The sequence below is a fragment of the Enterovibrio paralichthyis genome (genome assembly GCF_019209835.1).
Lineage (GTDB): Bacteria > Pseudomonadota > Gammaproteobacteria > Enterobacterales > Vibrionaceae > Enterovibrio > Enterovibrio paralichthyis.
In genome coordinates, this window is the sequence record NZ_JAHUTS010000008.1 from 1 (window position 1) to 230,686 (window position 230,686).

209 protein-coding genes, 2 tRNA genes and 1 pseudogene (1 of these 212 cut by a window edge) are annotated in these 230,686 nt (G+C 50.1%); 157 read left to right on the top strand and 55 right to left on the bottom strand.

The window, feature by feature from the left end; all coding sequences use genetic code 11:
- Window positions 1-168 precede the first annotated feature (168 nt).
- From KU854_RS11270 to bepA, 4 genes are read right to left on the bottom strand one after another with little or no spacing between them, the layout of a single operon-like run.
- Window positions 169-582, bottom strand: coding sequence for a DUF2069 domain-containing protein (locus KU854_RS11270; protein ID WP_255555532.1), 414 nt, complete (start codon window positions 580-582; stop codon window positions 169-171).
- A gap of 16 nt (window positions 583-598) precedes the next feature.
- Entirely contained in the window at window positions 599-1,180 is a 582-nt protein-coding gene (wrbA, locus tag KU854_RS11275; protein WP_218358660.1) for an NAD(P)H:quinone oxidoreductase, read from the bottom strand.
- Entirely contained in the window at window positions 1,180-1,524 is a 345-nt protein-coding gene (arsC, locus tag KU854_RS11280) for an arsenate reductase (glutaredoxin) (RefSeq protein WP_218358661.1), read from the bottom strand. Before arsC ends, wrbA begins: the two co-directional genes overlap by 1 nt.
- Window positions 1,525-1,579: 55 nt before the next feature.
- Window positions 1,580-3,037 carry a beta-barrel assembly-enhancing protease gene (gene bepA / locus KU854_RS11285; protein ID WP_218358662.1) on the bottom strand — a complete coding sequence of 486 codons (1,458 nt, stop codon included), beginning with the start codon at window positions 3,035-3,037 and terminating at the stop codon, window positions 1,580-1,582.
- A 134-nt stretch (window positions 3,038-3,171) separates the two neighbouring features.
- Here bepA and KU854_RS11290 point away from each other — a divergent pair, with 134 nt between their 5' ends.
- The 3 genes from KU854_RS11290 (at window position 3,172) to KU854_RS11300 (ending at window position 6,110) form a co-directional block, all read left to right on the top strand.
- Window positions 3,172-3,393, top strand: coding sequence for a sulfurtransferase TusA family protein (locus tag KU854_RS11290; RefSeq protein WP_218358663.1), 222 nt, complete (start codon window positions 3,172-3,174; stop codon window positions 3,391-3,393).
- Between the two features lie 13 nt (window positions 3,394-3,406).
- Window positions 3,407-4,489: an AI-2E family transporter gene (locus KU854_RS11295; protein ID WP_218358664.1), complete on the top strand. Its 1,083-nt coding sequence runs from the start codon at window positions 3,407-3,409 to the stop codon at window positions 4,487-4,489.
- A gap of 133 nt (window positions 4,490-4,622) precedes the next feature.
- A complete protein-coding gene (locus KU854_RS11300) occupies window positions 4,623-6,110 on the top strand; it encodes an FAD-dependent oxidoreductase (RefSeq protein WP_218358665.1) in 1,488 nt (495 codons plus the stop codon).
- A gap of 66 nt (window positions 6,111-6,176) precedes the next feature.
- On the opposite strand, the gene bcp is transcribed toward KU854_RS11300, so the two are convergent.
- Window positions 6,177-6,647 carry a thioredoxin-dependent thiol peroxidase gene (gene bcp, locus KU854_RS11305; RefSeq protein WP_218358666.1) on the bottom strand — a complete coding sequence of 157 codons (471 nt, stop codon included), beginning with the start codon at window positions 6,645-6,647 and terminating at the stop codon, window positions 6,177-6,179.
- Between the two features lie 236 nt (window positions 6,648-6,883).
- On the opposite strand from bcp, the gene dapA reads away from it, so the two are divergent.
- A complete protein-coding gene (dapA, locus tag KU854_RS11310; protein ID WP_218358667.1) occupies window positions 6,884-7,762 on the top strand; it encodes a 4-hydroxy-tetrahydrodipicolinate synthase in 879 nt (292 codons plus the stop codon).
- An 18-nt stretch (window positions 7,763-7,780) separates the two neighbouring features.
- Complete coding sequence (gene bamC / locus KU854_RS11315) at window positions 7,781-8,806, top strand: outer membrane protein assembly factor BamC (protein ID WP_218358668.1); 1,026 nt, start codon at window positions 7,781-7,783, stop codon at window positions 8,804-8,806.
- A 75-nt stretch (window positions 8,807-8,881) separates the two neighbouring features.
- Here bamC and KU854_RS11320 read toward each other — a convergent pair whose 3' ends face one another.
- The 5 genes from KU854_RS11320 to KU854_RS11340 all read right to left on the bottom strand — a co-directional run bounded on the left by KU854_RS11320 (window position 8,882) and on the right by KU854_RS11340 (window position 12,583).
- Window positions 8,882-9,985, bottom strand: a complete 1,104-nt coding sequence (locus KU854_RS11320; protein ID WP_218358669.1) for a phosphoribosylaminoimidazolesuccinocarboxamide synthase — start codon at window positions 9,983-9,985, stop codon at window positions 8,882-8,884.
- A 221-nt stretch (window positions 9,986-10,206) separates the two neighbouring features.
- Entirely contained in the window at window positions 10,207-10,401 is a 195-nt protein-coding gene (locus KU854_RS11325; protein WP_054780602.1) for a DUF2897 family protein, read from the bottom strand.
- A 2-nt stretch (window positions 10,402-10,403) separates the two neighbouring features.
- The gene (locus KU854_RS11330; protein WP_218358670.1) at window positions 10,404-11,075 is read right to left on the bottom strand and encodes a M15 family metallopeptidase; all 672 of its coding nucleotides are present in this window, start codon (window positions 11,073-11,075) and stop codon (window positions 10,404-10,406) included.
- The gene (dapE, locus tag KU854_RS11335; RefSeq protein ID WP_218358671.1) at window positions 11,075-12,208 is read right to left on the bottom strand and encodes a succinyl-diaminopimelate desuccinylase; all 1,134 of its coding nucleotides are present in this window, start codon (window positions 12,206-12,208) and stop codon (window positions 11,075-11,077) included. The genes KU854_RS11330 and dapE overlap by 1 nt, the downstream gene beginning before the upstream one ends.
- A 24-nt stretch (window positions 12,209-12,232) precedes the next feature.
- Window positions 12,233-12,583, bottom strand: a complete 351-nt coding sequence (locus KU854_RS11340; protein WP_054780600.1) for an ArsC family reductase — start codon at window positions 12,581-12,583, stop codon at window positions 12,233-12,235.
- Between the two features lie 222 nt (window positions 12,584-12,805).
- Between KU854_RS11340 and KU854_RS11345 the strand changes: the two genes are divergently transcribed.
- The 4 genes from KU854_RS11345 (at window position 12,806) to KU854_RS11360 (ending at window position 17,937) form a co-directional block, all read left to right on the top strand.
- A complete protein-coding gene (locus KU854_RS11345; RefSeq protein ID WP_054780599.1) occupies window positions 12,806-13,123 on the top strand; it encodes an ArsR/SmtB family transcription factor in 318 nt (105 codons plus the stop codon).
- A 48-nt stretch (window positions 13,124-13,171) separates the two neighbouring features.
- Window positions 13,172-16,519 (top strand): efflux RND transporter permease subunit, encoded by a 3,348-nt coding sequence (locus KU854_RS11350; protein WP_218358672.1) that lies wholly within the window; start codon window positions 13,172-13,174, stop codon window positions 16,517-16,519.
- Window positions 16,516-17,571, top strand: coding sequence for an efflux RND transporter periplasmic adaptor subunit (locus KU854_RS11355; protein WP_218358673.1), 1,056 nt, complete (start codon window positions 16,516-16,518; stop codon window positions 17,569-17,571). The genes KU854_RS11350 and KU854_RS11355 overlap by 4 nt, the downstream gene beginning before the upstream one ends.
- 84 nt (window positions 17,572-17,655) lie before the next feature.
- Window positions 17,656-17,937 (top strand): winged helix-turn-helix domain-containing protein, encoded by a 282-nt coding sequence (locus tag KU854_RS11360; protein ID WP_054780598.1) that lies wholly within the window; start codon window positions 17,656-17,658, stop codon window positions 17,935-17,937.
- 53 nt (window positions 17,938-17,990) lie between these two features.
- Here KU854_RS11360 and KU854_RS11365 read toward each other — a convergent pair whose 3' ends face one another.
- From KU854_RS11365 to KU854_RS11375, 3 genes are read right to left on the bottom strand one after another with little or no spacing between them, the layout of a single operon-like run.
- Window positions 17,991-18,341: an MmcQ/YjbR family DNA-binding protein gene (locus KU854_RS11365; RefSeq protein WP_218358674.1), complete on the bottom strand. Its 351-nt coding sequence runs from the start codon at window positions 18,339-18,341 to the stop codon at window positions 17,991-17,993.
- Window positions 18,341-18,796, bottom strand: coding sequence for a DUF1499 domain-containing protein (locus KU854_RS11370; RefSeq protein WP_218358675.1), 456 nt, complete (start codon window positions 18,794-18,796; stop codon window positions 18,341-18,343). Before KU854_RS11370 ends, KU854_RS11365 begins: the two co-directional genes overlap by 1 nt.
- Window positions 18,797-18,816: 20 nt before the next feature.
- Entirely contained in the window at window positions 18,817-19,152 is a 336-nt protein-coding gene (locus KU854_RS11375) for a DUF2956 domain-containing protein (RefSeq protein WP_218358676.1), read from the bottom strand.
- A gap of 385 nt (window positions 19,153-19,537) precedes the next feature.
- Between KU854_RS11375 and KU854_RS11380 the strand changes: the two genes are divergently transcribed.
- The 13 genes from KU854_RS11380 (at window position 19,538) to KU854_RS11440 (ending at window position 33,314) form a co-directional block, all read left to right on the top strand.
- Window positions 19,538-19,858, top strand: coding sequence for a heavy metal-binding domain-containing protein (locus tag KU854_RS11380; RefSeq protein WP_218358677.1), 321 nt, complete (start codon window positions 19,538-19,540; stop codon window positions 19,856-19,858).
- A 165-nt stretch (window positions 19,859-20,023) separates the two neighbouring features.
- Window positions 20,024-20,509 carry a DUF2919 domain-containing protein gene (locus KU854_RS11385; RefSeq protein ID WP_218358678.1) on the top strand — a complete coding sequence of 162 codons (486 nt, stop codon included), beginning with the start codon at window positions 20,024-20,026 and terminating at the stop codon, window positions 20,507-20,509.
- Window positions 20,502-20,897 carry a hypothetical protein gene (locus tag KU854_RS11390; RefSeq protein WP_054780717.1) on the top strand — a complete coding sequence of 132 codons (396 nt, stop codon included), beginning with the start codon at window positions 20,502-20,504 and terminating at the stop codon, window positions 20,895-20,897. Before KU854_RS11385 ends, KU854_RS11390 begins: the two co-directional genes overlap by 8 nt.
- Window positions 20,898-21,005: 108 nt before the next feature.
- Entirely contained in the window at window positions 21,006-21,905 is a 900-nt protein-coding gene (locus tag KU854_RS11395) for a Dyp-type peroxidase (RefSeq protein WP_218358679.1), read from the top strand.
- A 515-nt stretch (window positions 21,906-22,420) separates the two neighbouring features.
- Window positions 22,421-22,723 carry a PTS fructose transporter subunit IIB gene (locus KU854_RS11400; RefSeq protein ID WP_218358680.1) on the top strand — a complete coding sequence of 101 codons (303 nt, stop codon included), beginning with the start codon at window positions 22,421-22,423 and terminating at the stop codon, window positions 22,721-22,723.
- A complete protein-coding gene (locus KU854_RS11405) occupies window positions 22,723-25,167 on the top strand; it encodes a beta-mannosidase (protein WP_218358681.1) in 2,445 nt (814 codons plus the stop codon). The genes KU854_RS11400 and KU854_RS11405 overlap by 1 nt, the downstream gene beginning before the upstream one ends.
- A gap of 30 nt (window positions 25,168-25,197) precedes the next feature.
- Window positions 25,198-26,856 carry an ABC transporter substrate-binding protein gene (locus tag KU854_RS11410; protein WP_218358682.1) on the top strand — a complete coding sequence of 553 codons (1,659 nt, stop codon included), beginning with the start codon at window positions 25,198-25,200 and terminating at the stop codon, window positions 26,854-26,856.
- Between the two features lie 126 nt (window positions 26,857-26,982).
- Window positions 26,983-27,969: an ABC transporter permease gene (locus tag KU854_RS11415; protein WP_218358683.1), complete on the top strand. Its 987-nt coding sequence runs from the start codon at window positions 26,983-26,985 to the stop codon at window positions 27,967-27,969.
- Window positions 27,970-27,971: 2 nt separating this feature from the next.
- On the top strand, window positions 27,972-28,991 hold the full coding sequence (locus KU854_RS11420; RefSeq protein ID WP_054779295.1) for an ABC transporter permease: 1,020 nt from the start codon (window positions 27,972-27,974) through the stop codon (window positions 28,989-28,991).
- Window positions 28,988-29,965: an ABC transporter ATP-binding protein gene (locus KU854_RS11425; RefSeq protein ID WP_218358684.1), complete on the top strand. Its 978-nt coding sequence runs from the start codon at window positions 28,988-28,990 to the stop codon at window positions 29,963-29,965. The genes KU854_RS11420 and KU854_RS11425 overlap by 4 nt, the downstream gene beginning before the upstream one ends.
- A 9-nt stretch (window positions 29,966-29,974) precedes the next feature.
- Window positions 29,975-30,967, top strand: a complete 993-nt coding sequence (locus tag KU854_RS11430; RefSeq protein ID WP_054779297.1) for an ABC transporter ATP-binding protein — start codon at window positions 29,975-29,977, stop codon at window positions 30,965-30,967.
- A gap of 24 nt (window positions 30,968-30,991) precedes the next feature.
- The gene (locus KU854_RS11435; RefSeq protein WP_218358685.1) at window positions 30,992-32,377 is read left to right on the top strand and encodes a leucyl aminopeptidase family protein; all 1,386 of its coding nucleotides are present in this window, start codon (window positions 30,992-30,994) and stop codon (window positions 32,375-32,377) included.
- Between the two features lie 10 nt (window positions 32,378-32,387).
- A complete protein-coding gene (locus KU854_RS11440; RefSeq protein WP_218358686.1) occupies window positions 32,388-33,314 on the top strand; it encodes a glycosylasparaginase in 927 nt (308 codons plus the stop codon).
- Window positions 33,315-33,383: 69 nt separating this feature from the next.
- Here the strand turns inward: KU854_RS11440 and KU854_RS11445 are convergent, their stop codons facing one another.
- From KU854_RS11445 to KU854_RS11460, 4 genes are read right to left on the bottom strand one after another with little or no spacing between them, the layout of a single operon-like run.
- Entirely contained in the window at window positions 33,384-34,187 is an 804-nt protein-coding gene (locus KU854_RS11445; RefSeq protein WP_218358687.1) for a MurR/RpiR family transcriptional regulator, read from the bottom strand.
- A gap of 45 nt (window positions 34,188-34,232) precedes the next feature.
- The gene (locus KU854_RS11450; RefSeq protein WP_218358688.1) at window positions 34,233-36,890 is read right to left on the bottom strand and encodes a glycoside hydrolase family 38 N-terminal domain-containing protein; all 2,658 of its coding nucleotides are present in this window, start codon (window positions 36,888-36,890) and stop codon (window positions 34,233-34,235) included.
- 17 nt (window positions 36,891-36,907) lie between these two features.
- On the bottom strand, window positions 36,908-37,354 hold the full coding sequence (locus tag KU854_RS11455; protein WP_218358689.1) for a PTS sugar transporter subunit IIA: 447 nt from the start codon (window positions 37,352-37,354) through the stop codon (window positions 36,908-36,910).
- 5 nt (window positions 37,355-37,359) lie between these two features.
- Window positions 37,360-38,892, bottom strand: a complete 1,533-nt coding sequence (locus tag KU854_RS11460) for a PTS fructose transporter subunit IIC (RefSeq protein ID WP_218358690.1) — start codon at window positions 38,890-38,892, stop codon at window positions 37,360-37,362.
- A 232-nt stretch (window positions 38,893-39,124) separates the two neighbouring features.
- Between KU854_RS11460 and KU854_RS11465 the strand changes: the two genes are divergently transcribed.
- Window positions 39,125-39,955, top strand: coding sequence for a helix-turn-helix transcriptional regulator (locus KU854_RS11465; RefSeq protein ID WP_218358691.1), 831 nt, complete (start codon window positions 39,125-39,127; stop codon window positions 39,953-39,955).
- A 63-nt stretch (window positions 39,956-40,018) separates the two neighbouring features.
- Here the strand turns inward: KU854_RS11465 and crr are convergent, their stop codons facing one another.
- The 5 genes from crr to cysZ all read right to left on the bottom strand — a co-directional run bounded on the left by crr (window position 40,019) and on the right by cysZ (window position 44,813).
- A complete protein-coding gene (gene crr / locus KU854_RS11470; protein WP_054779299.1) occupies window positions 40,019-40,528 on the bottom strand; it encodes a PTS glucose transporter subunit IIA in 510 nt (169 codons plus the stop codon).
- A 42-nt stretch (window positions 40,529-40,570) separates the two neighbouring features.
- Window positions 40,571-42,298, bottom strand: coding sequence for a phosphoenolpyruvate-protein phosphotransferase PtsI (gene ptsI, locus KU854_RS11475; RefSeq protein ID WP_218358692.1), 1,728 nt, complete (start codon window positions 42,296-42,298; stop codon window positions 40,571-40,573).
- Window positions 42,299-42,353: 55 nt separating this feature from the next.
- Complete coding sequence (locus KU854_RS11480) at window positions 42,354-42,611, bottom strand: HPr family phosphocarrier protein (RefSeq protein WP_054779301.1); 258 nt, start codon at window positions 42,609-42,611, stop codon at window positions 42,354-42,356.
- A gap of 318 nt (window positions 42,612-42,929) precedes the next feature.
- Entirely contained in the window at window positions 42,930-43,898 is a 969-nt protein-coding gene (gene cysK / locus KU854_RS11485; RefSeq protein WP_218358693.1) for a cysteine synthase A, read from the bottom strand.
- A gap of 153 nt (window positions 43,899-44,051) precedes the next feature.
- On the bottom strand, window positions 44,052-44,813 hold the full coding sequence (cysZ, locus tag KU854_RS11490; protein ID WP_218358694.1) for a sulfate transporter CysZ: 762 nt from the start codon (window positions 44,811-44,813) through the stop codon (window positions 44,052-44,054).
- 281 nt (window positions 44,814-45,094) lie between these two features.
- Between cysZ and zipA the strand changes: the two genes are divergently transcribed.
- Window positions 45,095-46,039 (top strand): cell division protein ZipA, encoded by a 945-nt coding sequence (gene zipA, locus KU854_RS11495; RefSeq protein ID WP_218358695.1) that lies wholly within the window; start codon window positions 45,095-45,097, stop codon window positions 46,037-46,039.
- Window positions 46,040-46,108: 69 nt separating this feature from the next.
- Here the strand turns inward: zipA and KU854_RS11500 are convergent, their stop codons facing one another.
- The 4 genes from KU854_RS11500 to KU854_RS11515 all read right to left on the bottom strand — a co-directional run bounded on the left by KU854_RS11500 (window position 46,109) and on the right by KU854_RS11515 (window position 51,231).
- Complete coding sequence (locus KU854_RS11500; protein WP_218358696.1) at window positions 46,109-47,683, bottom strand: lytic polysaccharide monooxygenase; 1,575 nt, start codon at window positions 47,681-47,683, stop codon at window positions 46,109-46,111.
- Between the two features lie 269 nt (window positions 47,684-47,952).
- Window positions 47,953-48,849, bottom strand: a complete 897-nt coding sequence (gene secF / locus KU854_RS11505) for a protein translocase subunit SecF (protein WP_218358697.1) — start codon at window positions 48,847-48,849, stop codon at window positions 47,953-47,955.
- A 2-nt stretch (window positions 48,850-48,851) separates the two neighbouring features.
- Entirely contained in the window at window positions 48,852-50,666 is a 1,815-nt protein-coding gene (gene secD / locus KU854_RS11510; RefSeq protein ID WP_218358698.1) for a protein translocase subunit SecD, read from the bottom strand.
- A 112-nt stretch (window positions 50,667-50,778) separates the two neighbouring features.
- Window positions 50,779-51,231 carry a hypothetical protein gene (locus tag KU854_RS11515; RefSeq protein ID WP_218358699.1) on the bottom strand — a complete coding sequence of 151 codons (453 nt, stop codon included), beginning with the start codon at window positions 51,229-51,231 and terminating at the stop codon, window positions 50,779-50,781.
- Between the two features lie 180 nt (window positions 51,232-51,411).
- On the opposite strand from KU854_RS11515, the gene ligA reads away from it, so the two are divergent.
- From ligA to KU854_RS11530, 3 genes are all read left to right on the top strand, one after another.
- A complete protein-coding gene (gene ligA, locus KU854_RS11520) occupies window positions 51,412-53,424 on the top strand; it encodes an NAD-dependent DNA ligase LigA (RefSeq protein ID WP_218358700.1) in 2,013 nt (670 codons plus the stop codon).
- Window positions 53,425-53,953: 529 nt separating this feature from the next.
- The gene (locus tag KU854_RS11525) at window positions 53,954-55,048 is read left to right on the top strand and encodes a porin (RefSeq protein WP_218358701.1); all 1,095 of its coding nucleotides are present in this window, start codon (window positions 53,954-53,956) and stop codon (window positions 55,046-55,048) included.
- Window positions 55,049-55,117: 69 nt separating this feature from the next.
- A complete protein-coding gene (locus KU854_RS11530; protein WP_218358702.1) occupies window positions 55,118-55,807 on the top strand; it encodes a YccT family protein in 690 nt (229 codons plus the stop codon).
- Window positions 55,808-55,864: 57 nt separating this feature from the next.
- On the opposite strand, the gene KU854_RS11535 is transcribed toward KU854_RS11530, so the two are convergent.
- Window positions 55,865-56,068 carry a hypothetical protein gene (locus KU854_RS11535; protein WP_218358703.1) on the bottom strand — a complete coding sequence of 68 codons (204 nt, stop codon included), beginning with the start codon at window positions 56,066-56,068 and terminating at the stop codon, window positions 55,865-55,867.
- Window positions 56,069-56,333: 265 nt separating this feature from the next.
- On the opposite strand from KU854_RS11535, the gene gltX reads away from it, so the two are divergent.
- Window positions 56,334-57,755: a glutamate--tRNA ligase gene (gene gltX / locus KU854_RS11540; RefSeq protein WP_218358704.1), complete on the top strand. Its 1,422-nt coding sequence runs from the start codon at window positions 56,334-56,336 to the stop codon at window positions 57,753-57,755.
- Window positions 57,756-58,214: 459 nt separating this feature from the next.
- Window positions 58,215-59,315 (top strand): porin, encoded by a 1,101-nt coding sequence (locus KU854_RS11545; protein ID WP_218358705.1) that lies wholly within the window; start codon window positions 58,215-58,217, stop codon window positions 59,313-59,315.
- 166 nt (window positions 59,316-59,481) lie between these two features.
- On the opposite strand, the gene KU854_RS11550 is transcribed toward KU854_RS11545, so the two are convergent.
- Window positions 59,482-59,557: transfer RNA gene (locus tag KU854_RS11550), tRNA-Arg, on the bottom strand.
- A 77-nt stretch (window positions 59,558-59,634) separates the two neighbouring features.
- Window positions 59,635-60,774 carry a flagella assembly protein FlgT gene (locus tag KU854_RS11555; RefSeq protein ID WP_218358706.1) on the bottom strand — a complete coding sequence of 380 codons (1,140 nt, stop codon included), beginning with the start codon at window positions 60,772-60,774 and terminating at the stop codon, window positions 59,635-59,637.
- Window positions 60,775-60,979: 205 nt separating this feature from the next.
- Between KU854_RS11555 and KU854_RS11560 the strand changes: the two genes are divergently transcribed.
- A complete protein-coding gene (locus KU854_RS11560) occupies window positions 60,980-61,615 on the top strand; it encodes a FlgO family outer membrane protein (RefSeq protein ID WP_218358707.1) in 636 nt (211 codons plus the stop codon).
- 13 nt (window positions 61,616-61,628) lie between these two features.
- Entirely contained in the window at window positions 61,629-62,057 is a 429-nt protein-coding gene (locus tag KU854_RS11565) for an LPP20 family lipoprotein (RefSeq protein WP_218358708.1), read from the top strand.
- A 67-nt stretch (window positions 62,058-62,124) separates the two neighbouring features.
- Here the strand turns inward: KU854_RS11565 and KU854_RS11570 are convergent, their stop codons facing one another.
- The 3 genes from KU854_RS11570 to flgA all read right to left on the bottom strand — a co-directional run bounded on the left by KU854_RS11570 (window position 62,125) and on the right by flgA (window position 63,664).
- Window positions 62,125-62,556 (bottom strand): flagella synthesis protein FlgN, encoded by a 432-nt coding sequence (locus KU854_RS11570; RefSeq protein WP_218358709.1) that lies wholly within the window; start codon window positions 62,554-62,556, stop codon window positions 62,125-62,127.
- A gap of 9 nt (window positions 62,557-62,565) precedes the next feature.
- Entirely contained in the window at window positions 62,566-62,880 is a 315-nt protein-coding gene (flgM, locus tag KU854_RS11575; RefSeq protein WP_218358710.1) for a flagellar biosynthesis anti-sigma factor FlgM, read from the bottom strand.
- 85 nt (window positions 62,881-62,965) lie between these two features.
- Window positions 62,966-63,664: a flagellar basal body P-ring formation chaperone FlgA gene (gene flgA / locus KU854_RS11580; protein ID WP_218358711.1), complete on the bottom strand. Its 699-nt coding sequence runs from the start codon at window positions 63,662-63,664 to the stop codon at window positions 62,966-62,968.
- Between the two features lie 130 nt (window positions 63,665-63,794).
- On the opposite strand from flgA, the gene KU854_RS11585 reads away from it, so the two are divergent.
- The 14 genes from KU854_RS11585 (at window position 63,795) to flgL (ending at window position 77,066) form a co-directional block, all read left to right on the top strand.
- Complete coding sequence (locus KU854_RS11585) at window positions 63,795-64,736, top strand: chemotaxis protein CheV (RefSeq protein ID WP_218358712.1); 942 nt, start codon at window positions 63,795-63,797, stop codon at window positions 64,734-64,736.
- Window positions 64,733-65,560, top strand: a complete 828-nt coding sequence (locus KU854_RS11590; protein WP_218358713.1) for a CheR family methyltransferase — start codon at window positions 64,733-64,735, stop codon at window positions 65,558-65,560. Before KU854_RS11585 ends, KU854_RS11590 begins: the two co-directional genes overlap by 4 nt.
- A gap of 187 nt (window positions 65,561-65,747) precedes the next feature.
- Window positions 65,748-66,143: a flagellar basal body rod protein FlgB gene (flgB, locus tag KU854_RS11595; protein ID WP_054779311.1), complete on the top strand. Its 396-nt coding sequence runs from the start codon at window positions 65,748-65,750 to the stop codon at window positions 66,141-66,143.
- Between the two features lie 3 nt (window positions 66,144-66,146).
- Entirely contained in the window at window positions 66,147-66,563 is a 417-nt protein-coding gene (gene flgC, locus KU854_RS11600) for a flagellar basal body rod protein FlgC (protein WP_218358714.1), read from the top strand.
- A 17-nt stretch (window positions 66,564-66,580) separates the two neighbouring features.
- A complete protein-coding gene (locus tag KU854_RS11605) occupies window positions 66,581-67,327 on the top strand; it encodes a flagellar hook assembly protein FlgD (protein ID WP_218358715.1) in 747 nt (248 codons plus the stop codon).
- Between the two features lie 21 nt (window positions 67,328-67,348).
- The gene (flgE, locus tag KU854_RS11610; RefSeq protein ID WP_218358716.1) at window positions 67,349-68,656 is read left to right on the top strand and encodes a flagellar hook protein FlgE; all 1,308 of its coding nucleotides are present in this window, start codon (window positions 67,349-67,351) and stop codon (window positions 68,654-68,656) included.
- Window positions 68,657-68,833: 177 nt separating this feature from the next.
- Window positions 68,834-69,583, top strand: a complete 750-nt coding sequence (locus KU854_RS11615; RefSeq protein ID WP_054779314.1) for a flagellar basal body rod protein FlgF — start codon at window positions 68,834-68,836, stop codon at window positions 69,581-69,583.
- A gap of 16 nt (window positions 69,584-69,599) precedes the next feature.
- Window positions 69,600-70,388, top strand: coding sequence for a flagellar basal-body rod protein FlgG (gene flgG / locus KU854_RS11620; RefSeq protein ID WP_218358717.1), 789 nt, complete (start codon window positions 69,600-69,602; stop codon window positions 70,386-70,388).
- A 15-nt stretch (window positions 70,389-70,403) separates the two neighbouring features.
- Window positions 70,404-71,189 carry a flagellar basal body L-ring protein FlgH gene (gene flgH / locus KU854_RS11625; protein WP_218358718.1) on the top strand — a complete coding sequence of 262 codons (786 nt, stop codon included), beginning with the start codon at window positions 70,404-70,406 and terminating at the stop codon, window positions 71,187-71,189.
- A 28-nt stretch (window positions 71,190-71,217) separates the two neighbouring features.
- Window positions 71,218-72,309, top strand: coding sequence for a flagellar basal body P-ring protein FlgI (locus KU854_RS11630; RefSeq protein ID WP_218358719.1), 1,092 nt, complete (start codon window positions 71,218-71,220; stop codon window positions 72,307-72,309).
- Between the two features lie 3 nt (window positions 72,310-72,312).
- Window positions 72,313-73,293, top strand: a complete 981-nt coding sequence (gene flgJ / locus KU854_RS11635; protein ID WP_218358720.1) for a flagellar assembly peptidoglycan hydrolase FlgJ — start codon at window positions 72,313-72,315, stop codon at window positions 73,291-73,293.
- A gap of 18 nt (window positions 73,294-73,311) precedes the next feature.
- Window positions 73,312-73,809: a hypothetical protein gene (locus KU854_RS11640; RefSeq protein ID WP_255555533.1), complete on the top strand. Its 498-nt coding sequence runs from the start codon at window positions 73,312-73,314 to the stop codon at window positions 73,807-73,809.
- A gap of 174 nt (window positions 73,810-73,983) precedes the next feature.
- Window positions 73,984-75,861 (top strand): flagellar hook-associated protein FlgK, encoded by a 1,878-nt coding sequence (gene flgK / locus KU854_RS11645; protein ID WP_218358721.1) that lies wholly within the window; start codon window positions 73,984-73,986, stop codon window positions 75,859-75,861.
- 11 nt (window positions 75,862-75,872) lie between these two features.
- Window positions 75,873-77,066: a flagellar hook-associated protein FlgL gene (gene flgL / locus KU854_RS11650; protein ID WP_218358722.1), complete on the top strand. Its 1,194-nt coding sequence runs from the start codon at window positions 75,873-75,875 to the stop codon at window positions 77,064-77,066.
- A gap of 58 nt (window positions 77,067-77,124) precedes the next feature.
- Here the strand turns inward: flgL and KU854_RS11655 are convergent, their stop codons facing one another.
- Entirely contained in the window at window positions 77,125-78,012 is an 888-nt protein-coding gene (locus KU854_RS11655; RefSeq protein ID WP_218358723.1) for an AraC family transcriptional regulator, read from the bottom strand.
- A gap of 215 nt (window positions 78,013-78,227) precedes the next feature.
- Here KU854_RS11655 and KU854_RS11660 point away from each other — a divergent pair, with 215 nt between their 5' ends.
- Window positions 78,228-79,448, top strand: coding sequence for a sugar efflux transporter (locus KU854_RS11660; protein WP_218358724.1), 1,221 nt, complete (start codon window positions 78,228-78,230; stop codon window positions 79,446-79,448).
- A gap of 50 nt (window positions 79,449-79,498) precedes the next feature.
- On the opposite strand, the gene KU854_RS11665 is transcribed toward KU854_RS11660, so the two are convergent.
- Entirely contained in the window at window positions 79,499-81,595 is a 2,097-nt protein-coding gene (locus KU854_RS11665) for a tetratricopeptide repeat protein (protein WP_218358725.1), read from the bottom strand.
- 467 nt (window positions 81,596-82,062) lie between these two features.
- On the opposite strand from KU854_RS11665, the gene KU854_RS11670 reads away from it, so the two are divergent.
- The 36 genes from KU854_RS11670 (at window position 82,063) to KU854_RS11845 (ending at window position 118,075) form a co-directional block, all read left to right on the top strand.
- Entirely contained in the window at window positions 82,063-83,205 is a 1,143-nt protein-coding gene (locus KU854_RS11670) for a flagellin (RefSeq protein WP_218358726.1), read from the top strand.
- Between the two features lie 375 nt (window positions 83,206-83,580).
- Window positions 83,581-84,720: a flagellin gene (locus KU854_RS11675; protein WP_054779318.1), complete on the top strand. Its 1,140-nt coding sequence runs from the start codon at window positions 83,581-83,583 to the stop codon at window positions 84,718-84,720.
- 68 nt (window positions 84,721-84,788) lie between these two features.
- A complete protein-coding gene (locus KU854_RS11680; protein WP_218358727.1) occupies window positions 84,789-85,211 on the top strand; it encodes a flagellar protein FlaG in 423 nt (140 codons plus the stop codon).
- A gap of 15 nt (window positions 85,212-85,226) precedes the next feature.
- The gene (gene fliD / locus KU854_RS11685) at window positions 85,227-86,594 is read left to right on the top strand and encodes a flagellar filament capping protein FliD (protein WP_218358728.1); all 1,368 of its coding nucleotides are present in this window, start codon (window positions 85,227-85,229) and stop codon (window positions 86,592-86,594) included.
- Window positions 86,595-86,606: 12 nt separating this feature from the next.
- On the top strand, window positions 86,607-86,900 hold the full coding sequence (locus KU854_RS11690) for a hypothetical protein (protein WP_054779319.1): 294 nt from the start codon (window positions 86,607-86,609) through the stop codon (window positions 86,898-86,900).
- Window positions 86,901-86,912: 12 nt separating this feature from the next.
- Window positions 86,913-87,317, top strand: coding sequence for a flagellar export chaperone FliS (gene fliS, locus KU854_RS11695; RefSeq protein ID WP_054779320.1), 405 nt, complete (start codon window positions 86,913-86,915; stop codon window positions 87,315-87,317).
- Between the two features lie 171 nt (window positions 87,318-87,488).
- Entirely contained in the window at window positions 87,489-88,958 is a 1,470-nt protein-coding gene (locus KU854_RS11700; protein WP_218358729.1) for a sigma-54 dependent transcriptional regulator, read from the top strand.
- 164 nt (window positions 88,959-89,122) lie between these two features.
- On the top strand, window positions 89,123-90,172 hold the full coding sequence (locus tag KU854_RS11705) for a sensor histidine kinase (RefSeq protein ID WP_218358730.1): 1,050 nt from the start codon (window positions 89,123-89,125) through the stop codon (window positions 90,170-90,172).
- A complete protein-coding gene (locus KU854_RS11710) occupies window positions 90,169-91,572 on the top strand; it encodes a sigma-54-dependent transcriptional regulator (RefSeq protein ID WP_218358731.1) in 1,404 nt (467 codons plus the stop codon). The genes KU854_RS11705 and KU854_RS11710 overlap by 4 nt, the downstream gene beginning before the upstream one ends.
- Window positions 91,573-91,698: 126 nt before the next feature.
- Complete coding sequence (fliE, locus tag KU854_RS11715; protein WP_054779321.1) at window positions 91,699-92,010, top strand: flagellar hook-basal body complex protein FliE; 312 nt, start codon at window positions 91,699-91,701, stop codon at window positions 92,008-92,010.
- Window positions 92,011-92,025: 15 nt separating this feature from the next.
- The gene (gene fliF / locus KU854_RS11720) at window positions 92,026-93,786 is read left to right on the top strand and encodes a flagellar basal-body MS-ring/collar protein FliF (RefSeq protein WP_218358732.1); all 1,761 of its coding nucleotides are present in this window, start codon (window positions 92,026-92,028) and stop codon (window positions 93,784-93,786) included.
- On the top strand, window positions 93,779-94,822 hold the full coding sequence (gene fliG / locus KU854_RS11725; RefSeq protein WP_218358733.1) for a flagellar motor switch protein FliG: 1,044 nt from the start codon (window positions 93,779-93,781) through the stop codon (window positions 94,820-94,822). The genes fliF and fliG overlap by 8 nt, the downstream gene beginning before the upstream one ends.
- 46 nt (window positions 94,823-94,868) lie before the next feature.
- On the top strand, window positions 94,869-95,885 hold the full coding sequence (fliH, locus tag KU854_RS11730; protein WP_218358734.1) for a flagellar assembly protein FliH: 1,017 nt from the start codon (window positions 94,869-94,871) through the stop codon (window positions 95,883-95,885).
- The gene (gene fliI, locus KU854_RS11735; RefSeq protein ID WP_218358735.1) at window positions 95,869-97,185 is read left to right on the top strand and encodes a flagellar protein export ATPase FliI; all 1,317 of its coding nucleotides are present in this window, start codon (window positions 95,869-95,871) and stop codon (window positions 97,183-97,185) included. The genes fliH and fliI overlap by 17 nt, the downstream gene beginning before the upstream one ends.
- A gap of 7 nt (window positions 97,186-97,192) precedes the next feature.
- Complete coding sequence (gene fliJ / locus KU854_RS11740; protein WP_218358736.1) at window positions 97,193-97,639, top strand: flagellar export protein FliJ; 447 nt, start codon at window positions 97,193-97,195, stop codon at window positions 97,637-97,639.
- Window positions 97,640-97,730: 91 nt separating this feature from the next.
- Window positions 97,731-99,713 carry a flagellar hook-length control protein FliK gene (locus KU854_RS11745; protein WP_218358737.1) on the top strand — a complete coding sequence of 661 codons (1,983 nt, stop codon included), beginning with the start codon at window positions 97,731-97,733 and terminating at the stop codon, window positions 99,711-99,713.
- A gap of 65 nt (window positions 99,714-99,778) precedes the next feature.
- Complete coding sequence (gene fliL, locus KU854_RS11750) at window positions 99,779-100,282, top strand: flagellar basal body-associated protein FliL (protein WP_054779324.1); 504 nt, start codon at window positions 99,779-99,781, stop codon at window positions 100,280-100,282.
- Window positions 100,283-100,289: 7 nt separating this feature from the next.
- A complete protein-coding gene (fliM, locus tag KU854_RS11755; protein ID WP_218358738.1) occupies window positions 100,290-101,351 on the top strand; it encodes a flagellar motor switch protein FliM in 1,062 nt (353 codons plus the stop codon).
- 21 nt (window positions 101,352-101,372) lie between these two features.
- Window positions 101,373-101,762 (top strand): flagellar motor switch protein FliN, encoded by a 390-nt coding sequence (gene fliN / locus KU854_RS11760; RefSeq protein ID WP_054779325.1) that lies wholly within the window; start codon window positions 101,373-101,375, stop codon window positions 101,760-101,762.
- Between the two features lie 117 nt (window positions 101,763-101,879).
- Window positions 101,880-102,269 carry a flagellar biosynthetic protein FliO gene (gene fliO, locus KU854_RS11765; protein ID WP_218358739.1) on the top strand — a complete coding sequence of 130 codons (390 nt, stop codon included), beginning with the start codon at window positions 101,880-101,882 and terminating at the stop codon, window positions 102,267-102,269.
- Complete coding sequence (gene fliP, locus KU854_RS11770; protein WP_218358830.1) at window positions 102,259-103,092, top strand: flagellar type III secretion system pore protein FliP; 834 nt, start codon at window positions 102,259-102,261, stop codon at window positions 103,090-103,092. Before fliO ends, fliP begins: the two co-directional genes overlap by 11 nt.
- A gap of 8 nt (window positions 103,093-103,100) precedes the next feature.
- On the top strand, window positions 103,101-103,370 hold the full coding sequence (gene fliQ / locus KU854_RS11775) for a flagellar biosynthesis protein FliQ (RefSeq protein ID WP_218358740.1): 270 nt from the start codon (window positions 103,101-103,103) through the stop codon (window positions 103,368-103,370).
- A gap of 12 nt (window positions 103,371-103,382) precedes the next feature.
- Window positions 103,383-104,180 carry a flagellar biosynthetic protein FliR gene (gene fliR, locus KU854_RS11780; protein ID WP_218358741.1) on the top strand — a complete coding sequence of 266 codons (798 nt, stop codon included), beginning with the start codon at window positions 103,383-103,385 and terminating at the stop codon, window positions 104,178-104,180.
- Window positions 104,180-105,313 carry a flagellar biosynthesis protein FlhB gene (flhB, locus tag KU854_RS11785; RefSeq protein ID WP_218358742.1) on the top strand — a complete coding sequence of 378 codons (1,134 nt, stop codon included), beginning with the start codon at window positions 104,180-104,182 and terminating at the stop codon, window positions 105,311-105,313. The genes fliR and flhB overlap by 1 nt, the downstream gene beginning before the upstream one ends.
- A 116-nt stretch (window positions 105,314-105,429) precedes the next feature.
- On the top strand, window positions 105,430-107,535 hold the full coding sequence (flhA, locus tag KU854_RS11790) for a flagellar biosynthesis protein FlhA (protein WP_218358743.1): 2,106 nt from the start codon (window positions 105,430-105,432) through the stop codon (window positions 107,533-107,535).
- Between the two features lie 31 nt (window positions 107,536-107,566).
- Entirely contained in the window at window positions 107,567-109,204 is a 1,638-nt protein-coding gene (gene flhF, locus KU854_RS11795; protein ID WP_218358744.1) for a flagellar biosynthesis protein FlhF, read from the top strand.
- A complete protein-coding gene (locus KU854_RS11800) occupies window positions 109,197-110,084 on the top strand; it encodes a MinD/ParA family protein (protein ID WP_218358745.1) in 888 nt (295 codons plus the stop codon). The genes flhF and KU854_RS11800 overlap by 8 nt, the downstream gene beginning before the upstream one ends.
- Window positions 110,077-110,799, top strand: coding sequence for an RNA polymerase sigma factor FliA (locus KU854_RS11805; RefSeq protein ID WP_218358746.1), 723 nt, complete (start codon window positions 110,077-110,079; stop codon window positions 110,797-110,799). Before KU854_RS11800 ends, KU854_RS11805 begins: the two co-directional genes overlap by 8 nt.
- Window positions 110,800-110,848: 49 nt before the next feature.
- Window positions 110,849-111,217 (top strand): chemotaxis response regulator CheY, encoded by a 369-nt coding sequence (gene cheY / locus KU854_RS11810; RefSeq protein WP_054779329.1) that lies wholly within the window; start codon window positions 110,849-110,851, stop codon window positions 111,215-111,217.
- Between the two features lie 35 nt (window positions 111,218-111,252).
- Entirely contained in the window at window positions 111,253-111,978 is a 726-nt protein-coding gene (locus tag KU854_RS11815; RefSeq protein WP_218358747.1) for a protein phosphatase CheZ, read from the top strand.
- Between the two features lie 9 nt (window positions 111,979-111,987).
- Complete coding sequence (locus tag KU854_RS11820; protein WP_218358748.1) at window positions 111,988-114,147, top strand: chemotaxis protein CheA; 2,160 nt, start codon at window positions 111,988-111,990, stop codon at window positions 114,145-114,147.
- Window positions 114,148-114,163: 16 nt separating this feature from the next.
- Window positions 114,164-115,300 carry a protein-glutamate methylesterase/protein-glutamine glutaminase gene (locus KU854_RS11825; RefSeq protein ID WP_218358749.1) on the top strand — a complete coding sequence of 379 codons (1,137 nt, stop codon included), beginning with the start codon at window positions 114,164-114,166 and terminating at the stop codon, window positions 115,298-115,300.
- Between the two features lie 9 nt (window positions 115,301-115,309).
- The gene (locus tag KU854_RS11830) at window positions 115,310-116,089 is read left to right on the top strand and encodes a ParA family protein (protein WP_218358750.1); all 780 of its coding nucleotides are present in this window, start codon (window positions 115,310-115,312) and stop codon (window positions 116,087-116,089) included.
- Window positions 116,079-117,128 carry a chemotaxis protein CheW gene (locus KU854_RS11835; protein ID WP_218358751.1) on the top strand — a complete coding sequence of 350 codons (1,050 nt, stop codon included), beginning with the start codon at window positions 116,079-116,081 and terminating at the stop codon, window positions 117,126-117,128. Before KU854_RS11830 ends, KU854_RS11835 begins: the two co-directional genes overlap by 11 nt.
- Before the next feature lie 33 nt (window positions 117,129-117,161).
- On the top strand, window positions 117,162-117,650 hold the full coding sequence (locus KU854_RS11840) for a chemotaxis protein CheW (RefSeq protein ID WP_054779330.1): 489 nt from the start codon (window positions 117,162-117,164) through the stop codon (window positions 117,648-117,650).
- Window positions 117,650-118,075: a DUF2802 domain-containing protein gene (locus tag KU854_RS11845; protein ID WP_054779331.1), complete on the top strand. Its 426-nt coding sequence runs from the start codon at window positions 117,650-117,652 to the stop codon at window positions 118,073-118,075. Before KU854_RS11840 ends, KU854_RS11845 begins: the two co-directional genes overlap by 1 nt.
- Before the next feature lie 17 nt (window positions 118,076-118,092).
- Here the strand turns inward: KU854_RS11845 and KU854_RS11850 are convergent, their stop codons facing one another.
- Both KU854_RS11850 and KU854_RS11855 read right to left on the bottom strand, forming a co-directional pair.
- Window positions 118,093-118,386 (bottom strand): EscU/YscU/HrcU family type III secretion system export apparatus switch protein, encoded by a 294-nt coding sequence (locus KU854_RS11850; protein ID WP_054779332.1) that lies wholly within the window; start codon window positions 118,384-118,386, stop codon window positions 118,093-118,095.
- Complete coding sequence (locus KU854_RS11855; RefSeq protein WP_218358752.1) at window positions 118,383-119,159, bottom strand: flagellar hook-length control protein FliK; 777 nt, start codon at window positions 119,157-119,159, stop codon at window positions 118,383-118,385. The genes KU854_RS11850 and KU854_RS11855 overlap by 4 nt, the downstream gene beginning before the upstream one ends.
- A gap of 167 nt (window positions 119,160-119,326) precedes the next feature.
- On the opposite strand from KU854_RS11855, the gene ccmA reads away from it, so the two are divergent.
- The 10 genes from ccmA (at window position 119,327) to KU854_RS11905 (ending at window position 127,179) form a co-directional block, all read left to right on the top strand.
- A complete protein-coding gene (ccmA, locus tag KU854_RS11860; RefSeq protein WP_054779334.1) occupies window positions 119,327-119,941 on the top strand; it encodes a cytochrome c biogenesis heme-transporting ATPase CcmA in 615 nt (204 codons plus the stop codon).
- A gap of 11 nt (window positions 119,942-119,952) precedes the next feature.
- A complete protein-coding gene (gene ccmB, locus KU854_RS11865) occupies window positions 119,953-120,609 on the top strand; it encodes a heme exporter protein CcmB (protein ID WP_418885852.1) in 657 nt (218 codons plus the stop codon).
- Between the two features lie 41 nt (window positions 120,610-120,650).
- Entirely contained in the window at window positions 120,651-121,388 is a 738-nt protein-coding gene (locus tag KU854_RS11870) for a heme ABC transporter permease (protein WP_218358753.1), read from the top strand.
- Window positions 121,389-121,391: 3 nt separating this feature from the next.
- A complete protein-coding gene (gene ccmD / locus KU854_RS11875) occupies window positions 121,392-121,598 on the top strand; it encodes a heme exporter protein CcmD (RefSeq protein ID WP_054779336.1) in 207 nt (68 codons plus the stop codon).
- On the top strand, window positions 121,595-122,077 hold the full coding sequence (gene ccmE / locus KU854_RS11880) for a cytochrome c maturation protein CcmE (RefSeq protein WP_218358754.1): 483 nt from the start codon (window positions 121,595-121,597) through the stop codon (window positions 122,075-122,077). The genes ccmD and ccmE overlap by 4 nt, the downstream gene beginning before the upstream one ends.
- Entirely contained in the window at window positions 122,077-124,053 is a 1,977-nt protein-coding gene (locus tag KU854_RS11885; protein ID WP_218358755.1) for a heme lyase CcmF/NrfE family subunit, read from the top strand. The genes ccmE and KU854_RS11885 overlap by 1 nt, the downstream gene beginning before the upstream one ends.
- Before the next feature lie 2 nt (window positions 124,054-124,055).
- Window positions 124,056-124,610, top strand: a complete 555-nt coding sequence (locus tag KU854_RS11890; RefSeq protein WP_054779338.1) for a DsbE family thiol:disulfide interchange protein — start codon at window positions 124,056-124,058, stop codon at window positions 124,608-124,610.
- The gene (locus KU854_RS11895) at window positions 124,610-125,098 is read left to right on the top strand and encodes a cytochrome c-type biogenesis protein (protein ID WP_218358756.1); all 489 of its coding nucleotides are present in this window, start codon (window positions 124,610-124,612) and stop codon (window positions 125,096-125,098) included. The genes KU854_RS11890 and KU854_RS11895 overlap by 1 nt, the downstream gene beginning before the upstream one ends.
- Window positions 125,095-126,309 carry a c-type cytochrome biogenesis protein CcmI gene (gene ccmI, locus KU854_RS11900; RefSeq protein ID WP_218358757.1) on the top strand — a complete coding sequence of 405 codons (1,215 nt, stop codon included), beginning with the start codon at window positions 125,095-125,097 and terminating at the stop codon, window positions 126,307-126,309. Before KU854_RS11895 ends, ccmI begins: the two co-directional genes overlap by 4 nt.
- A gap of 81 nt (window positions 126,310-126,390) precedes the next feature.
- On the top strand, window positions 126,391-127,179 hold the full coding sequence (locus tag KU854_RS11905) for an MlaA family lipoprotein (RefSeq protein ID WP_218358758.1): 789 nt from the start codon (window positions 126,391-126,393) through the stop codon (window positions 127,177-127,179).
- Window positions 127,180-127,236: 57 nt separating this feature from the next.
- Here KU854_RS11905 and KU854_RS11910 read toward each other — a convergent pair whose 3' ends face one another.
- The 4 genes from KU854_RS11910 to KU854_RS11925 all read right to left on the bottom strand — a co-directional run bounded on the left by KU854_RS11910 (window position 127,237) and on the right by KU854_RS11925 (window position 131,661).
- Window positions 127,237-128,568: an outer membrane protein transport protein gene (locus KU854_RS11910; RefSeq protein WP_218358759.1), complete on the bottom strand. Its 1,332-nt coding sequence runs from the start codon at window positions 128,566-128,568 to the stop codon at window positions 127,237-127,239.
- 290 nt (window positions 128,569-128,858) lie between these two features.
- Window positions 128,859-130,157 carry an outer membrane protein transport protein gene (locus tag KU854_RS11915; RefSeq protein WP_218358760.1) on the bottom strand — a complete coding sequence of 433 codons (1,299 nt, stop codon included), beginning with the start codon at window positions 130,155-130,157 and terminating at the stop codon, window positions 128,859-128,861.
- 216 nt (window positions 130,158-130,373) lie between these two features.
- Complete coding sequence (locus KU854_RS11920; protein ID WP_218358761.1) at window positions 130,374-131,099, bottom strand: DUF3379 family protein; 726 nt, start codon at window positions 131,097-131,099, stop codon at window positions 130,374-130,376.
- A complete protein-coding gene (locus tag KU854_RS11925; protein WP_218358762.1) occupies window positions 131,086-131,661 on the bottom strand; it encodes a sigma-70 family RNA polymerase sigma factor in 576 nt (191 codons plus the stop codon). The genes KU854_RS11920 and KU854_RS11925 overlap by 14 nt, the downstream gene beginning before the upstream one ends.
- A gap of 902 nt (window positions 131,662-132,563) precedes the next feature.
- On the opposite strand from KU854_RS11925, the gene fadI reads away from it, so the two are divergent.
- Complete coding sequence (fadI, locus tag KU854_RS11930) at window positions 132,564-133,874, top strand: acetyl-CoA C-acyltransferase FadI (RefSeq protein WP_218358763.1); 1,311 nt, start codon at window positions 132,564-132,566, stop codon at window positions 133,872-133,874.
- Entirely contained in the window at window positions 133,874-135,994 is a 2,121-nt protein-coding gene (fadJ, locus tag KU854_RS11935) for a fatty acid oxidation complex subunit alpha FadJ (RefSeq protein ID WP_218358764.1), read from the top strand. Before fadI ends, fadJ begins: the two co-directional genes overlap by 1 nt.
- 55 nt (window positions 135,995-136,049) lie before the next feature.
- Here fadJ and KU854_RS11940 read toward each other — a convergent pair whose 3' ends face one another.
- Window positions 136,050-138,827, bottom strand: coding sequence for an insulinase family protein (locus KU854_RS11940; protein WP_218358765.1), 2,778 nt, complete (start codon window positions 138,825-138,827; stop codon window positions 136,050-136,052).
- A gap of 272 nt (window positions 138,828-139,099) precedes the next feature.
- On the opposite strand from KU854_RS11940, the gene sixA reads away from it, so the two are divergent.
- A complete protein-coding gene (gene sixA / locus KU854_RS11945) occupies window positions 139,100-139,594 on the top strand; it encodes a phosphohistidine phosphatase SixA (RefSeq protein WP_218358766.1) in 495 nt (164 codons plus the stop codon).
- Window positions 139,595-139,650: 56 nt separating this feature from the next.
- Here sixA and smrB read toward each other — a convergent pair whose 3' ends face one another.
- Complete coding sequence (smrB, locus tag KU854_RS11950; RefSeq protein WP_054779340.1) at window positions 139,651-140,181, bottom strand: endonuclease SmrB; 531 nt, start codon at window positions 140,179-140,181, stop codon at window positions 139,651-139,653.
- A gap of 120 nt (window positions 140,182-140,301) precedes the next feature.
- On the opposite strand from smrB, the gene prmB reads away from it, so the two are divergent.
- Together prmB and aroC are read left to right on the top strand one after the other, a co-directional pair.
- Entirely contained in the window at window positions 140,302-141,234 is a 933-nt protein-coding gene (gene prmB, locus KU854_RS11955; RefSeq protein WP_218358767.1) for a 50S ribosomal protein L3 N(5)-glutamine methyltransferase, read from the top strand.
- Between the two features lie 483 nt (window positions 141,235-141,717).
- Window positions 141,718-142,803 (top strand): chorismate synthase, encoded by a 1,086-nt coding sequence (gene aroC, locus KU854_RS11960; protein WP_218358768.1) that lies wholly within the window; start codon window positions 141,718-141,720, stop codon window positions 142,801-142,803.
- A 132-nt stretch (window positions 142,804-142,935) separates the two neighbouring features.
- On the opposite strand, the gene KU854_RS11965 is transcribed toward aroC, so the two are convergent.
- Window positions 142,936-143,583 (bottom strand): trimeric intracellular cation channel family protein, encoded by a 648-nt coding sequence (locus KU854_RS11965; RefSeq protein ID WP_054779342.1) that lies wholly within the window; start codon window positions 143,581-143,583, stop codon window positions 142,936-142,938.
- Window positions 143,584-143,809: 226 nt separating this feature from the next.
- Between KU854_RS11965 and KU854_RS11970 the strand changes: the two genes are divergently transcribed.
- Both KU854_RS11970 and KU854_RS11975 read left to right on the top strand, forming a co-directional pair.
- Window positions 143,810-144,343 carry an elongation factor P hydroxylase gene (locus KU854_RS11970; RefSeq protein ID WP_054779343.1) on the top strand — a complete coding sequence of 178 codons (534 nt, stop codon included), beginning with the start codon at window positions 143,810-143,812 and terminating at the stop codon, window positions 144,341-144,343.
- A complete protein-coding gene (locus tag KU854_RS11975; protein ID WP_218358769.1) occupies window positions 144,343-144,609 on the top strand; it encodes a YfcL family protein in 267 nt (88 codons plus the stop codon). Before KU854_RS11970 ends, KU854_RS11975 begins: the two co-directional genes overlap by 1 nt.
- Before the next feature lie 84 nt (window positions 144,610-144,693).
- On the opposite strand, the gene mnmC is transcribed toward KU854_RS11975, so the two are convergent.
- The gene (gene mnmC / locus KU854_RS11980; protein ID WP_218358770.1) at window positions 144,694-146,697 is read right to left on the bottom strand and encodes a bifunctional tRNA (5-methylaminomethyl-2-thiouridine)(34)-methyltransferase MnmC2/FAD-dependent 5-carboxymethylaminomethyl-2-thiouridine(34) oxidoreductase MnmC1; all 2,004 of its coding nucleotides are present in this window, start codon (window positions 146,695-146,697) and stop codon (window positions 144,694-144,696) included.
- A 211-nt stretch (window positions 146,698-146,908) separates the two neighbouring features.
- On the opposite strand from mnmC, the gene fabB reads away from it, so the two are divergent.
- The 10 genes from fabB (at window position 146,909) to purF (ending at window position 161,168) form a co-directional block, all read left to right on the top strand.
- The gene (gene fabB, locus KU854_RS11985) at window positions 146,909-148,120 is read left to right on the top strand and encodes a beta-ketoacyl-ACP synthase I (protein ID WP_218358771.1); all 1,212 of its coding nucleotides are present in this window, start codon (window positions 146,909-146,911) and stop codon (window positions 148,118-148,120) included.
- A 214-nt stretch (window positions 148,121-148,334) separates the two neighbouring features.
- On the top strand, window positions 148,335-149,474 hold the full coding sequence (locus KU854_RS11990) for a 4-phosphoerythronate dehydrogenase (protein ID WP_218358772.1): 1,140 nt from the start codon (window positions 148,335-148,337) through the stop codon (window positions 149,472-149,474).
- A 2-nt stretch (window positions 149,475-149,476) separates the two neighbouring features.
- Window positions 149,477-150,502, top strand: a complete 1,026-nt coding sequence (locus KU854_RS11995; RefSeq protein ID WP_054779345.1) for an aspartate-semialdehyde dehydrogenase — start codon at window positions 149,477-149,479, stop codon at window positions 150,500-150,502.
- A 217-nt stretch (window positions 150,503-150,719) separates the two neighbouring features.
- The gene (locus KU854_RS12000) at window positions 150,720-154,961 is read left to right on the top strand and encodes a FimV/HubP family polar landmark protein (protein ID WP_218358831.1); all 4,242 of its coding nucleotides are present in this window, start codon (window positions 150,720-150,722) and stop codon (window positions 154,959-154,961) included.
- A 149-nt stretch (window positions 154,962-155,110) separates the two neighbouring features.
- Window positions 155,111-155,905 (top strand): tRNA pseudouridine(38-40) synthase TruA, encoded by a 795-nt coding sequence (gene truA / locus KU854_RS12005; protein ID WP_054779346.1) that lies wholly within the window; start codon window positions 155,111-155,113, stop codon window positions 155,903-155,905.
- Window positions 155,906-156,167: 262 nt separating this feature from the next.
- The gene (accD, locus tag KU854_RS12010) at window positions 156,168-157,091 is read left to right on the top strand and encodes an acetyl-CoA carboxylase, carboxyltransferase subunit beta (protein ID WP_054779347.1); all 924 of its coding nucleotides are present in this window, start codon (window positions 156,168-156,170) and stop codon (window positions 157,089-157,091) included.
- 122 nt (window positions 157,092-157,213) lie between these two features.
- Window positions 157,214-158,482 carry a bifunctional tetrahydrofolate synthase/dihydrofolate synthase gene (gene folC, locus KU854_RS12015; RefSeq protein ID WP_218358832.1) on the top strand — a complete coding sequence of 423 codons (1,269 nt, stop codon included), beginning with the start codon at window positions 157,214-157,216 and terminating at the stop codon, window positions 158,480-158,482.
- A 2-nt stretch (window positions 158,483-158,484) separates the two neighbouring features.
- Complete coding sequence (locus tag KU854_RS12020) at window positions 158,485-159,024, top strand: SPOR domain-containing protein (protein WP_218358773.1); 540 nt, start codon at window positions 158,485-158,487, stop codon at window positions 159,022-159,024.
- 62 nt (window positions 159,025-159,086) lie between these two features.
- A complete protein-coding gene (locus tag KU854_RS12025) occupies window positions 159,087-159,578 on the top strand; it encodes a CvpA family protein (RefSeq protein ID WP_054779349.1) in 492 nt (163 codons plus the stop codon).
- A gap of 81 nt (window positions 159,579-159,659) precedes the next feature.
- On the top strand, window positions 159,660-161,168 hold the full coding sequence (purF, locus tag KU854_RS12030; protein WP_218358774.1) for an amidophosphoribosyltransferase: 1,509 nt from the start codon (window positions 159,660-159,662) through the stop codon (window positions 161,166-161,168).
- Between the two features lie 62 nt (window positions 161,169-161,230).
- Here the strand turns inward: purF and KU854_RS12035 are convergent, their stop codons facing one another.
- Window positions 161,231-161,830: a Yip1 family protein gene (locus KU854_RS12035; protein ID WP_218358775.1), complete on the bottom strand. Its 600-nt coding sequence runs from the start codon at window positions 161,828-161,830 to the stop codon at window positions 161,231-161,233.
- A gap of 352 nt (window positions 161,831-162,182) precedes the next feature.
- A complete protein-coding gene (locus KU854_RS12040) occupies window positions 162,183-163,073 on the bottom strand; it encodes a LysR family transcriptional regulator (RefSeq protein WP_218358776.1) in 891 nt (296 codons plus the stop codon).
- Window positions 163,074-163,365: 292 nt separating this feature from the next.
- Here KU854_RS12040 and KU854_RS12045 point away from each other — a divergent pair, with 292 nt between their 5' ends.
- The 37 genes from KU854_RS12045 to KU854_RS12225 all read left to right on the top strand — a co-directional run bounded on the left by KU854_RS12045 (window position 163,366) and on the right by KU854_RS12225 (window position 205,148).
- Window positions 163,366-164,421, top strand: a complete 1,056-nt coding sequence (locus KU854_RS12045; RefSeq protein WP_218358777.1) for a response regulator — start codon at window positions 163,366-163,368, stop codon at window positions 164,419-164,421.
- Between the two features lie 234 nt (window positions 164,422-164,655).
- Entirely contained in the window at window positions 164,656-165,153 is a 498-nt protein-coding gene (rfaH, locus tag KU854_RS12050) for a transcription/translation regulatory transformer protein RfaH (RefSeq protein WP_218358778.1), read from the top strand.
- Between the two features lie 91 nt (window positions 165,154-165,244).
- Entirely contained in the window at window positions 165,245-166,297 is a 1,053-nt protein-coding gene (locus tag KU854_RS12055) for a Wzz/FepE/Etk N-terminal domain-containing protein (protein WP_218358779.1), read from the top strand.
- A 104-nt stretch (window positions 166,298-166,401) separates the two neighbouring features.
- Window positions 166,402-167,517: a non-hydrolyzing UDP-N-acetylglucosamine 2-epimerase gene (wecB, locus tag KU854_RS12060; protein ID WP_218358780.1), complete on the top strand. Its 1,116-nt coding sequence runs from the start codon at window positions 166,402-166,404 to the stop codon at window positions 167,515-167,517.
- Window positions 167,518-167,555: 38 nt separating this feature from the next.
- Window positions 167,556-168,821 (top strand): Vi polysaccharide biosynthesis UDP-N-acetylglucosamine C-6 dehydrogenase TviB, encoded by a 1,266-nt coding sequence (gene tviB / locus KU854_RS12065; RefSeq protein ID WP_418885853.1) that lies wholly within the window; start codon window positions 167,556-167,558, stop codon window positions 168,819-168,821.
- A 24-nt stretch (window positions 168,822-168,845) separates the two neighbouring features.
- A complete protein-coding gene (locus KU854_RS12070) occupies window positions 168,846-169,871 on the top strand; it encodes an NAD-dependent epimerase/dehydratase family protein (RefSeq protein WP_218358782.1) in 1,026 nt (341 codons plus the stop codon).
- Window positions 169,872-169,962: 91 nt separating this feature from the next.
- On the top strand, window positions 169,963-170,976 hold the full coding sequence (gene pseB, locus KU854_RS12075) for a UDP-N-acetylglucosamine 4,6-dehydratase (inverting) (protein WP_218358783.1): 1,014 nt from the start codon (window positions 169,963-169,965) through the stop codon (window positions 170,974-170,976).
- The gene (pseC, locus tag KU854_RS12080; protein ID WP_218358784.1) at window positions 170,973-172,148 is read left to right on the top strand and encodes a UDP-4-amino-4,6-dideoxy-N-acetyl-beta-L-altrosamine transaminase; all 1,176 of its coding nucleotides are present in this window, start codon (window positions 170,973-170,975) and stop codon (window positions 172,146-172,148) included. The genes pseB and pseC overlap by 4 nt, the downstream gene beginning before the upstream one ends.
- Complete coding sequence (locus KU854_RS12085; RefSeq protein WP_218358785.1) at window positions 172,145-172,996, top strand: aldo/keto reductase; 852 nt, start codon at window positions 172,145-172,147, stop codon at window positions 172,994-172,996. The genes pseC and KU854_RS12085 overlap by 4 nt, the downstream gene beginning before the upstream one ends.
- A gap of 10 nt (window positions 172,997-173,006) precedes the next feature.
- On the top strand, window positions 173,007-173,756 hold the full coding sequence (locus KU854_RS12090) for a cytidylyltransferase domain-containing protein (protein WP_218358786.1): 750 nt from the start codon (window positions 173,007-173,009) through the stop codon (window positions 173,754-173,756).
- 16 nt (window positions 173,757-173,772) lie between these two features.
- A complete protein-coding gene (locus tag KU854_RS12095; protein WP_218358787.1) occupies window positions 173,773-175,062 on the top strand; it encodes an aspartate aminotransferase family protein in 1,290 nt (429 codons plus the stop codon).
- On the top strand, window positions 175,059-176,552 hold the full coding sequence (pseG, locus tag KU854_RS12100) for a UDP-2,4-diacetamido-2,4,6-trideoxy-beta-L-altropyranose hydrolase (RefSeq protein WP_218358788.1): 1,494 nt from the start codon (window positions 175,059-175,061) through the stop codon (window positions 176,550-176,552). Before KU854_RS12095 ends, pseG begins: the two co-directional genes overlap by 4 nt.
- A gap of 4 nt (window positions 176,553-176,556) precedes the next feature.
- Window positions 176,557-177,606: a pseudaminic acid synthase gene (gene pseI, locus KU854_RS12105; RefSeq protein ID WP_218358789.1), complete on the top strand. Its 1,050-nt coding sequence runs from the start codon at window positions 176,557-176,559 to the stop codon at window positions 177,604-177,606.
- Window positions 177,607-177,618: 12 nt separating this feature from the next.
- Window positions 177,619-178,296 carry a class I SAM-dependent methyltransferase gene (locus KU854_RS12110; RefSeq protein WP_218358790.1) on the top strand — a complete coding sequence of 226 codons (678 nt, stop codon included), beginning with the start codon at window positions 177,619-177,621 and terminating at the stop codon, window positions 178,294-178,296.
- A 542-nt stretch (window positions 178,297-178,838) separates the two neighbouring features.
- Window positions 178,839-179,900, top strand: a complete 1,062-nt coding sequence (locus KU854_RS12115; RefSeq protein ID WP_218358791.1) for a 4-hydroxy-2-oxovalerate aldolase — start codon at window positions 178,839-178,841, stop codon at window positions 179,898-179,900.
- On the top strand, window positions 179,897-181,249 hold the full coding sequence (locus KU854_RS12120) for a class I adenylate-forming enzyme family protein (protein WP_218358792.1): 1,353 nt from the start codon (window positions 179,897-179,899) through the stop codon (window positions 181,247-181,249). Before KU854_RS12115 ends, KU854_RS12120 begins: the two co-directional genes overlap by 4 nt.
- Window positions 181,249-181,863 (top strand): hypothetical protein, encoded by a 615-nt coding sequence (locus KU854_RS12125; protein ID WP_218358793.1) that lies wholly within the window; start codon window positions 181,249-181,251, stop codon window positions 181,861-181,863. Before KU854_RS12120 ends, KU854_RS12125 begins: the two co-directional genes overlap by 1 nt.
- A 1-nt stretch (window position 181,864) precedes the next feature.
- On the top strand, window positions 181,865-182,527 hold the full coding sequence (locus tag KU854_RS12130) for a cyclase family protein (RefSeq protein ID WP_218358794.1): 663 nt from the start codon (window positions 181,865-181,867) through the stop codon (window positions 182,525-182,527).
- The gene (locus KU854_RS12135; protein WP_218358795.1) at window positions 182,527-182,763 is read left to right on the top strand and encodes an acyl carrier protein; all 237 of its coding nucleotides are present in this window, start codon (window positions 182,527-182,529) and stop codon (window positions 182,761-182,763) included. The genes KU854_RS12130 and KU854_RS12135 overlap by 1 nt, the downstream gene beginning before the upstream one ends.
- Entirely contained in the window at window positions 182,756-183,541 is a 786-nt protein-coding gene (locus tag KU854_RS12140; RefSeq protein WP_218358796.1) for an AAC(3) family N-acetyltransferase, read from the top strand. The genes KU854_RS12135 and KU854_RS12140 overlap by 8 nt, the downstream gene beginning before the upstream one ends.
- Window positions 183,538-184,812: a DUF4910 domain-containing protein gene (locus KU854_RS12145; protein ID WP_218358797.1), complete on the top strand. Its 1,275-nt coding sequence runs from the start codon at window positions 183,538-183,540 to the stop codon at window positions 184,810-184,812. Before KU854_RS12140 ends, KU854_RS12145 begins: the two co-directional genes overlap by 4 nt.
- 131 nt (window positions 184,813-184,943) lie before the next feature.
- Window positions 184,944-185,945, top strand: a complete 1,002-nt coding sequence (locus tag KU854_RS12150) for a GNAT family N-acetyltransferase (protein ID WP_218358798.1) — start codon at window positions 184,944-184,946, stop codon at window positions 185,943-185,945.
- 8 nt (window positions 185,946-185,953) lie between these two features.
- Window positions 185,954-187,372, top strand: coding sequence for a hypothetical protein (locus tag KU854_RS12155; protein WP_218358799.1), 1,419 nt, complete (start codon window positions 185,954-185,956; stop codon window positions 187,370-187,372).
- Complete coding sequence (locus KU854_RS12160) at window positions 187,362-188,837, top strand: lipid II flippase MurJ (protein WP_218358800.1); 1,476 nt, start codon at window positions 187,362-187,364, stop codon at window positions 188,835-188,837. The genes KU854_RS12155 and KU854_RS12160 overlap by 11 nt, the downstream gene beginning before the upstream one ends.
- Window position 188,838: 1 nt before the next feature.
- Entirely contained in the window at window positions 188,839-190,083 is a 1,245-nt protein-coding gene (locus tag KU854_RS12165; RefSeq protein WP_218358801.1) for a glycosyltransferase family protein, read from the top strand.
- 4 nt (window positions 190,084-190,087) lie between these two features.
- Window positions 190,088-191,251: a polysaccharide pyruvyl transferase family protein gene (locus tag KU854_RS12170; protein WP_218358802.1), complete on the top strand. Its 1,164-nt coding sequence runs from the start codon at window positions 190,088-190,090 to the stop codon at window positions 191,249-191,251.
- Window positions 191,248-192,369, top strand: coding sequence for a glycosyltransferase (locus KU854_RS12175; protein WP_218358803.1), 1,122 nt, complete (start codon window positions 191,248-191,250; stop codon window positions 192,367-192,369). Before KU854_RS12170 ends, KU854_RS12175 begins: the two co-directional genes overlap by 4 nt.
- A gap of 1 nt (window position 192,370) precedes the next feature.
- Complete coding sequence (gene asnB, locus KU854_RS12180) at window positions 192,371-194,287, top strand: asparagine synthase (glutamine-hydrolyzing) (protein WP_218358804.1); 1,917 nt, start codon at window positions 192,371-192,373, stop codon at window positions 194,285-194,287.
- 268 nt (window positions 194,288-194,555) lie between these two features.
- The gene (locus KU854_RS12185) at window positions 194,556-195,854 is read left to right on the top strand and encodes a hypothetical protein (RefSeq protein WP_218358805.1); all 1,299 of its coding nucleotides are present in this window, start codon (window positions 194,556-194,558) and stop codon (window positions 195,852-195,854) included.
- A gap of 55 nt (window positions 195,855-195,909) precedes the next feature.
- Window positions 195,910-197,037 (top strand): glycosyltransferase family 4 protein, encoded by a 1,128-nt coding sequence (locus tag KU854_RS12190; protein ID WP_218358806.1) that lies wholly within the window; start codon window positions 195,910-195,912, stop codon window positions 197,035-197,037.
- The gene (locus KU854_RS12195; RefSeq protein WP_218358807.1) at window positions 197,021-197,617 is read left to right on the top strand and encodes a sugar transferase; all 597 of its coding nucleotides are present in this window, start codon (window positions 197,021-197,023) and stop codon (window positions 197,615-197,617) included. The genes KU854_RS12190 and KU854_RS12195 overlap by 17 nt, the downstream gene beginning before the upstream one ends.
- On the top strand, window positions 197,610-198,233 hold the full coding sequence (locus KU854_RS12200) for an acetyltransferase (RefSeq protein ID WP_218358808.1): 624 nt from the start codon (window positions 197,610-197,612) through the stop codon (window positions 198,231-198,233). Before KU854_RS12195 ends, KU854_RS12200 begins: the two co-directional genes overlap by 8 nt.
- Before the next feature lie 11 nt (window positions 198,234-198,244).
- Entirely contained in the window at window positions 198,245-199,420 is a 1,176-nt protein-coding gene (locus KU854_RS12205; protein ID WP_218358809.1) for a DegT/DnrJ/EryC1/StrS family aminotransferase, read from the top strand.
- Between the two features lie 42 nt (window positions 199,421-199,462).
- Window positions 199,463-201,409 (top strand): polysaccharide biosynthesis protein, encoded by a 1,947-nt coding sequence (locus tag KU854_RS12210; RefSeq protein ID WP_218358810.1) that lies wholly within the window; start codon window positions 199,463-199,465, stop codon window positions 201,407-201,409.
- Window positions 201,410-201,625: 216 nt separating this feature from the next.
- Window positions 201,626-202,375 (top strand): glycosyltransferase family 25 protein, encoded by a 750-nt coding sequence (locus KU854_RS12215; RefSeq protein ID WP_218358811.1) that lies wholly within the window; start codon window positions 201,626-201,628, stop codon window positions 202,373-202,375.
- Between the two features lie 72 nt (window positions 202,376-202,447).
- Complete coding sequence (locus KU854_RS12220; RefSeq protein ID WP_218358812.1) at window positions 202,448-203,653, top strand: O-antigen ligase family protein; 1,206 nt, start codon at window positions 202,448-202,450, stop codon at window positions 203,651-203,653.
- Window positions 203,654-203,792: 139 nt separating this feature from the next.
- On the top strand, window positions 203,793-205,148 hold the full coding sequence (locus tag KU854_RS12225) for an MBL fold metallo-hydrolase RNA specificity domain-containing protein (RefSeq protein ID WP_218358813.1): 1,356 nt from the start codon (window positions 203,793-203,795) through the stop codon (window positions 205,146-205,148).
- A 205-nt stretch (window positions 205,149-205,353) separates the two neighbouring features.
- On the opposite strand, the pseudogene KU854_RS12230 reads toward KU854_RS12225, so the two are convergent.
- The 5 genes and pseudogenes from KU854_RS12230 to KU854_RS12250 all read right to left on the bottom strand — a co-directional run.
- Window positions 205,354-207,288, bottom strand: a pseudogene (locus KU854_RS12230) (YjbH domain-containing protein); the annotation flags it as partial.
- 96 nt (window positions 207,289-207,384) lie between these two features.
- On the bottom strand, window positions 207,385-208,623 hold the full coding sequence (locus KU854_RS12235) for an O-antigen ligase family protein (RefSeq protein ID WP_218358814.1): 1,239 nt from the start codon (window positions 208,621-208,623) through the stop codon (window positions 207,385-207,387).
- A gap of 316 nt (window positions 208,624-208,939) precedes the next feature.
- Entirely contained in the window at window positions 208,940-209,494 is a 555-nt protein-coding gene (locus tag KU854_RS12240; protein ID WP_218358815.1) for a DUF6691 family protein, read from the bottom strand.
- Complete coding sequence (locus KU854_RS12245; RefSeq protein WP_218358816.1) at window positions 209,491-210,048, bottom strand: YeeE/YedE thiosulfate transporter family protein; 558 nt, start codon at window positions 210,046-210,048, stop codon at window positions 209,491-209,493. Before KU854_RS12245 ends, KU854_RS12240 begins: the two co-directional genes overlap by 4 nt.
- A gap of 157 nt (window positions 210,049-210,205) precedes the next feature.
- Window positions 210,206-213,295, bottom strand: a complete 3,090-nt coding sequence (locus tag KU854_RS12250) for a beta-galactosidase (RefSeq protein ID WP_218358833.1) — start codon at window positions 213,293-213,295, stop codon at window positions 210,206-210,208.
- Between the two features lie 339 nt (window positions 213,296-213,634).
- On the opposite strand from KU854_RS12250, the gene KU854_RS12255 reads away from it, so the two are divergent.
- The 7 genes from KU854_RS12255 to KU854_RS12285 all read left to right on the top strand — a co-directional run bounded on the left by KU854_RS12255 (window position 213,635) and on the right by KU854_RS12285 (window position 223,257).
- Window positions 213,635-215,755, top strand: coding sequence for an alpha-galactosidase (locus KU854_RS12255; RefSeq protein WP_218358817.1), 2,121 nt, complete (start codon window positions 213,635-213,637; stop codon window positions 215,753-215,755).
- A 332-nt stretch (window positions 215,756-216,087) separates the two neighbouring features.
- Complete coding sequence (gene melB, locus KU854_RS12260; RefSeq protein ID WP_218358818.1) at window positions 216,088-217,455, top strand: melibiose:sodium transporter MelB; 1,368 nt, start codon at window positions 216,088-216,090, stop codon at window positions 217,453-217,455.
- 208 nt (window positions 217,456-217,663) lie between these two features.
- Window positions 217,664-218,674: a UDP-glucose 4-epimerase GalE gene (gene galE / locus KU854_RS12265; protein ID WP_218358819.1), complete on the top strand. Its 1,011-nt coding sequence runs from the start codon at window positions 217,664-217,666 to the stop codon at window positions 218,672-218,674.
- A 58-nt stretch (window positions 218,675-218,732) separates the two neighbouring features.
- Window positions 218,733-219,788: a UDP-glucose--hexose-1-phosphate uridylyltransferase gene (locus KU854_RS12270; RefSeq protein WP_218358834.1), complete on the top strand. Its 1,056-nt coding sequence runs from the start codon at window positions 218,733-218,735 to the stop codon at window positions 219,786-219,788.
- Window positions 219,789-219,852: 64 nt separating this feature from the next.
- Entirely contained in the window at window positions 219,853-221,013 is a 1,161-nt protein-coding gene (gene galK / locus KU854_RS12275; protein WP_218358820.1) for a galactokinase, read from the top strand.
- A 9-nt stretch (window positions 221,014-221,022) separates the two neighbouring features.
- A complete protein-coding gene (gene galM, locus KU854_RS12280; RefSeq protein WP_218358821.1) occupies window positions 221,023-222,090 on the top strand; it encodes a galactose-1-epimerase in 1,068 nt (355 codons plus the stop codon).
- 165 nt (window positions 222,091-222,255) lie between these two features.
- Complete coding sequence (locus KU854_RS12285) at window positions 222,256-223,257, top strand: substrate-binding domain-containing protein (protein WP_218358822.1); 1,002 nt, start codon at window positions 222,256-222,258, stop codon at window positions 223,255-223,257.
- A 54-nt stretch (window positions 223,258-223,311) separates the two neighbouring features.
- Here KU854_RS12285 and folD read toward each other — a convergent pair whose 3' ends face one another.
- The 4 genes from folD to KU854_RS12305 form a co-directional block, all read right to left on the bottom strand.
- Window positions 223,312-224,166 (bottom strand): bifunctional methylenetetrahydrofolate dehydrogenase/methenyltetrahydrofolate cyclohydrolase FolD, encoded by an 855-nt coding sequence (folD, locus tag KU854_RS12290; RefSeq protein ID WP_218358823.1) that lies wholly within the window; start codon window positions 224,164-224,166, stop codon window positions 223,312-223,314.
- 207 nt (window positions 224,167-224,373) lie between these two features.
- The gene (locus tag KU854_RS12295) at window positions 224,374-225,090 is read right to left on the bottom strand and encodes a S1 family peptidase (RefSeq protein WP_218358824.1); all 717 of its coding nucleotides are present in this window, start codon (window positions 225,088-225,090) and stop codon (window positions 224,374-224,376) included.
- Window positions 225,091-225,607: 517 nt separating this feature from the next.
- Window positions 225,608-226,795: an MFS transporter gene (locus KU854_RS12300; protein ID WP_218358825.1), complete on the bottom strand. Its 1,188-nt coding sequence runs from the start codon at window positions 226,793-226,795 to the stop codon at window positions 225,608-225,610.
- Window positions 226,796-226,977: 182 nt separating this feature from the next.
- Entirely contained in the window at window positions 226,978-227,463 is a 486-nt protein-coding gene (locus KU854_RS12305; RefSeq protein WP_218358826.1) for an MgtC/SapB family protein, read from the bottom strand.
- 292 nt (window positions 227,464-227,755) lie between these two features.
- Here KU854_RS12305 and KU854_RS12310 point away from each other — a divergent pair.
- The 4 genes from KU854_RS12310 to clpX form a co-directional block, all read left to right on the top strand.
- Window positions 227,756-227,832: transfer RNA gene (locus KU854_RS12310), tRNA-Arg, on the top strand.
- Between the two features lie 370 nt (window positions 227,833-228,202).
- Complete coding sequence (gene tig, locus KU854_RS12315; RefSeq protein ID WP_218358827.1) at window positions 228,203-229,504, top strand: trigger factor; 1,302 nt, start codon at window positions 228,203-228,205, stop codon at window positions 229,502-229,504.
- Between the two features lie 107 nt (window positions 229,505-229,611).
- Complete coding sequence (clpP, locus tag KU854_RS12320; RefSeq protein ID WP_054780406.1) at window positions 229,612-230,235, top strand: ATP-dependent Clp endopeptidase proteolytic subunit ClpP; 624 nt, start codon at window positions 229,612-229,614, stop codon at window positions 230,233-230,235.
- A gap of 138 nt (window positions 230,236-230,373) precedes the next feature.
- On the top strand, window positions 230,374-230,686 hold the 5' portion of the coding sequence (gene clpX, locus KU854_RS12325; protein ID WP_218358828.1) for an ATP-dependent protease ATP-binding subunit ClpX. The gene runs 968 nt beyond the window's last position; only the first 313 of its 1,281 coding nucleotides appear in the window; its start codon is at window positions 230,374-230,376; its stop codon lies off the right edge, out of view.

The following is a 230,686-nucleotide window of genomic DNA, read 5'->3' on the forward strand; positions in this document are numbered from 1 at the left end:
AGGAGGCGATACATCATGTGTTGCCCATTAAGCGAGAAGATCGAATATACCCGAGAGCCGTGAAGCCTAAGGCAAAGAAATACCCCAATAAAAAGAAAGCCAGTCAGCTTAACTGACTGGCATTAGGCATCAGGCCTGCTTTTTTCTTTTAGTGCTTCCGTCATAGGACTACTGTCCAAACCGCGCTTTCTCTTCTTTTTCAACCTGTGACAGTTTTTTCAGTCCAAGCCCCAGCTCTTTGCCTTTGCGTTTGGCGTAGTAAATATTGGCGACAAACGAAATGGATGTCAGGAGCAATTCCACCAATGCCAGAAGGCGCTCACCTTCATCAACCCAAAGCAGGGTCAGGGCATGGAGGAAGTAAAACATCAGTACAAAGTTGGCCCAGGCGTGAGTGTAAGGTTTGCCTTGCAAAATACCTTTGAGCGGGAACAGCAGCGGTATAAGCCAGGCGATGGTAACGCCATATGGATTAATGTGCGGATGAGGGGAAATAAAAGCGTGCCACAATGCGACCCAGACAATCAGAGACAGGTACGCGCCCAAAGCAAGCGGACGCAGGGTTGAACTTGAAGAAAACAACGGATAACTCCTTTTATCAATCTTTGAGGCGCGAGGCGATATGTGCCAGTCGGCGACCTGCAGCCAGTGCAAGGCTTTTTTCATCTGCATCGGCAGTGCGGCGATCCTCTGCCGTTACATGGGAAGGGCCATAGGGTGAACCACCACCCTGGGTAGTATGAAGTGCCGGTTCAGAGTGAGGCAGGCCGACTATCACCATGCCATGGTGCAGTAACGGCAGCATCATCGATTGCAGGGTGGTTTCCTGTCCACCGTGCAGCATGGAGCCGGATGTAAACACCATGGCGGGTTTGCCAATCAGCGTTCCTGCCAGCCATGCTTTGGCGCTGCTATCAATGAAATGCTTGAGTGGCGCTGCCATATTGCCAAAACGTACCGGGCTCCCCATGGCTAACCCATCGCACGTGGCAAGATCTTCCAGCGTGACCAGAGGGTCTGACGGCTCACTCGCGGGTAATGGCTCACCGGCAGAAGCGATCTCTGGCACGGTGCGCAGTTTGGCAACTGCACCCTTAGCCTCAATACCCCGGGCGATCAGGCGGGCGATATTCCGCGTCCCGCCATGTCGGCTGTAGTAGAGAACCAGTATCTCTGTCATTACAGGATAGTAAGCACGTTTTCCGGTGGACGGCCCATCGCCGCTTTGCCGTTAGCGACCACAATCGGACGCTCGATCAGTTTTGGATTCTCCACCATGGCCAGGATCAGCTGTTCATCAGAGGCATCGGCCAGTTGAAGTTCCTTATACAGGTCTTCTTTTGTGCGCATCATTTGGCGCGGGGAGTCGAAACCCAGTTGAGCCTGCAGCGTTTTGATAGTTTCCGCTGAAGGTGGGGTGTCCAGATAGGCCACAACGTCAGGGGTAATGCCACGCTCTTCCAGCAGTGCCAGTGTTTGTCGGCTCTTGGAGCAGCGTGAGTTGTGGTAAATGGTGACTGACATGAGAACTCCTTTTTGAACGCAAGGTGCTGCGTTTTCTTGTTTTGGATTATTCGGCTTAACGTTCCAACTGGGCGTAACGTGCTTCCTGCACCCGCAGTTGGTCAATACGTGCATCGTAACGGGCTTGATCAAGGCTGCCAAGATCCACCAGTTGGCTCGCTTGTGTGTAATTGTTAATGGCTTTCGGCCAACGCCCCTGTAAGGCATAAATTTCCGCCTGTGCCGCCAAGGCACCATGGCGGACACCATCGCTGTCGTACGCTTCCTGCAGCAGTGACCAGCCATTGATGTCGGTCGGGAAGCGGTGGGTGTATTTCACTAACCCGCCGATGGCCTGTTTAAATCTCCCGGCTTTCACCAGCACATAGTCGCGGTTTATCAGTAAGACACGGTTTGCCGGCTGGCTTTCGAGAGCCTTGTTCAGACGCTTGAGCGCGCTGTCATACTGTTTTTGAGCCACGTCGAGATCGGTCGCCGCATCGAGGTAAAAAAGGTTGTTAGGCTGCACTTTCAGCAGGGGGTTGATCAGCGCTTCGGCTTTGGCAAATTCGCGACGGTCGATGTTGACCAATGCCTTGCCATAATTCAGTGACTGTGCTTGAGCGGGAGACGCATTTTTTAGTTCGCGGTCAAACCAGTCTTCCGCCGCTGCTGGCTCAATACCTGCGAAACGGGCAATCACCCGCGCCCGTGCCAAATGGTATTCCGGTGAAAGCGGGACAGTGTGTTGCGGATATTGCTGGGCGCGGATTCGAGAATCAGTGATCCGGGAGTCCGGCAATGGGTGCGTCAGCAAAAACTGTGGCGGTTTGGTCGCAAAGCGGTACTGGTCAGCCATACGGGTGAAAAAGCGGGGCATCGCATTCACATCAAAGCCGGAGCGGGACAGGGTATCCAGACCAATGCGGTCAGCTTCTTTTTCGTTGCTGCGGGTGTAGTTGATCTGTCCCTGAATAGACGCTGCCGTGGTTGCCTGTGCCGCGGCAATGCCTGCCTGCGGTGCGGCGATTGCCAGCATCAGCGAGCCGATCAGGGCTGCCATGGTTAGCGGTGTTTGCCGCGCCTGCTCTTCCATGGCGCGTGCAAGGTGGCGCTGGGTTAAGTGGGCTATCTCATGGGCAACCACAGAAGCGAGTTCGCTTTCTGTCTGGGCGTGTAAAAACAGGCCAGTATGCAAGGCGACATGACCACCAAAAAAAGCAAAGGCGTTGATGTCACGATTACGGATCAGAAAAAACTCAAAAGGTGTCTTAACATCGTTGGCATTGGCAACCAGTTTGGCGCCCAGTGCAGAGACATAGTCTGACATCAGCGGATCGTTGACGATGGGCTGACTGCTGCGAAGCATACGCATGTAAGCATCGCCATACTCTATTTCTTTTTCTACGCTCAGAGTGCCAGCCGCGACGGTGCCAATGTCTGGGAGATCGTTATAGGAAGTCGCCATTGCCGGAGAGGAAAGGGCAATCGACGCGATGAGCAGGCTGGTAGTGGCTTTCTTGAAAAGCTGCATGACAGAAATTGGTGCCTCCAGCACGCAAAAATCGGACGGTGGTGTATTGATAGACAACACGGCAGGCAAGAGGTTCTGACTTTGCCAACGATTGAGTATACAATGCCGACGATAATAGCGGTCAGTGAGAAAGAATGGAAATTCAATCCCTTGATTTGCGCGAGCAGCGCTGCCCAATGGCGCTGCTGCTGGCAAAAAGAGCTTGCGCGCTGTTAGGGCAGGGACAGCAGCTAGCGCTCTATGTTACGGACAACGGTGCGTTGAAGGACATCCCCCGTTACCTCGAGAGTAATGGGTTTGTGTTTGAACGTCGGCGTTTACATGATGCGACGGTATTTAACGTCACCAAACTTTAAAACAGGATTTTACATGCTAGAAATGCTCAACCGTTGGTATCAACGACGGTTCTCAGACCCGCACGCCGTCAGCCTGATCGCGTTGCTGGTTGTCGGTTTCATTGTCATTTACTTTTTCGGCAACCTGCTGGCTCCGTTACTGGTCGCTATTGTTCTGGCTTACCTGTTGGAGTGGCCGGTCATGAAACTGGTCAAGGTAGGGCTGAACCGCACCATATCTGTCGTGGTGGTGCTTACCCTGTTTGTCGGTTTTATGCTGCTGGCATCCTTTGGCTTGATGCCAACTATCTGGACGCAGGTGGTGAACCTGACAGCAGATATTCCCACCATGTTCAACGACTTCCAGCGTTATTTGTCCCATCTGCCGCAGGAGTATCCTGACCTTATCCAACCTCAAATGGTGAACACCTTTATTGATACCGTGCAAAGCCGGGTATTGGGGCTGGGTGAAACCGTGGTGAAAGGCTCGCTTTCTTCTTTGGTCAGCCTTGCTGCGCTGGCCATTTATCTGATCCTGGTGCCGCTGCTGGTCTTTTTCCTGCTCAAAGACAAAGAGCAGATGTTATCGTCATTCAAGGCTGTTTTGCCGCGTAACCGTCGCCTGACCAACAAGGTCGCGGTGGAAATGAATGAGCAAATTTCCAACTACATCCGCGGAAAAGTCACCGAGATTATTATTGTCGGTATCGCGAGCTACATTACTTTCGCGGTGCTGGATCTTCGCTATGCAGCACTGCTTAGTGTGGCAACTGGTCTTTCTGTGCTGATCCCATACATCGGTGCTGCAGCAGTGACAGTACCTATTTTTATCGTGGCACTCTTCCAGTGGGGAGTAAGCCCGGATCTTTGGTACCTGATGCTGGCGTACGGCATTATCCAAGCGCTGGATGGCAATGTGCTGGTACCGGTACTGTTTTCAGAAGCGGTTAACCTGCACCCTGTCGCAATCATCGTCGCTGTGTTGGTGTTTGGTGGTTTGTGGGGGTTTTGGGGCGTCTTCTTTGCGATCCCACTTGCAACTCTGGTTAAAGCGGTATGGAACGCCTTGCCGTCGCAAGAGTCTGAAGATGAAGCGATGGCAGAATCAAACCGCTAAAATGATCTGAGAGTTACGATCAGAAGTATTGATTAGAGACCTGAGTGAAGGTCTCTTTATCTTTCTGCTGTAAAAAGTTATTCGCTATCAAGCATGGTGAAATCAGTTAGGCCTAAAAGTTAAATATATAAAAATGACAGATACGATCAGTTTGGGTGGGAAAGAAAACGTGGTGAACGAGAATCGTCCCTTTACCGTCGGCATCGTTGGCGGTGGTGTTGCCGGCTCAACGGCTGCGCTTAAACTTGCCGGTGTTGGCATAAATACAGTGCTGTTTGAAGCTGGTCGAAGCCTGGTCAGCGGCCCGCCTATTTGTCACCTTCATGCCGGTGGCAACCTTTATCGCGAAATCTCTGAGGCGCAGTGTATTGCGCTGCTGGAGCAATCCATTGCGACCGTGCGAGCTTATCCGCATGCCATGAACCGCCGCCCGACCGTGATTGCTGTCCCGGTATCAGACGACGGAGAACCTGCGCACCTGTTGCCACGCCTGGAAGCGTTGACGGCGCACTATCGTAAGCTGATTGAAGACGATGCGGAAAATGCTGTGCTGGGTCACCCGGACCAATACTTCACCCTGTTCTTTAAAGCTGACATGGAGCATCTCGCCACCCAGCCTTTGCCATCGTCACCGACCACGGCGCAGGAGTGGATGATCCCTCTCGCGCATTACATGCCATTGGACAATTTCAAGTATCCGCTGGTGGTTGTGCAGGAATACGGATTGAGTGTGTTCCGCCTTGCAGCAACGGCGTCGCTGGCACTGGATCAGTCTCCACTGTGTGACGTGAAATTTGGCCACCGTGTTGAAGCGCTGACAGAAACGGAAAATGGCTGGCTGGTGGAAAGCCGTGACGAAAACGGTGAGCGATGCATTGAGCAGGTCGACTACCTGGTCAACGCTGCCGGATTCCGTACCGGTCAGTTGGACGACATGGCAAATACTCCGCGCCAGCGTTGGGTCGAATACAAAGCCGCCTATGTGGCGCACTGGCCGTCACAGCCGGGCCTCTGGCCGGAAGTGATTGTGCATGGCGAGCGCGGCACCCCGAATGGTATGGCGCAGTTTACGCCTTACCCCCAAGGATTTGTGCAACTGCATGGAATGACGCAGGACATTACCTTGTTTGATGGTGGTCTGGTGCAAAGCAGCAGTGCATCGGCCCAGCCGCTATTGCCGGTTGATATGGTGCAAAAAGCCGACGGTGACTGGTCATGGGATGAAATCCGTGAACGGACGCAAAGGGCGATCAGCCACTTTACCCGTTGGTTGCCGGATTTCGAGCAGGCAGAAGTCGGGGGGCGGCCATTATGCGGTGCGCAGCAAATTCCGGGCAATGACCCGACACTGCGTGCGGCGGATGCGTCATTTGAAGGTGAACGCTATGCCCGTATTGAGCTGGTGAAAGCCTCATCCGCGTTGCAGGCTGCAGATCGCATCCTTGCCCACATTGAACAGCAAGGTTTGGCGAGCCTGCCTGAAGACTGGCAGGATCCGACCCTACCGCTGACTCTGTCCCAGTCGGCTGAAGAAGTGGTTGAGAAAGGCAAAGCGTTGGCATTTGAACGCGGCTATCCAGAAGCATTGGCAATGCCGTTTCCCGCATCCTTGATGGTCTAGGGCTCTGAGCGTGACAGAATTTAAAAAGCCGTCTTGAAGACGGCTTTTTCACGTAAGGCGGAAAGGTTATTCACCTTTGAGATAATTGATCACCACATCGTGATGGTCTTTGGTTTTGAATTTGTCGAAGACATGCTCAACCACACCATTTTCATCAATCAGGAAGCTGATGCGGTGAATGCCGTCATACTCTTTACCCATGAACTTTTTCGGGCCCCACACGCCAAAGGCATCAGCCACCGCATGGTCTTCATCGCTCAGCAGGGTAAAGTTGAGCTCTTTCTTGTATTCAAAGTTTTTAAGCTTTTTCACCGGATCAGGGCTAAGGCCCAGCACTACGGTATTCAGTGCATCCAGTTCCGCCTTGCTGTCACGCAGTGAGCATGCCTGGGTAGTGCAACCTGGCGTCAGCGCTTTCGGGTAAAAATAAACCAGTACCTTGTTTTTGCCTTTGAACTGGCTGAGCGAGACAGTGTTTCCATTTTGATCTTGCAGTGAGAACTCAGGGGCGGCAACGCCGGCTTTCAACATTTGCATTTTTCTTCCTTTTCTCCGTTTTTATTCTGTGCCCGCACAACTGCCCGCGACCTTCAAAGCGTCGCAATAGAATGCAGATAAGCGGCTGTGGTGACGGGCAATACGTTGGTTAGCACGATATCGTTCATTTTCACGGTGATCAACCGCTCAAACACGGGGAGAAGGCGGGTGTGCGACGCTTGTTTTTGCCTGTCGCCAAAAGTACCATGGGTCAAAACGCGTTTTTGGAGATGGAAATGTTTTCAGGAAGTATCGTGGCTTTGGTCACACCGATGGATAGCTCTGGTGAAGTCGATTACGCCAGTTTGAAAAATCTTGTCGATTTTCACGTTAATGCAGGCACAGACGCGATTGTCTCAGTCGGCACAACCGGTGAATCCGCGACTGTCACCGTCGAAGAGCACATCAAGATTGTTCTGAAAACGTTGGAATTTGCTGATGGGCGTATCCCGGTGATCGCCGGTACTGGCGCTAACGCCACCCACGAAGCCATCACTTTCAGCAAAATGTTTGCTGGCTCCGGCATCGCAGGTTGCCTGAGTGTGGTGCCTTATTACAACAAACCCTCACAGGAAGGTTTGTTCCAGCACTTCAAAGCCATTTCTGAATCTACCGAACTACCGCAGGTCCTTTACAACGTACCGGGTCGCACCGTTGCTGACATGAAACCAGAAACCGTTGCGCGTCTGGCTGAGTTTGAAAACATCGTTGGCATCAAAGATGCGACCGGTGATTTGTCGCGTGTGCGCCTGCACCGTGAACTTTGTGGCGAAGATTTTATCTTACTGAGTGGTGACGACATGACTGGCCTCGATTTTATCGAAGCGGGCGGTCATGGTGTGATTTCTGTTACCAACAACATTGCAGCTGCGCAGATGGCCCGTATGGTGAAACTGGCGCTGGCTGGCGAAATGGACGAAGCCCGTTCCATCAATGAAAAATTGATCCCGCTGCATAAAGATTTATTCGTGGAAGCGAACCCAATCCCAGTGAAATGGGCATTGCATGAAATGGGCCTGATTGCGGACGGTACGTTGCGTCTGCCACTGACCGAACTGGATGCAGCGCTGCGTCCTACGGTTAAGCAGGCTCTGCTGGATGCAGGCGTGCTGTAACGCTGGGTTGGAGTATTAATGAAACCTGTTTTTAAACTGAGCCTGAGTGCATTGATGGTCGCTTCCTTGGCGGCCTGCTCGGGCGGTGATTCGCGCCGTCAGGCGTCAGATGATTTTAAGTACCTTGAAACGCCGCCATTGTCACAATGGCAAAACCTGCCGGATCAACAACCTGAGTTTTCCGGTGCCTACGGTATTCCACAGCGAGAATTCATTGGCCCATTGGGTCAGCAGGTAGACATTCGTCCACCGCAGCAGATTCTGGAGCTGATCCCCGGTGCCCGCTACGAGCGTGATGCAGAAGGCGTAACCATCTGGTTGCCACGTGCCGAGCAAGCACAGCGTCTGTGGCAAACGATTGATTCTATGGTGGCGGATGCACAGATCCCTGTGCGTACCTCATCACCGGACGGCATTGAAACTGACTGGCTGACCTGGACTATCGAAGACGATGATGAAGTGATTGAATCCCGGTATGTGGTGACACCACAGGAAATCCGCGGCCGTCATGGTCTTCGTATGCAGATGGTAGAGTGGAAACGCAATGGTTCTTCCGATGGCCTGACTGCAGCATCCAAAGACCGCTACAACGCGCAGATGGCGAACTTTATTACTGCACGTTACGACTCTGAGCTGCGTGAAGAAGCTCGAATCCGCGCCCAGGAGCTGGTGAAGAATATTCCAGTCAGCCTTGGCAAAGACCGCAGTGGCCTGCCGGTGATCATCGCCCGCGCACCGTATGATGTGTTCTGGGAACGCCTGCCAAACATTCTGGATAAGCTTGGCTTTACCATTGAAGACCGTAACCGTTCACAAGGTACGCTGACGTTGGAATACAAAGCGCCGGATGAAGAGGTTTGGGAAGAACTGGTTGTTGAGCCACTTCAGTTGAGTCGCGGTAAATACAGCATCCTGCTGGGTGACTTGGGTAACCGTACGTCGATTAACGTGACGGACAGTGCTGGAAAACCAGTCAGCGAAGAAGCGCTGGCAAGCCTGGCTCCTGTGTTGGGTGCGGCGATTGAGAAATTGAACCGTAACTGACGGTTGGAACAAACGATGAGAGGACGCCTGGGCGTCCTCTTTTTTTATCTGGGTGCTGGAAAAAGACGTGGGCGCTTAGTCCACCAGCCCGTATTCCTGCTTCAGGATATCGACAATTTCCTGTTTCGGGTTATTGCTAAGATGCAGTGTCTGTCCAGTGATCTTTTCGGCAATGCCCACATAGGTGCGGGAAATATCCATCAAGGACTCCACGGGCAAGGCGTTATCACGTGCCAGCGCTTCGCGCTCAGGCATACGGTCTTTGTTCAACAGGATATCTGGATCCGGGAAGTGATTAAGCAGGAACTGGCGGAAACCCTCCTTAGAGTTTTCGACGATGTTGCCCGTTGCATATTCTTTTGCATCCCAGATACGTGATGAGTCCGGTGTACCCACCTCATCCATGTAGATCAGCTTTTCGTTGCCGTTGGCATCAGTGACATAACCAAATTCAAATTTGGTGTCGACGAAGATTTGTCCCACTTCTTCCAGCGCCTGGCTAATCACGCCAAAGCCCTCTTTCAGCAAGGTTTCATAGCGGGCGATATCATCGGCAGAGGAGAAATTGAATGCGGCGAAGTTATCTTCGATGTTTTTGCGGGTAATGTTTACATCATCCGCTTCTGGCACGCCTGGGATCCCTTTGAGGATGCCTTTGGTGGACGGGGTGATGAGAAGCTCCGGCAATGCTTTGTCTTTTTCGAGTCCATTCGGCAGGTCGATACCGCAAAACTCGCGTTCGCCTTTGGCGTATGCGCGCCACATGGAACCAGTAATGTACTTGCGGCAAATTGCCTCAATTTTTACCGGTTTGGCTTTTTGTACAATCCAGACGAAAGGATGGGGAATATCCAGGATGTGGCTGTCAGCTAACCCGTTTTCTTTGAACAGCTTAAACCAGTGATTGGAGATGGCGTTCAGTGCTGCGCCTTTTCCCGGCACACCCTTCAGGCCGCCTTCTGCATGCCAGATACAATCGAACGCGGATATACGGTCGCTGATCACCATGATCGCAAGAGGCGCATCCGGCGCAACGTTATAGCCTTTTTCTTTGATCAGACGTTGGCTGTCTGCTTCGGTCAGCCAGTAGACAGAACGGACTTTACCGCTGTGAACCGGAAGATGGGTACGAATGGGAAGATCGTCGTTAACGGCAAGAACTTGATCAGCAAGGCTCATTGAGACATTCCTATCTAAAGCTGAGCCGGTCAGAAAGACCAGAAGGTTGACCGGCAAACTGCGTACAATTAGCGATGAGAGGGGGATTCCTTCACTCTCATTCTCCGAACGCGAGCATCATACCAGAACTGAAATACGGCCGTTACTGAAAACGCAAACGTTTGCTTAAAAAATTTGGGCGACAAAAAAGGCAGCCTTCACTGCCTTTGTGATCACCAGGATTATGACTTGTTCTGGTCATCATCGTCGCCGTTTCCTGTCTTGGTATCGGCACTTTTGGACTGCTCGTCTTTCGGTTTGATTTTGTCTTTCATACCGAATTTGGCATTGGCGGTATATTTCAGGGCCATGATGTTGCTGACCACGACGGCAACCACAATAAAGATGATCACGTACGGGTTAGTCAGTATGTCCATTGTCAGGCCTCGCTCACATTGGTGATGTATTGAGAATATATCCAATCCAGTTCGGCAAGGACAGCCTCACGCCCGGCAACAGCTGAAGATGCGATCACAGTCGACAGCAACGCCGGCGTTAATGCCGTCAGGTATTGCTGTGCTGTTTCCCGGTGGCTGATATGCCAGGGTTCAACAGCTACGCCGCCCAAATCTTTTTGGTAGGGACGATAAAACCCGAAAGCGGTGAGGTTGTCGGTCAGCCAGTCGGCAAACGGTGTCTGGTGCCCCTGGGTGTACTCCCAGGGTTCAAGCTGGAGCGATACCCCTTCGGGCAACAGGTTTTTGGCATAGATATCCAAATCGGTTCCCCAGTGGTGGCGGCTACCACCCGGCAAAGCAGACCAACGCAGGATTGCCAGAATCTTTTCTCTGTCCGTAAAGGTAGAGATATCCAGTGCCTGACCGTTGTCATCCAGCACCGCCCTTTGTCCCTCAAATTTGAGGTTCCAGATGAGTTGCTGGCGTTCAAAATCGCGAAAGCTACTCGCCACCGCAAGTTCAAACCCGGCGGATTTGGCGGCGGCTTTCAGGTTCAGAAAATCCCCCATGACATCCCGGTGCATCAGGCAGCCATCGACGTCGGTCAAATGGCTGCGTGTCTGGCCTGTCAGTACCTCAGGAGTCAGCGTCATCAACCCAGCACTTTCTCCAGCACTTTCTGGTACATGTCGGTCAGCTTTTCCAGATCGGCGATTTTCACACACTCGTTCACCTTGTGAATGGTGGCATTAACCGGCCCAAGTTCAATCACCTGACTGCCCATCTGCGCGATAAAGCGGCCATCAGATGTGCCCCCGGTTGTTAGAAGTTGTGGCTTTTCATGGTTCACTTCATCCACAGCTTCGACCACGGCATCCAGCAGAGAACCTGCGTCGGTTAAAAACGGTTTGCCGTTAAAGGTCCACTTAAGATTATAGTCAAGGCCATGAGCATCAAGCACAGAATGGGTGCGTGCCTGAATGGCCTCATCAGTTAATTCTGTGCTGTAGCGCAGGTTGAACTGAACGTGGAAATCCCCCGGGATCACGTTGCTGGCACCAGTACCGGCAGCCACATTCGGGATCTGGAAACTGGTTGGCGGGAAAAAGTCGTTGCCTTCATCCCACTGAATGTTGGCAAGTTCAGCCAGCGCAGGCAGTGCCTGATGCACAGGGTTTCTCGCCAGATGCGGATATGCCACATGCCCTTGCACGCCTTTGACGGTCAGATCACCGGTGATTGAGCCGCGGCGGCCGTTTTTCACCACATCACCCACCGCGTGGGTACTGCTTGGCTCGCCGACAATACACATGTCGATGATTTCACTGCGCGCCATCAGGGTATCCACCACACGGGTTGTGCCGTTGATAAATGGCCCTTCCTCGTCAGAGGTGATCAAAAAGGCCAGAGACCCTTTGTGGTCAGGATGTTCTGCGATAAAGCGTTCAACGGCCACCACCATGGCGGCCAGTGAGCCTTTCATATCAGCAGCGCCGCGGCCATGGAGATAGCCGTCAATCACAGTCGGCTCAAACGGCGGCGTGTGCCATTGTTCGAGCGAGCCTGCCGGTACGACATCGGTATGGCCGGCAAATGCAAACAATGGCGCTTCTGTGCCACGGCGTGCCCAAAGGTTGGTGGTGTCATCAAACACCATACGTTCGATGGTGAAACCCAGCGCCTCCAGGCGCGCGATCATCAATTCCTGGCATCCGGCATCTTCCGGTGTCACAGAGGGGCGGCCGATCAAATCCTTGGCCAGCGACAATACAGCACTGTCTGTCATGTAGTCGGATATCCTTTACTTACTTTATTCGTTGAAAATGGCCTGATATTCGGCCGGTTTAAACCCAAGATGGTAAGTCTCACCACTCACCAGCAACGGGCGCTTGATCATTGCAGGATGCACCAGCATCAATGCTATTGCGTTGTTTTCATCCAGGTTGTTTTTCTGCTCTTCAGACAGCGCGCGGAATGTCGTACCGCGTTTATTCACTAGCGCTTCCCAGCCCAGTTTTTCCACAAACGTTTTCAACATTTCCTGATCGATACCGTCTTTGCGGTAATCGTGGAATGTATACGGTTTGCCCTCTGCATCAAGCCACTTCAGTGCTTTCTTAATGGTGTCGCAGTTTTTGATTCCGTAAACCGTCGTGGTCATTCGCTGTTTCCTCATTGCGTTACAACTAGGCGTAAGAGTGACATTGCCGGCAGGGGAAAGCAAGATGATGAAACGCATGGATTAACCGCTGAAAACAACAGGGCAGGCGTTCTTTTTGCACCGCTCTCAGAGAAACTGCTCAGATATTTCTCTAATTTAGATTTGACTAATATAAATTGATTTAGTTAAATCTAATATAACAAATCCAAATTGGGGAAAACCATGTCACAGGAACTCATGCATCAGGCGGCGGATGCGGCAAAAGTATTGCGTATTCTTTCGCATCCAGAGCGTCTGATGGTGCTTTGCCAGTTGCGGGAAGGTGAGCGTAACGTCTCGTTTTTATTGCAAAACAGTACGCTGAGTCAGTCGGCATTCTCTCAGCACCTCACAGTGCTCAGACAGGCCGGGTTAGTTGCCACGCGCAAGTCATCGCAGTCGGTTTATTATCGTATTGCCGACCCCCGTGTTGAGAACCTTATTAATGCTATTCAGGGAGCATGGTGTGGCGAGCAAACCCTGACGCCTGAAACACAATAAAAACCGCATTCGACGCCAGCCTGGTAAGGGCATTTTGAGGGATATGGAATGGAACAGGAGAAGGTACGTTCTCAAGCCACCGACCTTGTCAGTCGGTTTCTGTTGAGTGGTTTTGCGCCTGTTTTGATGTTGGTGGCGCTTCTGGCGGGGACAGTGGCATTAGTCATGACCCCGCGTGAGGAAGATCCGCAAATTGTGGTGCCGATGGCGGATGTCATCATTTCGGCACCCGGATTGTCTCCCCGTCAGGTAGAAAACCAAATCACAGAACCTGCCGAGCGTTTACTGTCCCAAATTGATGGCGTGGAATACGTTTATTCCCAGTCGATGAAAGGACAGGCGGTGGTCATTGTCCGCTTCCACGTGGGTGAAAACCGCGAAGACAGTCTGGTTAAACTCTACAGCAAACTTTACGCCAACCAGGACACGCTTCCTTCGTCAGTAACCAGCTGGGTGGTGAAACCCATTGAAATCGACCACGTCCCCATTGTTGTCGCTGCGCTTTACTCCACCAAACCAGAAATTACTGACAGCTTCGCCTTGCGCCGCATTGCCGAGGAGATGACGCAGTCACTCAAGGCCATTGACCAAACCCATCAGGTGACAGTTTCCGGCGGCTTGCCCCGGGAAATACAAATTGCCTTTGATGCCACCGCGTTAGCTGCCTATCAAACCACCATTGATGACATTCGCTGGGCGCTGTCGGTTTCCAACGTGCACCAACAGGCTGGTCGGGTAAACGATAAGGGCAGGGTGTATACCGTCGAGTCCGGACAGTTTTTCCAGTCTGCCCAAGAACTTGAGATGCTGGTGGTCAATGTCATCAATGGCAAGCCGGTTTACCTCAAAGACGTCGCGACCATCACTGATGGGCCAGTGCAGCCGGACAGCTATACCCTGTATTCCCCCGGCTTTGCCCATCCTGAAGCCGTAAGTGGCCGCTCCTGGCCGGCGGTGTTTATTTCTGTCGCCAAGCGAAAGGGCTCTAACGCAGTGTGGGTGGCGGACGATGTACTCGCTGCGTTCGATGAAATGGAAAAATCCTGGCTGCCTGACGGGGTGCATCTGGATGTGATCCGCAACTATGGCCAGACCGCAGACGAAAAAGTCTCGAATCTGGTATCGAGCCTGGGTCTTGCCGTGTTAACCGTGGTGGTGTTTGTCGGCTTCTTTATGAACTGGCGGGCGGCGCTGGTGGTGGCGCTCGCGATACCTGTCAGCTACGGCGCGACGCTGCTGCTTGACCTGATGTTTGGCTATACCATCAACCGCGTCACCCTGTTTGCGCTTATCCTGGCGCTCGGCCTGATTGTTGATGATCCCATTGCTTCCATTGACAACATTGACCGCTACCTGCGCCAGAAAAACCTTCCGCGAGTGAAAGCCATCTCTCTGGCAATGGCAGAGATACGCAGTGCGCTCCTGATGTCGACCATTGCCATCGTGATTGTGTTTATGCCGATGTTTTTCATCACAGGCATGATGGGGCCTTATATGGCGCCCATGGCTTTTAATGTGCCTGTGGCGGTGATCTTCTCGACCGTGGTGGCGTTTTTTGTCACCCCTTGGCTGGCGTTCAAGCTGCTGAAAGTGGCGTCAGAAGCCGGTCACTATCATCTTGAGACCACGCTGGTCTACCGCGGTTACCGGCGCATTCTGTCGGCCATTCTGGCATCCCGTGGAAGACGGGTCTCCTTCCTGTTGGTAATTGCTGCGTTGTTCGCCATGGCGGTATCTTTGCCCGCGCTCCGCATGGTGCCGCTTAAACTGTTGCCACACGATAACAAGAATGAGTTTCAGCTGGTGATCGATATGCCTGATGGAACGTCTGTCGAGCAATCGGCGCTGGTGAGTGATGCACTTGCCGAGTTCTTGCTGGCGCAGCCGGAGGTCGTTTCTGTCTCCCATTTTGTCGGTTTGGCCTCACCCATGGACTTCAATGGCATGGTGCGCCATTACTTCCTGCGCGCCGAGCCGCAGCAAAGTGAGCTTCGTGTGGTATTGCTGGATAAAACCCAGCGCCGGGAGCAGTCCAACGAAATGATCACCCGCTGGCGCGATGAGCTGGAAGCAATCGCTGCCCAATACGGCGCAGACATCCAACTGGTGGAAGTGCCTCCCGGCCCGCCGGTCATCGCTACCTTGGTCGCGGAAGTCTACGGCAATGCTTTCACCCCTTATCACGAGCTTGAAGCGGCAGCGGAAAAAGTGGCTGAGCGTATGCGCCAGGAAGATTTTGTTTCAGAGGTCACGACATCAGCGACCGATGAGCATCAGGTATGGCAGTTTGTGGTGGACAGGGAGAAAGCGGCGCTTTCCGGAATTTCGACCGACGATATCAACCAGACCATTCTTGCTGCTTTGCAAGGCGCGCCCATCGGTGAAATGCAACTGGTGGATGAAGTCTCTCCTCTGGCGATCACTGTCCGTTTACCAGAAGGGGAACGGGACAGCCTGAATGCTGTGCTTTCGCTTTACGTCCGTGGACGTGAAGGGGTCAGTCAGGTATTGACCGAAAGCGGCACTTCATCAGCTCCTCGGCCTTTGGTGCAACTCGGTGAGCTGGGCAGGTTTGAGCTGAAACCACAAGAACACACCATCTACCACAAGAATCTGCGTCCCGTGGTGTATGCCTATGGGCAGACTGTCGGCAGGGCGCCGGCTGAAGCTATCGCTGACATTATGGTGGATTTTGGTGAACCGGAAAGCGAGCGCGCTCGCCCTCTTTCAGAGCGTCACTACTTTAACAATGGTGCCGGTCTTGGCTGGCAATTACCGCCGGATATCGAGGTGGTCTGGAGCGGGGAAGGGGAATGGAAAATTACCCTGGATGTGTTCCGTGATTTGGGCATCGCCTTCGGTGTGGCGCTTCTTGGTGTCTATGTTGTTTTGGTTATCCAGACAGGATTGGCAGGTGTGTCCGGGGTCATCATGCTTTCCATCCCGCTGACCATGATTGGCATTATGCCGGGGTTCTGGCTGCTCAATGTGTTTGCAGGCGATATCAATGGTATCCCTAACCCGGTACTGTTCACGGCAACGGCCATGATAGGCATGATTGCGCTGGCCGGGATCGTAGTACGTAATGCACTGGTACTGATCCAGTTTATTCAGCAGGCACTGGTGGAAGGCGTCGGGCTGGAAGAAGCGCTGTATCAGGCGGGCGCAGTGCGGATGCGGCCTATTTTGTTGACGGCGGGAACAACCATGCTCGGCAATATAGTGATTACGCTGGATCCGATTTTCAGCGGTCTGGCCTGGGCAATTATTTTCGGCATTATCGCCTCCACCATCTTCACCCTGCTGGTGGTGCCTGTGGTTTATTACATGATCAGTGCGCCAACGCCTTTGCAGGAGGAGCACAGTGAAACGTCTTCGGAAGGAGCCTTGCAATGAAAGCGCGAATGATAGCGATGCTCGCCTCAGCGGCGGTAATGGTGCTGGTTTTTGCCTACATGGCGGGGCTGTTTGTTCCTGATCTTCCACCGGTACCGGAGCGGGCGGTGCAGACACCTGCGGCAGAATATCTGGAAGTGGATGTGGTAGAAATGCCGCAAAGCCGCCAGTTCAGCGGTACTGTGCGGGCTCACCAGTCGGCAGAACTGGCTTCGCGTATTAACGCCAAAGTAGCGGATGTGCTGGTCGATGCCGGGGATGCGGTGAAAGCCGGGGATATCCTGTTGCGGCTCGAAAGTGATGATTTGAGCGCGCGGGTTATCCAGCAGCAACAAGCACTGGCTTCCGCACAGGCGCAGGTTAATGATGCCCGCATTAATTACGACCGTGTGCGCAAACTGGTCGATCGCGGTTTGCTGCCCGTCGCGGAGCGCGATGCCGCCAAGGTCAAACTGGACACGGCCAATGCGGAACTTGCTGGTCGCACGGCATCCTTGTCTGAAGCGGAAGTGAACCGAAATTTCAGTGTCATCACCGCACCTTTTGACGGTGTAATCAGTAAACGCTCTGTGAATCAGGGAGACATTGCCACCGTGGGTGCCAACCTGATCTCTATCTACAACCCAAACTCATTAAGGCTGGAAGCGGCGATCAGTGAATCTGTGTTGCCAAAGCTGGCCGACACTGACCAGTTTGATATCGTCCTTGATACCAACTCCCACCCTTTAAAAGCTCGGGCACAGGAAATAGAACCGGCGGCAGATGCAGCTTCAAGAAGTTTTACCGTGAAATTCGGGTTTGATGAGAAAGAGGGACTGTATCCTGGGATGTTCGGGCGTGTATCCGTGCCATTGGATACGGTGGAGGTGCTGGCGGTGCCACAGGATGCGGTAATTTCCCGTGGTCAGCTTCGTTATGTTCACGTTCAACATCCTGAAAAAAATGAAGATATGCGTATTGTGAGGCTGGGTGAAACTTTCCAGCACAACAACGAAGAATGGGTAACTATCTCGGCAGGTCTGAATAAGGGGGAAAGGATTCAGCTGCCCTGATCTATGCGCGCTCCTTTTGATCAAGCGCAATACCTCCTCTGCAATTCATTGAATAATGGAAAACAGTCATATTAGGAGGTCTCAATGGAACTGAATCCGGTTTTTGCAAGAAGACTGTATCTCGCATTTCTGGTCGAAGAGATGGAACGCCCGAACGTTCCTCGATTGATTGAAGCAACAGGCTGGCCACGCCGCACTATTCAGGACGTGATCAAGTCTCTGGCAGGGCTGGGCATTGAATTGTCGTTTATTCAGGATGGACGACGCCACAACGATGGTTACTACCGCCTGACTGATTGGGGCCCGTTCAAACGTGAGTGGGTCGAAGAGCGCAAACGGGACATCATGGGTACCCTCGCTCATTGAAAATAAAAACGCAGCTCAACATTCGCTGCGTTTTTTTATGGAAGGAATAGCTGTCACGACTGGCCGGGTCGCAGCGCTTTTTGAACATATTTCGGCAGCTTATCGACCACTAAATCCCATGAGCGCGAGATGATGTTTTCCAGCTCAGCGGTTGGCAGTGGACATTTTTCACCAAACTCTATCCAACCTGCTCTAGCCAGGTGCGGTGCTGGACGGCAATCCGGTATTTCAGCCATCATCACGAACAGGTCATCCGGCACTTTACACGCCATCTTGTTCCCGTCGTAAAAAATGCACACCATCTTGGTCTGATGAACACTGTAAACATCCACGCCGCCCCATTTTACGTCATGGCGAATTCCCACCAAAGAGTGGCAGTGCTGTTTGAGCGACGGGATATCCATTACTTGATAAGTCCTGCTTTCTGGAGTGACTGGCGAAGTTGGTCGGCACGCTTGCGGTTAACACCGAAATCCGAATAGCCGGTGCGGGACTCTGAGCGGACAATCAGCTTGTCGCCATCAATGCGAAGCTCCAAATCATCAACAAAACGCATGATTTTGCTGACACACTCTATCCGGGCGTAATCCCCGTCTTGTTCGGCAACCCTTGCCCCGGGCAGCATCAGCGCAACATCAACAATTCTCGCCATGCTGATATTGTCATTTGCCAGTTCAAACGGAGCCAAATGGAAATCCTTGCGCTCATCCTGCGTGGAAACACAATTTGGCTTGTCGGCGCAGGGGGTAAGGGATCTGTCCTTCATCGTGGTTTCTCCTTGCACACATCCAGCCAGCGCCAGCAAGGTGGCCGTGGCTGCAGGGATATAAAAACGTCTGTCTGAAATTTTTCTGTTCATATCACTATCCCACCTGATGGTTAACGTAGCAGCGCAAACGCAGCAAAACCTACCCAGCTGATAACAAGCAGCGCCCAAGGCAATATGGTGTTGGCGCGGGACGGTTCTTGGTGAATGCTTTCGGAGTCCAGCTCGATATCTACACTGGCGACCTGCTTTTGTTTCAGCTGCTTTTTGCGTTCTTTATCGCGCTCGCGCGCTTTGGCTTTCAGCTGCTTTTTATACAGGGCGATACCTTTTTCAATGCCCTGAGCAATCAGTTTTGTCTGTTCTTTGGTTTGACCCGGTTTCTGCGTTGCCTTGGCAATTTTCATTGCTTCCAGTTGGCTTTCCGGTGATGGCGTTGGGTTATTCATCGTTATCTTTCTTATCCCGTGCTACGTTAGGCGCAATTATACCCAAATGACCTGAAGATGCTCGCATTCAGAGGTCATCAATGCGTTCAATTCGAGGCAAATTTTACGTGGAATAGTCGTTCTATTTCCGTGGAATTTAACGAAGAAGTGGGCGCATTGCTGGCCTCCCTTCGGGCGAGTTGACTGACGCTGTGCTCTTTGTTGTTCCTTTTTGATGGAGGTGACTACACCTACAAAGGAACGCCGCGATCACAACGCCAGTCAATCTCGCTGAATCCTGCATCTTCAGGTTGTTTGGGTATATAACGATGATAACAGCCTGTCACGAAACCAAAAACTGAGATTCCTGTCAAAGCTGTGGCACTGATTAAAAGGAGAATGACTGATGATTCTAACCACTACGCCCACGGTTCAGGGACGCGAGATACGACAATACCACGGCGTGGTTGTCGGCGAGGCGATCCTTGGTGCAAATATCTTCAAAGATATTTTTGCCAGTATCCGTGACATTGTTGGCGGCCGTTCCGGGTCTTATGAAGCAGAGCTGGCCAAAGCGCGTGAAATTGCGTTCGATGAACTCAAAGAGCAGGCCAGAGCCGTGGGCGGCAACGCGATTGTGGGCATTGATCTTGATTATGAAGTGGTCGGCCCCAATGGTGGTATGTTGATGGTCAGCATCAGTGGTACCGCGGTAACACTGGGCTGATTGTGAGCCGCCTTGAATTTATAAAATACTCTGTACGGAAATTTGTTGGGTCACTCCGCAAATTTCTGTGCTGAGACTTTGTGACCGGCAGGATTGCTGACAAAGTGCCAAGGAGGGCTATGAACATCATTAACTATGTGCTAACCCTGGAAGATAACGACACCAATGAATTCGCTCTTGTACACATCCCCTGATTACTACGACAAACACGGCAACGCCAAACCCAACCTGATGTTCTGGTTGAGCTGTTTTTTCCTCGCCCGCGCCTGGATTGTGTTTGTTATCGCAGGCGTAAGCCGCGAACAGGGACAAACCCTGTTATCCATTTTCTATCCAAGCCACGAAGCGTTATATCTTGGTCTGGGATTGGGAACACCCGCCGTCGCATTGATGCTGATGGCAGGAAACCTGCACCGCTACCCGGGGTTCTTCTCCGCAGTGTGGCGATGGGGCAAAGTGATTCTCATGGTGTCATTACTGTGTGACCTTGCGTTGCAGGCACAACATTTGATGATTCAGCACTGGAGCTTCCATTGGGGCAGTGCTGGCATGTTACTGATGGCGATTTGGCTCGTGTTGTATTTATTTAGAAGCCGCCGCACTCAGTTTTTGTTTGAAGCACCGATTACAAGAGAAGAAAAGAATGAATGAGTGGAAGAAAGGGCTGGTGCTTTTCAGTGCCATGCTAAGCCCGCTGGCAATGGCCGACTGGCAAGTTGACGTGAATTTCGAAATGGAGCGCTCAGGTAAACAGCACCGCGCACAGACCTCTGTTTCACTGGTTCCCGGTGAAGAGACCATCCTGTTTGACAACGGGGATATGAGTGGCGCTCTGGTGGGCAAAGCCGAGCTACTGGAAGTGACAGCGGACGAAGTGAAGATTTCCCTGCTGGTTCAAGAACAGGGGCAGAACGGCGAATGGCGTACCATTATGGCGCCGGTTGTCAGTGCGGGTCTCAATACACCGGCATCGGTGAATCAAACCAACGCCCTGTTGGATGAAACCGCATCACTCAAGGTGGAAATCACCTCGGTTTAAACAAACACTGATTACTTTACCGATCTGAGACAAAGTCTCTGAATTCATCCGGGAATATGCTAGCTTGACGCAAAACATAGATAGTTAGCACTTTACTCGGAGGTAAAAATGGCGGTTTCCCAACCGGCAATCGTGGCAGACGCGGGGCAGTTCGCGCTCTATACCGTACTTAAAGTCACCGGCGACGCAAAAGCAGTCCTGAAACAATGCCGTGATTTGCACACGCTGGTCGAAGAGATTAATGCCAATCAACCTGGCGCTTCACTGAAAGCAGCCGTTTCGTTCGCTCCAGCATTCTGTGCGGCGAACGATATCCAGACACCAGACGATTTTTCCCCATTCCGACCGCTTGGCGAAGGTGATACCCATGCACCTGCGACCGAGTGTGACATCCTGATCCATGCCCATTCCAGCCGTCATGATCTTAACTTCTTCCTGCTGCGCAAGTTCTTGTCGCCGATCGCGGCAGAGGTGGAAGTGGTTGATGAAACTTACGGTTACCGTTACCTCGATTCCCGCGATATGACCGGCTTTATCGATGGTACAGAAAACCCGGAAGGCGAAGAAGCACGCCGTCAGGTAGCCATTATTGCTGAAGGCGAGTGTGCCGGTGGCAGTGTGGTGATGATGCAGCGCTACGTGCACAAACTGGCAGCTTGGGAGCCTCTGACCATCAAGCAGCAAGAGAAAGTGATTGGCCGTACCAAGCCAGATTCGATTGAGCTTGAAGATGTACCGGCAACGTCTCACGTTGGCCGCGTTGATATCAAAGAAGATGGCAAAGGGCTGAAAATGGTGCGTCACAGCCTGCCGTATGGTTCAGTGTCCGGCGATCACGGCCTGCTGTTTATCGCGTACTGCCACACCCAGCACGTACACAAAACCATGCTGGAAAGCATGTTTGGTGAGCGTGACGGCAAAACCGACATGTTGCTGCGTTTTACAACGCCAGTGACCGGTGCCTACTTCTACGCGCCATCGATGGAAGCGCTCAGCACACTGGGTTGATTCCCGAAACCGTTTTTCGAAAAGCACCACAAGTTGGTGCTTTTTTATTGCCAAATCAAACCTTTTTACACTAGGGGCTGTTGACCTTTGGTGGTTAAATTTTGTTCTAGCCATAAGCGTTTTAGGCGCGGCGAGGTGTGTGCCGCCTAGTTATTCTAAGCAAATACACCTCAACAAAGCATAAAACGCTTAGGGTACGGGACGCGCAGTCGAACCCTTCGGGCAGCGTTTGTGGGGAATTTCTGCTGCGTTATCAGCGTCTCATGTAGGCTAGCTACACATCGAAGCTTCTGCCTTGCATAAAATCCCCACAAACTGCTGCAAAAATCATCACCAAAGGTCAACAGCCCCTAGAAGCGCCAATGTTGATCGCTATTCACTTTTTGGCGCTTGGGCAAATTTGTCCAGTTTTTACTGCTCGACCCCAACCCTCTCCCTTGTGATTATCGCCAGCACGAATCGTGAAAATAAAACAACAGACCACCAAGGTCTGAACCGACGTGTTGGAGTTAGAAATGAACATTGTTGCGATCACCGCCTGTCCTTCCGGCGTTGCACACACCTACATGGCTGCTGAATCTCTTGAACAGGCTGCGCTGGCGCGTGGCTGGACGATCAAAGTGGAGACACAGGGCGTTCTGGGCGCAGAGAACGAAATCTCACAGCAGGATGTTGAAGAGGCAGACGCCGTTATTCTCACCACAGACATTGCCTTAAGCGGCACTGAGCGCTTTGACGGTAAAAAAGTGATTCAAACCACCGTGAAACGCCTGGTGGTCTCACCTTCTGAAGCACTGGATGCGGTGGAGGCAGCGTAATGACCACACTGACACTGGATGGTGAATGGCAACTGACCTCACTGAATACACCATCGATTACCGCTCCGATTACCCTGCCGGGAGACGTACACAGTGCACTGCTGGGGGCTGACATCATTCCTGATCCCTACATGGGCTGCAACGAAACCAAGGTGCAGTGGGTGGGCGAGCACGATTGGCAGATGACACGTGAATTCACGGTGGATGCCGAACTGATGGCCGCCCGGGAAGTCGATCTCAAGCTCAGCATGGTCGACACCATGGCGGAAATCGATATCAACGGCATCACCGCCATTACCTGCAGCAACATGTTCCGTCACTACCGCCGCGATATCCGTCCTTTGCTGCGTGAAGGCAGTAACCAAATCACAGTTACCCTGAAGCGTGCTGACATTGAAGCCAAAGCGCGCGCCGAGCGCCTGCCGTTTCCTGTGCCTTGGGCGGTGGGCAACAACCAGATCCCGCACATGAACACCCTGCGTAAAACCCAGTGCCACGCCGGTTGGGACTGGGGCATTTGCCTGCTCGCTAGCGGCATTTACGACAGCATCCGCATTCAGCCGGTTTCCCATGTCCGTTTACTCGACATGCGTACCGAGCAGCAGTGGCAGCATGATGGCCGCTGTGTTGTGGTCGCCAGTATCCACACCGAAATGCTGGATGGGGCGCAGCCACAACTGGCCGAATGTACGCTGGAAACGCCGGACGGCGAGCGCCATAGCCTTTCCGTGGCCATTGATGCAGCCGTGAATACGGTACGTTTTGAACTGGATAAACCGATGCGCTGGTGGCCAGCAGGTTACGGCGAACAGCCGTTGTACTGCCTGCATCTGGCGCTGGATGGTCAGGTTATTGAAAAGCGCCTTGGCCTACGCGAACTGGCTGTTGATACCCAGGAAGATGAAATTGGTGCGGCCATGACCTTTATGGTTAACGGCAAAGCCATTATGTCGAAAGGGGCTAACTGGATCCCGCTCGATGCCATGCCGGGCACCCAGACGCCGGCGCGTTACCGCCGCCTGCTGGAAGATGCCAAAGCCGCTAACATGAACATGATCCGCGTCTGGGGCGGCGGCATGTATGAGCGCGATTGCTTCTATGAGCTGTGTGACGAGCTTGGCCTGATGGTGTGGCAGGATCTGATGTTTTCCTGCGCCCTGTATCCATCGACACCGGAATTCTTGAGCGACGTGCGTGAGGAAATCACCGAGCAGGTACGTCGCCTGAGCGATCACCCGTCACTGGCATTGTGGTGCGGTGACAACGAAGTGATTGGCGCGATCGGCTGGTATCCGGAATCGAAAAACAACCGCGAAAAATACGTCGTCAACTATGACCGCTTAAACCGCGTGTTGCAGGAAGTGGTGGAGCGCGAAGACCCGTCACGCCGCTTTTGGGCCAGCTCACCGTGCAACGGCGAACTGGACTTCGGGGATGCCTGGCACGACGACAACAAAGGGGACATGCATTTCTGGGATGTGTGGCATTCCGGCAAATCTTTCGATGCTTACCACAACATCAAGCCGCGTTTTTGCAGCGAGTTCGGCTACCAGTCATGGCCGTCACTGCCGACAGTAAAAACCTTTGCCCCCGAATCGGACTGGAACGTTACCTCACCGACGTTTGAACAGCACCAGAAAAACGGCCGCGGCAACAGCATCATCACTGAAATGTTTACCCGCTATTTCCGTTTCCCAATGGACTTTGCCCAGATGCTGTACCTGAGCCAGGTGCAACAGGCGCTCGCCATCAAAACTGCCAGCGAATACTGGCGTGCCAACAAACCGGTCTGCCGCGGCATTCTTTACTGGCAACTCAACGACTGCTGGCCGGTCAGCTCCTGGTCGAGCATTGAATATACCGGCCGCTGGAAGCAGCTTCACTACCACGCCAAACGCTTCTTTGCCCCTCAGGCTGCCGTGTTTGTTGAAGAAGAAAACACGCTGCGTCTGCACCTTATCAACGATGAGCACCGTCGCTGCGACGTGAAGGGTCAGGTGACCTGGTATGACTGGCAGGGCGAGGTGATTGATACCTGGCCGGTGGAAGCGTGCCTGGGTGAAGACGACAACCAGCTGGTGTGGCAGTGCGACCGCGAGGTGATCAACGAGCGCCAGCACCAGGGCTTTTTCCATGTCGAGATTGAGGTGGAAGGTACCCGCTTTGCCAACACCTGGTTTGATGATGTGTACAAACGCCTGCCATTGCCCAAAGCCTCGGTCACCCCGGAGGTGAAAACGGTCAACGGCCAGGTGCAGGTGACATTCACCACGGACAAACCGGCCTTTTTCGTTCACCCGGAATTTGGTGGTGAAGGCCGCTTCAGCGACGCCAGTTTTACCCTTATGCCATGTAGTCCGGTGACTGTCGATTACCTCGGAGAGGCAACGGCAGATGAACTGGCTCGGGATCTGACGGTTTACCACCTGGCGAACAGTTTCTAATTAAGGTTTTCATGAAAGTAAGGACACGTAATGCCGAGTAAAAAGACACTTGCAGCCCTCGTGCTTGCTGCATTAACCGCGCCCCAGGCGCTGGCTGAACAACGACATGAACTGACGATCGTGGCGGATTTCTATCCGACCATGATCCGCAACTTCAACCCGTACCTGTCGACTAACCTGCGTACCACCACCGACTTTATCTATGAGCCGCTGGTGGTGTTTAACCAGATGCACGGCAACAAGCCGGTGATGCGTCTGGCGGAAAACTATTACCTGTCAGAGGATCTGATGCAGGTAACGTTTGAGATCCGTGAAGGCGTCAAATGGTCAGACGGTAAGCCGTTTAGCGCGGAAGATGTGGTGTATTCCTTCGACCTTATCCGTGAAAAACCGGAGTTGGATCCGAAGGGCATGGATCGTTGGATTAAGTCGGTACGCCAGGATGGCAACAAGGCCATTTTTGACCTCACGGAAGTGAACACCAACGTGCCTTACGAAATCTCTACCATTCCAATCGTGCCAAAGCACATTTGGAAAGACATTGAAAAACCGGAGCTGTTCACCAACGAAAATCCGGTAGGCTCAGGCCCGTTCACGGAAATCGACACCTTCACGCCACAGCTTTATGTCCAGTGCCGCAACCCAAATTACTGGGACAACGACAATCTGGAAGTGGACTGTCTGCGCGTGCCGCAAATTGCCAACAACGACCAGTTGCTGAGCAAGATCATCAAGTCTGAACTCGACTGGACCGGTGCCTTTATCCCGGACATCGACATCACCTATGCGGCGCGCAGCCCACACCACAAATACTGGTATCCGGCAGCAAGCCCGCAGGCGTTTGTGCTGAACTTTAAGTCACCGCATCCGGGCAACAACGAGGCTATCAATAATATTGATTTCCGCCGCGCGTTCTCGATGTCCATTGACCGCCAGAAAATCATCAATATCGCTTTCTACGGCAACGGCGTGGTGAACGACTACGCTTCTGGCCTTGGCAAAGTGTTTGAGTTCTGGGCCGATCCTGAAATCTACAACAAGCACAAAGGCTACAACACCTACAACGTCGTCAATGCCAAAGCCATGCTGAAAGAGGCAGGCTTTGTGGATGTCGACGGTGACGGTTTTGTCGAAACCCCAACCGGCAAGCCGATTGAGCTGGAACTGCAATCCCCGACAGGCTGGACGGACTTCAACAACGCCGTGCAGTTGGGTGTAGAGCAACTTCAGGCGGTCGGCATCAAAGCCAAGGCACGCACGGCAGATTTCGCGGTATACAACCAGGCGATGCTTTCTGGCACCTATGATGTGGCTTACACCAACTACTTCAATGGCGCAGACCCTTACCGCTACTGGAGCACGGGCTACCACTCCCGCTTCCAGGAAGGGGAAAGCATGCCGCGCTACGCCATGCATTTCTTCAAAAATGCCGAGCTGGACAGGCTGCTGGACACTTTCTACAAAACCGACAAGCAGGATGAGCAGAAGCTGATTGCCCATCAAATCCAGAAAATCATCGCAGAGAACCAGGTGACTGTGCCTGTGATGTCCGGCGTTGACGTTTACCAGTTCAACGAAAGCCGCTTTACCGGATGGTGGAACGAGGGGAATCCGAAAGGCCGTCCATCGTCATGGGCGGGTGTGCCGGAGCGTCTGCTGCACGTGTTGGGTCTCAAGCCGAGAGCGTAAACCGACAACAGGAGTGCGCCCACCAGTGCACTCCTGATCTTTCATATCAATCACCTTGATGAGCGTAATAAAGATTGCTGACAGGCAATTTTATTGGCGCGGGATCGTTGCACCTGAGGATAGGGTATGGCTTTCTTTCTACGACGGTTGTCGTTTTATTTAATGGCGTTGCTGTTTGCCGCGACATTGAATTTCATCTTGCCCCGCGCAATGCCGGGCGACCCGGTTACCATGATGTTTGCCAACGCCACGGCGCAGGTAACCCCTGAACGTATCGAAGCAATGAAAAAGCTGCTTGGCTTTGTCGACGCCCCTTGGTACCAGCAGTATTTTGCTTATCTGGGCAATATCTTTACCGGCAACTGGGGCTTGTCCATCAAGTACTACCCCATCACGGTCAATGAACTGCTCGGCAGCGCTGTGGGTTGGTCGCTGTTTTTGACCGGCTCGGCCATCATCCTGGCGTTTTGTATCGGCTCTGTGCTGGGCATTTTTGCGGCCTGGCGTCGCGGCAGCCACTACGATGCCTTTATCTCTCCAAGCATGCTGGTGGTACAGTCCATCCCGTCTGTGGTGGTCGCTATGCTGGTGCTCTACACCTTCGCCATTGGGCTGGAATGGTTCCCGTCCGGCAACGCTTACACGGTCGGGACGCAGCCGGACTGGTCGAGTTGGGCGTTCTACAAAGACGTAGCCTATCACGCTGTGTTGCCCTTGCTCTGTGCCACCATTGGCCAGATCGGGGGCTTTTTGATCAGCATGCGTAACAACATGATCAACTTGCTCAACGAAGATTTCATCACCATGGCGAAAGCCAAGGGGTTGAGCGAAAACCGCGTGGTGTTCAACTACGCCGCCCGCAACTCCATGCTGCCAAGCGTGACGGCACTTTCTATGGCGCTCGGCTCTGCCATCAGCGGGCAGCTTATCGTGGAGATGATCTTCAACTACCCGGGTCTAGGCACCGTGCTGCTCAACGCTATCCATGCCCGTGACTATCAGGTACTGCAGGGACAACTGCTGCTGATGACCATGTTCATGCTGTTCTTCAACTTCCTCGCCGATCTGATGATCGTTTACCTCGACCCGCGCCTTCGCAAGGGAGGAAAGTAATCATGAAAACCCTGTTCAAACTGCTGGCGGGCAATAAAAAATCCCTCGCCGGTCTTATCATCCTGGCCATGTTTGCGCTTATCGCGATCTTCGCGCCGCTGATCACCAAACACGCGCCGGATGTCGGCACCGGTAACCCGCACGAATACCCGGCCTTTATCGTCAAAGCCGCTAAAGCAAATCCTGACGGCTGGATAGCGAAAAACCTCGCTAACAATCCGCGCCGCCTGATGATGTCGGAAGGCGCTGATCATGTGCTCGGAACGTCCCGAATGGGGCGCGATATCTGGTCGCAACTGGTTTACGGCGCGCGCACGTCACTGGCTGTCGGCGTGGGTGCCGGTGTCATGGTCTGTTTCCTGGCCACCGCGATTGGTGTGACCGCCGGATACTTTGGCGGCAAGGTGGATGACTACCTCTCTGCGGCCATGAACATCATGCTGGTGGTGCCGCAGCTGCCGCTGCTGTTTATCATCGCCGCCTTTATCGGCCAGGCGGGGCCAGCGACCATTGCCGTGGTCATCGCGATAACCTCCTGGGCATGGGGCGCAAGGGTTGTGCGGGCGCAAACCCTATCGGTGCGTGAGAAAGAATTTGTCCGCGCCGCTGAAGTGCTGGGCGAGAAAACCTGGCGCATCATCGCCATCGAAATCCTGCCTAACCTGATGTCGATCCTGGGGGCGAGCTTTATCGGCTGTGTGCTGTTGGCCATCATGACCGAAGCCAGCCTTTCGTTTCTTGGCCTTGGTGACCCGAATGCCATCAGCTGGGGCGTGATGCTCTATAACGTCCAGACATCCTCTTCCATGCTGATCGGTGCCTGGTGGGAAATCCTGCCGCCGTGTCTGGCGCTGACCTTTATTGCAGTTGGTTTGTCGCTGCTCAACTTTGCCGTGGATGAAATTGCCAACCCGCAACTTCGCTCACACAAAGGGCTGCGCCTATGGAGCCAGCGCAACAAGTGGAGCAAGGCAGAGCCGGGCAAGCCTCGCCCTGTGTTTGGTAAGGAGGGTCAGGCATGACAGACCCACAAATATCCATCCGCGATTTGTGCGTGGATTACATTACCGATGCCGGGGATGTGCGCGCCGTCAACCATGTCAGCTTTGATATCGGCAAAGGGGAAATCTTTGGTTTAGCCGGTGAATCCGGCTGCGGAAAATCGACCGTTGCGTTTTCCCTGATGCGTCTTCACAAGCCGCCTGCCTATATTTCCCAGGGGCAGGTGCTGTTTGACGGTCACGGCGACATTCTGCAAAAGAGCGATGAAGCCATGTCGCGCTTTCGCTGGAAGGAAATTTCCATGGTGTTACAGAGCGCGATGAATGCGCTCAATCCTGTGCTGACCATGGAAGAGCAGTTTTGCGATGTGATCCTGCACCACACCAACTTCACCCGCGAACAGGCGGTGCGCCGCGCAGAGGGTTTGCTGGAAATCGTTGATATCCACCCAAGCCGCCTGCGCGATTACCCGCACCAGTTTTCCGGCGGTATGCGCCAGCGCCTGGTCATTGCCATTGCGCTCGCCCTCAATCCGAAAATGATCATCATGGATGAGCCAACCACAGCGCTGGACGTGGTGGTGCAGCGCGAGATTTTGCAAAAAATCTATGCCCTGAAAGAGGAGTTTGGTTTCTCTATCCTATTCATCACCCATGATCTCTCGCTGATGGTCGAGTTCTCTGACCGTATCGGCATCATGTATGCCGGCGAGCTGGTGGAAGTGGCGCCGTCCAAACAAATCCTGACCACGCCGTACCATCCTTACACCCAGGGACTGGGCAGCTCGTTCCCGCCATTAACTGGCCCGAAAACACGCCTGACTGGCATTCCCGGCAACCCGCTGAACCTGTTTGAAATTCCGACCGGTTGCCGCTTCCAGGCGCGTTGCAGCAAAGCCCAGCCTGTCTGTTTCAGTCAGCCGACAGCGCTGCAACAGCTGGAGCCGGGGCGTCTTTCCAACTGCCATCTCTACACTGCGCAAATCCGGGGATAAGGAGCCGTTATGAGCAAGCCGACAGGAAAACTCATCATTGAGGGCAAAAACCTCGTTAAGGATTTTGCGGTTAACAGCAATACGCTGAACAAACCCAAGATGCGGGCCATCAACGATGTCTCGTTCAAAATGTACAAAGGCCGTGGTCTGGCGGTGGTAGGGGAGTCGGGCTCCGGCAAGTCCACCACTGCGAAGATGATTGCCAAAATGTATCCGCCCACCGCAGGCACTATCGAATACTGTGGTCGTGATATCCAGACCATCGCCCGTCGTGACGAGTTGATGCAATACCGTCAGGGCGTGCAGATGGTGTGGCAGGACCCGTTCGGGTCGCTCAATCCTACCCACACCATTTTCCACCACATTGCCCGCCCGCTTTGCATCCATAACAAGGTGGACAGCCGGGATAAAAAGGCGCTGGAGGAGAAGGTTTACGATCTGCTGCTTCAGGTGGGGCTGACCCCGCCCAAAGAGACCGCGGCCAAATACCCGCACCAGCTGTCCGGCGGCCAGCGCCAGCGGGTGAACCTGGCACGCAATATCGCTGTGGGCGCAGAGGTGGTGTTGGCGGACGAGCCGACCTCCATGCTGGACGTGTCTATCCGCGCCGGTGTACTGAACCTGATGGAAGAGATGAAGTTCGAGCGCGAAATGGCGCTGCTCTACATCACCCACGACATCGCGACGGCGCGCTATATCGCCGAAGATCTGGCGGTGATGTATGTCGGCCACATGGTGGAATGGGGCGATGTTGAGCAGATCATTCATGACCCACAGCACCCCTATACCCAGCTGCTGGTGTCCGCCGTGCCTGATCCCAACAAATCGATTCACGAGAAACTCAAAGGTAACCGCGGCGAGATCCCGCTCTGGACACCGGAAAGTGTGGGCTGCCCGTTTGCTGGCCGCTGCCTTCACGCCACGCCGAAATGCCAGCACGCCCTGCCGCCGGTGACCCAGTTAGCAGAAAACCACTTTGTACGTTGCTACCTCTACGAATAAGTCGTGGCAACAGAGGAAATCAGGATGATTCAATTTAGCTTTATCCGCACCCAAGAGACCGGCTCTGACTCGACTCGGACAGTGCGTATTACCTTGGGAGAAAGCCGCTCACTGACACTTGATCAGGATGTGGACGGCTTCGACGGTGAAATCAGAAAAACGGCCTTTACGGTTGCTGATATTCAGGACACCGGCTTTTTACTCGCAACTACGTTCAAACGCGCCCAGACACTGGCGCTTCATATCGACGACAGCGTCAAGGTGCTGCATGAACCAGCAGTGTGGGTGAAATGGCTGTCGCTGGGGCTGGCGCTGTCAGCTTACGACTACCAGCACAAAGCGAGCTACCTGCTTGAGCCGGCAATCAACGGGTTTGAGCTGGCTTCGGGGGATCCGACGCTGTGCGATGCCTTCTGTGAAGGTCAGGTGCTGGCCGAAAGTCAGCTGATTTCCCGCGAACTGGTCAACAAGCCGGGCAATATTATCTACCCGGAATCTTTTGTCAGTGCGGTGGAAGCGCTGGGCATGGATGGCGTCACGCTGACCTATCTCACCGAAGCGGAAATGGATGAACTGGGCTTTGGCGGCTTGGTAGGGATTTCCCAGGGCAGTGAGCGCGATGGCCGTATGCTGTGCCTCGATTACTACCCGAAAAACGCCAAGACCACCATCGCGCTGGTGGGGAAAGGGGTCACGTTCGATACCGGCGGCATCAGCATCAAAGGCCAGCTTCGCATGAGCACCATGAAAGTGGATATGGGCGGCGCGGCGGCAGTGGTTGGCGCGATGAACGCCATTTCCCAACTAAACCTGCCTGTGCGCGTGATTGGCCTGTGTGGCCTGGTGGAAAACATGCCATCAGGTTGTGCTATTAAACCGGGGGATGTAGTAACCATGCTCTCCGGCAAGAGCGTCGAAATTATCTCGACCGACGCAGAAGGCCGCATGGTGCTGGCCGATGTGCTGCATTACGCCCAAAAAACCTATCGTCCAGATTACCTGATTGATATCGCCACTCTGACCGGTGCTACGGGTGTCTCCCTCGGCAAGGCCTATGCGTCGCTGATGGGCAATGATGAGCGCCTGATTGCGGCTGCCAAGATCGCCGGTGACACCTGCTCTGAGCCACTCTGGCATATGCCTATCGCCAATGAACGTTTTGAAGCGTCGCTGAAAAGTGATTTTGCCGAGCTGCGCCACGGCGCTGAAGACGGTGATGGTAATGCCAGTGTGGCAGCGACCTTCCTCAACCACTTTGTCTCGCCCAATCAGCCTTGGATCCACATCGACTCAGCGGCCATGTCCCTGGGCATGAACCATCGCAAGATTTACCCCAAAGCGGCATCAGGTTACGGCACCTTGCTGCTGACTGCGCTTTGCCAACAAATTGCTACCCAGAATGAAGAATAAGGAAACACCCATGATTTTGCTCGCTAACTCCGAAGCCTACCCAGGTATTGAAGAATCAGCCCGCCGCTTACAGGCGGGTGAAGAAGGGCTGCGCGCCCTGGTGGAAGGCATCAAGCTGGTGGAACTTGACCCGCGCGTGCGTACTGTGGGTTACGGCGGCTGGCCGAATGTGCTGGGCGAAATGGAGCTGGACGCCTCTGTGATGGACGGTGACAGCCTGCGCACCGGCGCGGTGGGTGCCCTGAAAGGGTTTATGCACCCGGTGGAGGTTGCCTACAAGGTGATGACTGACCTGAACCATGAAATTCTGGTGGGTGAAGGGGCGGCCATTTTTGCCCGCGAAGTTGATGCGCTGGCCGGTGAAAACCTGATTGAGGACTCCAAAAATGTGTGGTGGGAAAAGCTGGAAGCGGCGATGACACCAGAGCAGCAGGCCGCGTTTCCGAATGTGCCTTTGGCGCCGCTTTCCAACAACGCCACCGATCCGGAGCGCGTGCGGGATACCACGGTATTCCTTTGCAGCGACGGCAGTGAAAAGATCAGCGCAGCGACCTCAACCTCTGGCTGGGCGTGGAAATATCCGGGCCGTTTGGGCGACAGCCCAATCATTGGTGCCGGCTCTTACGCAGACAGCCGTTACGGCGCCTGTGCCTGCACCCATACTGGCGAGATGAGTATCCGCTGTTCGACGGCGCATGCCGTGGTGCTTTACATGAAGATGGGCATGACGCTGGATGAAGCGGTCTATGAGGCAATTAAGGATCTGGATTACCTCAAGGACGGTTACACCGAAGGGGTGACCATTCATGCTATCGACCGCTTTGGTAACCACAAGGTAGTGAGTCTAAACTGCCCGGGTAACATCACTTACTGGTTCTGGCAGACCGGCATGGACAAACCGGAAGAGCGTCAGGCGGAAGTGATTTTTACCCGCTAACGCCCTGAACGGAAAAAGCCGTTTGAGCAATCAAACGGCTTTTTTGCATCTGTTGTTTATCTGCCAGGATTATTCGCCGAATGGCGCTTCGGTGGATACCCAGTTTCTGATGGTGTCGCGGTTGGTTGAGACGTAATGGGAATAGAGGTGGTCGATTGCCATGAGGATAGGTAACTGGGCAGTGATCATCCCGGTGCGTTCTTCACCGTGCAGCGACGCTGTCAGCAGCGTTGCAGTTGCGTGTTGCGCCAGCTTGGATTTGCCGTTGGCAGTGATGAGATAGGTTTCAATGCCGCGTGAGGTCAGGTTTTTCACCACCTTCGCCATGTCCGCATTCAGGCCATTGAGGCTGAGCACAATCACCAGGTTTTCCGTGGTCAGGATGTCCTGATACATCATCATGGAGTTGGTGTCCTGCACCACCTCTACGAATTTGCCCAGGCGGCCAAAGCGGAACTTGAAATCCCCACCGGCCAGCGCGCTGAAACCGGTACCGAATACATGGATGATCTGGTGGCGTGCAATGGCCTTGGTGATTTGTTCAATCACGGTTTCATCCAGACAGGTATCCAGCTGTTGCAGCAGGTCAAAATAGTCCTGGTGCAGGCTTTCATGCCCGCGTCTGGCTGGGGGATTTTTGCTGTCGAGTTGCTCTTGATAGAGAAACAGCAACTCTTTGAGATTGTTCAGGCCAATCTTGCGGCAAAAGCGGGTAATGGATGCGGTGGAGACCCCGATATCAACCGCCAGCTCTTCGATGGTTTTGACCGGTTGGCGGGCAAGGAAGTAGTCGGCGATTTTGTTGTCGGTGGCGGTGAACTTGCTCCGTGCATATTCAAAAAGCAGTCCGATATCTTTATTCATCAGTACCATAGTCTGTCATCCATTCGCCCCACTAACGTAGGGCGAACGCTCCGGTTATTCAAGCGGGATTTTGAAAGTGCGAACTTGCTTGGCACGAAATGCGCCAGGTGTCAGGTCGCCGTACTCCATGGCGACAGGTGCGAGCGTCTCCAGCAGCATATTGGTTTCCGATGCCGTGCCGGTCGGCACATGGACAGCGATCTCGCCGCTCTGTTCCACGCTTCGCTCCGACGGGTTGAACAGGCGAAGGCAAAGGGCGTTGTCCTCAAACTGCATCGCACCGCATACAAGAGAATCTGTGCTGAGTGCCAACAGGCTGAAGGTGTCACAAACCGGCTGTTTGAGCGGATGCATTACAAAATACTTCAGGGTGTTGGTGAACTGGTTCAGTGTTTGCGCCTGATAGTAAGGCAGGTTGACGCTCCAGCACTGGTGCTGGGTTGCAATGCGCGCCGGGTCAAATTCGCTGTCCAGTGAGAAAGCAAATTTGGCTTTCTGCTGGCCGAGCATCTGGCTGTCTGGCGTTGGGATGTATTTGTACTGCTGGCCGGAGGCAATGCCAGGGCGGCGCAGCAAATCCGGTTTTCCAAGCCAGCCAACACTACGGAACAGGGTCAACGCCAGTTTGCCGCTTGGCGATTGCGGTGAGTCCAGCAACACTTCGTACTCTTTGACGCCCTGCGTCATGACGGTCAGGCTCAGGTTGTCATCAGACAGGTTGGCATAGCTGATCATCGGATAGATGCCGCTTGGCTCTTCCTTCCAACCACGTTCGCGCCAGTCTGCCATTTGGCTCTGGTAAACCGGGCGTCGGGCAAAACCAAACGGGGTATCTGCGATGCTCTCCCGGGTCTGGATTGGGCTGTTGACCACCAGTTGCAGACGGTGATCGTCAGCCTGGTTGTCGACGCTTAGCTCAACCTGCAAAGGCTGCTCATCGGCGGTTAACGTGAGTGTCAGCGAATAGCTGCACTGGGTATCGGCAAATCGCTGTGCGCGGGCTTCAAGGTTTTCAGGCAGCAGCCAGTGGCCTTTCAGCGTCAGGCTTTGCTGTAGCTCACCGCATTGGCTGGTGCAGTCTGCCCGGCTGAAACTGAGATCCAGAACCCAGTCCTGCGCCGGCGGCGAATAGTCATAGGTATCACCGTCATCCCCACCATCACGCACGCTCAGAAACTGTGTCCATTGTTGGCCCAGTTTTTTGTCCGTCAGGTGCAATTCCCCCTGGGTGAACACGATGCGATAACGTTCGTTTTCGATGCTGTTACTGTGGTTTTCTGAGACAGATTCCAGTGCAGAGCCTTTCTCATTCAGCACCAGCGAGGTAAACCCAAGGGCTGGCAGAGCATAGCGAAGCGCAATGGTGGTCTGGAAGTAATAGCCATCCGGCGCATTGTCTTTCGGATCGCGCTGGATACTGCCGTTGTAATGCCGGGTTTGGGACAATACATCAAAAGGAACATTCTCGCCTTCAAGGGTAGACAGGCTAAAACCGCCAGACTTGGTGGAAAGGGTCACTGTCTGCACCTGCGAGCGTGAAAACGGCAGGGTGTTGAACAGGGTAATTCGGCTGCCGTTTTGCAGTGCTGGCTGGGATTCGGCCAGCTTGCGCACCAGATAGTCACAGGCCGAGCCTGACATCTGGTCGACCTGCTCAAAGCGTTCAAGGATGATCTTGTTGGTTTTGTCTGTGTTGCAGGCACCGGCGCTGTCATGGGCGTGGTTGCGCGTCATGGTGCGCCAAAGATTATCCAGCAGGGTTTTCTGGTAGCCGATACCAAAGCGGGTAGCGAGTACCATCAGGGGCTCCAGCTCCAGTGTCAGCCTGCGCTCCAGCATATCATTCCAGCGTTTGTGATCGGCGCGGGAAGAATAAATTGAGCGGTGAATCTTCGACGCCTGACCATCAATCATCTCGCCACTCAGGCAGTCCATTGGCAAGTTCTGCTCGGACAGCTTGGCAAACAGGGCGTCGTAACTGCTTTCAATCAGACGGGTATCCATCTGCTTTTCTGCCAGTTGCTGGTTAAACAGGGCAATGCGTGATTTGACGTTGAAGTCGACGAAACGCTGGTCGCCGCCAAGCGGCAGGGCGATATCGTCAGACAGGCAGCCTTTGGCCACCTGCGCAGCCATGGCTTCGGCATCATCACAGTAGATAAGCTGTCCGCCCACGTAGTAGCCATCGCGGATATTGTAGAAAGTGACCAGGCTGCCGTCTTCGCTTTGCCACTGGCCTTCACGGTGAGGGTAGACATCAGTCGACAGGCCGCGCCAGAACACGGTTTTGTCGATGCCGACGCCATTGTAGATTTTGGGCATGTCCATGCTCTGGCCGAAGGCATCCGGCACATAACCCAGCATTTCCACCCCGCCCAGTCCGCGGCCAAGGCTGATCCCAAGCTGAAGGTTGCGGATGATGGATTCACCCGCAATGATCAGTTGGTCAGTCTGGGTATACCAGGGGCCGATTTTCAATTTGCCGCTGCTGACCAGTTCGGTAAAACGGGCTTTTTGCTGCGGGCAGGCGTTGAGGTAATCTTCAACAATGCTCAGTTGCCCATCCAGGTAGTAGCTCTCCACGTCCCCGGATTCCAGGGCGTCCATCACCTCATCCATATGGTAAATCAGCTGGATAAGGGACTCATGGGCGGAGAAGTACCATTCAAAATCCCAGTGAGTATGGGAGATCACATGAAGTTGTTTTGTCATTACGCTGCCCGCCGGGTTTAAGCAATCAGGTGGTGAATGGTGTCGACCACCGTTTCTGTGTCGCCGGTTTGCAAGGTATTGCGGATATCCGGCTTCATCATGGCGCGGGATACTTTGGTCAGCATGACCAGACTCTCCTGCGCACCTTCGGCCGGAATTGCCAGCGATACCACCGCCGAAACTGGCTCATCGTCCATGGTTTCCCAGGCGATAGGGTGGGCAAAGCGCACCACAAAGATGGCCGGTGACATCACGTGCTCTGACTTGCAATGAGGGACGGCAATCCCCCCCATAAAGCCGGTGCTGTCGTGTTCTTCGCGCGCCTTGAGACCCGCAGCGAAACCGTCGACTGAGCTGACAACGCCAAGGCGGTGTGCGTTTTCGGCAATAAAACGGAACGCTGCTTCCTGTGTGGTGGACTGGGTATCTGTCAGGATGTGTTGGCTTGAGAATACGTTTGTCATGGTAATCATCCCTCTGACACTGCGGTGTTCAGCGCCGGTTCGGCTTTTTGCTCTGTGGCGGCTTCTGTGGTGACGACTGGTTGTGGACGACGCCAGAAGCCAATGATCATCGCAGTCAGGGTAATACCCGCCAGCGTACAGGCAATCCAGGTCACGAATGGGATAGGTTGCTCGATGTAACCGACAAAGGTGCCCAGTGGAGAACCGATACCGCCGTAGAATTTCACGTCCAGATAGCCAACCAGACCACCTGCAAGGGCAGAGCCTGCCACACTGGCGGTGATAATTTGCAGAGGATTGGCCGCCGCAAACGGGATCGCACCTTCAGTAACGCCCACGATACCCATGCCGAATGCGGAGTTGGCAGAGATTTTCTCCGTCGCTGAGAAGCGTTTGGCAAACAGTTTCGACGCCAGGAAGATGCCCAGTGGTGCGACAGAAATGGCAGCCTGAGCAGCCGTGCCGGGTACAAAGTTCGCGCCTTCAATACCGTATTTGGCAACGGTATCCGTCCAAACTGCGGTGCCGAAAATCAGCGCAGTTTTGTTGACTGGGCCTCCGAAGTCGAAACCAATCATGGCACCGACGATGGCACCGATAATGAAGGTGGAAGAGGCGTAGTTGGTGGTCATCCAGTTCAGACCGTCATACAACGCGCTCATGGCGCCGGCAATCGGCTGGCCGATCAAATACAGCACCACTACCGTGATAAAGAAAGTTGCGATCAGTGGGATCACCATGATGGGAACGATGGGTTGGATGATCTTCGGCCACTTAACCTTTTTCAGGTATTTAACGAAGTAGCCCACCAGGAAAGCCACCAGAATCGCAGACAGGAAACCGCCACCCGCGTTGGTGCCAAGGAAGCTTGGATCATTTGCCATGTAAGCGCCCAACATAGCCGGGGCAATTGCAGGGCGGTCAGCAATCGAGTTGGCAACGAAACCAGCAAACAGCGGGATCATCAGGGTGAAGCCAATCTGACCAACTTTGAACAGGTGGAACATGAAGTAGCCCAGCGGATCTTCCTGATCAAACCCCCACGCGACCATGCGGCCAAGATCGTCTTTCTGGAAAGCAAAAACGTTGGCGATAGCCAGCAGCAGGCCGGCGGCAATCACCATAGGCACCATGTAGGAGATGCCACTCATGATGTGTTGTACAAAACCGTTTTCGTTGGTTTTGCCCAGGGTGACATTGCCGACCTTGGTGCCTTTTGCGCCAAACACAGTGGCATTTTCTTCGGCTTCTTTGATCAGTCCCATCGGGTCTTTGATCGCGGCTTTCGGGCGGGTTTTGTAAACGCGCTTACCGGCAAAGCGGGCCAAATCAATTTCGATATCAGAGGCGATGATCACCAGATCTGCTTCACTGATCTCTTTCTCTGTCAGCACATTCTCCGCACCGATGGAGCCCTGGGTTTCGACTTTGACAAAGAAATTGTGTTCTCTTCCGGCTTGTTCCAAGGCTTCAGCAGCCATATAGGTATGCGCGATACCGGCTGCACAAGCGGTTATTGCCACCACGTTTTTGGTCATGAGGTTCTCCTTCTACGACCGACGAAAGGAATAGGGACGGCCAGATAATGAAAATTTTCTCAATTCTCAACTGTGATGGAATTCATAATAGCTATTTTATTGTAAATTTTTACAGTTAAAGGGTGCACTCCGTCATGGAAAAAAACGGTCAAAGCTGTAAATTTTTTCACCGAAAGCTGAACGGCTTTTAGCTTGGTTGATTTTATTTTCATCGGAATGTAGCGAGCCCTTTATGTCCCATGCCCCTTTGTTGTCAGAACATCTCTCGTTTTTGGCCATGGCCGACAGCGTTTTGAAGATGCGTGCGATTGCTGACAGGCACTGTTATCTGGCGGTCTCCTGCGATGACGCGCCGCTGCTGGCCTGGAAAACACCGGTACTCAGAATGGAGATGGTCACTGAAGGTGAGCTCGAAATGCTGTTCAGTGGGCAAGGTGGTCAGCGGGAATCAAAAAGGCTGGGTGCCGGTGATGTGCTGTTTTTGGCGAGCAACGGCTGGAATCTGCCATTGGTGGAGAAAGCCAATACCCTGAGTATCTGCTTTCGCGAAAACAGATTGTGGCTGAGCTATAACCACTGGCAGGATGGCCGCTGTATCCGTCTGGCACGCTGGGATCTGGCCATGCCGGAAGCAGAAAGGTCAGCTGAGGCATACAGCCAAACAGATGTTGAACAGGTTCTGACGGTATTGGCATCAGCCCTAGAGATAGAAGTGGAGAAGGCGTCACGCCAGCGTCAGCTGTTTCATCAGATCCTGACGTATTTGCGCTGTCACTTCGATGAGCCCATTTGCCGCGATTCTGTCGCGCGCCATTTTTGTATCTCGCCGAGCTACCTGTCGCACTTGTTTATGCAATATGGCGAGGTGGGGTTTAACGAGTACATCAACCGTGAACGTTTTGCCCATGCGCAACATTTGCTGGTGGAGAAGGGGTTAAGGGTGAAGCAGGCCGCACTGGAAAGTGGCTTTGTGGATGCAGATTATTTCTGTCGCCTGTTTAAGCGCCTGGCGGGGATGACGCCAACCCAGTACCGTAAACAGCACGATGCCCTGGCGTTCTAAAAATAGGAATTGCAGATACGAAAAAGCGCAGCCGAAGCTGCGCTTTTTCTTGCGGTTCAAGAATTACTTCTTGATGCGCAGTACTGGAGTTTCACCAACAGTGACAGAACCAGACAGCTTGTTCAGCTCTTTGATTTCGTCCATGTTAGAGATAACAACAGGAGTCAGGGTAGACTTCGCTTTCTCTTCCAGCATAGCCAGATCGAATTCGATGATTGGGTCGCCAACTTTAACAGTCTGACCTTCTTCAGCGATGCGCTTGAAGCCTTCACCTTTCAGCTCAACGGTATCAATACCGAAGTGAACGAACAGCTCGATGCCGTCTTCAGATTCGATAGAGAATGCGTGGTTAGTTTCGAAAATCTTACCAATGGTACCGTTTACTGGTGCAACCATTTTGTCGCCAGCTGGTTTGATCGCGATACCGTCGCCCACGATTTTCTCAGCGAAAACAACATCTGGCACATCTTCGATGTTTACGATTTCGCCAGACAGTGGTGCGATGATTTCGATTGCGCCAGCGTCGCTGCTGTCGTCAGAAACCAGCTTTTTCAGTTTGTCAAACAGACCCATAGTGTTTGCTCCTAAGCGTTTACAATACTTTGCTGCCGTATTTTAGCAGACAGTTTTCTCAGCAATGAATTTTTCTACGTGTGCAGCAATTTCTTCTGCGGTAGGCATTGCCAGTGCTTCTTCTGCCATTGCTTTAACATCAGCAAAGTTAGCATTACGGATGATTTTCTTAACGCGCGGGATAGAGATTGCACTCATGCTGAACTCATCCAGGCCCATGCCCATCAGGAGCAGGGTTGCACGCTCGTCACCAGCCAGCTCACCACACATGCCAGTCCATTTACCTTCTTTGTGAGAAGCGTCAATAACTTGCTTGATAACGGTCAGTACTGCTGGAGACAGTGGGTTGTACAGGTGCGAGATAAGCTCGTTACCACGGTCAACCGCAAGAGTATACTGGGTTAAGTCGTTTGTACCAATGCTAAAGAATTCAACTTCTTTTGCCAGGTGGTGCGCAATCGCCGCTGCAGCAGGGGTTTCAACCATTACACCGATTTCGATGTTTTCGTCAAACGCCAGGCCTTCAGCACGCAATTCAGCTTTGTATTCTTCGATCGCTTTCTTCAGCTCACGGATTTCTTCAACAGAGATGATCATTGGGAACATCACGCGAAGTTTACCGTGTGCAGAGGCACGCAGGATAGCACGCAGCTGGTCACGCAGGATTTCACGGCGGTCCAGGCTGATGCGAACTGCACGCCAACCCAGGAATGGGTTCATTTCTTTTGGCAGATCCATGTAAGGCAGATCTTTGTCGCCGCCGATATCCATAGTACGGATGATCACAGCGTTGCCTTCCATCGCTTCTGCGACTTCTTTGTACGCTTTGTACTGCTCTTCTTCAGTAGGCAGTGCGTCGCGGTCCATGAACAGGAATTCAGTACGGTACAGACCAACACCTTCGCCGCCGTTACGGTTTACACCGTCACAGTCTTTAACGGTACCGATGTTGCCGCATACTTCAACCTGATGGCCATCCAGAGTGATCGCTGGCAGGTCTTTAAGTTTTGCCAGTTCTTCTTTCTCTGCGATGAACTCATCACGGATCGCTTTGAATTTGTTCAGCTCGTCTTCACTTGGGTTGATCACAATCTTGTTGTTGATTGCGTCAAGTACCAGCATGTCACCGTTGTGAACACGCTTAGTGATGTCGTTAGTACCCACGATCGCTGGCAGCTCAAGAGAACGTGCCATGATAGAAGTGTGGGACGTACGGCCGCCGATATCTGTGATGAAACCCAGTACGTAGTCCAGGTTAATTTGAGCTGTCTCAGAAGGCGTCAGGTCGTTAGCAACCAGAATCACTTCTTCGTTGATTGAGCTCAGAGAAACGATATTGATACCCAGTGCGTTTTTGATGAAACGTGAGCCGATGTCACGGATGTCAGTTGCACGCTCTTTCAGGTACTCATCGTCCAGAGATTCGAGGGTAACTGCTTGCTCTTCGATTACGCTGTGAATCGCGTATTCGGTAGAAGCATTGTTGTCCTTAATGAAAGCTATGATTTCTTCTTCTAGCTCTTCATCTTCAAGCAACATGATGTGACCTTCAAAGATCGCTTCTTTCTCTTCGCCGAAAGTAATGCGAGCTTTTTCTTTAATCACTTCTAGTTGCTGTTTAGATTTTTCGCGTGCGTCGTACAGACGTGCGATTTGTGCGTCTAGCTGGTCAGCTGGAACTGGGTTTTTGTTGATGACGATTTCGTCTTCTTGAAGCAGCAGCGCTTTGCCGAATGCAATACCAGGAGATGCCAGGATACCTGAAATCATAGCCTTACCCTACATTGATCAATTTAAAATACTAATGGATAGAAAAAGAGCTGGATTATTCCAGCTCGTCCATCAGCTTAACCAGGTGATCAACGGCTTCTTGAGCTTGTGCACCTTCAGCTTTGATAGTAACAACAGTACCCTTGGTCAGACCCAGAGTCTGCAGCTTGAACAGGCTGGTAGCGCTTGCTTCTTTACCGCCAGATTCAACAGTGATTTTTGCATCGAAGCCTTTCGCTTCTTTTACAAACTGAGCAGCAGGACGAGTGTGCAGACCGTTTTCAGCAGTGATTTCTACTTGCTTTTGATACATGTTTTACCCCGATACATTATTTATTTAGGTTTATGTATTAAATCTTCGGTTAGCTTAAACTGAAAGGCCAGTTTTGGCTATCGATGGTCGGTAAACTAACCAAGATTTGAGTGCCCTTGCTTAATCCAAGTCAAAGTTTTGTGACATTTTCGCTCAAAATAACACCTGACTCACAGACGAGTCGCATATTAATTTCGAGGTGGAAAATAAAAGGCGGGGAATTTTTACTAGAGCAGGCTTAAAAAATCAAACAAAAAAGCCCCGTGCGGGGCTTTTTTCTTGTTGCGACGTATCGCGTAACTGTCGGTAAACCCGCCGTTACTGCTGGTTTTCTAGCTCGGTGAAGATACCGGCAAACAGTGCGGTACTGAGATAACGCTCACCAGAACTTGGCAGAATGGTAACGATGTTTTTGTCCGCAAATTCAGGCAATTCAGCGATTTTGTTAGCTGCGACAACGGCTGCACCAGAGGAAATACCCGCCAGGATACCTTCTTCTTCCATCAGGCGGCGAGCCATGGCAATCGCTTCGTCTGACGTCACCAGCACAGTTTTGTCGACCAGAGACAAATCCAGGTTGCCCGGCACGAATCCTGCACCAATACCTTGAATTTTGTGTGGTGCTGGCTGCACGTCGTCGCCATTCACGGTCTGTGTAATAACAGGTGACTCAGCAGGCTCTACCGCTACGGTAGTGATCGCTTTACCTTTGGTGTTTTTGATGTAGCGGCTAACACCTGTCAGCGTACCGCCTGTACCCACACCAGCAACAAACACGTCGATCTCGCCATCGGTATCTTCCCAGATCTCTGGACCCGTGGTTTTCTCGTGGATTTCCGGGTTAGCAGGGTTGTTAAACTGTTGCAGCATCAAGAATTTCGCTGGGTCAGAAGCCACAATTTCCTCTGCCTTCGCAATCGCACCTTTCATGCCTTTCGCCGCTTCGGTCAATACCAGGTTTGCACCCAGTGCTTTCAACAGTTTACGGCGCTCAAGGCTCATTGATTCCGGCATGGTCAGCGTCAGTTTGTAGCCGCGGGCTGCAGCCACATAAGCCAGTGCAACACCTGTATTACCACTGGTTGGTTCAACCAGTTCGGTACCCGGTTTCAGTTTGCCGCTTTTCTCTGCATCCCAGATCATGTTGGCACCGATACGGCATTTAACGCTAAAGCTAGGGTTGCGAGCTTCAATTTTTACCAGCACCTTGCCGTTTGATACACGGTTAAGACGTACCAGCGGTGTGTTGCCGATAGTGGTTGAATTATCTTCGTAAATTTTACCCATCTTCTTCGTTCCTTCGGTTTGCAGGGAATGTACGTCTACCAGAATATCCTGCTTTCAGGGATTTAAAAGGAATGGTTAGTTATATCTTATTGAAAAAAGCGCGTAAAAGCCGCGTGGTTAGCGGCTTTTACGTGCTTGAATACTGGTGGTTATTTAGTAGCGGGCGTGATCGTTGCGGTATTTGTCTACCCACATGGCCGTTGCGCCACATACTGCAGCTGGCATGACGAACAGGTTGAGGATGGGGGTCATGGTGAAGAACATCACCAATGCACCAAAACTCATGGTCGATCCTTTGTGCTCACGCAGTGTGGCTTTCATGTTGTGAAAAGGCACGCGATGGTTGTCAAATGGGTAGTCACAGTACTGAATACCCATCATCCAGGCACTGAACAAAAACCACAGCACTGGGCCGAGGGTTTGTCCGATAGCCGGTATCCACATCAGCAATAAAAGTCCCAGTGCTTTTGGCAGGTAATAAGCCAGTTTCTGCCATTCGCGTTTGAACACTCGGGGCATATCTTTAACGGCATCCATCACACCGTCTTCGGGCGGACGCTTACCGACCAGCTTGGCTTCAAGGTGCTCTGCCAGTAGGCCGTTAAAGGGCGCGGCAATCCAGTTGGCGACGGTACTGAAAAAATACGAGCAGATAACCAATACAGCAATAGCCAGCAGCGGCCACAGAACATAGGAAAGCCAGCTTAGCCATTCAGGCACCATTGACAGCCAACCGTTAATCCAGTCACTCAGCTGAGACAGGATGATACCAATCAATGACCCCATTAAAAGCAGGTTCACCAAAAGTGGAATAATGACGAATCGTCGGATGCCCGGGGTAAATGCCAGTGAAAATCCCCGAAGAAAATAGCTAGCCCCAGATACGGGTTGCCTTGCCAGTTGGGTAGGGGTCATGGAGTCTCCTTTTAAAATCCCTGCCATGTTAACGTTTCGCGCCAGAAATTGGTAATTTACGCCAGTGATGAATTATTCAGCGCTGACGTTGTCAAATCTTCGTAAGAACAGTGACTTTTTCAGTGTTCTAGCGGTATGGACGTTAACTTTTATACGCTTTTTGGTACAGTAGTCAGCAATTTGACTGTGCGACATTGCCAAAGGTTGTACCAAGGTGTTTAGATAGGTCACAACCGCTTGCGGTCTCTCGTCGTTATTTGGATAAATGCTGAGATTAAGTAATGCAGGAATTGCGCCTTGTTTTGATCATTCTGGGAGCGGTGGCGATTGCCGCGCTGTTGCTTCATGGCCTGTGGACCAGCCGAAAGGAAAAACCTGCCAAGTTTGGTGAAAAGCCCATCGGTAAATTGCGCGAGAAGGATGACACTGGTTTTGATCAGGATGGCATCGGCTCAGTGCGCGTGATTAAACCTGGCACGGTCGAGAAACCAAAGGTTGAGCGAAAAGAACCAGGTTTGAGCTTCGGTGAAAAGCCCGATGTAGACCCTTTGTTTGCGGGTGTTGAGGATTCCCCGACCCCGGAAAAAGCCAAACTGGAAGATGATATCGAATTGCCGTCTATTTCAGCCACGGATTTGGATGCTGATGCAGCACCAAAACCTGCATCGGCGGAAAAGATAGAAGAAATCATTTCTGAGCCAGTTATTGAATCAACCCCTGTTACAGACAGTGTTGAAGACAAACCTGAGCAGGATGAAGAAGTACCTGAAGAGGTTGCTGAGGTAGCGGTCGAAGAGCCTAAAGAGCCGGAGCAACAAGTTCTTATCCTCAATGTGCAAGCTGCGGGAAACAAAGAGTTTGACGGTGAGGAGCTGATTAACTGTCTTGAGCAACACGGCATGATTTTCGGTGAGATGGAGATTTACCATCGCCACGCTGATCTGGCCGGTAATGGTGAAGTGCTGTTCAGTGCCGCCAACATGTTTAATCCTGGCAGCTTCCCGCTGGCGACAATCCATCAGTTTACGACGCCGGGTATTACTTTGTTTATGACACTTCCGTGCTATGGAGAAGCAGAGCAAAACTTTAAGCTGATGCTTCAAACGGCGCAGCAAGTGGCGGATCAACTGGGTGGTTTGGTGATGGATGATCAGCGTAACATGATGACGCCACAGCGCCTTGATGGTTACCGTGAACGGATCAAGCGATTCCACGCCCATGCGTAACGCTTCTGACTGACTAAAAACGCCCCGAATTCGGGGCGTTTTTGTTGGTGCTTTGTCTTAAATTGACACTTATTTGACTGCCTGCCATGGGCCACCATTGGTGGGGACATCTCCTTTAGTCCACCATTTGGCTTTGTAGGTTTGTCCTTTATAGGTCACCACGTCGCCACTGGTATAGGAAAGTTTGCTGTCCCATGCGGTATCGCCTGCACTTTTTTCTGCTTTCCAGGCGCTGACTGTTCCCGGCTCTTCACCTTGCGTCCACCATTGAGCGGTGTAAGCCGTACCCAGGTGCGTCACTTTGTCTCCGGCAAGATAGGCGCGCTTGGGATCCCAGTCAGAATTGCCCGGTTGGGTACCAGAGCCTTTCACGGTAACAGTGATGGTGGACGAAGCCGTCGCTTTGCCATCAGTGACGGACACAGTGATTTGTACACGTAAATCGACAGTGGTAACCGGTGCTGAGTAACTCAGGGTGGCACTATTGCCGTTCACGGTAAGTTCGCCCGCACTGGCCGTAAAGGTCAGCACATCTTTGTCTGCATCGAAGGCGGTGAGGTCGACAGTCACGGTTTCACCACTGTTTACGGAAGCGCTCACTGGCGCAGCCAGTGTGGGGGCAGTATTGACTGCGCCGGCTTTGACTTCCAGTTGGAAGCTGGCATCAATATTTTTCACGTACACCAGATTACCGTACAGATCGGCACTGTCCCAAGTTACCAAACCGCTCGCATCAAGTTTGCCAAGACCAACGCCACTTGCTGAGGCATTGATGGTTTGCGCCAGCTGTTCGGCCCATACAGTTTCATTTTGGTTGTTGGCATCGATCGGCAGTTTTTCGAACACAGTCTCATTGCCGTTGCCATCAAATACGCGGAACCAGACGGTATCACCGGCGTTGGCATCCGTCGTTGGTTTGAGTGCGCCGCCAAGGCTTGTCCATGGTGACGGTATAACCTCACCACCGAAGCTGATATCACTACAGTTGTAGAAACCTTCACCTGCCGGATCGACACGCTGCCAGCGGGAATAAAGAACGGCATTGCCGGTACGGTCGGTTGGCAGAGTAATGCTCATCTGGTAGTACTTTTTCTCATTGATAAGTACAACCGGAAGGTTGTCGAACTCGGCTACTAAGTCGAGATCAGACCATGCGAGTGCATCTGTAGCGGGGTTGTAGCCCGGTTTAGAAAGATAAATTTTCCAGAAGCTTGGATTGTGCGGCGTGGAAGCGCGGTAAAGCAGAGTCAATTTGCCATTTAGTGATGGGTCGATAGGTGTCGCTTGCCAGTCGGCAGAAGGAATATCTATCCCTGCTTTTTTTGCATCGGCGGCAGCGCAGAGTGTGCCATCCGGAATAGCGGCTTCAACGGCTGCCTGGTTAGTGAAGTCAGAAACCAGTTTGGCAAATTCAGGTTTTTGCACAAACGGATACCAGCTTGATTCCAGATAGGCCGAGCGACAGGCTGCATTTGGAATGCCGGAGCCGTCCGTCGCGCCCCAATACCCACCATCGCTGTCACAAACTTCCTGACGGGCAGGTGGATAATCCATGTAGCCATGCGCAGCGGCGACTTGAGGCAGCGCAATGGCAGAGAGTGCGGCACCCGCGGCGAGCGCAGGCAATGATCGAGTGCGTAACATGTTTGTTCCTCGTGTTGTTGGCTGTTTTTGTTGCTTTTTTGTTATTACGCACTGAATTTGTGGGAAAGGGCACTGCCATTGTTTTGCTGTTTGTATAAATAAATGGTGACTCGAAAAATGAAAGGGCAAATTTTCACATGAGTGAAATGTAAAAAGATAAATATCAGGGCAAATCACTATTTTCGGACAGGTAGGTAAAAGCCGCATTGTGGGCTGAATGGATGCTCAAAAAACATAAAAAAGGCCTGTCGAGCAGGCCTTTGATAATGCTATGGGGTATCGGATACCGGCGTAGGGCGATAGTGCTCGGGACCGAGTTTTGTGAATTCGGGAAGCACAGTTGCAACGGTCATGGTCGACCAGGTGCCTGCGACGATACCGATAAACATGGTGACCGAAAATCCAAACAGCGGTTCACCACCCAACAACCACAGTGACCCCACCGATATCAGGGTGGTGCCTGACGTAATTAAGGTGCGTGAGAGCGTTGAAGCAATCGCGCGGTTGGTAAGCTCTGCGATCGGTAAGCTGACATTTGCGCGCAGCAACTCCCTGATCCTGTCAGATATAATGATGGAATCATTCAGGGAGTAACCCAATACCGCCAGTAATGCAGCCAGTACTGTGAGGTTAAATTCCATCCCTGTGATGGAGATGAATCCGAGTAGCAACACAATGTCATGGACTAGCGCGAGCAAGGCACCGCTGGCCAGTCGCCATTCAAAACGGACGCTGAGGTAACCCAAAATCACCAGCAGGGTGACAAGCACCGCCAGACCGCCTTGTTCTGCAAGCTCTTGTCCTACCTGTGGCCCAACGAGACTGACGTTTATCATTTCAACTTCGGGTGATAACGATGCCAATACGTTTTTGAGATCTGGTTGTGTGTCCATATTCTCAGGTGCCGCATAGCGCAGCACCCAGTCGCCCGGTTCGCCGCTGGATACCACGGTTACAGGTTGATGCAGCGCTGACTCTAAATGAGTTTGGAGCTGCGCAGCTGTCAGTGTGGTGTCCAGTTTGACTTCACTGATCATCCCACCGGTAAAATCGAGGCCAAAATTCAGCCCTTTTGTGCAGAGCGAGATAACCGACAGTACGATTAGCACACAAGAAATAAGGGTGCCAATGTGGCGCAGTCTGGTTGCGTTATTTATCTTCATCATGTTTATATCCTCACACCACGTCGTGAATCTTTACCCCAAACCAGATTGATCACTGCGCGCGAAGCAAAAATGCCGGTGAACATACTGGTCAGCAATCCTAATCCCAGCGTCAATGCGAACCCTTGTATTGGCCCGTTGCCAATGGCATAGAGAGTGGCTGCGGAAATCAGTGTGGTAATGTTGGAATCTAGAATCGTGCTGAACGCGCTGCTAAAGCCCAAGTCAATCGACTGTGCCAAGCTTCGTCCTTCACGCATCTTTTCTTTTATCCGCTCGAAAATCAGCACATTGGTATCAACAGCCATACCGACCGTCAGCACCAGACCGGCAATGCCGGGCAGGGTAAGCACCGCACCAGGCAGCAGGGCAACTAGACCCAGCAACATCACCATATTGATCACCAGCGCCAGATTGGCCACCCAGCCGAGTTTTCGGTACCAGACCGCCATAAACAGCAAAGTCAGCCCCATTCCCAGAGCCAGTGCAGCAAAGCCGTTCTGAATGTTTTCTGCGCCTAGAGAAGGGCCAATTGTGCGCTCTTCAACAATGGTGACAGGGGCGGTCAGGGAACCGGCACGCAGCAGTAAAGCCAGTTGTTGTGCATCTGCCAATGAGCCAACGCCTGTAATGCGGAAGCGGTTTCCAAGTTGGGATTGAATCGTCGCTACGCTGATAATTTCCGTATGTTGAACCGTTTTTCCTTCTGCGTTGCGGCTGTATTCGCTGTAGGCGGTCGCCATCGGTTTACCAATATGGTGGGCAGAGAAATCTGACATTTCTTTGCCGCCGAGGGTATCGAGAGAGATGTTCACTTCTGGCGATCCCATTTCGCCCATGCCTGCGCGCGCATCGACAATGTGCTCGCCAGACAACACCGGTTTGCGGGTGACATATATTTCCTGTCCATACTGATCAGGTATCGCGATTGAACCGGGTTTATGATCACTGACTACCTCGTAGAACGCCAGGCTAGCCGTGGCTCCAATCACATCTTTGGCGGTAGCAGGATCTTGTACGCCCGGCAGTTCAATACGGATGCGGTGGTCACCCTGACGCTGCACTGAGGCTTCAGTAATGCCCAGTTCCTCAATCCGTGAGCGCATAGTCTGTAGGTTCTGCTGAACAGTCAGGTTAGTGAGTGTTTGCTTTTCTGCAGCTTTCAGACTCATGGTCAGGGACAAATCGCCATGGCCTTTCACTGTCCATTGCGGGAATTGTGCACTGGCGAAGGTACGAAGTGCTTGCAGGGCCTTTTCATTGCTGGCTTTGAGTTGAATGTCATTGCTGGCATTAATTTGTACCTGAACACCGTGCAACCTCGCCTCCCGCGCATGTTCACGGATTGCGTCGGCAGCCTGGTCTGCGTGGGCGTGGAAAACCGCCTGCGTATCGACATCCAGCAAAAACTGGACGCCTCCTCGCAAATCCAGCCCTAATTTGATGGGTTTAAATCCCATATCGAGCAGCCATTGTGGTGCTGCCGGTACCATGGCGAGTGTGACGGATTCATCTTTCGCGGCAGTCTCGGCAAGTGCCTGTTTTGCCGCATTTTGCTGCGTATTATCACCTAGCACTACGGTGGTTTTTCCATTCGTCTGATCGATACGTTTTACGTCGATAGAATGCTGGTTCAGGCTAGCATTGATGGTTGTCAGTGAGGGGGCGGTATTTTTGTGGGTGATCAAAATCGCTGCATTTTCGCCGAACCATGAAGGCAAAGCGCTGAACAGCAGCACAACAATCGTGGTAATGAGCACCACGTATTTCCATTTTGGGTAATGGTTTAGCAGGGTCGTCCGGGACGTTTTTCTTTGCATAGGACTCACTCAATGCCGCATATAGGCGGCAAGTTGGTCAACAACATTCACTGCTGAATTTAGAAATCGGCAGCCTAAAAATCGCTAAAAGCGCAATAGAGTGGGAATGGTGTTAAGCCTGAGCCTGGCTGATGTAGCGGTAGAGCAGGTTGGAGTCCTTCCAGCCACCAATTCGGTGTGTGGTGTTGGGCGGGCTGCGCGTCCAGTCTTTCCAGTAACTGAAAAGGGCTGCAGTGCGCGCGTATCGTTTATGGCAATGCTTGTCAGTAAACTCGATGACAAGTTCGTATTCCGGCTCGCTGTTTCCCAGCTTTTCGGGAAGCCAGGAGCCTGACCGAAGAAGAGAGGCCAGATCCGGCGATAAGGACGTAACCGGGGCACGGTGTTCATTGATCGTTGAGTCTGAATGGCCAAACTCGTCGAAAGTTTGTGCCGAGACGCCATCAAAACGGGCGCTTGAATATTCAGGAAAGAGGGAAGTCTGTGCAGGCAACGCGAGCATCACCAACAGCATTGCAAATACAACACTGATCAAGGGGCGATGATGGGTTACAGGACTTTGCATGGAGCAGCTCTTTAAGTTCGACCGCCGCATCTTAGAACCCCTTTCGCCTGCAAACAACCTTCAGGATGATCTTTCTGCAGTGTCTGGTGTCTTCGTGACGCTATCTACATCAGGTATACTGTCGGCCATTCTTACGACCCAGCTACCCTAAGGTGGCGAAGATTTTATTAGGCAGCATTGATGACCACGGACATTCAACAAAAACTGCAATCGCTAAAAGCGCAGCTCAGCTATCACGGCCACCTCTACTATGTCGAAGACAAGCCCGAGCTTCCTGATGCGGAATATGACCGCATGATGCAAGAGTTACTGGCTATTGAAGCGCAACATCCAGAATGGATAACGCCTGATTCTCCCAGCCAGCGTGTTGGTGGACAGCCATTGAGTGCTTTCGAGCAAGTGCGCCATGAAATTCCGATGCTGTCACTGGACAATGCTTTTGATGACAGTGAATTGGTGGCCTTCGAAAAGCGTATGCGCGACCGGCTGGCAACTGACTCGACGTTTACTTACAGCTGCGAGCCGAAGCTGGATGGTCTGGCGGTCAGTTTGATGTATGAAAATGGTGTCCTAGTTCAGGCTGCAACACGTGGCGACGGCAGCACCGGCGAGAACATCACTCACAATGCCCGTACAATTCGCAATGTACCGCTACTACTGCAGGGAACTGGCTGGCCTGCCCGTTTGGAGGTTCGCGGTGAAGTCTTTATGCCTAAAGATGGCTTTGATGCCCTGAATGAAAAAAACCTAAAAAAAGGTGAAAAGGCGTTTGCCAACCCACGTAATGCCGCCGCTGGCAGTTTGCGTCAGCTTGACCCACGCATCACTGCAACACGTCCTCTTCGTTTTTATGCTTACTCTGTTGGTGTGATGTCCGAAGCCTTCGGTGATTCTCACATTGGCCGCTTGGAGCAACTGAAAACCTGGGGCATTCCGCTAAGCCCGGAAGTCAAAAAGGTTGAAGGCATAGAGAATGTGCGCGCCTACTATCAGGACATTCTGACGCGCCGCAATGAACTGCCGTATGAAATCGATGGTGTGGTGATCAAGGTCGATAATATCGATACCCAAGTGCAACTTGGCTTTGTCGCCCGTGCACCGCGCTGGGCGATTGCCTATAAGTTTCCGGCTCAGGAAGAAATCACCCTGCTGCAAGACGTAGAATTTCAGGTAGGACGCACGGGCGCAATCACGCCAGTTGCCAAGCTGGAGCCTGTATTTGTTGGCGGGGTGACCGTATCAAACGCAACCCTGCACAATGCCGATGAGATTGCGCGTCTTGGCGTGAAAATTGGTGACACGGTTGTCATTCGTCGCGCCGGTGACGTGATCCCGCAAATTGTCAGCGTGGTAGAGAGTCGTCGCCCTGAAAACGCTAGAGACGTCACTTTCCCAGCTGAATGCCCAGTGTGTGGCTCCCATGTGGAACGTGTTGAGGGCGAGGCGGTCGCCCGTTGCACAGGTGGCTTAATTTGCCGCGCCCAACGTAAAGAAGCCATCAAGCACTTTTCGTCACGCAAGGCGATGGATATCGATGGGCTGGGTGACAAAATCGTTGAGCAGTTGATTGAGAAAGAGCTGATTTCAACCCCCGCTGATCTGTTTAAGCTGACTGCTGGACAGGTCACAATGCTTGATCGTATGGGGCCAAAATCGGCGCAAAATCTGGTCGATGCACTGAGCAAAGCTAAAGAAACCACGTTGCCGCGCTTTATTTATTCTCTGGGTATCCGGGAAGTAGGGGAGGCAACGGCAGCCAACCTCGCCAATCACTTTTTCACCTTTGATGCTATTCGTAGTGCCACTGAAGAACAATTGATTGAAGTTCAGGATGTCGGCGTGATTGTCGCCAAACATGTCGTGAACTTCTTCAGCGAAGAGCATAACAAAACGGTCATTGATGCTTTGATTGTCAATGGCGTCACTTGGCCTGATATTGAGCAGAAAGACGAAAGTGAACCGCAGCCGCTTGCCGGTAAAACGGTTGTGTTGACAGGAACCTTGTCGCAAATGTCCCGTAACGATGCCAAGGCTCAGTTGCAAGCGCTCGGTGCCAAGGTGACGGGAAGTGTATCGGCGAAAACAGACATGCTGATTGCCGGAGAAGCAGCAGGTTCAAAATTAACCAAAGCGCAAGAGCTAGGTATCGAAATCCTGGATGAAGACGGCATGATGCGACTGCTATCACGCTAGTTTTAATCAAACGCGCCAATTCCAACGCCAGCAATCAGTTGGCGTTTTTTTATGCCCATATATACAGCTTTTGCGAGTGATGTCTGATAATTCGCGTCGTGAATATTTAATGCAAATATACAAAATCTTGGTTTGAAATTCCCATTATTGACTCTGTGATAACGATCTCAATACAAATGCCTGGGTGGATTTTGCTGTGATAAATCATGACTTAATTATATGAAAAATATCGTTTATTAATTTTTATTTTATGTGTTTATATAAATGTGAGATGTGGGTCACGAACTTTCAGGGAACTTTGCACCGAGTCATATTTTTTTAATAACAAATAAAGTTCTCGTTGATGTTTTTTTTTGGGGAAGTAGTCTGGGACTCATCGATTGATAGAGAGTTCAATCGGTAACAAAAAATCTAAAGCGATGAATTTGAAGCGTTTTAGAACTTCGAATAATCGAGTCATTGCTTCGGCGGCCAACCTTAACAGCGATGATTTGTGATTCTGAAAAATCCCTTTTAGGAGTTATTTTCCATGGAAAAAATGTTCAAACGTTCAGTACTGGGTGCAGCAGTTGCTCTGGCTGCAGTTTCAGGTAGCGCAAATGCAGCTGTGGAACTGGCAGGCGAAAGCTTGGTGTTCTACGGACAGGCTGCTGGTGGCATCATCATTGCAAACCCAAAAGCTTCAGGCTCTGACAGCTCCATTTCAACCGACATCGAGTCACGTATTGGCTTCCGAGGTCGTGTAGCATTTGATGCTATCTCTCCAGATTTTATTTGGCAAATTGAAGGCGGTAACGCTGACAATGTATGGCAAAACGGTCACTTGGGTGGCCGTGACACATACTTAGGTTTCGATTTTGACGGTATTGGTTCATTTAAATACGGTCGTCAGCTAGTAGCGGCATTCAACTACATCGATTGGCCACATACCAATCCAGGCCTCGGTAATGTATTTGATGTGTGGAATAAAGATGCAAACGATCATGGTGCCTCGTTTGAAGACCGCGCAAACAACGTATTGCGCTTTGATTCAGCAAACTTTGGCGGATTCAACTTCCAAGTTTCTCTGAGTGGCATGGGCTCAACTACCGACGCACTTGTTGCAAGCGTTGGTAGTTCTTACTCAACTGATCTTTTCAGCGTGCACGCTGGTTACTACAACCAAGACAAGTACACTGTTAAAGTAGATGCAACCGACCCAACGTGGGTATATGACGAAGATTTGAAAGACTTCGTTAAGAAAGATGGCGAAGCTGCGAAAACTGAAGACAAAGGTGATGCATCATACTACATCGTTGGTGGTAGCTTGTTCTTAGGTGACGTAACTTTGACTGCTGGTTATAAAGAGTCAACAAACGGCCTGACAAATGTAGACCAAGGTAGCTATTCTGCGACAGCTCAATATGTTATCGATGGTACATATGTTCTTAAAGCAGGTTATGCAGCGACAGAAAATGTTGCTACTGACGGTGGTGATAACAGTGACCAAGCAATTACTGGTCGTTTTGGCTACCTGCTACCAAGCGCGTACCTGTATTTGGACGTTCGTAACTACGACTACAACGGTTCTGATGATTCGAAGGACACTACAAATATCCACCTTGGTGCAGAATACTACTTCTAAGCTTGGAAATACTTGTAGTAATATCGAAACGAGCGTCTTAGGGCGCTCGTTTTTTTCATGGAGGGCTGTATGAATCGTATTCTTAGATCAATTTTGTTGTTAGGTGGTTTAATTCCATCAATCTCATATGCACAAGTCAACGTGACGCTGCACAAGGACATTGAGGCAATTATTGTCAATGGAGAAGAACTTCCAATGACTCTAATGTCGAAAAATAATTTTATGTTAGAGAATGGTCAGAACCAGTTAGTGGTTAGACTGTCGAAACTAGTGTCCAGTGGGTCGGAATTCGAAAAATTCAAGTCTGATCCACTGGTTATTACATTCGCCACAAGCGATGAAGATATTTTTGTTGAACCAACGAGAAATATCACTTCAGAAAGACAAATTAAAGATTTTAAACAAAACCCTTCTTTTGAATTACTAACGCCAGACAACCGAAAAATTGAGTCTCAGCAGGATATTTTGCCTAAAAAACCCGGTTTCATGAGAAATTATGGGGCCGAGCTTGCAGCTTTTAATGCCAAAAAAGGGGATTCTTTGCTAGCAAAGGCACCATTGGTAGAAAAAAATGTAACAACATCAGTGCCAAATAATCACGAAAGTGAGGAAATTCAACCGACATTGATGCCATCTTCAAAATCGGTAGGGATTTCGTCAGAAAATTCGCTGATCTTGTTGCAAGCTGATTTTTTAAGAATGAGTCCGAAACAACAGCAAAAATTCCTACAGTGGGCGGTAGAAAACGTTCGCTCCTGAGAGTTGAGTTTCAATGAATAATGCGGGTACGTGGCGTGGCCATGTACCCGCTATGCTTTAATTCTGATAGCCCCAATTTCGCACGAAAGTGCCGCCTTCATAAGTACAAATCATCGTTGGGACGTAATCAGTTGTTCCATCGTTATACGTGCAATTCACCAGTGGACCAGCCTGCGTTGCCCAACCTGCGTTAGCACTTGCAGTGAAATTGACACCCATCGCCAAAGTCACTGCAGACAAAAGTAACATCAACTTTTTCATTATTGCTCTCCTTAATGTAAATGAACAACTACGCGGTTGTTCACAATCATGTTAGGAGTATTTTACATTTTGCGTAAAAAAATAAGATTCTGTTCTCAAATTTGGTTCTGAAAGACGGTTTTTGATGCCTTGCAGGCGATAACCCAACAAGTTTTTATTCAAATGATTTCGAATCGTTGTTCAGTGCATCCGGGAAGAATACAATACCGTCTTTACCGGATTCCCTCCGAACTCTTTCATCCATGCCGAACGTTATAGGATTAACATGAAAGTTAAAACACGTTTTGCTCCAAGCCCAACGGGCTTTTTGCACGTAGGCGGTGCGCGCACTGCTCTTTATTCCTGGCTTTTCGCCAAACACACAGGCGGTGAGTTTGTTCTTCGTATTGAAGACACCGATTTAGAGCGTTCTACCCAGGAAGCTATCGACGCCATCATTGAAGGCATGGAGTGGCTGGGTCTTGAGTGGGACGAAGGTCCTTACTACCAAACCAAACGTTTTGACCGTTACAACGAAGTTGTTGACCAGCTGCTTGCAGACGACAAAGCGTACAAGTGTTACGCGTCAAAAGAGTTGTTGGACGAGATCCGCGAAGAACAAATGGCGGCAGGCTTGAAGCCACGCTATGACGCAAACCATCCTCGCGTGGTAGAGGCAAATGCATCGGCGACAGAAGAAACGCCATTTTGCATCCGTTTCCGTAATCCTAAAGAGGGTTCGGTGGTATTTGACGACAAGATCCGTGGCCGTATCGAGTTCCAAAACTCTGAGCTCGACGACCTGATCATTCGTCGTACTGACGGCAGCCCAACTTATAACTTCTGTGTAGTTATCGATGACTGGGATATGGGTATTACCCAGGTTGTTCGTGGTGAAGACCACATCAACAACACGCCACGTCAAATCAACATTTACAAGGCACTGAACGCACCTGTACCAGAATTTGCGCATTGCTCAATGATTCTGGGTGATGACGGTGCAAAACTGTCCAAGCGCCATGGTGCCGTGAGTGTGATGCAGTACCGTGATGAAGGCTACCTGCCTCAGGCTTTGCTGAACTATCTGGTTCGTCTTGGTTGGTCACATGGTGACCAGGAAATCTTCTCGATGGAAGAGATGATTCAACTGTTTAGCCTCGAGTCAGTCAGCAAGTCTGCTTCGGCGTTCAATACAGACAAGCTGCTGTGGTTAAACAACCACTACATCAAGTCATCTGAGCCAGAGTATGTTGCTAAGTATCTTCAATGGCATCTTGATGCCAAAGGTATCAGCACCGAAAATGGTCCAGCGATTGCAGATGTCATCAAATTGGTTGGCGAGCGTTGCAACACCTTGGTAGAACTGGCTGAGCAAAGCCGTTACTTCTACCAGGACTTTGAAGCATTCGATGCTGATGCGGCGAAAAAACACCTGCGTCCAGTGGCTAAGGAAGCATTGGAGTTGGCGTTGGTTAAGCTGGAAGCGCTGGAAGATTGGAATACTGAAAACCTGCATACCGTGATTGCTGATACCTGTGCTGAGCTTGAGCTGGGAATGGGTAAAGTCGGTATGCCATTGCGCGTAGCAGTGACGGGTCAAGGCCAGTCACCGTCTGTTGATGCAGTCATGAACCTGATTGGTAAACCACGTGTTCTGGCACGTCTTGGTAAAGCAATTGCGTTTATCAACGAAAGAGCGGCTCAGTAACAACTGTTGTTAGGCTTGCTCCAAGAATTAAAACCCGGCGTTACGCCGGGTTTTTTTGTATCTGTACATTTGTTCTTCTAGTTTGTCCCGCATGAAAATGCGAATTGGATCAAGTTGACGATATTGATGATCCCCACCTCGCTCCATGCTTTTTTACATTTCCGGCGCCTAGCGCAACCTAGATCACATTCGCTCCTGCAATTCTAAATCCTGTGCGATTTTATGAATTCTTTATTTGTCTATCTATTTGTTTTTTAAAGGGTAAATATTATTTTATCTTTTAATTTTGAACCAATTCAAACTTCATTCAGCCAGAGATTTTTTTTTTATCGATACGAATTAAGCTTCTCCCCGTTGATAAATCACATCAATAACAATACCGGTGACGTTTGCATTTTGGCGGCCAACTAAAGGCAAACGGACTCTCCATCGGATTTAGTAATCTTTAAGGAGTTTTCCATGGAAATGACTTTCAAACGTTCTCTACTGGGTCTGGCTGTTGCAGCAGCTGCAATGTCTGGCTCAGCAAACGCGGCAATTGATCTGCATGGCGAAGCTGTACAAATGTACGGTCAAGCTGCCGGCGCAGTGTTTATTCAAGCTCAAGATCAAGCAAACGACACTGCTTTTGCTGAAATCGAATCTCGTATCGGTTTTAAAGGTCGCGTAGCTTTTGATGCAATCAGCCCTGATTTTATCTGGCAAATTGAAAGTGGTAACACCAACAACGTGCCTTGGGCGGATGGTAAGTTTGGTCAGCGCGATACATTCCTTGGCTTTGATTTCGATGGCGTAGGTTCGTTCAAGTTTGGTCGTCAGCTAGTTGCAGCTTACAACTACGTTGACTGGCCGCACTCAAACCCAGGTCTGGGTAACGTATTCGATGCTAACAATGACCTTGGCGTGACTTTCGAAGACCGTGCAAATAACGTGTTCCGTTTTGATTCTGCGAATTTCGGTGGTTTCAATTTCCAAGCAACCCTGAGCGGTATGGGCTCAGACACCGATGCAATGGTAGCGAGCATCGCGGCATCTTATTCAACGGATATGTTTAGCGTGCATGCAGGTTACTACGACCAAGGTCGTTACAAAACCGATGTCGCTGCTACAGATCCTTCATGGGTTTTTGACAAAGACAACGCTGGTTGTGATAAAGGCAATGAAGACGCATGTTGGGAAACTAAACCTGGCACACCAAAAGGCACGAAAGACGCAGGCGACAACTCTTACTCTATCGTCGGTGGTAGCATGTTCCTGGGTGATGTAACCCTGACTGCAGCATGGAAACACATGGAAAACGGCCTGACCAACATTGACCAAGATGCATACTCTGCGACTGCGCAATACGTGATCGACGGTGCATGGGTTCTGAAAGCGGGCTACGCAGCGACAACTGACACTGAAGGTGAAGACGATGGTGACCGTGCGATCACTGGCCGTCTGGGTTACCTGCTGCCAAGCGCTTACCTGTACCTGGACGTGCGTAACTACGACATGAACGGTGCTGATGAGTCTAAAGACGGTACCAACATCCTGCTGGGTACTGAGTACTACTTCTAAATCGTTAGAAATAGACTTACCTTTGAACGGGCCCTTGTGGCCCGTTTTCTTTTTTACAAAAACAAGCAAACAATTAAGCGGAGCGAAAAAAAACAGAGAGGGAATGTCCGTAGGAGACTGATTGAGAGTGTGTTGATTGGGTTTTCTGGGGTAATTAAGAAAAAAATGGCGCTCCCACAGGGACTCGAACCCCGATCGGTCGCTTAGGAGGCGACTGCTCTATCCTGTTGAGCTATGAGAGCGACGGTGCCACTGCGATTGAGCAGCACCGGATTGATAGTATACAGAAACATGCCTGAAGGTTAAGGCTTTGAATCGGTTACTGAGTGTGTTTGGTCACCAAATCACCAATTTGAACACTGGCTCCCAATTCAACAGGTGATACATCAATCTCTGAAGAGCTTTCATACACCCGGGTGACTTTCATCGTAATGTTGCTCTTTTTAAACTGAGTACGGTTCACACCATACTGGTCGGTAAACGAAGCGTTGTGCCAAAGTGCCAGTTCATCGCCGTATTTCACGCCGTGGATCCTTCCGGCATTAATTTGCCCCATGTCACCGTTGATGGAGATAACTTCCGGTGTTGTCGCGCGGCAAGCCAGGTTGCTCTCCAAATCCAACAAGATGTTCCGGCTGACACGTTGTGCCATTTCTCCATAAGGCGACGTCCAGAAACGAGCAGTCTTGGTATCTACCTTACTGTTTCTTTCGAATGGCCATGCGGCGATATCGCGGTAGATATTCTGATAGATCACCTCGCCGGATTTGCCATCCATCACATCGATAGAGAGTGCAAGCTGTCGGTTAGTCTGCTCTTTTTTAAGCAGTCCCGGGTCGTCTATCGTGGCACTCATATCTGTAATTGAACCCGCCAGAAGATATTGTGCGCCGGTATCTTCCGCCACCATGGTGGCCATTTCGGGCTGGGTAGGGGAAATTTCGTACGGGGTAATCCCTTGAACGACAAAGCTCTGCGCCTGGGTTTCAAACTGGCGTTGCAGTAAAACGGTAAAGTCATCCCCAAACCGGAACACGCCACCGAGCGCCGCATGCTGAGGCGTCACGATATCGAACCGGCTCAGCACCAAACCTTTTTTGTACTGGTTTTTGTGGCAAGCATTTGCCGTTGGGTAGATATCGACTCGCACCGTCAATTTCATGGCGGCACCTTTTTGTTCCGTGTTGATCACCTGAATCTGACGGATCTCATCACCACTGAACTGGTAGTCGTCCCTGACTTCTTTCAGGTAGGGGCGGATAGTGGCAAGGCCGGCAATATCAGCACCGGAAAAGCGTAAAGCTTGGTAGATAGCATCTTCCAGTGCACGTTCCCTAGCCTGGTTTTTACTTTCCAAAACTGTACTAACCCCAGTGACCTCGTACCAGGCGGCGCTTGCTGTCAGCGGTGTCAAAGCCATCGAGGCAAGCACGAGAGGGCTCAGAAAACTTTTGCGCATAACCTTATTTCCAATAGTGGGTATAAAAATTGCTAGACCAGATTAAATCGCGGCAAAAGCGGCAATGTGGTTAGCAAGCGTTGCGAGAATATAGCCACAACAATGCAAATAGTGTTCCCAAAAAGTAGGGGCGAAAAATGGACCAAGAGGTCGCCAGAATTGGCAGCGCTGAACCGTCCGTTAACGTGTCCGGAGCCAGACGACAATGAAAAACTGGATAGTGATATTACTGAGTCTAGCAACCGTTTCTTGTGCTTATAACCCGATCTATAACGGCAAGGAGCCGTATGCGGGGAGCGAGTTCCTGTTGCAGCAAACCCCAAAGCACACTTTGGACTATTTTCTGGATGGTATGGCCAGCGAGTTGTTGGAAACCAACAATTATCTGACGGCCAGAACCCCCATGGCGGTTGTTTCATTTGTTGATGTTGAGGAGATGGATGAAACCAACTGGCTTGGCAATTCAGTGACCGAAGGGATGATTTACCAGATGCAGCGCCGCGGATTCACTGTGATTGATTTTAAAAACACAGGCACCATCCGTGTGACAAAAGAAGGGGATTTCTCCCTGAGTCGCGACTGGAAAGAGCTTCATCCAGAACAACAGATTGATTACGTGTTGACAGGCACCATGCTACGTCAGGGCGGCGGTGTATTGGTTAACGCCAGAATTGTCGGTATGCGTTCACGGGTGGTGGTCGCTTCGGCACAGGGCTTCTTGCCTGCAGATCGCATTGGGCGCGATATTGATACGCTCAGAAAAGTACGTATAGAAGACGGTGTGATCATTCGCGGCGACAAGCGTAAACACACCTCAGATACCATCATGCTGAAACCTTAATATGGACATCACGATGAAAAAATGGCTTTCAATGGCAGCAATTTTGTTGCTCACCGCGTGCCAGCCAATTACCCAGATCCGCTCTGAAGACATGGTGACGGCAGTTGGTACAGCATCCATCAGTTCGCAACGTGGCGAAACGTTGGAAGAAAAGCAGTTCCGTGCCATGCGCGCCTCCAAACTGGAAGCGTACAAAGAACTGTCTGAGCAAATTTACGGGATCCGGGTCAGCGGCTTAACCCAAGTGGATGATCAGCAACTGGGGCAGGATCGCACCCACGGAGCAGTAGACGGCATCATCCGGGCGGCAGAGGTTGTCGCCAGCTATAAAGTCGGCGACAGCTACGTAACTGAGTTGCAGCTTAACCTTCGAAAAATGAAAGAAATGGCCCAATACGGTGAGTCTCACCACGTTCCAAGAAACGACGCCATTATTTTCTAATCCCCAAATAACAAAACGCAGCCAGGCTGCGTTTTGTTTGAATTCTTTTGTGTTAACCAGAAACAAGTCAGGCTTTGACGTTGGTACCCAGTGTGCGGCTTCCTGAGGCCTGACCTTCACTGTCATAGGTCATTTCACTTTTTCCTGTCGCTTCCTGGAACAGGTTGCGAAGCTTGTGCATGCTCAAATGGGCACGCTGCAATACCACGCCGTTGGCTTCATTAAGCTGCTGGCATTTCTCTAATTCGGTTTTTATTGCCTGTATGGCTGCTTTTGTATCGTCAGAAGGGGCTTGGATTTCAGGACAGCGGGCGAGTTTGGCGTCTCGCAACTGAATGGCTTGGATTAGGTTAAGCTTTTGCTTAGCGCATGCTTCGATGGCAGAAGCCTTTCGTGACGCGATAGCGTCCGTTTCGCTTTCCAAAAGCGAAAACAGCGCTGCGATTTCATCGGCCTGTTGCTGTAAAAGTGCGTCAAATGACAAAGGTTGGTCAGTCATGGCCTTTTACTATAAACCGTGCAGCTCATCTTCATGCTTGATGATATTTGCTGCTAATCGATCAGCATCCACTTTGTAGGAGCCGTTGGCGATCGCCGCCTTGATAGCTGCAACTTTTGCGCTGTCGAAATGTGCTTCGCTCGCCATTTGCTGGTTTAGGGCACCTATCGCTTTGCTTTCATCGCTCATAGAAAATGCATCGCCGCGATGGTTGCGTACTTCACCGGCACCACTGGTTTCTGCAGAGGTCTGCTGTGTTTTGTTGTGATTGCTTCTGTTCGTGTTTAACGGCTGACCAGAACGCAAATGATCGATACTTGCCATAATTAAGCCTTATTTCTGTCCGAACCTTCTGTTGCTCACAGTATCGGCCACACTTCTATGAACTTTAGCACTGAATTGAATAATTTTAGAATTTTACAACCACTTGACCGACAGAAGTGATTGTACCATCGACAATTCTGTTCGATTTGCTGTTGCGGACTTTAATTTGTTCACCGAGAGCACCGTCACTTAAAGCGGTGCCTTTTGCAATAATATTCAAGCCGTTACCAGTGGCTGTGATCACTACCTCATCATTGCGGCAGACCATACAGATGTCATTTCCGTTAATGGGCTCGCCAATCCCGACAGCACGCTTAACCCGAGCGCCAATAAGGGTGGAATTGTCGGTATAAACCTGACCCCGCTGGAAGCGGGCATCAACCAGTTGAACGATAAGATCATCGCCAGCCAGGGTAATTCCCCGATCGAGAGGGCGCTTGGCAACCACGACAGGCGTAAGCAAGCGGATCTGCACCGGTACATAAACTTGCCAGTTATCCTCTTCGCAGCTCACCATCACTGTGACACTTTTATTCAGGGTCTGCCGGCCGGGGACGTCGACGTTCAATGGTGAGGGGCAGTCAGACAGTTGCAGGCGGCTGTCGAGATTTCCCGGTACCACTTGAAGTTCACCGTATTCTGGGGGCGAGATAAGGCTTTCTACATGTCGCTTTGCAGCTTCTTTTACAGCTTCAAGTTGACTTGTTGGAGCAGCGGCTATAATTGAGCTAAAGCTACAAAGAAATGTGCCGATAAAGATCCAGGCTAATCGCTGATAACACATATGTCACAAATCTGGTTAGTGTGGTGAATTTAGCTGCAGTCTCCCTACAATTCGCATGCCAACATAAGCATGCGGTCTAGGCGCTCGCTGCAATACGATAACAAAAACAGGGCAATATGGAGTTTATCTTATGTCGGGGATTCTTGATACGGTCAATCAACGCACCCAATTGGTGGGGCAAAACCGCCTCGAGTTGTTGACCTTTCGTTTAATGCGAAACCAGCGTTACGGCATTAACGTGTTTAAAGTAAAAGAAGTACTCCAGTGTCCAAAACTGACATCGATGCCAAATTTGCACCCACTGGTGAAAGGTGTGGCGCATATTCGAGGGCAAACTATTTCCGTCATTGACATGAGCCTTGCCACTGGTGGCCTACCAATCACCGACCCTGAAAACCGCTTCATTATCATCTCTGAGTTTAACCGCTCCACGCAGGGCTTCCTGGTTGGATCGGTGGAGCGCATTGTGAATATGCACTGGGAAGCAATTTTGCCGCCGCCAAGTGGTACGGGCAGTTCCAACTACCTGACAGCCGTGACCGAAATCGAGGGCGAGCTGGTTGAGATTCTGGATGTGGAAAAAATCCTCAACGAAATCTCGCCGGTGAACGAACAAATCAGTGAAGAAGTGTTGTCTGAAAAACCTGTATTTGAAGAAGGCAGCAATGCACCGACTAAAGTGTTGGTGGCTGATGACTCAAGCGTGGCACGCCGCCAGGTTAAACGTGCGGTTGAAACGATTGGTTATGAAGTGTTGCTGGCAAATGATGGTCAGGATGCCCTGAACCAGCTCAAAGCCATGGCAAAAGAAGGCAGCATTTATGACCAGTTGGCGCTGGTGATTTCGGATATTGAAATGCCGGAGATGGACGGTTACACGCTAACCACTGAAATCAAAAAAGATGCGAACCTCAAAGATCTTCATGTAGTATTGCACTCCTCGCTGAGTGGCGTATTTAACGAAGCCATGGTTAAGCGAGTCGGGGCGGACGCCTTCATTCCTAAGTTTGACCCAGATGAGTTGAGCGGCGCGGTTATTAAAGCGGTTAAAGGTCAAGACACGAATCAATGACGAATATAGCGATAACAGACCAAGAGTATCGTGATTTCTGTAAATATCTCGAAGGTAAATGTGGCATCGTTCTCGGTGACAGTAAGCAGTATCTGGTACGAAGCCGACTAAGCCCTCTGATCAGTCGATTCAAACTGGCCTCTATGTCAGAACTGTTCCAACTGGTTCTGACAAACCGCAACCGAGAGTTGGCGGTAGCGGCCATTGACGCGATGACAACCAATGAAACACTTTGGTTTCGAGATGCTTACCCGTTTGAAGTGCTCGCCAACAAACTGTTGCCTGAAGTGGCAGAAAGCCGTCGTCCAATCAAGATTTGGTCGGCAGCCAGCTCATCAGGACAAGAGCCTTTTTCGATTGCGATGACGATTCAGGAAGTGCAGAGCAAAAAGCCTGGCTTGCTGAGCAACGTTCAAATCACAGCAACGGATATTTCTTCATCCATGCTCGAGCACTGCCGGGCCGGGGTTTATGACAATCTGGCATTAAGCCGAGGTTTGTCCCCTGAGCGCAGACGCCAGTTTTTCGAGGATGCAGGAGATGGCCGAATGAAGGTGAAAGAGCCGCTTAAACGCATGGTGACGTTTAAGCCTCAAAACCTGATGGAAAGCTACAGCATGCTGGGTAAGTTCGATATCATCTTCTGCCGGAACGTACTGATTTACTTCTCGCCGGACATGAAGTCACAGGTGTTGAACCAGATGGCGGGCAGCCTGAACCCAGGTGGCTACTTGCTGCTGGGGGCGTCAGAGTCACTGACAGGTTTGACAGACCGGTTTGAAATGATCCGTTGTAACCCTGGCATCATCTACAAGCTCAAATAGATTTGTCCCCTCACCGAATTGAAAGCGGCACAAAGTTTGCCGCTTTTTCTTGCCCGTTTTTCACCTTTTCGCACTGACTTTTCATTAATGTGCTGTTTATAAAGAAAAATTTCCTATTTATTCCTCCGTGCTTAAAGTTGGCACCCAATTTGCAAAATTTCCGGTAAGAAAGTTTTGGAGGTGCCGTATGGCGATATCATTCGACAAAGCGCTGGGCGTTCATCAACACACGGTCGGTGTGCGTGCTCAACGGGCGGAAACGCTGGCGAGCAACCTGGCTAACGCCAATACACCAGGCTACAAAGCGCAGGATCTTGATTTCGAACGAGCCTTACAAGCTGCAACTTCCGGGGCAAACTTTGGCCTGAGCCGAACTAACGAGCGGCATATCCCTGCCTCCTCGCAAGTCAGCGGCCAAAAAATGTATCGCATTCCAAACCAGCCTGATACTGGTGATGGCAATACCGTTGATTCACAGGTTGAACGTAACCTGTTTATGCAAAATGCCCTCGAATATCAGGCGTCATTGGATTTCCTTGGATCCAAGTTCAAAAACATGTCCAAGGCACTGAAAGGGGAATAATGGATGAGTCTTTTTAATGTGTTCAATGTGACCGGTTCTGCCATGAGTGCAGAGTCAGTCCGACTCAACACCACATCCAGTAACTTGGCGAACGCGAACTCGGTCAGCAGCTCAGCGGCTGAAACCTACAAAGCGCGCCATCCGGTATTTGCCGCCGAGCTGAACAAGTATTCAGCCGAACAAGGCAGCAGCGTGCCGGTACGTGTCGCGGGCATTGTGGAAAGCCAAAAGCCGTTGCGTGCGGAATACAACCCTGAACATCCAATGGCGAATGCTGAAGGCTATATTTTCAAGCCCAATGTGAACGTGATGGAAGAGATGGCAAACATGATCTCGGCATCCCGTTCGTATCAAACCAATGTAGAAGTGGCAGAAGCGAGCAAGCAAATGCTGATGCGCACACTACAGATGGGCAATTAAGGTAGGAGTGAGGCAACATGAATCCTATTGACGGTGCAGGCGGAGCAGGAAGCTATATCGACCAACTGAAGGCGTTGCAGGAAAAGCAGCGTGCAGAACGTGGTGATACCGGCGAAAAAGTCACTGGCCAAACCGACCTTAATCAAGAAGATTTCCTGTCACTGCTGACCAAGCAGTTGGCAAACCAGGACCCGTTCAAACCGGTCGACAACGAGCAGATGATCGCGCAAATGGCATCGTTCGCTACCGTTGACGGCATCGGCAAGATGAACGAGCAATTTGGCTCGCTGAATGCGGCAATGACCTCCAGCCAAGCGCTACAAGCTTCTTCACTGGTCGGTCAGGACGTGTTGGTTCCGGGTAATGAAGGTTTTAAAACTGCCGAAGGTGGCATTGCCGGTATGGTGAAACTGCCACAGGCACTGAACGACGTTATTGTGCGCGTTCAGAGTGAGACAGGTGAGATGTTGCGATCATTCAGTCTTGGCGCGATGTCCCCGGGTGACCACCGTGTTGAGTGGGACGGCAAAGACGACAACGGCAATCCACTGCCGCAAGGCAATTACAACATTAACGTAAGTGGCAACATTGACGGTAAATCTCAGGATCTTGAGCTTTCTACCTATGCCAACGTAAACAGTGTTCTGTTGGGGAATGGTGACGGTAACGTGATGCTAAACATCGCGGGTTACGCTTCTCCGGTCAAACTCTCTGAAGTGCTGGAAGTGGGTAAATCCAATCTCAGCAACGTGAGCAAGAGCTAAAAGGACAGAGGAGTTCCAGCAATGGCTTTGAATATCGCACTGAGTGGCCTGGCGGCAGCTCAAAAAGACATGAACACCACCAGTAACAACATTGCAAACGCCAACACCTTTGGTTTTAAGGAATCGCGTGCTGAGTTTGGTGATGTGTATTCAGCGTCGATCTTCTCGAACGCAAAAACCACAACCGGTAGCGGTGTACAAACCTCTATCGTGGCGCAGCAGTTCCACGAAGGTTCGAGCATCTATACCAACAACCCGTTGGATTTGCGTATCAGTGGTAACGGTTACTTCGCGGTCGCGAACGACAAGCTGGCAACGCAGGATAACTTCCTGACCCGTAACGGCGCGTTCCACCTCGATAAAAACAACAACATCGTTAACTCTGAAGGCCAGTTCCTTTTGGGCTACAACGTAGATAATGAAACCCTGCAGGTGGGATCGTTCGAGCCAAAAGCGCTGAACGTACCGGATCAATTCGGTCAGCCACGTGCGTCAGAAAACGTAGAAGTGGGCCTGAACCTGCCAGCGGGTGGTGATGAAAAAGACCCGGCGTTGTTTAATCCTGAAGATCCGGATACCTATAACAAAGCAACATCGGCCACAATCTTCGACTCACTGGGCCAGCCATACAAACTGACCACTTACTATGTGAAAGACAACACCACGCCAAACAAATGGGCGGTTTACTATACGGCGACCGATCCAACAGGTGAGAAACCACTGAGCCTGGCGGCCGGTGAATTTACCAACGCCGCAGGCCAGGTGGGTCATTCTATCCAGTTCAATGCGGATGGCTCACTGGATTCTATCAACGGCGGCAACCCAATCCAGACCGTGGAGTTTGGCCCGAACGGTGCCGGCCTTGAAATGAATGGCGCGGACGGTGCACAGGCACTAACCATCAATTTCGATGAACCAACGCAATACGCATCACCATTTGAAATGCGTAAGTTTACGGAAGATGGCGCAACAACCGGTTACCTGGCTAAAGTGGATATCGACCCGAAAGGTACCATTATGGCGACCTACAGTAACGGTGAGAACGTTGCCTTGGGCCGTGTTGCCATGGTTCGTGTGTCTAACCAGCAAGGTATGTCGCAAGCGGGTAATACCCAGTGGAAAGTGACGCAGCAATCCGGTGAAGCGGTTTGGGGTGAAGCAATGCTGGGCGCATTCGGTAAGATCAAAAGCGGTACTATCGAGCAATCCAACATCGACATGACCCAGGAGCTGGTGGATTTGATCACCGCCCAGCGTAACTTCCAGGCTAACTCCCGCTCACTGGAAGTCGGCAACCAGATGCAACAGACTATCCTGCAGATCCGTTAATTTCGTTTCCGCATTGTTTGCCGCCCGTTCAGTGGGCGGCAAATCTTTTCCCGCTCATCCGCTATCTCCGCATTTATGATTGGTTAAATAACAGCCTAACCCATTGTAACCACTCGATCTTATTAATTGGCATTCTTCTTGCTTTATTTCTGTCATAAGCGACAGGAGAACGTCTAAATGGATCGCGCATTATTCCTCGCCATGAGTGGCGCCAAACAAGATATGCAAGCTATGCAATTGCGGGCCAACAACCTCGCAAACGCCAGCACCACCGGCTTCCGCTCTGATTTGGAGCAAGCACGTGCTATGCAGGCATACGGTGAAGGTTTGCCAACCCGCGTGTTCAATATGACAGAGCGCCCGGGGTACAGCTTTGCACAAGGCTCCACCATTACCACCGGCCGCGAGTTGGATGTGGCGATCAAAGGTGACGGTTGGCTGGCGGTGTTGGATGGTACCGGTCAGGAAGGGTATACCCGCGTGGGTAACCTGAAAGTTGACCAGACCGGCATGCTGCAAAATGGCCATGGACACGTGATCCTCGGTGAACGTGACGCACCGATTATTCTCCCGCTACCTGTATCCAAGATTGAAATCGGTACCGATGGCACAGTGTCTGTTCTCCCACAGGGCGCGCCACCGGATGCGATGGAACAGATTGACCGCATCAAACTGGTTCGTCCGGACAATGGTGCCCTGTTCAAAGATAAAAATGGCGTGTTCAAACCGATCAATCCGGCCGCAACCTATGCCGCGGACGCAGGCGTATCCCTGCTGACTGGCGCGCTGGAAGGCAGTAACGTCAACCCAATCAGTGAGATGACAGGACTTATTGACCTGCAACGTCACTTTGAAATGCAAGTAAAACTCATGAAATCAGCAGAGGAAATGGATCAGGCGTCCACCTCTTTGCTGCGCATGGGTTAATTGAGAGGGAATCAGTATGCATCCTGCACTTTGGGTGAGTAAAACCGGTCTAGACGCACAACAGACCAATATTTCCACCATCTCGAACAACCTGGCAAACGCCTCCACGGTGGGCTTTAAAAAGTCACGCGCGGTGTTTGAAGACCTGTTCTACCAGAACATCAACCAGCCGGGCGGTCAGTCATCGCAGAACACTGAACTGCCGAGTGGTCTGATGCTGGGCGCAGGTTCCAAAGTGGTGGCAACGCAGCGCGTTCACACCAATGGTAATGCCCAGACCACCAACAACGCGCTTGATCTGATGATCGAAGGCGATGGTTTCTTCCAGGTGCTGCTGCCAGACGGCAACATCGGTTACCAACGCAACGGCCAGTTTACCCTGAACAATGAAGGCGTGTTGGTTACAACGGGGGCGGGCTATCCGCTGGAGCCGGAAATTGTTGTGCCACCTGATGCAATTCAGGTGACCGTCGGTACCGATGGTGAAGTCTCTGCAAGGCTACGTGGCCAGACGGCCAATGCGGTACTGGGTCAGATCACCACGGTTGATTTCATCAACCCGGGCGGCCTTGAGCCTATCGGGCAAAACCTTTACCTGCCAACCGGTGCGAGCGGAGACCCTCAAGAAGGTGTGCCAGGGCTCGATGGTTTGGGCAGTATCCGCCAATCCATGCTGGAATCGTCAAACGTTAACGTCACAGAAGAGCTGGTTAACATGATTGAAGCCCAAAGGGTTTATGAAATGAACTCTAAGGTGATTTCATCTGTCGACCAAATGTTGAGCTACGTGAACCAGCAGCTCTAAAGGAGTAAAGCGCAGATGAAGAAGTTACTGATCACCAGCCTTTTGCTGGCCACTGTGTCGGGGTGCAGCGCACTGAACCCGGAAGCCCTGTTGGCGCAGAATGACATTGTGCAAGGTACGACAGACACCGATGCGGTGGAAGGTACCACACAACCGGAAGGGGAAGGGCTGGTCGGTTTGCTTCGTCAGCGCGAAGATCCGGTTGCCGGTGACCCAAGCTGGGCGCCATTGCTGCCGGCACGCCAGCCAGAGCATTATGCAACGGCCACGGGTTCACTGTTCAATGTCGGGCAGGCGCAGAACCTCTATGACGATACCAAGCCTCGCGGCATTGGCGATATCGTCACCGTGATGCTGGAAGAAAAAACCCAGGCGAAAAAAAGCGCCAGCAGCGACGCGGCTAAATCAAGCGATCTCAGTATGGACCCGCTTGAGCTGGGCGGTCAGGAAGTGACCATTGGCGAGCGTAACCTTTCTTACGCGGCAAGCCATGACAACTCCACCAGCGGCTCAACCAGTGCAGATCAGAGCAACAGCATCAGCGGTTCGATCTCTGTTGAAGTGATTGATGTGATGGCTAACGGTAACCTGATGATCCGTGGCGAAAAATGGCTGACACTTAACACCGGCGACGAATATATCCGCCTGAGCGGCACCATCCGCCCGGATGATATCAGCCCGGAAAACACCATTGCCTCAACCCGCATTTCCAACGCACGCATCCAGTATTCCGGTACCGGAGATCGTCAGGATACGCAGGATCAGGGATGGTTGGCACGATTCTTTAATGTCGTCCTGTAATACGTAGATACGTTGTCGGAGATTTGACGTGAAGCATTGGCTGAAGCTTTTATTAGTAACTGTATTGGTAAGCCCGTTGGCGCAGGCAGCACGCATTAAAGACGTGTCCGAAGTGGCCGGGGTTCGTAGCAACCAACTGGTGGGTTACGGACTGGTCGTTGGTCTTGCCGGTACCGGTGAGAGCACACCTTTTACCGATCAAAGCTTTAATGCCATGCTGCGCAACTTCGGCATTCAATTGCCGCCGGGCACCAAGCCAAAAACCAAAAACGTTGCCGCAGTCGCAGTCAGTGCAGAGCTGCCGGCCTTCTCTAAACAGGGTCAGAAAATTGACGTTACTGTGTCATCTATCGGTTCGGCAAAAAGCCTCCGTGGAGGCACACTGGTGCAAACCTTCCTCAAAGGTCTGGATGGCAAAACCTACGCTGTGGCGCAGGGCAACCTGATTGTCGGTGGCTTCAGTGCGGAAGGGGCTGACGGATCTTCCATTGTCGGCAACACGCCAACCGTTGGACGCATTACCGACGGGGCAACGGTTGAACAGGAAGTACCCACGCCATTTGGCCGTGGCGACCATATTACCTTCAACCTGTTTGACTCCGATTTCACGACCGCGCAGCGCATGGCGGATTCCATCAACAGTTTCCTGGGGCCAAACACCGCGTCAGCAATGGATGCAACCTCGGTACGTGTCCGTGCGCCGCGGGATTTGTCGCAGCGTGTCGCTTTCCTGTCGACGGTTGAAAACCTGGAATTCCAGCCAGCAGATGCGGCAGCCAAAATCATTGTAAATAGCCGTACCGGTACCATTGTCGTGGGTCAAAACGTGCGTTTGCGACCTGCCGCCATTACCCACGGTGGCATGACAGTCACCATCAATGAAAACCTGCAGGTGAGTCAGCCAAATGCGCTTGCCGGTGGGGAAACCGTGGTGGTGCCGGACTCCGGGGTAGAAGTGAAAGAAGAAGATGGCCGTATGTTCCACTTCCAACCGGGTGTCACCCTGGATGATCTCGTCCGTGCCGTGAATGGCGTGGGGGCAGCTCCTTCAGATCTGATGGCAATTTTGCAGGCGCTCAAACAAGCGGGCGCGATCGACGGTCAACTGATAGTGATTTAAGCCATGAAAGCACCTTTAGACACAGGTTTTATTCATGACCTCAGCCAACTGGACGTACTGCGCCAAAAAGCGGCAAACGGCGAGCAGTCTGATGATGCGCTGAAAGCGGCTGCCGAGCAGTTTGAAGCCCTGTTTACCCAGATGCTGTTCAAGTCCATGCGTCAGGCTAACGAAGCATTCGAGTCTGATCTTGTGGATAACCGCACCTCCAAGTTTTACGAACAGATGGCCGATGAACAACTGGCGAGCGCCCTGTCCCGCGAAGGCTCGCTCGGGCTGGCGGATTTGATTGTCCAGCAGTTCAAAGGCTCGATGATCAGCGAACCGATGGATGTGGGTGCCAACAGCGCCAGTGACCGCATTCGGCTTCAGCCAACTCAGCCGAGTGCGCCTCTGTCACCGGAAGCCGATGCGTTGAAAGCGCAAACCCCGGCGTTGGGTGATGACGTGGTTATCCCAAGTGCCCATATGCTGGCGCAGCAAAATGCCACGCCCGCGCCAAAAGCGGACAAACCTTTTGAATCACCGGATGAATTTGTTTCCCGTTTAACGCCCTATGCGAAAAAAGCGGCGCGTATGCTGGGAACCGACCCGGCACTGTTGATTGCGCAGGCAGCTCTGGAAACCGGTTGGGGTAAAAAGGTGATCGCTAACGCCCGCGGTTCAAGCAACAACCTGTTTAACATCAAAGCTGATCCCCGTTGGTATGGTGGCAAAGTCGCTACCCAGACCCTTGAATTTTACGATGATATTCCTGTGCAGGAAATGGCCTCGTTTCGCGCCTATGCTTCTTATGAGGACAGCTTTAACGACTACGTCAGCTTCCTGAACCGTAATCCGCGTTACGCAACAGCATTGCAGCAAAGCGCGCAGCCTGAGCAGTTTATCCGTGGTATTCACCAGGCAGGTTACGCAACGGATCCTCAATATTCCGATAAAGTACTCAGCGTATTTAATCGTGTAAAAGGCATGATGGAGCCCTAAGCGGCCGCAGTGGCGGTGATGTCGCTGCTCGCTCTGTCTTTGAACAAGGGAAACCCGATGGCCGAGCAGCAACCCACACCGCAGCAACCCTCAGAGCCGCAATCCCAGAACATTTCCAGTTTTGCCAACGGCTCTATTCACCGCGATCCCTTTATCCGGTCTTTTCTCGACAAAACCCCAAAAGATGTCGCGGACTCATTTACCGATGCCCAACTGTTGCAATTGAAGCTGATGTTCGGCACCCGCGCCAAAGCCCGTCATGCCATTGATGTGCGTACTGTCGTGGGTGGCTTTGGCTGGAATTACTACCTGGTATTCCTGTTTGGCCGCAACCGCCGTGATTTAACCCGAGCAGAACAGAAAGCGGCGAATGCCAGCCGGATCCTGGTGATGTTGGCGGGAACCTTCGTGCTGTTTTCCATCGTCGTAACCTCGCTTTATCTGCTCAAATCCTTCCTGGGTATCGATGTGTTACCCAATTTCTCATTTGGGCTTTGGACCTGGCTGACCAGCTAGCGGCAGACCCGTAGCGGCAATCCCTTGCCTGTTGGTAAGAGAGATACCTTCAAAATGCGCAAATAAACAGCTATCTATATGAAATTTAGAGATTTAATTGTGTGGCACGATTCTTGAATTGTTCTGTGCAATAGATAATTTCGTAGGTTATGCGTTTCCGCATACGGAGGCAGAATGGGGTTTGATCTGCTGACGCTCGGTTCTCAGGGCGTTCTGACAGCACAGCGACAGCTGAATACAACGGGTCACAACATTTCGAATGTGAATACTGAAGGCTATAGCCGTCAGTCCGTTGAGCAGCGCGCGAATGACTCCGCCTATTGGTCGGCAAACCAATGGGGCGCCGGTGTGCATGCGGCCGCCGTACGCCGCAACTACGACAAATTTGCCACCAACGAATTCAACATCACCACCTCGGCACTGGCTCACGCCCAAACCCGCAACGGCCAGTTGACCCTGCTTGATGACATGATGTCCCACTCCGCCAAGAAAATTCCCGAGAACATGAACGAGTTCTATGGCGCGGTGAAAGGGCTGGCAGACAGCCCGAGTGACATGGGCGCGCGCAAAGTGGTGCTGGAAAAATCCCGCCTCGTTGCCGCAGGCCTCAACGACATTAATAACGTTCTGCAGACCCAGGAAGCAGATACCTCGGTCGAGATTGATGCCACGCTGCAACGTATGAATGATATCGGCCGTGAGATTGTCGATATCCACAAAGCGCTGCTGAAAAGTCAGGCGGTGGACAACGATCTGCTCGACCGTCACCAGCAACTTATCAACGAATTGTCTGAGTTCACTCAGGTCAGCGTAAACCAACGGGATGACGGTCTGTATAACGTCATTATCGGCAGTGGTCATACGCTGGTTTCCGGCCTGCATTCCAGTGAGCTGCAAACCGTGCCCGGCGTGCCGGATCACCAAAAACGCCGTTTGGCGCTGGTGGAAGGGAAGACGCTGAAGCCGATTGATAACAGTGATATCCGCGGCAAGCTCGGCGCCATGTTCGAATACCGTGACCAGACGCTGGCACAGGCGAGGGATGAAATTGGCCGTCTGGCGGCGGGCTTTGCCATGTCGATCAACGAGCTGCAGTCACAAGGTTATGATCTCAGCGGGCAGGTGGGTGAGAACATCTACATTGACTTCAACAGTGATGACATTGCGGATGACCGTGTAGTCAAAGGCTCAGACTCCACTGCCGAGTTGAAGGTCTACATTGACGATCTTTCCAAACTGAAAATCGGTGACTACCAGCTTAAGTTTGATGGCAGCCAGTACACCATTATGGATCCGGAAAAGAATGCCGTGGCGGTCACGCCATCCGGTACGCCGCCATCCATCAATGTCGATGGCCTGCGCATTCAGGTGGATATCGGCCTTGCCGCCGGTGAGCGTGTGATTATCCGTCCGGTACGTCAGGCTGCCGGCCAGATTGGTGTGACCATGGAAGATCCCGCGAAGATTGCCGCGCAAAGTTATGTCAGCTCGAAATCTATTCTCACCGGACAGGGCGATCTGAAGGTGTTGCAGCAAGGTGCGCAGCAGGAATTTCAGGTCGCGATTTCGCCGGATGCTTCCCAATTCGCGGTGCTGGATATGAAAGGTAATATCCTCTTGGCGCCACAGGCCTATCCGCCATCAACGCCGGTCACCGTAAACGGCACCATCTTTGAACTGAGCGGTGGCGCAGCGCCGGAAGATTTGTTTGCTGTCAGCCTGCTGCCCGCAGACGGGGAAAACGGCAACCTTATCCGTATGCAGCAACTGCAGACCCAAAAGTTGATGGACGGTGGCCGCTCCAGCCTGATTGATGTTTTCGAAGGGTTAAACACCGACCTTGGCGTGCAGAAGGCTTCTTTCGCCCGCCTGGAAGATGTCAGCCGTGTTGAGCACGACGCAGCAGCAGGCCGTGTGGCGGAGATTTCGGGGGTGAACCTCGATGAAGAAGCGGCCAACATGATGAAATTCCAGCAAGCCTATATGGCGTCGTCGCGCATCATGACGGCAGCCAACGAAACCTTTGAAACCCTGCTGAATGCAACCCGATAAGGATCTGAGTGATGATTAGCCGTATTGCCAGTTTTCACAATTACCAGTCAGTGTCCAATGACCTGATGCGCCAGCAGGTGAAGTTGCAGGATAACCAGGATCAACTCGCCACAGGCAAACGAGTGTTGACGGCGGGGGATGACCCGGTGTCGTCTATCTATATCCAGAACTTCCGCCAGCAGGACAAACAACTCGACCAGTATGTCGACTCCATCACCCTGGCGCGTAACCGCCAGACCCGTGCCGAAATCGCGGTGGATGACGCTGAGCAGCTGGTTGACAGTGCCAAGCGCAAAACCATGGAAATGATCAACGGTTCGTTGTCTGAAGATGACCGCACTGCGCACAAACAGGATCTGAAAGGCCTGTACGACAACTTCATGAACCTGGTCAATGCCAAGGATGAGTCCGGCAATTTCCTGTTTTCCGGTACCCAGTCGAGCAAGCAACCGTTTTACCGTGATGGTGCTCTGAATGTGCGTTATGCCGGTGATAGTTATCATCGCACGGCACAGGTAGCGCCGGCGGTTGAAGTACAGACCAGCGATCCGGGCGATCAGGTGTTTATGGAGATAGAAAACCCGTTTGGTGACTATCAGCCAGAGTACGATCTGCAAAGCGGCTCGCTGCTTTTGCTGGCGAATGCGCGCAACACTAACAACGCTGACAATTCTGAATATGCGGTGAGCTTCAGTGTGGATGGCAACGGCCAGACCATGTATGAACTGACGCAGGATGGGAATGTGGTAAACAGCGGTGTGTACGACCCGCAAAACGGTGTGCAGTGGGGCACGGTGAGCATGAGCTTTGAGGGCGAAATGCTGGATGGCGACCGCATCGTCCTTGAGCGTCAGGGTACTTTCAATGTGTTTGATGCGTTTAAAAGGGGTATTGAGCTTTCCGACGAAAGCATTTTCAATGCGTCAGCCACCGCAGAGTTACATCAGGTAACCGAACAATTCGCTGGGGCCTTTAAACATCTCAACAAGGCACGTTCAGAAATCGGTACCCGCTTGACGACGCTCGACAGGCAGGAAAGTATGCACAAGGATTTCAAACTGGTGCTGAACCGCTCGCTCGGTACCATGGAAGATCTGGATTACTCGACGGCAGTGATCGACATGAACGAAAACCTGCTGGCACTGCAAGCCTCGCAAAAGGCGTTTTCCAAAGCCAAAGAGCTGACCCTGTTCAATTACGTGTAATCCCAATCGGTTCCTACTACCTATAGCCCTGGGCTCTGGAACGGGAACCGTCATCTTCCTACCCAAACAACTTCCTAAATTCGGTCGGTGTCATGCTCTTTGCCGCCTTGAACTGGCGGTTAAAGTTCGACAGGTTGGTAAATCCTACCTTTTCCGCTACCACAGAAACTGGTTTATTTGACCGCACCAACAGTTCACAGGCCTTGCCGAGCCGGTAGTTCTTCACGTAGTCGATAAAACTGTCGGCAAAATGTTTCTCAAACATCCGGTAGACGGAACTCTCGCTCATATGCAGGTGTTTGCATATGTCCTGGACGGAAATTTGCGCGTGATAATGCTCGGCGATAAACTGCTGCGCTTTTTCCAGCTTGTCGAGGATGGGCGTGTCTTTTGCCACGTAAAAACAATACGGGCGGGAGGTCAGCGTCTGCGCCGATTTGTCTTCACAAAGCAGCATAAGGATTTCCATCACCCTGACAAACTGGGCGACGGGTTTAAGCTGCGACGCACCATTCATCAAAGGGTACAAGGCTTCAAACGTTGCTTTTGACAGCTTCAATCCTTTGTTGGCGCGTACCAACATGTCACTGACGGTAGACAATGCCGGCACGGTGACCACCAGGGACTGAATCCAAGACTGATCAAGCCAGAGCACATGCGAACTACTCGGTTGCTCCCGCGTTGCCGTGGATGCTGATCGGGTAAGCATGTGCGGTAAGCCGGGGCCGGTCAGGTAGGCATAGCCGTGTGCAGCCTCGCCGACATAGTCATCAATGATGATTTTTCCCGCGGAAACATCATGCGGGTCAAAGTACAGCACCAGTTCAATTTCGTCGTGGTAATGCCAACCGCACGGCACGCCGATAGTTGGCTCTGTGCAGTGGTAGTCGGCAAAGTGCCAGCTGGGGCTGACCGCTTTTTGAACACGTTCAATGGTAGGTTTCATGGTGCTGCTTCATTGGATGATGATTGTCGCTGAAACCATTTTTACCCAGTTTGTCAGTGAGTTGGAAGAAAATGAATGAATAGTATCAGCGGTTGCTTGATAGCTATCACACGGGATGCATATTTGTCCCTAAACTGCATCACAATTAAGAAATTTCCAAACGCGCCGGAGTCCGGCCGTCAGAGTAAGAACACAATCCTTGTGAGAAAAGACAAATGAAAAACTACGTTAGTTTTTTAACCAATAAAGCATCGCTTTGCTACTTGCTGGTCTGCCTGTTTGCAGGTCTTGGCGGCGGCTTTTTCTATCCATTATTAGGGATTTTTGTTGTCGATGGATTGCACGCGACACCACTCCAGATGGGTGTGTTTCTCGCGATTTCAATTTGCAGTGGTGTGGTGGTTTCGCAACGCATCGCCAAACTGTCTGATGTGGGCTGGGATCGACGCCAAATCATTTTGCTGTCTCAGAGCGCCTTTATTGTCGTGATGTCCCTGTTTATGGTGATACGCGATTATTACCTCGCGCTGGTGGTGATGATTTTCATCTCAAGCATCACAGCGTCATCCATGCCTCAGACCTTTGCCATTGGCCGAGAGTATGCGGATAAAAACCTGGGCGATAACAGCACGCTGTTTGTGTCGCTGATGCGCGCCATGATGTCCCTGTCATGGGTGATTGGCCCGCCGCTGGCGTTTATTTTGTATGATGCGTTTGGCTTTAACGGGGCATTCCTGTTTGCTGCGACAACCATGGCGATTTCTATCTGCATCGTTTGGAACATGTTTCCGGCGGCAAAAATCAAGCAAGCCAGTGTTGAGGGTGTGGCCGAGATCCGCCAGTCATGGCGTAAAATTCCGGGTGCACCGCTGTATCTGGGCGCGGTATTCATGCTGTTCTTTGCCAACAATATGTACGTGATGTCGCTGCCTTTATATGTCACGAAGGAGCTTGAGCTGGCAGGCTCAGTGGCAGGCCAGTTACTGGGGTTGGCCGCTTTTGTGGAAATTCCTGTGATGGTGCTGGCCGGTCTCTGGGCGGCGAAGGTCGCGCCGCAGCGCCTGATGGTATTGAGTGCGGCATCCGCTTGCCTCTTTTATACCTTGCTGTTTAATGCCGATTCCCTATGGCAAATGTACGCCCTGCAAATTTTGAACGGTATGGCGGTAGGTATCAGCGCGAGCCTGGGCATGGTGGTTATCCAGAATAAGATGCCGAACCAGATGGGCGTGGCAACCACGCTGTTTAACAACGCAATCATGATTGCCAGCCTGGCATCAAGCGTGACCGTGGGGGTGGTGGCAGAGCTTTACAATTACCATATGGTGATCCTCGCCATGCTGATGGCAGGGACTGGTGCGTTTTTCCTGCTGTTGCTCTCAGCGCGGGAAACAAGGAGTACGCCATGTTCTGCCAACCTGATGGCAGATGCGTAAAAGACAAAGGTCAGCGTTTGCTGACCTTTTTTACATCTTGCTGCCAGAGGTTAGATTGCCTGGATCTGGCGTGCGATGGTTTCCAGCAATGGGTATTTGTTTTCCAGCATAGGCGGGTAGAAGTAACCCAGCTCGGAATCGCTATTAAGCGTCTGTGGCTGGGTGAAATCTGACGCTTCTGTACCGGCAAAGAAGACATGACAAGGGGTGCCGACAGCAGTGGTCAGGCGGTGAACTGCGGTACCGGCAGTGACCACAGCGTCCAACGCTTTGATCACAGCGGCAGTGCCTTCAAAATCATCACGCAAATCCAAACCATCAAGCTGCACAATGCGCACGCCGGAAAGCTTTTCTATCTTGTTCAGCTCTTTGCGGCAATCACCGTATTGCAGATTTACAAACACAGTGTCCGGGCACTGCTTAACCAGATGCGCGGCTTCTTCAGCCACCAGATAGTGGATGTTCCGTGTTGCCGCCGCCAGGCCGCTTCGCCAGCAAATACCCACCAGTCTGGCGTCTGGGTTCGCTTTGCGAAGCGCTGCTACCTGTGACTGCCAGTGCGCCTCGGTTTCCTGCGCCAGCTTGATATACGGAGACTGGTAAATATGGCGGCCAAAGTTGGCAAAGCAAATTCCGGCAAGGCTGCCACCGGCAACCCAGGCGGTAATGTCAGACAGGACAGATTCCGGAATATCAATGTCCTGACCATGATCCCGTTTCACCGGCACCATCACCGCTTCCGGATACGCGCGGGAAAGGATGTCTTCCAGACGCGGATCGCAGGCAACATACACCTTTTTGGCATTCTCCAGCACCATTGCCAGATTGTGGAAGTAGAGGATTTCATCCCCCACGCCTTGCTCAGGCATCACCAGTACTACATCGTCTTTCGGGCGTTCAAGATTCCACTGTGGAACATTGCCGTTGTACTGCAGGCGGCGGTTACAGGTGATACCCAGTTCGTTGGCGCGGTAATAATTTTCCCATTCACCCAGGGTGCGGTAGACAAAGCTGATATTAAAGCCCGCTTCGATATCCTGCGGATGTTGGGCAATGTACTCTTCCAGCAAGGCTTTCGACGTGTTGGCTTCACCTTTGTACCAGAGCACTTCCGCTAAATACGTGGAAAGGCGCTGTTTGTTTTCAGGTGTTGCCACACGGGCAGCCTGCTGGATGTGCTTTTGACAGGCGGTAATAGCTGCCGGGGTAAAGTTGTGGCGCGCACGCAAAAGCTGGAAACTGGCGGTAGCGAGGCGGTTCAGCAAATCGGCATCTTCAGGGTGCTGTTTGATAAAGCCGCTTGCCTGACGGTAAGCCTCCAGCCAGTTTTGCTCCTTTTCAAAGCTCAGAACCAACAGACGGCAGAAGATGGCATCCTCTGGCCAGTGCTGCAGTCCAAACCGGGCATGGGTACGAGCAGCCGGGTAGTCATCAATTTTGATAGCGCTGTGGCTGAGCAGGACGACGGTCTCTTTATCCGAATTATCTTGCTCGAAGGCGCGCAACAAGTGCTGGCGTGCCAGCCCGTATTTTTCCTCACCCAGATAAATTTTTGCCACCCCCAGCAGGGCTGCGGGCACATCTCCCGCCACATTCATGACGGCATTAAATAAGAGCTTGGCCTGGTCGAGATTGCCGGTTGCCACCATTTGCCCTGCCAGTGAGAGGGTTTCCTCCACTTCCTGCTTCAGGGCGCTCTGTTTTTGTGTGGAAACGGCATCCATTTGCTTGGCTGTGCGACGACTTTCGCCGCGTTGCCCGGTCGCCGCGGTAAGTTGTTGCCGCAGCGCGAGAAGCTCCTGGTTGGTCGGGGCAACATCCAGCAAGGCATCAACAATTTCCAGCGCTTCTTTATTGGCACCGTGTTGAGCCAGTAAGTGAGCCTTATCAAATAAAATTGAGGCATCACCCGGTGATACCGACAGCGCGTGGTCGAGCTTTTTCAGCGCGGCTTGCCATTGTCCTTCCTCGCTGTCGAGAACGGCAAGCACCTGCAGCACAGGCACTGCATCCGGTGCATGGTTCAGGATTTGTTCGAATACTTCGCGGGCTTCACCTTTTTTCTGGTGTTGATAGAGCGAAACGCCATGCTCAAACGCCTGTTCCAGTGTCATTGCACTTTCATTGGTCTGGGTGGGATTGGTCATATCGGATCCGTGTGGTTGTGAACGCGAATTGTGCTTCTTTTATTTCCTGTGTTGTTCAGCAAATACCGTGCCGAAAGGCGCGTCATTACTGGAAAAAACGCTTTCTCCCTGTTTCGGCGGCAAAAATCGACCTGCTTTATTTATGAGTCACCACTCTTATTTATAGGATCTGGTGCTATGTTTATGAAGAGGCAATTAACGGGGCGGCAATTTGCCGATTTTCTTGAGGGAAAAATGAAAAATTTGCCGTTTTAGCGATCTCTCCCCGCTCTGTTTGCTTATAACTTAATGAAAAATAAGACTTTCCAAAAATTGGCATGCAAATTGAATATGATTGGGCATGAGGTGGCATTTCTGAGATGGCACCGTTCCTGAAAACGAATTGAAGGCTGGTCCCGCTTAACAATCGGACTTTTTGTCGCGGGTAGGCTGTTTCGCAACAAACGCGAAAGTCAAAGGAGAGCAAAATGGGTGTAACAGTTAACACCAACGTGTCTGCGATGACTGCGCAGCGTTACCTGAATAAGTCGACAAATGAGCTGAATACGTCGATGGAACGCTTGTCGTCTGGTAGTCGGATCAACAGTGCGAAAGATGACGCCGCTGGTCTGCAGATCTCAAACCGACTCATTGCCCAAACGCGTGGTCTGGATGTTGCGATGCGTAATGCCAACGACGGCATTTCAATTGCACAAACCGCAGAAGGTGCGATGCAGGAATCGACCAACATTCTGCAACGTATGCGTGACCTGTCCCTGCAGTCAGCAAACGGTGCCAATGGTTCGGAAGAGCGTAAAGCGATTCAGGAAGAGGTGGCAGCACTTCAGGACGAACTTAACCGTATTGCTGAAACGACAGCATTCGGCGGTCGCAGACTGTTGAACGGTTCATTCGGTGAAGCATCATTCCAAATCGGTGCGGACTCCGGTGAGGCAATTATCATGGGCCTGACCAGTATCCGTGCAGATGATTTCCGCATGGGCGGCACTGAGTTTGTGGGCACTCAAAGCAAATCCGCGGGTTGGGAAGTGTCCGGCACAGCGGCAACGCTGACCATGAACTTCACAACCAAAGCGGGTAACACCATCAATATCTCTATCGACGCCAAAGCCGGTGACGATATCGAGGAAGTGGCGACCTTTATTAACGGTCAGTCTGACGAGATGGTGACGGCGTCTGTCGACGATAACGGCCAATTGCAGATCTTCGTTGCAGAAGAGAAGCTGCAGGGCAATGTCACCTTCGGTGGCGGCCTGGCAACGTCACTGGGCTTTGTGACCGGTGCGGGTGCAGCAGTCACTACGCAGGACATTAACGTAAGTAATGTCGGTGGTGCGCAAATGGCGGTGGGTGTGATCGACTCTGCGATGCAGTATATCGACAGCCAGCGTGCAGATCTGGGTGCGAAGCAAAACCGACTCAGCCACACCATCAGCAACTTGTCGAACATTCAGGAAAACGTGTCTGCGTCTAACAGCCGCATCCGTGACACCGATTTCGCCAAGGAAACGACAGAGCTTACCAAAGGCCAAATCCTGCAACAGGCAAGTACCTCGATTCTGGCGCAGGCCAAGCAGCTGCCTCAAGCGGCACTCAACCTGCTTCAGTAACCGGTTACCCGGCATTAGAAAAAGCGGCAATGGTTTGCCGCTTTTTTTGTGTTCAATTTCAGGTGGTTATCATCTAATCTCTCGTATTTCCCTATCTTTTGTGCCGTTTTAATTTCCCGCTATTTCAATGCCTTGCCTCTATTCTCCCGAAATTTTTTATTTGCCTGCCTAAAGTTTTCCCCGTCGCGGGCGAAAACTACAGGTAGCACCATGATATTGCACTGTTTCTCCCCAGATTCTGGGGTGTGAAAAAAATAGGAAAAAAGGTGTAAAGGTTTTTCCAAGCGTGCCGTTACATGGGTTGTGAGAGATTTAGAACTGGTTTTCCCTGGGTTGCTGGGCGGAAGCCGGACTTAGTACCAAAGGAGAATAGTTATGGCTATTACAGTAAACACTAACGTGCCTGCAATGACCGCTCAGCGCTACCTGAACAGCTCAACTGATTCGTTGAACGCGTCAATGGAACGTCTGTCTTCAGGCTTCCGTATTAACAGCGCGAAAGACGATGCAGCAGGCCTGCAAATTTCTAACCGCTTGATTGCACAAAGCCGTGGTCTGGACGTCGCAGTACGTAACGCCAACGACGGTATCTCCATGTCGCAAACCGCTGAAGGTGCGATGGAAGAATCAAGCAACATCCTGCAACGTATGCGTGACCTGTCGCTGCAATCTGCTAACGGTGCGAACGGTACCGAAGAGCGTAAAGCGATTCAGGAAGAAGTAGTTGCCCTGCAAGACGAACTGAACCGTATCGCAGAAACCACCTCTTTCGGTGGTGCAAAACTGCTGAACGGCACCTTCGGAACCAAAGCGTTCCAGATTGGTGCGGATGCCGGTGAAGCCGTGATGATGGACTTCAAAAACATCCGTGCTGACGAAGCGATGATGGGTGGTGCAACGTACAAAGCGACTGTTGCTGCATCTGTAGACATGGCTGCGTGGACCGCAACTGGCGGCGCTACCCTGACCATGAACATCACTAACGCCGACGGTTCAACTGCAACACTGAACATCGCTGCGAAGGCAGGCGACGACGTTGAAGAAATCGCGACCTACATCAACGGTAACGCAGACAGCAAAGTTTCTGCATCTGTGTCTGAAAACGGCGAGCTACAAATCGTTTCAGCATCAGGTTCAAGCGTTGCGTTCTCTGGTGCACTGGCAACTTCACTGGGCATGGCAGGTGCAGCGAAAGTTGACGAAACTATCCAGAACGTTGACGTGAGCACCGTGGGTGGTTCTCAGAAAGCGGTTGGTCTTATCGATAACGCAATGCAGTACATCGATTCACACCGCGCAGAACTGGGTGCGAAGCAAAACCGTCTGAGCCACGCGATTGCAAACCTGGACAACATCAACGAAAACGTGAGCGCGTCTAACAGCCGTATCCGTGACGTTGACTTCGCGAAAGAAACTACACAGTTCACCAAATCTCAGATCCTGCAGCAGTCTGGTACGTCTATACTTGCACAAGCGAAGCAAGCGCCGTCAGCTGCACTGAGCCTGTTAGGCTAATAGATAGTAGCCATTACTGACGGTGAGCTTGCCACTCACCGTCAATAGCTAACAGGAGGTGAACTACGATGGACATATCATCCGTTTCGACGTCATCCCTGTCTCATGTGACTCCACAGTCAGGCACGAAAGTTGCTAGCAGTAAACAATCTGTGGAGGGGACCCAACCCAACATCACGAACCAGCAGAAGATGGCTGAGAGTGTTGAAAAGCTGTCACAGCGTCGTGTTGAACAGGCTAACCGCCTTGAAGATACCCGCAAGCTGCAACAGGATCAGCTGGAAATGCTGGTAGAGCGACTGGATGAGTTTGTGTCTACCTTTAACAAAGGCTTGGCGTTCCGACTTGATGAGGATACTGGAAGAAGCGTTATCACTGTTTACGAAATGAGTAGCGGTGACATCATTCGCCAAATCCCTGAAAAAGAAATGCTTGAGCTGGCACAGCAACTGTCCCTTCATGCGAGGGGGCTGGTTGCAGAAAAGGTATAAATGAGGTGAGTTAAAATGGGTTTAAGCGCGACCGGCCTTGGCAGTGGAATGGACATCAGTTCCATGGTCAACAAAATTGTTGAGGCAGAGCGTGCGCCCAAACAAGAGCGTATCGTCAAGGGGTTAAACGATGTTGAAACTAACATCAGCGCTTACGGTAGACTCAAAACCTCCCTCGATACGATGAAAGATATGATGTATGACTTTCGTCGTAACAACACCTTCGCGGCGCGGAGTTCAGTTTCGGATAACCCTGAAACTGTCTCCGCCTCCGCTGACCACCAAGCCGTAACCGGCGTCTATTCCATCGATGTTCAGCAACTCGCCCAATCCCATAAACTGGTTTCTGACGGTCTCAACCCGAAAGCGAAATTCGGTGAAGGACAACTGGTGTTAAGCCTGGGTGGACGCAGTGCGACCATTGATATTGAACAAAGCAAAAGCTCCCTGCTGGATATTGTCCGCACCATTAACAGCCATCCTTCCAATCCAGGCATAAAAGCTTCTGTCATCAATGACGACAGTGGCGCGCGCTTGATTCTGGGCGGGGACAAAACCGGCAAAGGCAACCAAATTTCTGTCGCGGTAAACGCGCCGCTCACCAGCCCGCTAATGGCAATGGAATACAAACCGGGCGCAGAAATGAACGCCATGAATGAAATGCAGTCAGCAAAAGATGCGCGCATTGTCATTGATGGACTTGCCACGGTTTCCAGCGGCACCAATACCTTCTCCGACGCGATTCGTGGCGTCGAGATTTCGGTATCCCAGCTCACCAAGGCAGAAGATGGTCCGGTGACCGTGACCGTCGATGAAGACCGCGACAAAGTCAAAGCGTCGCTGGAAGAGTTCGTGGATGCCTACAACGCTTTCTACCAAGTCACCAAAGCGTTGGCAAAATACGACCCGGAAACCCAACAGGGCGGCCCGTTAGTCGGCGACAGTGTCATCCGCTCCGCGGTGAGCCAGATGCGCTCCCTGTTTTCAACCCCGATTGAAGGCGCGCCGGATTCACTTAAAACCCTTAGCGAGCTGGGGATTGCGACCACAATGGATGGGCGGCTGGAAATTAACTACAGCATGCTCGACAAGCAATTGACGCAAAACTTTTCTGCGTTGGAAGGCTTCTTTGGTGGCAACGACGGTTTTGCGCGTAAGGTTGAAGAAACTGTCAAAGATTTTACCGGGATAGGCGGGGCAATCCGTAACCGTGAGTCTACCTTGGGTGATCGCCGCATGCGCCTTGAAGATGAGCAAACAAAACTGGATCGCCGTATGGAAGATCTGGAAAACCGCACCTTGCGGCAGTTTTCTGCCATGGATAACGCCATGGGCGAAATGCAGTCTCAATTGGCTGCTATGCAAAACATTATGCCGGCGTAGGAGTGATCTAAGATGGATTCGCTTCTCGCCCAGCTAGATCAGATTGATAGCGATCTTATGACGCTACTCAGTCAAGAGGTGGTCAATTCAGATGAAATGGCACACTTATTGAATGAAAGAAAGGATTGTCTGGTACAGATCACGACATTGCCGGTAGCGCCGGAAAAAAATGCATGGACGAGCGCAGTCGCTCGCACCGAGCAGATACTCAATCTGATAAAAGCGCGTCGTGATGGTGCTGCCGCCCATGCCAGTCGATACATTAAAGGGCGTAAGTCAGTACAAATTTACAAAAAATTCGAGTAGGTGAGGATAGTTATGAGAGGGTCACTTCAGGCCTACAAAAAAGTATCAATTGACAGTCAGCTGAGCGCGGCATCACCACACAAGGTGATTCAAATGCTGATGGCAGGTGCAATTGAACGACTTATTCAGGGAAAAGCAGCCATGCTTCAGGGCGATATTCCTATGAAAGGGGAACGTCTGGGTAAAGCGCTGGACATCATTATCAGTCTGCGTAGCTGTCTTTCAATGGATGATGGTGGTGAAATTGCCTCCAATCTGGATGCACTTTACGACTTCATGATCCGTCAAATTTCTGAAGCGAACAGAGACAATCTGGATGCACCTATCGATGACGTGATTGATATTTTGCGCGAAATTAAGTCAGCTTGGGATCAAATACCGGCTGAGTATCACAATATCACTGCTGCAGACGCCTAAAACCCGTCACTTTCACTACAATCTAATCTGTCTTGGCACTGGAGTCACAGCTTTATTGTGTCTTCGGTTGCCTTATGTCCACCAATAAATACAATAGCTGGATTATTTTGTCACAGACGCTATTATTTGCGCCGGTGACGCAGATGGTTTCGGGGCAGATATATCTCACACATGCAAGGTTTAACGAAAATTCTTGTTATCGAGGATGATGAAAAATTTCGTCACGATTTAGGCGTTATCTTGGAGTTTATTGGTGAGCAATACCTGCTATGTTCAACCACTGAGCTGAATGATACGCACTGGAAGCAGGCCGAGGGTGCCTGTTACTTGGGTAACATTCATACACCCCAGCGTTTATCTCAGGTTATCGATAACCTAACAATTAATAACCATATTCCGGTTATTGCACTCGCCAAACATAAAGCAGAGCTTGCAGGCTTGCCTAATTTTGTCGGTGAACTGGAATTGCCGTTAAATTACCCACAACTGTCAGATGCATTGCGTCACTGTCAGGAGTTCTCGGGTAAACGCGCATTTAATATCCCACAACTTAGCCGAAAAAATACGCTATTTCGCAGCATGGTTGGCAGAAGTGAAGCCATTGCTGATGTCCGTCATCTGATAGAACAGGTTGCAGGCACCGAAGCCAGCGTTCTGATTCTGGGTGAATCGGGCACGGGTAAAGAAGTGGTGGCGCGTAATATTCATTATCATTCATTGCGTGGCAAAGGACCGTTTGTTCCGGTCAATTGCGGCGCTATCCCACCCGAATTGTTGGAAAGTGAGCTGTTTGGCCACGAAAAAGGCGCGTTTACCGGTGCGATTTCTGCACGTAAAGGGCGTTTTGAGTTGGCTGAAGGCGGCACACTTTTCTTAGATGAAATCGGTGACATGCCGCAACCAATGCAGGTAAAACTGCTGCGTGTGCTGCAAGAGCGCTGTTTCGAACGTGTGGGTGGAAACAAAACCATTCAGGCCAATGTGCGTGTGGTTGCTGCAACGCACCGTAACCTGGATACCATGATTGAAGAAGGCTCATTCCGTGAAGACCTTTTCTATCGCCTGAATGTGTTCCCAATTGAAATGCCTGCACTGCGTGAACGTATTGAAGATACGCCACTGTTGATCCAGGAACTGATGGCGCGTTTGGAAGCGGAAGGGGCGAGCCCTGTCCACTTGACGCCACGCGCAATTGCATCCCTGATGGAACACGACTGGCCGGGTAACGTCCGTGAACTGGCGAACCTGATTGAGCGCATGGTCATCCTTTATCCGGGTCAGATGGTTGATGTTAACCGCCTACCGAAAAAGTACCGATACAGTGACATTCCTGAATTCCAGCCGGAAGCCATGCCGGTAGAAGACTGTGAACTGATGGAGCGCGAAGCGCTGCATGCGGTCTTCTCTATGGATGATGAAGATATGCCGGGCTTTTCCAACAGTACTGCGCCATCCGGTCTTCCACCTGAGGGTGTTGATCTGAAAGCGATGCTGGCCGATCTTGAAGTGGATATGATTCGCCAGGCACTGGAAGCGCAAATGGGTATCGTTGCCCGCGCTGCAGACATGCTGGGTATGCGTCGTACCACCTTGGTCGAAAAAATGCGTAAGTACGGCTTAAACAAAGAAGGCATTGTTTAACAATTCAGCCGCCTTTGGTGAAAAAGAAAGCGAAGTCAAAAAAATGACTTCGCTTTTTTATTTGTTTTGAACCTAACTTACTGAAATATATCTATTAATAATTGGCACATTATCTGCTTAACCCCCGTTTAGCGTCAGAAAATCAGAGCTGAATAGTGGGCATTATGGAAGCCAATAACTCGCCACTCGGAACCGTCGACCAACAGGTTCTTCGATACAAACAGGTACTGGATGTTATGCCAGCGGGCGTCATCCTGCTCGACCCATTTGGTCGTGTGGCAGAGGCGAACCCCGAAGCCCACCGCTTACTTGGTGCGCCACTGGAAAACGAGCGCTGGGTGGATGTGATTAACCGCGCTTTTGCTCCCCGCGATGATGATGGCCACGAAGTCTCACTGCGAGATGGACGCCGGGTAAAACTGGCCATTTCCGCGTCAGATTCCGGCCAGCTCATCCTTATCACTGACATGACAGAAACCCGCTTGCTGCAGTCACGGGTCAGCGATCTGCAGAGGCTGTCGTCACTCGGAAAAATGGTGGCATCTCTCGCTCACCAGGTGAGAACCCCGCTGTCTAGTGCCTTGCTTTATGCCGCCAACCTAGGCGCCCCCAACCTTAATGAACCGACGCGCAAGCGTTTCCAGGTCAAGCTGGTCGACAGGCTGCACGATCTGGAAAAGCAGGTGAACGACATGCTGCTGTTTGCCAAAGGTGGCGACAACAAAGTGGTGAACACCTTTACGCTTGAGCATCTGCTCAACGAGTTTGAGCCCATGGTGGAAGCGCTGGTAAGCAGTCAGCAGGTAGATTTTGAAATCAACTGTGATGATGAATCCCACTCACTGCTGGGTAACGTCAATGCGCTCGCCAGTGCCCTGTCCAACCTGGTGATAAATGCCATACAGGTCGCCGGTAAAGGCTGCAAAGTGGTGGTGGACGCACGAGAAATCCAGGGCAAGTTGTTCCTTTCAGTGGCGGACAATGGGCCGGGCATCGCCCCTGAGTTGCAAAGCAAGATTCTGGAACCCTTTTTTACCACCCGACAGCAAGGTACCGGACTGGGGCTCGCTGTCGTTCAAATGGTCTGCCATGCGCATAAAGGCAGGCTGACACTGCAATCACAACCGGGCCAAGGCGCCTGTTTTACGCTCTGCCTACCGCTGGCAGAACACTGCGATAACGCGCAGGTAGAGGTATCAGGAGAAGCACAATGAATCAGAGCAAAGTACTTATCGTTGAAGATGACGAAGGTTTGCGTGAAGCCTTGGTCGATACACTTGCCCTGGCGGGATACCGCTGGCTGGAAGCAGACAGTGCCGAACAAGCCCTGCTGCTGCTGAAAAGTGAATCGGTCGATATCGTAGTCTCTGATGTTCAGATGGCGGGGATGGATGGCCTTGGGCTGCTCCGTAACCTCAAGCTGAACTACCCGAATCTGCCGGTGTTGCTGATGACAGCGTATGCAAACATCCAGGACGCTGTGGCCGCGATGAAAGAAGGTGCCATCGATTACATGGCAAAGCCCTTTGCGCCGGAAGTGCTGCTCAATATGGTCAGCCGGTATGCGCCGGTAAAAGCGGACACCAACGACGCTGTGGTTGCTGACCCGAAAAGTCAGGCGTTGATTGCACTGGCAGATAAAGTGGCGAAGACAGATGCCAACGTCATGATCCTAGGCCCAAGCGGCTCGGGTAAAGAAGTCATGGCGCGCCATATACACCGAAATTCCAATCGTGCAGAAGGCCCGTTTGTGGCAATTAACTGTGCAGCTATTCCTGAAAACATGCTGGAAGCAACCCTGTTCGGTTACGAAAAAGGGGCGTTTACCGGAGCTGTACAGGCGTGCCCGGGTAAATTCGAACAGGCACAGGGCGGTACCATTTTGCTTGATGAAATCAGTGAGATGGATTTGTCGCTACAGGCCAAACTGTTGCGCGTACTGCAAGAGCGCGAAGTGGAACGTTTGGGCAGCCGCAAGAGCATCAAACTTGATGTGCGCGTGCTGGCGACCAGTAACCGTGACCTTCGCCAATATGTCGAAGAAGGCAACTTCCGCGAAGACCTTTACTACCGCCTGAATGTATTCCCAATCGCCTGGCTGCCCCTTTGCGAGCGTCCGGGAGACATCGTGCCGCTGGCCCAGCACCTTTTACAACGCCACTGCTGCAAGCTGGGACAGGCCGTACCGCAACTGACAGAAACCGCGGCTGAAAAACTGCTGCAGTATCGCTGGCCGGGGAACGTGCGCGAGCTGGACAACGTTATGCAACGTGCTCTGATCCTTTGCCAGCAACAGATTATCGATGCCGGTGACATCCTTCTTGAAGGTGTCGACTGGCTGGATGCCGGCAGTCTGCAGTCGCTGGTGGCGGGCAGTGAAATTGCGCGTCCGGTGATTGAGCCGCAGGCGATGGTTTCAAGGCAGCCGGTTCCTTGCGCAACAGACAGTCTGGGCAGTGAACTTCGTGATCAGGAATTCGCCATCATTCTCGACACCATCCGTGCCTGTGAAGGTCGCCGGAAAGAAGTGGCAGAGCGTCTTGGCATCAGCCCGCGCACCCTTCGCTACAAATTGGCGAAAATGCGTGATGCCGGGATCGACATTCCGCAGTGAAGCGATGCTAATTATTGAGTGACTACGTTATAATGGCTGGCTTGATAATTGCATAAATAGTAATCAACGCACCCGGAACATCAGTAAATACGGGAATTGCCAAAGTTTTGACAGCGAGGATGACCCATGAAAATTAACCCGATGCAGCATGAAATGCAGACCATGGCATTGGAAGCTCAGAACACAACCCGAGCAGCAACTGGTCAACAAGTGTCTCAAGACTTCAGCGAATTGCTGACTTCGGCAATCAACCATGTAAACGGGCTGCAGAATGCTTCCAGCGATCTCGCGACCCGTTTTGATCAGGGTGACCGCTCCGTCAGCCTGTCTGACGTGATGATTGCGCGCAACAAGTCCAGCGTGGCGTTTGAAGCAACGGTTCAAACCCGCAATAAGCTGGTTGAAGCATACAAAGAACTGATGAACATGCCTGTTTAATGTAGGACGTGACCCGTGGCGCAAGATAACGACAACACACAACTGGCAGTATCGGAAGGGGCGGCAGCACTGCCAGCCACTACCGATGGCGGTTCTTCATTTTCTGATCCGGATATGACAGAACGCGATGTAACGCCGACCGGCCCGCTCGGTGGTGTGGATATCGCCCGTCAGGTCATCCTTGTTGCAGCCATTGCCATTTGTATCTCCCTTATTGCGCTGCTCTTTATCTGGGTTCAGGAACCTGAAATGCGTCCGCTCGGCACCTACGAGACGGAAGAACTGATCCCGGTACTTGACCACCTCGACCAACAGAAAATCGAATATACCCTGGAAGGCAACACCATCCGTGTGCCGGTCAAAGAGTATTCGACGATCAAGCTTAACCTCAGCCGCGCTGGACTGAACTCCGCCAGTGAAGAGGGTGACGATATCCTGATGCAGGATATGGGCTTTGGTGTTTCCCAACAGCTGGAACGCGAGCGTCTTAAACTGAGTCGTGAGCGTCAGTTGGCTGCGGCCATTGAGAAAATCCGCGCTGTCAGCAAAGCACGTGTGCTGCTGGCCATGCCAAAACAGAGTGTGTTCGTTCGCCACAACCAGGAAGCGTCTGCCACTGTTTTCCTGACCGTTCGCGGAAATACACAACTGGGACAGGAAGAAGTTGATTCAATTGTCGACATGGTCGCTTCTGCGGTGCCTAGCCTGAAACCTTCCCGCGTGACCGTGACTGACCAGCATGGCCGTTTGTTAAGCTCCGGCAGTCAGGATCCGATGGCGTCACAACGCCGCAAAGAATACGAACTTGAGCGTAAGCAGGAAGAAACCCTGCGTGAGAAAATTGACGCTATCCTGATCCCGGTGCTGGGTCTGGGCAACTATACCTCGCAAGTGGATGTCACCATGGATTTCAGCGCAGTGGAAGAGACCCGCAAGCGCTTTGATCCTGCAACGTCTTCCACCCGCAGTGAATTTACCCGCGAGAATTACAACAACACGGATTACGTTGCCGGTGTGCCGGGAGCGTTGAGCAACCAGCCTCCGGTGGATTCCTCCATCCCGCAGGATGTGCAGGATCTGAAAAACGGTGGCTTGGGTGACAAAGGCTCCCTGAGCCGTGAAGCGACGCGAAACTACGAACTGGACACCACCATCAGCCACCGCCGTGCCCAGACTGGCACCGTTGCGCGCCAGACCGTATCGGTAGCCGTTAACTACATTGAATCCACCAACCCGGAAAGCGGCGAAGTCGTCCGCACCGCAGTGGGTGAGGCTGAGCTTGAGAAAATCCGCCGCCTTTTGATTGGTGGCGTGGGCTACTCAGAAATGCGCGGTGACATTCTGGAAGTGATTTCTGTGCCGTTTGCAGTGCCGGAAGTCGAATCCATTGGTGACATTCCTATTTGGGAACATGAGAACTTCAACGACTGGGTCCGTTGGCTCGGTGCGTCGCTGGTCATCATTGTGGTGGTGCTGGTATTGATTCGCCCTGCGATGTCCAAACTGATCAATCCGCACAAAGAAGAAGATTCTCTGCTTGGTCCGAATGGCGAAATGTTGGGCCCTGATGGCCTGCCACTAAGCCCGGACGACGACATTGGCCTGATTGGTGCCGATCTGGATGGTTCGCACAGCTTCGGTATGAGCTCTTCGAACCTCAACTTGCCGGATCTGCATAAAGACGAAGACCTGCTTAAAGCAGTCCGTGCACTGGTTGCCAACGAACCTGATCTTGCAGCTCAGGTAGTGAAAAGCTGGGTGAGTGATAATGCCTAAAGAAGACGATAAGCGCCCCGCGGGCCAGGAATTTGATGTAACCCAACTGTCGGGTATCGATAAAGCGGCGATTTTGCTGCTCAGCCTGACGGAACAGGATGCGGCGAGTATTATCCGCCATCTGGAGCCGAAACAGGTCCAGAAAGTAGGTGGTGCTATGACCCAAATGCAGGACTTGAACCAGGAGAAAGTTGCGGCAGTACACCGTGCATTCCTTGAAGATATCCAGCGCTTTACCGCCATTGGCATGGGCAGTGAGGACTTTGTCCGGAACGCCCTTATTGCTGCACTCGGTGAAGACAAAGCTAACAACCTGGTTGACCAAATCCTGCTGGGCAGTGGCTCCAAAGGTCTTGATTCGCTCAAATGGATGGATCCGCGTCAGGTGGCATCCATCATTCTGAACGAGCACCCGCAGATCCAGACCATTGTCCTGTCTTACCTCGAGCCGGAACAGTCTGCGGAAATCCTTACCCAGTTTGCAGAGCGCGATGCTCTTGACCTTGTTATGCGTATCGCCAACCTTGAAGAAGTTCAGCCTGCTGCATTGAGCGAGCTGAATGAAATCATGGAGAAACAGTTCGCAGGTCAGGCTGGTGGACAGGCAGCGAAAATTGGTGGCCTGAAAGCTGCTGCCGACATTATGAACTACATGGACAACGCGATGGAGTCGGCGCTGATGGAACAGATCAGTCAGAACGACGAAGAAATGGCATCGCAAATTCAGGATCTTATGTTCGTGTTCGACAACCTGTCGGACGTGGACGACCGTGGTATCCAGACCATTCTCAAAGACGTACCGCAAGAAGCTCTGCTCAAGGCACTCAAGGGTGCAGAGGAAGGGCTGCGCGACAAGATTTTCCGCAACATGTCCAAACGTGCAGCGGAAATGTTGCAAGACGATCTGGATGCAATGGGACCGATTCGTGTGGCCGACGTGGAAGCAGCGCAGAAAGAAATCCTGTCTGTTGCCCGCCGTTTGGCCGATGCCGGCGAAATTATGCTGAGCAGCGGCGGTGCCGACGAGTTCCTTTAATTAGACAACAGCAATACATCTTCACAGAGTCAGGTAAGGTAGCAGCATGAGCTTAGAACGTCGTCGCGGATATATTCGTGGAAACGAGCAGTCGGAAGGCGTTCTCGAGCGTTGGTCATTGCCGAGTTACGACCCTTCAGATGCACCGCCGAAAGAGACGGCGTTGAACTATGACCCGGGCTGGGAGCCTCCTGAGCTTGTCGAAGAAGAGCAGGAGCCAGAGCTCGATCTTTCCATGCTTACTGCCGATGCGCTGGAGCAAATCCGCCACTCCGCGTCGGAAGAAGGGTATACCGAAGGTCGTGAAACAGGCTTTGCAGAAGGCAAAGAGGCCGGTTTCGAAGAAGGGAAAGCGGAAGGTTTTGAGGCCGGTAAAACCGAAGGTCACCAGCAAGGGCTGGAAGAAGGGCAGCAGCTGATTGATGAGCGCTGTCAGCATCTTGACGCCATGTTGGCGAAACTGGCTTTCCCCTTGCAGCAGGTTGACCACGATGTACAGCAGCAGATGGTCGAACTGGTGCTTCAGCTTGCCAAAGCCGTTATCCAGACGGAAGTGCAGACCAACCCGCAAGTCATCCTTACGACGCTGCGTGAAGCCGTCAATGCGCTGCCAATGACCGGACGCCAGATTACCATTTACCTCAACCCGGAAGACATGGACGTGGTGACCTCTGCGCACAGCGTGGCTTCCCTGCAGGACAGGGAATGGCGTTTGATCGCCGAGCCGTCGCTGGGTCGCGGTGATATCCAGGTTGCCTGCGGTGATTCTGTGGTGGATTACCGCATGGAAGATCGTATCCGTCAGATGCTGAGCCGTTTTGCAGGACAAAACCGCACCTCGGCGCCTCAGCCACCGGAAGACGGTCTGGGTGAAGGCGTTATGCTTGGCGCAGACAAAGTCATTTCCGGACGCACTGAAGACACTGCTTCTGAAACGTCTGATCCTGAATTGGCCGCTACAGAAGCAGATACCTCAGCTATCCCGGCAGCCGACAGTAACCAAACCGAAGAGATTGCCCCTGAAACCGTAGAGGCGGGAGATGATGATGGCCAGCCTGTCTGAACATCTCAGTGCCCTGAAAACGGATAACCTGTCTACCCGGCCTGTCGCGTCGGGTAAGTTGGTGCGTGTGGTGGGATTGACCCTCGAGGCCATTGGCTGCCGCGCACCGGTGGGGAGCCTTTGTAAGGTCGAAACCCTCAACGGCACCATTGAAGCGGAAGTGGTGGGCTTTTCTGGCGAAACCCTCTACCTGATGCCCAGCGAACAAATTTCCGGTGTACTGCCAGGCGCTCGCGTTACACCTATGGTGGGTGAGCAGGGCATACCGGTTGGACTCGAACTTCTTGGCCGCGTTATCGACGGTGTCGGTAATCCCCTTGATGGTATGGGCGAGATTTATACCGGCAAAACCGCGCCATTCACACCCGCTGCGATTAACCCCTTGGCACGAAAACCGATTGATACTCCATTGGATGTGGGCATTAAAGCCATTAATGGTCTGCTCACCGTGGGTAAAGGCCAGCGTATCGGCCTTTTTGCCGGTTCCGGTGTGGGTAAATCTGTGACCCTTGGCATGATGACCCGGGGGACGACGGCGCAGGTGGTGGTGGTTGGGCTTATCGGTGAGCGTGGCCGCGAAGTAAAAGAATTTATTGATGAAATCCTCGGTAAAGAGGGGCGTGAACGTTCTGTGGTGATTGCGGCGCCTGCCGATGCCTCGCCACTGATGCGCCTGAAAGGGTGCCAGACAGCGCTGACCATTGCCGAGTATTTCCGCGATCAGGGTTTGGATGTCCTGCTTCTGATGGACTCCCTGACCCGTTTTGCCCAGGCGCAGCGTGAGATAGCCCTGTCGGTTGGCGAACCACCTGCCACCAAAGGCTATCCACCTTCTGTGTTTGCCAAACTGCCGGCGCTGGTGGAACGTGCCGGTAACGGCAGTGACGGACAAGGCTCCATCACCGCGTTCTTTACTGTTCTGACAGAAGGTGATGACCTGCAGGATCCGATTGCCGATGCGGCGCGGGCGATTCTGGATGGTCACATCGTCCTGTCACGTGAAATGGCAGATGCCGGCCACTACCCAGCGATTGACGTAGAGCGCTCAGTTTCCCGTGTAATGCCAAATATCGTGAACGATGAACATATGTTGATGGCGCGTGCCGTGCGGCAAGTGTTGTCCGTCTGCCGCAAAAACCAGGATCTGGTCTCTATTGGCGCTTACAAGCCGGGAACGGATCAATCTATCGATCAGGCGTTTACCCTCAAACCCCGCCTCACCGGCTATTTGCAGCAAGGTATGAAAGAAGTTGTGCCTTATGACATGTGCGTCAATATGCTACGTTCAACCCTGCAGTAGGTAGCCCATGACCAGTAACGCAATGACATTGCTGATTGAACAGGCCAAAGCGGCAGAGCATCAGGCGCACCTGGCGTTGGTGGCTGCCCAGCAGGAACTGCAGGCTTATTATCTACAGGTCGAACAGATCGAACAGTACCGTCTGGACTATTTCCGTCAAATGTCGGATCGCGGTCAGCAGGGACTGAGTGCCAGCAGCTATGGTCACCTGAACCGGTTTATTGTCCAGTTGGATGAAACACTGGCAAAACAGCGCCAGGCGGCAATGGATTTTGAGGAAAATGTCGAAAGTTGCCGCGAACATTGGCAACAATGCCGACAAAAAACCAAATCGCTGGAATGGCTGGTGGAAAAACGCCAGAAAGAAGCAAGAATGCGGGCTGAACGTCTGGAACAAAAGCAGATGGACGAGTTCGCTACCCTCATCGCTACCCGTCAAAAATCCTCTTTTTAATAATCTGGCCTGATAATTGCTTTTTTGCAGATAACCCGGGTCGGTTTTGCCTTACGACCTCACACGACAAAGAATTTGAAGCGGGATCATTATGACGCAAACCAGTTTCTTACTGTCCGGAGTCTCCAGTGGAAAAGCGCCTGTAGGCGAAGGCAAAGCTGTGCTTTCACCAGAAGTGACTGAAAAAGAAGGCGAAGGCTTTTTTGCCCAGCTGGCACAGTTAGTATCCGGTGACGGTGATGTTGCCCAGGCAGTCGCCGATGGCGAACTTGTGACAGAAGGTGATGCGGCATCGGAAGAAGCGGTAAGTGAAGCGCTGCTCAAATCGCTGGCTTCTGAAGAAGGGGAAGACGGCGAAAACTTGGCGCTCGAAGAAGCGGCTGTCGAGGGTGAAGCGGTTGACCCGGCAAAAGTCGCCAAGGCAGCCATCAGTGAAAGCGAAGCCAACGCTTTGATGTCCAGTGAGGAAAGCGCAGAAGAGGTGCCTGCCGACAAGCAGCAAGTCGCCAAGAAAGATGGCGAAGCCCTGTTGCAGCGTTTAAATGAATCGAGCCAGGCACTGCAGGCGAAAGCGCCGAAAGTGACGGATGAAAAAGCCGTTGAAGCGGCCAAGATAACCAAATCTGGCAAAAACTTGCCGTTAAACGAAGAAGAGTTGGTGGCGGCGAACGTTGGCGCTGGCAAGGCTGATGTGAAAGGCGAGAATAATGTACCAGCAAGGGATACCGACGCGCTTAAAGACAAACCGTTAGCGGTTAATGTCCCAGAAGAAGAGGCGGCGTTGCTGGGAGCCAAAGCGCAAACAAATGTCCTTGCGCCGGAAGTGAAGGCTAATGCTGACGCTGACGAGCTGGCTCCGGAAGATGGCAGTAAGCAAATCGAACCGGCATTGGCAGCAAAATACGCGCAGTTAGCACAAGTCGAGAACCCAGAGACCGCACGCACTGCAGAGCCTGTTAGCCCAGAGCAGTTAGCGGTTATGCAGACAAACCTGCAGGCAGAGAAGCAAGACGCACCGACTTCACTTGATAGTGCGGTGATGTCCGGTGCCATTCCTGCGGTCGCCAATAATGCAACCATGCCGACTGAGCAAAGCGCAGAGATTGAACTGACACCTGAGATGCTGGCCAAAGCGGGGATCGCACCTGAAACCCTGAGCCGCGCGCAACGAGAAGCCTTGATGCGCGCGCAAATGGCAACCATGCAAAGCGCAGCGCCAACCGATGAGCAGGCACTTGCCAACACACTGGCAGAGCTTGGCGCGAAAGGTCTGACACCGCAATCTCAGGCGGCAATGACACAAACCGCAACTGCGGTTCAGGCAGCAGTCAATGCCCAGACGCAGCAAACCACGCCTTTATCGGCATTTGCTGCCATTCCCTGGACACCGGCAGCTGCTATGCCACAAGTGAACGGACAACTGCAACCGGCTGCCAGTCAGGCGATTATTGAGGCTGCGGCCGCCAAGTCACTGACTGAAACCGCCCAGGCAGGTGGTGAAGTCAAGGCGGAAAACCTGGCGCAGCAACTGGCTTCGAGCTTTGGCCAGCAGGGTTCAACAACCACTGCAGCCAAGCTGGATACGGCAATGGCACAGACGCCACTGCAAATGAGCCAGAACCAGGCAGAAGCGGCGAATGCCTTGTCTGAGCGGGTAAACATGATGATGTCGAAAAACCTTAAGCATGTAGATATCCGTCTGGATCCGCCAGAGCTGGGCCGTATGCAAATTAAGCTGTCGATGAATAACGATCAGGCGACAGTACAGTTCACTGTCAGCAACCAGGCGGCAAGGGACATGGTGGAACAATCCATGCCGCGTCTGCGTGAAATGATGCAACAGCAGGGGCTGCAACTGGCGCAGTCTTCGGTTCAGCAGCAGGATGCAGGTGGACGGCAGGCATTTAACGGCCAACAAGCCCAAACGGGTGACGGCCAGCAAGGCGGACAGCACTCACAAAGTGATGGTTCGCGTAGCGGTTGGGGCGACAGTGAACAGGATTCCGAACATCTGGGTTTGAACCGTGAGCTCTACGTCAACACATCAAAAGATCGTGTTGACTATTATGCTTAATGTAGCATTCTTGCTGCGCTTGTTTAGGTTTTAAAAATCAAACTAACCAGATACTGAGGTGAAGGATGGCAGACGAAGACATTGAAGCTGGCGGCGGCGGTGGTGGCGGCAAAAAGAAACTGATCATTATCATCGTGGCGGCAGTGTTGCTCTTGGGCGGCGGTGCAGGTGCCTTTTTCTTCCTGATGGGTGGCGACAGCGGACAGGGTGACGATATCGTCATCGAAGAAGAGCAAGAGCCGGTCAACCTTCAGGCCATTTATGTCACTCTGCCACAACCATTCGTGTTCAACGTGACCGGGGATATGCAGCAGCGGCTGGTGCAGGTAAAAGTGCAGCTAATGGTGCGCGGTGATAGAAACGAAAAACTGGCAAAACAGAATTTGCCGCTGGTGGAACACAGTCTGCTGACCACATTCGGGGCGGCAACCGTGGAACAGCTGCGGACACCGCAAGGGCAAATGGAAGTGCGTAAGCAAGCTGCCGACACAGTGCAGGCAGCAATGGAAAAAGTCACCGGCAAGACAGTGGTCGAGCGGGTGTTGTTTACTGGCTTTGTAATGCAATAGGTGCAATGTGACCGATCTACTCAGTCAAGACGAAATTGATGCGCTTCTCCATGGTGTGGACGATGTAGAAGAGGAAGAACAGGATTCCGGTGGCAGTGATGTTTCTGCTGCCTCGAATTTTGACTTCTCCTCGCAAGACCGTATCGTCCGTGGGCGAATGCCCACCCTGGAGCTGATCAACGAGCGATTCGCGCGACATATGCGCATCAGCTTGTTCAACATGATGCGCAAAACGGCTGAAGTGTCGATTAACGGCGTGCAGATGGTGAAATTCGGTGAATACCAGAACACGCTGTTTGTACCGACCAGTCTGAACATGGTCCGCTTCCGTCCATTAAAAGGTACCGCATTGGTTACCATGGAAGCGCGACTGGTATTCATTCTGGTAGAAAACTTTTTTGGCGGTGACGGCCGCTTCCACGCACGTATCGAAGGGCGTGAATTCACGCCGACCGAGCGTCGTGTCATCCAGATGCTGCTCAAGCTGATCTTTGAAGACTACAAAGATGCGTGGGCTCCGGTGATGAAAGTCGAGTTCGAATACCTCGACTCGGAAGTGAACCCGGCCATGGCCAACATTGTGAGCCCGACGGAAGTGATCGTCGTCAGCTCCTTCCACATTGAACTGGATGGCGGTGGTGGTGACTTCCACGTTGTTATGCCGTACTCCATGGTGGAGCCAATCCGTGAACTGCTTGATGCCGGTATCCAGAGTGACAAGATGGACACCGACAAGCGCTGGTCAAAAGCGCTGCAGGACGAAATCATGGATGTTGAGGTGGCGCTGACCGCCAAACTGCTGGAAACCACGCTGTCACTGCGTGACCTGATGGAAATGGAAGTGGGCGATGTGATCCCGGTGAAAATGCCGGATGCCTGCACCGTTTACATCGAAGATTTACCGACTTTCCGCGGCAAGATGGGACAGGCGAACGACAACCTCGCCATCAAGATCACCGAACAGCTCAAGCGTCCTGAAGTGATGAAGAGCGACATCAAGCTGCTGGAAGACAATGCGCCTGACTTGCTGGAAGATCTCAGTGTTGGCGCGCAAGAACCAAAAGATTAACCGACGAAGTGGTAGATAATCATGAGTGATGTAGAAGACGATTGGGCTGCAGCGCTTGCTGAACAGGCGGAAATGGAAGGTGGTGATGACGTACAGACGGCACCGCTGGATGAGCTTGTTGATGAGACGCCGCCAATCAACGCCGATGAGGCGCGCAAACTGGATGCCATTCTTGATATTCCTGTCACCATTTCTATGGAAGTGGGACGCACCAATATCAATATCCGAAACCTGCTGCAATTAAACCAGGGTTCGGTGGTTGAATTGGATCGCCTGGCCGGTGAATCGCTGGATGTACTGGTTAACGGCACCTTGATTGCTCATGGCGAAGTGGTGGTGGTCAACGACAAGTTTGGTATCCGCCTGACCGACGTGATCAGCCAGACCGAACGCATCAAGAAACTGCGTTAACCGCAGCGTACACATTAAAGCACGCCAATGCTTTCTGCATTGGCGTGCTTTTTTTCGGCCTGAATTTTGCTTAAAGGGGTGTATAACCCGATAAACACTGACAGAGAAAGAGAGTTGATGGTATTCCTGCGACGCGTAGCGATTGGATTAATGCTGGCTCCCACCGCACAGGCGGCAGCCCCGAATGGTGAAGATCTTGCCACGACGTTGGGTGCTTTGTTGCTGGTGATTGCGGTGATCTTCGGGTTGGCGTGGGCGCTGAAACGTATGCAGGTGCCGTCAATCATGGGCGCAAGGTCTGGCCTGCGTGTTGTCAGCCAACTGCCCCTCGGGCAAAAAGAACGTGTTGTGGTGCTGGATGTGAATGGCGAGCAGGTACTGGTCGGTATCACTGCGCAGCAAATCACTCTGCTCAAAGCGCTGGATAACCCCATTCCTGAGCCGGAAGCAACCAAGTCTTTCTCTACTCAACTTAACCAGATCCTGAAAAAACATGATGCGTCTTAAATCTGTCAGTGCCATTTTTCTGGCGCTTTGCTGCCTAATTGTGATGCCACCGGCTCTGGCGGAAGAGGAGCCGGCTCCGGCATCGGAAACCGTCACCGAGACCCTGATCAACGATGCCGGTGAGGCATCCATGATGCAGGCGCGCAACGGTGGGGGGATCCCCGCCCTGACCATGACTGTCAATCCTGATGGCGGCGAGGATTATTCGGTCACGCTGCAAATTCTGGCACTGATGACGGCGATGGGCTTTTTGCCCGCTATCGTTATCCTCATGACCTCCTTCACCCGTATTGTGGTGGTGATGTCTATCCTGCGACAGGCGATGGGTCTTCAGCAGACGCCATCGAACCAGGTCATTATCGGTATTGCCATGTTTTTGACCCTGTTCATTATGTCGCCGGTGATTGACCGTATGAACGTGGCGGCGGTGCAGCCTTACCTGAATGAAGAGATCACGGCGAAAGAAGCGTTTGACCGTGTGCAGGTGCCGTTGCGTGAATTTATGCTGCAACAGACGCGGGTTAAGGATTTGGAGACGTTCGTGAACATGTCTGGCTCCGACGCGACTGAACCTGAATTGGTGCCAATGACCGTGCTGATCCCCGCTTTTATCACCTCGGAACTGAAAACGGCGTTCCAGATAGGCTTTATGCTGTTCCTGCCGTTTTTGATCATCGACCTGGTGGTCGCTTCAGTATTGATGGCCATGGGTATGATGATGCTGTCGCCGATGATCGTATCTTTGCCGTTTAAGCTAATGTTGTTTGTACTGGTCGATGGCTGGAACCTTATCCTGTCGACGCTGGCCGGCAGTTTTGGGTAGGAGGGAGCATGGCACCAGAAGCTTTTGTTGAACTGTTCCGCGACGCACTGTACCTGATCCTTATCATGGTCTGCGCCATTGTTATTCCGGGCTTGATTGTCGGCCTGATTGTCGCGATTTTCCAGGCGGCGACCTCCATCAACGAACAGACGCTGAGCTTCCTGCCACGTCTTATCGCAACTCTGGTCGCCCTGATGGTGTTTGGCCACTGGATGACGCGCATGTTGATGGAGTATTTCTTCCGGCTGGTTGAAGAAATCCCCACGCTACTTTATTGACGACGCAATCGCATGGAATACCCGGCATACGTCATACTCGACTGGATGGCCCAGTTTTTCTGGCCCCTGACCCGCATCTCATCCATGTTGATGACGATGACGTTTTTTGGTGCCCGTTTTGTGCCGGTGCGCATTCGTCTGTACCTTTCCCTTGCGATCACTTTTGCGGTCATGCCTGCGTTGCCACGGGTACCTGAAGCCATTGAGCTGGTCTCATTTGGTGGCTTTGTGGTATTGGCGCAACAAATCCTGATCGGTATTGCTATGGGCACAGTCACCCAGTTTGTTATTCAGACCTTTGTGCTGCTCGGCCAGATCCTGGGTATGCAATCAAGTTTGGGTTTTGCCTCTATGGTCGATCCGGCCAACGGCCAGAACACGCCATTGCTGGGTCAGTTTTACCTCTTCGTGGCTACCATGATTTTCCTCGCCACCGACGGCCATTTGCAGATGCTGAATCTGGTGGTGATGAGCTTTAAAACCCTGCCAGTGGGGGAGGCACTCGGGGCGGCGGATTACCGCGCCTTGGCGAGCTGGTTTGGCATTATGTTCAGCGTCTCTTTGGGTATGGCGCTGGCGGGTATTATTGCGCTGCTGACGGTGAACCTTTCCTTTGGTGTCATGACCCGCGCCGCGCCGCAGTTAAACATTTTTTCCCTGGGCTTCACCTTTGCATTGCTAGTGGGGCTTTTGATCAGTATGTACATCCTCAGCGGCATCATGCCGCATTACCTGAATCACTGGGAAACCGGTGTGAACACCATCTGCGATCTGATACGTCTGGATTGTAATACCGGCGGAGGTGCCTGATGGCAGAGAACGACGGTCAGGAACGTACAGAAGACGCCACCCCCCGAAGGCGTCAGCAGGCGCGGGAGAAAGGTCAGGTACCGCGCTCAAGGGAACTGGCATCGGTGGCGGTACTGGTAATTGGTGCTGTCGCTTTGATGTGGTTTGGTGAGGGGCTGGGCGAAGCCCTGATGGAAGTCATGCGAAAACTCTTCACCCTTACCAGGGAAGAAATTTTTGACGTTTCCACGCTTGGGCTTATCACTTACGGGGCGATATTTGCCATTGCCTGGCCGCTGACAATGGTGCTCCTTATGCTGTTTGCAGCCGGTCTTATCGGGGCAGCAGCGTTGGGTGGTGTCTCCTTTTCGTGGGAAGCGGCGCGGCCGAAACTGTCAAAGATGAGCCCGCTTCAGGGGATCAAGCGTATGTTCGGCAAACAAAGCTGGGTCGAACTGCTCAAGTCTATCCTCAAAGTGGCACTGGTTTCCGGCGTGGCTTTTTACCTGATGTGGGCGAATCTCGACGACTTCTTCCAGCTCAATATCGAAACCTTTCCGACCAATCTTTATCACGCGCTCGAAATCCTGCTCGATTTCGTATTACTTATCTGCTGTTCCCTGCTTGTGGTGGTGGCGATTGATGTGCCGTTCCAAATCTGGCAGCACAATGAACAGCTGAAAATGACCAAGCAGGAAATCAAAGACGAATATAAGGAAACCGAAGGTAAGCCGGAGGTCAAAGGCCGTATCCGTATGTTGCAGCGTGAAATGGCCCAGCGCCGGATGATGGCGGAAGTGCCGTCGGCAGACGTCATCATTACCAACCCGGAGCACTATTCGGTGGCGCTGCGTTATGACAGCAAGATTGACCGTGCGCCGGTGGTGGTGGCAAAGGGCTCCGATTTCCTGGCGCTCAAAATCCGGGAGATTGCTGCCGAGCATGACATCACTATTGTGCCTGCGCCACCGCTTGCCCGTGCGGTGTATTACAGCACAGAGCTTGAGCAACAAATTCCTGACGGTTTGTTCAGTGCCGTTGCCCAGCTTCTGGCCTATGTGTTCCAGCTCAAGCAGTACAAAAAAGGGCGCGGGCGTAGGCCAAAACCGCTCGCGGATCAGCAACTTCCTATACCGCCGGAATTACGTCGCTGATTTCATCATCAGTCGTGATTGCTTTTTAACCTCTTGATTATTAAGTGCTATAAAAGTGGTTCGTTTTTTGCTAATGAGGCTTTAGTGATTAAGCCCAAGTGAAACGAAACCATTTTATGAAGCTCTCTTTGCCGTTTTACGACAAGGTTCAGGACAGAATCCCCTTTAAGCGTGGGGGCGCATTCCCTGCTATCGGTGCACCGGTGTTGGTACTTTCAACACTGGCGATGGTGGTATTGCCTGTACCGCCGATGCTGCTCGACCTGATGTTCTCCTTCAACATCGCCTTGTCGCTGGTCGTGCTTCTGGTGACTGTCTATACCCGCCGTCCTCTGGACTTCGCGGCGTTCCCGACCGTTTTGCTTATCGCCACCCTGATGCGCCTGGCGCTGAACGTGGCATCCACCCGTGTTGTACTCCTGCATGGTCATGAAGGCCCAGGCGCGGCCGGTGAGGTAATTGATGCCTTCGGTTCGGTGGTGATTGGCGGCAACTATGCTGTCGGTCTGGTGGTGTTCCTTATCCTGATGATCATCAACTTTATGGTTGTGACCAAAGGTGCGGGACGTATCTCCGAGGTGAGTGCGCGCTTTACCCTGGACGCCTTGCCGGGTAAACAAATGGCGATTGACGCTGACCTCAACGCCGGGCTTATCAACCAGGATCAGGCACGTACACGCCGTCAGGAAGTGACCAAAGAAGCAGACTTTTACGGTTCGATGGACGGTGCGTCAAAATTCGTAAAAGGGGATGCCATTGCCGGTATCCTCATCCTTGCAATCAACATCATCGGCGGTCTTGCCATTGGTATGATCCAGCACAACGTCAGCTTTGGCGATGCGGTGGAAATTTATACCCTGCTGACCATCGGTGACGGTCTGGTTGCCCAGATCCCGTCACTGCTGCTTTCTATCGGCGCGGCCATCATGGTAACCCGCCAGAACACCGATGAAGACATGGGCCAGCAGCTCGTGTTCCAGCTGGTGGACAACCCGAAAGCACTGATCATCTCCACCGGCATTTTGTTTGTGATGGGTATTGTTCCCGGCATGCCACACATTCCATTTTTGACATTGGCAGCGGTTTGCGGTGGTTTTGCTTACTGGAAAGTCAAACAGCAGGAAAAAGCCAAGCAGCAAGCAGAAGAAGCCCCGAAACAAGATGTGGTGGCACCGAAGCCGAAAGAGCTTTCCTGGGAAGATGTGCAGCCTGTTGATGTGATTGGACTGGAAGTCGGCTACCGCCTGATCCCTATGGTGGACCGTGATCAGGGCGGCGAGCTGCTTGATCGCGTCAAAGGCGTGCGCAAGAAACTGTCGCAGGACTTTGGTTTCCTTGTGCCACCGGTTCATATCCGTGACAACCTTGAGCTGCCACCGAACAGCTACCGCATTACCCTGATGGGCGTTGCAGTGGGTGAGGCGGATATCCGCCCTGACAAAGAGCTGGCGATTAACCCCGGCCAGGTATTTGGCCCGATTGACGGTGAGCCGACCATTGACCCGGCCTTCGGCCTGGAAGCGGTTTGGATTGAGAAGTCACAGCGTGAGCACGCGCAGGCGCTCGGTTATACCGTGGTGGACTCCGCCACCGTATTGGCTACCCACCTCAGTCAGATGCTGACCAACAACGCCGAGCGTCTGCTGGGCCACGAGGAAGCGCAGAACCTGGTGGATATGCTGTCGAAACAGTCACCACGACTGGTCGAAGGCCTGATCCCGGATCTGATTTCCCTTGGTGTGGTGGTGAAAGTGATGCAAAACCTGCTCAACGAAGCCATCCCAATCCGCGATGTTCGCACCATCATCCAGACCCTGTCTGAATATGCACCTAAGAGTCAAGATCCCGACATCCTGACGGCGGCTGTCCGCATCTCCCTGCGTCGCCTGATTGTTCAGGAAATCAATGGTGTAGCGCCTGAATTGCCTGTGATTACGCTTGTTCCGGAATTGGAACAGATATTGCATAAAACTATGCAAGCGTCAGGCGGTGAATCTACCGGTATTGAGCCGGGTCTGGCAGAGCGCTTACAGCGCAGTCTTGCTGAAGCGACTCAGCATCAGGAGCTGCAAGGTGAACCTGCTGTATTGCTGACGTCCGGTGTGCTCCGTTCTACGCTCGCGAAGTTCGTGAAGAACACCATCCCGACACTGCGTGTCCTGTCTTATCAGGAAGTGCCGGATGAAAAACAAATAAGAATTGTAAGAGCGGTTGGCAACTGATGTACGTCATCAGTAACTCAGGACAACGATTTTGAAGATTAAACGATTTTTTGCCAAAGACATGCGCACAGCACTGGCCGAAGTGAAAGAAGCACTCGGCGCAGATGCAGTGATCATGTCCAACAAAAAAGTGACCGGCGGTGTCGAAATCGTGGCGGCAGTAGATACTGAAGCGCCAACCCGTGATGTACGTAAAGATGCTGCAAAAGCGCAAGTGGCACAAAGTATGGACCGCGCCCAACAGGCTCGCCGTCTGGCTGAGGATACCGTTCACCTGCGTCGCGACATCAGCAAAGAAGCAGCAAGAAAGCCATTGGGCGGCGCCCTTGGCAGCAAATTCTCCAGCCTGCTGGATCGCTACCAGTCCCAATTGCCGGATAACAGCCGTAACCAAGAGCCTGAAAGCGAAGCTGACTCTCTGAGTGCGCTGCTGGCACGTCAAGGCGATGCGCGCCGACGCCAAAGCGAAAACGCTTATGGCGCTGCGCCACAGCAACCCCAACGTCGTCCAGCACCCAGCAACGGTCACAACAATGGCAATGCCAACGGCATGTCAGGCTTTTCGCGTTCCCAGCAACAGGCTAAGAGTGATGAACTCTCCCGCCTGTACCGTCAAAAACGTGACGAAAATGCCCCGCGTGCCCAGCAGCAACGCCCGCAGCAGATGCAGGATGACCGTTTCGGTGGGCTTCGCAATGAGCCGCGTAAACCAGCGGCACCGCGTCAGCAGGACGAAATAGAAGCGATGCGCAAAGAAATGGCGACCATTCGCAGCCTGCTGGAGCACCAGTTATCAGGATTGATGTGGCAGGAAGTGGAGCGAAAAGAGCCGCTTCGCGCCATGTTGATCAAACGTCTTGAAAAAATGGGTATCTCTCCGGTGCTGGCAGATCAGTTGGCCGGTTACATCCCGGAAGATACGCCACCGAATGAAGCTTGGTCAGAACTGATGGAATTGGTCGCTGATCAGGTCATTACAACCAGTGAAAACCTGCTTGAAACCGGCGGTGTAATTGCACTGCTGGGGCCAACCGGCGTGGGTAAAACCACCACGATAGCCAAACTGGCGGCGCGGGCAGCGATGGATTTCGGCCCGGAAGAGGTTGCGCTGGTCACAACAGATACATTTCGTATCGGCGCGCACGAGCAACTGGCTACTTATGGCCGTATTTTAGGTTGCCCGGTAAAAGTTGCTAAAGATGCGGATACACTGGCCGATATACTGTATCAGTTACGTCATCGACGACTGATCCTGCTAGACACCGCCGGCATGGGCCAGCGTGATCTCAGGCTGTCAGAGCAACTTGATACCCTTATCCAAAGCAGTGGTTCACACATCCGAAGCCTCCTCGTGCTTCCCGCGACTTCCCAACGTCGTGTGCTGCAGGAGACCATTGACCACTTCCGTCGTATTCCCCTTTCCGGGTGTGTGCTGACGAAGCTGGACGAATCCCTCAGTCTGGGGGAACTACTGAGCGTGACCATAGAAAACGCCCTTCCGGTGACTTATCTGGCCGATGGTCAGCGTGTGCCGGAGGATATTCGCCAGGCTAGTGGACGATACCTGGTCAACAAGGCAAGTGAACTGATGGATCAAGATTCAGAGCAGCAAAACCATTTCTGGAGTCATGATGTACCAGAGTCGAATGCGGCGGACTTTTATGATTGAGACAACCATGCACGATCAAGCTAGCGGCCTCCGCCGCCTGACCAACCCGACTCGTACCAAGGTGATTACGGTCACCGGCGGTAAAGGTGGTGTGGGTAAAACCAATATCACTCTGGGTGTGGCAGCAGCAATGGCCAAGCAAGGTAAAAAGGTGATGGTGCTTGATGCCGACCTGGGGTTAGCCAACGTTGACGTGTTGCTGGGTTTGCGTGTCGGCAAAAACCTGAGCCACGTTATGCAAGGCGTGTGTGACCTGAAAGACATCATTGTCGAAGGCCCTCACGGTATGAAGATCATCCCTGCATCCTCAGGGATGCGCGGCATGACAGAGCTGACAACGGCACAACACGCCGGACTTATCCGCGCGTTCGGTACCCTGGATGAAGACGTTGACGTGTTGCTGGTGGACACCGCAGCAGGCATTTCTGACATGGTGCTGAGTTTTTCCCGTGCCGCGCAAGATGTGATGATTGTGGTGTGTGATGAGCCAACATCCATCACTGATGCTTATGCACTGATCAAGCTTTTAAGCCGTGAACACGGGGTTACACGCTTCAAAGTTGTGGCCAATATGGTGCGCAGTTACCGCGAAGGTCGCGATTTATTTACAAAATTAACGCGAGTAACTGAAAGATTTTTAAATGCTAATCTAGAATTAGTAGCATGTGTCCCACTTGATGAGCATGTGCGCCAGTCTGTGAAGAAGCAAAAAGTCGTTGTTGATGCGTTTCCAAATGCACCTGCTGCGCTGGCATTGAATGCGCTGGCGAACAAAGCACTGACCTGGCCGGTACCACGAAACCCAGGTGGACACCTCGAGTTTTTTGTTGAACGACTGTTAATGAAAGACGAGACCGCGGGAGACTATCTCAGTGAGTAGAGCGCTCACCTACAGCAGGACTGGAGCATCAACTGAGACGGTGTTTGAGCAATATTCGACGCTGGTGAAGCGTATTGCTCATCACATGATTTCCCGTTTACCGCCGAACGTGCAGGTCGAAGACCTGATACAGGCGGGTATGGTCGGCCTGCTGGAAGCGCAACAGAACTATGACCCGTCAAAAGGGGCGAGTTTTGAGACTTATGCAGGCATTCGAATTCGCGGCGCCATGCTTGACGATATTCGAAAAGGTGACTGGGTACCACGCTCAGTACACCGGAACAACCGCCAAATCAGCGAGGTTATCGCTCAGTTGGAAGGCGAGTTAGGGCGGGATCCTAACGACAAAGAGATTGCGAAACGTCTGGGAATGAGCCTTGAGCAGTACTACCAGGTTCAGAATGACATCAACGCCGGGCGATTAATCGGCATCGATGATCTGGGCGTTTCAGAAGATGCTTTCGTTACCGAAAGTCATCGCGACGAAAACCTTCCCTTTGAGGAAGTCGCCGAGGATAGCTTCAAGTCGCATCTGGCTAATGCCATCCGAGGACTTCCTGAGAGAGAAGCTTTGGTCCTTTCCCTCTATTACGATGAGGAACTTAACCTCAAAGAGATTGGGGCCATTATCGGGGTCAGTGAATCCCGAGTTTGCCAGATTCAAAATCAGGCAATGCAGCGGTTACGGACCAAGCTAACTGCTTGGTCAAAGTAAGTTTTAACAATTATAAGGAACCTCACCGGAGGCCACTTTGGACACAAATATGAAAATCCTCATTGTTGACGACTTTTCAACAATGCGCCGTATCGTTAAAAACCTCCTTCGTGATCTGGGTTTCAACAATACCGTTGAAGCAGATGACGGCCTGACAGCACTGCCAATTCTCAAGAAAGGCGGTATTGATTTTGTCGTCACTGATTGGAATATGCCTGGTATGCAGGGTATTGATCTGCTCAAGAACATCCGTGCTGACGATGAACTGAAGCATCTGCCAGTGTTGATGATCACGGCAGAAGCCAAGCGTGAGCAGATTGTTGAAGCAGCTCAGGCTGGCGTAAATGGTTACATCGTTAAGCCATTTACAGCTGCAACCCTGAAAGAAAAGCTGGATAAAATTTTCGAACGCATGTGATTTGCTTCTTCGCGCAGTGAAGGATTATTAATTCAATGATAACACTCGACCAAGCTAAAGAATTGGTCAGTTTGCTGGAAGAAGGGAATCAGGAAGGCGCGAACGAATTGCTGGTGAAAATAGCTGGCGATTCGCGCAATCCGCTCTTCAATGAGGTTGGAAAACTGACCCGGCAACTGCACGATTCACTCGTTAATTTCCGTTTGGATCCGCGCGTCAGCGATCTTGCAAACAGCGAGATCCCAGATGCCCGCGATCGCTTGAACTTTGTGATGGAGAAAACGGAAATCGCGGCTAACCGCACCATGGATGCGGTTGAATCAATGCTACCCATTGCCGATAACCTGCAAGAGTGCCTCACGCAGGTAAGACCTCAGTGGAACAACCTCATGGGAGGGCGGATTGATATCACGAGTTTTAAAGACTTGTGTCATCAAATCGACGGTTTGCTGACACAGGTTGAAGGTGATACCACCAGTCTGCACGGACAACTGACGGAAATTCTCATGGCGCAGGATTTTCAGGATCTGACCGGTCAGGTGATCCGTCGTGTGATCGAGCTGGTGCAAGAAGTTGAAAAACAACTGGTAGATATTCTGACGGCCTTTGGTCTGAATGAAGACTACAAAGAACAAGAATCTGACAATCAGACTGGTATCGAGGCTGAAGGTCCTGTCGTTACTGAAGAGAAGCGTCAAGAAAAACAAGTGATGCAGAGTCAGGACGATGTCGACGATTTGCTTTCCAGCCTTGGCTTTTAGGGGTGTGCTATGAGTTTTGAAATGGATGAAGAAATCCTGCAGGACTTTTTGATCGAAGCAGGTGAAATTCTGGAGTTGCTGTCCGAGCAATTGGTTGATCTGGAAAAAACCCCAGACGATCGTGACTTGCTCAACGCAATTTTCCGTGGATTCCACACGGTTAAAGGTGGTGCGGGTTTCTTGTCGCTGACAGAACTGGTGGATACCTGCCACGGTGCAGAAAACGTATTCGATAACCTGCGCAACGGCGGTCGCGAGCTGACCTCTGAAGTCATGGACACCATTCTCCAGTCTCTTGATACCGTTAACGAACAGTTTGCCTGTGTACAGGAACGCTCTCCGGTACCTCCTGCTAATCCGGAATTGCTGGAAGCCCTGCACAAATACAGCAACCCCGCCTCTGCAGACGAGGTCGCAGAAGCTGCGCCGGTTGTTGAGCCTGAACCCGAGCCAGAACCGGAACCAGAGCCAGAAGTGGTGGCTGAAGCCCCAGCAAGTGGCGATGCGATTGCCGGCGACTCGGTAGACGAAATCACCGATGATGAATTTGACCGTCTTCTTGACCAGCTTCACGGCAAAGGTCAAGGGCCTGCAGGCAGTACCGTACCGGAAAGTAGCGGTAGTGCTCCTTCAAGCGGCGATGACATCACCGACGACGAATTTGAAAAGCTACTCGATGACCTGCACGGCGCTGGCAAAGGCCCACAAGCGGGTGGTGCCGAACCTGCTACACCGCCGCCGCAAAATGCATCGGTAGAAAGTCCAAGCAGTGATGAAATCACTGATGATGAATTTGAAAAACTGCTGGATGAGTTACACGGTAAAGGTAAGAGCCCGATAAACGGCGAAGCTACGGCGAAACCGCAAGCCGCTGCTCCTGCAGCCCCGGCTGCAGCGGCACCTGCTCCGAAGCCTGCACCTAAAGCTGAGCCTGCTGCGGCAGCACCACCGGCGACTGTGGCAAAGCCACCGGCCAAAGCGGAAGAGAAAAAGCCGCCTGCGCCACAAGCTGAACAAACCGTACGTGTGAACACCTCTACACTCGACACCATCATGAACATGGTGGGTGAGCTGGTGCTGGTGCGCAACCGTTTGGTCAGCCTGGGTGCAAACAGCGATGACGAAAACATGGCCAAAGCGGTCACCAACCTAGATGTGGTCACAGCTGACCTGCAAGGTGCCGTCATGCAGACGCGCATGCAGCCAATCAAGAAAGTATTCGGCCGCTTCCCGCGCGTTGTTCGCGATTTGGCTAGAAGCCTGAAAAAAGACATCGTGCTGGAAATGCGCGGTGAAGAAACTGACTTGGATAAAAACCTGGTTGAGGCACTGGCCGATCCAATGGTTCACTTGGTGCGTAACTCGGTTGACCACGGTATTGAAATGCCGGATGTCCGTGAGCAAAACGGCAAACCGCGTACCGGTACGGTAACGCTGGCTGCATCGCAGGAAGGCGACCATATCCTTCTTACTATTACCGATGACGGTGGCGGTATGGATGCTGACAAGCTGCGCAGCATCGCGGTCGAGCGCGGTCTGATGGATGCTGACGCAGCAGGCCGTCTGACCGACAACGAAGCGTTTAACCTGATTTTTGCACCGGGCTTTTCAACCAAGAAAGAGATTTCAGATATCTCAGGCCGTGGCGTGGGCATGGACGTTGTGAAAACAGCGATCACCCAGCTCAACGGTACCATTGCTATCGACTCTGAACTTGGCCGTGGCACCATTATTTCAATCAAAGTACCGCTGACGCTGGCTATCCTGCCAACCTTGATGGTTGGTATTGGCAACAGCCCGTTCGCGTTCCCACTGTCCAATGTTAATGAAATCATTAGCCTGGATCTGAAGAAAACCAACACCGTCGACGGACAACTGACACTTATCGTGCGTGAGAAAGCGATCCCGCTGTTCTACCTGCAAGACTGGTTATGTCCGAAACGACCAACCAACCGTGAACAAGGCCATGTGGTTATCGTTCAGATGGGTCACCAGCCGGTTGCATTCGTGGTTGATTCTTTGATTGGTCAGGAAGAAGTCGTTATCAAGCCGCTGGATGAATTGCTGCAGGGTACGCCGGGTATGGCGGGTGCAACCATCACCAGTGACGGCCACATTGCCTTGATTCTGGATGTGCCTAATTTACTCAAACGTTACGCTAGTCGATAACAACTGAAGGAACGCCATGGCAGTGAAAGTTTTGGTGGTGGACGATTCAAGTTTTTTCCGCCGCCGTGTTAGTGAAATTATTAACGGGGATCCTCGTCTTCAAGTTATTGACTGTGCAGCAAACGGCAAAGAGGCGATTGATAAAGCCGCCCAACTGAAGCCGGATGTCATCACCATGGACATAGAAATGCCCGTGATGGATGGCATCACTGCTGTACGCGAAATAATGCGCAGCAATCCAACTCCGATCCTGATGTTTTCGTCATTGACGCATGATGGTGCGAAAGCCACTCTGGATGCGCTGGACGCGGGTGCGCTCGATTTTCTGCCAAAGAAATTTGAAGACATCGCACGTAACCGTGATGAAGCAGTGAGCCTCTTGCAGCAGCGCGTGAACGAAATAGCACGTAAACGTGCTTTCATGCGCCGTCCAGCGCAAGTGACTCGCCCGGCAACTACCGCGACAACAACGGCATCAGCGCCTTCACTGGCGCGTCAAGCAGCGACACCGTCTCCCGCGCCGGCACCTGCAGCGCGACCGGTATCATCGGCCGCACGCTTCAAGGCAAGTGGCAAGCGCTACCAACTGGTGGCGATTGGCACATCCACAGGCGGCCCCGTGGCGTTGCAGAAAGTGCTTAGCTCGCTTCCGGCGAATTTTCCTCTGCCTATTTTGTTGATCCAACATATGCCGTCTACGTTTACGGCTGCGTTTGCACAGCGTTTGAATGGTTTGTGCAAAATCAACGTGAAAGAAGCGCAGGATGGCGACCCGTTGCAAGCAGGTACCGCTTACCTGGCACCAGGTGGCATGCAGATGATGATCGATGGCCGTCCTGGGGCTGCCCGCCTGAAAATTCTTGATGGTGGCGACCGCATGAACTACAAGCCTTGCGTAGACGTGACTTTCGGCTCAGCAGCAAACGTGTATGGTGATAAAGTACTGTCTATGGTGCTTACCGGCATGGGTGCAGATGGCCGTGATGGCGCGCGTATGCTGAAGCAAAACGGTTCAACGGTGTGGGCGCAGGACGAAGAAAGTTGTGTGGTCTATGGTATGCCTCAAGCGGTAGCCAAAGCAGGGATTTCGACTGAAGATCTTCCGTTGGAGCGCATTGCTGAGCGCATTCTCGTTGAGCTAAACCTTACGTAAGGAGCGGCTGTGATAGTCTGGAGCATTGCCAACCAGAAAGGGGGCGTGGGGAAAACAACCTCCACCGTCACGCTTGCTGGGCTACTCAGTGAAAAAAACAAGCGAGTCCTGCTGATCGATACCGATCCGCATGCGTCGCTCACAACCTATCTGAATTTCGATTCAGACAAGTTGACGCATACCCTGTTTGACCTGTTCCAACTGCAAAGCATTACCCGCGATGCAGTAAAGCCGCTGATCCTGAAAACGGAATATAAGAACCTCGACCTTTTGCCGTCACATATGTCTCTGGCGACACTGGACAGAGCCATGGGCAATCGTGGTGGCATGGGGTTGATGCTGAAGAAAACCCTCGCATGTCTTGAAGAAGATTACGACTACGCTTTGATAGACTGTCCGCCGATTCTCGGGGTGATGATGGTCAACGCCCTGGCTGCCAGTAACCGAATTCTAATTCCGGTACAAACCGAGTTCCTGGCGATGAAGGGGCTCGAGCGCATGGTGCGTACTTTGCAGATTATGCAAAAATCCCGCGCATCCGAGTTCAAGGTTTGTATCGTGCCGACGATGTACGACAAACGCACCCGGGCTTCTCTCGAAACCTTGCAAGAGCTGAAAGTGCGTTATCCGGATCAGGTGTGGACTTCTGCCGTCCCTATCGACACCAAATTCCGTGATGCGAGCTTAAAGCACATGCCGCCCTCTTATTACGCAAAAAACTGTCGCGGCGTGTTTGCCTATAAAACGCTGCTCTCTTACTTGGAGCGACTTGAACAGGATGAAAGATAGCCGTGCCCTGTCCAGTGTTCAGGCGCTGGATGACTACTTTGATGCTTTGCTGGATGACGACAGTCCCCTGCAAGGCAGTGACACGGATGCGAAATCTCACGCAGCTGAGGGTAGCCTGACACTTCAACCCCAGCCTGTGGTGATTGAACCGATTGAAAAGTTCGGTGGGGCAACGCTGACCAAAGATGAGCGCGACTTGTCTTCGGTAGAGAAACTGCTCAGCCAGCTAAAGCTGGATGAAGATCTGGAAGTGGAAGTCGAAGCGCTGACGGAAACGGACGTGATCACCGACAGCGAACTGGCTGTTGAAACGTATACAGAACAATTGACAGATGTTGCGGTGGATGTGGCCGTTGAAGCCGACGTCGAAACGGTGGTCGACGCGGAGGTTATCACAGAGACCGAAACTGTCGTTGAACAAACGGTCGATATTGAGCCGGAAGTCGTCTCTGACGTTGAGGTCGAAACTGAGGTAGTCGTTGAGGCAGCTGAGGACGTTGCCCAAGACATTGAGGCAGATACCGAAACCCAGGCTGAACCACAAACGCAGGAAGATGCTGACACAACGCCACCGTGGAAAAACATTGCGCCGGAGCATGCGTTTCAGGTGTTGTTCTTTGAATCTGTCGGCGTGACGTATGCGGTTCCCCTGGCGGAGTTGGGCGGGATTCACCGCTTGGAATCTTGCAATCATTTGATAGGCAGACCGGATTGGTATCTTGGTTTACAGACAGAACGTGATCAGCAACTGGACGTGGTTGATACGGCGATGTGGGTAATGCCGGAAAAAATAACGGATAACAGCCATCGCGATGACTATAGTTATATTGTGATCTTGGGTGACAGTAAATGGGGCTTGGCTTGCAATGCTCTACTAGGGACGGAGTCACTCACTGGTGAACGAGTGCGATGGCGCGAACAAGCTGGCAAACGGCCGTGGTTGGCTGGGCTGGTGAAAGACAAAATGTGCGCCTTGATACACGTCGAAGCGCTGATCGCCATGCTGGATCAAGGTATTGATGCCAATGCATTGGCGTAAATGACGTAGCACAGCACGTAAAGAGGAAAATAAATGTCTCAGGTAGCTGAAGTACAAAAAGAAAACGTGAATGACGAAGTCCTGCAGTGGGTGACCTTCCAACTGGAAGATGAAACTTACGGCATTAATGTCATGCAAGTCCGGGAAGTTTTGCGCTACACCGAAATCGCACCGGTACCGGGTGCACCAGATTATGTTCTGGGCATCATCAACCTGCGCGGTAACGTGGTAACTGTGATTGATACCCGCTCCCGTTTTGGCCTGGTTCAAGGCGAAGTCACGGACAATACCCGTGTCATCGTTATCGAGGCGGAATCGCAAGTTATCGGTATCATGGTCGACAGCGTGGCTGAGGTGGTGTACCTCAAGACATCTGAAATCGACACCACACCAAGCGTGGGTACGGATGAAAGTGCCAAGTTCATCCAAGGCGTCAGCAACCGCAATGGACATCTGTTGATTCTGGTTGATCTGAACAAGCTGCTCTCTGATGAAGAGTGGTCAGATATGGCAATGCTGTAATGCTCGACGTTGTGCTGCATTGGTTACCACTCGGCGTATCTGTTTGCGTTGGGGTGGTAGCCTTGTTGTTGCTCCGCTCTGAAAAGAAAGCGCGACATCAGCTTGAATCCAAGTATCAGGCGATGGAGCTACTGGCGAAGAATGCACGACAACAACATGAAAGCCTCTCCAAACAGTTCAATGAATTGAGGGCAGGGTCGATTGGGATGAGCCAGAAGCTGGCGGAGTTATCTCATCGGTTTGATGAGTTGGTGGACAAACAGAACGAGCTGGAAATGCACGATCCTGATGGCCGCCTCTACAGTCGCGCCTCTAAAATGGTGGAGCTTGGTGCTGATATCCATGAACTGATGGAAGAATGCGATTTGCCGAAGGCTGAAGCTGAGCTTCTGCTCAGCATCCGCAAGCAGCGCATGCTGCGATAAGCCTGACGCCGGGCGCATCACACCGACTGGTTAACGACAGACCCTTCCCATCCGGGCGGGGTTTTTCCGTCTAGGTACCAGGCAAACGCGATAAGCTCTGCAATCACCAAATAGAGTTGTTCAGGGATCTCTTCCCCAATATCCAATGCTGACAACCAATTCAGCAGCGTCTCATCACTGTGGATGAGCCCGCCTTGTTTTTCCATTTCCTCAATCAGCTTTTCTGCCAGTTCGTTATAGCCTTTGGCACTGACTTTTGGCGCGTTTACGCCGTCGTAGCGCAGGGCAATGGCACTTTTCGTTGTTTTCATACTTGTATGTCTACACCTGAATGAAGGGTGGCGGGTGCCACGTTTTCTGTGGTGGAAAATTCACATTGGGTCAGCGCAATATTGTGGCTTGCCAGCGCTTTTTCCAATGTCGGTAATGCGTTTTCGATTTGTTGCTGTAAGCCGGCAGCATCGGTAGACATTGTCAGCCTGAGTGTTTGATCTTCCAGTTCAGCCGTGGCGGTTAAATGACGGTTTTTAGACAGGGAAAGGTTTACAGTAACACACCAGATCTGTCGTTTTCGTTTCCCTGCCTGCTTTTTCTTCACCGTCACCCGTACCGGAGAGTGGTCTTCATTTCTGAATGGAAATAGCCAGTGGTATTCGCCGGTCTTAGTCTGTTCATTAAGCCGTTGTTCTGCCAGTAGCATCAGTAGGCCTTTGGTCTTCCCACCCACGTCATCTTCTTGGTGCTGGAGTACGTAGTTCAATGTGTGATGCAATGCTATGTCGGCTTCCTGTTGCGCCAGCCATTTCGCCGCCTGTTGAATGTTTTTTGGGGGTAACAGCGCTGCAGCGAGTTGGGAAAGTAAAGTTGAGAGCTTTGCTGAAGATGAATCGCTGCGATACAGAAACGGAAAGAGGTTGATGAGTGTTAACAATTGAGAAATTTGTGAGCGCGCAGGAGCAGTGTTGAGGCCTGAGGGCGTGGTTGAAGCGCCCATACCCCCAGATGCCTGCAAGGTTTTCAAAGGAATGTCCTTGATGTGCTCCTGCACTAATGTGTTGATATGACTGATATTATTGATTTTCATATTTGCTCACAATTCGTAACGCATCAAAGATAGAGTCCCCGGAATTATCTCAGTAGGATTTTACTGCCTGGGGTGCGCGGGCGAGATCTCGCAACTACCGATGTGAGAGGGCTCTATGATATTATCGGGCAAATTTTTCATTACTTTATCGGGAACGCTGATTTCTCATGTTGGAAGTCCGTCAGCTCAGCTGTATCCGGGACGAGCGGGTATTGTTTGAAGACCTTTGTTTTTCTGTATCACCGGGCGATCTGGTGCAAATCGAAGGTCCAAATGGTGCGGGTAAGACCACACTGTTACGTATTATCGCCGGATTAGGGTTGGCAGAAAGCGGGGATGTATTGTGGGATGGTGAGCTGGTGACCAAAGCGCGCGAAACCTTCTACAGCAAACTGCTTTTTCTGGGACACAGCACGGGTGTCAAACGAGAAATGACGGCGTTTGAAAACCTGGCGTTTTATCAGCGTATGCACGGTGTGAGTGATGAAGCCAAGTTATGGGATGCATTGGCGCGGGTTGGCCTGGCTGGGCGTGAAGATGTTACAGCTGCTCAGTTGTCCGCGGGACAAAACCGTCGCGTTGCGTTGGCACGTCTCTGGATAAGCGAGTCGCCGCTGTGGATTTTAGACGAACCGCTGACCGCGATTGATAAACAGGGTGTAAAAGTGTTGGAAAACCTGTTTCAGCAACATGTCGACAATGGCGGTATGGTGCTCTTTACCACCCACCAGGATATGTTCGACGGCAACCCGAAATTGCGTCGTATAAAGTTGGGGGCGTAATGGGAACTGCTATGTATCACATGATCCGCCGCGAACTGCTGATTGCCTTTCGTCGCCAGTCGGACATGCTAAACCCACTGTGGTTTTTCATTATTGTCATTACCCTGTTTCCATTGGGGGTTGGGCCGGGGCCGAACCTTCTGGCAGAAATTGCGCCGGGTATTATCTGGGTTGCTGCATTGCTGGCCGCCGTTGTGTCTCTTGAGCGGTTGTTCCGCGACGATTTCGTGGACGGCTCACTCGAGCAAATGCTGCTTATGCCCGAGCCGCTTTCAGTGCTGGTGTTTGCCAAAATTATCGCCCATTGGCTACTGACAGGGTTGCCTTTGTTGATCATCAGTCCGCTGTTGGCAGTATTACTTTCTTTGGACTGGGCTGCATACAAAGCGGTGGTGCTGACACTTTTGCTCGGCACACCAACATTGAGCTTTCTCGGTGCGATTGGTGTCGCGCTGACTGTAGGACTGAGAAAAGGTGGTGTGCTGCTCAGCTTGCTGGTGCTTCCACTTTTTATCCCTGTCCTCATTTTTGCCACTTCCGCCATTGATATGGCTGCGAGTGGATTTGCGATTAATGGTCAGCTTGCCATTTTGGGCGCGCTGCTGGTCGGTTCCGCGACACTCTCGCCGTTTGCTGTTTCCGCAGCGCTGCGGGTGAGTGTTCAGTAACCTCAAAGATTTTCAATGATTAAATAAGAGCGATATTAGCGATGTGGAAATGGCTTCACCCTTATGCAAAGCCAGAGGCAAGCTACAAACTTTGTAACACGCTGTTACCGTGGTTTGCTGTATTGGCGGCGTTGTCTCTCGTCACCGGCACCATTTGGGGTCTGGCATTTGCGCCTGCTGACTACCAGCAGGGAGACAGCTTCCGGATCATCTACATTCACGTTCCAGCGGCAATTTGGTCGATGGGTGCGTACATGTCGATGGCGATTGCTGCCTTTATCGGCCTGGTGTGGCAAATCAAGATTTCTGACTGGGCAGCTGCAGCGATGGCGCCCGTCGGTGCCGTGTTTACCTTTATTGCACTGGTGACTGGAGCGGTTTGGGGCAAGCCAATGTGGGGCGCATGGTGGGTGTGGGATGCACGCCTGACTTCTGAGCTTATACTCCTGTTCCTTTACCTGGGTGTGATTGCCCTTTACAACGCATTTGATGATGACCGCACGGCGGGTCGTGCAGCCGGTATTCTGGCTATCGTAGGTGTCATTAACCTGCCAATCATTCACTTTTCGGTTGAGTGGTGGAATACCCTGCACCAGGGCGCAACCATCACCAAGTTTGCCAAGCCTTCCATTGCACCGGACATGTTGTGGCCACTGTTGCTGAACATTTTCGGCTTTGCGTTTTTCTTCGGTGCCTTGTCACTGATGGGTTTGAAAAACAAAATCTTACAACGCGAATCACATCGTCCATGGGTTCGAGAGCTGGTAGTAAAAGGTTAAGGTATGCACTTTTCATCTTTCTCTGATTTTCTGGCTATGGGCGGTTACAGCGCCTATGTATGGAGCTCGTTTGCTATCACGTTTATCGCCATGGCTTGGTTGGTGGTGTCGGCGAAATTGACGCGCAGGAAACTTTTTAAAGAAATAGAGAACAAAGTTGCCAGAGAACAACGTATCAAGAATGCTCAAAGCATGGAGAACACATTATGAACCCAAGACGCAAGAAACGACTGGGGCTTGCACTGGCTCTGTTGTTTGGTGTAGGCGCAACGATTGGACTGGTGCTCTATGCGCTGAATCAGAACATGGACTTGTTCTATACCCCAACGGAGCTGGTTAACGGTAAGCCTGATGGCACCAAGCCTGAAGTCGGCCAGCGTCTGCGTATTGGCGGCATGGTGGTTGAGGATTCCGTAGAGCGCGACCCACAATCTTTGAAAGTGAGCTTCAAAGTGGCGGACATTGGTCCGCAGGTCACTGTGCAGTTTGAAGGCATTCTGCCGGATCTGTTCCGTGAAGGGCAGGGCATTGTTGCGCAGGGCGTATTGGTGGATGCCAATACGGTACTGGCAAGTGAAGTGCTGGCGAAGCACGATGAAGAGTATATGCCTCCTGAAATTGCAGAAGCGATGAACAAAAGCCACTCACCGCTTGAGTATTCTGAGCAGCAAAAACAAGGTAGCTACTGATGATTGCTGAACTGGGGCATTTTGCCCTCATTATCTCGCTGGGCTTTTCGGTTCTGCTGAGTATTTACCCGTTGTGGGGGGCGCAAGTTGGCAACCAGGCCATGATGCGTTCTGCACGGCCTCTTGCCATCGGCATGTTCCTGATGCTGCTGATGTCTTTCATCGCATTGAGTTGGGCGTTTTACACTAACGACTTCACCGTCAGTTATGTCGCCAGCAACTCAAACAGTGCCTTGCCGTGGTACTACCGCCTGACGGCAGTATGGGGCGCGCACGAAGGTTCTCTGTTGCTGTGGGTACTCATCCAGGCGGGTTGGACGTTAGCAGTTGCTGTCTTCAGTCGTGGTATGCCACTGGAATCCGTCGCGCGCGTACTGGCAGTGATGGGTATGATTGGTGTGGGCTTCCTGCTGTTTATCATTCTGACGTCAAACCCGTTTGAACGCACTTTGCCGTATTTCCCTGTTGATGGCCGCGATCTCAACCCGTTACTTCAAGACCCAGGCCTGATTGTTCACCCACCAATGCTATATATGGGCTATGTGGGCTTCTCTGTCGCATTTGCTTTTGCGATTGCGTCACTGATGGCAGGCCGTCTTGATACAGCATGGGCGCGCTGGTCGCGTCCTTGGACAACGGCTGCGTGGGTATTCCTGACACTGGGTATCGCTTTGGGTTCCTGGTGGGCGTATTACGAACTCGGCTGGGGTGGCTGGTGGTTCTGGGATCCAGTAGAAAACGCCTCCTTCATGCCGTGGCTTGCCGGTACTGCGTTAATGCACTCGCTGGCAGTGACAGAAAAACGCGGTACGTTCAAAGCCTGGACGGTATTGCTGGCAATCTCTGCATTCTCACTGAGCCTGTTGGGAACTTTCCTGGTGCGCTCCGGCGTACTGGTATCGGTGCATGCGTTTGCCTCTGACCCAACCCGTGGCCTGTTTATTCTGGCGTTCCTGGTGATCGTTATCGGTGGCTCTTTGCTGCTTTATGCCCTTCGCGCGTCTGAAGTACGTGTTCGTGGCAACTTTGAACTGCTTTCCCGTGAAAATGCCTTGTTGGCAAACAACATTCTGCTGGTTGCCGCGCTGGTGGTAGTCCTGCTGGGTACCCTGTTGCCACTGGTACACAAACAACTCGGCCTGGGCTCGGTTTCTATCGGTGAACCTTTCTTCAACCTGCTGTTCACATGGCTGTCTGTGCCATTTGTGTTCATCTTGGGTGTGGGGCCGTTGATCCGCTGGAAACGTGACAACCTGAAGAACGTGAAGAAAGAGATGGCAGTTGCCGGCGTTCTTTCAGTGGTGCTTGGCGTTGCCATGGTGTGGTTCTTCGCCGATACCTTTATGCCGCTGGCTGCGCTGGGCGCTGTCATGGGGCTGTGGGTTATCATCCTGTCTGCGATTGAGGTATACCAGCGCGCGACACACCGCCATACTTTGGTGACCGGCATGGGCAAACTGGGCCGCAGTCACTGGGCGATGGTGCTAGGCCACGTGGGTCTTGCGATTTCTGTGCTGGGCATTGCAATGGTGCAGAACTACGACATTGAACGAGACGTGAAAATGGCGCCGGGCGACCGCGTGGTTCTGCAAGGCCATGAGTTCCACTTTGCCGGATTGCGTGACAAAGATGGTCCGAACTATGACGGCTACATTGCGGATTTTGACATTTACCGCAATGGCAAACGTATCAACACTCTGCATGCAGAGAAGCGCTTCTACAACGTGCAGCGCTCTATGATGACAGAAGCAGCGATTGACCGCGGCATCACCCGTGACCTTTATGTCGCGATGGGTGAGCGTCTGCCGGACGGTTCATGGGCTGTTCGCTTGTACTACAAGCCATTTGTCCGCTGGATCTGGTTTGGCGCACTCGTTATGTCTATGGGTGGTCTGCTTGCCATGTCTGATAAGCGTTACCGTTTTCGTCAAAAATCCAAGTCTGCGGTCTCTGTTGAGCCCGTGAAGGAGGCTTAAAGGTGAAGAAACCTTTACTCTTTATCCCGTTTGCCCTTTTTATGGTGTTGGTCGCCGTGTTCTTTGTGCAGTTGGGCAAAAATGCTGATGGCGATGACCCGACTAAACTGGAATCGGTTCTGGTTGGTAAACCTGTGCCTGAGTTTCGCCTCGAAGATTTGACCGAGGCAGGCAAGCTCTACGATCAGGATATTTTCAAGGGTGAGCCTTTGCTGCTCAACGTTTGGGCAACCTGGTGCCCGACCTGTTATGCCGAACATACCTATCTCAATGAATTGGCAGCGCAGGGCGTGAAAATTATTGGCCTGAACTATAAAGACGACCGCGTGAAAGCGATTGGCTGGCTGAACCAGTTGGGCAACCCTTATCTGATCAGTCTTTTTGACGGTAACGGTATGCTGGGGCTGGATCTGGGCGTTTATGGCGCACCGGAAACCTTCCTGATTGATGCAAATGGTGTGATCCGCTATCGCCACGTTGGGGATGTGAACGACCGCAACTGGAATGACACCCTGCGTCCAATGTACGAGCAAATGCTGGCGGAGGCGAAAAGCTGATGAAACGTTTTCTATTCGTCACACTACTGGCTTTCAGTGCGGTTTTTTCAGTGTCAGCCTCCATCGAGGTTTACGAGTTTGACTCGCCGCAGCAAGAGGAAATGTTCCAAAAGCTGGGTAAAGAGCTGCGTTGTCCAAAATGTCAGAACAACAACATTGCGGATTCAAATGCAGGTCTGGCGCAAGACCTTCGTATGAAAGTCTATGAAATGCTTAAGCAGGGTAAAAGCGAAGACGAAATCGTCGACTACATGGTGGCGCGTTACGGTAACTTCGTGACCTACAACCCGCCACTGACAGCTTCCACGCTGATCCTCTGGGTGGGCCCGGCGCTGTTTGTTGTTGTTGGTTTTACCATTCTGGTCATGCGTAGCCGCAAACCCAAAGTGAAAGCAGAAAAACAGACGTTGAACAGTGAAGAGCAAGCAAGACTTGATGCTTTACTGGAAGAACAATCTGATCAAAACAATAAGGAAATCAAGGGATGACAGAAATGTGGTTCTGGCTAATTACCGCCTTAATGATTGTCGTCTCTATTGGCCTTTTTGTGCTGCCAATCTACCGTGGCAAAGATCAGGACGAACTGGCTAGCCGTGATGAGCTGAACAAAGCTTTCTTCCGCGACCGCATGGCGGAGCTGAATGAAGAAGCACAGGAAGGCCTAGTTGAAAACCAGGACGAACTGGCGCTGGAGTTGAAACAGTCCCTGCTTGACGATATTCCGGAAAATACACAGGCAAGCAAGAGCCAGCGAGTATCGCTGGCAATGTTGCTGCCAGGTGTGCTGGTACTGGTTTTCCTCAGTTATGCCCTTTACGGCATCATGGGTAACCAAAGCAAAGTGGTTGCCTGGCAGGATACTGCTTCGCGTCTGCCTGAGCTGTCCCGTCGCCTGATGTCTGACAGTCAGGATCCGATGACTGAGCAGGAAATGGATGAAATGACACTGGCATTGCGTACCCAACTGCAAAGAACACCTGAAGATGGTATGGGATGGTTGTTGCTTGGCCGTATCGGACTTGCCAACCGTGATATCCAGACAGCGGAAGGTGCGATGGCAAAAGCGTATGATCTGATGCCACAGGACAGTGATGTGAAACTGGGTTATGCCCAGTCACTGATGCTGTCTGGCGACGAGCAAAATGCCAATATTGCACGAAACTTGCTGCGTGAGGTCATCGCTCAGGATCATACCAACCTCCAAGCCTTCTCCCTGTTGGCGTTTGATGCTTTCGAACGCGGCGCATTTGATGAGGCGGTGGCGGCATGGTCAACGATGAAGCAACTGCTACCGGAAAATGATCCGCGTATCACCATGCTTGAGCGCAGCATTGCCCGTGCAGAAGCACAGATGGGCGCAGGACAGGGGCAGTCAGTATCGGTCAACATTTCACTGGATGAAGGTGTCAATCTACCCGCAGACGGTGTGCTGATTGTTTCTGTTCACTCGGCAGACGGTGCGCCAATGCCTGTCGCTGCTAAACGCCTGCCGTTGGACAAGTTCCCACTGACGGTTGAATTGACTGACGCAGACAGCATGATCCCAGAGCGACTGATGTCCTCATTGCCTGAGGTTTTGGTGCGTGCACGTATCGACAATGATGGCAATGTGATGACAAAAGACGGTGACTGGTTTGGTGAAAGCCAGCCATTTGAGCTTGGCGGCAGTGCCGATATAGTGGTTAACCAAAAGCAGTAACTGTTTTATACTTCAAGGCATAAGTAGAAAGGCTGGTCACAAACCAGCCTCTTTTTTATCTTTTCAAGGACAAAAAAGACAATGTGGAAACGTCTTATCATTGCAGTTGGTGCATTATTGTTGGTTACCGGCTGCGCCCAGTCCCCGGAGTCCGAAGCAGAAGCGCAAACTAATGCTGAATTTGTGGATGAGTCCCATCCGGATGACCCATTTGAAGGTTTCAACCGCGCGATGTGGGCAGTGAACTACGACTATTTAGACCCCTATGTCGCGCGCCCGGTGTCACTGGCCTATGTGAATTACGTCCCAAACTGGACACGTACCGGCATAGCCAACTTTCTGAGCAACCTCGAAGAACCGGCAAGTATGGTGAACAGCCTCATCATGTTGGATGGCGAAGCGGCACTGACCCACTTTAACCGATTCTTTATAAACACCATTTTTGGTCTTGGTGGCATTATCGACCTGGCTTCGAATGCCAATGTGCCGAAAATCAGTGATCGCCAGTTTGGTGATGCCATGGGGTATTATGATATCGGCCAGGGGCCGTATTTTATGATGCCGGTTTATGGGCCTGTGACGTTGCGAGAAGGTGCTGGTGATGTGGTGGATGGGTTGTATCCGCCACTGGTATGGCTGACGTTCCCGCAGTCGGTATTGAAATGGCTGTTCGAGGGAATGGAAAGCCGTGCTGAACTGGTTCAGCAGGAAGGCTTGTTGAACAACTCGCCGGATCCCTACGCATTCACCCGTGATGCTTACCTACAGAACAAGGCATTCAAGGCACGTGGTGGGGAAGTGGAAATCTACTCAGAACCGGATGATGAATATCTCGATGATGCCCTGCTAGACGAGATAGATAATTACTAAATCATAAAAAATGCCACTCGCAAGAGTGGCATTTTTGTCTCCGCAGTCGGCAATCGCTTAGAAGCGGTAAGTCGCCTGAACACCTGCCAGCCAGACGCTGCCCGTTGTTTGGCCTTTAAACTGACCACCGAATGCTGCCGCAAGGCCCTCTTCAGGTTCGTCAATGTGTTTACGAGGTTCTTCTACCTGTGCATCTTTAGCAAAGATGTAAGTAAATCCAGCATCCAGAGTCAGATTTTCTGAGTAGTTATAGCCAGCACCCAGACTCAACCACAGACGGTCGGTTTCTGGAATGGTGATGGTGCGGTTTGCGTCATCCACAGCGGCCATATCGTAAGCGATACCCGAGCGTAGCTGGGTTTGTGCATTCAGCTGGTAGGTTGCACCTACTGCAAAGCGGTAGTTGTCCTTCCAGTTTTCCTGCTTAACCAGTTGGTTTGGCTTAGAAAGGGATGGAATGTTGGCTTCCAGCTTTTCAAAGGTGCTCCAGTCTGTCCAGTTGATGCTGGTGTGAACGGCAACTTTTTCAGTCAGTTGGTGGAAGCTTGCCAGTTCAGCAGTTGCTGGCATGGTGAGAGCCATACTGCCAGCATATTTAACCATATCTAGAATATTTGGATTACCGCTGTACAAATTGAATCCAAGTCCCTCTGCGTGGCCTTCCAAATTCAAATCTACTTCTGAGCGGTAGTTAAAGCCAATACGGGTATCTTCATTGATTTGCCAAGCCGCACCCGCCTGCCAGCCCCACGCCGTATCATCACCTTCCATATATTTCAGTGTGGTGCCAGCAGGAGCCATTCCGCCAGAAGCAATTGCTCCAATGCTGCCTTCACCCATCACATAACGGACACCAGCACCTACAGAGAACTGGTCGTTAATTTTGTAAGCGATATTCGGGTTGATTTCCATCGTCATCACAGATGCTTCGTTACCAAACTGGGTGCCTTTGAAGTTGTCATCCAGTTTGGTGTGCATACCGAAGTTTGAGCTCAGTGCCAGACCCAGGAACATCTTGTCATTCACCTGATGGGACAGATAAAAGTTAGGAATGACAGCAGCATCAGCAAAGTCTTTAGATGAGGTTGCAGTTTGCGTTTTTTTACCAGTAATTAGATTGGTCTGGGTGGTGATGCCATCAACGTCTACATTTGGGTCGACGTAGATCATACCTGTAGATACCTGGGTACCTTCCAGTTTGGTCAGCATTGCCGGATTACGGAATTGCGCAGAGGCGTTGTCAGCCATTGCCGCTTCACCGGCGTATGCGCGGCCTAGACCTGTCGCTGAATATTCTGCTAGTTGGAAACCTGCAGCCATTGCAGAGGTAGAAGAAAGCGTGCCGAGAGCCACAGCAATTGCCAGAGGCAAAGTTTTGTTCTTGTTCATTAGAGTAATTGCTTGAGTTTTTAGGTCGCTACAGGGTACTGACTGAAAAACAAGATGCAATTTTGACTGGCTTGCCTTAATGTATTTAGGTTTATATTCTGGTTGTGAATCTAATTATAGATATACATTCTGACAAATTGGTTAAAGTTAACACCTGTACGCTGAAACTCAGCGAACACGTGTTTCAGTAGAATGCTGAAAAATCACTCATTTTAATGCCAATAAATGATCATCTGGCATTAAAAAGGGGAGCATAAGCTCCCCTCTAAACATTTTTTGTACGCAAGCTATTAGAACTTGTAGCTGTACTGGATGCCGTACAACCAAGCATTCGCACGGGTTGTTGCTTCAACGGTAGAAAGAACAAGTTCATTGGCACCAATTTCTTTCGAGAGGGTGTCTTTAACTTCAACATCCTGACCAATCAGGTAAGTCATACCGAAGTCGATCGTTGAATTTTTGGTTGCCTGATAAGTGAAACCAGCGGAGAACCACTGACGGTCAGAGTCTGGTACAGAGATAGATTTCTTCTGATCCTGTGCGCTGGTGTCGTACATGTAACCTGCGCGCAGTGTCCAGTCGTTGTTCAGATAGTAGGTACCACCGATAGAGTAGTGCATACCATCTTGCCAGTTGTATTCGTTCAGCACGGTACCGCTTGACGTTGCCAGCTTGTCGAATGTGCTCCATTCAATCCACTGTACTGAGTAGTGCATTGCGAACTTATCGGTCAGCAGGTGGTAGCCGGAGAACTCAGCGATATCTGGCAGACGCAGTACCAGATCACCATCAAGTTGTTTACCGGCGAAAATCATAGTGTCACCGCTAGCTTTGATATCTGGGCTGTGACGGTAGCTCAGACCGAAACGGTGTTTCTCGTTCAGCTCGTAAACAGTACCGACGTTCCAGCCAAAACCTGTGCCTTCAGCATCGATATTCAGCATGTTGTCGCCAACGCTATTTGCGACCAAACCGCCAATAATTGGGTCTTTTGCCAGATGATCTAAACCTGAACGTTTCAGCTTACCAGTCCCCTGGATCAGATCGATACCTGCACCCAGGCTCCACTGTTCGTTGATGCGGTATGAACCGCTCAGTGCGAAGTTTACGCTTTTAACATCTGTCAGACCGCCAAGTTCATTGGCTGGGAAGTTGTCCGCGAATTCTGTTTTGGTACCGAAGTTTGAGTAGATACCTGCACCCACTGCAAATTTGTCATTGATAGGGTGTACGTAGAAAATGTTTGGTACCAGAGAAATATCGCCGGCTTGTGCCGTATCGATAGATTCAGGCGTAGACATTTGGAACAGGTTTTTACGGTAGCTGTATGTTGCATCTTTAACCTGAACATCAGTATCGATAGCGATCAGACCCAGAGACAATTCCGGTGCATCAAACATTGCCATTGCTGCAGGGTTACGTGCCATGACTGCTGCGTTATCTGCAATAACTGCATCACCTGCGAATGCGCGGCCTAGGCCGGTTGCAGACTGACCATTCAATTGGAAACCGGCAGCCATTGCCGAGGTAGAGCTTGCTGCAACAGCCAGTGCCACTGCTGAACGGATAAACAGACGCTTCTTATTCATAATGTGAATTAATCCGAATGAATTTATATTTTTATTGAAATTTTATGCTTAAAATTAAGCTGCGCGGATTCTATTGTGAAGCTTGTAAATTGGAAATCTGACCAGTTACGAGACGCTGTCTTGTATGTGAGTGGTTGTTTGTAGATGGCTGTATTTTAAGAAAGAAAAAGGAGAGCAGAATGCCCTCCTAAAAAGTGTCACTAAATGTAATCAGGTTTAGGTGCGTTGATTTAGCTGTGCTTTTAACTCTTCGGCAAGCGGCATCAATTTAGCACCGTCTTCTGCTACCACAATCACGCTGCTGTTGTGGGCGGCAGGAAGGGAAACCGCTTCCATTTTACCGTCAGAATAAACTTCCGTTTTGTTTGCTGAGTCAGGCACGACAAACACAGTGTAGGTCTCGCCATTTTCCTCTTTTAGCACCATGTGCAATGCTGCTTTATTGTCAAAACTACAGTGGTTGACGTAAGCAATTTCCCCGGGCATCTGGCCATTAAACAAAACCCCTAAAGGGGCCAGCTTTGCATTTACTTGCCTCAGCGTCGCTCCTTCAGATGCGGCGTCGGTAAAAGGCGACTCATTGTAGTAATGCGCTAAGGCAATTTGCCCCAAACTGGCTGCGTTGGGTGACGTTGGCAGCGATTGCCAGTTAAATTGCCCAAGCAAAATGCCGAATACAAACGCAATAGAAGCAGCAATCGCCAAATGAAATTTGGGTTTTCTGTTTTCCCGCACCACATCACTGCTTTGTTTAAACAGGATTTTGTCTACTAAGTCATCAGGCACATCGACACGCAAAGCCTGATCGATCATCGCATCCAATTGCTCCAATTCAGACGCCAATTTTGTATTCGCCGAAGACGCCGCTTTTGCCTCCAATACAGCGGGGTCTTTATCTTGGGGATCGGCCAGAAGGCGGCGTCGAAATTCAAGCTCGTCCATTCTGTGAACCTCTCTGTGTGGGTTGTTGACTGTCCATGAACTCTTTTAGCTGATTACGGGCCCGAAACAAGCGGGTCATCACCGTATTTTTATTCAGATCCAGAATCTCAGCAATTTCTTCACCACTGAACCCTGCCAGTACCTGCAATACTAACGGTTCACGGTATTCCGGCGAGAGACGCATAATTTGACGGTGCAGCCATTGCTGCTCCATCGACGCTTCTTCGCTTGGTTGGTCATGGTCAGCGACCTGATGGTCATCAATATCTACCAGTTCAAGCTGTTTACGTTCAAACCGGCGCGCGTTTTCGCGCCGAAGTATGGTGATTAACCATGCTTTGGCGGCGTTATCATCCTGAAGGCTATCAAGCGAACGCCAAGCACGCAGACAAGTTTCCTGCACCAAATCCTCTGCCACATGCTGATCTTTTGTCAGCCAGTAGGCATACCGGTAAAGGTCTCTGTGCCAGGCTCTCACGAGCGCTTCGTATCGTCTCTGTTTTTCCATATCATTAGAGACCTGAGATGTTGTCGATTTCTTTCCAAATATTTTAGAAACCATTTTATCTTCCTGGAAAACGGGCTCTTTTTTGTTAGCGGTAAACGGTGGCGGGCACACTTCCAGCCAATCCTGAGCCTTGCCACCCAAGTATAGGTGCTTCTCAATTTAACCATGCAGGCCAAGATGTTAAATATCGACTGGCGGCAATTTCAGTGGATCTGAGTATTAGAAGCCGGGTGTCCACGGTTTGATGCAAACTTGTTCCCAATGAGCATATGCATTCAGTTTCTATGAGTAAAGAAATGGAAATTACTACGCGCTGTGCGGCATTCTGATAACCATTGATGAATAATCAGACATAAAATTGATCTGCTTCAAAAAGCCTTCTCAAACCATGGGTATATTAGGCACTGTCATCTGGTGACGTGTTACAGGTTTCGTTGGTTTACCGAATCTCTAACGCTTAACCGTGTTGAGCAAGATGACAAACTTCCTTTTTGAAGGCTGACTTTACTTTCTCCTCAGGTCTTAGACCTGATTTGCAATTGGCTTTACGTTAATTGATTTAATACGTGATTGCTTTCCACATACGTTGCCACACTCAATGAGTGTGGTTTTTTTTTGCCTTTCATTTCCAGCACCCTAGGTAAGACCATCCCTAGTCTCTAGTCTCTAGTCTCTAGTCTCTAGTCTCTAGTCTCTAGTCTCTAGTCTCTAGTCTCTAGTCTCTAGTCATTTTTCTTTGTCTTTTGTCTCTCATCTCTTTTCTTTTGTCTTCCGTCTTTCGTCTATCGTCTCCCGTCTCCACCTCTTACCCCATCTCCCATCTCAGCTTTATTTGCAAATATGTCGATGCCGTCTCCGTTTGCTGTAGAGAAATAATTAAAACGCACGTTTTAATCTGATAACAAATTGGTTACACTTTCCTGGTCTGACCTCTAACTCAATTGCAAGGAGTGGCAATGAACTCTCCCCTTAACCTGACCACCCGTCAGGGCGAAAGAATCGCTGTTGTCGCGGGATTGCGAACCCCGTTTGCAAAACAATCCACCGCGTATGCAGATGTACCGGCTGTCGATCTTGGCAAGATGGTCGTCAGCGAATTGTTAAATCGCACGGCGGTGGATCCTAAGCTAATCGATCAACTGGTGTTTGGTCAGGTTGTCCAGATGCCAGAAGCGCCAAACATTGCCCGCGAAATTGTGTTGGGGACGGGCATGAATGTTCACACTGATGCTTACAGCGTCAGCCGTGCCTGTGCGACCAGTTTCCAGTCTGTGGTGAATGTGACGGAAAGCATTATGGCTGGAACCGTGGATATCGGTATCGCGGGCGGTGCGGACTCCTCTTCCGTTTTGCCTATCGGTGTCTCAAAGCATATGGCATCTACCTTGTTGGCGTTGAGCAAGGCGAAAACCATGAGCAAACGCCTCAAATTGCTGAGCAAGCTCTCCCTGAAAGATCTGGCGCCAGTTCCACCGGCAGTGGCGGAGTATTCAACCGGGCTTAGCATGGGACAAACCGCCGAGCAGATGGCAAAAAGTCACGGCATTACCCGTGAGCAGCAGGATGCACTGGCGCACCGTTCACACACACTCGCTTCGAAAGCATGGGCAGAGGGTTTGGTGCGCGATGAAGTCATGACAGCATTCCCCGAGCCATACAAGCAGTGGATCGATAAAGACAACAACGTGCGTGACGATTCCTCGCTAGAAGGGTATGCCAAGCTGCGTCCGGCATTTGATCGCAAACACGGCTCGGTGACGGCCGCGAACAGTACCCCGCTGACGGATGGTGCCGCAGCGATTATGTTGATGCGCGAAGGTCGGGCTAAAGAACTGGGTATAACGCCGCTGGGCTATATCCGTTCATACGCATTTGCCGCTATCGAGGTAGAGCATGACATGCTGATGGGCCCATCTTACGCCACGCCAATTGCGCTGGACCGCGCGGGGCTCACCCTGAATGATTTGACCCTTATCGATATGCATGAAGCTTTTGCCGCTCAGACGTTGGCAAACGTGAAAATGTTCGGTTCAAAAGCCTTTGCCGAGCAAAAGCTGGGACGCAGCCAGGCGATTGGTGAAATCGATATGGATAAGTTCAACGTCCTCGGTGGTTCGATTGCCTACGGGCACCCCTTTGCGGCAACCGGTGCACGCATGATCACGCAGACCCTGAATGAACTTCGCCGACGCGGTGGTGGCCTTGCATTGAATACCGCCTGTGCGGCCGGTGGCTTGGGTGCGGCAATGATCCTGGAGGCAGAATAATGAGCGATAACACGATGACAACGAACGCATTCACCCTGCGCTATGGTGACGACGGTATTGCCTGGCTGGCTATCGATGTCCCGGGGGAAAGCATGAACACCCTTCAGGCAACCTTCGTCGAGGAAGTCAGCGCCATTTTGGATGAACTGGAAAGCCGCAAAGACCTGAAAGGCATGGTGCTCTTTTCTGCCAAGCCGGATAACTTTGTCGCCGGGGCTGACGTGCGCATGCTCGATGCCTGCCAAACCGCAGAAGATGCTCAAAGCATTGCGGAATCTGGGCAAAAGCTGTTTTCCCGCATCGAAAAACTGCCATTTCACGTTGTTGCTGCAATTCATGGCCCTTGCCTTGGTGGCGGACTGGAATTGGCGCTGGCTTGCCACAGCCGTGTGGCAAGTGATGATGACAAAACCCGCATTGGCTTGCCGGAAGTCCAGCTTGGTCTGTTGCCTGGCTCTGGCGGTACACAGCGTTTGCCGCGCCTAATTGGTGTAGCGGGTGCGTTGGACATGATCCTGACCGGCAAGCAGCTTCGTGCCAAAAAAGCCAAGAAAATGGGTGTGGTTGATGATGTTGTGCCACAGACCGTATTGCTGCGTGTCGCTGAAGAGTTGGCACTGAAAGGTAAACCAAAGCGTAAAAGCTCTTGGCAAAACTGGGCAATGGGTGGCAATGCGCTTGGGCGTTCGGTGGTTTTCGATCAGGCAGCCAAGAAAACCCGAGAGAAAACCCGCAACAACTACCCGGCTACGGATGCCATTCTGGATGTGATCAAGCATGGCCTGGATAAAGGCATGGAAAAAGGGCTGGTGATGGAAGCCAAGCGTTTCGGCGAGCTGGTCATGACATCTGAATCTGCGGCACTTCGCAGTCTTTTCTTTGCTACGACGGCGATGAAAAAAGAGAACGGTGCGGATGCCGAGCCACGCAAGGTGACCGGCGTGACCGTGTTGGGCGGCGGCTTGATGGGAGCGGGGATTGCCAATGTGTCGGCCACCAAAGCGAACCTTGCTGTGCGTGTAAAAGATGTCAGCAATGACGGCATCCTGAATGCAATGAATTACAGCTACAAGCTGCTGGATAAAAAGCGGAAACGCCGAATTATCTCGAAAGCAGAAATGCAAAAGCAGATGGGGCGGATCAGTGGTACCACTGATTATTCCGGTATGCAGGGTAACAATGTGGTGGTGGAAGCCGTGTTTGAAGACTTGAAGCTCAAACACCAGATGGTGGGAGAGGTGGAAGCCAACCTCAAACCCGGCACTATCTTCGCCACCAATACCTCATCGCTACCAATCCACCAGATCGCGGAAGGGGCAAAGCACCCGGAAAACCTGGTTGGTCTGCACTACTTCAGCCCGGTCGATAAAATGCCGCTGGTGGAAGTTATCCCCCACGCGGGTACTTCAGAGGAAACGGTCGCCACTGTGGTTAAACTGGCCAAGAAGCAGGGCAAAACACCGATTGTGGTCGCCGACAAAGCGGGCTTCTATGTGAACCGTATCCTCGCGCCTTACATGAACGAAGCGGCCATGACCCTGCTGGCGGGCGAATCGGTTGAGCATATCGACAATGCACTGCTGGATTTCGGTTTTCCAGTCGGACCCGTGACACTTCTGGACGAAGTAGGCATTGATATCGGTGCCAAGATTAGTCCAATTTTGCTGGCAGAATTGGGTGAACGTTTCCGTGCGCCGGATGTGTTTGATGTGATGCTCAATGACGGCCGGAAAGGGCGCAAGAGCGGCAAAGGTTTCTTCCAGTACAACGGCAAGAAAAAAGAGGTCGACAAGCGCGTTTACGATCTTCTCGGTGTGAAGCTGAAATCTACGCTGTCATCCCATGAACTGGCTATTCGTTGTGTCCTGATGATGCTGAACGAAGCAGCCCGCTGTCTGGATGAAGGTGTAGTGAAATCAGCAAGGGATGGCGATATTGGCGCTGTATTTGGTATCGGCTTCCCGCCATTCCTTGGTGGCCCTTTCCGCTATATGGACCATATCGGTAGTAAACGTCTAGTGGAAATGCTTGAACAGCATGAAGCCAAATACGGCGAGCGATTCGCGCCATGTGACAAGCTAAAAGCAATGGCAGCCGAAGGGTTGACCTTCCACGGTTAAATACAAAAATTCCCGGTTATGCCGGGAATTTTTTTAGCTGTTGTCTGCAATCAGGCTAGTTAACCCTTTCCAGCCGGTTTAGGCGGAATGTTGCAATCGAATCGATCGGTTGCATGCCTTCGACCTGACATTGGTTGGGGTGGGCACCGCCGCAGCTGTGAAGGATCAGGCGGTCTGCTGTTCGTGGTTTTAGTTGTTCCACCACAAATTTCACCATCTCGGCACGATCCATATGGCGGATCGCATCCGCCACCTTCTGGCGCTGGGAAAATTCTGCATCCTTGTTGCCAATGCTGATCCACAAGCGTTGACCACGGGCACGGAGGTTGCCATCCGGCTCCTCAATCTGTGCGATTAACCCTTGCTTACTGGCCTGCCACTGGGCGTCTGACAGTTCAAGCAGGATCAGGAAAAACGCATTGAGGAAATCATCAATCGCCTCGACCAGTTTACTCGGCCCTACCTGTGGCGACTGCACATAAAATATCAGTCCCGGATGGCGGTTGAGCGGCATATTACCGGAGCCCACCATATAGCCCAGTTGCTGTTTGGTGCGCAGTTCATTAAAAAAGATCGCCGACATTAGGTGCTGGGCAAACGTATAAAGTGCCACATCCTGTGGTTGGGTCTGGTAGCTCTGGTAGTAGACCAGCACTGCGGAGTCCTGACTGTCACAATCTACCTGATAGGCAACACTGCCTGCTTTGTTCAGTAGCACCAGCGGACGGGTAGACTCCTGGTAACGCTGGTTGTGAACACGCAAGGCATCCTTGATGGTTTCTGCTAACGCCAGTGTCTGGTTTTTCTGCCAGTTGCCGTAGACAAACATTTCAACGTGCAGCTCAGACATCACACGGGTGACAAAATCCGGCAGCGCTGATACTTCCAGCGGCTCCAGAGCCTCAATCAATGCTTCGTACGGCGGATTGTTTGGCTGCAAAATGCCTGTCATCACATTGTAGAGACGGTTGATGGGCTTGTTTTGTGTCGCATTGGTCCAGCTTCTGAGCAGCTGTGTCTTGATGATGTTAAAGCGCTCCGGGTTGAAATCCCGGTTGGCAAACTTCTGAAGCACCAAATCTAACAGCAGCGGCAGTTTTTCGTTGAACCCACTTAGCTTGAGGGTTACGCCGCCCTGATGGGCATACAGGTTGTAACTGAGGCCGGCAACTTCCGCGGGATAGGTAGTTTCGTTGATCGCTTCGAGCAGCATCTCAACACTGACGCGGGTTTTAACAATGTTCTCCACCGATTCCACCGCGTGCGGGCTGTCGATGGCCACATAAATCACGCCTTTAGGAACGCGGTATTCGGTGTCCTGCAGATGCCAGAGGCGAAAGCCCGGCAGTTCCTGAATAAGTTCAGGCTTGTCTTTATCCGGCGCTTCAAGCGGCGCAGGATCCAGCTCGTAACTGATAAACGGGTTTTTATCCGGCAAAGACAGCGTTGGCGAGATAAAGTCGTCCTGCCAATGAGTAAGTTGGGCAGCAGTGAAGGGTTTCACACTGTACGGCGTGTCATACCATTTGGCCTGATGGTTGTGTTTCCCACCTTTGGCAATCAGGGTTAAACGCATGTTTTCCGGTGTCAGGTAGCCCAGCATTTTCCGGATTAAAGGCTCATCATAGCCCTGCATGACGTAGTCGCCATAAAGCACATCATCGTCACTGTAGTGCTGCATATTCAGCACCATGTGGCTGACGGTATCAATTGGGCGTGAAGGCTCTTGATATCGGAACGCCATTTCCTGCACGGCACGTTTTTCTGCATATCGCCAGGCTGCCAGTCCCTGTTGGCGGATCAGGTTTATCGACTGGAAAATCGCGGCGACGATGTCATCGATGCGGGTTAAACCGGTTTCGGTCAGACTGACGCTGATGGTGAACTCCCGGAAATTGGAACCGCTGATCCCGCCACCGGCAGAGAGGTTATTGATCAAACCTTTGGATTTGAGCAGTGACATCACACTGCCGGTACCTTCATAGCCAAGCAGGTGGGCAATGTAGGAAAGGGGCTTGGTGCGGTAAAACTCATCTGTCGAGGGCAGCGAAAATGCCAGTGTCAGTTTGCGTACATCTTTCAGCGGTTCAATAGAAATGAACTGCTGGAGTTGGGCTTTTTCGACAAAAGGAACCTGAGGAACAAACGGTGCGAGTTGATGGTCAGGGATGGGCTCAAAGGTCGATTGCGCCAAGGCTTCCAGTTCGTCCAGTGAAAGCGGTCCGGTAATGGACGCCGTCATCAGGTTTGCGCTGTAGTGGGTCTGGTAAAAGCGGATCAGTTCATCACGTACAGAGCTGCCGTCGCGGTCTTCGAGCGTGTCTGCACTGCCCACGGAAAACTGGGAAAAGGGGTGTTTCGGGTTGATGGTTTCTTTCTGTACCTGATAGATACGACGGACATCATCCTGGATTTTCAGGTGATATTCAGAATCAACCGCGTTGCGCTCTTTGTCTACCGCTTCAGCGTTAAAAAGGGGGGCTGAGAAAAACTGTCCGAACCGATCCAGTGCTTCGCCAAAATAGCTGTGCTGGATATCAAAAAAGAAGGTGGTGTTTTCTGTGCCGGTCCAGGCATTGTTACTGCCGCCGTGACGACTGATAAAAGCCTGGAATTCACCCACTTTGGGATATTTTTCGGTGCCGAGAAACAGCATGTGCTCAAGGAAGTGTGCCAAGCCTTCGCGATCTACCGGATCGCAAAAGTGGCCGACGTTGACACTGAGTGCCGCTGCACTGCGCGGTGCATGCAAATCCTCGATGAGTAACACACGCAGGTTATTTCTGAGTGTGACGAGTCTGTAGCTGCGATGATCGTTTGGGCTGATCTGCACAATGCACCTTCATTAGTAGGGTCTGCGAAAAGCGTTTACGCTTTGTTGCGATGTGTTCACTTAGAATAACTGGGCTATACACACCTCGCCATGCCTAAAATGCGCTTCGCGAAAACAAAATTTGGCCACGAAAGACCAACTGACGACAGTGGTAAGGTCTTAATTATGACCAGCTTGGTAATTAGAGGCAAACATCTGTGCGCTCTATCGTTCCAGAATGAAGAATTGACTGGTAGCATGGTCGGGTAACTCAAAAAATCAGCAGTAGTGATATGCGAATTTATATTATGCGCCACGGCGAAGCGCACACCTTTGCCGCCAGTGATGAAGAACGTCCTTTGACTGATCGTGGCGAACACCAGTCTGTAGAGATGGCCCGTTGGCTGGCGTCTGAGCTGCCGGAAGGGGTAATGGACATGGTGTTGGTCAGCCCATACCTGCGCGCTCAGCAGACCTGGTCTGCCTGTGAGCCTATGTTCACGTCCGTGAAAAAAGTGATGACGGAAGACGGCATTACGCCTTACGGGGACAGCGAGCATGTCGCCTCCTACCTGCGTGCGCTGGTGGCGGTGGACAATCCTGCCTCTATGTTGCTGGTATCGCATCTGCCTCTGGTGGGTTACCTGACTGCGGAATTTGATGCGGAAATGCAGCCGCCGATGTTCCCGACTTCGTCGCTTTCTTGCATCGAGTACGACCCTAAAACCGGTCACAGTGAAGTCGTGTGGCTGAAAAGCCCATCCCAATTGATGGGTTACGCCTCCTAAAAACAGAAAACGCCCAAATTAAAGGGCGTTTTGTTCATTCGTGGCTTGTCACCGTTTTATTTCTGCGGGATTTCAATCAGCACCAGCAATGCGCCGTCACCGCCAAATTCCAGCGGTGCCTGGTGAAAAGCCAACACATCAGGATGCTGCGCCAGCCACAGTGGCGTTTTTTGCTTCAGAATATGCTTCCCAATGCCGTGCATCACACACGCACAGCTCACCCCGTCTTTTACACATGCAGCAATCAGTGCACCGAGTTCGCGTTTGGCCTCCATCTGCGTCATGCCATGCAAATCCAGAAACATATCCGGCACATAGACACCACGACGAAGACGCTTCACCTCATATTTGGACACACCGGTACGGGCGTACTGGGTTGGCCCATCCTCTTTCAGCAGAGGCTCAAACTCATCGGAGAAATAAAAGGCGTGATCACGCGCCGCAGAGTCTGAGAGCTTTCTGCGGGACTGTTCTGTTGTCTGGCGCTTCGGCGGGTTTATGGTATCCTGCTGCAGTTTTTTAACGCCTTTCACCGCATCGCGGAACAATGACATGTCATCGTCTGAGATCGGGGATTTCTTGCTCATACGTTTATTCCAAATTCTGATTGCTGCATTTTACTCAAAATGAGCGCAATGTCTTGCTGTCGTATTCGGAATAACCCACACCGCGTTGTGTTGGGGTGAAAAAGGCTACTGGAGGCCATTTTGGATAGAATTATTGTTGATGAAGTCGTCAACGAGCTGCGCACACTACAAGATATGCTGCGTTGGACGGTAAGCTGCTTTAATGCAGCAGGTTTGTATTACGGCCATGGCACGGATAACGCGTGGGATGAAGCAGTGCAATTGGTGCTGCCAACTGTGTATCTGCCAATTGATGTGCCTGCAGAAACCCAGACCTCCCGTCTGACCACCAGTGAGCGTCACCGTATTGTTGAACGCGTGGTTCGCCGTATCAACGAGCGCACGCCAGTGGCATACCTGACCAACAAAGCGTATTTCTGCGGTCTGGAGTTTTACGTGGATGAGCGTGTGCTGGTGCCACGTTCGCCAATCGGTGAGCTGATCCAAAACCAGTTCGCGCCAATTTTGCCGGTTGAGCCAACCCGCATTATGGACTTGTGTACCGGCAGCGGCTGTATCGGTATCGCCTGTGCTTACGCATTCCCTGAAGCGGAAGTGGATCTGGTTGATATCTCTACCGATGCGTTGGAAGTGGCGGAAATGAACGTTCAGGAACACGGTTTGGAGCAGCAGGTGTTCCCAATCCGTTCTGACTTGTTCCGCGATCTGCCGAAAGATAAATACGACCTGATCGTGTCTAACCCGCCATACGTGGACGAAGAAGACATGAACTCGTTGCCACAGGAGTTCCGTCACGAACCTGAACTGGGTCTGGCGGCTGGTAGCGACGGCCTGAAACTGATGCGCCGCATTATTGCTAACGCGCCAAACTACCTGACCGAGCAAGGTATTCTTATCTGTGAAGTGGGTAACTCAATGGTTCACGTTCAGGAACAGTATCCGGATATGCCTCTGACCTGGCTGGAATTTGAAAACGGTGGTCACGGCGTATTCATGATGACCTGCCAGGATTTGATGAGCGTGGCAGACGAGTTTTCTATCTACAAAGATTAATCCCGTCTGGATTCACTGAGAAAAAGGCTGAAATCATTGGTTTCAGCCTTTTTTGTATTTGTACTCCTACTTTTGCCTGATTTATTGAAACCAGCCCAGTCTTCAAGGGTGTTTGCAACTGTACATAAAAAAAGCTTTTGCTTATCCACGGCGGTTATGTTTCATTAACTAATACCTAAACAACCTGAAGATGCAGGATTCAGCGAGATTGACTTACGTTGTGATCGCGGCGTTCCTTTGTAGATGTAGTCACCTCCATCAAAAAGGAACAACAAAGAGCACGGCGTCAGGCAACTCGCCCGAAGGGAGGCCATCAATGCGCCCACTTCTTCGTTAAATTCCACGGAAATAGAATGACTATTCCTCGTAAAATTTGCCTCAAATTGAACGCATTGATGACCTCTGAATGCGAGCATCTTCAGGTCGTTTAGGTATAACAGCAATGAAGCCGATTCAGGCAGCCGGTAGAAGACAGAGGAAGTAATGGCAGGTAATTCAATAGGTCAGGTTTTTCGAGTCACCACCTTTGGTGAAAGCCACGGATTGGCATTGGGATGTATCGTTGACGGTTGCCCGCCGGGACTTGAACTGACAGAAGCAGATTTACAGGGTGATCTGGACCGTCGTCGTCCGGGCACCTCAAAATACACCACCCAGCGCCGCGAGCCGGATCAGGTGAAAATCCTCTCTGGTGTATTTGAAGGTAAAACCACAGGCACGTCTATTGGCCTTCTGATTGAAAACACCGACCAGCGTTCACAGGATTACTCCAAAATCGCTGATCGTTTCCGCCCTGGACACGCCGATTACACATACCACCAGAAGTACGGCCACCGCGATTACCGTGGTGGCGGCCGTTCGTCTGCGCGTGAAACCGCCATGCGTGTGGCGGCTGGTGCGATTGCGAAAAAGTACCTTAAGCAGCAACACGGCATTGAAGTGCGCGCTTACCTGTCACAGATGGGCGATGTCACCATTGAGAGCGTCGATTGGGATCAGGTAGAGCAAAACCCGTTTTTCTGCCCGGATGCATCCAAAATTGACGCCTTGGATGAACTGATCCGTAACCTGAAAAAAGATGGTGACTCCATCGGTGCCAAACTGACCGTGGTAGCAAACAATGTGCCGGTTGGCCTGGGTGAGCCGGTATTTGACCGCCTGGATGCGGACATCGCCTACGCCCTGATGGGTATCAATGCGGTGAAAGGCGTGGAAGTGGGAGATGGTTTTGATGTGGTCAACCAGCTCGGCAGTCAGCACCGCGATGAACTGACGCCGGAAGGCTTTAAGTCCAATCACGCAGGCGGCATCCTTGGTGGCATTTCATCCGGTCAGGACATCGTGGCGCATCTGGCGCTTAAGCCAACGTCCAGCATCACAGTACCCGGCGAAACCATCAATGTGGATGGTGAAACCGTGGATGTTATTACTAAAGGCCGCCATGACCCATGCGTGGGTATCCGCGCCGTGCCAATCGCTGAAGCCATGGTCGCGATTGTGCTGATGGATCACCTGCTGCGCCACCGCGCGCAAAACTCCGGTGTGCATACCAATACGCCAAAGATCTAGAATTGAGATAAGAGATTTTAGATAAGAGAAAGGCCAGCTGAAAAACTGGCCTTTTGTTTTTGAGCGCTTATTCCAAGCTATCTTCAAGTCTCAAGTCTCAAGTCTCAAGTCTCAAGTCTCAAGCCTCAGTGTCTACTTCGCTTCTGCGCTTTCCGGTTCATTATCTTCAAAACTAAACACCGGCAGGCTCCAGCCAAATTTCACTGCTGACATACGGAATACAAAGCCGGTGATCAGGGTCGATACTGTCGCCATGTTTTCATCGATGCCAAATTGTCCACCATAGGTCATCAGCGCCAGATACATAGCGCCTGAGAAAAAAGCGACGGAGGCATAAAGTTCTTTGTGCAATACCATTGGCTGACGGCGGCACAGTAAGTCGCGCAGCAGGCCACCGAAAATGCCTGTCACCAATGCGGAGACCACACAGATCAGCGGTGACAATCCCATGTCCATACCGACACGGCAACCAATGATGCTGAATGCAATCAAACCCAGTGAATCAAGCCAGACAAAAAGCTTGTGGTTGCGGGCGACCCAGGAAGCCATCCAGGTAGTGACAATACCGGCCACACAGACAATCACCAGATACTGGGGGTTGGCGACCCAGCCGAGAGGATAGTGACCTAGCAGGATGTCACGCACTGTGCCACCACCGATTGCTGTGCAGGCAGCCACCAGCATCACGCCAAACCAATCCATTTTGCGTCGACCCGCCGCCAGTGCGCCGGTCATGGCTTCTGCAGTAATACCGATAATGTATAAGGTGGAAAGTAACATCTTGTTTATTCGTCTGTTTGCATGGCGAGGAAGAGTATGTCGCGATTGTAGGTGTGACCAAGTTCTCAATCCAATGAAAGGTTATGAACCCATACATGAATTGGATTCATGGTTAACCTGGGGGAATTGGCCTAAAACGGTGCTTTTTGCTGCGACAAAGGGCACTGCGGCGGGTAAAATGCCCGCTGAATGAATTTTGCTGTAACCATACATTTACAAATCACCCATGCATCACGATTATAACGACCTGATTTCTGTATTTAATCAGACTTTTATTGATTCTTTTAATACCGAATTGCTGCTTGGCGGCGACGAACCTATTTACCTACCGGCGGACAGCGAAAACCCGCATCACCGCATTATTTTTGCCCGAGGCTTTTTTGCTTCGGCACTGCATGAAGTGGCGCATTGGTGCATTGCAGGGCCAGAGCGCCGTCTGCTTGAGGATTTTGGCTACTGGTATCAACCGGATGGCCGCGACGAGCAAACCCAGGCAGAATTTGAAAAAGTGGAAATCAAGCCGCAGGCAGTCGAGTGGATTTTGTCTGCCAGCTGTGGGTTCCGTTTTCAGGTCAGTTGTGACAACCTAAGCGGCTCTTTTGAGCCTGATCGCCCGGCGTTTACGGCCAAAGTGCGTGAACAGGTGCTGCGTTACCTCGAAGAAGGCATGCCAGCCCGTGCAAAAACTTTTTCTGATGCGCTGCGTGCGTTTTACCAATTACCGCCGTTGACGGCTGCTGATTTTCCAGAGAGCAAATGATGATCCAAGACTACGAAGAAAAAATCCTCGACCTGATTGATGCCATGGTTACCACTGCCTCTGACGATGAATTGTTTGCCAGCGGTTACCTGCGCGGCCACATCTCGCTGGCCGCGGCAGATTGCGAGCAGGAAGGCATTGACGAAGTTAACGCACTGAAACAGCGAGTGGCACAAAGCCTGAAAGACAATGCCAACGAGCTGAACCCGGCAGATCAGGTGCTGGTTGGTAACCTTTGGACATCGTTGCAAGAGCAAGCGGGCTGATTGAATCAGTAAGCACATTGCTTCAATAAAGAAAGGCGCCATCGGCGCCTTTCTTGTTTTCGTTCTGATTCAACACGCTGCGGGTTACAGCGATTTACCTTTCAGTAATTTTCTCACCCACATGCGTCCCGGGTGCAGCGCGTTGAGCACATCAACCGGCAATGGCAATGGATGACCACAAAGTTGTGATGCCATCAGCTCACCCAGAATCGGTGCAGAAGTCAGGCCTCGTGAACCCAGCGCCAGCAGGCTATAAAGGTTCGGGTAGACAGGTACATCTGCGGCGTCATCTTTCTTTTCACGCAGATCGCTGTACACCGATGTCAGCGCGTCGAAATCACACACATCTCCGGCATACGGCAGGTGATCGCGGCTGGCGCAGCGGATTCCGACGCGGCCTGCGCCGTGGTCGGTATCAATCTCTTTCGGCCATTCAGCAGGAATGCAGTCAACCAGGCGCTGTTTGTTGTCAGCCTGATCGTCCATGCGGAAGTCCATCGATACATCATTGCGGCTGTAACTTGCACCAATGCAGTGGGTATCGTTTTTCGGGTTGATAGGCGTCAGGTAGCCGTCGTAGCACAGCACGGTTTTCAGCTGCTTCAGCGTTTCCGTGGTGTTGATGTGTGACACCTGACCACGCACCGGATAGGCCGGAATGGGCGCAGTCTGTTCAAACTGGGTGAACTTGTGGCCGTTGGCAACCACCACTGTCGCATGGTTAAAGCTCTCCTGCGCGGTTTTCAGTGTCCACTGGTCGTTGCTGCGTTCAAGGGCCATCACTTCCGTGTTGTAGTGACAGGTGAGCAGGCCAGTTTGTTGCGCGTTGGCAATCAAGCCCTGGGTCAGTTGCTGCGGACACAGCCAGCCGCCAAGCGGATAGGTCACACCACCGTGTCCGGTTTCGATACCGGTCAGCGCTTCTGCTTCTTCTTTACTGACAGCGTGGATAAGCGCGTCAGGAAAACCACCTTTCAGCATTTTCGCCAGTTTGTCTGCGCTTTTCTCATCCCAGCCAATTTGGGTGACGCCACACAGATCGTGGTCGAACGCAGTCGTTTTTTCTGCCTGCTCAATAAACTGTCGTGCGAACAAAAATGCCGGGGCAAAGAAGCGGGAGAGCGCATCGTCACTGCCATTTAGCAAAGGATACACGGCACCTTGTCGGTTGCCTGATGCTGCCAAGCCCGGCTTATCATGTTCACAATACAAGGTGACAGCTCTGCCGCGGCGCACCAGAGACATTGCCAGTGCGGCACTCGCCACACCGCCGCCAATGATCGCGATATCCTTGCTGTCAGCCGGCGAGGTGCGCTTATACCAAGGCACCTGTTGTTTCGCGTTTGCGCGTTCCGCCATGGTGCCAACAATCATGTCTCGCTTTGTGCCAAAGCCTTTGGTTTTCTTCATGGCAAAGCCAGCTTCAATCAGGCCGCGGCGCACAAAGCCCGCTGCGGTGAAGGTCGCTACCGTACAATCCTGTTTTGCCAGCCTAGCCATGCCATCAAACAGGCTTTGGCTCCACATTTCCGGGTTCTTACTTGGGGCAAAACCGTCAAGGAACCAGCAATCCACAATACCGTCATCTGGCGTCCACACTTGCGGCATAGAATCTTTGATATCGCCGAACCAGAGATCCAGTGTGATCATGCCATCGGCCAGTACCAGACGGTGACAGCCCGGCACTGCAGCAGGGTAGTGCTCGCGAAGTCCGGCAGCAAATTCTGCCAGCTCAGGCCATGCCGCATGGGCTTTTTCCAGATCGGATTGAGTCACCGGAAACTTTTCAAAGCTGATGAAGTGGAGTTGGTTCACCGTCGCCTGTGGATTTTCCTCGCGGAATTTGGCAAACCATTGCCAGACAGCAAGGAAGTTCAGGCCGGTGCCAAAGCCGGTTTCGGCTATAACAAAGCGGTCACGCGGGAAATCGAGCCATCGCTCTGGCAGCTGGTTTTGCTGCAGGAACACATAGCGCGTCTCTTCAAGGCCATTGGCATTGGAGAAATAGACATCGTCAAAGTTGTCGGAAACCGGGGTACCGGCTTCGTTCCAGTGGATTTGCGCGTGTTCAATTTTGGGATGGGTCACAAGCCTTACCTTTCATTTTGCTGTCTTTGCACTCTGGGCGCGGATTCTATCGTCAAACCCAGACAAGATACAGATGGAGAGCTTGGGACTTTCCTACCATGTGTGCGAGCATGACTGAAATTTCAGCTTACACGCGTACACAGGAAAGCTGACCACTTTGCTGTATCAAAACCGCTATCATCGGGTCGAACTCGAATTGTAGGAACAAAAGATGAAACGAGCCGTAATTACAGGTATGGGAATTGTTTCCAGCATCGGTAACAACGTTAAAGAAGTGCTGGAGTCATTGAAGGCGGGTAAATCAGGGATTAGCTTTTCCCAACAATTCGCAGACATGAAGCTTCGCAGCAATGTCTGGGGTGATTTAAAGCTCAACCCTGCTGATCATATTGATCGCAAAAAGTTTCGTTTTATGGGCGATGCTGCAGGCTTCGCCTATCTGAGCATGGAACAGGCTATCGAAGACGCTGGCCTGACTGAAGAGATGGTATCTAACGACCGTACCGGTTTGGTTGCGGGTTCGGGTGGTGCGTCATCGATCAACCAGGTTGCTGCAGTGGACACACTGCGTGAGAAAGGTGTGAAACGTGTAGGCCCATATATGGTGCCACGCACCATGTCTTCAACCGTATCAGCCTGTCTGGCAACCCCTTTTAAAATCCGTGGTGTGAACTACACCATGAGCTCGGCATGTGCGACCTCTGCACATTGTATCGGCCATGCGCTGGAACTGATTCAACTGGGCAAGCAAGACATCGTCTTCGCCGGTGGTGGTGAAGAGCTGGATTGGTCACTGACCATGATGTTTGACGCCATGGGCGCGCTGTCGACCAAATACAACGATAACCCAGAGAAAGCATCACGCACCTATGACGCAGACCGCGACGGTTTCGTTATCTCCGGTGGTGGCGGCATGATGGTTATCGAAGAACTGGAACACGCACTGGCGCGTGGCGCGAAAATCTACGGTGAAATCGTAGGTTATGGCGCAACCTCTGATGGCTACGACATGGTAGCACCGTCAGGTGAAGGCGCGGTGCGTTGTATGAAGATGGCGATGCAGGACGTTGACCAGATTGACTACATCAACACCCACGGTACTTCAACGCCAGTGGGCGACGTAAAAGAGCTGGGTGCGATTCAGGAAGTGTTTGGCAATAACAGCCCAGCCATTTCTGCTACCAAAGCGATGACAGGTCACGCACTGGGCGCGGCGGGTGTTCATGAAGCGATTTACTCCACCATCATGCTGGATAACAACTTTGTGGCACCAAGCATCAACATCGAAAACCTGGATCCAGCGGCGGAAGGTCTCGACATCGTGACTGAGGCCCGTGATGTAGAGCTGAAGACAGTGATGTCAAACAGCTTCGGTTTCGGTGGCACCAACGCGACACTGGTTATCAAAAAATACGAGGGATAAGGTCAGGCCTTGTCCCCAGAGTCCTGTCATGGACTCTTCGGTTTTCCGGGACTTTGGCTATTAGCCTAAACAGACGCGGGTTTTGACCGTTGAGAGCCGGTCATTACCTTTCAATCCTGGATTTTGCCCGGCCTTTTGGCCGGGCTTTTTCGTTTGCGCTGCTGCTGAAAAAGTTCACAATAGCGGTAATAGATTTTAGGTAGAGTAAACGCAATTGAATATTCTGATTGATGAAAACATGCCATACGCGGCTGAGCTGTTTGGCAAACTGGGTACGGTAACTGCCAAGGCTGGTCGCACCCTGACCGCTGATGATCTGGTGGATATCGATGCACTGATGATCCGCTCAGTCACCAAAGTTAATGAAGACCTATTGGAAAAAGCCAACCGCCTGAAATTTGTCGGTACGGCAACGGCAGGGACTGACCACGTTGACGCGGCACTGCTTGCTGAACGCGGTATCCACTTTACGGCTGCGCCGGGTTGTAACAAGGTCGGCGTTGCCGAGTATGTGATCAGTGCGCTGCTGGTGCTGGGGCAACAGCAGGGTTTCTCCATCACTGACCGGAAAGTCGGCATTGTCGGAGCCGGTCAGGTGGGCAGCTACCTGTCCAAATGCCTGTCGGCGCTCAATATCCCGCACCTGCTGTGCGACCCGCTGAAAGAAGCCGAAGGCGATACGCGCGAGTTTCACGCTCTGGAAAACTTGCTGGATGAATGTGATGTGTTGACCATGCACACACCACTCACCAAAACCGGCGAGCACGCTACCCATCACCTGATTGGCGCGAAAGAGCTTGCAGCCCTGAAGCCGGGCGCAATTTTGATTAACGCTGCCCGTGGCCCTGTGGTAGATAACGGTGCCCTGAAAGCGGCGCTGAAGCAGCAAGAGCTGACTGCGGTGCTTGATGTGTTTGAGTTTGAGCCGGAAGTAGATCTGGCGCTTTTGCCATTGCTGGCCTTTGCGACCCCACACATTGCTGGTTACGGGCTGGAAGGGAAAGCACGCGGCACCACGATGATTTACAACAGCTACTGCGAATTTCTGAATAATCAGGAAGAGCGCGTCGAGGCTGCGTCATTGCTGCCAGTAGCACCCATTCCGCACGTGTCACTCAGCAAACCATGGGACGAAAGTGATCTAATGGCACTTTGCCAGCTGATTTACGATATCCGCCGTGATGATGCAGAGTTCCGCCGTGAGATGGCGGACGAAGCCGCCCAGCGCGCAACCTTTGACCGCTTGCGCAAGAATTACTGGGACAGACGCGAGTACAGTGCAATTACAGTAGCGGGTAAGGCAGCCTTTGGGTTAGAGTCGCTCGCTAATTTAGGTTTTACCGTAGAGGAATAATCATGACACAAGAATTCGATGTGGCTTATGACGTCGCTGTATTAGGTGCAACGGGCGCAGTAGGGCGCACCATTATCGAGGTGTTGGAAGAGCGTCAATTCCCAGTGCGCAACCTGCACTTGCTGGCCAGTGAGCGCAGCGCCGGTGAAACCATCCGTTTTAACGGTAAAAGTGTTCGCGTAAAAAACGTGGAAGACTTTGACTGGAGTCAGGTGCAAATCGCGCTGTTTTCAGCAGGTTCTGAAGCGTCTGACCGCTGGGCGCCTATCGCCGCTGACGAAGGCGTAGTGGTGATCGACAATACCTCCCGTTTCCGCTACGAATACGACATTCCACTGGTTGTGCCAGAGGTGAACCCGGAAGCGATTGCTGATTTCCGTAACCGAAACATCATCGCGAACCCGAATTGTTCAACGATTCAGATGCTGGTGGCGCTGAAGCCAATTCACGATGCTGCGGGTATCGAACGTATTAACGTCTGTACTTATCAGTCAGTGTCCGGCACCGGCAAGAAAGGCGTTGATGAACTGGCAGGGCAGACCGTGAAGCTGCTGAACAGCCAGGATGCAGAGCCAAACGTGTACAAAAAGCAGATCGCATTCAACTGCTTGCCACACATTGATGAGTTTTTGGACAATGGCTACACCAAAGAAGAAATGAAAATGGTGTGGGAAACCCAGAAGATCCTGGGCGATGACTCTGTTGCTGTGAACCCGACCTGTGTGCGCGTGCCTGTGTTTTACGGTCACGCAGAAGCGGTACATGTCGAGTGTCGCCAGCCGATTGACGCGACCGAAGCCATGGACTTGCTGTCCCGTGCTGAAAACGTGGAAGTTTACTACGGCGAAGACTACCCAACCCAGGTGAAAGAAGCGACCGGTAAAGACCACGTGATGGTAGGCCGTGTGCGCAACGACATCAGTCACCCGAATGGTCTGAACATGTGGGTTGTGGCAGACAACGTTCGCAAAGGCGCGGCAACCAACTCCGTGCAAATCGCAGAGCTGCTGGTTCGCGACTACCTGTAATCCTCATCCGCTGACCCAAGCGTATTGAGCCAAGACAGCCGGCTTGCCGTTTCCGGAGGCCGGTTGTTTTGATCACAAAACACAGTTTTATCTCATCACACTACAGTTTTCAGCTTGGCTTCCGATATAGTTAGGGAATTACCAGTAATATCAATCGCAGTAAGCAGTTGAGTGAAGATCTGTGATTGAGAAGAGCCTTTTATTCTGCCATAGGGGAATGCGGGCAGTGTCTGACCCAGATTTTTTTAAAGCGATGAAGCGAATTCTTTTTTCACCTTTTTCCGGTCGTCGTCTCGGCAAATCCCTTGTTGTCTCAACATTACTATTGAGCCTTGGCGCTACGTTTTCCGTTCAGTCTGCCATCCGTATTCTTGGCCCGCAGGAAGAGTCGCCACCGCCTACCGCTGCGGAGCCGCTTTCACCGCGTACCGCGCCACAGACATCCACGGTTAACCGTCGCCAGTCTGTAGGGCCGACCACAGACGCTGACACCCTTTGGTCTATTGCTACCCGCTACCAACCCAACAACAATGTCACGGTTTACCAGACGTTGGGGGCAATATTTCGCTTAAACCCCAATGCGTTTGAAAATGCCAATATCCACGGGCTGGTACCGGGCAGCACTCTGTTGCTCCCAACCCTGACAGAAATCCGTCGTGAAAGTACCGATGATGTTGCCCGCCGTCTGCAACTTGACCAGGCGCGCAAAGATGCCCAGCGTGTAGCAAACCGTCCGCTCAGCGAGCAAGTGCCTCCTGCTCCGGCAACTACGCCAGCGCCAGTTGCGAAACCAGCCCCAGCCATAACCACGCCAGCGACAGAAGAAAAAGCGCAGCCTGAAATGGCGCAGCAACCTGCTGAACAGGAAACCGCGAAAACGGAGCCAATGAAGCCCGACATGATTCCGGAAAAACCGGACATGTCTACGGTGCAGGCGCAAATCAACGAGTCTGATTTGCAGATGGGTAAGTTGGTTGAAAGCAATCACATCCTGAAAATCCGTCTGGCGGAAGTCCAGAACGAACTGGCAGCGCTGAAAGAGCAGATGACGGCTGACGAGGAGCTGACCGGCGAGATCCGCCAGTTCCTGGAAATGCAGCGTGCCCGACAGGCTCAGATGGAAATGAAGCAGCCTTCTTTCCTCGAGTCGTTGATGGCAAGCCCATTGATGTTGGCAACCCTTGCTATTATTCCCGCCCTGTTGGTGATTGGTGCTGCGGCTTTCTTCATCATGCGTCGACGTAAAGACGACGAAAATGTGGAAGAGCCAGAAGGGCTGGATGGCGAAGAGCCGGATATGCCCGTCATTATGGTGCCGGAAGAGGATGATGACAGCGATGAGCTGATCCTTGAAGACGACGAACTGGAAGTGACAGACGATATCGACGCCGATGACCTGTTTGGCGACGATATGATGGATTCAGGCATTGATGATATTAACCTCTCCGATTCCCTGGAGCTTTCTGACGACGAGGATGAAGGCGGTCTGGATCTGGATGCCGATACAGACCTGACTTCAGCACTGGATGCCGCGCTGGATGATGACTTTAGCAGTGATCTCGATGTCGAGCCGAGCACCGATGGGGCGATTGGCCTTGAAGACATGGAACGCGCGCTGGACGAGATGTCCATGCAGCCACAAGAGTCTGAACTGAGCCCGGATGAAGCGTTGGCGGCAATGTGGGAACAATCCCTGGCCGGGGGTGATGATGCCGATGTCGATGATATCGATGCGCTGCTGGCTGCAGAGCAGAGCGGTGACGAAACACCTGCCGAAGCGCCTCAAGAGGAAGATGCTGTCGCGGCTGAGGAAGAATCTGAGCCAGAAACCAATGAAGCCCTGTTCGATAAGCTGATGGACGATGAGCCTGAGGTGGATCTGTCTCAGGATATCGATCTGGCTGACGATGATATTGATGATCTGCTGGCGGATGTGCCTGCAGGGGAAAAGGCAGATGAAGAAGTATTGGCGGAAGATCCAACCGCCATGCTGGATGAGTTCCTCAACGACGAAGACTTCGGCTTTGATAAAGAAGACGAAGCTGCGCAAGACGAAGAAACCATCAACCCGGATGCACTGTTGGATGAAATGCTCGATGACGAGTTGTTGGATGAAAATGGCAACCCTGTTGATGCAGAAAAAGACGACTCCGACCTGCTTGCCTTGGAAGATGCTGCCGAAGAGGATATTTCTGATTCCGATGCCCTACTGGATGAACTGCTTGGTGATGACGACCAGGATCCGCTCGATGAAGCAGCGCTGCTGGATGAGTCTGTCGACGAAGACGATTTGATCGCCGACCTTATCGACGAGCCGGAAGAAGACGTTGATTTGGCAGACACTGATGTTTTGCTGGATGAGCTGGTCGACGAAGAAGAAGAGCTGGCACTCGATGACGAAAGTGCGTTGTTGGATGAGCTGCCAGAAGACGATCTTGACGACGATCTGTTCGCACTCGACAACGAAGCTGAAAGTGGTGATGAGCTAAGTACCGATGAAGCGCTGCTTGCGCCAGAAGGCGATGATTCTGACGAGCTGGAGTTGCTAGGGTCTGACGAAGTAGAGGAATCAGAGTCTTCTGTTGACCCTGCAGAATCTGACGTAAACAGCAGCGACGAAGCAAGCGATGATGCCTTGTCAGATCTGGATGCTTTGCTGGAAGACGACGAGTCAGTCTCTGAGCTTGAAGAGATGCTGGACGAAACGGCTGAGCAAGATATTGATGTTCCCAAAGCGTCAGATTCAGATCTGGATCTACTCGACGATGTGTTGGAACTAAGTGACGAACCTGAGGCACTGAACGAGGAAGTTGCAGAAGAAGCTTCCCCTGAGGTAGAGGCAGAGCCGGAAGCATCGCAGGAAGATCTGGATTTGCTGGACAGTCTGCTTGACGGTGACGACCCTGAAACAGTTGCGGAAGAGACGCAGGAGCCAGCACTTGATGAGGCCGTAGATGAGCCCGTTGGTGAAGAAACCCCCGCAGAGACTGAAACCGACAGTGACAAACCGCTTGTTGACGAAACCGCGCTTCAGGACAGTGAATTAGAGACTGAAGGCCTGACTGAAACAGAGGCTGAGAAAGCGTCCGACTCTGAGCCTGAGGCAACGGAAGAAATCGTGGAAGCGGATGCTGTTACGCCGGACGTTGAGACGCCAGAGGCTCAAGTGCCGGAAATTGCTGAACCCGATGTCGAAGCATTGGATAGCGAAGAGTCAGAGGAAGCTGAAGCAGTAACGGAAGAACCTTTATCGCAAGACGAGACTGTCAGCGAGGAAGATGAACCGCTTGATCTGTCAGCTTTGCCGGAATATGACGAGCAGGCTGCACTGCAAGACAGTGAGTTGGAGCCCCAACTGAACTCAGACGAAGAGCCTGTTGCAGATGAGGCCGGGTCAGCGCCGCTGGATTTGTCTGACTTCCCTGAATACACCGAAGAAGACGCTGCGCAGGAGTTTGATGCGGAAGATGTCGATCTGACATCGCCAGCATCTGAAGTTGAAAGTTTCGATGAGTCCGACATCGAGGAAGCATCTACTGCGGAATCCATGGCAGATGAGGACTACGCAGAAGAAGCTGAAGCACTGGCTGACAGTTTCAATGCACAAGATGACGCACTCCCAGCTGACGAAGCGTTACCTGCCTTTACGGCAACGGAAAACAACACCCTAGCGTTCCCTCCAGTGGATGCCATCAGCCTTGATGAACTGGGCGAGTTTGATGAGGATGACGCTCTGAGCGCAGCGCTGGATGAACAGCGTGAGATGGAAGAGTTCCTGCCGCAAAGCAAAGGCGAGGGTTTCTCGCAGCCAACACCGCCGGTATCACAGCTATATCGCGCTGTTGAACTGGACGAGTTGGCTGAACTTGATGACGACGAGCATCAGGTTGCGGGTCTGAACATGGACGCCCTGCTGTCAGAGCCTCTGGAAGAAGACGAGTTTGGCCTTGGTGATTTTGAAACCGAAGCATTGGATATTCCGGAAGACGAAAGCGACATCTGGAGCGCAGAGCAAGAACCGGAACCAGAGCTGGAAAGTGAAGATTGGTCTGAGCAACCGGAAATCCTGGGTGACGACATCAAGTCGATGGATTTGGATGCGGATCTTGAAGGCTTACTGGGTGATGCGGAAAGTGAGCTGGTAGAGGAATCCTCTTCTGACGACGGTTACATCAGTATCGATGAGCTGATGAAAGACGACGGCACACCGCAGGAAGACCCGGATTCGTTGAAAATGGACCTGAACGTGGGTCTGGAAGATTTTCCAGATGTGCTGAGTGATATCCATCCTGCTGATGTCGATAGCAGTGGTGAGGCGGCGACCAATATGGATTTGGCAAAAGCCTACCTTGAAATGAACGATGTCGACGGCGCCTTGCAATTGCTTGAAAAAGTGATGCAAGGTGATGATAGCAAACTGAAAGAAGAAGCGCGCCTGATGATTGAGCATCTTAATTAACAGGCAACGACGGAAAATGGCGGGTTATCCCGCCATTTTTTATGACCGCGATTTATGGCCCACCAATACACAGGTCTGCATCTTGCGGCTGTTTGGGTATATAATGCGCCGCTTCCAAATTGAGTATCAGTAAGACAGAGAACGACACGATGAGAATTGCCCTGGGTGTGGAATACGATGGCTCGAAATACTACGGCTGGCAGCGTCAGCGCGAAGTGCCAAGCGTGCAGGAACACCTTGAAAAAGCCCTGTCCAAGATTGCCAACCAACCTATCGAAGTGCAGTGTGCAGGTCGCACCGACGCCGGGGTTCATGGGACAGGCCAGGTGGTTCACTTTGATGTTGACTGTTCTAGAGCAATGCGCGCCTGGACAATGGGTGTGAACACCCATCTGCCTGATGCCATTGCGGTGCGCTGGGCGAAAGAAGTGCCTGATGAATTCCATGCGCGATTCACGGCAACCGCACGCCGATATCGCTACATCATTTATAACAATGCCTTGCGCCCGGGGATCCTGCGCCACGGCGTCAGCCACTATCATGGTGAGCTAGATGAAAAGTTAATGCACGAAGCGGGACAATACCTGCTGGGCGAAAATGACTTCACCTCATTCCGTGCAGCGCAGTGTCAGTCAAACAGCCCTTTCAGAAATGTGCACCATTTGAATGTGACTCGGCAGGGGCGTTTTGTGATCATAGATATCAAGGCGAATGCATTTGTGCACCACATGGTGCGAAATATCACTGGCAGCCTGATAACGGTTGGGCTTAAAGAGCAAAAACCGGAGTGGATTAAATGGCTGTTGGAAGCCAAAGATCGCAATCTGGCGTCGGCAACAGCCAAAGCGGAAGGTCTGTATCTGGTGGAAGTGGATTACCCGGCGGAATTTGATTTGCCGTCTTCTCCTGTCGGTCCACTGTTTTTACCGGATGCGCAACTTTAAGGTGCGTTTGCCGTGATTTTTTGCGCTGCGTTGCAGATACAATCTTGTGACGCAGCGGTTGGTTGAACTTGTCAGGGATTGGGCTATCAATAGGTAGTACCAGTTTTTTGTCCAAAGTCTTAACAAGTTGTGTTTTAATCCATCGTTGAATTCGTAGATACCCAGGCCACTTGCCCAATTTTGCACAGACCGCGTTCATGGCGAACGAAACAGTGCGAAGTTTTGATGTAAGCGGCGAGTGCTCCAATATTAAAGGTCGTTCATGAGCTGGCTTGAAAAAATTCTGACAAAAAGCAACATTGGTTCTTCACGTAAAGCGTCTATCCCTGAAGGCGTCTGGACCAAGTGTTCGTCCTGTGAGCAGGTGCTATACCACGCAGAGCTTGAGCGTAACCTGCACGTGTGTCCTAAGTGTGACCACCACATGCGCATGAGCGCACGTAAACGTCTGGAAACCTTCCTTGATGCGGAAAACCGCGTTGAGATTGCCGGTGAGCTAGAGCCAAAAGATCTGCTCAAATTCCGTGACTCGAAAAAATACAAAGACCGTCTGTCTGCCGCCCAGAAGGCGAGTGGTGAGAAAGACGCGCTGGTTGTGATGAAAGGTGAATTGCTGGGCATGCCAGTGGTTGCCTGTTCATTTGAATTCTCCTTTATGGGCGGTTCAATGGGCGCGGTTGTAGGCGCACGCTTTGTAAAAGCGGTAGAAGCGGCAATGGAAAATAACTGCGGTCTGGTTTGTTTCTCTGCTAGTGGCGGTGCCCGCATGCAGGAAGCACTGATGTCTCTGATGCAGATGGCAAAAACCAGTGCTGCGCTTGAACGCCTGACCGAAAAAGGTCTGCCGTTTATTTCTGTATTGACTGACCCGACGTTTGGCGGTGTGACAGCCAGCTTTGCGATGCTGGGTGACATCAACATCGGTGAACCAAAAGCACTGATTGGTTTTGCTGGTCAACGTGTTATCGAGCAGACCGTTCGCGAGAAACTGCCGGAAGGCTTCCAGCGCAGTGAGTTTTTGCTTGAGCACGGCGCGATTGACATGATTGTCGATCGTCGCGAAATGCGTCAACGTATCGGCGGTCTTCTGGCGAAGATGACCAACCAGGAATCACCGCTGGTGGTTTCAGTCGACCAGCCGCTTGAAGGTGAAGTGATTGAAGCAGAACCAATGGACGACAAGTAATTGGTGATAAATCTGTGCCGGGTCGGATTGTGACTTGATGACACATACAAAAGAGCGCCTTATGGCGCTCTTTGTCTTTTAACTGATATGATTGCAGCACAAAAAGCATAGATAGATTAATGATGTCTGAACTAAATACACCGGGCGCCAACGCGCCGTTGTCAGACTGGCTGCAGTATCTTGGCGATCTGCATACCAGTGCGATAGATTTGGGGCTGGACCGCGTCGCCCACGTTGCCAAACATGGCAATCTCACCAAACCTGCGAAAACCGTGATCACGGTTGCCGGTACCAACGGCAAAGGTTCGACCTGCGCCATCATCGAAGCCATTCTTCTCAATGCCGGTTATTCCGTGGGTGTCTATAGCTCGCCGCACCTTATCCGCTATAACGAGCGGGTACGTATTAACGGTCAGGAGCTCGACGATGAGCGCCACACCGAAGCTTTTGCAGCAATTGAAGCCCTGCGTGGTGAAACCAGCCTGAGCTTTTTTGAGTACGGCACACTGGCTGCCCTATGGCTGTTTATCAACAACCAGGTTGATGTCGTGGTGCTGGAAGTGGGTCTGGGCGGGCGTTTGGACGCGACCAATGTGGTTGACCATGATGTCTCGGTGATCACCAGCCTGGCAATCGACCATGTCGACTGGCTGGGGGATGACATTGAAGTGATTGGCTTTGAGAAAGCCGGAATTTTCCGCAGTGGCAAACCGGCCGTTTGTGGTCAGCCTGAGCCGCCAGCAAGTGTCGCTGCCCACGCAGACGATATTGACGCAAAGCTGCATCAAGTTGGTTACCAGTTTGATTACTCGGTGCATGGAGATACCTGGCACTGGCAGTGCGGGGCATTCGATCTTTGCGACCTTCCTGTCCCAAACCTTCCACTGGCCAATGCAGCGACAGCCTTGATGGCGTTGGGGCTTTCAGAGCTTGATGTCAGCGACGAGAACATTGTTGACGGGTTACGCAATGTGAAACTCGCAGGACGCATGGAGAAGGTGTCTGATGCTCCGCTTATCCTGATGGATGTGGCGCACAATCCGCATTCAGCCGCTTATCTGGCTGGCAAGCTGGCGACACTCAAGGAAGAAAATAACGCCAAGGTACATGCAGTTGTCGCTATGCTGCATGACAAAGATATCGCCGCTACCATTGCTCAAATGTCACCGGTTGTTGATGTCTGGTATCCCGCTTCCCTGCATGGCCCCCGCGCCGCTGACTGGCACCAGATCGCGGCATATCTGCCTGCAGGTGTGCAAGGCTATGAATCGCCGGTAGACGCATTTATCGCGGCACGTGAATCATTGGGATGGGAAGGAAATATCCTCATCGTATTTGGCTCTTTCCACACTGTCGGTGAAGTGGCTGACCACCTCGCCAAAGAGGAATAAACGTGGCAACGCAATTTCAAAACCGCCTTGTCGGTACCCTGATTCTGGTTTCCCTGGGCGTTATATTTCTGCCGGATGTCTTTGATGGTGAAAAGGCGCACTATGAAGAGTCGTATCAGGCTATTCCGCTTAAAGAAGAGTTTGATCAAAACCTGCTGGAAGCGCCGGTAGAGGCGCCTGAATCCGCAGATACTTTTATGCCTGTTGATGAGCCCGTCACTGTCACTATCGATGATACGCTGGAAGATGCGACGGACCGCGTTGCGGTCACCGCGCCGAAAGAGGGCTATACAGATTCAGCGTGGATCATCCGTCTCGGAACTTTCCGCAATCTGGAAAATGCCCAGAGCCTGGTTAATACATTGCGCAGCAAAGGCTACCCAGCCCAATTGATGCCGCGTGGTGTTAAAGAAGGTGAACTGGCCCGTGTCGAAGTTGGACCGAATGTCTCCAAAGAAAAGCTGGAGGCGATGACCGCTGATCTTGAATCCTTGACCGGTTTGAAAGGTCAACTGCTCAGATTTAACCCACTTAACCCTTAAGAAAACGTTTGCGTCGCTATTTTTTCTGTTAAAATGCGCGCGAATCGCACAGATGAATAAAAATGAATTGGATTGATTACTTCATTATCGGCGTGATCGGCTTTTCTGCACTGATTAGCCTGGTTCGTGGATTTGTTAAAGAAGCCCTGTCTCTGGTGATTTGGTTTGGTGCCTTTTTTGTTGCCAGCAACTTCTATCCGCAATTGGCGGCTTACTTTACTAACATTCACGATGAAATGTTTCGTAATGGTGCGGCGATAGCGGCACTGTTTATAGCCACTTTAATAGTTGGCGCTGTGGTGAACTACGTGATTGGGCAACTGGTACAAAAAACCGGGCTTTCAGGGACTGACCGTGTTTTGGGTATCGTGTTCGGTGGCGTAAGGGGCGTGCTGATTGTTGCTGCCTTGCTGTTCTTTTTGGATGCATTCACCGGGTTTGCAAACTCTGTTGAGTGGAGACAATCACATTTGATCCCTAAGTTTGGGGTAGTGATTGAGTGGTTTTTCTCGTATTTGGAGCAGAGCTCCAGCTTTCTGCCCAAGGTGATCTGACGTCAAACCCCGCAGTAAGTAACACGCGGATGGCGTAAACAGTTCCCTGGGCTCAATTTCGCGTTACAAGGAACAGCATACATGTGTGGGATTGTTGGAATCGTGGGTGAAACCCCGGTTAATCAGTCGATTTACGATGCGTTGACGGTACTTCAGCACCGCGGTCAGGATGCGGCAGGGATCGTCACCATTGATGACAATCGCTTTCGTTTGAGAAAAGCGAATGGCTTAGTCAAAGATGTTTTCCAACTTAAGCACATGCAGCGCTTGCAAGGAACCGTGGGGATAGGGCACGTGCGCTACCCCACAGCAGGAAGCTCAAGCGCATCGGAAGCGCAGCCATTCTATGTGAACTCGCCATATGGCATTACACTGGCGCATAACGGTAACCTTACCAATGCCAACCAGTTGCGTGAGTCCCTGTTCGCACAGGACCGTCGTCACCTCAATACAACGTCTGATTCAGAAGTTCTCCTAAACATTCTCGCCCACCAAATTGATAAAGCACCAACCCATCCACTGACAGAAGATGACGTGTTCAATGCGGTACGTGCATTACACCAACAAGTGTCCGGTGCGTATGCAGTGGTAGCGATGATCATTGGTCATGGTTTGATTGCGTTTCGTGACCCGCATGGTATTCGTCCCCTGTGTCTTGGTAAGCGTCAGGTGAATGGCCGTGATGAGTACATGGTGGCGTCAGAGTCTGTTGCACTGGATGCCGTTGGCTTTGATTTCCTGCGTGATATCGCGCCGGGTGAGGCGGTTTACATCACCTTCGATGGTGAGCTGTTTACGCGCCAGTGCGCACTGGAGCCATCGCTGTCGCCGTGTATTTTTGAGTTCGTTTACTTTGCCCGCCCGGATTCGTTTATCGACAAAATTTCCGTCTACGGCGCCCGCGTAAACATGGGTAAGAAGCTCGGTGCGAAAATCCGCCGTGAGTGGGATGATATCGATGTTGTGATCCCAATTCCTGAAACTTCCTGCGATGTGGCGCTGGAAATAGCGCAAGTGCTGGATAAGCCATACCGTCAGGGTTTTGTGAAAAACCGCTATGTCGGCCGTACCTTTATCATGCCGGGGCAGCAATTGCGCCGTAAATCGGTGCGCCGTAAGCTCAATGCAATCCGTTCTGAGTTCAAAGACAAATCAGTTTTGCTGGTGGATGATTCCATTGTGCGTGGTACCACGTCTGAACAGATCATTGAGATGGCACGTGAGGCAGGTGCGAAGCGCGTATACATGGCATCAGCTGCACCGGAAATCCGTTTCCCGAACGTGTATGGCATCGACATGCCAAGCGCAAACGAGCTTATTGCCCACGGCCGTGAAGTGGACGAGATTTGTAACATCATCGGCGCAGATGGCCTAATTTTCCAGGATCTGACTGATTTGGAAGAGGCCGTACGCGAGGCAAACCCGGATATCCAGCAATTTGAAAGCTCAGTATTCAGCGGCCACTACGTCACCAAAGACATCAACCAAGCGTATCTGGAGTATCTGGAAAGCTTGCGTAATGATGATGCCAAAACGGTGCGCGAGCAGCAGCAAGAGCTGGCAAACCTCGAGATATACAACGAGAGTTGATAATCAGCATATAGACAAAACGCGGCCATTAAGCCGCGTTTTTGTTTCCAATAATCAATAATTTAATGCATAAACATAGGGCCAAAACCCACGTTCCACATAATGACAGTGCTTGCCAGAATGGCGACGAGCAATACCAGTCCACAGGTCACAACAGAACTGGCGTAAATAAAGCCCTGCTCTTCAGGAATGTGCATCAATATCGGGACGCCCGTATACAGCAGGTAGACCGAATAAGCGATGCCCAAAAGCCCCACTATCATGACAAACCAGACGGTTGGATACAGTGCTGCTAAACCCACCATAAAAATAGGGGTGGCAGTATATGCAGCCAGCTCCAACGCTTGTGTGTAAGTAGGGGAGGAGCCAAAGGTTTTACTCATCCATAACGTCAGGTAAGCCAGTGCCATCACACCGGTGATCAGCGCAAAGTACATCGCACCAGCAATAATGAGCGCGCTTTGTTGTGTGAGAAAAATAGGTTCCCCGACGCCGATTTGCCATCCAATGTGCACACTGGAGTAATAGGCACAGACGGGCGGAATGAGCGCCATGAGTGCAGCATGTCCCAAACTGTTCGCCGTGCCTTCATGGCGATCGTCGATGTTTTTCCATTCTTCTTTGGGATGCGTATACAGGCCTAGCAAATGTCCCAGAATCATAATTACCCCTTACATCGCAAAAACCAGTACAGATTGTCGTAACGATGCCATCTAGAGTCTCGTTACATAATTATAACAATTAGCTTAGTGAGGGCGCTTGGCAAGTTTTCACGGAGAAATGGTAAGGGGATTTGGATGTGCTTATCGAAAATGTGACATATACCCATCCCCAAACAACCTGAAGATGCAGGATTCAGCGAGATTAACAGGCGTTGTGATCGCGGCGTTCCTTTGTAGGTGTAGTCACCTCCATCAAAAAGGAAATAAACAACTAGAAGGTGCTGTCCTCGGCTGTAAAAACTGCGCCAAGAGAAATCCAGCACCTTCAGGTTATTTGGGTACTAAAAGGATCTCACCCTTCGTTGAGGTCTGATTTGAAGTAATTCAGAGAAAACTCAATAAAGGCTCGAAGCTTCGCCGGATGGTTGGTTTTGTCGTGATACATCAGATAGATATCGCGCGGCGGCGTTGTCCAGTCTGGAAGCAATTGCACCAGTTCGCCAGCCTCAATGTCTTGTTGAACCAGCACATCTGGGATAAGGGCAATACCCAAACCATCTTTTGCGGCGGCACGCACGACACGAAGCTCAGAGGCTTCAAACCTACCTTGCTGAGTGATACTGAACTGCTGACCATTTTTGTTGGAAAGCCGCCATCTCATCAGTGGCCATCCCTTCAATAAATGATGTTTCGACAGTTCACTGGCATCCAGAAGCGGTGCCTGTCCCGCAAGATATTCTGGGCTCGCAACAAGAATGTCTTTCACAGAACGCAGTTTACGCGCAATCATCGACGAGTCGCGTTGTGGTCCAATTCGGATCAAGGCATGGCGATCCTCATTCTGTGTGGCAGAGGTGTCGCTGAACAAGCTCAGATCCAATTTGATTTCAGGGTAAGCGGTTAAAAATGCCGTAAACATGGGTTGTAGCATTTTCATCGCAATGTTTGATGGTGCGCTCACTTTCAGCGTACCTGCGGTACCCTGGCAACATTCAGAAAGATTATCGGTTTCAGTAATCAACTGCTCCAACAAGGGAGCGCAGCGCTCATAAAACTCCTGCCCTGTTTCTGTCAAAGATAGCTTTCTGGCATCACGATGAAGGAGCTTGATTTTCAGATCTTCTTCTAAAGCCTGAATTCGGCGTGTGAGCGTAGCTACGGGAATGCCCGTCTTCTTTGATGCCAAAGTGTAACTGCCATTTTCTACGATATGGCGAAAGAGATTTAAATCATCAAGTTTCATGTGGTTTCAAGGGTTTGCGATTGGCTTCACCAAAAGGCGCTCATTTTACTATTTCAAATTAACAAGCGCTTCATTTCGTTGTCTCATATCAAGAAGAAAGTTGTTGCGAGCCAAAGTGGCAAAGAAAACGCAGAAAAAGTTTAACTTTTTTCTTTTCTTTATACATTGGGTTAAGCGCTCGCTGTTGGTTTGTTGGTAAGTTGTCTCGATCGTGAAGCGGATTTCAAACTATCCTGAATGAATAAACGTGACGATAACAACGCTGACCCCAGAGCAATCAGGAGTACAGACAGTGTTAGATGGAAAAGAAGTTCTCATTGTTGAAGACGACCCGATATTCATCCGGATTATTGGCAGTTTCCTACGGAAAGAAGGATGTCTCGTCAGAGAGGCAGAAAACGGTCTGGATGGACTAAAAGCGCTTCGTGAAGGCATTCCAGACCTTCTTATCAGTGACCTGTCCATGCCAATTATGAATGGGCTGGAGTTTGTTGAAGAGGTGAGCTTGGAGTACCCAATGCTGCCTGTCATCGTGATATCCGGCACAGGCGGAATGTCTGAAGTGGCTCAGGCGCTTCGCTACGGTGTCAAAGACTTTTTGATTAAGCCAATTGAAGATATCATGGCGGTGAAGTCATCCATTCTCTCTGTGTTGGAAGAAGCCGAAAACGGTGTCAACTCCGAAGCAGACTTCTCGCAGCAATGGTTCAAAGTCTCCCAAAACAGCGATCAGCCGTTTACTGAAGAGCTAAAATGGCACTTGGACGATCTGCTGGATAATCCTGGAAATGCGCGAGACCTTTTGATGGGGTTAATGCCGGCGCAGGACTCCCAACAGGGCGACTGGCGTCTTTCCTATCATTCGCTGCAATCTGCAGACTCAAGCCCGATAGTGCTCGACTACATGTGGATGATGGACGGCAAGATGGCGTTTTACATGGTCGACAGCGCTTCAGCAGGTAAAAACGGGACAGCCACCACGCTGATGATCCGCGCGTTTTTCAATGAATATCTGCGTTCCAATGAGGCCGATGAGCGTGGCTTCATCCATTTGGTGCATCAAATAGAACACGCCATCAAACGTTCGACCTACGCCAGCCCAATCCGAGCCATGTTCGGTATTCTAAATGCGGCAGATTGCCAACTGGATGTTTTGTCGGCGGGTTTGAATGCTGTCGTAGACAACTCGGGCAATGCCATCATAGTGAAAAACGACCACTTATTAGGGGTTGATGCAGCATCGACACACTTCCAGACTATTGACCTATCAGACGGCGGGGTACGTGTTTCACTCAGCGAGATAGGACTTACTAGTTTTAGTTTGGATATACAGCGCTTGAGTCTTTAATACCCTCTGATTTTTTGCATATAAAAACAAAGAGAAAACGCCTCCAAGTGAGGTGTTTTTTATTGCTTTGTGAAACAAATTTAGGTGCGTTTATCCAAACTATGAAGCAGTGCAGACAATTTGTGCAGTTGGAGCCCGCATGCTTGCTGCTCAAAGGCCAGCCTAATATACTCTTGAGTTGCTTCGCAAAGACGATGCAAAAATTGGCTAGCAAAAAATCGACGAGAACAAGAAATGAATCCATGGTATCTGCTCTATTGTAAACGCAGCGAGCAACAACGCGCTGAGCAGCACCTTAAAAGACAGGGCGTTGATTGCTACTATCCACAAGTGTCGGTAGAGAAAGTACGACGTGGAAAACGTTCAAGTGAGCTAGAGCCTCTCTTCCCAAACTATGTTTTTGCTTCTTTCGATCCTGAGAAAATTTCCTTCACAACAGTTCGCTCAACGCGTGGTGTTGTAGATTTTGTGAGACAAGGAGCGACTCCTATTTTGGTTTCGAGAGAGCTGCTCATCAATTTGATGTCGAAAGAGGATAGTGATGAACAGCGGCAAACGTTGAGTGAAGTATTTAAACCCGGTGATACTGTAGAGGTCCTGTCTGGACACTATGCCGGTACAGATGCTATTTACAAAGAACCAGATGGAGAAAGGCGAGCAATCTTGTTAATCAATCTTCTTAACAAGGGAGTCGAAGTTTCGGCTGAATATAAATTTTTCAAACATAAATAATCGGCAAAAAATTTAGTTACCGCGTGCTTTAGGACCGAAACCTAAGTGCGGTAGCGTAGCTGTCAAGGATGAAACTCAAGGAGAGTCTATAGTGGCGAACACACTATTTAGGGATGAAAGCAAACTGTCAGATACCAATGAACGTAGTCTACCTAGGTATGAAATAGACGTTAGAGCAGTAGTGCAGGCTCTCAGGGATGCAAAAAAGCTCATACTGTTTTTTTCTATGTTTGGGTTGTTGCTTGGCTATTTTTACACTTCAAAAATCAAAGATTATTGGACAGCAAGTGCGATAGTCGTTGAAGCCAATACTTCAGATTTGAAACAGCTAAACCAACTAGTTAAGTATTATCAAATTCTGTTGGCAATGAAAAGTACTGATAATGAGAACGCAAATGATGCATCAAAGCAAGATGCTATAGATTTGAATTTTTTTCTCAATGATGATTACTTATATGATTTCTTTATAAGTATGTTGGAGTCTGATAAGAATAAATCAGAGTTCTCTGGACGTAATTTAGGAAATTCAAGCGAAATATCGACTCTGAAAGTTATAAGGAAAGATGAAGGGAAGTCTATTGTTTCAATTCGAAGTGAAGACAGAAATAATATACATGACACTTTGAATAATTACATAAGCTATACTCAGGAAAGTGCTTATCGAGAGGTATTAAAAGAACTCGATGCGATAATTTCTATTGAAAAAGATATTCTTAATAAAAGATTGACTCTGCAGAAGTTGCTAGCAGAAGAAATGTTAAGGACAGAGATTGAAAAGTCCAAGTTGGCTCTAAAAATAGCGTTAGAGGCTGGGATTGTTAAGCCCCTTGAAAGTTTTTATGGCTCTGACAATTTGGGGGTTGAGTTTGGCGTAGATGTTTTAAATGCAAAAATTTCAGCATTGAAGAATTTCAAACATATGGAAGTCATTAATAGTGAGATTTCCGGGATAAAGTTGAAAAAAAGCTTGTTAGAACTTCCGATAGCAAACGAAGGAATAGAAAATATCGTATCGATACCCAAAATGGCTACAACCTCAGAGGTTAATGGTAACAGTAAAAGATTCTTCGTGCTCTTTACAGGAGTATTTCTAGGTTTGATTTTTGGTATAGTGCTTGCTTTGTTTAGAAAGATTTTTCTATAGCATTCCGTGCAAAGCTAAATCTCTCTACTGGCTCGGAAATAAAAGGTTTCGCGTCGTAAATTATTTGCTTGTTTTACTTGTCTAGAGATGCTTGGGTAACGACAATGAAAAAAATACTAACTATATTCGGAACCAGACCTGAGGCGATAAAAATGGCGCCTTTAGTTCATGAGTTGAATAACCATCACAATGTGGAGGTAAAATGCTGCGTAACAGCACAGCATAGAGAAATGCTAGATCAAGTTCTACAACTTTTTGAAATAGAACCAGATTATGATTTGGACCTGATGACGGCCGGACAGACTCTAAATGACGTGACCGCGCGAATTCTATTGGAGCTAAAAGACGTACTACGAGAGTTCCAACCTGACGTCGTGCTAGTGCATGGTGACACTGCGACAACGTTCGCCGCAAGCTTGGCCGCCTACTACGAACAAATCAAAGTTGGTCATGTGGAGGCGGGGTTAAGAACAGGAAACATCTATTCACCTTGGCCGGAAGAGGCAAACCGAAAATTAACAGGTGTTCTCGCGAACTATCACTTTGCGCCAACTGAAAACTCGAAAAATAACTTGTTGAGTGAGGGTTACTCTGAAGGGGGGATCTTTGTCACTGGGAATACCGTGGTTGATGCGTTATTGCTAGCCAAAGAAAAGATCGACAGCGATGCTGAACTACAAGCCACATTAAAGGCGCAATTCCCCTATTTAGACACAGATAAAAAAATGATTTTGGTGACAGGGCATCGCAGAGAAAGCTTTGGTGGAGGATTTGAGCGGATCTGTACTGCGTTGGCGCAGATAGCCAGTGAACACAAAGATTGCCAAATTGTTTACCCGTTACACCTAAACCCAAATGTTCGAGAGCCAGTACAACGCATTTTATCTGGGATCGAGAACATTGTTCTCACTGAGCCTCAGCAATATCTTCCTTTTGTGTACTTGATGAATCAAGCGCATATCATCCTGACAGATTCGGGTGGTATTCAAGAAGAAGCTCCCTCACTAGGTAAACCTGTGCTTGTGATGAGAGAAACGACCGAGCGCCCAGAAGCGGTCGCCGCGGGTACTGTCAAACTGGTGGGTACAGATGTCGAACTCATAACATCTAGCATCAGAGAGCTTCTGCAAGACGAGAAAAAATATCAAGAGATGAGCTTTGCGCACAATCCATACGGTGATGGACAAGCGTCAAAGCGCATTGTTGAACAACTTTTATAACGATTTACTTATCGAGGCTTAGATTCATGAATAATACCATGAATGCGAAAATTGGAATTATTGGCTTAGGCTACGTTGGCCTACCTCTTGCTGTTGAGTTTGGTAAAAAGTTCGATACTGTGGGTTTTGACATCAACCAGGGTCGTGTTGATGAGCTAATGTCAGGTCATGACAGCACGCTGGAGTGCAGTGATACTGAATTGGCGCAAGCATCCAGACTAACATACACAGCAACGCTGGCTGATTTAGAGCAGTGCAATGTTTATATTGTGACTGTTCCAACACCCATTGATAACCACAAAAGACCCGATCTTACGCCATTGATCAAAGCGTCGGAATCGTTGGGTAAAGTGATCTCAAATGGCGATGTGATTATCTACGAATCGACGGTTTACCCAGGAGCGACCGAAGAGGAATGCATTCCAGTCGTTGAGCGCGTGTCAGGCCTCGAGTTCAACAAAGACTTTTTTGCTGGTTACTCACCAGAGCGTATTAACCCAGGCGATAAAGAGCATCGAGTCACAAACATATTAAAAGTGACCAGCGGTTCGACGCCAGACATTGCGGATTACGTTGATCAGTTGTACAAGTCCATCATTACGGCGGGTACGCACAAAGCGTCATCCATCAAAGTGGCTGAGGCAGCGAAAGTAATTGAAAACACACAACGTGACGTCAATATTGCGTTGATCAATGAGCTATCAATCATCTTTAACAAACTGGGTATTGATACGCTAGAAGTACTGGAAGCCGCAGGCACGAAATGGAATTTCTTACCGTTTCGCCCAGGCCTTGTTGGCGGGCACTGTATTGGTGTTGACCCATACTACCTTACCCACAAAGCGCAATCGGTTGGGTATCATCCAGAAATGATTCTAGCGGGACGTCGACTCAATGACGGGATGGGGCAATATACCGTTTCTCAACTGGTAAAAACGATGTTGAAGAAACGCATCCACGTTGAAGGCGCGAATGTATTGGTGATGGGTCTGACGTTCAAAGAAAACTGTCCAGATCTACGCAACACCAAAGTCATCGATATCGTCTCTGAATTGAAAGAGTACAACATCAATGTTGACGTTATGGACCCATGGTGTTCATCAGAAGAAGCCGAAGAAGAGTACGGATTAACGCTTTGTACTGAGAAGAAGGTAGGGTTCTATGATGCTGTTGTCCTTGCTGTTGCCCATGATGAGTTCAAAAACATGGGTGCAGAAGAAATACGAAGCTTCGGTAAGCCAGAACACGTACTTTATGACCTGAAATACGTTCTCGGCAAAAATGATGTCGATATGCGTTTGTAATCCGCAAAATTCATAGGTGTAAACATGTCAAAATATGAACAAATTCAGCAGGCATTGCAGTCGGCACCAAAGGTGTGGTTAGTCACTGGCGTTGCTGGGTTTATCGGCTCAAATTTACTTGAGAACCTGCTAAAACTGGGACAAACCGTCGTGGGGTTGGATAACTTTGCTACGGGGCACCAACGTAATCTTGATGAAGTGAAAACACGCGTATCAGAAGAACAGTGGGGAAAGTTCACATTTATCGAAGGTGATATTCGCGACTTTGAAACCTGTAAATCAGCCGTAACAGGCGTAGATTACGTTTTGCATCAAGCCGCACTCGGCTCGGTTCCACGTTCGATTGATGATCCTGTGACGACAAACTCGGCCAACATTACGGGCTTCTTGAACATGTTGACTGCAGCGAAAGATGCGCAGGTAGCAAGCTTTACCTATGCGGCAAGTAGCTCAACGTACGGTGATCATCCTGCATTGCCAAAAGTAGAAGAAAACATTGGAAGTCCATTGTCACCCTACGCAGTCACCAAATACGTAAACGAACTTTACGCCTCCGTATTTGCAAGGACTTATGGTTTTAAAACCATTGGTCTTCGCTACTTCAATGTGTTTGGACAAAGACAGGATCCAAATGGTGCTTACGCCGCCGTAATCCCGAAATGGACCGCCGCAATGATTACGGGCGAAGGTGTTTGCATTAACGGAGATGGTGAAACAAGTAGAGACTTTTGTTTTATCGAAAACGTCGTTCAAATGAACATACTCGCTGCAACAGCAGAGAGCGACAGTAAAGATGAAGTGTATAATGTTGCCGTTGGTGATAGAACGACACTTAATCAGTTGTATGCATACCTTAAAGAAGCCCTAGGAGAAAATGACGTAACAGTTACCATGGAGCCGGAATATCGTGACTTCCGTGCTGGCGACGTTCGTCACTCTCAAGCTGACATTAGCAAAGCGAAGTCCAAGCTTGGCTATGAGCCACTGTTTACAATCAAATCAGGCATTGGTAAAGCTATGCCATGGTACAAGTCGTTTCTTTCACATTAATGAACACTAAACCTAAGTGGATGACTTACGCAACCTCGCCAATTTATGGCAGGTACAGCGGCCTCCGCTTTCGGTATTAAGAGAACATCGCATGTTAAATAACAAAGTAGTATTGATCACGGGCGGAACGGGATCATTCGGTAAGCAGTTCATCAAAACTATCTTAGAGCGCTATAAAGATGTGAAAAAAATCATCATCTTTTCACGAGACGAACTAAAGCAGTTTGAACTGAAACAGCTCTACCCAGAGCCACAATACCCACAACTGCGTTTTTTCATTGGCGATGTGCGTGATCAACAGCGCATGATGCAAGCATGTGAAGGTGTGGATGTGATCATTCACGCGGCAGCGATCAAGCAGGTGGATACAGCGGAATACAACCCGACTGAATGTATTCGTACCAATATCACGGGTGCTGAAAACGTCATCAATGCAGCACTGCAGTGTGGTGTGAGAGACGTCGTTGCGCTCTCAACAGATAAAGCGTGTGCACCTATTAACCTTTACGGTGCTACCAAGCTGGCATCCGACAAACTATTCACGGCGGCAAACAACATCAAAGGTTCGAAAAATATTCGTTTCAGTGTTGTACGCTATGGAAACGTGATGGGATCTCGTGGTTCGGTTATTCCATTCTTCATGAAAAAACGTGAAGAGGGTGTACTTCCGATCACTCACGACGAAATGACCCGTTTCAACATTTCGCTACAAGATGGCGTAAACATGGTGATGTATGCGCTGGAAAACCACCTTGGTGGTGAGATTTTCGTACCAAAAATTCCGTCATACAAAATCCTAGATATCGCAAAAGCGGTTGCGCCAGAGTGTGAAACTAAGGTGGTAGGCATTCGCCCAGGTGAGAAGCTTCATGAGGAGATGATCACTGATACCGACTCACTTAACACCATCGATCTAGGTCGCTACTATGCAATTCTTCCTTCTGTGTCGTTTACTTACACGGAAGAAGAGTACCTAACGCACCACAAAGCAGAAAAAGTGCCTTTTGGCTTTAAATATAACTCAGGTACCAACACTGAGTGGGAAACTGTTGAAAGCCTTCGACAGTTGATTAAAGAGCATGTAGATCCAACATTTTCAGTGTGAGCCAATACGTGATCCCTTACGGTAAACAAGATATCAGTCAACAAGACATTGACGCGGTTGTAGAAGTACTTAAGTCGGATTTCCTCACGCAGGGACCGAAAGTCCCTGCTTTTGAGGCAGCGCTGATGGCGCACACAGGTGCAAAGCATGCATTAGCTGTAAATAGTGCAACATCAGCACTTCACATTGCTTGCCTTGCTCTTGGCCTTGGTCCTGGCGATTGGTTGTGGACCACACCCATCACCTTTGTTGCATCTGCAAACTGTGGTTTGTACTGTGGTGCACAAGTCGACTTTGTGGATATCGATGAGAGAACCTATAACCTATGTCCTGAAAAGCTCGAGCAAAAACTGCGTGATGCAAAAAATGCTGGGACATTGCCGAAAATTTTAGTTGCTGTTCATCTATGTGGACAGCCATGTGACATGAAGGCCATTCATCGACTCTCTAAAGAGTATGGGTTTCGTGTTATCGAAGACGCATCTCATGCGATAGGTGGCAAGTATCATGGTGTGCCTATTGGCCGTTGTGAGTACTCCGACATTACCGTATTCAGCTTCCACCCTGTAAAAATTGTTACCACAGCGGAAGGCGGTGCAGCGCTAACAAACTGCGAACAGCTTGCAGCAAAAATGGAGTTGTTGAGAAGTCATGGTATTACACGCAACGAAGCGTTAATGAAAGGCGAAAGTCATGGCGGATGGTATTACCAGCAGATTGATCTTGGCTACAACTACCGCATGACCGAGCTGCAAGCCGCATTGGGTGTTAGCCAGATGCAACGTTTAGAAGAGTTTGTCGAAGCACGCCATGTACATGCTGTGCGCTACAATGACCTTCTGAAAGAATTGCCAATCACTTTGCCGTACCAGTTAGAAAACACTTACTCTGGACTTCACTTGTATGTTATTCGACTGAAGCTAGACGCGATTTCGCTGACACATAAAGAAGTGTTTGATGCACTGCGTGGGAACGGCATCGGTGTCAACTTACACTATATTCCGGTTCATACTCAGCCGTACTACCAAGAACTTGGTTTCAACAATGGCGACTTCCCAGAGTCAGAACGCTACTACTCTGACGCCATATCGCTACCCATGTTCCATGGCATGACGACAGAGCAGCAAGACGAAGTGGTTCGCGTATTGCACGAGGTTCTTAAACGCAAATGATGAAGCTTTCCCTAGGCACAGCCCAGTTTGGGCTTGACTATGGCGTCACAAACACTGGTGGTAAAGTCGATATCGATTTGGTTGGTCAAATCCTTGATTTGGCCAAGTCTTCGGGCATCACCATGATAGATACCGCGATTGCTTACGGCGATAGCGAGAAAGTGCTGGGTCAGTTTGACTTATCGGATTTCTCTGTGACATCAAAAATCCCATCGCTAAAAGGGGCAGAAGATGTCATTGAAGAAATGACGCATGACTCAAAAGAACGCCTCAATATTGATGTGCTATATGGCCTTATGCTCCACGATGAAAAGGATGCGATTCATCGAAATGGCCAATACCTAGAAGAACTGCAAGCGGTAAAAGCGCAAGGTCTGGTGCAGAAAGTAGGGGCATCATTTTACTCTACTGACATAGCGCTAGATGTCGTCAAAAGTGGCTTGGTTGATATTATTCAAGTCCCTGCAAATCAATTAGATTGCCGTTTTGACGAGAGCGGATTGCTTGCTGCTGCCGCAGAAAACAACGTTGAAGTGCATGTTCGCTCCTTGTTACTGCAAGGGCTGTTAGCGGTTGACGCAGCCAAAAGGCCTGCAAAATTTCGACACCATTCAGACTTGCTGAAATACGACGAATGTTGCCGCGAGATGAAGTTATCTCCGGTAGAAATGGCGTTGTCTTACCTCGTGACACAACCGAACATCCACTATGGGGTTATCGGCTGCGTTCACCCAGAACAGCTTGATGAAATTATCACGGCTTATAAGAAAATAGAAAACATGGGGTTGCACTCCAATCTAACGTTATCTTCGCACGATGACGTATTAGTCAACCCATCAAAGTGGTAAGGAATTCAATATGACCGTAGTTGCCATTTTGCAGGCGAGAGCATCTTCTACCCGTCTACCTGGTAAAGTCATGCTTCCACTCTTAGATAAGCCAATGTTGGAACGGCAAATCGAAAGGGTACTGCGCAGTAGTACGCTAAACACGCTCATTATCGCAACATCCGAAAACGCGTCAGATGATGCAGTCGCAGCGCTCGCAAAAGGCTTGGGTTTACCTTGCTACCGCGGAAGCTTAGATGACGTTTTGGATCGTTTCTACCAAGCTGCACTGACTGTAAAACCCTCCCACGTAGTAAGGCTGACAGGTGATTGTCCTCTAGCCGATCCCGACGTGATTGATCGCGTGGTGCAACACCATTTGGAAAGTGGCGCAGATTATACATCGAATGTTTGCCCCCCAACCTATCCTGACGGGTTGGATGTTGAAGTGATGACATTCTCATCTTTGGAATCAGCATGGCGCAATGCACAATTGCCCTCTGAACGAGAGCACGTCACTTCATACATCCGTAAACCTGAAGCGGGTTACAAGCTAGAAAACGTCGAAGGTGAACAAGATCTTTCACATTGTCGTTGGACAGTCGATGAACAAGAAGATTTTGACTTTGTTTCTGAAGTTTATCGTCAGCTTTATGCACAAAAGCCGTGTTTTACGACAAAAGACGTACTAACACTTATTGAGGAAAAGCCAGAGCTCGCATCAATTAATCAAAACTTTGAGCGTAACGAAGGCTATACCAAATCCCTGTTAAAAGATTAATGTTGAGACACTCACTATGTCAGATCGTTATGCTATTTCTGAGCAGTTACTAGAGCGTGCGAAGGCCTCTATCCCTCTGGGTTCTCAGACTTTTTCAAAGAGTATTACTCAATTCCCTCATGGTGTTTCCCCTTACTTTGCGAAAAAAGGCAAAGGCGCCAAACTGTGGGATGTTGATGGCAACGAGTACATCGATTTTATCAATGGCCTCTTGAGTGTTTGTATCGGATACGCAGATGATGCAGTGAATGCCGCCGTGACTGCACAGCTGGCAAATGGCGTGAGCTTTTCGCTGTCGCACCAGTTAGAAGCCGATGTTGCCGAAAAGCTGATCGACTTAGTCCCTTGTGCTGAGATGGTTCGTTTTGGCAAGAATGGCACAGACAGCACCTCAGCAGCCATTCGATTAGCACGTGCTTACACGGGTAAAGACCTCGTGTTGGTATGTGGCTACCACGGTTGGCAGGATTGGTACATCGGTTCGACATCACGTAACCTTGGTGTGCCTAAATCAACACAAGCTTTGACCAAGACTTTCAAATACAACGATATTGAGTCGTTCAATGCTCTCATCAACGAGCATCGTGGTGACATTGCAGCAGTCATCATGGAACCAATGAATGTTGAGTATCCAAAGGAAGGCTTCTTAGAGCACATCCGTGAGATCACCAAAAACGAAAACATCGTGATGATTTTTGACGAAACCATCACAGGTTGTCGCTTCGCTCAAGGTGGTGCGCAAGAACTGTTCGGCGTAACGCCAGATCTTGCAACGTTTGGTAAAGGCATTGGTAATGGTTTCCCGCTTTCTGCGGTGATGGGTAAGAAAGAGATCATGCGCTTGATGGAAGATATTTTCTATTCAGGCACTTTTGCAGGTGAAACGGCTTCTCTTGCTGCGGCAAATGTCGTACTCGACAAAGTGAAGAATGAAGGCGTATGCCAGCATTTGGCACAGTTGGGCAACGAATTGAAAGAGCGCCTTACTGCCTTGATCAAATCTCATCAGCTAGAAGATTACGTGTGCTGCCAAGGCCATCCTTCTTGGTCATTCACCATCTTCAAAGGCGCAGAGTCAATTACGCCGTTTGAGATGAAAACTTACTTTATGCAGGAAATGTTCAAGTCAGGCATTCTGACCTTGGGCACGCATAACCTGAGCTTCTCTCATACCTCTGAGCATATCAACGCTTTACTTGACAGCTATGATCGCTTCTTTGGAAGATTGGCGGTGTGCATTGAAAAAGGCAGCCTAGCCGACGAGCTGGAATGTGATGTGCTTGTACCGCTATTCCAAGTTAGATGAATATCGTAATCAGGGCTGACGCCTCACAAAATATTGGCAGCGGGCATATCATGCGCTGCCTTGTTTTGGCTGAACAGCTAAAATCGCGTGGTTTTTACGTCCAATTTGCTTGTCTTCCGTTGAAGGGGAACATGATCCCCTTCATCGAAGCCAAAGGCTTTAAGGTTGTGTCGCTAACACCGCCAGCAGAAGACGTTACCCCCACGCACGATGCAGACTATCTTGGATGGTTACAGCGCACAGAAAGCGAGGATGCATCAGACTTTCTCCGTCACATAAAAAACGCATCGCTGGTTATCACCGATCACTATGCCATCGGCAAAGTCTGGCAAGGAATTGTCAAAGAAACGCTGAAATGTAAGCTGTTTGCGATTGATGATCTTTGTCGTACACACGCTGCCGATTTGATTTTGGATCAGACGCTGGGAAGGCAGACAAGTGAATACAATAGCGACGCTCGCGTGTTGGTTGGCAGTGAGTTTGCGCTACTGAACTCCCGCTTCGCGAGATTAAGAGGGCGAGCTTTCGATAAACAGCTTTCCAGAGAGAATGTCAGAGTACTGGTATCAATGGGCGGCATTGATCAACCTAATGCTACTCTCCATACACTAAAACAGTTGAAAGACACCGACTTCAACGTGACGGTATTGCTGGGGCCCAAAGCACCACACTATCAAGACGTTAAACGTTTCAGTGACAGCTGCAAAAATGTAACGCACCATGACTTTTGTGAAGACATGGCCAGTCTCATGTTGCAGAGTGATCTAGCTATTGGCGCACCAGGCACGACATCATGGGAGCGTGCTTGCCTTGGGCTACCCAGCCTTATCGTGCCTCTTGCTACGAATCAATTAGACATTGCCAATCAATTGGTGAAGCATCAAGCTGCTATTCGCGTTCCGTTAGATGACATTGAATGCAGCCTCATGCCTTCATTGAAACAATTACAGAGTGACTGGTGCGATTATTATCAGGCCAACCTCAGTATCTGTGACGGATTGGGGGTTTATCGAGTGATCGTGGAAATTGAAAGCCTGTTTGTGAACGATCAACGAACCGTCTCACTAAAACGAGCGACCGAAGATGATATTGCGCAGGTCTATGAATGGCAGTGTCATCCAAACACCAGAAAATATGCCCTAAACCCAGACATACCAACATGGGAACAGCATGTTGTTTGGATGAAAAATAAGCTTAAACGAACAGAAGACTACTTCTACTTGATAATAAACACGTCAGGTGAGCGTGTTGGCGTGATAAGGCTAGACCGAAAAAGCCAGTACGACTATTTGGTCTCTATATTCATCCATCCAGACCACTATGGCCAAGGTATTGGTCATCAAGCATTAAGTCTGGTTGGTCGCGTGCATCCACACGTTAACATTCATGCAACCGTCTTGGCAGACAATATCGCTTCAAGAAAACTGTTCGAAAAAGCCGGGTATATCCAGCAGAGCAGAGAAGCGTTTATTCGCCCTTCGACAGAGTAAAGTGATGAAAGAATTTATAGAAATTAATGGACGCCGCATAGGTCCTGATTACCCGCCGTATATCATTGCAGAACTTTCAGCGAACCATAATGGTGATATAAATCGTGCTTTCCAAATCATGGAAGAGGCTAAGCGAGCAGGAGCTGACGCGATAAAGCTGCAAACATATACTCATGAAACCATTACCGTAGACTGTGATTCAGAAGATTTTCAAATACATGGGGGACTTTGGGATGGTCAAACCTTGTATGAGCTCTACAAGGGAGCTCATATGCCTTGGGATTGGCATAAACCTTTGTTTGAAAAAGCGGCGGCGTTAGGGATTACCATTTTCAGTTCGCCATTTGATTTCACTGCGGTAGAACTGCTAGAAGAGCTAAATGCCCCAGCATATAAGATTGCGTCATTTGAAGTTATCGATTTACCTCTGATTAAGCGTGTTGCGCAAACAGGTAAGCCAATGATTATTTCAACAGGCATGGCAGATGAAAACGAAATAGCCGCAGCGATTCAAACAGCGAGAGAGAACGGTTGCACAGAGTTGGTTGTTTTACATTGTGTCAGTGGTTATCCAGCTCCCGCTGATCAATATAATCTGAGGACGATTGCCGATATCTCTAAACGCTTTGACGTCCTGTCGGGACTTTCAGACCACACTATTGATAATGCGACAGCAGTAGCATCGGTCGCACTGGGTGCATGTCTGATTGAAAAGCACGTAACAATGGACCGAAATGGTGGAGGACCTGACGACAGTTTCTCCTTGGAACCCAAGGAGCTTACAGCTCTTTGCCGAGACACCAGAACTGCTTGGCAGTCGCTTGGAAAAGTGAGCTATGAACGGACTGAAGCTGAAAAAGGGAATGTGAAGTTTCGACGTTCTTTGTATGTCGTCAAAGATGTACAAAGCGGTGAGTTGATTACACACGAAAATGTAAGAAGCATTCGACCGGGCTTCGGAATGCATCCTAGTATGCTAGAGTACGTTGTTGGGCAGAGATTTACTGTTGATATAAAGCTCGGCACCCCACTAAAAAATGAACACATATTATAAATAGGAGATTTTATGACCAAAGGTTGGGATAAGGTTTACGAAGACCTGAGCAATATTGCTTACCCTGCAGAAGGCGTGATTCGTATCTTTAAAGGAACGTTTCCGAACTTGGATTTGACTCACTTTGACACGAATACAAAAATTCTGGACCTTGGGGCAGGTGATGGTCGCCACATTCTCCTGTTCAACAGTCTTGGTTATAAATGCCATGCTGTTGAGATCTCTGAATCTATCGTAAATAACTTGTCTAGTGCTTTAACTGCAAGAGATATTGACTGTGATGTCAGAGTGGGTAAAGCAGAGAATGTACCATTTGAAGATGCTTCTTTCGATGCACTACTATCTTGGAACAGTTACTATTACATGTCTGATGACAATGTTGATTTCGATAGTCACGTTGCAGAAATGGCCAGAGTATTGAAGCCTGGTGGAACATTGGTTTGCTCTATACCTACCAGTGAAAACTTTATTTTTAAAGATAGTGTTCCGCATGAAATCGAAGGCTACAGAGTAGTAGGTGATGATTACTTTGGGCTTAGAAATGGCCAGGTAATGCGCTGTATGTCGAGCCAAGATGAAGTTGTTGAGACGTTCAAAAGCCACTTTGACGATTTCCGATTGGCGACAATAGAAATGGATTGGTTTGGCTTATCATACAGATGGTTTGTATTTGTAGCTAAGAAGATTTAAAGCATCGTTCAAACGGCGCGTAATCTGAATACTAGATCAATAACATAAAGGCAAACCCAGTCTCACGGCATTGTTTTTCGCTTAGACACTGGTCAATACATCACCTGTAGGTGTATCGAGCACTTGTGCAGCGAAGTTTAGACTGGGTTTGGCTTGGTGATGACAACAAATCCATTCATTAATTGTTTGTTTATTTGTGCGGCGATAGCGTAGTGACGTAAACATGGAGATAGGCTACATAAGATCTTGTAAAGCAAACAGAACGAAAACGTACTTTCAATTATCAGCACTGTTTCGATGATAATACCCTTAATTTTTAGCCTTTCACTCGAAACCTTGATGTTCATTACAGCGCAACGAATTTATCGCGGTATTATCAATTCAGACGGTTTTCAAACCATGGTTGATTATTGCTTCTTGATACTGATTCTGCCATTGAGTTTGTCCCTTATTTTTACTCGTATTGAGATTCGGATGATCTGATTGCGACATAAGCAGTTAGCTCACGGATTTAGGAAACAACGCCCTTAGGAGCATAAAAAATGAATCCTACGATTCTAGAATGTACTCTCAGAGATGGGAGCTATGAAATTGATTTTCAGTTCTCCAAAAACGATACACTAAATATCTGTTCAGCTTTGGATAACGCAGGTTTCGAACTCATCGAGGTTGGGCATGGTGTTGGCCTAGGTGCCTCTGAAAAAAATATTGGTGTAGCGTTAGAGTCTGACGAGACATATATGCAAGCGGCAGCGAGTTCTGTATCCAAGGGGCGATGGGGAATGTTTGCCATCCCAGGGATTGCTGAGCTTCGTCACTTAGAGCTTGCAAAAGAGTATGATATGGACTTTGTCAGGGTCGGTTCAACTATCGAAGATTTTTCAAAGAGTGAGCCTTTTATTCGTTCTGCCAAGCAGAAAGATATGATGACATGTGTGAACTTCATGAAGTCTTATGCAGCAGCTCCGGAAGAATTAGCTCGTGCGGCTAGAGATGCTTTTAATATGGGAGTCGATGCGGTTTATGTTGTTGATTCTGCAGGAGGGATGCTACCAAATGAAGTTAAACTCTATGTTGAAGCGATCAAGGCAGAGAAGTCAGATGCGGTAATCGGCTTTCACGGACACAATAATCTAGGTTTAGGGGTTGGAAATGCCTTAGCGGCTCTTGAGGCTGGAGCGACGATTATTGATACCTCGTTACAAGGGTTTGGTAGAAGTGCAGGTAACACCACTACGGAGCAAATGATAGGCTGTCTTGCTCGTATGGGGTTAGAAGGCCATATTGATCCTATCCATGTTATGGATATCGGTGAAGATTTGATTAAGCCAATGATTGAGAAACGAGGGCTTACTTCAATTGACACGGTGTCGGGTATGTCTTTGTTCCATTCTAGCTATATGCCAACAATTCATGAAATGTCAGTTAAATATCGAATTGATCCCCGTCAATTGATTGCATCTGTATGTAGCGAAGACATTGTTAACGCATCACTGGAACTGGTAGAGCGACATGCGAAATTAATTGCTGATACTAAGAGTTCTAAGGGAGCATGGAAGCCAAGTTATCGAAACTATTATATTAATGAACAAGCGGCACTATGATTAACGAAATATTTAAAGATAGGGAAAATATTGCAATTGAATATCAGGGAAGAGCGGTTTCTTACCCAGAACTATCGGGTTTGGTCTTTTTTTATGAATGTGAACTTGAAAAAAAAGGCTTAGTAAAAGGCTCACGTGTTTGTTTGAACGTGGCTGACCCTTTAGAGTATTTTGTAATATTGCTGTCTTGTTTTTCCAAGGGAATAGTTGTTTGCCCGCTATCAGATAGCTATTCAGAAGAATATAAATCAACAATCCTTGAAATATTTAAGCCGTCCGAGATCATTGAAGGCGGAAGTGCTTTCCCTGTCCCTATCCCTTTGCCTGATGAAGATTGGAAAAGCGGCAGTATTGACCCAGACGGCCTAGCAATGGTGACGTTCACCTCTGGAACTACAGGCGTTCCAAAGGGAGTTTGCCATAGCCTTGGTAACCTTTTAAGTTGTTCGAAAGCGTTTAACGCACATAACGGATTGGATTCATCTACAAGAATGTTGCACGTTATGCCAAAGTTCTATATGGCCGGCATTCTAAACACTTTTTTGAGTCCACTAGTGGCTGGTGGTTCGGTTGTTATAGCAGATACATTCTCTGCACAGAATGCCCATCAACTGTTCAAGAAATTCTATGAGACCGAGTCAAACACAGTTTGGCTAAGCCCATCTATGTTGATGTTATCATCTAAAATGACGCGTGATAGCAAAGTGATAGACTGGGTAGGACAGATCAAAGCCAAGTTGTTTATTGGGACCGCCCCTTTACCTTCAGGTACGAAGAAGTTTGCAGAAGACAAATTTTCAGTTGAGTTGTTGGAAAGCTACGGCACAAGTGAACTCTTGTTTATTTCCAGTGCAGTATCAGGTGAAGGGCACTGTGACGGGGTAGGTAGACTGCTGGACGGTGTAGAGTTAACAGTGGCAGAAGATGGCGAGCTTATCGTACATACTCCTTGGGCAATGATGGGCTATTTAAATGCCGATGGCCTAGGCTTCAACACGGGCGATACGGGATTTATCGAGCAGCAACACTTACACATTTCTGGAAGAAAGAAAGACATCATAATTAAGGGAGGGCAGAATATCAGCCCAAGACACGTAGAAGAGGTCGCCCTTGGCTTTTCAGGAATATCTGAAGCGACAGTTGCTGCTGTTCCGCACTCTTTTTGGGGTGAAGTTCCTTGGCTGTTTGTTATTCCTTCTCCTGAATTCGACATCGAAAAGTTAAAAATCTGGCTGAACGAGAAGTTATCAAAAGATACGCAGCCTGAAAAAATAGTAGTGCTTGATGACTTTCCGAGGACAGTGACCGGTAAAGTGATAAAAAGCGAACTGATTGAGAAGTATTCTTGATGATTATTGGTTTTTCGCATTTGATTGTGAACAGCAGTGATGTAGAGAAAGATTCGGCTCATATTATAGAGCAAGGCTATCACTGTTCTTTTTCCGAGGTTGGGTTAGAGAACAACGCATCAAAGAAACAGTTGCTGACGGAGTACTCAAGAGAACACGATATTCACTTGTATCGGGTTGCAGACGGGTACGACATTGAGCTAATTAACCATCACAGTCAGTGCAACGTCGTACAGGATAGAATCTTTTATAAAGACAAAATTCTAAATATCGTGATGCCCGATGGAAGTGTGGCTGAGGAACTGCAGTTCTGGGAGCAGCTAGGCTTTAAAACCACAGAGAGTTCTGCCTTCTTAAAGCGCCCAGTCCCCTCTTGGAACGTTGAAATGTGCTTTACAGAGGTCCCAGACAAACTGGTTGAGCAGAAACTAGACATATCTGGAGTGACCTCCATTGCATTTATTGTAAAGAAGATTGAAAATTTCGTTCTTAAGCTAGAAAACATTGCCCCCTGGGTGTCTGAGTTATTCAAACTGACAGTGGATGGAAACGAGCTATCGATCGTTCTGTTCAAGACACCGTCAGGAATTATTGTGGAACTGATTGAGGTATAACATGAAAATCACGGACTTATCGATGATGCTTGAAGAGGGGATGCAGACATTTGCTGCACACTGGCATCCATTTTTTGAATCGACTCAGTTAGGGCGACATGGCATTGAGAACAGGGAAACCAGGAAAATAATTCTTGGTACACATACTGGAACACATATCGATGCACCAAGACACTTCATCGCTAGGGGAGAGACGATTGAAAATGTTCCACTTGAACAGATAAATGGTCCCGCATTAGTGGTCGACTTCTCTGCTCTACCTGATAAGCATGAAATCAGCAGAGAGGAGTTATGTGATGCTCTCAATAATCGTTGTCCAGAAAGGTTGATTGCGAGGTTCGACTGGGATTTGAAGTTGAACACAAACGAGTATTACACAGATCACGCTTTTTTCTCTGAAGAAGCCTGCCAGTGGCTTGTTGACAATGGTTGTCGTGTCATCGCTCTTGATACTCCTCAGCCAGACAACCCGCTTAACGGAAGAGGGGCTGAGAAAGATGCACCAAATCATAAAATCCTGCTGGGAGCAGGAACGGTGATAGTGGAATACTTAGTGGATATTCGGAAGTTATCACAGCAGGAAGTAACATTGATTGTAGCTCCTTTAAAAATCAAAGGTGGAGATGGTGCTCCTGTAAGGTGCTTTGTGATCGAGGAAATGTAATGACCGTAAAAAATAAAATTATAGAATGGTTCGAAACGCAGTCTGGTCAAAAGAACATAGATACTAAGTCAAATTACTTCGAGCAAGGTCTAATCGATTCGTTTGATGTGATTATGTTAATGGATTTTTGCGAGTCAGAGATGAGTGTGACTTTTTCAGAAGTTCAGTTTGAGGACAGACGTTTCTCTACCATTGATGGCTTGGTTGATATCATTCAAGAGTTAAAGGGTGAATGATTTGGCGTCTTCTTACACTTACGAAGAGTTAGTAGCAGCAGTCAGAGCTGTCGGTGTTAAAGAAAACGATATTTTATTTTGTCATAGCAATGTCGGTTTTTTAGGGGTGCCTGAGGGCTTAAAAGACAGGCAGGCCATACTAGAGCTTATATTATCAGCTATTCAAGATGTAATTGGTGAGGAAGGCACATTGGTTGTGCCCACATTCACTTACTCGTTTGGTAAGAACGAGATATTTGATGTTGATAGCTCGGTGTCAAATTGTGGTGCTTTTTCTGAGTTTATAAGAATGCACCCAAGTGCTTTTCGCAGCAATGATCCGTCAGTGTCTGTTGCTGCCATTGGGAGAAAGGCTCAAGATCTCACTAAAAACATCCCTCAGGATGCATACTCTGAAGACAGTGTGTTTGGTCGTTTAGTGAAGCAAAGAGTTCGTATTTTCAATATTAATTTTGATGCAGGTACAACACTACTTCATTACTTAGAAAAGCAATGCCAAGTTTCTTACCGCTTTGATAAGACATTCCATGGTGAGAAAATGGAAGATGGGTGCTTAGTTCAATCAGCATCAACATTGTGGGTCAGAGATATGGACCTTGAAGGTAGTGATGCAAACTTTGACGCCTTTAACCGCTATGTTTCAAACGCGGCCTTGTATAAGCGATGCAGTGTTGGCCGAGGAAGTATCGGCAGTATATCTATCGAAGATGTGGAACAAGCGTTTAATTTGCTTTATCAGCAAGATGCTTGGTTTTTGACAGATAGGTACACCAAATGACTGATAGTGGCGATGAAATGTATCAGCTTGGGAAGCGCTTGTTTCCTATTTGCAGAAGCCTGACAGGAAATGGCGTAAGGGAAACACTTCAGATTTTGAAAGAAGAATTCCCTGAGCTAGAAATTTTCTCTGTGCCGTCTGGTATGAAGGCTTTTGACTGGACAGTACCTGATGAGTGGAATGTACATGATGCATATATTCTTGATCCATCAGGGAAGAAAGTTATTGATTTCAAAGAGTCAAACTTACATGTCGTTGGTTATTCAGAGCCTGTAGACAAGACTCTTGATTTGGCTGATTTGGTAGAACGTATTCACACCCTGCCAGAACAACCTGACGCGATACCTTATATCACTTCTTATTATTCTCGTTACTGGGGCTTTTGTGCGACTGAAAAGCAGATAACAGCACTTCAACCCGGTAAGTACAGAGCAGTAATCGACTCTCAACTTGAACCTGGCGAACTAAATTATGGCGAGATAATTCTTCCGGGTGAAAGTGAAAAAGAAATTCTTATCTCTACCTATGTATGCCACCCATCCATGGCGAATAATGAGCTTTCTGGCCCATTGGTTTCAATATATTTAGGGAAGTGGTTAAAAACATTAAAGAATAGAAAATACACATATCGCATTGTTTTTGTACCAGAAACGATCGGTGCAATTGTCTATATAAGCAGACATCTGGAAAGTCTAAAACAAAATGTTATAGCCGGCTTTATGGTGACATGTGTTGGAGATGAAAGGGCGTACTCTTATCTTCCTTCTAGAAATGGAGAAACCCTTGCGGACCACGCTGCAAGACATGCGTTAAAACACATTGACCCAGCGTATAAAGTATATGAGTGGAGAGACCGAGGAAGTGACGAAAGGCAGTATTGCTCGCCAGGCGTTGACCTTCCGGTTGCGACCATCATGAGATCTAAATATGCGGAGTATCCGGAGTATCATACATCGTTGGATAACTTTGATTTGGTAACGCCAAAAGGTTTGACTGGTGGACTGAATGCGTTAAAGCAGGCAGTATCAATTATTGAAAACAATTGCTATCCCAAAATTAATGTATTATGCGAACCTCAACTTGGAAAAAGAGGGCTTTATCCGAGTTTGAGTACTAAAGATACACAAAGTCAAGTTCAGTTGATGATGGACTTTATGAGCTATGCTGATGGCACCAAGTCACTATTAGAAATTGCTGACATGGTAAATTGTTCATTTTTTGACCTTCATCGTATTTATGTCAAACTTGATGAAGCAAACTTAATTGAATAGATATGGCGTGCTAGATTTTTAATTCATGAAAAATAATGGGAGTGTACTGATACATTAAACGTATCGCTTCCCACTGGCTATAGAAATAACATCGTAACCGATTTTCGTTTTAGTTATTTGGTTTTATAAATATGATAAATATATTAGAGCAGCTATCAGATAACAACATCGTTGTTAGTTTTGCCACAGAAAAAGATAAAGAAAGCTGGGAAGCTGTACTTAAAACTAAAAACTTTGTGTCGAACAGATATGATTGGAATAATCTGGTCTACCTTAATACGTACTTCTCTAAAGAAAGTGGTTACAAACAGATCCCATTGATTTATTTCTATAAAAACAAGCCGGTTGCTGTTTGGCCACTTGCTATCATTAATGGTGTTTTGAGTAGTCATGGTGGAGATGTCGTCGAACCTTTGGTGATTGAAGGTACGCCACAAAAAGTTCGAAAGCAGCTTTTTGAAATGAGCTATTCATTTATTAGTTCAATTGAAAATGAAACTGCATGTAAGCCAAGTCCATTTGGCGTAATTCTTAGCAATATAAACTTGTCAGAATGGGCTGTTTATTTACATAACCAAGGCATGAAGTGTTTATCCAAGCAATTGCTTTATGTTGATTTAACCTGCAGCTTAGAAGAAATAAAGTCTTCATTTCGGAAAAGCTATAGGCCTCTTGTGACAAAGGGGCTCCGGCTCTGGGACTCTGAAGTTGTTACTAGCAGTAGAGATGTGTTTGAGGAGTTTATGCAATTACATCATGATGTTGCTGGGGGCTGGACGAGAAGCCGAGAAACGTGGGATCTGCATTATGAAATGATGGTCAATGGAGAGGCGTTTTTAATCACTTTGAGAGATGATAATGGCGTGCTAGTTGGGGCAGGTTTTTTTGTAAACAACAGGACAAATGCTTGCTATGCAATTGCGGCTTATGATCGGAGCTTATTCAAAGAACCACTGGGTCATGTGGTTCAATACAAGGCGATCGAATACATGATAAGTAAAGGCTTTAAATGGTATGAGATTGGCGAAAATGTCAGCATTCTCGATGAGTCAACAGATAAAGAACGCAATATAGTTAAATTTAAATCTGGATTCAGTAACTTAAGCCTTGCTCAATTGCAATTTTATAGATGAGATAGAAAATGAAAGTCGTACTCCATGGTTTTGGCACATTTCCTGTCTTCTTTTATCACCTGATCAAGCACAGTAAGCAGAGTAACTCAGGTATTGAGTGGTATATCTTACTAAGCACGCCGCACTTTCAAGAGGCCTTTGAGCAGCTCTTGGGCCCAGATAACGTTCGCGTAATAGACACAAGGTTTTCAGAGGCACGTAAGCAAAAAGCTATTGTTGATGCCGTGTCTTATCCACAGAAGTTAGCAGAAGACATTGCAGCAGAAAAAAGACCCACGCTGAATGTCACAGCGGTTGACTACGAAAACAAAGCGAAATGGATGTTTCACCAAGCGCGTGAATTCATGAGCGATGTGAGAGCAAATGTCGCGCTTGTTTCGCAAGTCGAAGGGATGGATGGCAAAATCTTCATTCGTGCAGCACAAAGCCTTGGCATAGAGGTAGCAGTGCCGACGGGCTTGAGAAATGTCGGCGGTATCTACTTTTCTCCTGACGAATGTGAAAGCTTCCCTGAGTATGCAAATGAAGGGGCTGAGCAGTATCGCGAAGAAGCGGAACGCTTTATTCGTCAATTTAATGAAAAACCAATGCCTGCGTGGAGTGCGCTTGGCAACGCAGATGAGCCAACCCTAGATACGTTGAGAGCCCCTTTTACTAAGCGGCTGATTAACTTTGTAAAGTATGCCCTTGCTGATGGTTCTAGCTTTAAACTGGATAAAATCCGCGTCGCCTTCTTGAACAACTTACCGATGCTTCGCAATGCGATTTGGCGTTTAAACACCAAGCGTAACAGTCGTCTATGTAATATCGAATCGGTCAACGAGTTACCGGAAAAGTTCATTTTCTTCCCGCTTCAGTACACGCCGGAGTCTTCCATCAATACCCCAGCGGCGTATTTTCTTGATCAAATGCGGGCTGTAGATGCGCTGCGTTTTAGCATGCCGTCAGATTACACGCTGGTGGTAAAAGAACACCCCGCATGTATTGAAACGCGAGGCGGTGGCTTGCTTCGCCAGTTACTGAAAACACCGGGTGTTAGGGTAGCGAAGTACAACCTGAACACAGCGGAAGTTTGTGCAAAAGCGGATTTGGTTGTTTCTGTGACAGGCACAGTAGTGATGGAAGCCTTTATGCTTGGAAAGGCTTCAATGTCTTTAGCCAAAGCGTTACCGTCAGAAGTGATTGGTGGGGTGGTTGGTTTGTGTAACTTATCTGAAACGCTTGGTGTGCTGCTTTCTCCAGACTATAAAATCAGTGAAGAAGCAAAAGTAGAAGCATTAGCGAAAGTGTTCAACATTCAAACCAAAGCCGTGTTTACAGGCCCAGGTATTCCTGGCGAGCCTGCATTAAAGCAATCTAACATCGTTCGTTTCTTTGATGGCTTTGTAGAGCATTGCAAAAAACAGGGCATTCAATGTGATTGCTAAGAAAAGTTTTCTGCGTTCTCTGTTCACGGTTTCTGGTATCTCCATCATTGTTTTAATTGTTGGCTTTATTAGACAAATTATCATTGCGAGACAATTCGGTACGTCTCTGGAAATGGATATTTACTATGTTGCCTATGCCATTACGACAATTTTGGTGATCACGCCGGGTGCTCTATTTGAGCACGTGGCTGTTCCAAAACTAAAGCAACACATGGAAGAGCACGGCATGGAGAAGTTTTATGATTATGCCGTAGGCATAATCATCCTCTCTGTCATCACCTCTGTGGTGTTGGTTGGGCTATATGCCCTGTTGTCTCCCTTGCTGGCCAAGCTCATGACGTCAGGGTTTAGTGAGAAAGAAACAGAAGCATTGAGCGCTTTTGTTTATTGGTTTGTGCCTTGGTTATTGGTCTATCCAATCTTTAATGCCCTGACCAGCGTGCTAAAGAGCATGGAGAAATTCCTCGTTTCTTCGTTTGCAGAAGTCATTTACATGTTCTCGTCGCTGGCGGTGATTTACTTCTATGCGTCAACAAGAGTGGAAATTATCCCAATATCTCAGTTTGTTGGGCATTTGCTGGCCATCATTTTCTTGCTCGTGATTTTTGTTAAATCATCAAAACGACTATGGCTGCGGAGTTTCTCTTTCGCAGACTACAGGCAAGTGATCAAAAACGCACTATTGCTGCTGACTTCTCATCCGATTAAAACCGCGAGCAGCGTAATCGAAAGGAACTTTCAATCTAACTTGCCGGTGGGCGGTATTTCAGCACTGGGCTATGCCAGTCAGCTGACAAACTCCATCTCGGCGGTATTAAACTTTAAGCAGATATATGTCGTGCCGCTATCAAAAGCGGAAGGGAGAGAAGAAAAGTTTCACAGACTTCTGGTGGGCTTGTTCTATTTAACCGTCCCCATCGCCATTGTTAACTATGTGCTAGCGACAGACATTATTGCGTTTGTCTATGGTGGCGGAAACTTCAACGCAGACAGCGTGCATCAAACCAGTTTGGCGTATGCGGTTCTCTCGTTCTCGATCATTTCGTCGGCAGTGAATGTCCCTGTGATGCGTATGTTCCAAATTGTCGATATCGTGCATAAAACGATTCTCATCACCGTATTGTCGATTGTGTCCATGACCATACAACTCTATGTTTGTGTAGCGTATTTAGACCTTGGGCTATACGGTTATGCGCTGGCAGTTACGAGCAACTCATTGTTAATGGTGTTCGTTAACATGGGGATCCTGACGGCGTCATCCAGCATCAAGATTCACTATGTGAAGCTGGCGCTTGATGTAATGCCAATCATTGTACTAATGGCTTTGTCTCATTATCTCTATGCATATATCGAATCCAGCTTAGGAATAACGCTCATCTTCATCAAATTGCTCGTTTGGGCGCTATTAGTTATCGCTTGCTATTTGATGCTATTTCCAATAATTAAAAAGGTATTAGGAAAATAACGTGAAAGTTCTTTCTATCTGCTACATGTTGCCACCCGCGATGTATCCTCAGGCTATTCAGATTGGCAGACTCCTTTATCATTCAAAACTCGAACACCACGTTATCACTGCTGACCTTGAACATGAGCCAAGAAAGCTCGGCGTTTACAACGACTTTGCTAACAGGGTTGCTCGTATCAACCACTATAAAGAGGCAAAGCAGCTGCCATCCTTGCTACACAAGGTGCTGTACTACTTTGCCCCTTTCTATGGAGCGTGCCCAGACAACTTCAAACCTTGGGCAAAAAATGTCTTTTCAGACTATTCCGCCAAGCTAGATAGCAAAGCGGAAACGCAATCAGATTGCATTGTGAGCTTTGGTGTTCCAATGAGCGATCATCTTCTTGCCATGAAACTGAAAGCGAAATATGGCACGCCTTGGATTGCGCATTTCAGTGACCCTTGGTCAGATAACCCTTTCAAAAAACACCATATTCTCTCTAAGTTCATCAACAAAAAACTGGAAGAGATAGTCATAAGCGCGGCGGATGAAGTCATTTTTACGTCTGAAGAAACCAAGAAATTGGTCATGTCAAAGTATCCGGACCTTCAAAAAGGTGTAGTGTTGGGGCACTCCTATGACGCGGCCCTTTACCCTGAAGCTCAAGCTCAAGCTCAAGCTCACCGTGAAGATGGCAAGACCGTTATAAAACATATTGGCAGCCTTTATGGATATCGTTCGCCAAAGCCACTTTTTAAAGCTTTACACAGCCTCCACCTCGAAGAGCCAGAGCTGCTAAAAAATGTCTGTTTTGAGTTTGTAGGTTACGTAGCACCACGAATGAAAAACAATACGGACTTAAAGGCATTGCCCGAAGGTCTCGTTCATTTCAAAGGTGGTGTTGACTACATGCAGTCACTCAGTGAAATGTCGTCATCCGATGCGCTGATGATCATTGATGCGCCAGCGACTGAGAGTGTGTTCTTGCCAAGTAAACTGATCGATTACGTCGGCTCTAAACGTCCCATTTTGGCGATCACACCAAACGGTACCTCACAGAAGTTGGTGAAAAGAATGGGCTTTGCAACCGCGAACCCAGAAGACAATTCAGCCATTAAAGATATGTTGAAGTCTTACCTAAAACAGCGGCAGGAATACTGCCAGCCTTTGCTTGATGGTACCTTCGACGCCGTCTACAGAGAGTTCTCTACAGAGGCAATTCTTACGAAGTTTGATGCAATAGTAGAACGCCTAGGGAAGAAGTAATCGCATGAATGTTTTTGTTTACGGCTATTACGGTTTTGGCAATGCGGGTGACGAGCTGCTGCTAAGACGTGTTATTGAATACTTCAAAGCGCGAACTTCAGACGTTAGCTTTGTGGTGAGATGCCATGACGAATCACAAACAGGGTTTGAAAACGACCCCGTTGAGTTTGTGAATATCGATGCAAGTCTCACGCAACCCAACACATCGAAACTGACGGGCTTCATCAAGTACTTACGCGCAGCGGCGAAATACATGAAGCAGAGTGACGCCTTTGTTTTTGGTGGCGGCACCTTGTTTCAATCTTCGGGTCGAATTCCTTACACCTTGATCTTGATGACAGCACTGTGCGTGTTAGCGCGTATTTATAACGTGCCTGTATACGCTTTAGGGGTGGGCGTTGGGCCGTTAAAAGATGGTTTAAGTCAGCGCCTTTTTACGCTTATTTTGCGCCTAGCGTCGGATTTCGCTGTACGCGATTTAACCTCAATGGCGAACGCCAAGGCCGCATCTGGTAGTGACAAACTGCGATTGACCAGTGATTTGGTTTTTGGTGCAGGTATTAAAGAGCAAGGCGCTAAACCGCTAGCAACAGGCACGGCTCTGCATATTGCGATCACTATTGCTGCGAGCGACTCAAAACTCACCGAGCAAAACCTCAATACCTTGAGCGAGCAGCTCAAGCGGTTGGTCAAAGAAATAAAAGAAAAGCAGCCAGAAAGCCAAATCAGTTGCCTAACGTTTCAAGATTTTGAAACCGCAACCGGTGTGCGTTTGTCCGATAAAAACATGATGACAAAACTGGTGGGTGAAGAGGCGCTAAACCACGTTGAGTTTTGCCAAGTGCCCAATACCATTGAAGGCGCATTAACGCTCGTTTCATCGTTTGACGTTGTGTTGGGCATGCGCTTTCACGGCTTAGTGCTAGCAGCAATGGCGCAAGTACCATTTGTTGGCGTTTCACGTGATCATAAAGTCACTGACCTTTGCGAAAAGTTTGGCTTCCCTTCGTGGAATATTACGCAACCGCCTGAAACAACTTTGTTTGAGTTAGTAGAGCGTGCTGGCAAAACCCCAGTCGATATAGACGTGCTTGAAACCTGTCGCAGTCAGTCTGATGCAAATTTTGATGAGGTCGAAAAATACCTTCAACGTAGGAACGCTAAATGAAGGTGTTACACATTATTACGGGGCTCGGTGTCGGTGGCGCTGAGACCATGTTGTACAAGTTACTCAGTGAATTGTCACAAGACAGTCACTCAGATCACCTTGTCATCAGCATGATGAAACCCGGTCCTTACAAAGAGAAAATCAACGCATTGGGCATCAAAGTCATCTCGTTAGAGATGAATAGCGCCAAGAGCATTCCCGCTGCTGTGATTAAGTTGATAAAAGCGGTGAAGCAAATAAAGCCAGACGTTGTACAAGGGTGGATGTACCACGGGAATTTATTTGCCAGCATCAGCAAACTCGTATTGCCCAAACATGTAAAATTGATTTGGAACGTACGCCACTCGCTGTACGACTTTTCGAAGGAAACGCGATCGACGAAATGGCTCATTAAATTCAGCGCCAAAATCTCTGGTTTTTGCGACGGGATCTTGTACAACTCGTCGATTTCGCGTGACCAACACGAGTTAGCCGGCTTCGCTAAAACGCACGGCAAGGTTATCCCCAATGGCTTTGACACCGAGCATTTCAAGCCAGATTCAGTGCGACGCGAGCGTATTCGCGCAGAATTGAACCTGCCTGACGACACTATTGTGATCGCCCATGTGGGGCGGTTCCATCCGGCAAAGAACCACCTCGGTTTTATCAAAGCCGTCGTTCCGGTTTTGCAGCAGAAAAGCAACGTTGCCGTTGTCATGGTGGGGTTGAATGTTGATGAGAGCAATGAGCAGATAGCCACCTTAGTGCCAGATGCAGTGAAGTCACAGCTGCACCTGATGGGGTTGCGAAATGATATTCCTGATATCATGAGCGCATCAGATTTTCTGGTCATGTCCAGTGACACCGAAGGGTTCCCAAATGTAATTGGTGAAGCAATGTCATCAGGCTTGCCGGTAGTCTCAACAGATGCGGGTGAAAGCCGGATCGTCGTTGGCGATGCAGGGATAGTCGTTCCCATTGGGGATATGGAAGCGCTAACCCAAGGCATGACATCGCTGATTGAGCGAGAGCACGACGCATTCATTGCACTTCAACGTCAGGCGAGAGAGCGCATCATTCAGTATTACTCTTTGAGCGCTATAGCGTCGCAATACAAAAAATTATACGAAAGCAGATAATATGTGTGGAATAGCCGGATACGTGGGTTGGAAAACGCCCGCGTTAGTAGAAAGCACCCTAACTTCAATGGGTGACAAAATTCGCACTCGGGGCCCTGACAGCAAAGGGATATGGGCGAACAATGATGGCAGCATCGGCTTTGTTCATCAGCGGCTTGCTATTGTTGATCTCTCCGAAGCAGGGCATCAGCCAATGGTAAGTGATTGCGGTCGCTATGTACTGGTTTTTAATGGTGAAATCTACAACCACCTAATTGTACGGCAAGAGCTGCAAGATACCTTCGGTGACCAAGCGTCGCAGTGGAAAGGGCATTCGGACACGGAAACCCTGTTAAAAGCCATCATCCTGCTTGGTCTCGAAAAAGCACTTGAACGCATCGTGGGTATGTATGCGTTTGCAATCTGCGACAATGAGCGTCAAACCGTCTCTTTGGCAAGGGACCGAATCGGTGAAAAACCGCTATATTGGGGAATACAAAACGGTACATTCCTTTTCGGCTCAGAGTTAAAAGCACTCAAGGCACATCCATCCTTTGTGGGAGAAATCGACAAAGGTAGCGTGTCATTGCTCATGCAACACGGCTATATACCCGGCCGCCGCTCAATTTACCAAGATATAGAGCGACTCACGCCCGGCACCTACATGACTTTGACCGTAAGCAGTGGCGAAATAGAGCATGCGCAATATTGGTCAATCGAACAAATCGCCAGTAAGCCTCAGTTAGAGGGGAGCGAAAGCGAGCACATTGCCGCATTAGAAGCGCAGCTAAAAACCACCGTAGAACAGCAGATGTTGTCCGATGTACCGCTAGGGGCATTTTTGTCCGGGGGGATAGATTCATCGCTCATTTGTGCATTGATGCAAGAGCAATCGTCACAACCGATTCAAACATTTTCCATCGGCTTTAACGATCCGAAATATGATGAAGCCATCCACGCCAAAAAAGTAGCAGAACATCTCGGTACCAAGCACACAGAGCTGTATGTAACCGCCAAAGATGCCTTGGACAAAGTCCCTGAAATTGCCTCAGCTTATTGCGAGCCTTTTGCGGATCAATCCCAGATTGCGACCATGTTAGTGTCAGAAATGGCAGTGAACTCCGTAACAGTAGCACTGTCAGGAGATGGCGGTGATGAACTGTTTGGCGGTTATACACGCTACAATCAAGCGCTGTCCCTTTGGGGGAAAGTCTCTCGGGTGCCGAGAGCAATGAGAAACGTTGCAGGCCATTGCCCTTTGCCCATTGACGCAATAAACGGCGCAGGTGCCAAGGTTGGAAAACCCATGCTGGGTGATAAACTCAGTAAAGGCTTAAACCTGATGAGCTCAGATAATGCGTTAGAGCTATACCACCGACTGATTTCCGTTACCGCCCATACTGGGGAGGTTGTGGTAGATGCGCCTTCATCCGGTGTTGCTAGCCAATACAGCAACTACGAACGCTCTCACCCAAACCTGTCACTCAAAGAAGAGTTCATGTTGAGAGATGTTCTGGCATACCTGCCTGATGACATTCTGGTGAAGGTTGATCGCGCCGCAATGAAATCATCGTTGGAAACGCGAGTGCCATTGTTGGATCACCGAGTGGTAGAACTCGCATTTAGCATGCCAATCAGCCAAAAAGTGAGAAACGGTGTGACGAAATGGCCACTTCGCGAGATCCTTTACAAGCGCGTACCACAAGCGCTTATTGAAAGACCGAAAAAAGGCTTTTCGGTACCCGTAAGGGATTGGCTCAGAGATGAGCTAAGAGAGTGGGCGGAATCCTTGTTGGAAGAGAGTAAACTGAAAAACCAAAACTACTTGGATGCAAGTCGAGTAAGAACAATTTGGCAGGAGCATCTCTCTGGTAAGCGCGATTGGTCTTACTTGCTTTGGAATATTTTAATGTTCCAGTCTTGGATTGAGCAGCAGTAGCAGCGAGATTAAAAACATTAAATAGAGGCGGTATTGGCAGGGGTAAGCACTCATTGCGAATACCGTTTTTTACTCACCAGTATGCTTTTGAAGTAGACTTCGGCAACATATTCATTCCCTAAGCAGTTAGTGATTGAATTAGCGTCAATTAAATGGGTAGTCATGGCGTTGCCACAATAAAGTAATGAAGGTGGCGCAAGTTAACTTATTAGTAGTTAGGACATATCAAGGATAGATAAACGATACGTTCAACAGTAAATGTAGCGTTGTGTTGAAAATTACTGTGAATGCAGAGAATCGCTTGACAAGAAAGTCACAATGGAGCGTTAACTTTATGGTATTCTTTTATAAATTGTCATTTATTTACTTGCTAGTCTTTTCAGTGGTGGCATTTGATAACGGACAGCGGTTTCAAGTTTCGGATTGGTTGTTTTTTATTAACGCCAAGTTTGCCTATGCAGCATTGTTTTACATGATGGTTATTTCCGGTATATTTCTTATCTTAGAAACGAAAATGCGCAAATATGATCGGTTCTTTATCAGCTTCTTTGCGGTGGGACTACTTTATATTTGCTACTCTTTTATTTATGGGGTGCGATTTTCATACATCAGCTACAACCAAATTGGCTTCGTATTCATTGCTGCATCATTCTTGTTTGTCATGGATACATCGAGGCTTAAATCCAGCCTGTTAGTTGGCTATAGCATAATGCTCTTCTTCGCTATCGCCATGTCTCTCGTGAAATATTACGACTTAGACCTGCCGATAGTAAGGTACTCTGACCTAGATTTAGATTCCACTGCAATACGTGCATCCAGCGGTTTGTTCTTGCAAACAAATGCGAGCGGGGCTTTCTTCTGTTTATCTGCGCTAATATTCTTATCGCTCTACAACTACACACGGCATTTAACATATATCGTGTGCTGTTTCATCTGTATTGTTTGCTTACTTGTAGGGAAATCATTAGGTCCAATTGGGATATTTTTTGCGCTTGCAATTCTCTATGCGAACAAATCTATTTTGTTAGCATTTTCAGCAATTGGTCTGAGTATTTTCTTTTTTAAATTAGACTACTTCATTTACTACTTGAACTATAAGCTTCATTCTGGCAGTACAAAATATGATGTTTTTTTAGGGACAGTAGAACGCTTCTACGAGAATACGGGCGATCTGGTGTTTGGACAATTTTACTCAGGGAACACGCATGGCCTGTTGTATACAGAAAGTTCCATGCTAGATATAATTAATAACTTTGGTATTGCTGGCGCTTTTTGGGCTTTCGCTATAGGCATCGCCGGGCTTGTGTTAGCTCTAAATGCGACCTGCCGCCGCCGACTGACCTTGTTTCTTCCTGTCATCGCACTCTTTGTGTTGTCACTGACGCAAAACAGTACGCTTATGTTAGTACACATCTTTATCGTGTGTTTCTACTTGGCGACACTGCATGCCGTGAGTCGGGGTGTCGTTACAAGTCGGGCACCATTAGTGTTTAAGGTCAATCATAGTTTTATAAAAGACGACGAGAAAAACCCGTCAGCCATGAGCTATCCCAATAGTGGAATGTGAAAACAGTTGTACAGGTTGACCGTGGAGACCTGTTTGCTTCAAAACGAGAACCATTATGAAAATGCTAGTTATTTCGGCCTATCCCTCCTCTCTCGTTAACTTTAGAGGAGATATGCTTCAAGGCCTGTCGAAAAACGGTGTTAGCGTTGCAGCGTTATCGTCGGGAGCGACTGAAAAAGAAGTAGAGAACATTCTCGAGATTGCTGATGAGTATCATGACTACAAAGTAAGCAGAAATGGCATTAACCCAATCGAAGATTTTTTTGTCATCCTGCGGTTTATTCGGTTCTATCTAACATTGAAGCCAGATAGCATCCTGGCTTACACCGTCAAACCTGTTGTGTTTGGGGGTATCGCGGCCCGACTTATTGGATTTAAAAACTTCAATGCACTCATCACGGGGCTAGGCTTCGCCTTCCAAAAAGGAAGTTGGAAGAAAAACCTGCTCGTCGCGATAGTTACCTTCCTTTATCGAGTGTCGCTAAAAAACGCAAAAACGGTAACGTTTCAAAATAAAGATAACCTCAATTACTTTGTCGAGAATAACATTGTGGACAAAGAAAAATGTCACCTTGTGAGTGGCTCGGGTGTGAACTTGGATAGGTTTATTCCAAACGATATCCCAGCATCAAGTTCAAAATTTTTGCTTATTGCCCGTCTGCTTATTGATAAAGGGATCCGTGAGTACATCGAAGCTGCCGAGCTAACCCAGAAAAAATACCCTGATGCAGAGTTCCATCTAGTTGGACCAGAAGATCCATCACCAAACGGAATTAGCGAGAGAGAAGTCATGCAATGGCATGACAAAGGCACAGTGATATACCATGGTGCCACATCAGATGTTCGACCATTCATTGCAGATACAGGCGTTTTCGTGCTGCCGTCATATCACGAGGGATTACCTAGAACAGTGTTAGAAGCCATGGCAATGGCCAAGCCGATCCTTACAACCGATGTACCAGGATGTCGAGATACGGTAGAGAATGGTGTAAACGGATGGCTGGTGGAAAAAGGCAATGCTGCTGAGCTCTATGAAAAAATGTGCTGGTTCATCGAGAACGAAGAACAAAGCCAAGCCATGGGTAAAATCAGTTACGACATGGCCAAAAACAAATTTGATGTTCACAAAGTAAATGAAGCGTTATTTAAGATCTTAAAGGTGAGTGATGAAAAGGGCGTTTGACATTGTCGTATCGTTAATATGCTTAGTTGTATTTTCTCCTATTATTGCTTTAGTGGCATATAAAATTAAAAACAACCTCGGCTCACCTGTGCTATTTCGTCAACAGCGTCCAGGAAAGGATGGGAAACCGTTTTACATGGTTAAGTTCAGAACAATGAAGGACGCTGTCGACGAAAAAGGTAATACGCTACCTGATGCGGAAAGGATGACAGGCTTCGGTAACAGGTTAAGAGGATCCAGCTTAGATGAACTGCCAGAATTGTGGAATGTTCTGAAAGGAGACATGAGTCTTGTTGGGCCTCGACCTTTACTTATGCAATATCTTCCACTCTACAGTGCTGAGCAAGCTAGACGTCATGACGTACGTCCAGGCATTACTGGTTGGGCGCAAATCAATGGCCGAAATGCGATTAGCTGGGAAGACAAATTTAAACTGGATGTATGGTATGTAGAAAATCAGTCATTCCTACTCGATATCAAGATTCTCTTTAAGACCATCAAAAAAGTGTTTATTAAAGAAGGTATTACTGCCACAAATCATGTCACCACAGAACCATTCAAAGGAAATAAGCATGACTAAATGCGCAATACTTGGTGCGGGCGGCCACGGAAAAGTGGTTGCAGATATCGCGCAGAAGAATGGTTACAAGCATATAGTTTTCTTTGATGATAGGTGGCCAAGTCTAAGGGATATTGAGCATTGGTCAATCGAGGGTGATACCGAAGCTCTAAAATTATCAGTGTCGGATTTTGATGCGGTTTTTATTGGTATTGGAAATAATAAACTCAGATTATCAAAGTTTTATGAGCTTGATTCTCATGGCGCCAATTTGCCAAGTCTCATCGACCCTTCAGCTGTAGTAAGCTGCTACGCCAAAGTAGGCCAAGGAACACTTGTTAGCGCTAAGTCGGTGATAAATGCATTCGCAGTGATTGGCAAAAGTTGTATCATCAACACTGGTGCGATTATAGAGCATGATTGTTCCATCGCTGATGGTGTACACGTATGCCCGGGCGCACTTCTTGCGGGTGCGGTAAACGTAAATCAAAGAGCTTGGATTGGTATCGGTGCCCAAGTTATACAGCTAAAACAAATCGGTGCAGATGCAATAGTAGGTGCGGGTGCGACTGTGACAAAAGATGTTCTAGAGAATGTCACTGTCATTGGCACGCCAGCCCAAGTGATAAACTCCTAAGGACTCATTAAGTGTTAAATACCCAATTCTCTCCGTGGCCGTCATTCACTCAAGAAGAGGCGAATGCCGTAAGTCGTGTCATGTTGTCCAACAAAGTAAACTATTGGACAGGAACTGAATGTAGAGAGTTTGAAAAAGAGTTTGCCGCTTGGGTGGGCTGCGAGTATGCGATTGCACTTGGAAATGGCACGTTAGCACTTGATTTAGCATTGAAGGCAATTGGTGTCGGAGCCGGAGATGAAGTGATCACGACCCCCCGTACGTTCTTAGCATCTGCGTCAAGTATTGTTACTGCAGGTGCAACCCCCGTATTTGCAGATGTAGATCTCAACAGCCAGAACATTACCGCCAAATCGATTGAAGCGGTACTGACTGAAAATACAAAAGCCGTGATCGTTGTGCACCTTGCAGGCATGCCCGCTGAAATGGACGATATCATGGCACTGGCTAAAGAAAGGAACTTTTTTGTTGTTGAAGATTGCGCACAAGCTCATGGCGCTAAGTACAAAGGTAGGAGTGTAGGGAGCATCGGCCACATTGGTGCATGGTCGTTTTGTCAGGATAAAATTATGACTACCGGTGGTGAAGGTGGCATGGTAACTACAAATGACAAATCATTTTGGTCTAAAATGTGGTCATATAAAGACCACGGTAAAAGTTATGACGCTATATATAATAGACAACATCCATCAGGATTTCGTTGGGTGCACGAAAGCTTCGGTACCAACTGGCGTATGACAGAAATTCAAGGTGTGATTGGTCGAATTCAGCTTTCGCGTATGGCATTATGGACAGCGCTACGTAAAAAAAATGCCTCTGCGATTGATGAGGCGGTTGCAGATCTCTCAATCGTGCGCAAGGTCCAGGTTCCTGAATATATTGAACATGCGGAGTACAAACATTACCTTTTCATTGAGCAATCCCATCTACAATCAGGTTGGACAAGAGACAAAATTATTGATGAAATTAATGCTGAAGGCGTACCTGTATATCATGGAAGTTGCTCAGAAATTTATTTAGAAAAGGCTTTTGATGGAACAGGATTTAGGCCTGCTACGCGCCTTGAAAATGCAGTTAAACTGGGCGAAACCAGCTTGATGTTTCTTGTTCATCCTACATTGAGTGACCAAGAGGTTGAAAAAACGTGTCGTGTAATCAGAAAAGTACTAATCAAAGCCTCAAGATGATAGAGAAAATTATGCTGGTTGGCTTGTTTTAAAAGGTTAATTATGGCTTGGTTAAACGTCGTATGGGAATTATCAAGATTCAATAAACGCATTGTGAGCGTAATCAGTGACGTGTTTTTTATTACAGTTTCATTTTATGGCGCTTATTGGACACGGCTTGGAGTAGCTCCACCACTTCATATAAACTCAATACACTATGTATTGATAGCATCCACAATTATTACTGTATTGGTATTTAGGTACCTAGGACTGTATAGAGCAGTTTTACGTTATCTCACATTTCACATTCTGGCAGTGGTATGTACAGGTACTATTGTTTCGGCTTTTTCTCTCGCCGTCTTTGCGTTTTATTTCGGGGCCCCAATGCCGCGCTCTGTACCTATCATCTATGCGGCCTTTTTGTGTATTTTGTGTGGTGGAATAAGATTAAGTGTCAGGTCTTTATATAATCAATCTAGCCGTGGTTCAAAAATTCCTGTTTTGATATATGGCGCGGGATCTGCAGGAAGACAATTAGCAGTCGCTTTGCGTTCTTCTGACTCCCATAAAGTGGTTGCTTTTATCGATGAAGACCGAACATTGAAAAGTACAGTTATTCTCGGACTGAATGTGTATCTCGCAGATGCTGCTGCACTTTTAACCGAAAAACATGACGTGAAACAAATCTTATTAGCGGTTCCAAGTGCGACTCGCTCTAAAAGAAAACAGATTATTGATTCACTAGTACACCTTCCTGCAGAAGTTCTTACTGTTCCTAACATGAAGGATATTGTGGAAGGGAGAGCCAAAATTGATGAACTAAAAGATGTAGAAATTGAAGATCTTTTAGGAAGAGATCCAGTTGAGCCACAAAAAAACTTATTAGAGAAGAATATCCGCAATAAAGTAGTTATGGTTACTGGTGCTGGAGGGTCAATCGGCTCAGAGTTGTGTCGTCAAATAACAAGGTTGGGTGCTAAAAAGCTGATTCTTTTCGATGTTTCAGAGTTTGCTCTTTATAATATTGACAGGGAATTAAGAACTACAGTATCTGAGCAAGGGAGCAGGCTGGATATCATACCGCTTATCGGCTCAGTTCAAAGAATAAACCGCCTTTCAGTAATAATGAAGAACTTTGGGGTTCAGACTGTCTATCATGCAGCAGCATATAAGCATGTTCCACTTGTAGAGTTCAATGTCGTAGAGGGTGTTAGGAACAACGTATTTGGTACTTATTACTCAGCAAAAGCTGCAAAAGAGGCTGGTGTAGAGTCGTTTGTTCTAATATCAACAGATAAAGCTGTACGCCCAACAAATGTAATGGGAACAACAAAAAGGATGGCCGAGCTGGTCCTCCAGGCTATGGCTCGAGCAGAGCGACAAAAGGAATCTGCGGGTACAACGTTTTCAATGGTTCGATTCGGGAATGTGCTTGGTTCATCGGGTTCAGTTATACCGCTTTTCAAAAAGCAAATTGAAACAGGTGGTCCAGTAACCGTGACCCATCCGGATATTATCCGCTATTTTATGACAATTCCCGAGGCTGCACAGCTTGTTATCCAGGCAGGGGCAATGGCTAAGGGAGGAGATGTCTTTGTACTTGATATGGGTGAACCAGTAAAAATTGTAGACCTTGCTAAAAACCTCATCCAACTTTCTGGCTTAGAAGTCAAAAGTGAAGACAATCTAGATGGTGATATTGAGATTCACTACACGGGTCTTCGTCCTGGAGAAAAGTTATACGAAGAGCTTCTCATTGGCAGTTCGGTTGAAAGGACGGAGCATGAGCGGATAATGACAGCGAATGAGAGATATCTACCACTCCCAGATTGCTTGGCCTTATTAGATGAGTTGGATGCAGCCTGTCATAACTTTGACCATGAAGCTATTCGTAGAATTTTGCTAGAAGCACCAGCGGATTTTACACCGACGAACGATATAGGTGATTTAGTTTGGAAAGAAATGGCGAAGAGGCCTAACATCGTATCTTTAAAACGGTCGATATCATAGAATGATGGTTAGCGATGTCTCGTAAAAGCAGCTTAATGAAGCTGCTTTTTTGTTTTAACAGCAATTATTTGGTACTCATTTCAGTTCGTCATTACTAAGTGCTTTTCTGTTACGCAGCGTCAGATGAAAGAACATTGTACACATAAGTCGAAACTCTTCGCGCACCACGATGATTTGAGATACCATTTTGGCTCGTATACACAGAGAGTTTTAGTAATGGTGAGCACCAAAATTCATGTAATCAGCTTGAAGCGATCCAGGGAGCGACGAGAACTTGTCGCACGGCAAATGGAAACCAAAAAACTCGACTTTGCTTTCTTTGATGCAGTTGATGGGCATCAGGGTACACCAACACTGGCTCAAGACTATGATTACGCTAAGCGCTTGTGGTTTACCAGTGGTAAAATGCCTTCATTGGGCGAAGTTGGTTGTTACGCAAGTCATTATTATCTTTGGCTTAAGTGTATAGAGCTTGGTCATTCCATCATCGTTTGTGAGGATGATATTGAGCTCAATGAAAATGCTGCTGAAATTGTTCCACTGGCTTTAGAACAAGCCGATACGTATGGTTTCATTCGACTTGAGGCTATAGAACCGAATGGAAAGTATAAACAAGTCAATCAAATTGGTGACTACACGATAAGCTTGATGGAAGATAATTATGGCGGACTAAGAGCATATGCCATATCCCCATCAGCAGCTATGCGCTTGATAAAGCACCGCTGGTGTTTACCAGTTGATTGCTTCGTCGGTGCTAACTACATTCATGGTCAGTATTCTTACCAACTGTCACCTTGCTTAGTTGTTGACCACGGACATCATGTGTCTACTATTCAAAATGCTGATAACAACAAAACAGCAATTCATCGTAAGCCGACAAGAGAATTATACTCTCTATATAAAAAATGGATGTTAAAAAAAATGTATAATAAGAGGGTTAGAGAATTAGATTTGTCTGATTGTTGATATAATCTAGAGGTGCTGTTTCTATAAGTAATGAAATTGGTTTTCAATATCTATAATTTAAAGTATTAAAACATGATAGCTGGCTCTAATGTGATAAAAAAGGAATTTAGAAGCTTTTTGATGGTGTTGTTCTTGATATCCCCTCTAATTGCTTTGTTTGGAGTTATATTTAATTTCTCGGATACGAAATGGATTATGTCAAGGCTAATTCCATTAGTGTCTATCTATTGTGTTATTTTTCATAGGGAATCAGTTAAAGAGAACATTTCCCTAGGAGAGGTGCGGCCGCTTCTGTTAATTAGTGGCTGCATTTTTTTATATTTTAGTCTAGCTCACCTATTGCGTGGCGATAACTTTTCCCTCCCACGAACATTGTTTACCAGTGTTTTGTATGTAATTGTAGTACCATGGCGATTGATACCGAAGAGTGTCATTAAATATCTAATCGCATTTGCATCTATCACTGCGGGTTTAAATGCACTGTATGAATTTTACGTTATGGGTGTAGAGCGTCCCGGTGTGGCGGTAAATGCAATCCCTTATGCATTGTATTGCTCATTATTGTCATTGGTATGTATTGCTTTTGCTATCAAGGGGCGGCATGACTCCCTAGGTCTTTTTTTATTGATGGGATTTGTTATGTCTACTGTTGCTTTAATACTAACTGAAGTAAGGGGAGTGATATTAGCGTATCCTTTTGTAGTGACTTTTATGGTGTTGAGACTCATACCATCCTCAAAAAAAAACCATATAAAAACGACATGTATCGCGTTTGTGATAATCTTTGTTTTGGCGTCTCTTTTTCATGGCAGTATTGAAGATAGATATAACCAAACACTGATTGAACTCCGCGCTATCAACGATGGCAACCTTTCATCTAATATCGGTGTTCGTTTGAATCTCTGGCAATATGGCTTAATGGCGGCAGGTGATGACTTGGTGTTTGGGGCTGGAGATGAAAAATTACAGAAAGTAATTCAATCTATACCTAATCCTGGGGCAGTATTTCAGCCACATTTACACAATCAGTTTATCGATGCATATGCTAGGTATGGACTGATTGGTATGCTGCTCATTTTATCTTGGTTGATAACTGCGTTGCTGAGACTCAATGAACACAATAAGTTGGCATTTGATTCCGATCCACTTGTTGTTGCTATTGTCGTAATGGTTGGTTTAGCAGGGCTAACTGATGTTCCATTTCATCATACGCATGTTGTATATTTCTTCATCATATTGATTTCAATCCTAAAAATATTTGAATCGATAAGAGAGTAAGTGGCGAGAAGAGTATGTAAGCATGTGTGGTTCCGTTTTTATGTATTCTGAGTTGCTTTGATTTTTATACTCACTAAAAAAGTTTGTTATATCGAAGGCAGCAAATTGCTGAACCCTCATAGCTAAGATAGGGTACAGAATGGTCATTTTTCACCATGGCGCAAAAAACGGTGTGACCGGTTCATGCCATGAGCTTGCGACAGAGCAAGGCAAACTGTTGATTGATTGCGGCCTGTTTCAGGGGAGCGAGGTGCGCCCGCTGGACATAGAGTTTGATGTGCATGATGTCGATGCTTTGCTTATCACTCACGCCCATATTGATCACATCGGTCGACTTCCATGGCTACTCGCTGCCGGTTTTAACTCCCCCATTTTCTGCACGTTAGCAACGGCTAACCTCTTGCCACTCATGCTGGATGATGCGTTGCGCTTGCAACTGGGTATGGCACGGAAAGGGCGGGAGAAAATACTAAAACTCATCAGAACGTTAACGGTACCACTGCATTACGGCACTTGGCACACTGTTAATGGTGCAAGTGATCCAGTCGCGGATATCCGTTTTCAGCCTGCCGGTCATATTCTCGGCTCTGCTTATATCGAGGTTCGATTACCTTCTGAAGAAATCATTGTTTTCTCCGGTGACCTCGGCCCATCTAATACGCCATTACTTCCCGATCCTAAGCCTCCTGCCCGCGCAGATATCCTTGTTATAGAAAGTACCTATGGTGATGGAGTTCATGAGTCCGTCGCTCAAAGGGGAGACAGGTTAAAAGCGCTTATCACCCGCTCACTTGTAAATGGCGGCGTGATCCTAATTCCTGCATTCAGCGTGGGAAGAACGCAAGAGTTACTGTTTGATCTGGAAACGATTATCGCCACCCAGTTAGATGATTTTGAAAAGCGCGAGTGGTCAAAAATCCCAGTTATTCTTGATTCGCCCATGGCCGCCAAAGTGACAGAGCAATACCGGACATTCAAAGCCCTTTGGGGAGAGGAAGCAAAGGAAAAGCTGGATTCAGGACGACATCCGCTGGCATTTGAACAGTGCATTGTCATTAATTCACATACCGAACATCAGGCGCTGATAAACCGGTTGAAGCAAACTGGCGAGCCAGCCATCGTCGTCGCAGCCAGTGGCATGTGTAACGGCGGGCGCATGCTCAACTACCTGGAAGCGCTTCTTCCGGATCCCAGAACAGATGTCATTCTGGCGGGCTATCAGGCTGATGGAACCTTGGGGCGGGAGATACAAAGCGGTGCCCGAGCAGTGACGATCAGTGACAACACCATCGAAGTAAATGCACATATCCACTCAATGTCAGGCTATTCAGCCCATGCAGATCAGCGCGATTTACTCCAATTTATCTCGGGCATCGGAGAAACACCAAAACAAGTCCGCATCGTCCACGGCGATACCCAAGCACAAGAAGCGTTCGCAAAAGAGATAGAAGCGCGCGGTTTGGCTGAAAGGGTAGTGATAGGGCACGAGACCTGAGACTAGAGACTAGAGACCTGAGACCTGAGACCTGAGACCTGAGACTAGAGACCTGAGACTAGAGACCTGAGACCAAAGACCAAAGACCAAAGACCTGAGACCAGAGGCTGGAAATCCGGGACCAAACCCCAAGCTTTTATCTCTTCTCTCTTCTCTCTTCTCTCTTATCTTTTATCTCTAATCTCCAATCTCCCATCTCCAACTCTTACCTATTCGTAAACTCCGAACGCGGATAACGCGCATCGGTCATACTGTACAGGCTGTATTTCCGTGCCAGCATTTGACCACCATCGCGTGAAAGTGGTGTCCATCCGACCATTGCCCGGTTGGCACTTGGCTTAATGGTGAAGATGTCAAACGGGATAGAAATATAGAACCCTTTGTTGAAACTGCCTTCACCGAATTCTTCGGCTGAAAGGTTTGTTTTCGCAAGATAGGCACCGGCAATCACACCACTGTCGAACTGCTTAGATACATCCAGTGTGACACCTTTATCCTCTGCCAGATATTGGCCAACACTTGCTTTAATCAACAAATCGTCGAACCAGCTCCATTCAGGACGGTAATAGGTGGTGAAGTGGCCAGTTGGCGTGCCGGTTTGAACGCGGTAGTAACGATCGGTTGTCGGGTCGAAATGGCGCTCTTCAGTGAAAATACCAAACTGGTTGTTGGGATCTCGCTGGGCAACATAGTTCACATCCAGGCCGAAAGCCCAGTTGCTGCTCAGTGGTCGATAGAGAATCTCGCCCCCTACACCGGCAAACATGGTTTCCAAATAGCCGCCATAGGCCTGAACATAGATATCATCGCCCCACTTATCAAACGCGGTCAGCTGAAGGTTGCTCATACGAACGCGGTTATCAGAGATATATTGGCGAACCAGAGTTCTTACACGTTTTAGATCAGTACCATCCGGTGGAACGTCGTAGAGGAATTTATCGTAGTTGTCGTAAAGGTTGACGTAAATATTGCCGCCCAGTTCGATGTGGTCGTTGAACCACAGGCTGGCACCGCCAGCCACACCGATATTAAACAGGTAAAAATCTTCAGAGCCGCCAATAGACTGCTGCAGGTTCGGTGCAAAGCTGAATGACCATGGATCATTGTTGTCAACTTGCAACATCTCACGAGGCGTCACCGGATCAACAACACTGGTCGCATCGTTAACGCCTGCGCCAAGGTACTCCTGGTTCGCTACGCGGCGATACGCCTTTGCATCAACCACGGTTTGAGTGGTCGGTTGGTTGGCGCTTTGCTCGATCAAATTGAATGCTATCGCGGTTGTGCCGGTATTTGCCAGCACCATCGCTGCTTTCTCATGCGCCGTTTCACGCTTGCGGTATTTCGACTGGTTGGCAACCACGGTAACGCTGTCGTCATTCGCGTAAATTTTTGCGCTACTGTAGCCAGCAATACGCTCAAGATCCGCAGCCACGCTGTCCCACTCAATCTCCTCTGCAGGTTTGTCTGGGGTAGATTGATACGCAGGGGTAGGGGTATCCAGCCAATTTTGCGAAAGGGTATTGAAGTTGGTTTTCAGGGTGAAGCCTAAGGTCCAGGTATTACCACGCTCGAAGCTGGCGCGAATATCCCCCCAATTACCAAACTGGTAGATGGCACCATAGTTGAATTTAGAATCCTGCACCATATCCGGCGCAAAATCCGAGCGGTAGTTGTTGCTGTCATACTCAACTTTAAACCGCAGCGGTTCCCAAGGCGTTTGGTATTCCACACCGCCGAAAACTGACATACAACCGGTAAACCAGCGGCTGTAGTCAAAGCTGCCGCCTTTTCCCGTATAAGAAGTATCACGGCCACAGTCGAGATCCGTGCTGTTGTTCCCGCGCAGGTTGGCACTGTTGCCGATGTAACCCCAGCCAACACCCAACGTCAGGTCGAGAGGGCCAACATGCTTGCTGGCGGCAATATATTCACCGTCAAACAGACCTGTTCCGCCCAAATCGCGAAGGCCAACCGATGTCTCCGGTAACCAATAGCTTTCTTCCCAAAGGCGCAGTTTTACATCGATGCCTTTGTCGGTGTAGTAAGTGTCACCACTGAAGTTTTCATCACCACTGTAGAGCCGCTCAGGCACCTGGGTATAGCGGATAGTCGCTTCCAGCCAAGGCATCAACTGTAAAAAAACAAAAAACGAGAGGGAAATGCGCCGGGAGATCAATGGGATATGGAGGAAAAACAACAGGTGAGGGAATCTCACCTGCTAAGATGATGGTTGTTACACGCCGTTCTTACTGATTTCGAGGTTATTTTCGGGTTCTGCCAATACCAATATCATCGTCATCAGTAATGTATACAAATAGACAAGATGGGTATGGTGAAACGGCACGTCTGTTAAACCCGCTAACAAAACCATCAGGACAAGACTGCTCACAAGAGGCGTCAATGCTAACTGGGCCTTGTTTAAGGATGAGATACGAAGCAATGGCGACAAAATCCACGCAAGTAGTAATGCTAATCCAACTAAACCACTTCGGGCTAAGGTATCCAAAAATTGGTTGTGCGTATGTGGCTGCAAAGCTGCGGATGGGTTTGGTAGTTTCGCTATTGTTTCTCTTAGTGCAAGGTCTCCATAACCAAAAATGGCATGACTTTCTGAGGCGGAAAGGGCGGTTTTCCATAAATCCAACCTGACACCAATTGAATTGTTTTTGTTACCAGATGATGTGCTCTGTAACTCTTTTACTGTCTGTTGCAGGCGGCTATCAATTGTGTCCTTGAATCCCCAATACCCCCCAACAGACAAAGCACCCACAATCATCAACGTTAAGCTGTAGTAACGTTTGGATGCAGGAAGAAGCCTTACTGTCAGATAAAAAATGACGGCGGGTAAGAATAACAACACGCCTCGAACACCTGTCATCATAAGTGCTGCGGTCGAGAAAACGACACCAATTCCGGCAATGCTCCTGATGGCTAAGCTTTGAGCAATTAATAAGTAATACAGTGAGATGATACAGAGCATAGCGCAGTAAAGCGCGTAAGGGATTGGGTTTGTTGCAATACCAACACGGGAAAGACCCATTACAAAATATTCATACCCCGCATTGAGACCACAAAAAACTGCGGCGAATAACAAGATATATGTCATCAGTGTTGATGGTACTTGCCGCCAGGGTACAAGTAGTATGTAAAACAAACAGGTAAACAAGGTGCGGGAAAAGCCGAACTCATCACCACGCAGCACGTGAGTAATAGAAAAATAAAGCGCTACAACCAGACTGGAAGTCATCAGTGGCTTTAGCGAAGGTGTATGCCAATTGGTCTTCATCGCCCCTTTGTAACGGAAAATACAATAAATGCATACTAGTGGAATAAGGCGTGAAAGTGTCCATTTTGTATCAACAAAGTTGAATATAGAAAACAGCATCACTATCAATGGACTGAGCAGGAAAAGTGACTCAGCAAATTTTTTTACTGTACGATTTGGAGCAGGGAGGGGTTGAGCTACGGTCATAAGTACAACGTTAAACAGGGCCTTGCGTTGCCAGATAGGCAACTGAGGCAATGAAGCGGATACGTCAGTAATCTACTGCGCCTTTAAATTTTTCCTTGATGATTTTGTTACTTACACTCAGCACTCCGCTGAAGTGTGTCGAAATAGTACGGTATAGCACCGCTTTGAATTCAAAAAACTGCCGGAATGTATCACAAAACAGTGTGGTTGAATAATGCTTTAAAGGCTGAGAGTTAAAGCCATGGCCTTTGCCATGTGGCACTTCGCAATACAAACCAAAGCAAAACTTAAAACGGTTTGTGTGTACTAAGAATCTCTACTCCACCTTCCCCGGCAACAACAACGCGATACCGATAAACACTGCGGAAATAGCGCCTGCGACGAGCAGGGAGTGGGACTCAAAAACCGAAGGATTTTTGCCGTTTTGGGTGTCGGCAAGAGTGGTTGCACCACCGAGCGGTTCAAACAGGATGGTGTCTGAGAGCGGCTCATAGGCATACATAAATGCCAGTGCGCCCAGCAATCCTCCGAGTACAAAGACCAATGCCTTTTTGCTCAGCTCGCCCAACGCGGTGATCGCAGTACCGAGGCAGAAGCCCGCAATTCCCCATCCAAGGCCAAAGATAGCGCCCCCGACCAACACGCCGAGATACATGCTTTTGATGCTGAAATGGCTGGTGTTGAACAATCCCAGACTCAAAAGGATGAAAAGAACCAAGCTGCTGCCGCCGATCCCAAGCAGGATTTTTTTCATCAGCACGAATTCTTCCAGTTGCAGCATCTTCCTGACCGAGCCACTTCTTGTGACGCCATTTTTCTGCAGCACAAAACCGAACAAGGTACCAAGCACTATGGCGAGGAGGATAGTCACAGGCTGCCTCCCCGTTTTTTCAAAAAGATAGCGGTAGGGACAGCGACAGCGAAAACGGCGATGGCAAAGGCATACCCGCTGACAGAGGTTTGCATCATGCCGCTCATCATGTGCCCACTGGTGCACCCGCCTGCCATACGGGCGCCAAATAACACCAGAAAACCGCCGATAAATAGTTTGAGGTATTCGCCCATGCTGGTGGATTGGTAGGTGGTGATTTGGCTTTCTGTACGCGATGACCACTTTCCGAGGGCGCCGCCCAATATCATTGAAAGCACAAAGACAAAGGCGTAATTGAGCGGGTGTTCGACGCTTTCTGCATATTTGCCGCCACTTTTGTTCAGGTAGGCGTTATTGCTTTCAAAACCAGATTTGTTGGTAGCGCTTTCGTGGGTGAGATCCGTTGCGCTATCTAACACAATACCGTCGAATATGACGAATTGGGTCGACACACCAATAGGCTGAACCAAGATAGCTGAGAGCAGGAAAATGGCAGCTAAAGCAATACCGCCCTGAAACCAACCCCATTCTCTTTGCTTGAGAAAGCTGTCCATACGTCAATCCATTAATTAGGATGTACTAATGTGTTTTTAGTGTGCTCCTGCCTTATCGTCAATTTTTGCCATGAAAGAGGTGATGCGCAATCAATCTGATTTCAAAAAACTCGCCCCTCAGAGTGAGGGGCGATAAGAGGGAAATCGCGAGATAGGATCAGCGGCGGTTTAGCGCGATCTGATAACGGTAGTGTTTATCGTTTAGCTGAAACTCGCGGTGTACACTTGGGCTCCATGAATCATCGCCACCCACACCCATATGGCGGTGATCAATGTTCAGGTAGACGCAGTCTTGCGGGTCCAGCTCGTTGGTATGTTTAGCCTGCGTCAGTTGCATTGCGTCATATTGGCTGACATTGAACTGGAAGTCGCCTGACACATTCATTTCACCAACCTGGAGCCATCGCGTTCCACAACGAAGCCCACAGTCGGTCGGGAAGATATACGGTGTGTGCATGGCTGAAAGTGGCGCGGTGTAGTGACCGAAACGTGCTGCTGCCAGGCGATCCGGATAGTTTTCAAATGGCCCCAATCCTTTCCAGCAAACGGCGTCTGCTGCGCTGCTATGCGGTAGCGTCATACTCAGGCCGACACGTGGCATCGGCGGCAGGAAGTCGGCCAGTTTCACGTCAACATCTACCGTGACTTGTCCTGAGCCATTGATTGTGTAGTGCCAGCACGTGAGTGCAGCAATGCTTCCCTGGAAGTGATAAGCAAACGAAGCGGTTATCTGCACACAACGTGCCCCTTGCTCCGCATGAAACTGAACACATTCGCGCTCCCAGCGGCCAATGCCAGCCGCATCCCAGCGGCATGCCCAGGCATTGGGATCAACATTGTCCACTTCGCTCACACCAATGTCGTTGTCTAGCGGCGCACGGTAGAAGTTGTCTGTGGGGCCTTCTTTGATTACTGCTGAACCGTTTGCCGTCCAGGCTGTCATCAAGCCGCTTTGGCGGTTCCACGTCCACTGTTGCGCCCCATCTGCCGTGATGACCTGAACGGACTCCCCTTCCTGTAACAGGGTTGGGGCTATTGTTGTCTCTTTGCCAGGTAACATCAGGCTTGAAGTGTTAGTAAGCGCAAACTGCTCGGTGGCAAGCACATGACCTGCCGGTGCCCAAGGCGTCTCCTTTGCCAGCACGATATCGGTATTGAGGTGATATTGCGCGTCGGCTTTTGGCGTGTAGGCCAGAGGGAGCACAATAGTGTCACTTTGCTCAGCGCCAATGTTTAGCACTGTTTCGCCACAGGCAATGGCCTTACCGTTTTCGAGCAATTGCCAAGTCAGCATCTCGTTATCTGTGGCGCGGAACAGGTTTTCATTGGTCACGCGCAGCGATACGCCGTCATTGCCTTGTTCAATGAGTTCAACGGTGATCATGCGCTGGCAGAATTTCGCTTCTTCCACGGTTGGATGGGCACTGCGATCCGGGAACATCAGACCGTTGATGCAAAACTGGCGGTCATTGATGGTATCGCCAAAGTCGCCGCCATACGCCCAGAAATGGGTGCCGCTCTCATCCCACTGGCTAAGTCCCTGATCAACCCAGTCCCAGATAAAGCCACCTTGCAGGCGAGGGAACTCACGGAACGCTTCCCAATAGTCACTGAAACTGCCGAGGCTATTACCCATGGCGTGGGCGTATTCGCAAAGGATAAGCGGACGCTGTTCATTCGGCAGGGAAATCCACTTTTTCAGTGGCCACTTCGGCACGGCGTCATCTTCGATTGTGCTGTTCACACGGGCGTACATCGGCACAATGATGTCAGTCGCGGAAGTGTTGGCGCCGCCGCCTTCGTATTGCACCGGGCGGGAAGGGTCGAACTGTTTCGACCAGCCATACATGGCGCTGTGGTTGCTGCCATGCCCGGATTCATTGCCCAGGGACCAAATAATGATGCTGGGGTGGTTTTTATCGCGCAGCACCATTTGGGTGTAGCGGCTCATGTAAGCGTGTGCCCACATCGGGTCGGCCGACAAGCGGTTCATCGGCTGCATGCCGTGAGTTTCGATGTTGGCTTCGTCGCAGACATAGAGGCCATATTCATCACAAAGCTCATACCAGCGCGGGTGGTTCGGGTAATGGGCCGTGCGCACGGCATTAAAGTTGTTTTGCTTAAGCAGGCAAATGTCGCGCACCATGTCGTCTTCGGTCATCACATGACCCAACTCAGGGTGGTGCTCGTGGCGGTTTACACCGCGGATCAGCAGCGCTTTACCGTTTAATTTAAGTTGGCCGTCTGTGATTTCGACTTTACGGAAACCCACCGCATAGCTTTCGCTTTCCACATGCTGGCCGTTTTCATCCAGCAGCGACACCACCAAGCGGTAAAGGTGAGGCTGCTCAGCACTCCATTTTTTCGGTGCGTCGATGTGAAGGGTCTGGAATACGACATCGTCATAGCTGCCGCGCTCGTCAATGCGGCGGTTATGTGTACCGGCAGTCACCGGATCTGAGACTGACAGTTCTCCGTCAAACAACTGGATTTGCACCTGGTAGCTTTGTGGCGCATCAATATGGGTGACCACAGAAAGTGAGCCATCGCGGTAGCAGGGATCCAGATCCGGTGTGACAAACACGTCCTGAATGCAATGCTTGGGTTTTGCCAGCAGAGTGACATCACGGAAGATGCCACTTAACCACCACATGTCCTGATCTTCCAGATAGCTGCCATCACACCAGCGCATGACCATTACAGCCAGGCTGTTGGTGCCTGAAACTAGATAAGGTGAGAGATCGAACTCTGCAGGCAGGCGGCTGTCTTGCGAATAGCCAACCCAGTGGCCGTTACACCAAAGGTGAAACGCAGAGTTCACGCCATCAAAGATAATACGCTGGGTTTCAGCAAGCTCTTGCTCTGAAAGGGTAAAGCTTGTGCGGTAACAACCGGTCGGGTTGTCTTTTGGCACAAACGGCGGATTGACCTCAAACGGGTATTTCACGTTGGCATAAATCGGCTTGTCATAACCGTGCATTTGCCAGTTAGCCGGAACAGGAATGCGTGACCAATGGCTGTCATCAAAGGCCGGCGCGATAAAATCACCGTCTACGTTTTCCGGGGCATCAAATAGCTGGAAAGCCCACTCACCATTAAGTGAACGTCGGTTAGGAGCATTCTTTTGCAGTGCATCAGCAGGAGTGCGGTAGCTGGCAAGAGGGCTGTGTGCCTTCAGGCAATGGATATTGACCGACTGTGGGTTCTCCCAGTCGCGTCGCTGCAGGATTTCAGAAAAAGTGGTCATGGTCTTCCTGTCGAATTTGTTCTGTGGCCATACCGCAAGGGGCGTTTTTGTCATCGGACACGCCCGTTGTCGGCGCTCATGGCTGCATTCTAGATTTGTGCTGTAAACGTTTACAATAATGCATCATGAAAAATGTGCGCCAGCTTTTATTTAGAAAGCGGCTGGGGGGGTAGGAGATAAGGTGAATTCCGGTGTGTTCATGGATGTCAGCCATCTGGCAAATAAACGTGCATATAAGACTAATTTGTGTAAACGTTTCCAGTTTGTGCTGAGGTTCACGGAAGATCTTGTGGAATCGCCTATTATTCGGCGAGAAGTAAAATGCCGTGAGATAACGAGATGAACACAAAAACGGTCCTGGAATTAAATGGTACAGACAGCCAATTGGTGCTGGCGTGTGGTGACTCCGCTGAAATCCTTCATTGGGGAAAGCCGGTAGCAGGGGATAAAACCCAGGCTGTGTTGGCGCTCCGTCGTCCCGTTCCTTATGGGCGTCTGGACAACGATGTCGCCATGACACTCAGCCCTGAGCTGGGTCGCGGTGTGTTCAGCAGCCCCGGTATTGAAGGTCATCGTGACGGTTTGGACTGGGCACCGGTGTTTACACTCAATCACGTTGAACAACATGATGATACCTTGTCGCTGGAAAGCGCAGATGAAGGTGCGGGTTTGACGCTGTTGACCGAGTTATCGCTCGACAAGCACGATGTACTCAAAGTGCGTCATACCCTGACCAACAACAAACCTAGCAATTATCAGGTGAACCGACTAGCCAACACTTTGCCGCTGCCTGCGCGGGCAGGGGAGCTGATGACCTATCATGGGCGTTGGGTACATGAATTCCAGACTGTGCGTCAGCCTTTGCTGCAAGGCGGTTATCAGCAGGAAAACCGCCGCGGCCGCACATCCCACGAGCATTACCCGGCGCTTGTCGCCGGTACTCCGCATTTTGATGAAATGCACGGAGAAGTGTGGGGATTTCATTTTGCCTGGAGCGGTAACCACCGCCTTCGCGTGGATGTGAAAACCGACGGCCGACGTATTATGCAGGCTGAAGAAATCTACCTGCCGGGTGAAATCGCGCTCGCGGAAGGCGAAAGCTTGACCACGCCTTGGCTGTATGCCAGCTACAGCGCCAACGGCCTCAATGGCATGAGCCATCACTTTCATGACCATGTCCGGGCAACCATATTGCCAGCCGACTTTGCGCAAAAACCAAGACCTATTCATCTCAATACCTGGGAAGGTATCTACTTCGACCACAATCCGGGTTACATCATGGAGATGGCAACACAGTCTGCGGCGATGGGCGTTGAGCGTTTTATCATTGATGACGGTTGGTTCCGCGGTCGCAATGGAGATAAAGCCGCCCTTGGTGACTGGTTCCTTGATGAAGGGAAATACCCCGACGGCCTGAAACCGGTTATCGACAATGTGAACCGGTTGGGCATGGAGTTCGGGCTCTGGTTTGAGCCTGAAATGATCAACAAAGACAGTGATCTTTACCGTGAGCATCCTGAGTGGTTGCTGGCAGTTGATGGGTACGAGCAGCCTACCGGACGCAACCAGTACGTGATTGATCTGCAAAATGACGAAGCCTTTGCGTTCCTGTTCTCTCGCCTCGATCATTTCCTGAGCACTTACAACATCGCCTATATCAAGTGGGACATGAACCGGGAGATCGTTCAGCCTGGCCATTTAGGTAAAGCTGCAGGCCACAATCAGACAGAGCGCTACTATGCGTTGGTCGACAAAGTGCGAGCAGCCCATCCTAATGTGGAAATCGAGTCCTGCGCAGCAGGCGGTGGCCGCATCGATTTTGAAGTGCTGAAACGCACCCACAGGTTCTGGACATCGGACAACAACGACGCGCTTGAGCGCCAGCATATCCAGCGTGGCATGAGCTACTTCTTCCCGCCGGAAGTGATGGGAAGCCACATTGGTGCGGCGCACTGCCACAGCACCCGTCGCCGCCACAGCATTGCATTCCGCGGCTTAACTGCGCTGTTTGGCCATATGGGGATTGAGCTGGATCCGGTCAAGGAATCGCAGGAGGAAAAGCAGGGTTTCGAGCGCTACATTGCCCTGCACAAATCACTGCGTCCACTGCTGCACAGCGGCAAAACCTGGCGCGTTCCGACAGATGATGCGGCGCATCAGATACTGGCCGTCGTGGCGGAAGATAAATCGGAAGCTGTGGTGCAAATCGCCCAGCTTGCCATGCCGACCAATGCACTGAGCGGTCATGTGCGCATTCCGGGGCTTTCACCGGACGCCCTTTACCGGGTCGAATTGATAGACGCACCGGAGAACTTTAACGACATCGTCAACTGCCAGCCTGCCTGGACACAAGAGGGCTGTGAGCTTTCCGGCGAGTGGTGTTCTACGGTTGGTCTTACTATGCCAATACTGGATGCCGAAACCGCAGTGTTGATCGCGCTGAAGCGTATCGACGCATAACAATACATCACACCTGTAAGTCAAATCCGTCTGGTGAAAGCCCGGCGGATTTTTTTTATCTCATTCATCCTGCGAGTGTAATCGTTAACCCAACATTTCGGGCATCTAAAGGAGAGGTGTGTCCAGGTATTCCGCCTGTTCTGCTAGCTGCACCACCTCAACTAATGCGCAAGTCACACTTTGGTAAATTGGTTGTGTAAACGTTTCCATTGGAGATCTTCGATCACAGAACTGTCAGCGACTCAAAGGTAGGATTCGTCTCAGAATTACGACGAAAACTCTGCAGTATGGCGCCCGGCAATTACGCTGGGACGGTCATCGAGGATAATAAGATGTCTGATAAAATTACCCTACAAACCAAGCTTTCCTACGGTTTGGGTGCACTTGGCAAAGACTTCGCCTGTGCCCCGATTTATATCTTCCTGATGTTCTATTTTACGGATGTTGCGGGTCTTTCCGCCGCATTTGTCGGTACCATTTTCCTGGCAGCCCGTGTCATTGATGCCATCACCGACCCTATGATGGGCGTGATTGTCGACAATACCCGCTCCAAGTTCGGCAAATTCCGTCCATGGATTGTCATCGGCACCTTGCTGAACGCCATTGTGCTGGTAGGTCTGTTCAGTACCCATATGTTTGAAGGCACTGCGCTTTATATCTATGCCGCAGCAGCTTACATCCTCTGGGGTCTGACCTATACCATTATGGACATCCCTTACTGGTCGATGATCCCTGCGCTGTCGAGCTCGCGCCAGGAACGTGAAAAGCTGGTGGTTTGGCCGCGTCTGTTTGCGAGCCTCGCATGGTTTGTCACCGGTACCTACGGCCTGCACATCGTTGGCAAGCTGGGTAACGGCGATCAGGGTGAGGGCTTCTTCAACGTTGCCATGCTGATTGCTGTGCTGTTTGTGATGAGTGCTTTCCTGATTGCCCGCAACGTGAAAGAGAAAAGCACGCCAGCTAAAACCATAGAGAAGTTCAGCTTCAAGGATGTGCTGCAAATCATTGGCAAAAACGACCAGCTGAAAGCGCTGATCGGCACCGTACTTATGTTCCAGATTGCAAACCTGCTGGTGGGTGGCTTTGCGATCTACTACTTCACCTACGCGCTTGGCAATGCAGAACTGTTCCCTGTTTACATGATGGTGGCGGGCATTGCGGAAGTGGCGGGTGTGTTCCTGTTCCCACGCCTTGCGACCATGTTGCCGCGCAAGTACCTGTGGTTTATTGCCAGTGGTTTCCCGATTGTTTCGTGTGTGGTTCTGGTGGTCATGAGCGTGTTTGCGCCGGGCAGTGCACTGCTGATTGGTTTGGCAGGTGCGGCTATCAAGTTTGGTGTGGGCGTGGCGAATGCGCTGCAAACCGTGATGCTGGCTGACGTAGTGGATTATGGTGAGCACAAAACCGGCCGCCGCAGCGAAAGCGTTATCTTTTCGGTACAGACCATGCTGGTGAAGTTTGCCGGTGCGGCAGGTGGCTTTATCGTGGGTATTGGCCTGTCTGTGGTGGGTTATGTGCCAAACGCGGTGCAGTCTGAAGCAACCATCTTTGGCCTGCAGTTTATGATGGTCGGTCTGCCAGCCATCCTGATGCTTGCCAGTGCCCTTATCTACAAAGGCTACTACCGCCTGCATGACGGATTCGTGGCCGACGACATGGCGCAAGAACCCCACAAGGCCGCAGCAGTGACGGCTAACTGATTGACCTGAAAAACGGTATGGGTGGCACTAGCTGGATGCCGCTCACACTTCTAGACTTTTAACTTCTGAATTGAATCAATAAACTGCACGGTGTCTGGTTGGCTCAAACAACTTAGGATATAGTTGTGTAAACGTTTACACTTCTGTGTGGAACAACAATTAAGGGCGTCAGCGTCAGAAAATGCAAAACGCCCAAGGAGACGAAATCGTGAAAGTTCTGGTAACAGGTGGAATGGGATACATCGGCAGTCATACCTGCGTTCAGTTGATGGAAGCAGGCATGACGCCGGTGATCGTGGATAACCTTTGCAATGCCAAAGACGAAGTACTGAACCGTATTGCTGCGTTAACCGGTCAGGCTCCTGCATTCCATCAGGGTGATATCCGTGATGAAGCATTCCTGGACAGCGTATTCGCCCAACACGAGATTGATGCCGTTATCCATTTTGCTGGTCTGAAAGCGGTGGGTGAGTCTGTGGCAAAACCGCTTGAATACTATGACAACAACGTCAATGGTTCTCTGGTACTGGCGCGTTCAATGCGCAAAGCCGGTGTGAAGAGCATTGTATTCAGCTCGTCTGCAACTGTGTATGGCGACCCTGCCATTGTGCCAATCACTGAAGATTCTCCAACCGGTGCAACCACTAACCCGTACGGCACCAGCAAGCACATGGTAGAGCAGTGCTACAGCGATTTGTTTGCGGCGGAATCCGACTGGAGCATTACGCTGCTGCGCTACTTCAACCCAGTGGGCGCACATCCATCTGGCACCATGGGCGAGGACCCTCAGGGCATTCCAAATAACTTGATGCCGTTTATCGCGCAGGTCGCCGTCGGTCGCCGTGAAAAGCTGTCTGTGTTTGGTGATGACTACGACACCATCGATGGCACCGGTGTACGCGATTACATCCACGTGATGGACCTGGCTGATGGTCACCTGGCAGCACTGAAAGCGGTCGGTAAAAAGTCTGGCCTTCACATCTTCAACCTGGGTACCGGTAAGGGCTCCAGCGTGCTGGAAATGGTGAATGCCTTTGGCGAAGCCTGCGGTAAACAAGTGCCGTATGAAATTTGTCCACGTCGCCCGGGCGACATTGCCGCTTGCTGGGCAAGTACAGATAAAGCTGAGAGAGAACTGGGCTGGAAAGCGACCCGTACCATTGCACAAATGACGCAAGATACCTGGCGCTGGCAATCCAACAATCCTCAGGGCTATTGATAAATAATCCGGCGCATTGCGCGCCGGATCCTTCAAAGTTCGTGTTGAGAAACCAATGATGTCAAACCTTGAATTTAATCCTGTCGATCACCCTCACCGTCGTTATAACCCATTAACCGGACAATGGATTCTGGTTTCCCCACACCGCGCCAAACGCCCTTGGAGCGGTCAGGATGAAAAGCCTTCGACAGAAGCGCTGCCAATCTATGACGGCAACTGCTTTTTATGTCCGACCAATACACGTATTTCCGGAGATGTGAACCCGGATTATCAAGGTACGTATGTCTTCACCAATGACTTTGCCGCACTGATGACGGACACGCCGGATGCACCTGCTTCTGACAACCCGTTGTTTAAGGCGCAAAGTGCCCGTGGACTGAGCCGCGTCATTTGTTTCTCACCCGATCACAGCAAGACCCTGCCAGAGCTTTCCCTGCCTCAAATCCGTGGCGTGATTGATACCTGGGATGCACAGATTGAAGAGCTGGGTAAAGAGTATGTGTGGGTTCAGGCCTTTGAAAATAAGGGCGAGACCATGGGCTGCTCCCAACCTCACCCACACGGCCAAATCTGGGCAAACAGCTTTTTGCCAAATGAGATTGAACGCAAAGAGAAAAACCTCAAAGCGTATTACGACGAGCACGGCCGCAACCTGCTGGTGGACTATGTAGACGCAGAGTTGAAAGACGGTGACCGCATTGTGGTGGAAACCGAGCACTGGGTCGCCGTTGTGCCTTATTGGGCGGCGTGGCCGTTCGAAACCATGCTGCTGCCGAAAACCCATATCCGCCGCATGAATGAACTGACGGATGCGCAACGTGACGATCTGGCGCTGGCAATCAAAAAGCTGACCAGTCGTTACGACAACCTGTTCCAATGTTCTTTCCCATACTCCATGGGCTGGCATTATGCGCCATTCTTTGAAGAGGGCACGGACATTGAACACTGGCAATTGCACGCCCTGTTCTACCCACCTCTGCTTCGCAGCGCGTCAGTGCGTAAATTTATGGTCGGTTATGAAATGCTGGCAGAAAGCCAACGCGACCTGACAGCTGAACAGGCGGCACAACGTCTGCGCGACCTCAGCGACGTTCACTACAAAGAACAACAATAACAAACATACGCCGCGGGCAAGGCTGCCCGCGCCTCAGGTATTACGTTTTAGAGAGAGAAGTCCAATGTCTGATTTAATCCATAATGTGAAGGCGTCTTTTGAGCAAGTACTGCATTACCTCCCTACCCACATTATTCAGGCGCCGGGTCGTGTGAACCTGATTGGTGAACACACCGACTACAACGACGGCTTTGTACTGCCTTGCGCCATTAATTATCAAACCGTTGTTGCGGCGGCAAAGCGCGACGACAATCAGGTACGTCTGGTGTCTGTCGATTACGGCAACGCGGTTGATGAGTTCGATCTGACCCAGGAAATTACCTTCCAGCAAGACAAAATGTGGGCGAATTACATTCGTGGCGTGGTGAAATGCCTGCTGTCCCGCGGCTATGCTCTGGGTGGTATCGATCTTTCCGTGAGCGGCAACGTACCGCAGGGCGCGGGTCTGAGCTCATCTGCAGCGTTGGAAGTCGTGATTGGCCAGACCTTCAAAGAGCTGTTCAACCTTGATATCACCCAGGCGGAGATCGCGCTGGTGGGTCAGCAGGCGGAAAACGAATTCGTGGGCTGCAACTGCGGCATCATGGATCAGATGATCTCTGCTGAGGGCAAAGCAAACCATGCGTTGCTGCTCGATTGCCGTTCACTGGAAACTCAGGCTGTATCGATGCCGGAAGACATGGCGGTGGTGATCATCAACTCCAACAAACGCCGTGGTCTGGTCGACAGTGAATACAACACCCGTCGTCAACAATGTGAAGAAGCGGCCCGTCATTTTGGCGTTAAAGCACTGCGTGATGTGACGCTGGCGCAGCTAAATGCTGAAGCGGACAAACTGGATGACGTGGTACTGAAACGCGCCCGTCACGTGATCACTGAAAATGCACGTACTTTGGAAGCAGCGAAAGCGCTGGCTGACAACAACATGACCCTGATGGGCGAGTTGATGGCCGAATCCCATGCCTCCATGCGTGATGACTTTGAAATCACAGTAAAAGAAATTGATACCCTGGTTGATATCGTGAAAAACGTTATCGGCGAGCAGGGCGGTGTGCGCATGACCGGTGGCGGTTTCGGTGGCTGTATTGTGTCACTGGTGCCACCATCACTGGTGGATGCGGTAAAAGTGGCGGTTGAAGAGAAATATGAAGCGGCCACCGGCCTGAAAGCCTCCATTTACGTCTGTAAAGCCATGACCGGTGCGGGTCTTGTTGACGCTCAGTAAGGGTTTTTTATGGGAGCCTTTACGACACTGACTCACACCATGAGCGCGCATAATGCGTGTGACGGTAAACCTGCAACTCTGGTGTGTTTAACCAATACAAAGGGTATGGAAGTGGTGCTGATGGATATCGGCGCCACCTGGCTAAGTTGCCAAGTGCCTCTCGGTGAAAACGACCATCGTGAAGTGTTGCTGGGTGTCAGCAACATGGCAGACTTTCAGGCGCAGAAAAGCTACATGGGCGTGACGGTTGGCCGCTATGCCAACCGCATTGCGAAAGGTTTGTTTTCACTGGATGGGGAAACGTATCAGGTTGCAGTCAACCAGGCCGGGAACTGTCTGCATGGCGGCAACGAGGGTTTTGACAAACGTCGCTGGAAAATCAGCGCGCAATCATCCTCATCCGTTTCTTTTTCTTTGGTTTCACCCGATGGCGATCAGGGGTTTCCCGGTGAGCTGTCTGTGTTGGTCACCTATACACTGGATGACGACAACGGGCTGACCATTGACTACAAAGCGACGACCGATAAAGCCACGCCAGTTAATCTGACCAACCATGCTTACTTTAACCTGCAGGGGGCTGACAGCGGGGAAGACTGCCTTTCCCATCATTTGACGCTGACGGCGGATGGCTACGTGCCGACAACGGAGTATGGGATCCCGTTGGGAGAGCTTGCCAGCGTTGATGATACCGCGTTCGATTTTCGCGCCGGTAAAACCTTGCGTCAGGATCTCTTGACTGATCACCAACAAAAGGCGGCAAAAGGGTACGACCACAGTTACCTGTTTGATTGTGCGCGAGATGTGTCTGCGCCAGTGGCAACTGTGTTATCGCCGGATGCCAAATTGAGCCTGGTGGTATATACCGATAAACCTGCTGTGCAGCTTTATACCGGCAACTGGTTATCTGGCACGCCAAACCGTGAAGGTGGCGAATACCGTGACTACGCAGGTTTTGCACTGGAAACCCAGTTTTTGCCAGACTCCCCAAACCATCCAGAATGGCCGGTTGCATCTTGTATCCTGCAGCCGGGCAAGGCTTACCGCTTTTTCACCCGCTACCAATTTTTGAATCATTAAGCGAGCAACACAGCGTAAGGTGACTTACGCTGTGTAATCGTTAACAACACAAAAAAGTGATGTATTACAATCCGTCACGCATGGTATGTTTCTTTTCAGTTTTCAAAGAATGTAATTACTTTCACTGATTCTTCAGTCTCCGACGCCAGTAGTAAGAGGAAGTCTATGGCCACTATCAAAGATGTTGCGAAAGAAGCTGGCGTCTCAGTGGCGACTGTTTCACGCGTCGTCAATAAATCTCCTAAAGCCAGCCAGGCATCGATTGAAGCGGTGACCAAGGCGATGGCGAAATTGGGTTACCGTCCGAATGCGAATGCCAGGGCTCTGGTCAGCCAAAGTTCAAACACCGTTGGTGTGTTGGTCGCCGATGTGTCCGATCCGTTTTTCGGCAGTATGGTTAAAGCGATCGACCATGTCGCCAGAGAGCAGGGTAAGCAGATCCTGATTGGCAACGGTTATCACGATGCCGAAGATGAACGCAATGCACTGGAACTTCTGATCAACAGCCGCTGCGAAGCCATTATTGTTCATGCGAAAGGGCTGTCCGACGAAGAGCTGACAGCGTATGTGAAAGAAGTGCCGGGGCTGGTGGTGATTAACCGACATATCCCACAAATTGCCACACGTTGTATAGCGTTGGACAACTTTAAAGGGGCGTACCTTGCTACGGACTACCTTATCCGCCAAGGGCACAGTAAAATCGCTTGTATCGCATCCTCGCGGGATATTGAAGATACCCAGGCGCGTATTGAAGGATATCTGGCAGCGCTTAAAGACAACGGCATAGCGCTCAGTAAAAGCTATATCGAATACGGGGAGCCCAACAGTGATGGCGGAGAAAGCGCCATGACCAACTTACTGAGTAAATCCCTCGATATGTCCGCCGTATTTGCCTACAACGACAACATGGCAGCAGGCGCCATGATGGTGCTGGAACAAAATGGCATTGCCGTACCGAAGCAGATGTCTGTCGTCGGGTTTGATGATGGAATTCTTGCCCGGTTTCTTAATCCCGGGTTGACCACTGTCCGTTATCCTATTGAAATGATGGCCGAGCGCGCGGCAAGGCAAGCACTGTCACTGTCTCGTGGTGAAATGGGTGATGAAGAAACTGCTGTATTTTCACCGACTTTGGTAAGGCGTAATTCTGTGGCATCACACAGCTAATATGTCAATGTAATGCAGCAGATCACTCTGCTGCATTCCAAGGGATATTGGTGCTTATGAGTGGAATTGTTCGCAGGCTAGTAATGTGTTTTCAATCAGTGTTGCTACGGTCATCGGGCCAACACCTCCCGGTACGGGGGTGATATGGCTGGCATGTTTGGCAGCAACCGCATATTCGACATCCCCAACCAATTTACCAGTATCCAATCTGTTGATACCTACATCGATTACAACCGCACCCGGTTTAACCCAATCGCCAGGGATAAAGTTCGGTTTACCCACTGCAACAACGAGTAAGTCAGCTTGACGGACGTGACCTTCAAGATCTTTGGTAAAACGGTGGCAGGTAGTGGTTGTACAACCGGATAATAATAGCTCCATGGTCATTGGACGACCGACGATGTTAGACGCACCAACGACGACAGCGTGTTTGCCCCGAAGCGGAATATTGTATCTTTCCAATAAGGTAATGATGCCTTTGGGTGTACAGGAGCGGAGTTTTGGAATCCGCTGACACAATCTACCCACGTTGTATGGATGGAAACCATCTACATCTTTCTCAGGGTGAATGCGCTCGAGCACGTTGGTAGCATCCATTTGAGCCGGTAGTGGGAGTTGAACCAAGATACCATCAATTTCTGTATCTTCGTTGAGTGAATCGATAAGAGCCAATAGATCTGCTTCGCTCGTCGATGCAGGCAAATCGTAGGATTTTGATACGAAGCCAACTTCAGCACATACGCGGCGCTTACTTCCAACATAAACTTGTGAGGCGGGATCATCACCTACCAGCACAACAGCAAGCCCCGGTGCTCTCAAACCAGCTGCTTTTCGTGCTTCGACGCGTGCCGCCACTTCTTGGCGAACTGTTTTTGATATTAGTGTTCCATCGATGATTTGAGCGGCCATGTTATTCCTTGGACAAATTTAGGAAAGATTAACTGCCGCTATTTTGTCAAAAAAAGTGTGACTTAGCCATAGCGCAAACGTTTGCGCTATGGGCGATGGAATTGAAAGGGTGCTGTTACTCGGAGTTTCTAATTTTGCAACTCAAAAATGGTGCTTGTGGGGCGGCGAAACGATGAAGCACGGTTACCTAAAAATTTTAGTACCGGATTAATCTTTGAGGAAGGCTGTAGTAAACGTATCTTTTGTCACCGCCAGATGCTCAATGGTGTCACCGTAAAATTGTTCTACTTCACTGATCAGCCAGTCACGTACAAAGTATGTCGACACAAAAATACTGGTTCGTTCGTTACCCAGCTCGCTACCGTCAAGCATTCGAAATCTTGATCCTGACATCCCTGAGATAATTCCTACAAGCTGTCCTTTTGCGTTGAACGCTCCACCACCACTCATTCCTGATTGCACTGCGGCATCTGTAATGCTCGCAGGGCAGCGCGCAAACATTTTGCTGTCAACAAAGTTGACGTCTTGGTAATACTTGCCCTCTCCGACAAGCGTTTTTCCTGTTAGTCCACGACCGACAGTCTTGATGCTCTCTTGCGAGTGAATCTTGCCGAGAGAAGCGAGTTTCTTACCTGTGTTGTCTTCTTTTATAAGCGCTATGTCGCAATCTGGATGGTACGCAACGACTTCACTGAAGTCTATTTTCGCAACATGCTTTGCCGTTAGGCTCAATTCTGAAGTAAGGGGGACGCTGGTGCCGTGACCGCCAAGCAAAAAGGGGATGCCAACAGGCAAATAATTTACAGAAGGAGTGTTGGTTTCATTTTCATTGGCGTATTCAAGTGGGCCATTGATATGGACGCACCCTGACAGTGTCAATAGTGCAACAACTAAGATCATCGTCGAACGCTTAAAAAGGTACATGCTCAAATCTCCCGTAGTGTGACGACTGTCTCAAAGTTGACAGTTAACAGGAGCCTAGGAAGCCGTTACAGAATGTACAAATATTGGTAATTATTTTTTATTGAGAATTATTATCTCTCTGATATATATGGATTATTATCGTTGACTGGGGTCGTGATTGGCTGAAATGTTAGCCTGATGTCAAATTTTTACCGTAGTCCATGTTTTTTTCTCTCTTTTGTCTGGCTTTTGATGTGTTTTTAACCCATGCGTGCTCATTTTATTAGTCAGTATGAGTTTGGTGTTATGTTTTTGTTAACGTGACATTCGTCACGGAAAATATGTTTTTCGATAAAAAACAAAAAGATAATATTAATGTCGGATTGGTATAAGGCTTGCGCTCAAAACATGACGGAAATTTGCCGTCTGAAGCGGTACTTTAGTATTTGAGAGTGATTTGTAGAGAAATCTGGATGGTATAGGAAGTAAAAAAGCGTGGCGTTGTTTTGGGTACAAGCCACGCTAAACACGCTAAAGATTACATATCCATTGATACAGCGTTATCAACGCCATCAGTACCGGTATGACGGTTGCGCTTGGTAGATACCAGCATATAGAGAAGCGTTGCAGCGAAGCAGACAACGAAATAGAACATCAGCCCACCTTTCACCTGCATTGCTTTGCCGGCTAATACTGGCCCCACGACTGAACCGACACTGTAGCTAAGCAGCATAAGCTCCGCCGCTGCAACAATTTTTGATTCACAAACGTTTCGACAGGCAAGGGTGATGGCGACAGGGTAGAGTGCAAATGCCGAAGCACCCAACAAGAACATGCCCGCCATAACACCTCCAGCAACAGTGGCAATCTCAATCATGGCAATAGACAGCAAGCCTGTGAAACAAAATACAGCCATCAACAATGCTTTTTCTACGCGGGAGTTTAGCCAGCTCACCAAAGGCTGAACTATCATTCCGCCAAGAATGACGATTGCCATTAGCGCACCGACCTGACTGTGGCTGTATTTGCTTTCCAGTTCCAGCGGTAACAAGCCATAAATAGAACCCAATACCAAGCCGGAAACGATACAGCCAATGTAAGCGGCTGATGGAAGCAACTTCATTTCACTGACTTTAATACTTGAGTGGCCTACTGCTTTTGGGCGGCCATTTTTAAACACAACCGGTGGCAATACCGCGGCAAAGAAAATCGATGCCACAATCATGAGTGGCAGAGCATCGTTTGTGCCAAAAAGGCCGATACCCAATTGACCAAGCGCTGAACCACCATAAAGTGAAGCCATATACAGACCGAGACGCTTTGCCCGCGCTTTTTCTGTGTCTGCCATCAGCAGCCAGGACTCGATAACAACAAACACCCCGGCAACCGCGACGCCGGCGATAAAGCGCCCGACCAACCAAGCGGGTGCTGAGCCGAACACGGCCATGACCGCAACGGTGCCCACCACAACAAGTAGAAAGGCGACCAGCGACTTTCTGTGACCAAAGCGCCCCACAATTCGTGCACTGATCAACGCACCGCCCAAGAGTCCTGCATAGAATACGCTTGCAAGCCAGGATGCCAGGCTTACTGACATACCGCGTGATTCCAGCGCAAGCGGAATTAGGCTCATCAAGTAACCTGATGCAATAGCAAATAAACTGAGGCTGAGCACAGGTACAAGTGGACTGTTGCGATCAGCCTGAATAACAGGGTTCTGCTGCAATTTCTTTCTCTAGACGATTGAATGAAACTAAAAAACCCGCGTAGGACACGCAGGTTTTTGGGAAGAGTTTGGCGCGATTATTATTTCGCCAACTCGAAACGTAAAGTGAGATAAATTAATCGTGACGACAAAAAATGTCGATTAACGACTTGGTTTCAGCTCAAGCCTCGCTACTGTTCGTTTCAAGGCAATATATCGTCTTTTTTCCGCTTCCTTTCCCAGCGTTTGTGAACACCTTTAGTCAGGGAAGAAAAGGTTGTTTCAACCTTATCTATTCCAACCAGGACAAATAGTACAAACCCGCATAAAATCAGAGCCTGTCGCCAGTAATCAAATGCGATGACCATTCCAAGGCCTGCCATCAACCAAACAACTGCCGCTGAAGTAACTCCCTGAATTTGCCCATCGCGTGCCATCATGACACCGGCACCCAAAAAGCCGACCCCGGTAACGATTTGACCCAACACGCGGGCGTGATCAAGCGAATTGTCTGAAAGGGATGTAGCCAGACGCATAAAAAGATAAGTGCCGAGTACTATCAGTATTGCGGTGCGGATCCCAACGGGTTTTCCTCGTAGCTGCCGCTCTAAACCCAATATCCACCCGCAAACCGCACAAGTTAAAACACCTTCCCAGCTAAATGGGGTGATATCAAAAAACTCGACCAACTACCTTTTCTCCATAGTGAGGTAAACAATGATGTAATTAGTGCGAAATATCGGTCTAAGACGGTAAAAGAACAATAGTGCGGGAGATGAAATGATTTAATCGTGATAAAGAAATCCGTTTCTGAATGGCTCTTTTGACATTGAATGGCGGAAAACGGACAAACTTTCCCCATTTAGCGTAAGCGTGCTGGTTAATTAAACATTTGACGGGAAAGGTAACGGAAAAGCGTTGACGGGGATTCTCGTCGCTTTATAATCCTGCCCTGCATTCGCGCGATTGTGCAAATGAAGTGCGCCCTTAGCTCAGTTGGATAGAGCAACGGCCTTCTAAGCCGTGGGTCACAGGTTCGAATCCTGTAGGGCGTGCCACTTTCTCTTCCTCCCCATCTGTTCAGATTCCCCTTTGTTCTCTAATCTCTAATCTCTAATCTCTAATCTTCTATCTCGCATCTCTTAATCTTCGCTTTCCCTCTTGAATTCACATTTCCCGCCCCAACCTCACAGAAACACGACGATGGACTTGACCCGTCTCGACTCGACCGAGCGGTGCCGCTATAATGGCGCGTCTTAAAAATCGCACCTTGTTTATCGAGGGTATTCGATACCGTGCACAATGTGCCGTGTATCCAGATTCACAGGCGCTATGGTGAATGATTCGCTGTAGCACGAAAGGATGCTACCGGCTATGCCGGGCAACATCACTCAGTGACCCTGAGTAAGTTTTGAGGTTAAAAATACAATGCAAGTTACCGTTGAAACCACAGAAGGCCTAGAGCGCCACCTGACTATCACCGTTCCAGCAGCAAACATCGAAGATGCTGTGACTGCAGAACTGCGCAACATCGCTAAAAATCGTCGTTTCGATGGTTTCCGTAAAGGTAAAGTGCCTTTGAAGATGGTTTCTCGTATGTACGGCAAAGCAGTACGTAACGACGTGATGGGTGAAGTGATGCAGCGTCATTTCATCGAAGCAATCATCAAAGAGAAAATCAACCCAGCAGGTGCACCGACTTTCACTCCAGTTGATACTACTGAAGGTCAGGATCTGGTATTCAAGGCTTCTTTCGAAGTTTACCCAGAAATCGCACTGAAAGATCTGGATCAAGTTGAAGTGGTTAAGCCACTGGCTGAAGTAAAAGAAGAAGACGTTGCTGAAATGATCGAGACTCTGCGCAAGCAGCAGGCTTCTTGGTCAGAAGTTGACGCAGCTGCTGAAGCAAACAGCCGTGTAACTATGGACTTCACTGGTTCTATTGACGGCGAAGAGTTCGAAGGCGGTAAAGCAGAAGGCTTTGCACTGGTTATGGGCCAAGGCCGCATGATTCCAGGCTTCGAAGACGGCATCGTTGGTAAGAAAGCTGGCGAAGAATTCACTATCGACGTGAACTTCCCAGAAGACTACCACGCAGAAAACCTGAAAGGTAAAGCGGCGAAATTCGCAATCAAACTGATCAAAGTTGAAGCACAAGAACTGCCAGAACTGACTGAAGAGTTCGTTGCACGTTTCGGCGTTGAAGACGGCAGTGTTGAAGGCCTGAAATCTGAAGTTCGTAAAAACATGGAACGCGAACTGAAGCAAGCGGTTAAGAACAAGACTAAAGAGCAAGTGATCGACGGTCTGGTTGAGAAAAACAACATCGACGTTCCTGCAGCGCTGATCGACCAAGAGATCAATGTTCTGCGTCAGCAAGCTGTTCAGCGTTTCGGTGGCAACATGGAAAACGCGCCAGAGCTGCCACGTGAGCTGTTCGAAGAACAAGCACGCCGTCGCGTAGTTGTTGGCCTGCTGCTGGGCGAAGTGATCAAGTCTGAAGAGCTGAAAGCAGACGAAGAGCGCGTTAAAGCGCTGATCGCTGAAATGGCTTCTGCATACGAAGATCCAGCTGAAGTAGTTGCTTACTACGAAAAAGACCAGCGTCTGATGGAAAACATGCGCAACGTTGCGCTGGAAGAACAAGCTATCGATGCACTGCTGGCTAAAGCACAAGTTTCTGAAAAAGAGCAAAGCTTTACTGAGCTGATGAACCCAGCTCAAGCTTAAGTGCTAGAATTGTTGAGTGGACATTTGACTTAGAATTCACTCTTCTGATAACAATGGTCCGTATGAAGTATTTTCATCCGGGCCATTTATTTTAGGGAAATAACACTATGAGCTTTCAAGAAAAAAACGGAATGCCTTCGATTATGGATGCACTGGTGCCGATGGTGGTCGAACAAACCTCCCGCGGTGAACGTTCGTATGACATCTATTCCCGCCTTCTGAAAGAGCGTGTGATCTTTTTGACCGGTCAGGTTGAAGATCACATGGCTAACTTGGTGGTTGCGCAGCTGCTGTTTCTCGAATCCGAAAATCCGGATAAAGATATCTTCCTGTACATCAACTCTCCAGGCGGTTCTGTAACAGCAGGTATGTCTATTTATGACACCATGCAGTACATTAAGCCAGACGTGAGCACCGTGTGTATGGGTCAGGCTTGTTCAATGGGTGCATTCCTGTTAGCGGGCGGCGCTGAAGGCAAACGTTACTGTCTGCCTAATTCACGTGTGATGATCCACCAACCACTGGGTGGTTTCCAAGGTCAGGCGTCTGATATCCAAATTCATGCGCAAGAAATTTTGACGATCAAAAACAAGCTCAACAAGTTGTTGGCAGAGCATACTGGCCAACCGCTGGAAATCATTGAGCGTGACACCGACCGCGACAATTTCATGTCGGCGCAAGATGCGGCAGATTATGGTCTGGTCGATGCAGTTTTAAATAAACGCGATTAATTTTTAGTTCTGAGACAGTTAGGTGGTACTGACACTTACTGTCTCAGAATTGAGTCAAACGGCCTTCGGAAATTTCTGCTGAGTTGTTATAGACTCAAATCATGGCAAACATGGGCGAAGGCCTAAAGAGGTTAGCGAATGACAGACAAGCGAAAAGACGGTGGCAGCGGCAAATTGCTCTACTGCTCTTTCTGCGGCAAAAGCCAGCATGAAGTACGCAAGTTAATTGCTGGACCTTCTGTTTATATCTGCGATGAGTGTGTTGACCTGTGTAACGACATCATTCGTGAAGAAATAAAAGAGGTCATGCCTAAGCGCGACAGCAACGAGCTTCCGACTCCCCAAGAGATCCGTGCGCACCTCGATGATTACGTCATCGGTCAGGATCGCGCCAAGAAGGTGCTTTCTGTTGCGGTTTACAACCACTACAAGCGACTGAGAAACGGTGACA

What these genes read in the sequence shown, in the direction of transcription:
- fadJ (WP_218358764.1), top strand. Translation starts at nt 133,874, where the DNA reads ATGAGCGATAACACGATGACAACGAACGCATTCACCCTGCGCTATGGT.
- flgC (WP_218358714.1), top strand. Translation starts at nt 66,147, where the DNA reads ATGAGTCTTTTTAATGTGTTCAATGTGACCGGTTCTGCCATGAGTGCA.
- fliE (WP_054779321.1), top strand. Translation starts at nt 91,699, where the DNA reads ATGAAAATTAACCCGATGCAGCATGAAATGCAGACCATGGCATTGGAA.
- flgK (WP_218358721.1), top strand. Translation starts at nt 73,984, where the DNA reads ATGGGGTTTGATCTGCTGACGCTCGGTTCTCAGGGCGTTCTGACAGCA.
- ccmE (WP_218358754.1), top strand. Translation starts at nt 121,595, where the DNA reads ATGAACCCAAGACGCAAGAAACGACTGGGGCTTGCACTGGCTCTGTTG.
- KU854_RS11690 (WP_054779319.1), top strand. Translation starts at nt 86,607, where the DNA reads ATGGATTCGCTTCTCGCCCAGCTAGATCAGATTGATAGCGATCTTATG.
- KU854_RS11355 (WP_218358673.1), top strand. Translation starts at nt 16,516, where the DNA reads ATGAAAGCGCGAATGATAGCGATGCTCGCCTCAGCGGCGGTAATGGTG.
- KU854_RS11840 (WP_054779330.1), top strand. Translation starts at nt 117,162, where the DNA reads ATGTCTCAGGTAGCTGAAGTACAAAAAGAAAACGTGAATGACGAAGTC.
- KU854_RS11585 (WP_218358712.1), top strand. Translation starts at nt 63,795, where the DNA reads ATGTCGGGGATTCTTGATACGGTCAATCAACGCACCCAATTGGTGGGG.
- KU854_RS11555 (WP_218358706.1), bottom strand. Translation starts at nt 60,774, where the DNA reads ATGCGCAAAAGTTTTCTGAGCCCTCTCGTGCTTGCCTCGATGGCTTTG.
- fliR (WP_218358741.1), top strand. Translation starts at nt 103,383, where the DNA reads ATGGAATACCCGGCATACGTCATACTCGACTGGATGGCCCAGTTTTTC.
- KU854_RS11640 (WP_255555533.1), top strand. Translation starts at nt 73,312, where the DNA reads ATGTCGCTGCTCGCTCTGTCTTTGAACAAGGGAAACCCGATGGCCGAG.
- fabB (WP_218358771.1), top strand. Translation starts at nt 146,909, where the DNA reads ATGAAACGAGCCGTAATTACAGGTATGGGAATTGTTTCCAGCATCGGT.
- fadI (WP_218358763.1), top strand. Translation starts at nt 132,564, where the DNA reads ATGAACTCTCCCCTTAACCTGACCACCCGTCAGGGCGAAAGAATCGCT.
- KU854_RS11820 (WP_218358748.1), top strand. Translation starts at nt 111,988, where the DNA reads ATGAGTTTTGAAATGGATGAAGAAATCCTGCAGGACTTTTTGATCGAA.
- flgG (WP_218358717.1), top strand. Translation starts at nt 69,600, where the DNA reads ATGCATCCTGCACTTTGGGTGAGTAAAACCGGTCTAGACGCACAACAG.
- KU854_RS11450 (WP_218358688.1), bottom strand. Translation starts at nt 36,890, where the DNA reads ATGACAAAACAACTTCATGTGATCTCCCATACTCACTGGGATTTTGAA.
- folC (WP_218358832.1), top strand. Translation starts at nt 157,214, where the DNA reads ATGTCTGAACTAAATACACCGGGCGCCAACGCGCCGTTGTCAGACTGG.
- KU854_RS12190 (WP_218358806.1), top strand. Translation starts at nt 195,910, where the DNA reads ATGAAAATGCTAGTTATTTCGGCCTATCCCTCCTCTCTCGTTAACTTT.
- KU854_RS11480 (WP_054779301.1), bottom strand. Translation starts at nt 42,611, where the DNA reads ATGTATCAAAAGCAAGTAGAAATCACTGCTGAAAACGGTCTGCACACT.
- truA (WP_054779346.1), top strand. Translation starts at nt 155,111, where the DNA reads ATGAGAATTGCCCTGGGTGTGGAATACGATGGCTCGAAATACTACGGC.
- KU854_RS12090 (WP_218358786.1), top strand. Translation starts at nt 173,007, where the DNA reads ATGACCGTAGTTGCCATTTTGCAGGCGAGAGCATCTTCTACCCGTCTA.
- arsC (WP_218358661.1), bottom strand. Translation starts at nt 1,524, where the DNA reads ATGTCAGTCACCATTTACCACAACTCACGCTGCTCCAAGAGCCGACAA.
- KU854_RS11835 (WP_218358751.1), top strand. Translation starts at nt 116,079, where the DNA reads ATGAAAGATAGCCGTGCCCTGTCCAGTGTTCAGGCGCTGGATGACTAC.
- ptsI (WP_218358692.1), bottom strand. Translation starts at nt 42,298, where the DNA reads ATGATTTCAGGTATCCTGGCATCTCCTGGTATTGCATTCGGCAAAGCG.
- fliS (WP_054779320.1), top strand. Translation starts at nt 86,913, where the DNA reads ATGAGAGGGTCACTTCAGGCCTACAAAAAAGTATCAATTGACAGTCAG.
- fliN (WP_054779325.1), top strand. Translation starts at nt 101,373, where the DNA reads ATGAGTGATGTAGAAGACGATTGGGCTGCAGCGCTTGCTGAACAGGCG.
- KU854_RS12220 (WP_218358812.1), top strand. Translation starts at nt 202,448, where the DNA reads ATGATAGCTGGCTCTAATGTGATAAAAAAGGAATTTAGAAGCTTTTTG.
- KU854_RS11530 (WP_218358702.1), top strand. Translation starts at nt 55,118, where the DNA reads ATGAATCGTATTCTTAGATCAATTTTGTTGTTAGGTGGTTTAATTCCA.
- KU854_RS11560 (WP_218358707.1), top strand. Translation starts at nt 60,980, where the DNA reads ATGAAAAACTGGATAGTGATATTACTGAGTCTAGCAACCGTTTCTTGT.
- KU854_RS11430 (WP_054779297.1), top strand. Translation starts at nt 29,975, where the DNA reads ATGAGCAAGCCGACAGGAAAACTCATCATTGAGGGCAAAAACCTCGTT.
- KU854_RS11545 (WP_218358705.1), top strand. Translation starts at nt 58,215, where the DNA reads ATGGAAATGACTTTCAAACGTTCTCTACTGGGTCTGGCTGTTGCAGCA.
- KU854_RS11605 (WP_218358715.1), top strand. Translation starts at nt 66,581, where the DNA reads ATGAATCCTATTGACGGTGCAGGCGGAGCAGGAAGCTATATCGACCAA.
- tviB (WP_418885853.1), top strand. Translation starts at nt 167,556, where the DNA reads ATGAATGCGAAAATTGGAATTATTGGCTTAGGCTACGTTGGCCTACCT.
- galK (WP_218358820.1), top strand. Translation starts at nt 219,853, where the DNA reads ATGTCTGATTTAATCCATAATGTGAAGGCGTCTTTTGAGCAAGTACTG.
- tig (WP_218358827.1), top strand. Translation starts at nt 228,203, where the DNA reads ATGCAAGTTACCGTTGAAACCACAGAAGGCCTAGAGCGCCACCTGACT.
- KU854_RS12270 (WP_218358834.1), top strand. Translation starts at nt 218,733, where the DNA reads ATGTCAAACCTTGAATTTAATCCTGTCGATCACCCTCACCGTCGTTAT.
- KU854_RS11905 (WP_218358758.1), top strand. Translation starts at nt 126,391, where the DNA reads ATGTGGAAACGTCTTATCATTGCAGTTGGTGCATTATTGTTGGTTACC.
- KU854_RS12225 (WP_218358813.1), top strand. Translation starts at nt 203,793, where the DNA reads ATGGTCATTTTTCACCATGGCGCAAAAAACGGTGTGACCGGTTCATGC.
- KU854_RS11290 (WP_218358663.1), top strand. Translation starts at nt 3,172, where the DNA reads ATGGAAATTCAATCCCTTGATTTGCGCGAGCAGCGCTGCCCAATGGCG.
- rfaH (WP_218358778.1), top strand. Translation starts at nt 164,656, where the DNA reads ATGAATCCATGGTATCTGCTCTATTGTAAACGCAGCGAGCAACAACGC.
- KU854_RS11500 (WP_218358696.1), bottom strand. Translation starts at nt 47,683, where the DNA reads ATGTTACGCACTCGATCATTGCCTGCGCTCGCCGCGGGTGCCGCACTC.
- KU854_RS11420 (WP_054779295.1), top strand. Translation starts at nt 27,972, where the DNA reads ATGAAAACCCTGTTCAAACTGCTGGCGGGCAATAAAAAATCCCTCGCC.
- KU854_RS11815 (WP_218358747.1), top strand. Translation starts at nt 111,253, where the DNA reads ATGATAACACTCGACCAAGCTAAAGAATTGGTCAGTTTGCTGGAAGAA.
- KU854_RS11825 (WP_218358749.1), top strand. Translation starts at nt 114,164, where the DNA reads ATGGCAGTGAAAGTTTTGGTGGTGGACGATTCAAGTTTTTTCCGCCGC.
- KU854_RS11590 (WP_218358713.1), top strand. Translation starts at nt 64,733, where the DNA reads ATGACGAATATAGCGATAACAGACCAAGAGTATCGTGATTTCTGTAAA.
- KU854_RS11410 (WP_218358682.1), top strand. Translation starts at nt 25,198, where the DNA reads ATGCCGAGTAAAAAGACACTTGCAGCCCTCGTGCTTGCTGCATTAACC.
- KU854_RS11995 (WP_054779345.1), top strand. Translation starts at nt 149,477, where the DNA reads ATGACACAAGAATTCGATGTGGCTTATGACGTCGCTGTATTAGGTGCA.
- KU854_RS12035 (WP_218358775.1), bottom strand. Translation starts at nt 161,830, where the DNA reads ATGATTCTGGGACATTTGCTAGGCCTGTATACGCATCCCAAAGAAGAA.
- KU854_RS12295 (WP_218358824.1), bottom strand. Translation starts at nt 225,090, where the DNA reads ATGTACCTTTTTAAGCGTTCGACGATGATCTTAGTTGTTGCACTATTG.
- KU854_RS11360 (WP_054780598.1), top strand. Translation starts at nt 17,656, where the DNA reads ATGGAACTGAATCCGGTTTTTGCAAGAAGACTGTATCTCGCATTTCTG.
- secF (WP_218358697.1), bottom strand. Translation starts at nt 48,849, where the DNA reads ATGATGAAGATAAATAACGCAACCAGACTGCGCCACATTGGCACCCTT.
- KU854_RS11845 (WP_054779331.1), top strand. Translation starts at nt 117,650, where the DNA reads ATGCTCGACGTTGTGCTGCATTGGTTACCACTCGGCGTATCTGTTTGC.
- KU854_RS12170 (WP_218358802.1), top strand. Translation starts at nt 190,088, where the DNA reads ATGAATGTTTTTGTTTACGGCTATTACGGTTTTGGCAATGCGGGTGAC.
- KU854_RS12125 (WP_218358793.1), top strand. Translation starts at nt 181,249, where the DNA reads ATGATTATTGGTTTTTCGCATTTGATTGTGAACAGCAGTGATGTAGAG.
- ccmA (WP_054779334.1), top strand. Translation starts at nt 119,327, where the DNA reads ATGTTGGAAGTCCGTCAGCTCAGCTGTATCCGGGACGAGCGGGTATTG.
- KU854_RS11710 (WP_218358731.1), top strand. Translation starts at nt 90,169, where the DNA reads ATGAATCAGAGCAAAGTACTTATCGTTGAAGATGACGAAGGTTTGCGT.
- flgH (WP_218358718.1), top strand. Translation starts at nt 70,404, where the DNA reads ATGAAGAAGTTACTGATCACCAGCCTTTTGCTGGCCACTGTGTCGGGG.
- folD (WP_218358823.1), bottom strand. Translation starts at nt 224,166, where the DNA reads ATGGCCGCTCAAATCATCGATGGAACACTAATATCAAAAACAGTTCGC.
- KU854_RS12210 (WP_218358810.1), top strand. Translation starts at nt 199,463, where the DNA reads ATGGCTTGGTTAAACGTCGTATGGGAATTATCAAGATTCAATAAACGC.
- KU854_RS12110 (WP_218358790.1), top strand. Translation starts at nt 177,619, where the DNA reads ATGACCAAAGGTTGGGATAAGGTTTACGAAGACCTGAGCAATATTGCT.
- KU854_RS11680 (WP_218358727.1), top strand. Translation starts at nt 84,789, where the DNA reads ATGGACATATCATCCGTTTCGACGTCATCCCTGTCTCATGTGACTCCA.
- KU854_RS11365 (WP_218358674.1), bottom strand. Translation starts at nt 18,341, where the DNA reads ATGGATATCCCGTCGCTCAAACAGCACTGCCACTCTTTGGTGGGAATT.
- KU854_RS12235 (WP_218358814.1), bottom strand. Translation starts at nt 208,623, where the DNA reads ATGACCGTAGCTCAACCCCTCCCTGCTCCAAATCGTACAGTAAAAAAA.
- KU854_RS11415 (WP_218358683.1), top strand. Translation starts at nt 26,983, where the DNA reads ATGGCTTTCTTTCTACGACGGTTGTCGTTTTATTTAATGGCGTTGCTG.
- bepA (WP_218358662.1), bottom strand. Translation starts at nt 3,037, where the DNA reads ATGCAGCTTTTCAAGAAAGCCACTACCAGCCTGCTCATCGCGTCGATT.
- dapA (WP_218358667.1), top strand. Translation starts at nt 6,884, where the DNA reads ATGTTTTCAGGAAGTATCGTGGCTTTGGTCACACCGATGGATAGCTCT.
- purF (WP_218358774.1), top strand. Translation starts at nt 159,660, where the DNA reads ATGTGTGGGATTGTTGGAATCGTGGGTGAAACCCCGGTTAATCAGTCG.
- KU854_RS11660 (WP_218358724.1), top strand. Translation starts at nt 78,228, where the DNA reads ATGAAAAACTACGTTAGTTTTTTAACCAATAAAGCATCGCTTTGCTAC.
- KU854_RS12115 (WP_218358791.1), top strand. Translation starts at nt 178,839, where the DNA reads ATGAATCCTACGATTCTAGAATGTACTCTCAGAGATGGGAGCTATGAA.
- KU854_RS12085 (WP_218358785.1), top strand. Translation starts at nt 172,145, where the DNA reads ATGATGAAGCTTTCCCTAGGCACAGCCCAGTTTGGGCTTGACTATGGC.
- fliJ (WP_218358736.1), top strand. Translation starts at nt 97,193, where the DNA reads ATGACCAGTAACGCAATGACATTGCTGATTGAACAGGCCAAAGCGGCA.
- fliD (WP_218358728.1), top strand. Translation starts at nt 85,227, where the DNA reads ATGGGTTTAAGCGCGACCGGCCTTGGCAGTGGAATGGACATCAGTTCC.
- KU854_RS11455 (WP_218358689.1), bottom strand. Translation starts at nt 37,354, where the DNA reads ATGACAAACGTATTCTCAAGCCAACACATCCTGACAGATACCCAGTCC.
- flgM (WP_218358710.1), bottom strand. Translation starts at nt 62,880, where the DNA reads ATGGCAAGTATCGATCATTTGCGTTCTGGTCAGCCGTTAAACACGAAC.
- flhB (WP_218358742.1), top strand. Translation starts at nt 104,180, where the DNA reads ATGGCAGAGAACGACGGTCAGGAACGTACAGAAGACGCCACCCCCCGA.
- bamC (WP_218358668.1), top strand. Translation starts at nt 7,781, where the DNA reads ATGAAACCTGTTTTTAAACTGAGCCTGAGTGCATTGATGGTCGCTTCC.
- fliH (WP_218358734.1), top strand. Translation starts at nt 94,869, where the DNA reads ATGAGCTTAGAACGTCGTCGCGGATATATTCGTGGAAACGAGCAGTCG.
- KU854_RS11655 (WP_218358723.1), bottom strand. Translation starts at nt 78,012, where the DNA reads ATGAAACCTACCATTGAACGTGTTCAAAAAGCGGTCAGCCCCAGCTGG.
- KU854_RS11800 (WP_218358745.1), top strand. Translation starts at nt 109,197, where the DNA reads ATGATTGAGACAACCATGCACGATCAAGCTAGCGGCCTCCGCCGCCTG.
- flgJ (WP_218358720.1), top strand. Translation starts at nt 72,313, where the DNA reads ATGAAAGCACCTTTAGACACAGGTTTTATTCATGACCTCAGCCAACTG.
- ligA (WP_218358700.1), top strand. Translation starts at nt 51,412, where the DNA reads ATGACCACGGACATTCAACAAAAACTGCAATCGCTAAAAGCGCAGCTC.
- KU854_RS11745 (WP_218358737.1), top strand. Translation starts at nt 97,731, where the DNA reads ATGACGCAAACCAGTTTCTTACTGTCCGGAGTCTCCAGTGGAAAAGCG.
- ccmD (WP_054779336.1), top strand. Translation starts at nt 121,392, where the DNA reads ATGCACTTTTCATCTTTCTCTGATTTTCTGGCTATGGGCGGTTACAGC.
- pseB (WP_218358783.1), top strand. Translation starts at nt 169,963, where the DNA reads ATGTTAAATAACAAAGTAGTATTGATCACGGGCGGAACGGGATCATTC.
- cysZ (WP_218358694.1), bottom strand. Translation starts at nt 44,813, where the DNA reads ATGACCCCTACCCAACTGGCAAGGCAACCCGTATCTGGGGCTAGCTAT.
- KU854_RS11325 (WP_054780602.1), bottom strand. Translation starts at nt 10,401, where the DNA reads ATGGACATACTGACTAACCCGTACGTGATCATCTTTATTGTGGTTGCC.
- KU854_RS12120 (WP_218358792.1), top strand. Translation starts at nt 179,897, where the DNA reads ATGATTAACGAAATATTTAAAGATAGGGAAAATATTGCAATTGAATAT.
- ccmB (WP_418885852.1), top strand. Translation starts at nt 119,953, where the DNA reads ATGTATCACATGATCCGCCGCGAACTGCTGATTGCCTTTCGTCGCCAG.
- KU854_RS11405 (WP_218358681.1), top strand. Translation starts at nt 22,723, where the DNA reads ATGACCACACTGACACTGGATGGTGAATGGCAACTGACCTCACTGAAT.
- KU854_RS11910 (WP_218358759.1), bottom strand. Translation starts at nt 128,568, where the DNA reads ATGAACAAGAACAAAACTTTGCCTCTGGCAATTGCTGTGGCTCTCGGC.
- fliP (WP_218358830.1), top strand. Translation starts at nt 102,259, where the DNA reads ATGCGTCTTAAATCTGTCAGTGCCATTTTTCTGGCGCTTTGCTGCCTA.
- flgA (WP_218358711.1), bottom strand. Translation starts at nt 63,664, where the DNA reads ATGTGTTATCAGCGATTAGCCTGGATCTTTATCGGCACATTTCTTTGT.
- KU854_RS11670 (WP_218358726.1), top strand. Translation starts at nt 82,063, where the DNA reads ATGGGTGTAACAGTTAACACCAACGTGTCTGCGATGACTGCGCAGCGT.
- KU854_RS11425 (WP_218358684.1), top strand. Translation starts at nt 28,988, where the DNA reads ATGACAGACCCACAAATATCCATCCGCGATTTGTGCGTGGATTACATT.
- KU854_RS12070 (WP_218358782.1), top strand. Translation starts at nt 168,846, where the DNA reads ATGTCAAAATATGAACAAATTCAGCAGGCATTGCAGTCGGCACCAAAG.
- KU854_RS11885 (WP_218358755.1), top strand. Translation starts at nt 122,077, where the DNA reads ATGATTGCTGAACTGGGGCATTTTGCCCTCATTATCTCGCTGGGCTTT.
- KU854_RS12040 (WP_218358776.1), bottom strand. Translation starts at nt 163,073, where the DNA reads ATGAAACTTGATGATTTAAATCTCTTTCGCCATATCGTAGAAAATGGC.
- KU854_RS11975 (WP_218358769.1), top strand. Translation starts at nt 144,343, where the DNA reads ATGATCCAAGACTACGAAGAAAAAATCCTCGACCTGATTGATGCCATG.
- KU854_RS11390 (WP_054780717.1), top strand. Translation starts at nt 20,502, where the DNA reads ATGAATGAGTGGAAGAAAGGGCTGGTGCTTTTCAGTGCCATGCTAAGC.
- KU854_RS11345 (WP_054780599.1), top strand. Translation starts at nt 12,806, where the DNA reads ATGTCACAGGAACTCATGCATCAGGCGGCGGATGCGGCAAAAGTATTG.
- gltX (WP_218358704.1), top strand. Translation starts at nt 56,334, where the DNA reads ATGAAAGTTAAAACACGTTTTGCTCCAAGCCCAACGGGCTTTTTGCAC.
- KU854_RS11970 (WP_054779343.1), top strand. Translation starts at nt 143,810, where the DNA reads ATGCATCACGATTATAACGACCTGATTTCTGTATTTAATCAGACTTTT.
- KU854_RS11700 (WP_218358729.1), top strand. Translation starts at nt 87,489, where the DNA reads ATGCAAGGTTTAACGAAAATTCTTGTTATCGAGGATGATGAAAAATTT.
- KU854_RS11895 (WP_218358756.1), top strand. Translation starts at nt 124,610, where the DNA reads ATGAAACGTTTTCTATTCGTCACACTACTGGCTTTCAGTGCGGTTTTT.
- zipA (WP_218358695.1), top strand. Translation starts at nt 45,095, where the DNA reads ATGCAGGAATTGCGCCTTGTTTTGATCATTCTGGGAGCGGTGGCGATT.
- sixA (WP_218358766.1), top strand. Translation starts at nt 139,100, where the DNA reads ATGCGAATTTATATTATGCGCCACGGCGAAGCGCACACCTTTGCCGCC.
- fliI (WP_218358735.1), top strand. Translation starts at nt 95,869, where the DNA reads ATGGCCAGCCTGTCTGAACATCTCAGTGCCCTGAAAACGGATAACCTG.
- KU854_RS12250 (WP_218358833.1), bottom strand. Translation starts at nt 213,295, where the DNA reads ATGACCACTTTTTCTGAAATCCTGCAGCGACGCGACTGGGAGAACCCA.
- crr (WP_054779299.1), bottom strand. Translation starts at nt 40,528, where the DNA reads ATGGGTCTGTTTGACAAACTGAAAAAGCTGGTTTCTGACGACAGCAGC.
- KU854_RS11460 (WP_218358690.1), bottom strand. Translation starts at nt 38,892, where the DNA reads ATGACCAAAAACGTGGTGGCAATAACCGCTTGTGCAGCCGGTATCGCG.
- KU854_RS11440 (WP_218358686.1), top strand. Translation starts at nt 32,388, where the DNA reads ATGATTTTGCTCGCTAACTCCGAAGCCTACCCAGGTATTGAAGAATCA.
- KU854_RS11925 (WP_218358762.1), bottom strand. Translation starts at nt 131,661, where the DNA reads ATGGTTTCTAAAATATTTGGAAAGAAATCGACAACATCTCAGGTCTCT.
- KU854_RS11445 (WP_218358687.1), bottom strand. Translation starts at nt 34,187, where the DNA reads ATGGTACTGATGAATAAAGATATCGGACTGCTTTTTGAATATGCACGG.
- KU854_RS11350 (WP_218358672.1), top strand. Translation starts at nt 13,172, where the DNA reads ATGGAACAGGAGAAGGTACGTTCTCAAGCCACCGACCTTGTCAGTCGG.
- KU854_RS11665 (WP_218358725.1), bottom strand. Translation starts at nt 81,595, where the DNA reads ATGACCAATCCCACCCAGACCAATGAAAGTGCAATGACACTGGAACAG.
- KU854_RS12145 (WP_218358797.1), top strand. Translation starts at nt 183,538, where the DNA reads ATGACTGATAGTGGCGATGAAATGTATCAGCTTGGGAAGCGCTTGTTT.
- KU854_RS11850 (WP_054779332.1), bottom strand. Translation starts at nt 118,386, where the DNA reads ATGAAAACAACGAAAAGTGCCATTGCCCTGCGCTACGACGGCGTAAAC.
- KU854_RS12285 (WP_218358822.1), top strand. Translation starts at nt 222,256, where the DNA reads ATGGCCACTATCAAAGATGTTGCGAAAGAAGCTGGCGTCTCAGTGGCG.
- KU854_RS11320 (WP_218358669.1), bottom strand. Translation starts at nt 9,985, where the DNA reads ATGAGCCTTGCTGATCAAGTTCTTGCCGTTAACGACGATCTTCCCATT.
- KU854_RS11965 (WP_054779342.1), bottom strand. Translation starts at nt 143,583, where the DNA reads ATGTTACTTTCCACCTTATACATTATCGGTATTACTGCAGAAGCCATG.
- KU854_RS11535 (WP_218358703.1), bottom strand. Translation starts at nt 56,068, where the DNA reads ATGAAAAAGTTGATGTTACTTTTGTCTGCAGTGACTTTGGCGATGGGT.
- KU854_RS11385 (WP_218358678.1), top strand. Translation starts at nt 20,024, where the DNA reads ATGAATTCGCTCTTGTACACATCCCCTGATTACTACGACAAACACGGC.
- KU854_RS11340 (WP_054780600.1), bottom strand. Translation starts at nt 12,583, where the DNA reads ATGACCACGACGGTTTACGGAATCAAAAACTGCGACACCATTAAGAAA.
- KU854_RS12155 (WP_218358799.1), top strand. Translation starts at nt 185,954, where the DNA reads ATGAAAGTCGTACTCCATGGTTTTGGCACATTTCCTGTCTTCTTTTAT.
- flgE (WP_218358716.1), top strand. Translation starts at nt 67,349, where the DNA reads ATGGCTTTGAATATCGCACTGAGTGGCCTGGCGGCAGCTCAAAAAGAC.
- KU854_RS11330 (WP_218358670.1), bottom strand. Translation starts at nt 11,075, where the DNA reads ATGACGCTGACTCCTGAGGTACTGACAGGCCAGACACGCAGCCATTTG.
- smrB (WP_054779340.1), bottom strand. Translation starts at nt 140,181, where the DNA reads ATGAGCAAGAAATCCCCGATCTCAGACGATGACATGTCATTGTTCCGC.
- KU854_RS11920 (WP_218358761.1), bottom strand. Translation starts at nt 131,099, where the DNA reads ATGGACGAGCTTGAATTTCGACGCCGCCTTCTGGCCGATCCCCAAGAT.
- KU854_RS11400 (WP_218358680.1), top strand. Translation starts at nt 22,421, where the DNA reads ATGAACATTGTTGCGATCACCGCCTGTCCTTCCGGCGTTGCACACACC.
- fliO (WP_218358739.1), top strand. Translation starts at nt 101,880, where the DNA reads ATGGTATTCCTGCGACGCGTAGCGATTGGATTAATGCTGGCTCCCACC.
- KU854_RS11570 (WP_218358709.1), bottom strand. Translation starts at nt 62,556, where the DNA reads ATGACTGACCAACCTTTGTCATTTGACGCACTTTTACAGCAACAGGCC.
- KU854_RS11870 (WP_218358753.1), top strand. Translation starts at nt 120,651, where the DNA reads ATGTGGAAATGGCTTCACCCTTATGCAAAGCCAGAGGCAAGCTACAAA.
- KU854_RS11565 (WP_218358708.1), top strand. Translation starts at nt 61,629, where the DNA reads ATGAAAAAATGGCTTTCAATGGCAGCAATTTTGTTGCTCACCGCGTGC.
- wecB (WP_218358780.1), top strand. Translation starts at nt 166,402, where the DNA reads ATGAAAAAAATACTAACTATATTCGGAACCAGACCTGAGGCGATAAAA.
- flgB (WP_054779311.1), top strand. Translation starts at nt 65,748, where the DNA reads ATGGCGATATCATTCGACAAAGCGCTGGGCGTTCATCAACACACGGTC.
- dapE (WP_218358671.1), bottom strand. Translation starts at nt 12,208, where the DNA reads ATGACAGACAGTGCTGTATTGTCGCTGGCCAAGGATTTGATCGGCCGC.
- KU854_RS12215 (WP_218358811.1), top strand. Translation starts at nt 201,626, where the DNA reads ATGGTGAGCACCAAAATTCATGTAATCAGCTTGAAGCGATCCAGGGAG.
- cheY (WP_054779329.1), top strand. Translation starts at nt 110,849, where the DNA reads ATGAAAATCCTCATTGTTGACGACTTTTCAACAATGCGCCGTATCGTT.
- KU854_RS12200 (WP_218358808.1), top strand. Translation starts at nt 197,610, where the DNA reads ATGACTAAATGCGCAATACTTGGTGCGGGCGGCCACGGAAAAGTGGTT.
- fliL (WP_054779324.1), top strand. Translation starts at nt 99,779, where the DNA reads ATGGCAGACGAAGACATTGAAGCTGGCGGCGGCGGTGGTGGCGGCAAA.
- KU854_RS11515 (WP_218358699.1), bottom strand. Translation starts at nt 51,231, where the DNA reads ATGCAAAGTCCTGTAACCCATCATCGCCCCTTGATCAGTGTTGTATTT.
- KU854_RS12135 (WP_218358795.1), top strand. Translation starts at nt 182,527, where the DNA reads ATGACCGTAAAAAATAAAATTATAGAATGGTTCGAAACGCAGTCTGGT.
- ccmI (WP_218358757.1), top strand. Translation starts at nt 125,095, where the DNA reads ATGACAGAAATGTGGTTCTGGCTAATTACCGCCTTAATGATTGTCGTC.
- KU854_RS11295 (WP_218358664.1), top strand. Translation starts at nt 3,407, where the DNA reads ATGCTAGAAATGCTCAACCGTTGGTATCAACGACGGTTCTCAGACCCG.
- flgL (WP_218358722.1), top strand. Translation starts at nt 75,873, where the DNA reads ATGATTAGCCGTATTGCCAGTTTTCACAATTACCAGTCAGTGTCCAAT.
- bcp (WP_218358666.1), bottom strand. Translation starts at nt 6,647, where the DNA reads ATGCAAATGTTGAAAGCCGGCGTTGCCGCCCCTGAGTTCTCACTGCAA.
- cysK (WP_218358693.1), bottom strand. Translation starts at nt 43,898, where the DNA reads ATGGGTAAAATTTACGAAGATAATTCAACCACTATCGGCAACACACCG.
- KU854_RS12255 (WP_218358817.1), top strand. Translation starts at nt 213,635, where the DNA reads ATGAACACAAAAACGGTCCTGGAATTAAATGGTACAGACAGCCAATTG.
- flhA (WP_218358743.1), top strand. Translation starts at nt 105,430, where the DNA reads ATGAAGCTCTCTTTGCCGTTTTACGACAAGGTTCAGGACAGAATCCCC.
- pseG (WP_218358788.1), top strand. Translation starts at nt 175,059, where the DNA reads ATGAATATCGTAATCAGGGCTGACGCCTCACAAAATATTGGCAGCGGG.
- KU854_RS12025 (WP_054779349.1), top strand. Translation starts at nt 159,087, where the DNA reads ATGAATTGGATTGATTACTTCATTATCGGCGTGATCGGCTTTTCTGCA.
- KU854_RS11375 (WP_218358676.1), bottom strand. Translation starts at nt 19,152, where the DNA reads ATGAATAACCCAACGCCATCACCGGAAAGCCAACTGGAAGCAATGAAA.
- KU854_RS11380 (WP_218358677.1), top strand. Translation starts at nt 19,538, where the DNA reads ATGATTCTAACCACTACGCCCACGGTTCAGGGACGCGAGATACGACAA.
- aroC (WP_218358768.1), top strand. Translation starts at nt 141,718, where the DNA reads ATGGCAGGTAATTCAATAGGTCAGGTTTTTCGAGTCACCACCTTTGGT.
- KU854_RS12000 (WP_218358831.1), top strand. Translation starts at nt 150,720, where the DNA reads ATGCGGGCAGTGTCTGACCCAGATTTTTTTAAAGCGATGAAGCGAATT.
- KU854_RS12130 (WP_218358794.1), top strand. Translation starts at nt 181,865, where the DNA reads ATGAAAATCACGGACTTATCGATGATGCTTGAAGAGGGGATGCAGACA.
- KU854_RS11675 (WP_054779318.1), top strand. Translation starts at nt 83,581, where the DNA reads ATGGCTATTACAGTAAACACTAACGTGCCTGCAATGACCGCTCAGCGC.
- galM (WP_218358821.1), top strand. Translation starts at nt 221,023, where the DNA reads ATGGGAGCCTTTACGACACTGACTCACACCATGAGCGCGCATAATGCG.
- KU854_RS11855 (WP_218358752.1), bottom strand. Translation starts at nt 119,159, where the DNA reads ATGAAAATCAATAATATCAGTCATATCAACACATTAGTGCAGGAGCAC.
- melB (WP_218358818.1), top strand. Translation starts at nt 216,088, where the DNA reads ATGTCTGATAAAATTACCCTACAAACCAAGCTTTCCTACGGTTTGGGT.
- accD (WP_054779347.1), top strand. Translation starts at nt 156,168, where the DNA reads ATGAGCTGGCTTGAAAAAATTCTGACAAAAAGCAACATTGGTTCTTCA.
- KU854_RS12245 (WP_218358816.1), bottom strand. Translation starts at nt 210,048, where the DNA reads ATGGACAGCTTTCTCAAGCAAAGAGAATGGGGTTGGTTTCAGGGCGGT.
- pseI (WP_218358789.1), top strand. Translation starts at nt 176,557, where the DNA reads ATGAAAGAATTTATAGAAATTAATGGACGCCGCATAGGTCCTGATTAC.
- KU854_RS11915 (WP_218358760.1), bottom strand. Translation starts at nt 130,157, where the DNA reads ATGAATAAGAAGCGTCTGTTTATCCGTTCAGCAGTGGCACTGGCTGTT.
- KU854_RS11300 (WP_218358665.1), top strand. Translation starts at nt 4,623, where the DNA reads ATGACAGATACGATCAGTTTGGGTGGGAAAGAAAACGTGGTGAACGAG.
- KU854_RS11525 (WP_218358701.1), top strand. Translation starts at nt 53,954, where the DNA reads ATGGAAAAAATGTTCAAACGTTCAGTACTGGGTGCAGCAGTTGCTCTG.
- KU854_RS11705 (WP_218358730.1), top strand. Translation starts at nt 89,123, where the DNA reads ATGGAAGCCAATAACTCGCCACTCGGAACCGTCGACCAACAGGTTCTT.
- KU854_RS11395 (WP_218358679.1), top strand. Translation starts at nt 21,006, where the DNA reads ATGGCGGTTTCCCAACCGGCAATCGTGGCAGACGCGGGGCAGTTCGCG.
- asnB (WP_218358804.1), top strand. Translation starts at nt 192,371, where the DNA reads ATGTGTGGAATAGCCGGATACGTGGGTTGGAAAACGCCCGCGTTAGTA.
- KU854_RS11615 (WP_054779314.1), top strand. Translation starts at nt 68,834, where the DNA reads ATGGATCGCGCATTATTCCTCGCCATGAGTGGCGCCAAACAAGATATG.
- KU854_RS11465 (WP_218358691.1), top strand. Translation starts at nt 39,125, where the DNA reads ATGTCCCATGCCCCTTTGTTGTCAGAACATCTCTCGTTTTTGGCCATG.
- secD (WP_218358698.1), bottom strand. Translation starts at nt 50,666, where the DNA reads ATGCAAAGAAAAACGTCCCGGACGACCCTGCTAAACCATTACCCAAAA.
- KU854_RS12095 (WP_218358787.1), top strand. Translation starts at nt 173,773, where the DNA reads ATGTCAGATCGTTATGCTATTTCTGAGCAGTTACTAGAGCGTGCGAAG.
- KU854_RS11435 (WP_218358685.1), top strand. Translation starts at nt 30,992, where the DNA reads ATGATTCAATTTAGCTTTATCCGCACCCAAGAGACCGGCTCTGACTCG.
- clpP (WP_054780406.1), top strand. Translation starts at nt 229,612, where the DNA reads ATGAGCTTTCAAGAAAAAAACGGAATGCCTTCGATTATGGATGCACTG.
- KU854_RS12175 (WP_218358803.1), top strand. Translation starts at nt 191,248, where the DNA reads ATGAAGGTGTTACACATTATTACGGGGCTCGGTGTCGGTGGCGCTGAG.
- KU854_RS12150 (WP_218358798.1), top strand. Translation starts at nt 184,944, where the DNA reads ATGATAAATATATTAGAGCAGCTATCAGATAACAACATCGTTGTTAGT.
- fliQ (WP_218358740.1), top strand. Translation starts at nt 103,101, where the DNA reads ATGGCACCAGAAGCTTTTGTTGAACTGTTCCGCGACGCACTGTACCTG.
- KU854_RS11370 (WP_218358675.1), bottom strand. Translation starts at nt 18,796, where the DNA reads ATGAACAGAAAAATTTCAGACAGACGTTTTTATATCCCTGCAGCCACG.
- fliG (WP_218358733.1), top strand. Translation starts at nt 93,779, where the DNA reads ATGCCTAAAGAAGACGATAAGCGCCCCGCGGGCCAGGAATTTGATGTA.
- KU854_RS12195 (WP_218358807.1), top strand. Translation starts at nt 197,021, where the DNA reads ATGAAAAGGGCGTTTGACATTGTCGTATCGTTAATATGCTTAGTTGTA.
- wrbA (WP_218358660.1), bottom strand. Translation starts at nt 1,180, where the DNA reads ATGACAGAGATACTGGTTCTCTACTACAGCCGACATGGCGGGACGCGG.